This is a genomic window from Streptomyces sp. NBC_01591, from assembly GCF_035918155.1.
In the GTDB taxonomy this organism is placed as follows: domain Bacteria; phylum Actinomycetota; class Actinomycetes; order Streptomycetales; family Streptomycetaceae; genus Streptomyces.
Genome location: NZ_CP109327.1, coordinates 3,561,118 through 3,791,803, shown reverse-complemented (window position 1 = coordinate 3,791,803; position 230,686 = coordinate 3,561,118). Strand labels below are relative to the sequence as shown.

Annotated in this window: 196 protein-coding genes, 4 tRNA genes, 3 pseudogenes and 1 riboswitch (1 of these 204 cut by a window edge); of the genes and pseudogenes, 126 read left to right on the top strand and 77 right to left on the bottom strand. The window is 70.1% G+C overall.

Translation table 11 applies throughout. From position 1 onward, the window contains the following. Positions 1-605 carry the 3' portion of a bifunctional FO biosynthesis protein CofGH gene (locus OG978_RS17510; RefSeq protein WP_326766136.1) on the top strand. 1,978 nt of this gene lie to the left of the window's left edge, so the window shows 605 of its 2,583 coding nt (coding positions 1,979-2,583); the start codon falls outside the window, past its left edge; it ends in the stop codon at positions 603-605. A gap of 209 nt (positions 606-814) precedes the next feature. Next, positions 815-1,930, top strand: coding sequence for an ADP-ribosylglycohydrolase family protein (locus OG978_RS17505; RefSeq protein WP_326766135.1), 1,116 nt, complete (start codon positions 815-817; stop codon positions 1,928-1,930). Positions 1,931-2,441: 511 nt separating this feature from the next. Here the strand turns inward: OG978_RS17505 and OG978_RS17500 are convergent. After that, the gene (locus OG978_RS17500; protein WP_326766134.1) at positions 2,442-3,224 is read right to left on the bottom strand and encodes an SDR family oxidoreductase; all 783 of its coding nucleotides are present in this window, start codon (positions 3,222-3,224) and stop codon (positions 2,442-2,444) included. 80 nt (positions 3,225-3,304) lie between these two features. Here OG978_RS17500 and OG978_RS17495 point away from each other — a divergent pair, with 80 nt between their 5' ends. Continuing rightward, entirely contained in the window at positions 3,305-4,144 is an 840-nt protein-coding gene (locus OG978_RS17495; protein WP_326766133.1) for a hypothetical protein, read from the top strand. Positions 4,145-4,272: 128 nt separating this feature from the next. Here OG978_RS17495 and OG978_RS17490 read toward each other — a convergent pair whose 3' ends face one another. The 3 genes from OG978_RS17490 to OG978_RS17480 form a co-directional block, all read right to left on the bottom strand. Continuing rightward, positions 4,273-4,479: a DUF397 domain-containing protein gene (locus OG978_RS17490; RefSeq protein ID WP_326766132.1), complete on the bottom strand. Its 207-nt coding sequence runs from the start codon at positions 4,477-4,479 to the stop codon at positions 4,273-4,275. Between the two features lie 242 nt (positions 4,480-4,721). Beyond that, positions 4,722-5,591, bottom strand: coding sequence for a helix-turn-helix domain-containing protein (locus tag OG978_RS17485; protein WP_326766131.1), 870 nt, complete (start codon positions 5,589-5,591; stop codon positions 4,722-4,724). Between the two features lie 276 nt (positions 5,592-5,867). Next, positions 5,868-6,590: a GOLPH3/VPS74 family protein gene (locus OG978_RS17480; RefSeq protein ID WP_326766130.1), complete on the bottom strand. Its 723-nt coding sequence runs from the start codon at positions 6,588-6,590 to the stop codon at positions 5,868-5,870. Between the two features lie 180 nt (positions 6,591-6,770). On the opposite strand from OG978_RS17480, the gene OG978_RS17475 reads away from it, so the two are divergent. The 4 genes from OG978_RS17475 (at position 6,771) to OG978_RS17460 (ending at position 13,038) form a co-directional block, all read left to right on the top strand. Continuing rightward, positions 6,771-9,308 carry a D-alanyl-D-alanine carboxypeptidase gene (locus tag OG978_RS17475; RefSeq protein WP_326766129.1) on the top strand — a complete coding sequence of 846 codons (2,538 nt, stop codon included), beginning with the start codon at positions 6,771-6,773 and terminating at the stop codon, positions 9,306-9,308. A gap of 194 nt (positions 9,309-9,502) precedes the next feature. Then, a complete protein-coding gene (locus tag OG978_RS17470) occupies positions 9,503-11,458 on the top strand; it encodes an MFS transporter (protein ID WP_326766128.1) in 1,956 nt (651 codons plus the stop codon). Between the two features lie 184 nt (positions 11,459-11,642). Beyond that, the gene (locus OG978_RS17465) at positions 11,643-12,095 is read left to right on the top strand and encodes a hypothetical protein (RefSeq protein ID WP_326770061.1); all 453 of its coding nucleotides are present in this window, start codon (positions 11,643-11,645) and stop codon (positions 12,093-12,095) included. 76 nt (positions 12,096-12,171) lie between these two features. After that, the gene (locus OG978_RS17460) at positions 12,172-13,038 is read left to right on the top strand and encodes a hypothetical protein (RefSeq protein ID WP_326766127.1); all 867 of its coding nucleotides are present in this window, start codon (positions 12,172-12,174) and stop codon (positions 13,036-13,038) included. Here OG978_RS17460 and OG978_RS17455 read toward each other — a convergent pair. Beyond that, entirely contained in the window at positions 13,013-13,873 is an 861-nt protein-coding gene (locus tag OG978_RS17455) for a YhjD/YihY/BrkB family envelope integrity protein (RefSeq protein WP_326766126.1), read from the bottom strand. The genes OG978_RS17460 and OG978_RS17455 overlap by 26 nt on opposite strands. 195 nt (positions 13,874-14,068) lie before the next feature. Then, positions 14,069-15,568 (bottom strand): immunity 49 family protein, encoded by a 1,500-nt coding sequence (locus OG978_RS17450; RefSeq protein WP_326766125.1) that lies wholly within the window; start codon positions 15,566-15,568, stop codon positions 14,069-14,071. A 434-nt stretch (positions 15,569-16,002) separates the two neighbouring features. Between OG978_RS17450 and OG978_RS17445 the strand changes: the two genes are divergently transcribed. The 4 genes from OG978_RS17445 to OG978_RS17430 all read left to right on the top strand — a co-directional run bounded on the left by OG978_RS17445 (position 16,003) and on the right by OG978_RS17430 (position 19,686). Beyond that, the gene (locus tag OG978_RS17445) at positions 16,003-16,944 is read left to right on the top strand and encodes a sensor histidine kinase (RefSeq protein ID WP_326766124.1); all 942 of its coding nucleotides are present in this window, start codon (positions 16,003-16,005) and stop codon (positions 16,942-16,944) included. A gap of 5 nt (positions 16,945-16,949) precedes the next feature. Then, on the top strand, positions 16,950-17,636 hold the full coding sequence (locus tag OG978_RS17440; RefSeq protein ID WP_326766123.1) for a response regulator transcription factor: 687 nt from the start codon (positions 16,950-16,952) through the stop codon (positions 17,634-17,636). Between the two features lie 665 nt (positions 17,637-18,301). Then, on the top strand, positions 18,302-19,165 hold the full coding sequence (locus OG978_RS17435; protein ID WP_326766122.1) for a hypothetical protein: 864 nt from the start codon (positions 18,302-18,304) through the stop codon (positions 19,163-19,165). 281 nt (positions 19,166-19,446) lie between these two features. Beyond that, positions 19,447-19,686 carry a hypothetical protein gene (locus OG978_RS17430; RefSeq protein WP_326770060.1) on the top strand — a complete coding sequence of 80 codons (240 nt, stop codon included), beginning with the start codon at positions 19,447-19,449 and terminating at the stop codon, positions 19,684-19,686. 589 nt (positions 19,687-20,275) lie between these two features. Here OG978_RS17430 and OG978_RS17425 read toward each other — a convergent pair. From OG978_RS17425 to OG978_RS17415, 3 genes are all read right to left on the bottom strand, one after another. Further along, positions 20,276-20,959, bottom strand: coding sequence for a hypothetical protein (locus tag OG978_RS17425; protein WP_326766121.1), 684 nt, complete (start codon positions 20,957-20,959; stop codon positions 20,276-20,278). 209 nt (positions 20,960-21,168) lie between these two features. Then, positions 21,169-23,316, bottom strand: coding sequence for a hypothetical protein (locus OG978_RS17420; RefSeq protein WP_326766120.1), 2,148 nt, complete (start codon positions 23,314-23,316; stop codon positions 21,169-21,171). A 764-nt stretch (positions 23,317-24,080) separates the two neighbouring features. Next, positions 24,081-24,602 carry a hypothetical protein gene (locus tag OG978_RS17415; RefSeq protein ID WP_326766119.1) on the bottom strand — a complete coding sequence of 174 codons (522 nt, stop codon included), beginning with the start codon at positions 24,600-24,602 and terminating at the stop codon, positions 24,081-24,083. A gap of 1,246 nt (positions 24,603-25,848) precedes the next feature. Here OG978_RS17415 and OG978_RS17410 point away from each other — a divergent pair. Then, entirely contained in the window at positions 25,849-26,097 is a 249-nt protein-coding gene (locus OG978_RS17410) for a hypothetical protein (RefSeq protein WP_326766118.1), read from the top strand. Between the two features lie 84 nt (positions 26,098-26,181). Here the strand turns inward: OG978_RS17410 and OG978_RS17405 are convergent, their stop codons facing one another. Further along, complete coding sequence (locus tag OG978_RS17405) at positions 26,182-27,501, bottom strand: tetratricopeptide repeat protein (protein ID WP_326766117.1); 1,320 nt, start codon at positions 27,499-27,501, stop codon at positions 26,182-26,184. Between the two features lie 174 nt (positions 27,502-27,675). On the opposite strand from OG978_RS17405, the gene OG978_RS17400 reads away from it, so the two are divergent. From OG978_RS17400 to OG978_RS17375, 6 genes are read left to right on the top strand one after another with little or no spacing between them, the layout of a single operon-like run. After that, a complete protein-coding gene (locus OG978_RS17400) occupies positions 27,676-28,005 on the top strand; it encodes a hypothetical protein (protein ID WP_326766116.1) in 330 nt (109 codons plus the stop codon). Next, positions 28,002-28,187 carry a hypothetical protein gene (locus OG978_RS17395; protein ID WP_326766115.1) on the top strand — a complete coding sequence of 62 codons (186 nt, stop codon included), beginning with the start codon at positions 28,002-28,004 and terminating at the stop codon, positions 28,185-28,187. Before OG978_RS17400 ends, OG978_RS17395 begins: the two co-directional genes overlap by 4 nt. Before the next feature lie 58 nt (positions 28,188-28,245). After that, positions 28,246-30,153, top strand: a complete 1,908-nt coding sequence (locus OG978_RS17390; RefSeq protein WP_326766114.1) for a nucleotidyltransferase domain-containing protein — start codon at positions 28,246-28,248, stop codon at positions 30,151-30,153. Further along, on the top strand, positions 30,150-31,268 hold the full coding sequence (locus tag OG978_RS17385) for a hypothetical protein (protein ID WP_326766113.1): 1,119 nt from the start codon (positions 30,150-30,152) through the stop codon (positions 31,266-31,268). The genes OG978_RS17390 and OG978_RS17385 overlap by 4 nt, the downstream gene beginning before the upstream one ends. Then, the gene (locus tag OG978_RS17380; protein ID WP_326766112.1) at positions 31,249-32,040 is read left to right on the top strand and encodes an SDR family NAD(P)-dependent oxidoreductase; all 792 of its coding nucleotides are present in this window, start codon (positions 31,249-31,251) and stop codon (positions 32,038-32,040) included. Before OG978_RS17385 ends, OG978_RS17380 begins: the two co-directional genes overlap by 20 nt. Positions 32,041-32,070: 30 nt before the next feature. Further along, a complete protein-coding gene (locus OG978_RS17375) occupies positions 32,071-32,523 on the top strand; it encodes an NUDIX hydrolase (RefSeq protein ID WP_326766111.1) in 453 nt (150 codons plus the stop codon). Between the two features lie 134 nt (positions 32,524-32,657). Here OG978_RS17375 and OG978_RS17370 read toward each other — a convergent pair whose 3' ends face one another. Continuing rightward, complete coding sequence (locus OG978_RS17370; RefSeq protein WP_326766110.1) at positions 32,658-33,719, bottom strand: hypothetical protein; 1,062 nt, start codon at positions 33,717-33,719, stop codon at positions 32,658-32,660. On the opposite strand from OG978_RS17370, the gene OG978_RS17365 reads away from it, so the two are divergent. The 3 genes from OG978_RS17365 (at position 33,669) to OG978_RS17355 (ending at position 38,231) form a co-directional block, all read left to right on the top strand. After that, the gene (locus OG978_RS17365; RefSeq protein WP_326766109.1) at positions 33,669-34,247 is read left to right on the top strand and encodes a transcriptional regulator; all 579 of its coding nucleotides are present in this window, start codon (positions 33,669-33,671) and stop codon (positions 34,245-34,247) included. The two genes, OG978_RS17370 and OG978_RS17365, sit on opposite strands and share 51 nt — an antisense overlap. After that, positions 34,244-35,833 carry a site-specific integrase gene (locus OG978_RS17360; protein WP_326766108.1) on the top strand — a complete coding sequence of 530 codons (1,590 nt, stop codon included), beginning with the start codon at positions 34,244-34,246 and terminating at the stop codon, positions 35,831-35,833. The genes OG978_RS17365 and OG978_RS17360 overlap by 4 nt, the downstream gene beginning before the upstream one ends. Positions 35,834-36,323: 490 nt before the next feature. Then, positions 36,324-38,231, top strand: a complete 1,908-nt coding sequence (locus OG978_RS17355) for a hypothetical protein (protein ID WP_326766107.1) — start codon at positions 36,324-36,326, stop codon at positions 38,229-38,231. A gap of 97 nt (positions 38,232-38,328) precedes the next feature. On the opposite strand, the pseudogene OG978_RS17350 reads toward OG978_RS17355, so the two are convergent. After that, positions 38,329-38,742: pseudogene (locus tag OG978_RS17350) on the bottom strand (transposase); the annotation flags it as partial. 206 nt (positions 38,743-38,948) lie between these two features. Here OG978_RS17350 and OG978_RS17345 point away from each other — a divergent pair. Continuing rightward, a pseudogene (locus tag OG978_RS17345) lies at positions 38,949-39,236 on the top strand (site-specific integrase); the annotation flags it as partial. A gap of 47 nt (positions 39,237-39,283) precedes the next feature. On the opposite strand, the gene OG978_RS17340 reads toward OG978_RS17345, so the two are convergent. Beyond that, positions 39,284-39,356 (bottom strand) — tRNA-Arg (locus OG978_RS17340). 447 nt (positions 39,357-39,803) lie between these two features. Here OG978_RS17340 and OG978_RS17335 point away from each other — a divergent pair. Together OG978_RS17335 and OG978_RS17330 are read left to right on the top strand one after the other, a co-directional pair. Then, entirely contained in the window at positions 39,804-40,391 is a 588-nt protein-coding gene (locus tag OG978_RS17335; RefSeq protein WP_326766105.1) for a TlpA family protein disulfide reductase, read from the top strand. Positions 40,392-40,493: 102 nt separating this feature from the next. After that, complete coding sequence (locus OG978_RS17330; RefSeq protein WP_326766104.1) at positions 40,494-42,236, top strand: class I adenylate-forming enzyme family protein; 1,743 nt, start codon at positions 40,494-40,496, stop codon at positions 42,234-42,236. Positions 42,237-42,360: 124 nt separating this feature from the next. On the opposite strand, the gene OG978_RS17325 is transcribed toward OG978_RS17330, so the two are convergent. Further along, positions 42,361-43,638, bottom strand: a complete 1,278-nt coding sequence (locus tag OG978_RS17325; protein ID WP_326766103.1) for a M6 family metalloprotease domain-containing protein — start codon at positions 43,636-43,638, stop codon at positions 42,361-42,363. A 329-nt stretch (positions 43,639-43,967) separates the two neighbouring features. Here OG978_RS17325 and OG978_RS17320 point away from each other — a divergent pair, with 329 nt between their 5' ends. Both OG978_RS17320 and OG978_RS17315 read left to right on the top strand, forming a co-directional pair. Beyond that, positions 43,968-44,630 (top strand): TetR/AcrR family transcriptional regulator, encoded by a 663-nt coding sequence (locus tag OG978_RS17320; RefSeq protein ID WP_326766102.1) that lies wholly within the window; start codon positions 43,968-43,970, stop codon positions 44,628-44,630. 184 nt (positions 44,631-44,814) lie between these two features. After that, positions 44,815-46,347: an MFS transporter gene (locus tag OG978_RS17315; protein ID WP_326766101.1), complete on the top strand. Its 1,533-nt coding sequence runs from the start codon at positions 44,815-44,817 to the stop codon at positions 46,345-46,347. A gap of 86 nt (positions 46,348-46,433) precedes the next feature. Here OG978_RS17315 and OG978_RS17310 read toward each other — a convergent pair whose 3' ends face one another. Continuing rightward, positions 46,434-46,946, bottom strand: coding sequence for a MarR family winged helix-turn-helix transcriptional regulator (locus OG978_RS17310; RefSeq protein WP_326766100.1), 513 nt, complete (start codon positions 46,944-46,946; stop codon positions 46,434-46,436). 139 nt (positions 46,947-47,085) lie between these two features. On the opposite strand from OG978_RS17310, the gene OG978_RS17305 reads away from it, so the two are divergent. Continuing rightward, a complete protein-coding gene (locus OG978_RS17305; protein WP_326766099.1) occupies positions 47,086-47,868 on the top strand; it encodes a dioxygenase family protein in 783 nt (260 codons plus the stop codon). 24 nt (positions 47,869-47,892) lie between these two features. Here the strand turns inward: OG978_RS17305 and OG978_RS17300 are convergent, their stop codons facing one another. Both OG978_RS17300 and OG978_RS17295 read right to left on the bottom strand, forming a co-directional pair. Further along, positions 47,893-48,996 (bottom strand): questin oxidase family protein, encoded by a 1,104-nt coding sequence (locus OG978_RS17300; RefSeq protein WP_326766098.1) that lies wholly within the window; start codon positions 48,994-48,996, stop codon positions 47,893-47,895. Between the two features lie 72 nt (positions 48,997-49,068). Then, positions 49,069-49,608 carry a GNAT family N-acetyltransferase gene (locus tag OG978_RS17295; RefSeq protein WP_326766097.1) on the bottom strand — a complete coding sequence of 180 codons (540 nt, stop codon included), beginning with the start codon at positions 49,606-49,608 and terminating at the stop codon, positions 49,069-49,071. A 148-nt stretch (positions 49,609-49,756) separates the two neighbouring features. Between OG978_RS17295 and OG978_RS17290 the strand changes: the two genes are divergently transcribed. Further along, positions 49,757-50,755 carry a sigma-70 family RNA polymerase sigma factor gene (locus tag OG978_RS17290; RefSeq protein WP_326766096.1) on the top strand — a complete coding sequence of 333 codons (999 nt, stop codon included), beginning with the start codon at positions 49,757-49,759 and terminating at the stop codon, positions 50,753-50,755. 183 nt (positions 50,756-50,938) lie between these two features. Here OG978_RS17290 and OG978_RS17285 read toward each other — a convergent pair whose 3' ends face one another. Next, a complete protein-coding gene (locus OG978_RS17285) occupies positions 50,939-51,901 on the bottom strand; it encodes a helix-turn-helix transcriptional regulator (RefSeq protein ID WP_326766095.1) in 963 nt (320 codons plus the stop codon). A gap of 123 nt (positions 51,902-52,024) precedes the next feature. Between OG978_RS17285 and OG978_RS17280 the strand changes: the two genes are divergently transcribed. Continuing rightward, positions 52,025-53,608, top strand: a complete 1,584-nt coding sequence (locus tag OG978_RS17280; RefSeq protein ID WP_326766094.1) for an MFS transporter — start codon at positions 52,025-52,027, stop codon at positions 53,606-53,608. A 102-nt stretch (positions 53,609-53,710) separates the two neighbouring features. On the opposite strand, the gene OG978_RS17275 is transcribed toward OG978_RS17280, so the two are convergent. From OG978_RS17275 to OG978_RS17265, 3 genes are all read right to left on the bottom strand, one after another. Next, entirely contained in the window at positions 53,711-54,481 is a 771-nt protein-coding gene (locus tag OG978_RS17275) for a DUF6227 family protein (RefSeq protein ID WP_326766093.1), read from the bottom strand. 133 nt (positions 54,482-54,614) lie between these two features. Beyond that, positions 54,615-55,793, bottom strand: a complete 1,179-nt coding sequence (locus OG978_RS17270; RefSeq protein WP_442817702.1) for a P1 family peptidase — start codon at positions 55,791-55,793, stop codon at positions 54,615-54,617. Positions 55,794-55,838: 45 nt separating this feature from the next. After that, positions 55,839-56,987 (bottom strand): low temperature requirement protein A, encoded by a 1,149-nt coding sequence (locus OG978_RS17265; RefSeq protein ID WP_442817701.1) that lies wholly within the window; start codon positions 56,985-56,987, stop codon positions 55,839-55,841. A gap of 133 nt (positions 56,988-57,120) precedes the next feature. Here OG978_RS17265 and OG978_RS17260 point away from each other — a divergent pair, with 133 nt between their 5' ends. Genes OG978_RS17260 through OG978_RS17235 form a run of 6 tightly spaced genes read left to right on the top strand, consistent with a single transcriptional unit; the run spans position 57,121 to position 62,599 of the window. Next, positions 57,121-58,371 (top strand): MFS transporter, encoded by a 1,251-nt coding sequence (locus OG978_RS17260; protein ID WP_442817700.1) that lies wholly within the window; start codon positions 57,121-57,123, stop codon positions 58,369-58,371. Continuing rightward, the gene (locus OG978_RS17255; protein ID WP_326766091.1) at positions 58,368-60,692 is read left to right on the top strand and encodes a molybdopterin oxidoreductase family protein; all 2,325 of its coding nucleotides are present in this window, start codon (positions 58,368-58,370) and stop codon (positions 60,690-60,692) included. Before OG978_RS17260 ends, OG978_RS17255 begins: the two co-directional genes overlap by 4 nt. A gap of 7 nt (positions 60,693-60,699) precedes the next feature. Then, complete coding sequence (locus OG978_RS17250) at positions 60,700-61,302, top strand: 4Fe-4S dicluster domain-containing protein (RefSeq protein ID WP_326766090.1); 603 nt, start codon at positions 60,700-60,702, stop codon at positions 61,300-61,302. Then, the gene (locus tag OG978_RS17245; RefSeq protein ID WP_326766089.1) at positions 61,299-61,973 is read left to right on the top strand and encodes a QcrA and Rieske domain-containing protein; all 675 of its coding nucleotides are present in this window, start codon (positions 61,299-61,301) and stop codon (positions 61,971-61,973) included. The genes OG978_RS17250 and OG978_RS17245 overlap by 4 nt, the downstream gene beginning before the upstream one ends. After that, positions 61,970-62,368 (top strand): hypothetical protein, encoded by a 399-nt coding sequence (locus OG978_RS17240; RefSeq protein WP_326766088.1) that lies wholly within the window; start codon positions 61,970-61,972, stop codon positions 62,366-62,368. The genes OG978_RS17245 and OG978_RS17240 overlap by 4 nt, the downstream gene beginning before the upstream one ends. A gap of 21 nt (positions 62,369-62,389) precedes the next feature. After that, entirely contained in the window at positions 62,390-62,599 is a 210-nt protein-coding gene (locus OG978_RS17235; RefSeq protein WP_326766087.1) for a hypothetical protein, read from the top strand. Between the two features lie 58 nt (positions 62,600-62,657). Here OG978_RS17235 and mscL read toward each other — a convergent pair whose 3' ends face one another. The 6 genes from mscL to OG978_RS17205 form a co-directional block, all read right to left on the bottom strand. Then, entirely contained in the window at positions 62,658-63,170 is a 513-nt protein-coding gene (gene mscL, locus OG978_RS17230) for a large conductance mechanosensitive channel protein MscL (protein WP_326766086.1), read from the bottom strand. Positions 63,171-63,293: 123 nt separating this feature from the next. Further along, on the bottom strand, positions 63,294-63,791 hold the full coding sequence (locus OG978_RS17225) for an RcpC/CpaB family pilus assembly protein (RefSeq protein ID WP_326766085.1): 498 nt from the start codon (positions 63,789-63,791) through the stop codon (positions 63,294-63,296). A gap of 350 nt (positions 63,792-64,141) precedes the next feature. Continuing rightward, complete coding sequence (locus OG978_RS17220; protein ID WP_326766084.1) at positions 64,142-64,975, bottom strand: S-methyl-5'-thioadenosine phosphorylase; 834 nt, start codon at positions 64,973-64,975, stop codon at positions 64,142-64,144. Between the two features lie 95 nt (positions 64,976-65,070). Then, positions 65,071-65,433, bottom strand: a complete 363-nt coding sequence (locus tag OG978_RS17215) for an FmdB family zinc ribbon protein (protein WP_326766083.1) — start codon at positions 65,431-65,433, stop codon at positions 65,071-65,073. A gap of 66 nt (positions 65,434-65,499) precedes the next feature. Then, a complete protein-coding gene (locus OG978_RS17210; protein WP_326766082.1) occupies positions 65,500-66,783 on the bottom strand; it encodes an MFS transporter in 1,284 nt (427 codons plus the stop codon). A 430-nt stretch (positions 66,784-67,213) separates the two neighbouring features. Then, entirely contained in the window at positions 67,214-68,797 is a 1,584-nt protein-coding gene (locus OG978_RS17205) for a potassium/proton antiporter (RefSeq protein ID WP_326766081.1), read from the bottom strand. A 297-nt stretch (positions 68,798-69,094) separates the two neighbouring features. Between OG978_RS17205 and OG978_RS17200 the strand changes: the two genes are divergently transcribed. Next, entirely contained in the window at positions 69,095-71,845 is a 2,751-nt protein-coding gene (locus OG978_RS17200) for a penicillin acylase family protein (RefSeq protein ID WP_326766080.1), read from the top strand. 32 nt (positions 71,846-71,877) lie between these two features. Here the strand turns inward: OG978_RS17200 and OG978_RS17195 are convergent, their stop codons facing one another. After that, positions 71,878-72,468, bottom strand: a complete 591-nt coding sequence (locus tag OG978_RS17195; protein ID WP_326766079.1) for a 5-formyltetrahydrofolate cyclo-ligase — start codon at positions 72,466-72,468, stop codon at positions 71,878-71,880. Between the two features lie 106 nt (positions 72,469-72,574). Between OG978_RS17195 and galU the strand changes: the two genes are divergently transcribed. The 7 genes from galU (at position 72,575) to OG978_RS17160 (ending at position 78,020) form a co-directional block, all read left to right on the top strand. Beyond that, positions 72,575-73,477 (top strand): UTP--glucose-1-phosphate uridylyltransferase GalU, encoded by a 903-nt coding sequence (gene galU / locus OG978_RS17190; protein ID WP_326766078.1) that lies wholly within the window; start codon positions 72,575-72,577, stop codon positions 73,475-73,477. A gap of 4 nt (positions 73,478-73,481) precedes the next feature. Then, positions 73,482-74,792: a molybdotransferase-like divisome protein Glp gene (gene glp / locus OG978_RS17185; RefSeq protein ID WP_326766077.1), complete on the top strand. Its 1,311-nt coding sequence runs from the start codon at positions 73,482-73,484 to the stop codon at positions 74,790-74,792. 123 nt (positions 74,793-74,915) lie between these two features. Then, positions 74,916-75,416 (top strand): cyclic pyranopterin monophosphate synthase MoaC, encoded by a 501-nt coding sequence (gene moaC / locus OG978_RS17180; protein WP_326766076.1) that lies wholly within the window; start codon positions 74,916-74,918, stop codon positions 75,414-75,416. Continuing rightward, positions 75,413-75,937: a MogA/MoaB family molybdenum cofactor biosynthesis protein gene (locus OG978_RS17175; protein WP_326766075.1), complete on the top strand. Its 525-nt coding sequence runs from the start codon at positions 75,413-75,415 to the stop codon at positions 75,935-75,937. The genes moaC and OG978_RS17175 overlap by 4 nt, the downstream gene beginning before the upstream one ends. Positions 75,938-75,954: 17 nt before the next feature. Beyond that, complete coding sequence (locus OG978_RS17170; RefSeq protein WP_326766074.1) at positions 75,955-76,566, top strand: GNAT family N-acetyltransferase; 612 nt, start codon at positions 75,955-75,957, stop codon at positions 76,564-76,566. Between the two features lie 157 nt (positions 76,567-76,723). Beyond that, the gene (sepX, locus tag OG978_RS17165; protein WP_326766073.1) at positions 76,724-77,848 is read left to right on the top strand and encodes a divisome protein SepX/GlpR; all 1,125 of its coding nucleotides are present in this window, start codon (positions 76,724-76,726) and stop codon (positions 77,846-77,848) included. Positions 77,849-77,946: 98 nt separating this feature from the next. Further along, a tRNA-Ala gene (locus tag OG978_RS17160) sits at positions 77,947-78,020 on the top strand. A gap of 255 nt (positions 78,021-78,275) precedes the next feature. Here OG978_RS17160 and OG978_RS17155 read toward each other — a convergent pair. Both OG978_RS17155 and OG978_RS17150 read right to left on the bottom strand, forming a co-directional pair. Beyond that, positions 78,276-80,027: a hypothetical protein gene (locus OG978_RS17155; RefSeq protein WP_326766072.1), complete on the bottom strand. Its 1,752-nt coding sequence runs from the start codon at positions 80,025-80,027 to the stop codon at positions 78,276-78,278. Next, the gene (locus OG978_RS17150) at positions 80,024-80,935 is read right to left on the bottom strand and encodes a hypothetical protein (protein WP_326766071.1); all 912 of its coding nucleotides are present in this window, start codon (positions 80,933-80,935) and stop codon (positions 80,024-80,026) included. Before OG978_RS17150 ends, OG978_RS17155 begins: the two co-directional genes overlap by 4 nt. Before the next feature lie 51 nt (positions 80,936-80,986). Here OG978_RS17150 and OG978_RS17145 point away from each other — a divergent pair, with 51 nt between their 5' ends. Continuing rightward, complete coding sequence (locus OG978_RS17145; RefSeq protein WP_326766070.1) at positions 80,987-81,346, top strand: helix-turn-helix domain-containing protein; 360 nt, start codon at positions 80,987-80,989, stop codon at positions 81,344-81,346. Positions 81,347-81,558: 212 nt separating this feature from the next. On the opposite strand, the gene OG978_RS17140 is transcribed toward OG978_RS17145, so the two are convergent. Next, positions 81,559-82,218 carry a hypothetical protein gene (locus tag OG978_RS17140; protein ID WP_326766069.1) on the bottom strand — a complete coding sequence of 220 codons (660 nt, stop codon included), beginning with the start codon at positions 82,216-82,218 and terminating at the stop codon, positions 81,559-81,561. A 983-nt stretch (positions 82,219-83,201) separates the two neighbouring features. On the opposite strand from OG978_RS17140, the gene OG978_RS17135 reads away from it, so the two are divergent. The 8 genes from OG978_RS17135 to OG978_RS17100 all read left to right on the top strand — a co-directional run bounded on the left by OG978_RS17135 (position 83,202) and on the right by OG978_RS17100 (position 96,717). Next, positions 83,202-85,589: an IPT/TIG domain-containing protein gene (locus OG978_RS17135; protein ID WP_326766068.1), complete on the top strand. Its 2,388-nt coding sequence runs from the start codon at positions 83,202-83,204 to the stop codon at positions 85,587-85,589. Between the two features lie 84 nt (positions 85,590-85,673). Next, positions 85,674-87,479, top strand: coding sequence for a DUF6531 domain-containing protein (locus OG978_RS17130; RefSeq protein ID WP_326766067.1), 1,806 nt, complete (start codon positions 85,674-85,676; stop codon positions 87,477-87,479). Further along, positions 87,382-90,048 carry a polymorphic toxin-type HINT domain-containing protein gene (locus OG978_RS17125; RefSeq protein ID WP_326766066.1) on the top strand — a complete coding sequence of 889 codons (2,667 nt, stop codon included), beginning with the start codon at positions 87,382-87,384 and terminating at the stop codon, positions 90,046-90,048. Before OG978_RS17130 ends, OG978_RS17125 begins: the two co-directional genes overlap by 98 nt. Continuing rightward, complete coding sequence (locus tag OG978_RS17120; protein WP_326766065.1) at positions 90,020-91,000, top strand: DUF3710 domain-containing protein; 981 nt, start codon at positions 90,020-90,022, stop codon at positions 90,998-91,000. The genes OG978_RS17125 and OG978_RS17120 overlap by 29 nt, the downstream gene beginning before the upstream one ends. A gap of 113 nt (positions 91,001-91,113) precedes the next feature. After that, on the top strand, positions 91,114-92,214 hold the full coding sequence (locus OG978_RS17115; protein WP_326766064.1) for a Dyp-type peroxidase: 1,101 nt from the start codon (positions 91,114-91,116) through the stop codon (positions 92,212-92,214). Between the two features lie 1,101 nt (positions 92,215-93,315). Further along, positions 93,316-93,768: a hypothetical protein gene (locus tag OG978_RS17110; protein ID WP_326766063.1), complete on the top strand. Its 453-nt coding sequence runs from the start codon at positions 93,316-93,318 to the stop codon at positions 93,766-93,768. A gap of 7 nt (positions 93,769-93,775) precedes the next feature. Then, positions 93,776-95,947, top strand: coding sequence for a hypothetical protein (locus OG978_RS17105; protein ID WP_326766062.1), 2,172 nt, complete (start codon positions 93,776-93,778; stop codon positions 95,945-95,947). Continuing rightward, positions 95,944-96,717: a hypothetical protein gene (locus OG978_RS17100; protein WP_326766061.1), complete on the top strand. Its 774-nt coding sequence runs from the start codon at positions 95,944-95,946 to the stop codon at positions 96,715-96,717. The genes OG978_RS17105 and OG978_RS17100 overlap by 4 nt, the downstream gene beginning before the upstream one ends. 245 nt (positions 96,718-96,962) lie before the next feature. Here the strand turns inward: OG978_RS17100 and OG978_RS17095 are convergent, their stop codons facing one another. Both OG978_RS17095 and OG978_RS17090 read right to left on the bottom strand, forming a co-directional pair. Beyond that, positions 96,963-97,412, bottom strand: coding sequence for a hypothetical protein (locus tag OG978_RS17095; RefSeq protein WP_326766060.1), 450 nt, complete (start codon positions 97,410-97,412; stop codon positions 96,963-96,965). Between the two features lie 307 nt (positions 97,413-97,719). After that, positions 97,720-98,412: a TetR/AcrR family transcriptional regulator gene (locus OG978_RS17090; protein WP_326766059.1), complete on the bottom strand. Its 693-nt coding sequence runs from the start codon at positions 98,410-98,412 to the stop codon at positions 97,720-97,722. Positions 98,413-98,534: 122 nt separating this feature from the next. On the opposite strand from OG978_RS17090, the gene OG978_RS17085 reads away from it, so the two are divergent. After that, positions 98,535-100,013, top strand: a complete 1,479-nt coding sequence (locus OG978_RS17085; RefSeq protein WP_326766058.1) for a DHA2 family efflux MFS transporter permease subunit — start codon at positions 98,535-98,537, stop codon at positions 100,011-100,013. A 57-nt stretch (positions 100,014-100,070) separates the two neighbouring features. Here OG978_RS17085 and OG978_RS17080 read toward each other — a convergent pair whose 3' ends face one another. Then, complete coding sequence (locus tag OG978_RS17080) at positions 100,071-100,337, bottom strand: TetR-like C-terminal domain-containing protein (protein ID WP_326766057.1); 267 nt, start codon at positions 100,335-100,337, stop codon at positions 100,071-100,073. A gap of 134 nt (positions 100,338-100,471) precedes the next feature. On the opposite strand from OG978_RS17080, the gene OG978_RS17075 reads away from it, so the two are divergent. Together OG978_RS17075 and OG978_RS17070 are read left to right on the top strand one after the other, a co-directional pair. Then, positions 100,472-101,245: an SAM-dependent methyltransferase gene (locus OG978_RS17075; RefSeq protein ID WP_326770057.1), complete on the top strand. Its 774-nt coding sequence runs from the start codon at positions 100,472-100,474 to the stop codon at positions 101,243-101,245. An 87-nt stretch (positions 101,246-101,332) separates the two neighbouring features. Further along, positions 101,333-102,496, top strand: a complete 1,164-nt coding sequence (locus tag OG978_RS17070) for a serine hydrolase domain-containing protein (RefSeq protein ID WP_326766056.1) — start codon at positions 101,333-101,335, stop codon at positions 102,494-102,496. A gap of 32 nt (positions 102,497-102,528) precedes the next feature. On the opposite strand, the gene OG978_RS17065 is transcribed toward OG978_RS17070, so the two are convergent. Then, positions 102,529-103,008 (bottom strand): GNAT family N-acetyltransferase, encoded by a 480-nt coding sequence (locus tag OG978_RS17065; protein WP_326766055.1) that lies wholly within the window; start codon positions 103,006-103,008, stop codon positions 102,529-102,531. Between the two features lie 50 nt (positions 103,009-103,058). On the opposite strand from OG978_RS17065, the gene OG978_RS17060 reads away from it, so the two are divergent. Continuing rightward, entirely contained in the window at positions 103,059-103,874 is an 816-nt protein-coding gene (locus OG978_RS17060; RefSeq protein ID WP_326766054.1) for an exodeoxyribonuclease III, read from the top strand. Between the two features lie 101 nt (positions 103,875-103,975). Here the strand turns inward: OG978_RS17060 and OG978_RS17055 are convergent, their stop codons facing one another. Continuing rightward, on the bottom strand, positions 103,976-104,626 hold the full coding sequence (locus OG978_RS17055; RefSeq protein ID WP_326770056.1) for a MerR family transcriptional regulator: 651 nt from the start codon (positions 104,624-104,626) through the stop codon (positions 103,976-103,978). A 250-nt stretch (positions 104,627-104,876) separates the two neighbouring features. Between OG978_RS17055 and OG978_RS17050 the strand changes: the two genes are divergently transcribed. From OG978_RS17050 to OG978_RS17035, 4 genes are all read left to right on the top strand, one after another. After that, positions 104,877-106,400, top strand: a complete 1,524-nt coding sequence (locus tag OG978_RS17050; protein ID WP_326766053.1) for a flavin-containing monooxygenase — start codon at positions 104,877-104,879, stop codon at positions 106,398-106,400. Next, on the top strand, positions 106,397-107,368 hold the full coding sequence (locus OG978_RS17045; RefSeq protein ID WP_326766052.1) for an alpha/beta fold hydrolase: 972 nt from the start codon (positions 106,397-106,399) through the stop codon (positions 107,366-107,368). Before OG978_RS17050 ends, OG978_RS17045 begins: the two co-directional genes overlap by 4 nt. Beyond that, the gene (locus tag OG978_RS17040; protein WP_326766051.1) at positions 107,365-108,258 is read left to right on the top strand and encodes an SDR family oxidoreductase; all 894 of its coding nucleotides are present in this window, start codon (positions 107,365-107,367) and stop codon (positions 108,256-108,258) included. The genes OG978_RS17045 and OG978_RS17040 overlap by 4 nt, the downstream gene beginning before the upstream one ends. Positions 108,259-108,342: 84 nt before the next feature. Further along, the gene (locus tag OG978_RS17035; RefSeq protein WP_326766050.1) at positions 108,343-108,576 is read left to right on the top strand and encodes a hypothetical protein; all 234 of its coding nucleotides are present in this window, start codon (positions 108,343-108,345) and stop codon (positions 108,574-108,576) included. A 102-nt stretch (positions 108,577-108,678) separates the two neighbouring features. Here OG978_RS17035 and OG978_RS17030 read toward each other — a convergent pair whose 3' ends face one another. Beyond that, positions 108,679-109,737 carry a serine/threonine dehydratase gene (locus tag OG978_RS17030; RefSeq protein ID WP_326766049.1) on the bottom strand — a complete coding sequence of 353 codons (1,059 nt, stop codon included), beginning with the start codon at positions 109,735-109,737 and terminating at the stop codon, positions 108,679-108,681. A 611-nt stretch (positions 109,738-110,348) separates the two neighbouring features. Here OG978_RS17030 and OG978_RS48310 point away from each other — a divergent pair. Then, positions 110,349-110,444: pseudogene (locus OG978_RS48310) on the top strand (VWA domain-containing protein); the annotation flags it as partial. A 19-nt stretch (positions 110,445-110,463) separates the two neighbouring features. On the opposite strand, the gene OG978_RS17020 reads toward OG978_RS48310, so the two are convergent. Both OG978_RS17020 and OG978_RS17015 read right to left on the bottom strand, forming a co-directional pair. Further along, positions 110,464-110,736, bottom strand: coding sequence for a DUF397 domain-containing protein (locus OG978_RS17020; RefSeq protein WP_326766047.1), 273 nt, complete (start codon positions 110,734-110,736; stop codon positions 110,464-110,466). Beyond that, complete coding sequence (locus tag OG978_RS17015) at positions 110,693-111,571, bottom strand: helix-turn-helix domain-containing protein (protein ID WP_326766046.1); 879 nt, start codon at positions 111,569-111,571, stop codon at positions 110,693-110,695. Before OG978_RS17015 ends, OG978_RS17020 begins: the two co-directional genes overlap by 44 nt. A gap of 118 nt (positions 111,572-111,689) precedes the next feature. On the opposite strand from OG978_RS17015, the gene OG978_RS17010 reads away from it, so the two are divergent. Further along, positions 111,690-111,911, top strand: coding sequence for a hypothetical protein (locus OG978_RS17010; protein ID WP_326766045.1), 222 nt, complete (start codon positions 111,690-111,692; stop codon positions 111,909-111,911). Beyond that, complete coding sequence (locus OG978_RS17005) at positions 111,908-112,354, top strand: ATP-binding protein (protein ID WP_326766044.1); 447 nt, start codon at positions 111,908-111,910, stop codon at positions 112,352-112,354. Before OG978_RS17010 ends, OG978_RS17005 begins: the two co-directional genes overlap by 4 nt. On the opposite strand, the gene OG978_RS17000 is transcribed toward OG978_RS17005, so the two are convergent. The 3 genes from OG978_RS17000 to OG978_RS16990 all read right to left on the bottom strand — a co-directional run bounded on the left by OG978_RS17000 (position 112,291) and on the right by OG978_RS16990 (position 117,776). Then, complete coding sequence (locus OG978_RS17000) at positions 112,291-113,193, bottom strand: RNA polymerase sigma-70 factor (RefSeq protein ID WP_326766043.1); 903 nt, start codon at positions 113,191-113,193, stop codon at positions 112,291-112,293. The genes OG978_RS17005 and OG978_RS17000 overlap by 64 nt on opposite strands. Before the next feature lie 47 nt (positions 113,194-113,240). Next, on the bottom strand, positions 113,241-114,398 hold the full coding sequence (locus OG978_RS16995; protein WP_326766042.1) for an NAD(P)/FAD-dependent oxidoreductase: 1,158 nt from the start codon (positions 114,396-114,398) through the stop codon (positions 113,241-113,243). 75 nt (positions 114,399-114,473) lie between these two features. Next, on the bottom strand, positions 114,474-117,776 hold the full coding sequence (locus OG978_RS16990; RefSeq protein WP_326766041.1) for a S41 family peptidase: 3,303 nt from the start codon (positions 117,774-117,776) through the stop codon (positions 114,474-114,476). Between the two features lie 189 nt (positions 117,777-117,965). On the opposite strand from OG978_RS16990, the gene OG978_RS16985 reads away from it, so the two are divergent. Next, complete coding sequence (locus OG978_RS16985; protein WP_326766040.1) at positions 117,966-118,538, top strand: TetR/AcrR family transcriptional regulator; 573 nt, start codon at positions 117,966-117,968, stop codon at positions 118,536-118,538. 135 nt (positions 118,539-118,673) lie between these two features. After that, positions 118,674-120,908, top strand: a complete 2,235-nt coding sequence (locus OG978_RS16980) for an MMPL family transporter (RefSeq protein WP_326766039.1) — start codon at positions 118,674-118,676, stop codon at positions 120,906-120,908. Positions 120,909-121,069: 161 nt separating this feature from the next. On the opposite strand, the gene OG978_RS16975 is transcribed toward OG978_RS16980, so the two are convergent. Further along, positions 121,070-121,420, bottom strand: a complete 351-nt coding sequence (locus OG978_RS16975) for an SsgA family sporulation/cell division regulator (RefSeq protein ID WP_326766038.1) — start codon at positions 121,418-121,420, stop codon at positions 121,070-121,072. Between the two features lie 218 nt (positions 121,421-121,638). Here OG978_RS16975 and OG978_RS16970 point away from each other — a divergent pair, with 218 nt between their 5' ends. The 5 genes from OG978_RS16970 (at position 121,639) to OG978_RS16950 (ending at position 126,341) form a co-directional block, all read left to right on the top strand. After that, positions 121,639-122,733 (top strand): energy-coupling factor ABC transporter permease, encoded by a 1,095-nt coding sequence (locus OG978_RS16970; protein WP_326766037.1) that lies wholly within the window; start codon positions 121,639-121,641, stop codon positions 122,731-122,733. Position 122,734: 1 nt separating this feature from the next. After that, positions 122,735-123,496, top strand: a complete 762-nt coding sequence (gene cbiQ, locus OG978_RS16965; RefSeq protein WP_326766036.1) for a cobalt ECF transporter T component CbiQ — start codon at positions 122,735-122,737, stop codon at positions 123,494-123,496. Beyond that, entirely contained in the window at positions 123,493-124,263 is a 771-nt protein-coding gene (locus OG978_RS16960) for an energy-coupling factor ABC transporter ATP-binding protein (protein WP_326766035.1), read from the top strand. Before cbiQ ends, OG978_RS16960 begins: the two co-directional genes overlap by 4 nt. Positions 124,264-124,380: 117 nt before the next feature. Beyond that, complete coding sequence (locus OG978_RS16955; protein ID WP_326770055.1) at positions 124,381-125,544, top strand: serine hydrolase domain-containing protein; 1,164 nt, start codon at positions 124,381-124,383, stop codon at positions 125,542-125,544. Continuing rightward, positions 125,541-126,341 (top strand): SDR family NAD(P)-dependent oxidoreductase, encoded by an 801-nt coding sequence (locus OG978_RS16950; protein WP_326766034.1) that lies wholly within the window; start codon positions 125,541-125,543, stop codon positions 126,339-126,341. The genes OG978_RS16955 and OG978_RS16950 overlap by 4 nt, the downstream gene beginning before the upstream one ends. A gap of 226 nt (positions 126,342-126,567) precedes the next feature. On the opposite strand, the gene OG978_RS16945 is transcribed toward OG978_RS16950, so the two are convergent. The 4 genes from OG978_RS16945 to OG978_RS16930 all read right to left on the bottom strand — a co-directional run bounded on the left by OG978_RS16945 (position 126,568) and on the right by OG978_RS16930 (position 131,547). Continuing rightward, the gene (locus OG978_RS16945) at positions 126,568-127,419 is read right to left on the bottom strand and encodes a DMT family transporter (RefSeq protein WP_326766033.1); all 852 of its coding nucleotides are present in this window, start codon (positions 127,417-127,419) and stop codon (positions 126,568-126,570) included. Further along, positions 127,416-127,916: a YbaK/EbsC family protein gene (locus OG978_RS16940; RefSeq protein ID WP_326766032.1), complete on the bottom strand. Its 501-nt coding sequence runs from the start codon at positions 127,914-127,916 to the stop codon at positions 127,416-127,418. Before OG978_RS16940 ends, OG978_RS16945 begins: the two co-directional genes overlap by 4 nt. A 60-nt stretch (positions 127,917-127,976) precedes the next feature. Then, a complete protein-coding gene (locus OG978_RS16935; protein ID WP_326766031.1) occupies positions 127,977-129,614 on the bottom strand; it encodes a penicillin-binding transpeptidase domain-containing protein in 1,638 nt (545 codons plus the stop codon). A gap of 166 nt (positions 129,615-129,780) precedes the next feature. Further along, positions 129,781-131,547, bottom strand: coding sequence for a dolichyl-phosphate-mannose--protein mannosyltransferase (locus OG978_RS16930; protein WP_326766030.1), 1,767 nt, complete (start codon positions 131,545-131,547; stop codon positions 129,781-129,783). A 61-nt stretch (positions 131,548-131,608) separates the two neighbouring features. Here OG978_RS16930 and rsmI point away from each other — a divergent pair, with 61 nt between their 5' ends. From rsmI to galK, 14 genes are all read left to right on the top strand, one after another. Continuing rightward, complete coding sequence (gene rsmI, locus OG978_RS16925) at positions 131,609-132,496, top strand: 16S rRNA (cytidine(1402)-2'-O)-methyltransferase (protein WP_326766029.1); 888 nt, start codon at positions 131,609-131,611, stop codon at positions 132,494-132,496. A 170-nt stretch (positions 132,497-132,666) separates the two neighbouring features. After that, positions 132,667-133,035, top strand: a complete 369-nt coding sequence (locus OG978_RS16920) for a hypothetical protein (protein ID WP_326766028.1) — start codon at positions 132,667-132,669, stop codon at positions 133,033-133,035. A 58-nt stretch (positions 133,036-133,093) separates the two neighbouring features. Beyond that, the gene (locus OG978_RS16915; protein ID WP_326766027.1) at positions 133,094-133,960 is read left to right on the top strand and encodes a TatD family hydrolase; all 867 of its coding nucleotides are present in this window, start codon (positions 133,094-133,096) and stop codon (positions 133,958-133,960) included. A 47-nt stretch (positions 133,961-134,007) separates the two neighbouring features. Further along, complete coding sequence (gene rsmA / locus OG978_RS16910; RefSeq protein ID WP_326766026.1) at positions 134,008-134,931, top strand: 16S rRNA (adenine(1518)-N(6)/adenine(1519)-N(6))-dimethyltransferase RsmA; 924 nt, start codon at positions 134,008-134,010, stop codon at positions 134,929-134,931. Beyond that, positions 134,928-135,821: a 4-(cytidine 5'-diphospho)-2-C-methyl-D-erythritol kinase gene (locus OG978_RS16905; RefSeq protein WP_326766025.1), complete on the top strand. Its 894-nt coding sequence runs from the start codon at positions 134,928-134,930 to the stop codon at positions 135,819-135,821. The genes rsmA and OG978_RS16905 overlap by 4 nt, the downstream gene beginning before the upstream one ends. Before the next feature lie 102 nt (positions 135,822-135,923). Then, on the top strand, positions 135,924-137,741 hold the full coding sequence (locus OG978_RS16900; protein WP_326766024.1) for an ABC-F family ATP-binding cassette domain-containing protein: 1,818 nt from the start codon (positions 135,924-135,926) through the stop codon (positions 137,739-137,741). A 108-nt stretch (positions 137,742-137,849) separates the two neighbouring features. Further along, on the top strand, positions 137,850-139,547 hold the full coding sequence (locus tag OG978_RS16895; protein WP_326770054.1) for an outer membrane protein assembly factor BamB family protein: 1,698 nt from the start codon (positions 137,850-137,852) through the stop codon (positions 139,545-139,547). A 271-nt stretch (positions 139,548-139,818) separates the two neighbouring features. Beyond that, positions 139,819-141,516, top strand: a complete 1,698-nt coding sequence (locus OG978_RS16890; RefSeq protein ID WP_326766023.1) for an outer membrane protein assembly factor BamB family protein — start codon at positions 139,819-139,821, stop codon at positions 141,514-141,516. A gap of 247 nt (positions 141,517-141,763) precedes the next feature. Next, positions 141,764-143,584, top strand: a complete 1,821-nt coding sequence (locus tag OG978_RS16885; RefSeq protein ID WP_326766022.1) for an outer membrane protein assembly factor BamB family protein — start codon at positions 141,764-141,766, stop codon at positions 143,582-143,584. Positions 143,585-143,717: 133 nt separating this feature from the next. After that, positions 143,718-145,619: an outer membrane protein assembly factor BamB family protein gene (locus OG978_RS16880; RefSeq protein ID WP_326766021.1), complete on the top strand. Its 1,902-nt coding sequence runs from the start codon at positions 143,718-143,720 to the stop codon at positions 145,617-145,619. A 541-nt stretch (positions 145,620-146,160) separates the two neighbouring features. Continuing rightward, on the top strand, positions 146,161-146,853 hold the full coding sequence (locus tag OG978_RS16875; RefSeq protein ID WP_326766020.1) for a helix-turn-helix transcriptional regulator: 693 nt from the start codon (positions 146,161-146,163) through the stop codon (positions 146,851-146,853). Between the two features lie 172 nt (positions 146,854-147,025). Next, entirely contained in the window at positions 147,026-148,069 is a 1,044-nt protein-coding gene (gene galT, locus OG978_RS16870) for a galactose-1-phosphate uridylyltransferase (RefSeq protein WP_326766019.1), read from the top strand. After that, positions 148,066-149,046, top strand: coding sequence for a UDP-glucose 4-epimerase GalE (gene galE / locus OG978_RS16865; RefSeq protein ID WP_326766018.1), 981 nt, complete (start codon positions 148,066-148,068; stop codon positions 149,044-149,046). Before galT ends, galE begins: the two co-directional genes overlap by 4 nt. After that, positions 149,043-150,230, top strand: coding sequence for a galactokinase (gene galK, locus OG978_RS16860; RefSeq protein ID WP_326766017.1), 1,188 nt, complete (start codon positions 149,043-149,045; stop codon positions 150,228-150,230). The genes galE and galK overlap by 4 nt, the downstream gene beginning before the upstream one ends. On the opposite strand, the gene OG978_RS16855 is transcribed toward galK, so the two are convergent. Further along, entirely contained in the window at positions 150,223-150,666 is a 444-nt protein-coding gene (locus OG978_RS16855; RefSeq protein ID WP_326766016.1) for a GNAT family N-acetyltransferase, read from the bottom strand. The genes galK and OG978_RS16855 overlap by 8 nt on opposite strands. Positions 150,667-150,933: 267 nt before the next feature. Here OG978_RS16855 and OG978_RS16850 point away from each other — a divergent pair, with 267 nt between their 5' ends. Next, complete coding sequence (locus OG978_RS16850; RefSeq protein WP_326766015.1) at positions 150,934-151,740, top strand: response regulator transcription factor; 807 nt, start codon at positions 150,934-150,936, stop codon at positions 151,738-151,740. Here the strand turns inward: OG978_RS16850 and OG978_RS16845 are convergent. Next, positions 151,699-152,196, bottom strand: coding sequence for a MarR family winged helix-turn-helix transcriptional regulator (locus OG978_RS16845; protein ID WP_072487439.1), 498 nt, complete (start codon positions 152,194-152,196; stop codon positions 151,699-151,701). The genes OG978_RS16850 and OG978_RS16845 overlap by 42 nt on opposite strands. Before the next feature lie 88 nt (positions 152,197-152,284). Between OG978_RS16845 and OG978_RS16840 the strand changes: the two genes are divergently transcribed. Continuing rightward, the gene (locus OG978_RS16840) at positions 152,285-153,085 is read left to right on the top strand and encodes a trans-aconitate 2-methyltransferase (protein WP_326766014.1); all 801 of its coding nucleotides are present in this window, start codon (positions 152,285-152,287) and stop codon (positions 153,083-153,085) included. Beyond that, positions 153,082-153,444: a VOC family protein gene (locus OG978_RS16835; RefSeq protein WP_326766013.1), complete on the top strand. Its 363-nt coding sequence runs from the start codon at positions 153,082-153,084 to the stop codon at positions 153,442-153,444. Before OG978_RS16840 ends, OG978_RS16835 begins: the two co-directional genes overlap by 4 nt. 13 nt (positions 153,445-153,457) lie before the next feature. On the opposite strand, the gene OG978_RS16830 is transcribed toward OG978_RS16835, so the two are convergent. Both OG978_RS16830 and OG978_RS16825 read right to left on the bottom strand, forming a co-directional pair. After that, entirely contained in the window at positions 153,458-153,667 is a 210-nt protein-coding gene (locus tag OG978_RS16830) for a hypothetical protein (RefSeq protein ID WP_326766012.1), read from the bottom strand. A gap of 44 nt (positions 153,668-153,711) precedes the next feature. After that, on the bottom strand, positions 153,712-154,278 hold the full coding sequence (locus OG978_RS16825) for a DUF6247 family protein (protein WP_326766011.1): 567 nt from the start codon (positions 154,276-154,278) through the stop codon (positions 153,712-153,714). 15 nt (positions 154,279-154,293) lie between these two features. Here OG978_RS16825 and OG978_RS16820 point away from each other — a divergent pair, with 15 nt between their 5' ends. Continuing rightward, positions 154,294-154,524 carry a hypothetical protein gene (locus OG978_RS16820; RefSeq protein WP_326766010.1) on the top strand — a complete coding sequence of 77 codons (231 nt, stop codon included), beginning with the start codon at positions 154,294-154,296 and terminating at the stop codon, positions 154,522-154,524. A gap of 34 nt (positions 154,525-154,558) precedes the next feature. On the opposite strand, the gene OG978_RS16815 is transcribed toward OG978_RS16820, so the two are convergent. Then, positions 154,559-155,248, bottom strand: a complete 690-nt coding sequence (locus tag OG978_RS16815) for a TetR/AcrR family transcriptional regulator (protein ID WP_093539914.1) — start codon at positions 155,246-155,248, stop codon at positions 154,559-154,561. Continuing rightward, the gene (locus OG978_RS16810) at positions 155,245-156,246 is read right to left on the bottom strand and encodes an acyl-CoA desaturase (RefSeq protein ID WP_326766009.1); all 1,002 of its coding nucleotides are present in this window, start codon (positions 156,244-156,246) and stop codon (positions 155,245-155,247) included. The genes OG978_RS16815 and OG978_RS16810 overlap by 4 nt, the downstream gene beginning before the upstream one ends. 325 nt (positions 156,247-156,571) lie before the next feature. Here OG978_RS16810 and ppc point away from each other — a divergent pair, with 325 nt between their 5' ends. Then, positions 156,572-159,301, top strand: a complete 2,730-nt coding sequence (gene ppc, locus OG978_RS16805) for a phosphoenolpyruvate carboxylase (RefSeq protein ID WP_326766008.1) — start codon at positions 156,572-156,574, stop codon at positions 159,299-159,301. Positions 159,302-159,328: 27 nt separating this feature from the next. Here the strand turns inward: ppc and OG978_RS16800 are convergent, their stop codons facing one another. The 6 genes from OG978_RS16800 to OG978_RS16775 all read right to left on the bottom strand — a co-directional run bounded on the left by OG978_RS16800 (position 159,329) and on the right by OG978_RS16775 (position 164,113). Next, positions 159,329-159,799 (bottom strand): hypothetical protein, encoded by a 471-nt coding sequence (locus OG978_RS16800; protein WP_326766007.1) that lies wholly within the window; start codon positions 159,797-159,799, stop codon positions 159,329-159,331. 112 nt (positions 159,800-159,911) lie between these two features. Beyond that, a complete protein-coding gene (gene pth, locus OG978_RS16795; protein WP_326766006.1) occupies positions 159,912-160,505 on the bottom strand; it encodes an aminoacyl-tRNA hydrolase in 594 nt (197 codons plus the stop codon). Positions 160,506-160,619: 114 nt separating this feature from the next. Further along, positions 160,620-161,198 carry a 50S ribosomal protein L25/general stress protein Ctc gene (locus OG978_RS16790; protein WP_326766005.1) on the bottom strand — a complete coding sequence of 193 codons (579 nt, stop codon included), beginning with the start codon at positions 161,196-161,198 and terminating at the stop codon, positions 160,620-160,622. A gap of 191 nt (positions 161,199-161,389) precedes the next feature. Next, a complete protein-coding gene (locus tag OG978_RS16785; RefSeq protein WP_326766004.1) occupies positions 161,390-162,364 on the bottom strand; it encodes a ribose-phosphate diphosphokinase in 975 nt (324 codons plus the stop codon). 120 nt (positions 162,365-162,484) lie between these two features. Further along, the gene (glmU, locus tag OG978_RS16780) at positions 162,485-163,933 is read right to left on the bottom strand and encodes a bifunctional UDP-N-acetylglucosamine diphosphorylase/glucosamine-1-phosphate N-acetyltransferase GlmU (RefSeq protein ID WP_326766003.1); all 1,449 of its coding nucleotides are present in this window, start codon (positions 163,931-163,933) and stop codon (positions 162,485-162,487) included. Positions 163,934-164,042: 109 nt separating this feature from the next. Continuing rightward, positions 164,043-164,113 (bottom strand) — tRNA-Gln (locus OG978_RS16775). A gap of 161 nt (positions 164,114-164,274) precedes the next feature. On the opposite strand from OG978_RS16775, the gene OG978_RS16770 reads away from it, so the two are divergent. Beyond that, positions 164,275-165,588 carry a sensor histidine kinase gene (locus tag OG978_RS16770; RefSeq protein WP_326766002.1) on the top strand — a complete coding sequence of 438 codons (1,314 nt, stop codon included), beginning with the start codon at positions 164,275-164,277 and terminating at the stop codon, positions 165,586-165,588. 74 nt (positions 165,589-165,662) lie between these two features. On the opposite strand, the gene OG978_RS16765 is transcribed toward OG978_RS16770, so the two are convergent. Beyond that, on the bottom strand, positions 165,663-166,196 hold the full coding sequence (locus tag OG978_RS16765; protein ID WP_326766001.1) for an SUKH-3 domain-containing protein: 534 nt from the start codon (positions 166,194-166,196) through the stop codon (positions 165,663-165,665). Between the two features lie 10 nt (positions 166,197-166,206). Continuing rightward, the gene (locus tag OG978_RS16760; RefSeq protein ID WP_326766000.1) at positions 166,207-166,731 is read right to left on the bottom strand and encodes a YwqJ-related putative deaminase; all 525 of its coding nucleotides are present in this window, start codon (positions 166,729-166,731) and stop codon (positions 166,207-166,209) included. A gap of 314 nt (positions 166,732-167,045) precedes the next feature. Between OG978_RS16760 and OG978_RS16755 the strand changes: the two genes are divergently transcribed. From OG978_RS16755 to OG978_RS16740, 4 genes are all read left to right on the top strand, one after another. Then, positions 167,046-168,023 (top strand): SMI1/KNR4 family protein, encoded by a 978-nt coding sequence (locus OG978_RS16755; RefSeq protein ID WP_326765999.1) that lies wholly within the window; start codon positions 167,046-167,048, stop codon positions 168,021-168,023. 5 nt (positions 168,024-168,028) lie between these two features. Next, the gene (locus tag OG978_RS16750; protein ID WP_326765998.1) at positions 168,029-170,692 is read left to right on the top strand and encodes an SUKH-4 family immunity protein; all 2,664 of its coding nucleotides are present in this window, start codon (positions 168,029-168,031) and stop codon (positions 170,690-170,692) included. A 196-nt stretch (positions 170,693-170,888) separates the two neighbouring features. Continuing rightward, entirely contained in the window at positions 170,889-171,782 is an 894-nt protein-coding gene (locus OG978_RS16745) for a cellulose-binding protein (protein ID WP_326765997.1), read from the top strand. 206 nt (positions 171,783-171,988) lie between these two features. Beyond that, the gene (locus tag OG978_RS16740; protein WP_326765996.1) at positions 171,989-173,896 is read left to right on the top strand and encodes a protein kinase domain-containing protein; all 1,908 of its coding nucleotides are present in this window, start codon (positions 171,989-171,991) and stop codon (positions 173,894-173,896) included. A 64-nt stretch (positions 173,897-173,960) separates the two neighbouring features. On the opposite strand, the gene OG978_RS16735 is transcribed toward OG978_RS16740, so the two are convergent. Continuing rightward, the gene (locus OG978_RS16735) at positions 173,961-175,580 is read right to left on the bottom strand and encodes a sodium/solute symporter (RefSeq protein ID WP_442817699.1); all 1,620 of its coding nucleotides are present in this window, start codon (positions 175,578-175,580) and stop codon (positions 173,961-173,963) included. Then, on the bottom strand, positions 175,577-176,041 hold the full coding sequence (locus OG978_RS16730; protein ID WP_326765995.1) for a DUF485 domain-containing protein: 465 nt from the start codon (positions 176,039-176,041) through the stop codon (positions 175,577-175,579). Before OG978_RS16730 ends, OG978_RS16735 begins: the two co-directional genes overlap by 4 nt. Positions 176,042-176,564: 523 nt before the next feature. Between OG978_RS16730 and OG978_RS16725 the strand changes: the two genes are divergently transcribed. From OG978_RS16725 to OG978_RS16705, 5 genes are all read left to right on the top strand, one after another. Further along, positions 176,565-177,404 (top strand): ABC transporter ATP-binding protein, encoded by an 840-nt coding sequence (locus OG978_RS16725; protein WP_326765994.1) that lies wholly within the window; start codon positions 176,565-176,567, stop codon positions 177,402-177,404. Further along, positions 177,401-179,986, top strand: a complete 2,586-nt coding sequence (locus OG978_RS16720; protein WP_326765993.1) for an ABC transporter permease — start codon at positions 177,401-177,403, stop codon at positions 179,984-179,986. The genes OG978_RS16725 and OG978_RS16720 overlap by 4 nt, the downstream gene beginning before the upstream one ends. Before the next feature lie 278 nt (positions 179,987-180,264). Next, positions 180,265-183,798, top strand: a complete 3,534-nt coding sequence (gene mfd, locus OG978_RS16715; RefSeq protein WP_326765992.1) for a transcription-repair coupling factor — start codon at positions 180,265-180,267, stop codon at positions 183,796-183,798. A gap of 410 nt (positions 183,799-184,208) precedes the next feature. Beyond that, entirely contained in the window at positions 184,209-184,829 is a 621-nt protein-coding gene (locus tag OG978_RS16710; RefSeq protein WP_326765991.1) for an ArsR/SmtB family transcription factor, read from the top strand. After that, the gene (locus OG978_RS16705; RefSeq protein WP_326765990.1) at positions 184,826-186,142 is read left to right on the top strand and encodes an MFS transporter; all 1,317 of its coding nucleotides are present in this window, start codon (positions 184,826-184,828) and stop codon (positions 186,140-186,142) included. The genes OG978_RS16710 and OG978_RS16705 overlap by 4 nt, the downstream gene beginning before the upstream one ends. Positions 186,143-186,448: 306 nt before the next feature. On the opposite strand, the gene OG978_RS16700 is transcribed toward OG978_RS16705, so the two are convergent. Further along, entirely contained in the window at positions 186,449-187,021 is a 573-nt protein-coding gene (locus OG978_RS16700) for a TetR/AcrR family transcriptional regulator (protein ID WP_326765989.1), read from the bottom strand. Between the two features lie 116 nt (positions 187,022-187,137). Between OG978_RS16700 and OG978_RS16695 the strand changes: the two genes are divergently transcribed. Together OG978_RS16695 and OG978_RS16690 are read left to right on the top strand one after the other, a co-directional pair. Further along, positions 187,138-188,004 (top strand): SCO6745 family protein, encoded by an 867-nt coding sequence (locus tag OG978_RS16695; protein ID WP_326765988.1) that lies wholly within the window; start codon positions 187,138-187,140, stop codon positions 188,002-188,004. Between the two features lie 108 nt (positions 188,005-188,112). Continuing rightward, the gene (locus OG978_RS16690; RefSeq protein ID WP_442817698.1) at positions 188,113-188,895 is read left to right on the top strand and encodes an HNH endonuclease family protein; all 783 of its coding nucleotides are present in this window, start codon (positions 188,113-188,115) and stop codon (positions 188,893-188,895) included. 68 nt (positions 188,896-188,963) lie between these two features. Here the strand turns inward: OG978_RS16690 and OG978_RS16685 are convergent, their stop codons facing one another. Together OG978_RS16685 and OG978_RS16680 are read right to left on the bottom strand one after the other, a co-directional pair. Further along, positions 188,964-189,713 carry a hypothetical protein gene (locus tag OG978_RS16685; protein WP_326765986.1) on the bottom strand — a complete coding sequence of 250 codons (750 nt, stop codon included), beginning with the start codon at positions 189,711-189,713 and terminating at the stop codon, positions 188,964-188,966. A gap of 56 nt (positions 189,714-189,769) precedes the next feature. Further along, a complete protein-coding gene (locus tag OG978_RS16680; protein WP_326765985.1) occupies positions 189,770-190,618 on the bottom strand; it encodes a DUF4190 domain-containing protein in 849 nt (282 codons plus the stop codon). A 231-nt stretch (positions 190,619-190,849) separates the two neighbouring features. Between OG978_RS16680 and OG978_RS16675 the strand changes: the two genes are divergently transcribed. The 3 genes from OG978_RS16675 (at position 190,850) to OG978_RS16665 (ending at position 195,294) form a co-directional block, all read left to right on the top strand. Further along, the gene (locus tag OG978_RS16675; protein ID WP_326765984.1) at positions 190,850-192,934 is read left to right on the top strand and encodes an N-6 DNA methylase; all 2,085 of its coding nucleotides are present in this window, start codon (positions 190,850-190,852) and stop codon (positions 192,932-192,934) included. Positions 192,935-193,054: 120 nt separating this feature from the next. Beyond that, the gene (locus OG978_RS16670; protein ID WP_326765983.1) at positions 193,055-193,759 is read left to right on the top strand and encodes a hypothetical protein; all 705 of its coding nucleotides are present in this window, start codon (positions 193,055-193,057) and stop codon (positions 193,757-193,759) included. After that, positions 193,756-195,294, top strand: a complete 1,539-nt coding sequence (locus OG978_RS16665; RefSeq protein WP_326765982.1) for a serine/threonine-protein kinase — start codon at positions 193,756-193,758, stop codon at positions 195,292-195,294. The genes OG978_RS16670 and OG978_RS16665 overlap by 4 nt, the downstream gene beginning before the upstream one ends. Before the next feature lie 41 nt (positions 195,295-195,335). Here the strand turns inward: OG978_RS16665 and OG978_RS16660 are convergent, their stop codons facing one another. Next, on the bottom strand, positions 195,336-197,876 hold the full coding sequence (locus tag OG978_RS16660; protein ID WP_326765981.1) for a YfhO family protein: 2,541 nt from the start codon (positions 197,874-197,876) through the stop codon (positions 195,336-195,338). A gap of 123 nt (positions 197,877-197,999) precedes the next feature. Here OG978_RS16660 and OG978_RS16655 point away from each other — a divergent pair, with 123 nt between their 5' ends. The 13 genes from OG978_RS16655 (at position 198,000) to OG978_RS16595 (ending at position 212,189) form a co-directional block, all read left to right on the top strand. Further along, positions 198,000-198,962, top strand: a complete 963-nt coding sequence (locus tag OG978_RS16655; protein ID WP_326765980.1) for a glycosyltransferase family 2 protein — start codon at positions 198,000-198,002, stop codon at positions 198,960-198,962. Then, positions 198,959-199,360 carry a GtrA family protein gene (locus OG978_RS16650; protein WP_326765979.1) on the top strand — a complete coding sequence of 134 codons (402 nt, stop codon included), beginning with the start codon at positions 198,959-198,961 and terminating at the stop codon, positions 199,358-199,360. The genes OG978_RS16655 and OG978_RS16650 overlap by 4 nt, the downstream gene beginning before the upstream one ends. Before the next feature lie 158 nt (positions 199,361-199,518). Then, positions 199,519-200,169, top strand: coding sequence for a SurA N-terminal domain-containing protein (locus tag OG978_RS16645; RefSeq protein WP_326765978.1), 651 nt, complete (start codon positions 199,519-199,521; stop codon positions 200,167-200,169). A 46-nt stretch (positions 200,170-200,215) separates the two neighbouring features. Continuing rightward, complete coding sequence (locus OG978_RS16640; RefSeq protein WP_326765977.1) at positions 200,216-201,178, top strand: nucleoside triphosphate pyrophosphohydrolase; 963 nt, start codon at positions 200,216-200,218, stop codon at positions 201,176-201,178. 9 nt (positions 201,179-201,187) lie between these two features. Continuing rightward, the gene (locus tag OG978_RS16635; RefSeq protein ID WP_326765976.1) at positions 201,188-202,513 is read left to right on the top strand and encodes a cytochrome P450 family protein; all 1,326 of its coding nucleotides are present in this window, start codon (positions 201,188-201,190) and stop codon (positions 202,511-202,513) included. Between the two features lie 105 nt (positions 202,514-202,618). Beyond that, positions 202,619-203,593 (top strand): transglycosylase family protein, encoded by a 975-nt coding sequence (locus OG978_RS16630; RefSeq protein ID WP_326765975.1) that lies wholly within the window; start codon positions 202,619-202,621, stop codon positions 203,591-203,593. A 300-nt stretch (positions 203,594-203,893) separates the two neighbouring features. Continuing rightward, positions 203,894-204,065, top strand: a riboswitch (cyclic di-AMP (ydaO/yuaA leader). Between the two features lie 3 nt (positions 204,066-204,068). After that, positions 204,069-204,845, top strand: a complete 777-nt coding sequence (locus OG978_RS16625; protein WP_326765974.1) for a transglycosylase family protein — start codon at positions 204,069-204,071, stop codon at positions 204,843-204,845. Between the two features lie 286 nt (positions 204,846-205,131). Further along, positions 205,132-206,418, top strand: a complete 1,287-nt coding sequence (gene eno, locus OG978_RS16620) for a phosphopyruvate hydratase (RefSeq protein WP_326765973.1) — start codon at positions 205,132-205,134, stop codon at positions 206,416-206,418. Between the two features lie 125 nt (positions 206,419-206,543). After that, positions 206,544-207,014 carry an FtsB family cell division protein gene (locus tag OG978_RS16615; RefSeq protein WP_072488301.1) on the top strand — a complete coding sequence of 157 codons (471 nt, stop codon included), beginning with the start codon at positions 206,544-206,546 and terminating at the stop codon, positions 207,012-207,014. A gap of 59 nt (positions 207,015-207,073) precedes the next feature. Then, positions 207,074-207,607, top strand: a complete 534-nt coding sequence (locus tag OG978_RS16610; protein WP_124722936.1) for a DUF501 domain-containing protein — start codon at positions 207,074-207,076, stop codon at positions 207,605-207,607. 213 nt (positions 207,608-207,820) lie between these two features. Next, a complete protein-coding gene (locus OG978_RS16605) occupies positions 207,821-208,762 on the top strand; it encodes a Ppx/GppA phosphatase family protein (RefSeq protein WP_326765972.1) in 942 nt (313 codons plus the stop codon). A gap of 414 nt (positions 208,763-209,176) precedes the next feature. Next, positions 209,177-210,562, top strand: coding sequence for an NAD(P)/FAD-dependent oxidoreductase (locus OG978_RS16600; RefSeq protein WP_124722938.1), 1,386 nt, complete (start codon positions 209,177-209,179; stop codon positions 210,560-210,562). Between the two features lie 322 nt (positions 210,563-210,884). After that, positions 210,885-212,189, top strand: coding sequence for a cyclopropane-fatty-acyl-phospholipid synthase family protein (locus tag OG978_RS16595; RefSeq protein WP_326765971.1), 1,305 nt, complete (start codon positions 210,885-210,887; stop codon positions 212,187-212,189). A 95-nt stretch (positions 212,190-212,284) separates the two neighbouring features. Here OG978_RS16595 and OG978_RS16590 read toward each other — a convergent pair whose 3' ends face one another. After that, positions 212,285-214,813, bottom strand: a complete 2,529-nt coding sequence (locus tag OG978_RS16590; protein WP_326765970.1) for an ABC transporter permease — start codon at positions 214,811-214,813, stop codon at positions 212,285-212,287. A 58-nt stretch (positions 214,814-214,871) separates the two neighbouring features. Next, positions 214,872-215,639 carry an ABC transporter ATP-binding protein gene (locus tag OG978_RS16585; protein WP_326765969.1) on the bottom strand — a complete coding sequence of 256 codons (768 nt, stop codon included), beginning with the start codon at positions 215,637-215,639 and terminating at the stop codon, positions 214,872-214,874. Positions 215,640-216,132: 493 nt separating this feature from the next. Here OG978_RS16585 and OG978_RS16580 point away from each other — a divergent pair. Continuing rightward, positions 216,133-216,218, top strand: a tRNA-Leu gene (locus OG978_RS16580). Between the two features lie 326 nt (positions 216,219-216,544). Continuing rightward, on the top strand, positions 216,545-217,432 hold the full coding sequence (locus OG978_RS16575) for a Bax inhibitor-1/YccA family protein (RefSeq protein ID WP_326765968.1): 888 nt from the start codon (positions 216,545-216,547) through the stop codon (positions 217,430-217,432). An 80-nt stretch (positions 217,433-217,512) separates the two neighbouring features. Here the strand turns inward: OG978_RS16575 and OG978_RS16570 are convergent, their stop codons facing one another. Together OG978_RS16570 and OG978_RS16565 are read right to left on the bottom strand one after the other, a co-directional pair. Then, positions 217,513-218,727: an IS30 family transposase gene (locus tag OG978_RS16570; protein WP_326765967.1), complete on the bottom strand. Its 1,215-nt coding sequence runs from the start codon at positions 218,725-218,727 to the stop codon at positions 217,513-217,515. A 33-nt stretch (positions 218,728-218,760) separates the two neighbouring features. Continuing rightward, positions 218,761-219,036 carry a DUF4287 domain-containing protein gene (locus tag OG978_RS16565; RefSeq protein WP_326765966.1) on the bottom strand — a complete coding sequence of 92 codons (276 nt, stop codon included), beginning with the start codon at positions 219,034-219,036 and terminating at the stop codon, positions 218,761-218,763. Positions 219,037-219,136: 100 nt separating this feature from the next. Here OG978_RS16565 and OG978_RS16560 point away from each other — a divergent pair, with 100 nt between their 5' ends. Further along, positions 219,137-219,454 carry a hypothetical protein gene (locus OG978_RS16560; RefSeq protein WP_326765965.1) on the top strand — a complete coding sequence of 106 codons (318 nt, stop codon included), beginning with the start codon at positions 219,137-219,139 and terminating at the stop codon, positions 219,452-219,454. Positions 219,455-219,527: 73 nt separating this feature from the next. Here the strand turns inward: OG978_RS16560 and OG978_RS16555 are convergent, their stop codons facing one another. From OG978_RS16555 to OG978_RS16545, 3 genes are all read right to left on the bottom strand, one after another. After that, a complete protein-coding gene (locus tag OG978_RS16555) occupies positions 219,528-220,340 on the bottom strand; it encodes a hypothetical protein (RefSeq protein WP_326770052.1) in 813 nt (270 codons plus the stop codon). Positions 220,341-220,653: 313 nt separating this feature from the next. Then, positions 220,654-221,874, bottom strand: a complete 1,221-nt coding sequence (locus OG978_RS16550; RefSeq protein WP_326765964.1) for an acetyl-CoA C-acetyltransferase — start codon at positions 221,872-221,874, stop codon at positions 220,654-220,656. 154 nt (positions 221,875-222,028) lie between these two features. Then, complete coding sequence (locus OG978_RS16545; RefSeq protein ID WP_326770051.1) at positions 222,029-223,096, bottom strand: SGNH/GDSL hydrolase family protein; 1,068 nt, start codon at positions 223,094-223,096, stop codon at positions 222,029-222,031. A gap of 155 nt (positions 223,097-223,251) precedes the next feature. Between OG978_RS16545 and OG978_RS16540 the strand changes: the two genes are divergently transcribed. Then, positions 223,252-224,658: a cystathionine beta-synthase gene (locus OG978_RS16540; protein ID WP_326765963.1), complete on the top strand. Its 1,407-nt coding sequence runs from the start codon at positions 223,252-223,254 to the stop codon at positions 224,656-224,658. Between the two features lie 326 nt (positions 224,659-224,984). On the opposite strand, the gene OG978_RS16535 is transcribed toward OG978_RS16540, so the two are convergent. Next, positions 224,985-225,815 carry a helix-turn-helix transcriptional regulator gene (locus OG978_RS16535; RefSeq protein ID WP_326765962.1) on the bottom strand — a complete coding sequence of 277 codons (831 nt, stop codon included), beginning with the start codon at positions 225,813-225,815 and terminating at the stop codon, positions 224,985-224,987. A gap of 150 nt (positions 225,816-225,965) precedes the next feature. On the opposite strand from OG978_RS16535, the gene OG978_RS16530 reads away from it, so the two are divergent. After that, complete coding sequence (locus OG978_RS16530; RefSeq protein WP_326765961.1) at positions 225,966-226,727, top strand: SDR family oxidoreductase; 762 nt, start codon at positions 225,966-225,968, stop codon at positions 226,725-226,727. Positions 226,728-226,767: 40 nt separating this feature from the next. Here OG978_RS16530 and OG978_RS16525 read toward each other — a convergent pair whose 3' ends face one another. Next, on the bottom strand, positions 226,768-227,187 hold the full coding sequence (locus OG978_RS16525) for a hypothetical protein (RefSeq protein ID WP_326765960.1): 420 nt from the start codon (positions 227,185-227,187) through the stop codon (positions 226,768-226,770). 163 nt (positions 227,188-227,350) lie between these two features. On the opposite strand from OG978_RS16525, the gene OG978_RS16520 reads away from it, so the two are divergent. The 4 genes from OG978_RS16520 to OG978_RS16505 all read left to right on the top strand — a co-directional run bounded on the left by OG978_RS16520 (position 227,351) and on the right by OG978_RS16505 (position 229,882). Then, positions 227,351-227,542, top strand: coding sequence for a hypothetical protein (locus OG978_RS16520; protein ID WP_326765959.1), 192 nt, complete (start codon positions 227,351-227,353; stop codon positions 227,540-227,542). Between the two features lie 155 nt (positions 227,543-227,697). After that, positions 227,698-228,543: a MurR/RpiR family transcriptional regulator gene (locus tag OG978_RS16515; protein WP_326765958.1), complete on the top strand. Its 846-nt coding sequence runs from the start codon at positions 227,698-227,700 to the stop codon at positions 228,541-228,543. 32 nt (positions 228,544-228,575) lie between these two features. Beyond that, entirely contained in the window at positions 228,576-229,199 is a 624-nt protein-coding gene (locus OG978_RS16510) for a hypothetical protein (RefSeq protein ID WP_326765957.1), read from the top strand. Positions 229,200-229,315: 116 nt separating this feature from the next. After that, a complete protein-coding gene (locus OG978_RS16505) occupies positions 229,316-229,882 on the top strand; it encodes a hypothetical protein (protein WP_326765956.1) in 567 nt (188 codons plus the stop codon). Between the two features lie 24 nt (positions 229,883-229,906). Here the strand turns inward: OG978_RS16505 and OG978_RS16500 are convergent, their stop codons facing one another. Then, the gene (locus OG978_RS16500; RefSeq protein WP_326765955.1) at positions 229,907-230,371 is read right to left on the bottom strand and encodes a roadblock/LC7 domain-containing protein; all 465 of its coding nucleotides are present in this window, start codon (positions 230,369-230,371) and stop codon (positions 229,907-229,909) included. Between the last annotated feature and the right edge of the window lie 315 nt (positions 230,372-230,686).

Sequence of the window (230,686 nt, the reverse complement as noted above, 5' to 3'; positions counted from 1 at the left end):
GGGTCCTCACCAAGGGCAAGCTGCCGACCGCGACATGGCTGGAGGTGGTCAGGACCGCCCACGAGGTGGGCCTGCGCTCGTCCTCGACGATGATGTACGGGCACGTCGACCAGCCCCGCCACTGGCTCGGCCACCTGCGGACCCTGGCCCGGCTCCAGCAGGAGACCGGCGGCTTCACGGAGTTCGTCACGCTGCCGTTCATCCACACCAACGCGCCGGTCTACCTCGCGGGCATCGCCCGCCCCGGCCCGACCGACCGCGACAACCGGGCCGTCACCGCCATGGCCCGGCTGTTGCTGCACCCGCACATCACCAACATCCAGACCAGCTGGGTCAAGCTCGGCACGGAGGGCGCGGCCGAAATGCTCCGCTCGGGCGCCAACGACCTGGGCGGCACCCTGATGGAGGAGACCATCTCCCGGATGGCGGGCTCCGGTTACGGCTCCTACCGCTCCGTCCAGGACCTGGTCGCCATCGCGGACCTCGCTGGGCGCCCGGCGAAGCCGCGTACGACGCTGTACGGGGAGGTCCCCGAGGAGCGGGTGGCGGCGGCCGCGGCGTCCGACGGGCACCTTCCGGAGCTGCTTCCCGTGCTGCCGGACTGAGCCGTACGCGCGGCCTGTTCCGGGCGGCGCTCCGTCCGCGAGCGCCGCCCTCGCTCATCGCCGCAACCCGCCCGCCATTTTTCTGCCGGCCAACTGCGCACATACCCACGCGTACCCGGTTCCGTGGCCTCTACCGACCGTTCCCGTTCGATTACAGTGCTGCGCAGTCGCAGGCGGGCCTGCCTGCGGGCCGACGGGGGAGGGGCACGGTGAGCACTGGGACCACGGCTGTGTGGGGCCGTGCCGAGCAGCAGGACTTCCGCAGCCGGGTGCGCGGCGCGCTGCTGGGCGGGGCCATCGGAGACGCGCTCGGGGCAGGGATCGACGGGCTCACGCTCGAAGAGATCCGGGCGGCCCACGGCGCCGACGCCGTCACCGACCTCGTGCCCGCGCACGGCGCACGCGGCACCGTCACCGCCGTCACCCAGCTCACCCTCTTCACCGTCGACGGGCTGATCCGCGCCCAGGTCCGCCGCGACACCGGGGCCTGGCACCCGCCCACCGATGTGCACCGGGCCCATCTGCGGTGGGCGGCCACCCAGCACGACTGGGGGCCCGACGAACGCCGCGAGGACAACGGCTGGCTCGCACGGGAGGAGTGGCTGTACGCCCGCCGTGGCCCCACCCGGGAGTGCCTGACCGGGTTCGGCGACTCCACCATGGGCACCCTCGACAAGCCCAAGAACCCCCAGGCGCGGGACTCGGCGGCCCTGACCCGGTCCGTGCCGTTCGGGCTGCTCGTCGGCTGGGAGCCCCAGCTCGTCCTCCAGCTCGCCGTCGAGTGCGCCGCCCAGACCCACGGCCACCCCACCGCCCTGCTCTCCGCGGGCGCCCTCGCCGTCATGGTGCACGGCCTGGCCCGGGGCGAGACCCTGGACGGCTCCGTCCAGCACGCGCTGGGCCTGCTCGCCGAACGCCCGGGGCACGAACCGGTCACCGAGGCGCTGAAGCAGGCCCTCGGCACCGTGCGCCAGGGCATCCCGGGGCCCGCCCTGATCGAGTCGCTGGGGGCCACGGACGCCGCGGAGGAAGTCCTCGCCATCGCCGTGTACTGCGCGCTGGTCGGCGAGGACATACGGCACGGGCTGCGGCTGGCCGTCAACCACGGCGGGCCCTCCGCGGCCACCGGGGCCCTGTGCGGGGCGCTGCTCGGCGCGCTGCACGGCGAGACCGCGCTGCCGCCCGCCTGGCTCGCCGAACTGGAGGGCAGGCCAACGGTGCTGGAGCTCGCGGACGACTTCGCCATGGAGATGACGCAGGGGCCGGCCCTGCACAGCCCGTCGGCCGCAGCACCGGGCTGGCTGGCCCGCTACCCGCGCGCCTGAGCCCTCGTACGGGGGGTGGGTACGGGACGCGGCGGCGTCCCGTACCCCGCCGGGTGTCAGTCCTTCAGGCCCTCGGCGACGGCCGCGTCCCCGGAGCCGGACTGCGCCGGCTGTTCATGTGCCCCCTCCAGGGGTCCGCCTTGTGAACGGGGTGCGCACTTCGTCGGTACGGCCGTTCAGCGGGGCCCCGTGCGGGAGCGGGGACATCGGGGATTGAACCGTCTGCCCGGTGTCGCGGTCAAGGCTTTCACGGTCAGGGATGTGAACGCAGATCAGCAAGTCGAACGATTTTGCTCGCTCTTGACTTACGCGGTCGTTGTCGCCGACGTGACGGCGGACACACGATGAGCGGGCACTTCGTCAGGCCGCGCAGAGAACGAGGAGCGCCCGAAGAACGTCGAAGAGCACAGAAAACCGCACGGGATGCGGGTCCCGTGCGGCGGACAAGGAGAGGTCTGTGGCAACAGCTCCAGTGCGCCGGCTCCGGCGCATCAGGTCCAGTGTGTCGGCTCTAGCGCATCAGCTCGCCCGCGTTGACCAGCAGCGACTGCCCGGTGATCGCCCGCGCCCGGTCCGAGGCCAGGAACGCGGCGGCCTCGGCGACATCGCCGTCGGTGGCCGGCTCCGGGAGTGCCATGCGTTCGGTGAGCCTGCCCAGCACCTCGGCCTCGGGCACCCCTTCGCTCTGCGCCGTGAACCGCACGTACGCCTGCACCGGCGGCCCCCACATCCAGCCCGGCAGCACCGTGTTCACCCTGATCCGGTGCGGGCCCAGCTCCTGTGCCATGGAGTACATGGCCGAGGTCAGCGCCCCCTTCGAGGCCGCGTACGCCGCCTGCTGGACCTGGGACGGTGCGGCCACCGAGGACTGCGTGCCGATGATCACCACCGAGCCGCCGCGCTCCTTGAGGCCGGGCAGGCAGGCGCGGGTCATCCGCAGCGTACCCAGCAGATTGACGTCGATCACCGACTGCCAGGTGGCGAAGTCGGCATCCTCGATTCCGCCGAAGTAGCTGTCCCAGGCGGCGACATGGACCACCGCGTCGATCCGCCCGAACCGCTCCAGCGCCAGCGCGGCGAGCGCCTCGCACTGCGCCTCGTCGGTGATGTCGGTGGTCAGCCGGGCCGTGTGCCGGCCGTCCGGGTCGATCTCCGCGGCGGACTTGGCGAGATTCGCGGCGGTACGCGCCCCGAGCACCGCGTTGCCGCCGTCCCGCACGACCGCCGCCGCGACCTGATGCCCGAGCCCGGCGCCCACCCCGGACACGATGATGGTCTTCCCCGCGAGCAACATCGGCGGCCTCCCGGCTCTGGCAGAACTCCTGACGGGGCGTCAGAGTAGGACGCCGCTGCGGAGTACGGAAGGGGAACGGCATGAGCGACGAGACGCGGAGCGACACCTATGCCGAACTGGCCGCGCTGGGGCCGTACGGTGTCCATCCCGGCCATGCGCTGATCACCATGGTCGAACCGCACCCGGGTCATGAGTACGCATACAACCGCTGGTACGAGGACGACCACTACTACGCGGGCGCGATGGCGATGCCCTGGATGTTCGCCGGGCGGCGCTGGGTGGCCACCCGGGAACTCCAGGAGCTGCGCTACCCGGAGACTTCCGCGGTCGCGCAGCCCGTCACGGCCGGCTGCTATCTGTCGACGTACTGGGTGACGGACGGGCGCTACGACGACCACATGAGGTGGACCGTCGGTATCAACCGGAGACTCAACCGGGACGGCCGGGTCCACCAGGGCCGCACCCATGTGTTCACCGCGTTCCAGGACCACGAGGCGACGGTCTACCGGGACGGTGCGGCGGGGCCCCGGGACTTCCACGCCCTCGACCATCCCTACCGGGGACTGGTCCTCGAAGTGATCGACGCCGAAGGGGCGGGGGAGCGGGCCGAGTTGCTGGAGTGGCTGCGCTCACGGCATCTGCCGAAGCGGCTGGCCGGGTCGCCGGCGGCGATGGTGACCGTCTTCCGTCCCACGCCACTGCCCGGTGACCGGATGAGTTACGTGAAACAGGTCGAGGGCGTCGACACCCGGCTGACCCTGCTGTGGTTCCTCCAGGAGGACCCGAGGGAATGCTGGGCCGAGCACTTCACCGGGCTCGACGCGGCAGTCGCGGAATCCGGCCTGGGGCGGGTGGAGCTGGTGGCGCCGTTCATCCCGACGGTGCCGGGCACCGATCTGTATGTCGATCGGTTGCGCTGAGTTTCTGCGCTCGCCCGGCTTCCCGTCGGGTCGGGCATCGAGCCCCCTCGGCCAGGACGGCGGACCAGTCGAGAGGGCTGACAGCAGCACCGGATCCGGCGCAGCGATGCGAACGGGAAAAGCGTTGATCAGGCGTTGACGGCACCATTGCCGACATCGCGCACGAATGCGTTCCACGCGGCGGGGACGAACGTGATCGAGGGGCCCTCGGGGGCCTTTGAGTCGCGCACGGCAATTGCCTGCGTGAGAGGGGACTTGACTTCGACGCAGGCGCCGTTGCCCCCGGAATACGAGGACTTCGTCCACTTGTCCGTAGCACCCTGACGAATGGCCATGTTCACTCCGGTTCAAAGAGTCGCGTGAATGACACCAACAGCGTTTCGGTTGGTGTGATCGACGCTACTCGCCAAGTTCTCTGAGCGAAGGGGGCGTTCACTCGACCGAGTGGTACATACCAAGGAGATCTTCCACTCGGAGTGGGCGGCGGTGTACCTTGCCGCCGCCCCTCCCGTAACATCACTTCATTCTCCGCGATCGGGACTTTGCGGGCTGTGCTGCCTCGCTGTTCGGTCGGCGTTCAGCCGCTGCTGCGCCCGGTGTACTCCTTGATGATGCCGGTGATGAAGTGCCGGGTCTGATCCACATTCAGCGCCTGTGCCCGCAGGTGCTCGTACATGACGCTGTACCGCTGCACATCGTTGGCCTTCTCCAGATAGAGGTCGCTGGTGACGCCTTCGATATAGACGACGCTGGAGTCGGCCGCGTCCGGGAATTCCAGAATGGCGTACTGCCCGTTGATGCCGGGGTGCGCGCCCATTTCGAACGGCAGTACCTGCACGGTCACGTGCGGCAGCTGGGACAGCTCGACCAATTGCTCCAGCTGCTCGATCATCACCTGCTTGCCGCCGACCAGCCGGCGCAGCGCGGACTCGTCGATGACCGCCCACAGTCGCAGCGGGTGCTCGGGATCGGTGATCCGGTCCTGGCGGCGGGCCCGGACACTGACGCGCTTGTCGATGTCGGCCGGCGGGGCCTCCGGCAGTGCTCCGTTGATCAGCGCCTCGGCATAGCTCCGGGTCTGCAACAGGCCCGGGATCACCTGGGGTTCGTACACCCGCAGCGATTCGGCGTCCGTCTCCAGACCGATGTAGACGCTGTACGGGATGTCGCCGAAGGCGTGCCACCAGCCCTGCTGGCGCGAGTCCTTGGCCATCTGCATGAGCGAGTCGACGATCCGGTGGTCCTCGACCTCGTACACCCCGCAGAGATCGCGGACATCGCGCTGGCTGATGGAACGGCGGCCGTTCTCCAGGCGGCTGATCTTCGACTGCGAGACCAGCAGCCGCTCCGCCACCTCCTCGGCCGTCATGCCCTTGAGCTCGCGCAGGCGGCGCAATTCCTGGCCCAACCGGCGTCGTCTGACGGTGGGATTGACGTTGGACGGCACGGAAACGGCACCTCCGGCTATGTAGCTGTGCGTATCTACTGCTCAGCAGATTGCCACCACTTCCCCCGGCCGCGCTGGGAAATGGCCACACGCACGCGCGCGGGGCAGCCGATGTCTCTCGGCTGCCCCGCGCTTGGTGCGGCTCCCGGACCGGGTCTTGGGGACGACGGTGCGGCGGTATTCGGTTGGTGCTGCCGTGCTGCCGTGCTGCCGTGCTGCCGTGCGGTTGCGCTGCGGTGCGTGCGGCGCGGGGTGCGGTCCCGGGACGTGGTGCGCCTAGTGGGCCGCGGTGTGCGCCATGCTGTCGCGGCGTGACTGCGACTGCACTTGCGGTTGCAACGGAACTCCGGCCGCCTGATTGCGGCGCGGCTGTGCAACCGCCCCGTTCTGGACGTCCATGACGGCATGCGCCACGAGCCCGCCCATGGGGTCGTGTCTGATCAGGTCCCGGAGCCGGGAGCGCGATGAACGCCCCTCGTTCCCGGGATACAGGTGCTTGCCGAGTCCGACCGCGTGGGCCAGCGCGGCGAGCGCCGCGGTCCGCGGGTCCGGCGGTACGCCGGTGCGGATCGCACTGTCCAGCCTGGCTCTGATGTCCCGGCTGATTGCCGTGTCCGTCGCCTGGTAGCGAGTCGTCGGCAGCACTCCGCACATCTGGCCCGCAACGGCATGCACCATGCCGCATCGCTCCAGATGAGCGAGGTAGATCTGACGCAGCCCCAGCCGGGGCCCGCCAATCCAGTGGACCGCCCGAACCGGGCTGCCGCGTCGCCGCAGCAGTTCCAGTGCGGAGTCCAGAGTCGGATCTCCTGTCGGCCGTGGCATCACCACGGCGATACGATCCCCGTCAGGGGCTATCCGTCCTGCCAGAGCCAGCTCCACTAGCTGAGCTCCGGCGAGGCCGAGGTCGAGCGACTGCGGCTGCGCTGTGGTACCCGTGGTCGGGTCCAGAGCGAGCAGCAGAAGCTCCTCCGGAATTGTTCTGCGGCTCCTGCCCATCCATGCCTCCCCGCGTGGATGAATGACAGGGTGACCCCTCTCACATTGGTCTGTCGAGAGTGCCTGGGTGCTTTGTATGGGAACCAGTAGGTATGTCGTTCTCGTCTAGCAGCCGGGCCGGTGGTTCACACGGGACACTGGTAGATGGTTCGGACAGCGCGGGGGTGTCCCCCGTGCCGCATGGAGGAGGCATCGGTGGCGGGCGAGTCCCCCGACAAGTCGGAGCAGCAGAAGTCGTCGGGGACGGCTCGGAGCGAAAGCGATCCGCGGCTTGCCGTCTTCCGTGAACCGTCCGCCGATGACGCGGCCGCCGGAAAGACGGACACGGCCACGGCCGTCTTCCGTACGGCGCCGGTCGCCGGGGACGGCGAGGACGCCGAGGCGGACATGGCTACGGCCGTCTTTCGCACGATGCCGTCCGCGGACGGCGCGGACGACGCGGACAGCGAGGGCGGTGACGACTCGGGGCAGCCGGAGGGTTCCGGGGCTGAGGAGCCGTCGGCGGACGCGGATACGGACGCGGACACGGGTTCGGGTTCGGAGGCCGAGGGCCCTGACGGCGCTGTGGGCGCCGAGGAGGCCGAAGAGGCCGAGGGGTCCGGGAAGGGCGCCGAGAGCCCGGAGGAGGCGCCTGAGGCCTCGGAGGGCGCGGATGCGGCTGAGCCCGCGGATGCTCCGGAGAGCGCGGATGTCGTTGAACCCGCGGATGCCTCGGAAAGCGCGGATGCGGCCGAGCCCGCTGACGATGGCGATGACGACGCGGAGAGCGAGTCCGCGAATACCGCCGAGGGCTCCGAGGAAGGCGACGCGCGGCTGCGTGCGGCCGTCTCCGCCTGGGTGTCGAAGGACGACGACGCGGACGGCGAGGGCGCGAAGGGCGCGCAGGGCGCGCAGGGCGCGAAGGGCGCGGAGGACGACGCCGACGCGGACACTGACGTGGCTGCGGACGACGTACCTTCGGACACGGCGACCGCGTCGAGCGATGCCGATGCCGATGCCGATGACACCGATGACGCCGACGAGCCGACCGGTGACGCGTCCGACGGCAAGGCTTCGGCTTCCTCCGCCGAGGAGAAGAAGGCCGAGGAGAAGAAGGCCGACGACGCCGCCGAAGGCGACGAGGACGACGACGCCGCCGAGGACAAGCGCGGAATCGACCAGCCGACCGCCATTTTCAGGGCGCCCGCCGTGCCCCAGGTCGACCAGCCGACGACCGCGCTGAAGATTCCCCCGCCCGAGCCGAAGGCGGGATCGAAGCCCGAGTCCGCCACTGAGCGGACCAGCCAGTTCGTACCGCTGCGCGGGGACGACGTACGACCGGCGCAGGCGCCCGCGCCCCGTAAGCCCGAGGTGCCCGCCGCCTCCGCCGCGAGGCCCGGCACGCCGCCTCCCGCCGCGATGTCCGGCGCCGAGCGGACCACGCAGCAGCCGATGCCGCCGAAGCCGCCGCTCGACCTGCTGGCCGAACTGACGAACACGCCTCCGCCGCCGGAGACACCGGTCCGCACCGCCGTCCGCAGGGTCAAGATCTGGACCCCACTGGTTCTGCTTCTGCTGATCGTCTTTGCGATCGCGCAGATGATGCGCCCGCTCCCGGAGCCCGAGCTCCAGATGTCGGCGAAGGACACGTACACCTTCAAGGGCAGCAAGCCGTCCCTGCCGTGGCCCAGCGAGGGCCAGGGCTACATGGCTGCGACCGGCCTGGGCCAGGTGGATTCGTTCGGCGAGCAGAAGGCCGTGCCGATCGGCAGTGTGGCCAAGGCGATGACCGCGTACATCGTGCTCAAGGACCACCCGCTGAAGAAGGGCGAGAAGGGGCCTTCCATCGAGATCGACGCCAAGGCGGAGTCGGACGGCAGGCTGGACGCGGAGGGTGAGTCGACCCTCAACACCGTGAAGGCCGGTGACAAGCTCACCGAGCAGGAGGCCCTCTCGGCCATAATGATCCCGTCCGCGAACAACATCGCGAGGCTGCTGGCGCGCTGGGACGCGGGGTCCGAGGAAGCGTTCGTCAAGAAGATGAACGACACCGCCAAGTCGCTCGGCATGAAGAACACCACGTACACCGATCCGTCCGGACTCAACGCGACCACCGTGAGCTCGGCCGAGGACCAGGTGAAGCTGGGTCAGAAGCTGGTGGAGATCCCGGCGCTGATGGAGATCACCAAGCTGCCGTCGTGGACCGACCCGTCGGGCAAGAACTGGCGGAACTACAACACCCTCGTGCCGTACGACGGAGCGCTCGGCATCAAGACCGGCTCCACCAGCAAGGCCGGCGGGAACCTCCTCTTCGCCGCCCACAAGATGGTCGGTGGCACCGACCAGTTGATCGTGGGCGCCGTGCTGGGCCAGCACAAGCCGGCCATCATCGACACGGTCAACGCGGTCAGCAAGGAAGTGATGGTCGCGACGCAGGCGCTGCTGGAGGGCGCCAAGGTCGTGAAGAAGGGCGACGTCGTCGGCACCGTCTCGGACGGCTTCGGCGGCAGTGTCCCCGTGGTCGCGACCAAGGACGTGTCGGCGGTCGGCTGGGCCGGTCTCACGGTCAAGATCGAACTGACCGACGACGGGAAGGTGATCCCGAACTCGGCGGCGGCCGGTACCCACGTCGGCACGCTCACCGTGGGCGAGGGCTCCAGCCAGGTGAAGGTGGCCGTCGCGCTGCAGAGCGATCTGACCGAGCCGACCTTCGGGGACAAGCTGACCCGGATCGGCTGACCGGCCGACGGGAACGGCCCGATGGCCGGAACGACCCGATGACGGAAGGGGGTGCCGATCCCGGCACCCCCTTCCGTACTGCGTACGTGTTAGCGTCCCGAGGCAACTCGATGACGCGGGGACGGCGTCCTCACAGGTGCACGGGGCAGCAGGGGCACGAGGCAGGCGGATTCGGGGAGACGGGGAGAGCCGTAGTGACCACTGCGGAGCCGAGGCCCGGCCGTGAGACGGCCGACAGCGCAGGCACGAGGGACAGCAATACCGGCGGCAGCGGCGTCGGCAGTGGCGGCAGCGGTGGCGGACGTACGCGGACGGCCACGCCGACCCGGACGGAAGCGGAAGCCCGGGACGCCTCCGCGTCGCGCACCGACCCGTCTCGCACCGACCCGTCGCGCAAGGCCCGCGCCGAACGGCTGCTGCGGCATCCGGTGACGATCGCGACGGCGGCCGCCGCCGTCACGCACCTGCTCTGGTTCTTCTTCGGCGCGAACAGCGGCGGCGACCTCGCGGCCCAGGACGCCTGGGCGGAATTCGTCGGCCGGCACCCCGGTACGGCGTACAACCTCGCCTGGTACGGGGGGATGCACCCCGTCTCGTACAGCGTCGTCTCGCCGTATGTGATGTCGGTGCTCGGCGTGCGTACGACGATGATGGTCGCCGGGACGGTGTCGACGGCGCTGACCGCGCTGATCCTGGTCCGGGTCCGGGCCGTCCGCAACCCCCTGGCCTGCTCGCTGGCCGGGGCGTTCGCGTACTTGTGCAACGCGCTCTCGGGGAGGGTGACGTTCGGGCTCGGCATGATGTTCGCGGTGGGTGCGACGGCCGCGGTGTTCTGCTGGCCGCACCTCCGGTGCGAGCACCGGCTCCACCGGAGCAGCTGTCGCTGTGCCCCCCGTAGGCGGTGGGCGAAGGCGGCCGTCGCCGCACCGCTCGCCGGGCTCGCGACGGCGAGCAGCCCCGTGGCCGGACTGTTCCTGGGAGTGGTCGCCGCCGCGCTGTTCCTGAACAAGCGGCGCCCCGGCGCGTACGCGCTGGGCCTGGCCCCGGTCGCGGTGGTGGCGCTGTCCGCGTGGCTGTTCCCGTTCTCCGGTACGCAGCCGATGTCGATCGGGACCCTGTCGCTGCCGTTCATCTTCTCGGTCCTCGTCTTCGTCCTCGTACCTCGCGACTGGAAGACGGTCCGCACCGCGGCCGCCGTGTACGGCGTCGGGACGCTGCTGACCTATGTGATCGACTCGCAGATCGGCTCGAACATCACGCGGATGGCGATGCTGTTCGCCGGAGTGGTGCTCCTCGCCGCGCTGCCGTACACCACGCCGCGCTCCCGGCGCTGGTACGCGCTGGTCATCGCGTTCGCCGGGCTGAACTTCTGGATCGGCTTCAAGGGCGTCGACGACATCGTCCGCACCGCCCCCACCGCTGCCGGGGCGCGTGAGCTGGCCCCGCTGGTCAATGAGCTCCAGCAGGTCGGTGCCGAGCGGGGCAGGGTCGAGGTCGTGCCCGCGAGCAGCCACCGGGAGGCGTCCGGACTCGCGCCGTTCGTCAATCTGGCCCGGGGCTGGAACCGGCAGGCGGACATGGAGCGCAACCCGCTCTTCTACGACGACACCCTGGACAGCGCCAACTACCGCCAGTGGCTCGACCGCTGGGCGGTGCGCTACGTGGTGCTGCCCAAGGGGACGCCGGACTCCAGCGGCGCGGTGCAGGAGGCGAAGCTGGTCGACGAGGGGCTGCCGTACCTGAAGCCGGTGTGGTCCGACGCCAACTGGCGGCTCTTCGAGGTGGACAGCCCGGTGCCGCTGGCCGATCCGCCGGCCTCGGTGGACCAGGCCGGCGCGGGCGAGCTGACCATCCATGTGAAGACGCCGGGCCGGATCCTGATCCGCGTCCCGTACTCGCGCTGGCTCGCCGTGGTCGATGCCGAGGGCAAGGGCGTCGAGCGGCCGCAGGAGACCGAGGAGTCCAAGCGGCGCACGGACGAGAACACTCCGCGGACCTACGTCAACACCAACGGCTGTCTGTTCAAGGCCGAGGAGGACGCGGACGGCGACGAGTGGACGGAACTGCTCGCGCCGCGGCCTGGCGTGTACCGGCTGGCCGCCCCCTACCAGCTGCCTCCCGGCACACCGTGCCCGGAGGAACTGCGCTGACGACGGTTCGGCGGGGGCCGAAGAGTCGCGGATCTAGCGTCGAGCCATGACGGAAACGAAGCATGCGCTCGGCGCCCCTGGCAGCCTCGGCACCCCCGACAACCCCAACACCCCCGACAACCCCAACACTCCCGACGAGGCCCCGGCGACCGACGACCGCGACCCCGCGCAGATCGTGACGGCCATGGTCGACCACGTCCTGGCCCTCGCCGCGACCTGGACCGCCTGGGACGGCCGCCCCGTCCCCGCCGGTGACCGGCTCTACACCCCGCACAAGGCGATCCGCCGCGTCGCCGACCACATGGTCGACCATCTCGCCGAGATGGAGGCCCGACTCGTCGGCGAGGAGACCCGGCCCGACCACTGGCACGCCTCGGCGACCACCACCGCGGCCGACCTCGCCCCGTTCACCGGAGCCGACCTCGACGAGGCACGCAGCCGGCTCACCCGCCTGGCCAGGATCTGGACGAACCGCCTGGACGCCCTGACGCCCGACGAGCTCGACCGGTCGGCCGGAACGGGATGGACCTTCCGCCAACTCGCCTTCCACCTGGCCGAGTCGGCCTACTACGCGGACTCCGTGGGCGACCTGACGGCGCGCGGGACAGTCGCTCCGGGGAGCGGTGCCGGCCGGTGATACCGCGTCGTACGGGCGCACGGGGCGGGGCATCGTCCGGGCGGATGTGTCGGTGCCCGCGTCTAGGCTCGCGTGCATGATCGAACACAGAGATGGGCTCGCCTGGCTCCGCCGCGGTCTCGAGGGCTACCACCTCACCCTCGCGGAAGGCATACCGGCCGAGGAACTGGCGGTGCGGCTCGGATCCCCCGAAGGGGCGCCGGTGCTGGACGCGGACACCATCGCGGCGATCGAGCGGAGCGCGCCCCCGTGGGACCAGTCCGTCCCCGACATCGGCCGCATCGGGGACGCGGGGAACGGCTGGTCGTTCGTGCTGCTGCCCTGCACCGCGTACTGGGAGTTCGGCCGCACCGGTCCGGAGAGCCCCTTCGGGCGCCATCCCTCGCACGGCATCCGCACCCTGAGCGCCGTCTACACCGGTATGGATCCGGCCCAGATCGACTTCATGGACGACGAGCAGCACCTCTGGGGCTTCTTCGACGGTGGGTTCAACGGCTCAAGCCCCGACCTCCTGAACAAGGCCCTGGCCGAGCTCGGCTGGGACGCCGACGAGGTACCCGAGGAGGACGAGGACGGCGACATCCCCCCGCACGCCCCCTCCTACGAGCTCGTGTACGAAGCCCTCGGCAACTTCCTGGGCCTGGGCGGCCTGCCCCGCGCCGCCATCGAGAACAACACCCTGCCCGGCATGTTCTGCGAACCCCGCGAGCTCCCGCGCCACGAGTACGCCGACGCCCCCGCCGGGCCGTACGAGCCGTGCGGGCAGTGCGGCGGACAGATGACCCTGAGCCACGTGACGAAGGCAGTGGGCAGCTACGTCCTCTACTGCGACCGGTGCAAGGCGTTCGGCGGATACCGCGTCGAACGACTGGTGCGCACCGCGGAGCGCACCGTACCCAACCCCAAGTGGGCGAAGCTCAAAGCCCTCGGCCACGACTGCTGAACCGTCTGCGGTCCCTCGTCAGGAACCGGTTCAGCGGCGGTTCTTCCGCCAGCACGGCGCCGATGGTCACCGCGAAGGTGACCGCGGCACACACGGCGATCAGCCAGGACAGCAGCGTGAGGACCAGGCCGAGGGAACCGTACTCGTGCAGGGCACGATTGAGCGCGGTGGGCATGTAGAGCGGGGCGGTCAGGGCGAGGGCGCTGGTGGCGGCCGCGGCCAGGACCGCCCCGGGCAGCAGCGGCAGCCAGGAGACCCGGCCGGCCAGCAGCAGGTGCTGCGTCCACAGCCACACACCCGTGCTCACGAGGAAGAGCAACGGGACGCCCAGCCACGCGCCGGCGCCGAAGCCACTGCGGACAGGGCCCTGCAACAGGACGACCAGCACCAGCACGAGAAGCCACACCACCCAGCGCCAGGCCGTGATTCTCGTGCCCGCTCTCGGGAGCCGCCAGGCCCGCTCACAGACCCGGGCCATGGCGCGGCTGAAGCTGGTGGCGGAGGCCAGTGCCACCACCAGGCCGATGACGCCGCTGGTCTCGCGCAGGCTCTTGTCGGCGGAGCTCCCCAGCACCTGACCCAGTTCCGTGTTCGCCTGGCCGTTCAGGCCGAACATGGCGCGCAGGGACTCCCGCAGCTGGTCGCGGACGCTGAGCGGCGTGAAGGCGGCGATCGCGAACAGCAGGGGCACGGAGGCCAGGAACGCCTGGGCAGCGAGCCGGGTCCCCGCGTCCAGGAGGTTCGTGGACAGCAACCGGTTCGTCAGTTCGCTCACGACGGGGAAGTGCTGCTCGACACGGGCGCGCAGTTGCTCCAGCCGTGCCCTGAACGCCATACCGGCGCCCCCCTTGCTGCCGCTGCTCGTGTGCCACGCGGTCGAGGCCAGCCAAGTCCCTCCGGCCTTCGGGGTGCGTCGGCCCGCGCACGGCCGGGCCGCCGTTCCCCCGTACGGCGTACACCCGGTCGTGGCACCGGGAGGCCCGGGTGAGCCGACGGCTCAGCGCCGGACCTGGCCGGGCGAGGGCCGGCGTCAGGCGCCGGGGATCTCCTCGATCCGTTCGCGGTTGAGCAGGTACAGGGGCAGGTGCGGCCGGTCCGGGGCGATGGGGAACCCGTAGTCGAAGGCGAGACTCGCCATCGCCAGTGGCCCCAGGGCCACTTGGGCGCGCGGCGCCGCCGACTCGCCCCAGTGGGCGCCGTGTTCGGCGAGTGCTTCGGCGAGTGTCTCGGCGAAGGCGTCGTGGTCCTGTGAGACGAGACGGTGGAAGAGCGCGACCGGCTGGTAGTCGATCCCGTTCACGAACTCCATCGGCGCGTGGGTCACCTCGTCGGGCCCGGACGTCTTCATGGTGGCGACCAGCTTCTCCACGACCCCGTCCATGGAGTCGCGTTCGGAGAAGTAGGTCTGCAGGGTGTCGATCCAGCACAACACGTACGCGTCGACGGAGTCGTCCTGCCGCAGCGTCTCCAGCGGCACCTGGCACAGTCGCCGGATCCGGTCCCCCTCCCGGCACACGATCGCCAGGTAGAGGGCGTCGAGCCAGGCACGGGCGTCCGCGGGCGGTGCGGCGGGCGTGGCCGGCAGCTGCCGGACGCGGTCCTCGCCCAGTCGGCATTCCTGCGGCCGCGCACCGGTGAACAGGGCGGAGCCGAGCTGTACGGCGGTGGCCCAGGCGTCCCACGTGTCGATCTGCGCCGCCCTGGGATCGCCGGCGCAGTGGGCGAGGGCGTGGGCGACGGCGGAGGCGAAGGCGTCCGCCAGGCCGGCGGCCGGGTCCTGGGAGAGCCCCGCTATCGACTCGGCCGTGGTGCGGGTGAGTTCGGCAAGGTCGGGAGCGGGCGCACCGGCGGCGGTACGGGTGGCGAGCCGGCCGGCGCGGTCGAGCCGGACCAGGCCCCTCATCAGGCCGAGCAGGGGTGCCGGCGGCTGGATGGAGAAGGACCGGGTGTCCTCGTCGATGGCCGTGAGCGACGTCAGGCCGCCGCGGTGCCACCAGTAGAGCCGCGGGGACAGCGCGCCCGGTCCGTCCTCGAAGGCGCCCAGCGCGTAGGAGGCGAGGCCGTTGACGGCGTCGACCACCGTGCCGTCGGCGATCGGGTGGTACACCAGGTTGTGGCGGCTCGGCATGACGACAAGGGCACCGGCGTGCGGAAGCGACTCGCCGGTGACCTGCCGGACCGCGGCGGACAGGAACAGGGCCTGGCTGCCGACGAAGTGCGAGTCACCGTAGAAGGAGTGCAGGACCGTCCCCTCGAAGGGGACCTCCTCGTGTGTGACGGGTACGCGCATCAGGTTCTCGTACGCCGCCTGCCCCAGCTTCTCCAGGCCGACGCGCTCCACGTCCGGGTCGGTGAGGATCCGTACGTCGGTGGGCCGGTCGAGGGCGTAGGCGAAGACGAGGCCGTCGGCCACGAGGCGCGCGTAGCGCAGGGAGCCGGCGATCTCAGGGGTGATCGAGTCGGCGGGCAGCAGCCGGGCGTACGTGCCGCGCAGCAGTTCGTCGGTGTCGGGAGTGTGGTCCGGGTTCATTGCGCTGACTCTACGAAGGCGGCGTGCGGGCGGGCGACGCGGCCCGGGTTCCCGGGTCGAGGACGGCCCGCCTGAGCGACGCGAGGCGGTCGGCCAACTCTCGTACAACTCTCCTGACGGCGCCGGAAGGAACCACCCCACCCGACGGGTCGTACCCAGGTCTGACCCCGCAATTCAGCTCTCGGTCCGACGCCCGGCGGTTACGGCGAAGGCATCGTCGTAGGCATGACGAACCCGACGAGATCCATGGCCACCCCGGCCACGACGATCGGTGCCCGACTGCGTGGCGCGCTGCCCGTGGAGCGGCCGGCGGACACCGGCTTCCCAGGACGTTGGGTGGGTGGCACCGCCATGGTGCTCGGCCCTCTGCTGATGCTGGCCGGCGCGTTGCTGCGGGCCCGCTTCCACGCCGGCCGCTCGCGGTCCTGGGCACCGTGCTTGCGGCGCTGGCCACGGCGTCGCTCCTGGACATCCCCCGCGAGCCGTACATCGCCGCCGGTCTGGCGGTCTACCTCGTCGCACTGGCCGAGCCCGCCCGCCGGTCCGTACCCGCACTCGCGGCGACGCTGCCGGTGGCGTGCGGCGCCGTCTACCTCGGCGAGGCGGTGGTCACTCCCGCCGAGGACTGGCGGGGTGCCGTGGGAGTGGCCGGGATGGTACTGGCGGTGATCGTCGGGTCCTGGGGTGTGGGGTTCACCGTGCGCGGTCGCCGGGCCGAGGCCGGGCGGGAGGAGCGGCGTCGGGCGGAGCGCGCACTGGACGAGGAACGCCTGCGGATCGCCCGCGAACTGCACGACATCGTCTCGCACAACCTCAGCCTGATCGCCGTAAAGGCGGGCGTCGCCGGCCATGTGGCGGACGACGACCCGCAGGAGGCGCGGGCCGCACTCAAGGTCATCGAGGAGACGAGCCGTTCCGCGCTGGCCGAGATGCGGCGCACGCTCGGCGTGCTGCGCACCGAAGGCGCACCCCTGGGACCCGTACCGGACCTCGACCGCCTCGACTCGCTCGCCGCCGAGGCGAACCGGGCAGGGGTCGAAGTCGACTTGACGGTGCACGGCACGCAGGGCCTGGCCGAGGGGACCCGGCTGACCATCTACCGGATCGTCCAGGAGGCCCTCACCAACGCTGTCCGGCACGCCGCCCCGACCCACTGCCGTGTCACGGTCGAGGCGGACGCGCACGAGATCCGCATCGACATACAGGACGAGGGACCATCACCCGGACGCCCACGGGCCGGCCGCCAACTACCGGGCGGACACGGCCTCCTGGGGATGCGGGAGCGGGCGATGATGTACGGCGGCAGCTTCGAGGCCGGGCCCCGACAGGAGGGCGGCTTCGCGGTGTCCGTCCGGCTGCCCGCCGAAGGGAAGTAACCAGCATGACTGACGAGCCCCAGGTCCGGGTGCTGATCGCCGACGACCAGGCCATGGTGCGCGGCAGCTTCCGCGCCCTCGTCGACCACACGCCCGGCATGACCGCCGTGGGCGAGGCCGCGGACGGAGCGGAGGCCGTCGAACTCACCCGCGGCGAGCGGCCCGACGTCGTGCTGATGGACGTACGCATGCCCGAACTGGACGGCATCGAGGCGACCCGACAGATCGGTGCGGACCCGACCCTGTCCGGCGTCCGCGTCCTCATCCTCACCACCTTCGACCTGGACGAGTACGTCTACGCCGCCCTGCGCGCCGGCGCCGCGGGCTTCCTGCTGAAGGACACCCCGCCGGCCGATGTCCTCGCCGCCATCGGCGTCGTCGCCGCGGGCGAGGCACTGCTCGCCCCTTCGGTGACCCGACGCCTGATCGCGGAGTTCGTCCGCCGCCCGGAGCCGACACGACTACCGAGCCGCTCGCTGGACACGGTCACCAACCGCGAGCTGGAGGTACTCGGCCTGATCGCCCGCGGCCTGTCCAACACGGAGATCGCGGAACACCTCCACCTGAGCGTGGCCACGGTCAAGACCCACATCGGCCGCCTGCTCACCAAACTCCACGCCCGCGACCGCGCCCAGCTCGTGATCGTCGCCTACGAGACCGGGCTCATGGGCGACATCCGGCGCGGGGTGTAGCGCCCACAAAACGGACGACCCTCACCGGAGCCATGAGCCACGCACCTCATGGGTGCTGCGCGACCAGAAGGCGCTGCCGCCCGCTGGGGCGGCAGCACCTTCTGGCCTGCTGCTTCGCTTGTGGCCCCGGCAGGATTCGAACCTGCGACACCCGCTTTAGGAGCGAGGTGGGGCGAGTCGAGGTCCGACCTGCGGGATACCGCCCTCGGCGCTGCTGACTGTGGCCTCCGCCGGCAGCCGAAGTTCCCCGTGAGTCCCCGCCCGATCTGGCGAGGTTGTGGCACGGGAACTTCTGTTCCGTAGCTCTGGAGAGATCGGTCAGCCGGGCGGGGGCATGGAGGCCACAACGCGGTCCCTCGGAGTGGCTGGCGGTCGTGGCCGGTCGCTGTGGCTGCTGTACTTCGCTGCTGTAGCGCAATCGTCGGGCGGACGCAGTGCGGCGGTGACGGAACCCAGGCTGCGGCTGCTCCGGCTGAGTCCCGGATGCTCCCTCTCGGCCATCGGACGGAAACGGCTACACCGTCCGGGCGGATCACCCTTCGAGTCGGCAACTTCCGCGTGTTGACGAGGGCACATTCAACCCGCTCCCCCCGAAATGCGGCGTCGCCGACTTGGGTGCCGGGAGCACCTTGCGGATCCGGGACTTCTGAAGGAGCCACCTGCTCATGTTCACCCGTAAGTCGTCGGCGCTCATCGCGCAGGCAATGTGTGTCGGAGCCATCGCGGCGGTCGTAGCCACCGCCACTCCCGCATTGGCACAGACGAACGTCCAGTGCAGTGAGAGTGCCCTGTCCAACGCCATCACCACCGCCAACTTCTCAGGAGGCGGAAACCTGGTGCTGGCGCCGGGCTGCACCTACGCGCTCTCTGTGCCCCTGCCGGACATCACCAGCGAGATCGTCATCATGGCCAGGCACAGCACCCTCACTCGCTCGTCCACGGCCAGCTTCGGCATTCTCTCCGTCAGCCCCACCGGCAACCTCACGATCACCGACGCCACCATCACCAACGGCGACGCGCCCGACTTCGGCGGCGGCATCGCGAACCGCGGCATGCTGACCGTGACCGACAGCGCCATCCGCGACAACCACGCCAACTTCTCCGGCGGAATCGGCGGTGGATCGGGGACCACCACCCTGATCGAAGGAACCTCCATCATGCGCAACACCGCCAACGTGAACGGCGGCGGCGTCGCCAACGACGGAAACATGACCATTCGCAACAGCCGCATCATCGGCAACACGGCCGTCAGTGGCGTCGGAGGCGGTGTGGCCAACGACGGCACCCTGCAGATCTTGCGCACCAACATCAACGAGAACAATGCCCAGCGGGCCGGAGGCGTCGCCAACGTCGGAGGCGGCACGACGACCATCACGTCCAGCAACGTCAACTCGAACGCGGCCGTCACAGCCCCCGGCGGTGTCCTCAACACCAGCGGCATCGTCACCCTGGACTCATCCCGGGTCAGGGGCAACCAGCCCACCAACTGCGTCGGCAGCGACATCCCCGTCCCGAACTGCACAGGCTGACAAGGGTCGGTGGGAAGACCCGAACAAGAGATCCGTTCTTTACCGAGTACGCCGATGCGTGGCTTCGGGACCGCAAGCCGGCCGGCTGAAGCAGGGAACGAAACGAGGCGGTGATCCGGCCACACATCAGGCCGACGTTCGGTTCGGGATCTCTGGCCGACGTCATCACGTCCCGCGTCCGGGCCTGGCGTGGCCAGGTGCTACGCGGGGGCAGGCTGTGACGGCCACGTCTTCCTCGGCCCCCAGGGCGGACAGCCGCGGCGCAGCAACTTCCGGGGCGACTGGATCAAGGTGCGCAGGATGCGGGCATCGCTGCCGATGTCCACTTCCATGATCTGCGGCACACAGGAAACACCTTGGCCGCTGCCGGGGCGAGCACGCGTGAGCTGATGACGCGCATGGGGCACAACGTCGCCCGTTCCGCACTGATCTGTCGACACATGACCGCCGACCGGGGTCGCGCGATCGCTGACCGGCTGGGGGCGGTGGTCCGCAAGCTGCAGGAAGGTGTCGGGACGTAGTGGCACGTGCGTGGCAGGGACGTGATCACGCGAAAGGGCCAGTTCGAGAGGATCAAGCCTCCGAACTGGCCCTTAGCGCTGTGCCCCCGGCAGGATTCGAACCTGCGACACCCGCTTTAGGAGTGGGATCGAGTCCTTGCCGGGTAGTGCTCGACGCTGCCGTGCTCTGCTGTTTTCCCTGGTCAGCACGGTGGCCCTTGCGTACTGCATCCCCCTGATGGCGACCTGTGCCGGCCGGTCCGCTCACACATCGCGCACGCGTCGAGCTCTCAACCGGGGCGTACTGCAACCAGTCGACCGTGTCTGTCCCTCACAGGCACGGGGCGCCCACGACCAAGTACCCCGTGGGCCCATGCGGGGCAAAACATTGACGGTCATCTCGACTCCCGAGATGGCAGGTCGGGTCCGCTCTGGCGCGTGGTTTCCCGGCCGTGGCCGTGGAGGCGGTAGACCAGTTCGTCGGGGTAGCGGGTGACGCGAGCCAATCGCCAGGCGGCGTCATACGACATACGACCGCGGGCTTGGGCCCGGAGGTGTAGAGCTAGAAGGCTTGTGGTTGGGTCCAAGGCCCAACGCCACAGGGCTGGTTTCACTTGCGCTCCCCTGCGGCTTGGGTGAGCGCTTTGGCGGTTTTTTCATCGCCATGTACCTTGACAGCCTTTGCTAAAATAGTCAGGAATTCCTTGCGACCCTCCTCCGTGAGGCCGACCACGAAGTCGTTGAGTAATTGGGCCACGACGACCCATTGCGCTTGCGGCTGCCATTGCTGAACTTCGCGTACCAAGTCCGGCAGGCTCGTGCCGACAGGAGGCCCACCCAGGCGAGGCCAGTGCTCTGTGTGCTGCTCCATGAGCGTGTATAGGCGGGCGGAGGCTGGGTCGCTGAGGATCTCGCTGCGGAGAAAGTCCGCGCGTGCTCGGGCCTGCCTGCGGGCCAAGGCGTCTAGCTCGCACTCGCGGCGAAGCTGGTCCTCGGCACGAGCATGTTCCTCGCACCGTTGGGCTTCTTCCCTCTCGCGCTGCAGGCGTAGACGGGCTTCTTCCCGCTCTTGGTCCTGGCGTCGGCGAGCTTCTTCGAGGGCGTAGCCCTGGCACATGCGCTCCGCTAAGAGAGCTGCCTTTTGTGTTGATTCATCGGTAGTGAGGCGAACATGGCTGTTCAGCACCTCGACCCCATGCCCCGTCAGCGGCAGCAGATCCCGCAAGGCGGCATTGATGTCCTGTTCGGCGGCGTCACGTCGCAATACGTCGCATGATGATGCTTCCTTTTCCACGATGTCCCGGATGAGGCGTGCTGCATCGTGCTGGCTGCCAGTAGTACCTATTGACTCCGCCCGCCATGTCAGCTGTAGCTGCGCGATGAAGCGCAGCGTTGGATTGCTGCTGGTCAGCCGGTCAGTGAAGGTGTAGGCCCGCGCAGGGGGCGGGGGCGGGGGCGGTGGTTCTGTCGCCGTGTTTCGTCGCGGCCAGGGAATGAATCGCCTCACTTGGTGTCGGCCCTCTTGATGGTGGCGCCCTCATCAATGGGGCCGCCCCCCTCCTGCTCTTGCACGGCGGCATACAGATCCTCGTCGAGGAGGGCGCCCAGATCCTGCCGCAGTGACTCCCTTTCCTCCGAGAAGGGGCGGTCTTCGCCTTGCACCCAGCCGTGCGCACAAGCGCGTAGTGTCTCGCGCAGAACCCGCCCCTCCTCGGTGCCTCGTACGTCAACGGCCTTTCGAAGAGAGTGAAGGATGAGATGTCTCAGAGGGCGGTGCCGCAAGGCGGCATCCAGCCAAAGGAAGACCGCCCTATCCACTTCCCTTGTGCCGGTGGGCCCGGGGCCTTCTCTCAGTAGGGCCCGCCACCCTTGAATCAACCCTTCTGGCGACGGGCGAAATTCCTCCTCATCTCCATCGCTAGAATTGTCGAGGATCAGCGGAATGTCGAGGTTCTCGCTTCCGGCGGTTGTCGCTAGTGCGGCGAACGTCTGGCGGCCGACGGTTTCTCTTACCTTGGCGTTCCCGCACCAGTCGACGATGTCTTTGAAGAGGAGCGGCCGCACGGAAACGTCTGCCCAGAGAGTGCGCACGGCCTCTCGGAGTGCATCTGCAACCTCAGGATGCTCCGACTCCGCGGCGTGCCGCAGGCGCCGCAGCGCCTTTCCGGTGTGGATTCGCCCGAACTTGCCGGCACAGACAGACACGACTGCCAACGGCAGAGCAACGTCTGTTTTGCGGCTAGCCCAAGACAGCAGCATTGTGTTGATGTATGGAGCGCTAGCGGGGTGAACGGCTGCGTCGTCTAGGAGGGCTGTGGCAAGGGGCCACAGCCCTTTTTTGGAATGCTTATGCCATGCCTTGACCAACTCCTCCAGGGGTTCTTGGCGGCGGTGGCGGACCGCCCAGCGGACAGCAAAATCACCGACTCTCTCGGCTAGAGCCCGTCGATCGTCCAGACCGACGCTTTCCATGGCCACCTTCGGCTCGTCCAGGGGTGCCTGTGCTAGCCACTGCAGGAAGGGAACCCGGGCGAGCGGACGGTCGGTCCAGAAGTACTCCAGAGCGGCGTCGTCCCAGTTCGGACGCTGGAAGGTAAGTACGCCTTCTCGTGTGCGGTCTGCGCGGATGGCCCTGGTCATGGCGATGACGCCGGGTGCCTGCTGGCCCGTGACCTCGACATCGTGGCCTTCAAGTAGCTTGCTGAGGTCAGCGGCCTTGGCATAGATGTGGCCGACAGGAGCTCCGCGTAGCACGGCAGCGGTAACCAGAAAGTTACGCTGGAAACTGGTTCGCTCTGGCCTTTCGTGCCATGTATGGAGGTCGTCCTCCCAGTTGTTCCGAGCGGCTGCGACCTCGGCCACTTGCTTGTCGATCGCCTCGTCTGCGTCGGCCGCGGCTTCGGCCCGGCGACGCTGCAATTCATCGAGGCCGGCTGAGGCGTTGGCAATGGTCCGCAAGGCGGACCGCCGAGCCTCTCGCATGAGACCCACGATGCGCAGAACCTCGGTCGGGCTTTGCCCCTCCAGGAGAGCTTTCATCTTTAGGCGCCTGAGCCAAAGAGCAATCGGGAAAGAGGGCTCCTCTGCGCGCAGCCATCGCTCCGCAATGTCGGCAGGCCGTGCCTGGCCTAGGTCAGGAGTTACTCCATGTGGAGCGCCGCGTCCGATGCGGCGCCACTGGTCGGGCGTAGTGATGACAACGAGTCGAGAGTGGCGCGGGCCGAGGTGTTCCTGGACGTCCTTAAGGTTCGCTCCGAACGAGTCGTGGACCTCAAAACCGTCCTCGTCGGCCGGCAGTTCGAGTACGTAACCACGGTGTTGTTCGCGAGGGAGGCGCTTGGCAGGGAAGATTGAAGCGCTTCCGAACGAGAGCGGCCAGACTTCCTTGATGAGCCCGTTCTCAATAAGACGGGCCATGAGGGCGTAGGCAGTGATGTTGCGGCTGGTGTTAGGTGGCCGATTGAGGACCAGCACGGACCCTGGTAGTTCGAGCAGCGAGTAGCCGTCGTTGAAGGTGCTTCGTTCGGTTCCTGTGACGTGATCGTTTGCGTGCAGCTCGGCATATACCTCACGGATGACGTCAAGGTATCCGGCCGAAATCGACGCGTGAGTATCGAGCGTCTGCTCGAAGACATTCTTCACGGCGATCATCTCGCCATTGTTGATCAAGGCCCGCTGCAAGAGCGCTGCCTGGTGGAAAGCTTCTACTGCAGCTGGGGCTGGCGTCTGCCGCTGGGAGGCGGCATCCGTGGTGGTGGCCAGCGGCCTGGCGGATGCGGGAGGCGTGTCACGCCGGGCAGGGGCATGCAGGTCGGACGAATCGCTCGGTGAAGCATGGATCGCAGACTCGATGGTCGATGGGACGCTCTGTGATCGAGCGGTGCCTGCTGAGCGCGTGTATCCAGGGCCCCAGTCTGTCGTTGCTGCTAGGTGCTCATCGCGTGGATGAACGCGATCCTCGTAGGCAGGTTGTGGTTGCAACTCTTCGGTGTCGGCGCCCTCCCGCTCCGCATTTGGTAAGGCCGGGGCCAGTGGTGCCCCCGCCTCTTTTGTGGAGTCGCCAGGCGCCGAAGCGGCATCCCCATGTTGGTTGTCGTGCGGTAGAGTGCCCAGGAGTAAGGCTGCCCTGTCGTTGGCCGATGGGATCGAGTCAGGCGGGCGTGGGGGCGCGTCAGGTGCCCGTTCAGTGGGTTCGTCGCCTGAGAGCATGTCACCGTTTGCATCAGCCAATGATTCTGCCTCGGAATCCTCCCGAAACTCCACGGAACTTTTCGTCGGGTCGCTTGGTCGCGGAGTGGGCCACTCACCGGTTGCAACGGGTGGAGGCGGCTGGCCATCGAAGCGTCCGTGCGCATCGGACCTTCGTGTGTCCGGCTGAGTGTTGTCATTTTCGAAGCTCATGTGTGTTGTGGACCTCAGCCGATCGGTCCGTCGAATTGCAGCCCGACCTGTTCGCCCGACTCCGTAATGGTCTTGGCGGTTTGCACCACCCGGGCACGGCCCTTATCTGTCAGGCCCTGCGCACGGATGCCCACCTGCTGACCTGAGATTTCGTCGGCGTGCTGGGAGACTTCCGCACCTAGGCGGGGGCGCTGCTCATCTCCGAACGGGAGGCCGCGGCCGTAGGCTTCTTCAAGGTCCCGCCGCAACTGGCCGAGGAGCTCGCGAAGCCCCTCGTCATCACCCTGGAGAAGATCCGGGCGCGAGAGGTAGACCCGGACTGCACCTTGAGCCTGACTGATGCGCTCCATACGTGCGTCCGTTAGTTCAGCGGCTCGCACCTGGAGCGTGTCTGGCAGTCCCGCCACGCGCTCCGGCTCTTCGACTGGGACACGGCCGGCGCGCCTGTCGAGTACGGCACTCGCCCGATCGAACAGGAACTTGACGGCCTCGGTAAGCACTGCTCCGGCAAGTACCGGAAACGCCAACGGATCCATGGTGTGTCCCCTCCCCCTTCTTCAACACATGCTGACGCAGCACGGGATCGTGCAGCGCCGGGCCAAGCCAAAAACGTGACTCACAGTATGCGAATGATTACTGTGTAGATAGGCTCAAATCGCGCCAGGATTAAGGCTTCGAAAGGTGGAAGTGTCTGGATTGCAGCGCCTGTTGCCTCATTTGGATGCAGTTGTCAGGTTGGTGTCAGGAAGGGGAGGGCTCGGGCTTGCCGACGACACGGGGCTCGCTGCGAGCTCTTGGGCGGCGGTTGGAAAGCCTTGATTGGACTGGAAGTCCATAGGTAGTCAGCAACTGGCGTTCGAACAGCACGGTGGCTGGCCCTGTCCCGTGTCCTCGCACCACCGCACCTGGAGAAGGCGTGGATCTTTTGTTCCCGGCGGCCAGGTCAACCGTAGGTGTGGCGTGCGGCTCGTCGCGTCATGCGATAGCGCGCTCATGTGTGCAAGTCTTCCGCCGGGTTGGGGGGCGGGCGTGGAGCGCCGTATCGGGGAGTGGGATCAGCGGTCACCGTCTGCTGTGAGCCTGGTTTGCATGTCTCGGAGCAGCGAGTGGTCCAGGATGGGTCGTATGGACCAAGCAGTAGCGGCCTTGTGCGGGGCGGGCATCGCAGTTGTCGGGACGCTGGGAGCTTCCTGGCTGACCTATGTGGGCACTCGGCGGCAGGCTCGGGACCACGGGCGGATTGAGCATGCGCGCCAGCTCAGGGCCGAGCGACGAGATGCATATCTGTCGTTTATGGAGCTGCTGGAACCCCTGGAACACCTGCCCTCTGAGCCCGCATCGTCACTTTCGCCTGAGGAATTCGAGCTGCTGAGATCTCAGGTAGAGCCGATTCCGTTGCGAGGCGAGTCTCGGCTGACCAGAATTCGACTTTGTGGCCCTGAGGAGGTTGCTAGGGCAACAACGTCTCTATTAAGCGATATCTATCGGATGGTCCACCTCTTCCTGCATAGGTCGGAAGAGCAGCGGCAGATTGATCTTGCCTTCGAATCTTTCCTGGACGCGCAATCGGACTTCATTACGCAGGCCCAAAAGATTATGACGGAGCCTCCAATCTAATGCTCCTGCTGAGCAGGTGGCGCCACTCGGGCAAGGCCGAGTGAATGGCATAGCGCAGTGCGACGGGTGGCAGTCGCTTCTTCAACGGGCTTCCCTTTCCTCGCTCGGTGGCATTCGGGCGGCCCAACGAGTAGCCGGGGCAGGTTGGTCCACGGCATAGACAGGGTGTTCGACCTCGCTCGGGTGTCGGAGTTCATGCGCGGCTACCGTTCCGTGGTCTCGCTGGACGCGTCGACGCTGGCGGATGGCGTACGCCGGCTGTGGCGGAAGCGGATGACGGACTTCTGGCAGCTGAAGTTCCACTGCGACCGCGGTGACTTCTCCTGCGATGAGCTGTTCACCGCTGACGAAGCGCTACTGCACTGGTGGACTGACCGGATCGGTCAGGTCGAGGATGCCTTCACGAAGGCGTAGACCCCCAGCGCTTGAAGGCCGGGCACACGAGGTCTGACGCCCCGTCGTTGAGCCGCTGACGAGTGCTTCGTTGGCCCTCGCTAATCAGGCAGTGACGCGAGCTGCTCGTTCACGGAGTTCCTGCGCCTCAGGAACTCCGCTGTACCGGCGCAGGCGTACGCGCATGTCCCGCAGTGCGGCCTGGACCTTGATCGAGCGGATGCCGTCGGCGCAGTCGAGGAATTCGCGCCAGGTGGCCATGGCGCCGTCGACGTCTCCTTGGCGCAGGCGTACGCCGCCGAGGTCGGCGAGGACGATGGCGCGGGTGCGGCGGCGGTCGAGGCCGTGGATGTCGAGGGCGAGGTGGAGGTGTTCTTCGGCGGCGTCGAGGTCGCCGAGGCGGGAGAGGATCATGCCGGATTCGTGGGCCCAGCGGCCGGGGGAGTAATGGGCCGCCCAGGAATCGCTGCCTGCGGTGGCAGGTCTGCCGATGGCGGTCTCGGACATGGCGAGGTGCTTGGTCGCCATGTGGCGGTCGTCGTCCTGGGCGGCGGCGTTGGCGAGGGTGGCTTCGTAGTAGGCGACGGCTCGCGGGTTGTCCAGGTGGCGGCCGTACTCCACGCAGGCTTCGCCGAGCTGGACGGCCTCGGCTCGGTAGCCCAGGTCGACGCACTGGACAGCGAGCCCCCGCAGGGCGGTGGCGGACAGCTCCGCGTCGCCGGCCTCGGCGGCCAGGCGGAAGGAGTGGGCGTAGTAGCCCTGAGCGAGCCCGCGCAGTTCGAGGGTGTCGCCTTCGTCCTGGGCCATCCAGCCGGCGAGGTGGACCAGCTGGGAGGTCGCGGCGAACAGCTCGCGCCCGGTGGCTTCGGTGAAGCGGCCCTCCAGCCAGGGAGCAACGTCCTGGGTCAGGTAGCGGACGGCCAGATGGCGCGCGTGGCCGCCGCCGAGTTCGGACGCCGAGTCGCCGAGGGCCTTCACCATGTGGCGCACGGCTGCCACCTCGCCCCTGCCGACGCGAACGGCCCCTGGGGAGACGGTTGTGGTCCGGCGGGTGATGCTGTCCATGTCGGGCAGGCCGAGGGCAGACAGGGCGTATCCGCTGGAGGCGAGGATGAAGTTCCGGCGGTCCACGTCGTTCCTTCCCAGCTGGAGGACTGATGCCACGGTATCGGCGTGGAGTGCCGCCGGCGCGATCTCTGGAAGGTTGATCGCTTCCGGGTCTAGTCCCAACACCTGGGCGATGTAGGGCCACCAATGGTCGGGGGTTCGCTCCCCCTCGATCCAGCGCCGGGCGTGCTGGCGCTGCAGACGCCGCGGGTCGCCGCTCTCCGCCAGACCGAGCGCGCGTGCCAACTCCGACGGCCCCCAGCCCCGTTCTTGGCACGCCTGCTTGATCAGCTCCGCGACAGCCGGGTTCTTCGGCACCCCGTCACCCTCCCCACCTGGATTACGCGGGATTACGCAGGACTACATCCTGGGCCCTGCCCCGGGACCGCGGATCGTCGTTGACTGAACATCACCCCTTGGATCTCCGATTGGCTCGAACAGGCCCTGATCAGGGCCTGTTGGTGCCTGCCCGGACGCGTGAGAGGAACACCGGTGACGACGACCGACCACGACCCCCGCAGCCGCACGACCCCGCCCTCGACGGCGGACGAGACAACGCAGCATCCGGCACCCCACAAGGTGGCCGGACGTGACTCCCGGCAGACGACCCCGATCGTCTGCGGCCTCGCACTCCTGGACAAGGACCCCCGCTACGACCGACGGACCGGGCACGCGGCCCTGCCGATCGAGGTCTGCTTCCTCGACGGTACGAAGACCACCACGACCCTCGAAATGGACCCGGGCAGAGTCCTCCTGCTGAGCGCCCAGCTGGAGCGGGCCGTCGCCCTGCGCGCGAAGGCCCAGGAAGCAGCGGCCACGTGATCCGGCCCGCGTTATCCGATCCGCTCGGAACTGCCCTGACCTGGGTGTGGGCGCTCGGCACAGCTGCAGGACTCGCCGTGATCGGCGCGCTCGTTCAGGGCGAGTACTTGGCTGATCAGGACTTCCTGGCGCATCCCTCGCTCAACGTCGACGACCCAGGCCCGGACGACGCCGCCGGATAGGACAACCGCGGTCCCGCCATGCCCGACCTGCTCTGCACCACCCTGCGAAGGGAAGCCGATGATCAGCCAGCTCAGCAGCGATACGCAGCCCCTCCCCGTGTCGGTCGCGTTCAGCGGTCCCGACAACACCGGCAAGACCAAACAGATCGGAATTCTCGCCCGTCGTATGGGCTCTGCCGCCACCTCGGCAGGCCCCCTTGACCACTACGACCGGCGCTGGGCGGCCATCAAGACCGACGGCATGGGCCGCTGGTGGTTCGAGACGGGGCCGGCCGAGGAGGTCGCCGATGTTCTCGCCCATTCCTACCTGGAGCGCTCCCGGCATCCGTACTCCGCGCCCGTGCGGTTTCTGGACCGCGGGATCCCGATGCTGGAGGCGTCCGTCGCGGCCACCGTCGCCGTACGGGAGAACCTGGATGCCTGGCGGGCCGCCGACCGTGCTCGCTCCCTCCTGGCGCCGTACGAGTCTGCTCTCCGGGCAGCCGAACGAGACGAACGCGCCCTCCTGCTCCTGCACTGTGAGGACGCCGAGGAAGGTACCCGCCGGAGCCTGTCCCACGAGGCCACTGTCACGGACATCTACGCGGCCTACCAGCGCCACCTCCACGCTCAGATCAACCGGCTCGTCGCGGACGGCCGCTTCGCCATGGTGATCGGCATCGGCGACCGATCGACCGTAACCATCCAGGACGAGGTCCGCCGTCTCCTGGCGCCACTGCACCCCGCCATTCCCGTCAGGGCAATGGCAGGTGTGCACGTCATCGCACTCGGCGGGATGTCGGAGAGCGGCAAGAGCACCGCCAGCGAGTACTTGAGAACCCACCATGGGCACGCCCGCCTCAAGATTGGCTATCTGATCGAGGACGCCGCCGACCGTGCGGGCATCGCGGACCCGTACCGGGTGGCCCCGGTCGTCCAGGCCGAACTGATCGTGGACGGCCTCGATCGGTACTGCCAGGCTCACCACTTCGTCGACTGCGTCAGCATCGAGTCGCTGCACGATTTCGACTCGGCGGCCGAGCTCGCCAGGATGCTTGGCCCTCAGCTCACCATCACCTACCTGGACACCTCCGCACCAGTTCGCGCACAGCGCGGGACTGCAGGCGCCCAGGACGTCGCCGACCGTGACCGCGTCAAGAGCGCCAGGGGTGCCGACAAGATCGCCTCCATCGCCCAGGAGGTCATCAGTAACGACGGGCCCCGCTTGGCGCTGGAACGCCGACTGGACCACCTGGTCCTGACCCGCCAGTGGCCCGAGCACCAGCCGAGCACCATGCCGGTCAACGCCCTGGGCCTGCCGGTACACCTGGAGTCCTACCTCTCCACACTCCTCGATCGCCTGACCGGACCGCAGCCCCTGATCGACCTCCTGGCCGTCACTGGCAGCGGCGCCCGGGGCAAGTACCAGCACGGCTGGAGCGACCTCGACGTGTTCGTCGTTGCCGACGCCGAGTCCCTGGAAGGGATGCGCCGCGTCCTGGCCGACCTGGAAGCCGAACTCGGCGGAGTCAAGCTCGGACTGACCGTGCTGACCCGTGCCGAGTGCCGAGCCGGAGCCGTCACCTCCAGACTCCTGCACATCCTCGCGCTCATCGGCAGCGGCGGCCTCGTCCCCCTGTGGTGTGCTCCGGGGCTGGCTCTGCCTGCCCCGGACGCGGCCACCGACGTTGACGTGAGCCTGCGTGACGGGATCCAGGCTGCCGTCGAGATCCGGCGCCAGCTCCTGAAGGGTGCGCCTGACCTCCGCGGCCTCTACAAGGTCACCGCGCTCCTGGCGAAGATCCAGCTGCGGTACAGCGGGATCGAGTGCCCCTCCGACAGCGACGCCCTGCAGGCACTTGTAGAGGCGGGCCGCCAGGACACGAGCATGGTCGCGGCGGCCCGCACCGAGCGGTCTGCCGCAGAGGATCTGGCGTTGGTCGTCCTGCGCAGCTGGCTGGCCACCCTTCCCGGAGAAGCGAGGTGAGCGCGAGTGGCCGGCTGAGGGCCTCGACCGCGGTCGCCTTCCACAAGGAAGTCGCGACCCGGGAGGCTGCCGAAGCCGAAGTTCAGGGCTGGTCGCAGCTTGTCTCCCGGATCCGGGTTCCGGCCCTGCGGGGGCGTCCGGCGTTGCCGGGCCGCCATCTGCTGGCGTACGAGGATGTCTTCGCCAGTGGACGATGCGAGCTGCTGCTCGGCGACGTGATCGCCTTGGCTGACCGCGATCCGTCCGCGCTCCCCCGCCTGGCCCGCCTTGTGGACGGCGTCTGCCACAACCTGCGGGCACCGGCCGACGAGACCGGAAAGGTGGTTCCGCTCGCCAGGTGTGTGCCGGACCTTTACCTCGACCGGATCCGGCCCGGCGGCCGGCTCGACCGCTGGTACCTGCGACGGGACCTGCCGATCACCCTGCCCCACTCCGACGTTACCCTCACCGCCCAGGAGCTGGCCGGCTACACGGTCACTGCCAACGGCCGACCGCTCACGCTGAACGTCGCCGCAACCATCGACAGCGTCCGCCACACCTTGAGCCCCGACCGGCGCTGGCCAACCGGGCTGACGCAGGGCGACCCCACCGAGCCCAACATCGCCGACCCACTGTGCTGGCTCGACTTCGAGTTCGCCGGTCGCAACACCATCGCGGGCGAAGCCGCGAACCTGCTCTGGTACCTGATGGCCCTGGGCGGCTGGCTCGTCCCTCGTTACCAGCCCGACGTGTACGCACGCACCCTTCGCTTGGCCCTGCCCTCCCACACCCGCCCTCGCATCGACCACCTGGAACTGGACGCCACCACAGGGCACATCGACATCCACTACACCTGGAACACAGGCCCCGGCCGCCACGCCGCCATCGCGGGAGCCTTGCACGGCCTCTGCGGCCATGGCGGCATCGGTATGGATGAACTCCGTGCCTTCTTCGCCCTGCGCATCCTCGGCGTCATTCCCGCCGCCCGGCTGACCGGCCACGACCTGCTGCTCGTCCTGGTCAAGCTCGCCGAGAGCCAGCACCCCGGCACTGAGCTCGACGTCTTCCTCTCCACCGCACCGGTCCTTCATTCCGACCCCGGCGAACGGAGCCGCAATGTCCCTGCCCCTGCTTAAGACCCATCTCCAAGCCCGGCCGCTGCAAGGCCGGACTGCCCTCGTCACCGGCGGCGCCACCGGCATTGGTGCCGAGATCGGCCGCGCACTCTCCACGTCAGGAGCCACCGTGGCCATCAACCACCTCGGTCAGGAGAGGGAGGCACGGGCACTCCTCGCCACCTTCGACCGCGGCGGAAGTCCTGGCGTGGCCATCGACGCCGACCTGACCGACCCTGACGCCGTCCAGACGATGACCGACCGGGTCCGTGCGGAGGCCGGCCCGATCGACATCCTCGTGAACAACGCCGGGGCCTACCCACGCGTCCCGTGGCAGGACACCGACGAGGCCGCCTGGAACTACTCCCTCGACGTGAACCTCACCGCGCACTACCGCGCCTGCCACGCGGTGACCCCCGGCATGGTCGAACGGTGCTGGGGTCGCATCGTGAACATCGGCAGCGTCAACGCCCGCGCTGGCCGGACCAACCTCGTCGCGTACAGCACCGCGAAGGCCGGACTCCTGGGCCTCACCCGATCCCTCGCCCGCGAACTGGGCCCGTACGGAGTCTGCGTCAACACGGTCCTGCCCGGCGCCATCCAGGTCGAGGCCGAGACCGCGATCCCCGCCCGCCATCGCGCCAGCCCGGAGGACCAGATCAAGCGCCAGTGTGTTCCCCGCCGGGGGCGGCCCGAAGATGTCGCGGCGCTCGTGGCGTTCCTCGTCGGGCCCTCCGCATCGTTCATCACTGGGCAATCAGTCCACGTCGATGGCGGCTGGCTGCTGCACTGAGACCGTCAACAAGCAAGGAGACAGAACCGAATGATCGAACGAGTCCGCGCCGTCCTCGTCACCGAGCACGACACGATGCTGGTCATCCGCCGCACCAAGCCCGGAGTTCCCGTGTACTGGGTGCTTCCCGGTGGAGGTGTCGAAGCCGAAGACGAATCCCGGGAGGCTGCCCTTCACCGGGAGATCCACGAGGAGATCGCAGGGAAGGCGGACATCGTCCGCCTCCTGCACACGATGGAGTCCGACGACGAGCGTCAGCTGTTCTACCTCACCCGCATTGCGACCTGGTCCTTCGATGACCGCACCGGGCCGGAGTTCAGTGCCCAGGGCCGGGGCGAATACGCACTGGAGGAGGTCCCGCTGACCGTGGAGGGGATCGACGGCATCGATCTCAAGCCCGAGGAGATCGCCCACGTTCTCCGAGGTGCCCTCGGTGACGGAAACTCTCTCAGGTGTTGCTACGGCCTGAGAGACGAAACGTGAGCATGCCACCGGGGCCAGCGCTGCGCATGCGGGCCTCGGTGGCATCACGGTGTCGTGCCCGCGCGGTCAGGTAGGTGATGAGCGCGCGGGCGTGGGGGCTGAGTCCGTCGGGATTCTCTTGGGCGTGCGGAGGCTCAGCGTGTACGGCGCTGTTGAGTGGGGCGGACGGCTCGGGCCGGGGGCGGTGTCTCGGTCGCAATGGGGTGGGTGTGCTGCGGGAGGTCGGCGAGGCGGATCAGGCGCCAGGCGAGGGCCTCGCTGTAGCTGGTGGCTGTGTCCAGTTCGTGGTGCCGGGCAGCCTGAGTGAGGAGAGCGGCTGGATCGTGTCCGGCCTTCTTCGTGGCGACGAGTGTGGCCGCGAGGGCGGGCCAGCCGGGTTCGGCAAGGATCCGCTCGGCCAGGTCTGGCAGGGCCTGGCGGGCGACTGCGGCCTGTTGTTCCTGCAGAAAGAGGGCGAGGTGGCGGCCCCGCTGGTGAATCACAGCAATCGGCTGGACTGTGGCCGCCTGGTGTGCGGCACGGAGGTGCTCGGCTGCCTGTCGTGCGGCTTCGGCCTGTTGATCGTGGTGGTGGGTCTGGTGCCAGTGGCGTGCAGCGATGACGGCCAGGACAAGGGCGTCGAGAAGGATTGCGAGGGCCGCCCCGTCCTTGGGAGCGGGTTCACGCAGGATCGCCTTGACGGCGTTCCGGGTGGCGCGGGCTTGTTGATGGTGGGCGCGAATGCGTGATCGGCTGGCGTGCTCGAACGCGGTGGCTGCCCGCATGAGCTGGGGGCGCAGATCAGCCGGAGCGCGCAGGGGCAGTGCGTCGAGGGTTTCGGCGAGGGCCGCGATGTGCGCCTGCCCGGTCCTGTCATCGCTGCATGCGAGCAGATCGGGCACGCGGTCCGTGGTCTGGGCGAGTCGTCGCCAGGCGTCGGGTTGGGGCGATATCGCCGAGGGCGCTTCCTCAGGTGTCAGGCGCTCGCTGATCTTGGGATAGGAGAGGTCAGGGGCGAGAGTGGATCCGGCGAACCAAACGGGTTGGCCGTCCTTGTTGGTGTCGCCGTCGAGGGCGATCTTGTACCCGCGGATGTCGCCTGAGGGGAAGCGCTGGATCTCCACGAGTACCCCGGAACCGCCGAGGACGGTGAAAAACTCCAGGAGATGGGGTGGAGCGCGCAGGATCTGGCCGATCGTTGCGAGGAGCTCGGGCACCCCATCCCCCGCAACGTGATCGCCAACATGGAGTCGGGTCGTCGGGCCGGCCTCCCGCTGGTGGACGTCATCGTCTTGGCCGCCGCGTTGGAGACATACCCGGCCTGCCTGATCTTCCCGGTCGGTTACGTCGACCGGACGCAGGAACTCCCCTTTCAGGGCCTCGTGCCGACATGGGACGCCCTGCGGCGCTTCACCGGCGAAGAGGAAGTGCTCGGTTATGACCCGGGCCTCGTGCCCGATTTCGAAGCCCACACCAGTCTCGTGCGCACCGCACTGGCCGCGCTCGACGAGGAAGAGCAGGCACGGTTCGCGGCCAAGACGGCAACGAGCCGCGCCCAGCAGGAAGAGGCCGAACGCAAGCAGAGCGCGTACGCCGACCAGGCCATCTCCGCCAAGTACAAGCTCCGCTACCTCCGTCGCGAGCTCCGCGAAGACGGAGCCACCCCACCCGACCTCCCACCCGCACTTCACGACGTAGACCCGCCCGAATGGGCCCCTGAGACCACCCAGGAGGAACGCCCTTGAAGGGCTCCACCCACCGCCGCTGCTACTGCCGCGACCCTAGGACCGGCAAACCGCTCGGCAAGAAGTGCCCCAGGCTCGCCGGCCGCAAGCACGGCTCCTACTCCGTACGCCAGGAACTCCCGCTCCGTGCCGACGGAACCCGCCGCTCGTTCAGCCGTGCCGGCTACGAGAGTCTCAAAGCCGCACAAGCCGACCTCGACCACATACGCGCGCTCCTCGGCCTTGCCGACGCCGACGACTCCGAAGGTCTGGATCAGATCGCCGAGTTGCTGGAGAAGGTGGGGGACGAGAAGGCCCCGCTACCGGACATCGAGTCGACCCGTCGGCGGCTGAGCCACGGCTTGGACCTCACCAGCCGCCTCACGGTCGGCGACTGGCTGGATATCTGGCTGGCGGGCAAGAAGGGGCGGCAGAGCGCGATCAGCCGCGACGAGAGCAACATTCGTGTCCATCTCCAGCCGCGCATCGGACACCTACGACTCGACCGCCTTCGGGTCACCCATCTGTCGGAGATGTTCGAGGCCATAGCCGAGGCCAACGTCGAGATCGCCGAGGGAAACGCCGCACGGCGCAAAGCGGTCGAGGATCTCGCACAGATCCCCTGGAAGGGGCGCGAGCCGCGCGCCCGCCGTAAGGCGATGAAAGCGGCCATCGCTGAGATGGATCCCTATCGCCGGATCGTCGGTCCGGCGACGCGCCAACGCGTTCGCTCCACACTGCGGGCTGCGTTGAACGCCGCGATCGCTCAACAGCTGATCACCTTCAACCCCGCCTCCCACGTCGAGTTGGAGGCCGGCAGGCGTCCCAAGGCGCTCGTGTGGACCGAGGAGCGCATCCTCCACTGGAGGCGCACCGGAGAGAAGCCCTCGCCGGTGATGGTCTGGACGCCGGAACACACCGGCCTCTTCCTCGACCATGTAGCCGAGGACCGGTTGTACGCGCTGTTTCACCTGGTCGCCTTTCGTGGGCTACGGCGAGGTGAGGCATGCGGTCAGAGGTGGACCGACACCAACCTGAGCGCCGGCCTCCTCACCGTCGCCAAGCAACTGGTGGTGAACGGCTGGGAGGTGTACGAGGACGACCCCAAGACAGACGCAGGTGCGCGCACATTCGCTCTCGACTCCGACACGGTCCAGGCCCTCAAGCAGCACCGCGCCCACCAGGACAAGGACCGCGAGAAGTGGGGGAGCGCTTGGGCGGAGACCGGAAGGGTCTTCACCCGGGAGAACGGAGAACTTCTCCACCCCGCCAACGTCACACGACGATTCATCGAGCTGTACGAGGAGATCGGCCTCCCGCCGGTCCGGCTCCACGACCTCCGCCACGGCGCGGCGACCCTGGCTCACGCGGCCGGTGCCGGCCTGAAGGACATCCAGGAGATGCTCGGCCACTCCTCGATCACCATCACGTCGGACACGTACACGAGCCTGCTCCCCGAGGCGGATCTGGCGATCGCGGAGGCTGCCAGCGCGGAACCCGTGCTGGATGGTGCTGATCCATTGAGGAAAATGCGGGAGATCAACTCCTTGTCTGCTCATGCACCGCTCACGCAAACGGCCCCGGACGAGGAGTTCGAGGCCGATTAAAACCCCTCCCTGGGGGAGAAATCGCAGTACAGAGCGGTAACGCCTTGTGCCCCCGGCAGGATTCGAACCTGCGAAACCCGCTCTATGAGGTGGGATCGAATCCTTGCCGGGGAGTGCCCGAACCTGCCGCGTGGTGCTGTCCTCGGCCAGGTCAGCGCCATGCGGCTACGTACTCGGTCCTGCTCGTGACACCTGGTGCTGGGCTGTCCGTTCACACATCGCTCACGCATGTCAGGAGTGGGGGCGCCCTGTACGGGCGCGGTCGAGGGGGAGTTGTCTGTCCGACGCCCGGGCCCGCAGGAGCGACGCCGCCGCTCTAACAGTAGGCCGCCGGTCTCCCCATACTCTGCGGCCGGGACGATGCGTGCCATCCGGGAGGAGATGCCTTGGCCCTTCGTTTACGGCCGAGCGTGCCCCCGTATCCTCACGAGGACATGACGAAGCAGCCCATCCGGCTGGCTGCGAGGCTTGCACGAGAGGCGGGCGGCCCATGGTGATGATCGATTACAACGTCAGCGACCACTGGTCCGCCGACGATCCGGACTGGCTGAAGTCCCTCGTCTCATCGCTTGATCGCCGCCACGGCGTCAGTACCGTCGTACCGCTCACCGTGCTCGTGGAGGAAGTCCTGCAGTGGGTGGAGCTTGCCAGCGGCGTCGATGCCTGGAAGAACTCCGCTAACCGAAGGTCGCTCCAGCTCGACCTCGACGAGTCCATCCGCGCGCTCGGAACCTCGCTCCGAGCGCGCATCGCCACACCGCTCGAGCGATTCCAAACCGCCTTCTCACAGCTCACTGGAAGCCCTGCGGAGACCTTGAAGCAGGCGCCGGGTACCCGCACCGGCGCCTCCTGGACCAACGTCATCGGGACTGCGAAGGACCTCCTCGAAGCGCTCGAGGCAGACGAAGCTGTCCGCACCAGCTGGGATGACCTTGTGGCCACCGCTCAGGACCGCACCCTGGAGGGCCGGGAATACCGTCAGATCGCCGAACTGCTCTTCGATCAGCTGCGCAGGCGCGGCCTCAGTGCAGAGGGGATCTTCCGCGATCTGGTCTCGATAGTCGGATTCGGTCGTGACCCCAACGACGTCCCCATCGGCCAGAAGAACGTGCCGCTGCCGGAACGGATCACGAACGCCCGAACCCACATCGGCACTCCGGCCCAGGTCGAGCCGATCGTGGTGTGGCTCGGCTACCAGGGCGAGGCTTTCATGCACCTCTCCGCCGGGCGGGTGTCCTTCATCAATGCCCACTGGGCGGTTCCCAACGCCATGCCCGAGCGCCAAGACTTCGAGCACAAGGCGGAGCTCTGGGAGCTGGTGCAGCACGGTGGCATCTTTGAGGTCGCGAAGATGGTCGACGAGGAGTCCGACGTCGACTTCCTGGTGCGCGTCGACCTCGGCAAAACCACGGTATCTGGTGCGTTGGAGCGTGCCGTTCATGTGGTGAACACGATCCTCAACGTCTCGATCCACAACTCCGGTGGGGTCCGCCCGCACCTCGCTCAGTACGGGGTCCTGCGTTCCGGCAAGGCTGGCCCTCTCAGCTGGCTTGTCTCCCAACGCCAGGCAGGCTTCCCCGATGATCGTTACGGTGAAAGCATTACCGCGGACGCGATCAAGAAGCATGGGCCGCGCATCGCCTCGGCGCTGGCCCGCGAGGAACTTCCCCGGTTCCTCGCGGCCGCACTCGAGGTGCAGACCGCCGCCGACCACCCGTTCAGCCGCGCCATGGCGATGCACAAGCCGTCCGAAGCAGATATCAGCAGCGTGATTCCCCTCGCGGACCGTGTGGTGCAACACGTCGCAGCACACGCTGCGCTCGCCCCCAACGACCTGTTCAACCTCCTCGGCGAGCGCTGGCCACACATTCGGTGGCTTACCGACGTGCAGCAAGCCGTTGGTATGTGCCTGCTCGGCGGTGGGAACCAGAGTGCACTCCGCAGCGAACTGACCCGAGAATGGCTCGCGGACAAACCGTCGCGCCCGTGGATTCTTTTCGTCGCCGACCGCTGCGGTGATCTCCTCTCGCTGTGCCGCATCGAGTCCGAGCGCGCCTGGATCAGGCGAATGTTCGGCAGCGTGAGCGGCCATGCCGAGTACAGCGCCCTAATCGCGAACTACACCGCCGAGGGTGCCGTGTTGAAGGCCAGACGGAACCGTGTTCGCAACGCCTTGGTGCACGGGAATCCCGCCAGCTTTCCGATTGTCGCGTCCGTGCACGAGTACGCCGAGTTCCTGGGCCGCAGCGCGCTCAACCGCGGTCTCGAGTCCTACGTTCAGGGCACGGCGCCCGATGCCGCACTCAGGCAACAGTCGGACGAGTTCACTGCGATGCAGGGAGGCCAGGACGCCGCCAGCTACTGGCGGACTCGTCACACAGCTACGGCCTCGTCGTAGGTATGGGCATGGGCACCGGGACTTCCTCGTGCTTCTCCGACCAATTCGCACACGCGGGCTGTCAACTGAGGTTGAACTCGTGACGTCGTGTCGTTGCTCAGGTGGGTCGGATGGTCAGGCAGGTCTCGGTGGGGCAGCCGTCTATGAGGCGGCTGCGGTACTGGATGTGCCGTGGGCCGCGCCGGACGTCGGGGGTGCTGAAGGCGACGTTGGAGAGCCAGCCGCGTCGCAGGAGTGACTAGATCCCTTCGACGGGGTTGAGGTCGGGTGCATAGGGCGGCGCATAGTAGACGGTCAACCAGTCCCGGGGCTGGGCGAACCGCCGCAGGCTGGGGGCCTTGTGCACGTTGAGGTTGTCCCAGATGAGCACGATCGGGCCGTTGAGTTGCTGGTGGGCTGCGGTCAGCAGGTCCCGATAGTCGCGCCAGGAGAAGCTCTTGCGCCCGTCACGCCGGCCGTCATCCCGGCGAGGCCGGTAGATCAGCCTGGACTGGTGGCCGGGTTTGTAGCAGGGCGGGTCGCGGCGAGCAGGGCCAGAGCAGCGGGACCTTTCTGATCGCGCAGGCGGGAGGCCGCCGGTTCCGTGCTGTAGGCGTCTTCCAGCGACGGGCGGAGAGTGCGAAGACCGTGGCCACGGTGAGCTGGCGGGGGTGGGCGAGGAAGGTTCCGGAGGCCGACAGCGCGAAGTCGGCATGTTGCGGCTCGATTGCGAAGGACATCCAGGAGATGCTCGGCCACTCCTCGATCACCATCACGTCGGACACGTACACGAGCCTGCTCCCCGAGGCGGATCTGGCGATCGCGGAGGCCGCAGCGCGGCTCGTGCCGCGAGCGCGCACCACCGCCGAGGATGCCCGGCCCGGGGTGGGCGCCGAGCCTGCAGAGGCCGACGTCTCCGTGCCGGACGGTGCTGATCCGTGGGGGCGGATTGGGGAAGGCGCTTCCCCGTCCGCTCACGCACCGCTCACGCAAACGGCCCCGGACGAGGAGTCCGAGGCCGAGTAGAGCCCCTCCCTGGGGGAGAAACCCCAGGTCAGAGCGGTAACGCGTTGTGCCCCCGGCAGGATTCGAACCTGCGACACCCGCTTTAGGAGAGCGGTGCTCTATCCCCTGAGCTACGAAGGCGGCGCTGACAGCCTAGCGGATAGGGCTTGCGAAGGGCGCCCCCCATTGATCGCGACCGGTCGTGCGCTTGCTCGGCGTGGATCCTGGTGCCCTTCGCGAGGGCGTATCGCATTGTGTCGGGCTGGGTGGTCGGCCTTTGGGCAGGTGGCGTGCATTGGGGAGGTGGGCGTGGGGGAGTGTCCGTAAGGGGGCTGTTCGTGGGGGCAGTTGGGGGTGGGCGTACCGTTCTGACTGACCAGCAAGAACCGTTGTTCAACATGCACGGGGGTGTTTCCGTATGCCCGCATGTCGCGTCCGCACCGCACCGCACCGCGGATCCTGATCTTCCTCGGGATGCCGGGCGTCGCTACACGGGCGACCGGGGTGTGAGGGCGTGCCGCGGGTTCGGAATTCCCCGGCCCGGACATCGGGTGGCGCCTGACCGCCGCCGCCCCCGAAGGACCCCCCATGAAACGCCCCTATGTTCCCTTCCTGGCCGCCGTTGCCTGCGCCGTCGCCCTCATTGGCGCGATCATGATCGGAGGCAGTCCGGGTACTCCCGCGGGCTACCACCGCGGCAAGGGCGGCACGCTGACGATAGAGAGCGCGCACCGTCCCGCTGCGCCGGACTTCACCGGAATCGATGCCGACGGGAGGCCGGTCCGTCTCTCCGACTACGCGGGGAAGACCGTCGTGGTCAACGCGTGGGCCTCCTGGTGTGAGCCCTGTCGTAAGGAAACCCCGGTCCTGGTGGACTACCACCGGAAGATGAAGGACCAGGGCGTCGTTGTCCTGGGGGTGAACCGGGACGGCTCCGCCAATGCGGCACGTGCCTTCGCCCGTGAGTTCCACATGCCCTACCCCAGCATCCTCGACCCCGGCGGGAAGCAGCTCTTCGCGCTGCCCAAGGGGCTGCTGACCACTCAGGGGTTGCCCGTCACCCTCGTCGTGGACGCGCGTGGCCGGATCGCCGCGACGGTGTCCGGGGCGCTTGGTGAAGGCCGCTTGGAGGACCTTGTCGCCGCCGCGCGGGCCGGTTCTCCGGCCGCGCGCTGAGGTGACCGACGGGGGGCCTGCGGGTGTCTTGACGGGGGGCGGGTGCGGGCATAGCGTCGCGAATGTACTGAGCAAGCGCTTAGACGCTGAGAGAGGTCGTTCGTGCCGCACACCGACCCGATCCCCGCCGCCCCCGACCCGGAGGCCGTCGCGGCTGCTGCGGAGGCCGCCAGGCGTATCGAAGCCGCACTGACCGGGCCGGGAGCCCCGTTCGCCGTGGTGCGGGTGGAGGACGGGGTGCACGCCGGATCGCTCGTGTACGCGGACGGGCCCAGGACGCTCCGGGAGTTCGTGGAGACCACCTGGGCCTTCGGGGACCGGCCCTTCCTGATCTCGGGGGAGCGCAGCTACTCGTACGCCGAGTTCTTCGCCGCCGCGTCCGCGCTGGCATGCCGGATGACCGGGGCGTACGGGCTCCGCCGGGGTGACCGGGCCGTCATCGCGATGCGCAACCACCCCGAGTGGCAGATCGCCTTCTGGGCGGCGCAGCTGGCCGGTCTGGTCGCCGTACCGCTCAACGCATGGTGGACCGAGGACGAGTTCGCCTACGCGCTGGACGACTCCGGGCCGCGGGTGCTCCTGGTGGACGGCGAGCGGCTGCCCAGGGTCGCCGGGTGGGCGGCGGAGAACGGGGCGCGCGTGGTCGTTTTCCACGGGGAGAAGACGGTCCCGGACGGTGTCGAGCGGTACGAGGACCTGCCCGCACCCGATCCGCTCGCCGCGCCCCCCGAGGTCGAGATCCGGCCCGAGGACGACGCGACGATCATCTATACCTCCGGCACCACCGGCCGGCCCAAGGGCGCGGTCGCCACCCATCTCGCCCAGGTGGGGGCGGTGCTCAACCCGCGGTTCCACGCGGCCGCCTCCGCGCTCGGCCGCGGGATCATCCCGGGGCAGGGGCCCGCCCCGGTGTCGCTGCTGACGTTCCCGTTCTTCCATGTCGCCGCGTTCACCGGCTTCTACGCGGCGATGGCGGCGGGCGGCACCATCGTCCTGATGCGGAAGTGGGACGCCGAGGAGGCGTTGCGGCTGATCCGTGAGCACGGCGTCACCCACTACGCCGGTGTCCCGGCGACCGCGCTCCAGCTGCTCGCCGCGGCCGAGCAGGCGGGCGACGGCCTGGAGAGCCTGCAGATGCTGAACACCGGCGGGGCCGCCGCACCGCCCGATCTGGTCGCCCGGCTGACCGCCCGGCACGGCGACCGCGTCGAACCCCGCAACGGCTACGGCCTCACCGAGACCAGCGGTGGTGTCCTGGCGAACTTCGGTGCCGAGTACCGGCTCCACCCGGGCAGCGTCGGCCGTCCGACCCCCACCACCGAGGTGCGGATCGCCGGGCCCGCGGGCGAGACGCTGCCCGAGGGCGAGGTCGGGGAGCTGTGGCTGCGCGGCCAGTCCCTGGTCCGCGGCTACTGGCGCGACGAGGCGGCGACCGCTCGGGCGTTCACCGACGGGTGGCTCCGGACCGGTGATCTCGCCGTGGTGCGGGAGGGGCGGGTCAGCGTCGTCGACCGGATCAAGGACATGGTGATCCGCGGCGGGGAGAACGTGTACTGCGTCGAGGTCGAGGCCGTGTTGCACGACCACCCGGACGTCGAGGACGCGGCGGTGCTGGGGGTGGCGCACCCGGTCCTGGGCGAGGAGGTCGCCGCGGTCGTGCGGCTGCGGGCCGGTGCCACCGCCACCGTCGAGGAGCTGAGGGCGCATGTCGGGCGCCGCCTGGCCGCGTTCAAGGTTCCGGCCCATGTGCTCGTACGGGACGAGCCGTTGCCCCGGAATCCGACCGGGAAGATCCTCAAGCGCGAGCTGCGCGGGCCCGTCGAGGCGGAGCTCCGGGGCGAGTGAGGCGAATGAGGTGAATGAAGGTGAATGAGCGGTGCGGTCGGGGGCGGTGCCAGGGGGCGGGGCGTGTCGGCGAGGGCGGGGCACGTCGTCAAGGGCAGCCATGTCGTCATGGGAGGCCGTGTCGTCACGGGCGGGTTATGCGGACTCGGTAGTTTCCCTTCTTGTCCTTGTCGACCACGGTTATGCGTATCCCGTTGGTCCGGTCGGTGAAGGTCTTGCCGGGCTGGAAGGGGGCGTCGGACAGTTCGGTGTGCACATTGGGCAGCCGGGTGCAGCCGGTGCTGCCCTTGGTGCTGTCCGCGACGGACACCGGGCCCTGTCCGGTGTCGATGTCTGAGCTCACCTTGTAGATCAGTACGCCCGGCTTGCAGACCGCATGGTCGTTGCCGGCCTTGGTCCGCACCTCCACCGCGTAGCCGGACTCGCTGCTCAGCGGTATGAATGCCAGCTTGGTGCCGCCCCGGGTGGCCAGCGGTCCGAGTACGTGCTCGCTGCTGCCGGACCGCGCGGCGCAGCTGATCTGGCTGTTGTCCAGCCAGCCGAGCTTCCACTTGTGCCAGCCCAGCAGGTCGTTGTCGGCCCCCCAGTCCTCGGACATGATGTCCCAGTGCCCGACCGAGCCGCCGCCCTCCATCGTGTAGAGGTCGGGGAGGCCGAAGACATGGCCGTTCTCGTGCGGCAGGACGCGGTATCCGGTCTGTTTGAACGATCCCGAGCCGTCGTCCTGGCGGCTGTAGATGAAGGACGTGTTGGCGAGCGGGACGCCGTCCGCCCGCGGGGCGTCGTCGTTGCCGGAGAAGGTCACGGACAGGACGGTGTCCAGGGCCGAGGGGCCGGCGTTCGGGGTGACCAGGACGTTGACCAGGTCGTACGCAGCGAAGTCCACCTTCGGATCGGCGGCGGTGACGATGTCCTCGACGAGGTGGCGGTAGCCCGGTTCGTACGGTGAGCCGCGGTCCATCCCGTACTCCGAGAACGGCAGTGGCATCCGCAGCCAGGACTTCAGGGGGGCGTCGGGGACGTATGTGAGCCGTCCGTACGATCCGGTCCGGAACCAGTCGGTGGTCTGCGGGAAGAATTCTGCGTACCGGTCCATTGCCTGGCCGGCGCCCGGTGCGTCCGGGAAATCGATCATCAGGTTGAGGGCGCGGACCCTGCCCGTGGAGCGGGCGTAGCCCTCCGGTGTCGGCATGCCTTCGGACATCTGTACGCCCATGGTCGCCGGTATCCGGCACGGGGCTATGCCTGCGGAACGGGCGGTGGCCACCGGGCCGGCCGAAGCCCGGCCGGCTATCGGAAGAGTGCTGCTGGCCGTGGCCATTGCGGCGATGACCAGGGCTGTTGCGGAGGCGAGAGCGATCGGGTGGCGGTGGTTGCGTATCCGGTGGCGGGGCTTTTGCATACAGGCGCCTCGGGGTCCGCGGCAGTCGGCCGACCCCGACTGCGCTCTGCGGATCAGCCTCTTGCGGGTGGTGCGGTGCCGCTCGTTGGGTGCGCCGTTCGGCTGGTTCTCCGGTCCAGATATGTGACTCGGGTCACATGGTGTGGGGAAATAACCGGGGAGCCTTTCCCCGTTTGCATCCGTGTCCCCGCGAAACGGGGAGGCGGTCCCCGGTTACGGGAAGGGGGCGCCAAGGGGTCACCATGGAGAACGAAGACCCTTGCGGTCGGCGGCCCTCGCGGTCGAAGGCCCTTGCGGTCGTAGTGGAAGTGGAAAGGGAGACAGCCGTCGTGGACACCGTCAGCCGCACCGCTACCGGAGCGACGCAGCCCCGGGCGCCCCGTCCGCGGGCCGATGCGCTGCGCAACCGGGAGCGGATCGTGACGGCCGCGCGCGAGATGTTCGTCGAGTTCGGGCCCGATGTGCCGCTCGACGAGGTCGCCAGGCGCGCCGGTGTCGGCAATGCCACGCTCTACCGGAACTTCCCCGACCGGGCCGCGCTGACGCACGAGGTCGTGCTCGCGGTCACCTCCCGGACCACCGAACGTGCACAGGAGGCAGCGGCCGAAGAAGCCGATCCCTTCGCCGCCCTCAGCCGCTTCGTGCACGCGGCGGCCGACGAGCGGATCGGGGCGTTGTGCCCGATGCTGTCCGGCGGCTTCGACAAGGACCATCCCGAATTGCTCGCCGAGCGCCGACGCCTCGAAGAGGCAGTCGAGGGGCTCGTGTCGCGCGCCATGTCCGCGGGGCGGCTGCGTACCGACATCGCCGTCGGTGACGTACTCGTCGCCCTCTCCCAGCTCACCCGGCCGCTGCCCGGCATCGGCTGCCTGGACATCGACCGGTTCACCCACCGTCATCTACAGCTGTTCCTGGACGGACTGGAGGCTCCGGCCCGGTCCGAATTGCCGGGAACGGCGGCGACCTTGGAGGATCTGCGGCGTCGGCCATGACATTCGCGCCGGGCTCCTGAACCAGGGGCCCGGTGGCGCGCCCGCCACGCCTTGACCATCCCTTTCACCGTCCGCCCTTTCACTGTCCGCCCGTTCACCGCCCGCCCTTTCACCGACATCTCGGTTCACGACTCCTCGGTTCACGACTCCTCGCGTGCATGCGCGTCCTTAGGTGGATACCCCCATGTCAAAAACAGCCGATCTCCCACTCCCGGACCCCAGTCGCTGGAAAGCGCTGGCGTTCATCGCCCTCGCGCAGCTGATGGTCGTTCTCGATGCCACGATCGTGAACATCGCGCTGCCGCACGCCCAGACGGCCCTGGGTATTTCCGATGCCAACAAGCAGTGGGTCATCACGGCGTACGCCCTCGCCTTCGGCGGGCTGCTCCTCTTCGGCGGCCGGATCGCGGACCTCTGGGGCCGTAAGCGGACCTTTGTCGTCGGCCTGATCGGCTTCGCGCTGGCCTCCGCGCTCGGTGGCGCGGCGCAGAACCAGGGCATGCTCTTCGGCTCCCGCGCGCTCCAGGGCGTCTTCGGCGCGTTGCTCGCCCCGGCGGCTCTGTCGCTGCTCGCCGTGATGTTCACCGATGCCAAGGAGCGCGCCAAGGCGTTCGGCATCTACGGTGCGATCGCCGGTGGCGGCGGCGCCGTCGGTCTGATCCTCGGCGGCTTCCTGACCCAGGTGCTGAACTGGCGCTGGACGTTCTTCGTCAACATCCCGTTCGCCATCATCGCGGCCGCGGGCGCGTACTTCGTGATCCGTGAGCCGGCCGGCAGCCGCAACCGCTCGTCGCTCGACGTCCCGGGTGTCGTCCTGTCCGCGCTGGGTCTGGTCTCGCTGGTGTACGGGTTCACCCGCGCCGAGTCCGCGGGCTGGTCGGACGAGCTGACCATCGGCATGTTCGTCGCGTCCGGTGTGCTGCTGCTCTCCTTCGTCCTGACCGAGGCCCGGGTCAAGTCGCCGCTGCTGCCGCTGCGCGTCCTGCTGGACCGCAACCGCGGTGGTGTCTACCTCTCGCTGGGTCTGGCCATCATCGCGATGTTCGGGCTGTTCCTCTTCCTGACGTACTACCTGCAGGTCGTGAAGGGCTACTCGCCGATCAGGACCGGCTTCGCCTTCCTCCCGATGATCGCGGGCATGATCACGGGGTCGACGCAGATCGGTGCCCGGCTGATGACCCGGGTCCCGGCGCGCAAGCTCATGGGTCCCGGCTTCCTGACCGCCGCCGTCGGCATGCTGCTGCTGACGCAGCTGGAGATCGGCTCCTCCTACGTCGGGCTCATCCTGCCCGCGCAGCTGCTGCTGGGTCTGGGCATGGGTACGGCGTTCATGCCGGCCATGTCGCTGGCCACGCACGGTGTCGAGCCCAGGGACTCGGGTGTCGCGTCCGCGATGGTCAACACCTCGCAGCAGGTGGGCGGTGCGATCGGTACGGCGCTGCTGAACACCATCGCCGCGTCGGCCGCGACGGCGTACACCGCCTCGCATGCCGCACTCGGCGCCAGGAACCCGGAGCTGCTGAAGCTCCAGTCGATGGTGCACGGCTTCACCGGCGCGATCTGGTGGGCCGTCGGCATCCTGGTGGTGGCCTCCGCGATCGCGGTGACCTTCATCAACGCCGGGCGTCCTTCGGCGGGCCCGGCGACCGGAGGCTCCGGTTCGGGTGACGCCGACGGTGTCGAGGACGAGTTCAAGGTCCCGGTCGTCGCCCACTGAGCGCCGACGCGTGACGTGTGACGCAGCTGTGCCCCGGTTTCCGTTCGGCGGAAACCGGGGCACAGTCGTGTCGGCAGGTGTGCGGCTCAGCGCAGCCAGGGCAGGTCCGCGTCCGTGCCCTCCGGCTGTAGTCCGGTGGCGACGACCTGCATGATCTCGCCCAGCGAGCGCACCTGCTCGGGCGTGAGCCGGTCGAACATCGCCTGGCGTACGGCGTCGACATGGCCCGGCGCGGACCGGCGCAGCATCTCGAAGCCGTCGTCGGTGAGGACCGCGTTCTGGCCGCGCTTGTCGGACGGGCAGTCCTCGCGGCGCACCCACCCGCTCTTCTCCAGCCGCGCGACGGCGTGCGAGAGCCGCGAGCGGGTGATCTTGGCGTCCTTGGCCAGTTCCGTCATCCGCTTCTGGCGGCGGGGGGCCTGGGAGAGCTGGACGAGCAGACCGTAATAGATGTGCGGCATGCCGGCGTCGCGCTGCAACTGGCGGTCCAGGTGGTCCTCCATGAGCGTGGTGGCGTGGAGGTACGCGCGCCAGACGCTCTGCTCTTCGTCGGAGAGCCAGCGCGGCTCACCGGTGGATGCCGTGGTCATGTACTCCACTGTACGACCTTTTCTTGAAAGTTGAACTAGATAGAGCTAAGGTCTCCGGAGAAGGGAAGCTTGAAGATTAAAGAATCCTTCCTTCTCAAAAAGACGCCTGTAGAAGACTTACCCGGATCAGCAGCGGATGGGGAGTGCCATGACAGTCACCGCGGAGCGCATGCCCGCCCTCTACCTCTCCCACGGCGCCCCGCCGCTGGCCGACGACCCGGTCTGGCCCGGCGAACTGGCCGCCTGGTCCGCAGGGCTGCCCCGCCCCCGCGCCATCCTGATGGTCTCCGCGCACTGGGAGGAGGCCCCGCTGGCCCTCGGGGCCACGGAGACGGTCCCGCTCGTCTACGACTTCTGGGGCTTCCCCGAGCACTACTACCAGGTGCAGTACGCCGCCCCGGGCGCCCCGGCGCTGGCGGAGAACGTACGCAAGCTGCTGCGCGGCGCCGGTACGCCGGTCCAGGACATCCCGGACCGCGGGCTCGACCACGGGGCCTACGTCCCGCTCGTGGAGATGTTCCCGGGCGCCGACATCCCCGTACTCCAGATCTCCATGCCGACGCTGGACCCGCAGAAGCTCATGGACATCGGGCGCAAGCTCGCGCCGCTGCGCGACGAGGGCGTCCTGATCGTCGGCAGCGGCTTCTTCACCCACAACCTGGCCGCCCTGCGGCATGTGGGCGGCGGCACCCCCGGCTGGTCGGCGGAGTTCGACGACTGGGGGAACCGGGCGCTCCAGGCGCAGGACATCGACGCGCTGCTGGACTTCGAGCACAAGTCCCCGGCCGGCCGGCTGGCCCACCCGCGCACCGAGCACTTCGCGCCGCTCTTCGTGACGCTCGGCGCCTCGGAGGGCGAGCTGGACCGGGGCCGCAGCGTCATCGACGGGTTCTGGATGGGGCTCGCGAAGCGGTCGGTGCAGTTCGGCTGAGCCCGGTCCCCGTTCCGGCGTCGGTCACAGGGCCGGCGGGTTCAGTTCGATCGAGCGGAGCGCGGCGGCGAGGGCCGTCGCGTCGCCGACGTCCAGCGCGGTGTCCGTGAACTTGATCGTGTGATCGTCGCCGTGCGCCGCCGCCCGCGCGAACAGCTCGTCGGCGGACGCGGTCACCGGTGTGTACGGGGCGGCCTCGGCCGGGCTGTACGCGGCGGTGACCGCGGCGCTCGCCGCCCACGCGGCCCCCAGGCTCGGCACCCACAGCGCGCGGGGGAGCGCGGGCAGGGTGCGCAGCACGGCATTGGGCGCGGTCGCGGCGTGCACCAGCATGATCGGTTCGCCGTGCCCATGGGTGGCGAACCGATGAGTCGCGGCCCGCACCAGCTCCGCCAGCCGGGCCCGCGCCTCGTCCGGGTCGTCGGTGAACCGCTGCGGCCACACCGGGAACGCGGTGAGCTGCGCCAGCCGGTCCCGGATGCCGCCGCTCTGCTCGGGTACCGGCGGTACGGCGGCCAGCGCGGCCGCGGCGGTGGGCGCGGGCGCGAGAGGGGCCAGCGGGGGCAGCGACTGGTGGCGGGCGGCCCAGTAGCCGAGGCCGTGGGCGAGTTCGGTGATCCGGGGCGCGGTCGCCTCGCCGGTGAGCAGGGTGCGCACGGAGTGGCCGACCCGGATCACGGGGTGGGTGGCGCCCGCCGCGATGCCGGGGAGCAGGCGCGGCCACCACTCGGTGAGGACATCCCGCCAGGGGCGCTCGGCGGTCTCCCGCTCGAAGTACAGCGTCCAGTCCGCGATCCGGCGCGGGTCGCCGAGGGCCTCGCGCCAGTTCTCCGCCGTCACCCGGGTCGCGGTGTCCGGCATGTCCTCCAGCTTGCGGCCGTAGTGGTCGAGCCAGCGGTGGACGGCCGGTGCCTGACCGTGCCGGACCAGCGCCTCGACGGCCATCGGGCCGTGATTGCTCAGCCAGCCGTTGCGTTCGGGGCCCGAGGCGTGGAGGCGCTCCAGTGCCTCGTCGAGCGTGCCGGTGGTGTCGTCCGCGCCGGTGGTCTCATCCGCGCTCGCCGCGCCGTCCCTGCCCGTCGCGCTGCCTGTGTTCCTCGCGCTGCCCGTGTTCCTCGTGTCGTCCATACCGAAGCACGCTAGGTGCGGGGCCGGCGGGGCGTATCGGGCCGCGGACCCGGACCGGGACCGGCCGGGGGCCTAGGGCTGTGGCCCGAGTCGCTTCTCGTACCAGGCCACGTCCCAGTACGTGCCGAACTTCCGGCCCACCTCGGTGTACGTACCGACATGGCGGAAACCGAAGCGCTCGTGCAGCCGGACGGAGGCGTCGTTGGGCTGGGTGATGCCCGCGTACGCGCGGTGCAGGTCCTCGTCGGCGAGCGCCTCGAACAGGGCCGTGTAGAGAAGCGTGCCGACGCCGCGACCAGTGGCCCAAGGGGCGCAGTACACGCTCACCTCGACCGAGGTTGCGTACGCCGCCTTGGGACGGAAAGCGCTGCTGGTGGCGTATCCCAGGATCGAAGCGGGGCCGACAACCCGGACATCCTGAGCAACCAGGAGACGGTGCGGGCCGTCTTCAGGGTGGGAACGCAACCACGGCAGCCGCTGTTCGGGGGTGAAGGGGGTCGTGTCGAATGTGAGCGCAGTCTCACGCACGTAATGGTTGTAGATGTCCGTGAGCGCCACCAAATCACCCTCGACGCCCCGCCTGACCTGCACTTCTGTCCGACTCTCCGGCATGCGCCCTCCCCTCGCGGCGGCACAGGGTACTGCATGATCGCGAAAATGAATGCCAGGCGTGGGAATTCTGTCCGGATTCCAGTCGTTGTTTCCATCGGATGCAGGGCACCCGGAAGGGTGTCGCGACCTACTCAGCAAGGGAGCACGCATGGCAACCCGTGCCGTCGCCCGTCGTTCGTCCACCACCGGTGGGACCAGCCGGGCAAGCAGTGTTCGCGCCGCGGGCGGAGAGATCGCCGATCGCGACCTGGTCGGCATGTACCTGGACGAGATCGCGCGTACGCCACTGCTCGACGCCGCCAAGGAGGTCGAGCTGTCGCAGATCGTCGAGACGGGCGTCTACGCCCGGCAGATACTCGACGGCGCGGTGGACAGCGAGGCCGGCGGGGCCACGCGCGAGGAGCTGGAGGCGCTGGTCGCCGAGGGCGAGCGCGCCAAGGACATATTCATCCGCTCCAACCTCCGGCTCGTCGTTGCCGTCGCCCGCCGCTATCCGCGGGCCGGGCTGCCCCTGCTCGACCTGATCCAGGAGGGCAACGCGGGCCTGGTGCGCGCGGTCGAGAAGTTCGACTACGCCAAGGGCTTCAAGTTCTCCACGTACGCGACGTGGTGGATCCGTCAGGCCATCACCCGTTCCATAGCCGACCAGTCCCGTACGATCCGTCTCCCCGTCCACCTGGTGGAGGAGCTCGGCCGGATCCGCCGGGTGCAGCGCGAGTTCAACCGTGAACACGGTCGCGAGCCGGAGCACACGGAGATAGCGGCGGAGCTGGACTCCACACCGGAGCGCGTGGGCGACGTGCTGGACTGGGCCCGCGACCCGGTCAGCCTCAACATGTCCGTGGACGACGAGGGCGAGACCCAGTTCGGCGATCTGCTGGAGGACACCTCCGCGGTGTCGCCCGAGCAGTCGGTGATGACGCTGCTGCGCAGCGAGGAGCTCGAGGACCTGATCGGCAAGCTCGACAACCGCACTGCCTCCATCATCCGTATGAGGTACGGCATCGAGGACGGCCGTGAGCGGACCCTCACCGAGGTCGGCAAGCAGCACGGGCTCACCCGTGAGCGGATCCGGCAGATCGAGAAGCACGCACTGCTGGAACTGAAGCGAATGGCCCACGACACGGGTTTTGACGCTGCGGCGTGAGCCTTCGTCCAGTAACCTCCGAAATAGGTCGCTTCGCGTGACCCCCTGAACTGAGTCCCGGCGCCCACCCCCCCCTGGCGCCGGGGCTCATTCTTTTGTGGCCCGGCGGTCCTGCGCCCGGTGGCTCCGTGCCTGGAGGCCCTGTGCTCGGTGGCCTGTTCCATGGCGGGTCCGACCCGGGGGTCAGTGGGCCGCCGCGCGGGTCAGGCGGGTGCCCAGATCGCCCAGGTAGTCCACCAGCTGCGGCGGCTCGTGCGCGGTGAAGTCGCAGTCCACCAGCGCCAGCCGGAGCGCCACCCACTCCAGCGAGTCCGCGAGCACCGCCCGCAGTCGGCAACTGTTCTCGCCGGTCCGCTCCAACGGGCCGATCGAGGCCGGCAGCCGCGCGGACACGAAATCCGCCGGGGCCGCGAAGCTCACGTCGACCGCCAGTTCCGGCTGCCGCCGGGTGATGGAACCGGCGAGGAACGCCGCCGCGTCACCCGTGGGCAGCTCGCGCGGGGCGAACCGGGCCCCGGTCGCGAACGGCTCGCTCACCCGGTCGACCCGGAACGTACGCCAGTCCTCGCGCCCCAGGTCGTACGCGACGAGATACCAGCGCCACCCCGTGCTCACCAGCCGGTACGGCTCGGCCTCCCGCTTCGTCTCGGCGCCGTCGCCCGCGCGGTACGCGAACCGCAGCCGCTCCTGCCCGGTGATCGCCGACGCCATCACGGTCAGCGTCCTCGGGTCGATGGTCGAGCCGTCGCCCCGGGTCAGCGGCATCGTCGCGTTCTGCAGCGTCGAGACCCGGTGCCGCAGCCGCGACGGCAGCACCTGCTCCAGCTTCGCCAGCGCCCGCACGGACGCCTCGTCGACCCCCTCGATGGCGTGCCCGGCCCCCGCCCGCAGGCCCACCGCGATGGCCACCGCCTCCTCGTCGTCGAGGAGCAGCGGCGGCATCGCGGTGCCCGCGACGAGCCGGTAGCCGCCGACGGACCCGCGCGAGGCCTCGACCGGATAGCCGAGCTCGCGGAGCCGGTCGATGTCGCGGCGGATGGTGCGCGGACTGACATCGAGCCGCTCGGCGAGTTCGCTGCCCGGCCACTCGCGGGGCGTCTGGAGGAGCGACAACAGATTCAGCAGTCGTGCCGGGGTGTCGGTCATGAGCTCAGCCTTCTGCCGGGTTGTCGGATATGGTCCCGGCCTTCCGCCGGGGTGGCCGCCGTCTCACCAGGATGCTCACCTATTAGGTCATGGACCGACCTAATGAATGTTTAGTTTCTTCATATGACTTCTTCCGCACCTCTGTCGTCCACGGCAGCCGGGCCCACGGTGTCCTCGGACCCGTCGGACCGGCGACGCTGGTTCGCGCTCGCCATCGTCATGACCGCGGCCTTCATGGACCTGGTCGACGTCACGATCGTCAACATCGCCATCCCGAGCATCCAGGAGGACACCGGCGCCTCGTTCAGCTCGATCCAGTGGATCACCGCCGGCTATGCCCTGGCCTTCGCGGCCGGTCTGATCACCGGCGGCCGGCTGGGCGACATCTACGGCCGCAAGCGGCTGTTCCTCATCGGTATCGGCGGCTTCACCGTGGCCTCCGCGCTCTGCGGCTTCGCCGTGAACCCGGAGATGCTGGTCGCCTCCCGCATCCTGCAGGGCGGCACCGCCGCGCTGATGGTTCCGCAGGTGCTGTCGATCGTGCACGCCACCTTCCCGGCGCACGAGCGCGGCAAGGTCTTCGGCCTCTTCGGCGCGATCGTCGGCCTCGGCGCCGTCTCGGGACCGCTGCTGGGCGCGCTGCTCACCGAGTGGAACATCGCCGGTCTCGAATGGCGGCCGATCTTCCTGATCAACCTGCCGGTCGGCATCGCGGGCCTGCTCCTCGGCCGGAAGTTCATCACCGAGTCCAAGGCCCCGAAGGCGCTCCGGCTCGACATGGTCGGCGTCGCCCTGGTGACGCTGGGGATGCTGATGCTGATCTACCCGCTGACCCGTGGGCGCGAGCTGGGCTGGCCGCTGTGGGGCCACGTATCGATGGCCGGCAGCCTGCTGGTGTTCCTGGTCCTGGTGCTGTTCGAGCGGGCGAAGGCACGGAAGGACGGCTCGCCGCTGGTCGAGCTGTCGCTGTTCCGGGTCAAGAGCTTCGCGGCGGGCATCGCGGTGCAGCTGACCTTCGGTATCGGGCTCGGCATCTTCTTCCTGGTCTGGACGCTCTACATGCAGATGGGCCTCGGCTGGAGCGCGCTGCGGGCCGGCACGACCGGTGTGCCGTTCTCGGTCGCCGTGTCGCTCGCCGCCGGGATCTCCGTACAGAAGCTGGTGCCCCGGTTCGGCCGCAAGGTTCTCCAGGCCGGTGCGCTGCTGATGATCGCCGGACTGCTGATCTACATCTGGGAGTCCGACCGCTACGGCATGGGCATCACGTCCTGGCAGATGATCCTGCCGCTGGTGGTCATGGGCCTCGGCATGGGCCTGATCGTGGCGCCGCTGACGGACATGGTGCTCTCCGAGGTGCCGAAGGAGCACTCCGGGTCGGCCTCCGGGCTGATCAACACCGTGCAGCAGATGGGCAATGCGCTCGGACTCGGGCTGGTCGCGGTCGTCTTCTTCGGCTCGATCAGCGACCGGCTGGCGCCGCCGCAGGTGGGCCCGGCGTTCGCGGAGGCATTCCGTGACTCGCTGTGGTGGGTGGCCGGGGTGCTCGCGGTGATCTTCCTGGTGATGTTCGCGCTGCCCGCGCGGCCGCGGCAGCACGCGGAGGGCGGCGACGAGGCCGTGGACGCGGCGGGCGTCGGGAGCACGGCGGGTGCCGAGGGCACGGCCGGCGGCTCCGAGGTCGCCAAGGAGCCTGCTCTGACGTCCTGATCGACCTCCGTCGGGAGGAACACAGGTGCCCGCACCCCTGGGGGTGCGGGCACCTGTGCGTCCGCGTCCGCGTGCGTTCCTGTGCCGGCTCCGGCCCCGGGGTCAGCAGATGCGCGTACGACTCTCCATGGCCCCGCGTGCGGTGTCCTCGTCGCCGTACACCTCGCACATGTGGCGGCCGTCCGGCGTGGCCGTGTGCTCGACCTCCCACAGGCTCGTCTCGCTGCCGTCGAGGAGCAGGAAGGCGTGCTCGTACAGGGTGAATCCGGCGTTCCGCCCGTCCACCCGGCACTGTCGGCCGAAGACCTGGGTGATGTGGTGGGCGAAGGCGGCACGCAGCAGCCGGGCGGTCTCCTCGCCGGGACCGTCGCCGTTCTCCGCGCGGCGCAGGACGCGCCGGGCGTGGTCGGCGGAGTTGTCCGGGGCGTACATCCGGGGCAGCGGGGCCGGGGGAGCCGCCATCAGGACCGTGAGTATCTCCAGGTCGGCCTGCGGCCCGTCGTCACCGAACACCGGGACCTCACCGAAACTTCCGGTCAGCCTGGCGGCGGCGACATGGGCGTCGGCCTCGTCGTCGTAGAGCTCGTGGTGCCTGAGGTCGGGCTCCGTACGGGTCCGCGGGTCCGTCGCGCTCCGCGGACCTCCGTGCACCAGCTCCCACAGGGAGAGCGCGGTGCCGTCGGACAGCAGATACGTGTGCCGGTAGGTCTCGCGGTGGAGTACGGAACTGTGGTGCGAGGAGTGCAGGGAACTGCTGTGGGCGAGCGCGGTACCGAGTCTCTCGACCGTGTTGTCGGGCAGGTCGAAAGAGTTGAGTGCCCGTCGCAGGAGTCGCTCGAGGTGCTGCTCGGTTGTCTCGTACGGATCGCTCAAGGTGCTGTCTCCAGGCCGTTGCCGCGTGTTACTTGCTGCGTGCATAACGTAGTCCCTGGGTCCGACATCGTGACCGGGGTTCAGGAAAACGTATGGCGCACGCAGATGGTTCCTGATGGTTCGTCCAACTTCCTTACCCGGGGGGCGAGTCGGGCTCCGGGCCGCTGCCCGCCGACGGCCGTGAGGGGCGCGGCCGTATGCCGTAGAGCTCGCTGTACGCGGGGTAGCAGCCACCGCCGGGGCGGCCGTCCACGCTCCGAGCTGCCCGAACGGCCTTCACGATGGCACGCGCGAGCACGTCCGCACCGGCCGCCAGCAGCTCGTTGAGCGCGATCGGATTCTGCGGATCCAGCGGCCGGGCGCCGGTGGCCAGCGCGAAAACGGTGTCCCCGTCGGTGAGCAGATGTACGGGGCGGACGGCGCGCGCCAGTCCGTCGTGCGCCGTACCCGCGAGCTTCTGCGCCTGGGCCCGGGTGAGGTCGGCGTCCGTGGCGACGACGGCGAGCGTGGTGTTGAGCGGGGGCCGTGCGTTCGCGTCCCACGCCTCGGCGAGCCGCCGCTCCGCCGCGCGGAGGGTCTCGGGCACCGGGTGCACCGGCGGTTCGGCGGCGCCGTACTCCCCGTACAGCACCCCGGTACGCGGATCGACCACCGAGCCCGCCGCGTTCACCACGACGAGCGCGCCGACCGTGATCCCGGAAGGCAGCCGCATGCTCGCCGTGCCCACGCCGCCCTTGAGCTGCCCGGCGACCGCGCCCGTACCGGCGCCCACGCTCCCCTCGGCCACCGGTGCCCCTGGCTCCGCGGCCGCCGCGTCCTCCACCGCCGCACGACCCGTCGCGGCGTCGGGGCGGGCCCGCCAGTCACCGCCCCGCCCCAGGTCGAAGACGCAGGCGGCGGGGACCACCGGCACCACCTGCGCCGGATCGGGGCCGACCCGCACCCCGCGCCCCTGCTCCTCCAGCCAGGCCATCACGCCGGACGCCGCGTCCAGTCCGTAGGCGCTGCCGCCCGTCAGGACGACGGCATCGACGCGCTGCACCAGATTGCACGGATCGAGCGCGTCCGTCTCCCGGGTGCCGGGACCGCCACCGCGTACGTCGACGGCCGCGATCGCACCGCCCTCGGGGGCGAGGACGACAGTGGTGCCGCTCAGCGCGCCCTCGCCCGGCACCTGCGCGTGGCCGACGCGCAGCCCCGCGACATCGGTCAGCGCGTCGAGCGGCCCGGAGTCGTTCGGCTCGGCGTCATTCGGCCCGGCGGTGTTCGGCGGGGCGGAGGGGCCCGTCGGCTTCCGGGGTTCTTCCGTCACTGTGTGCTCCTCACTGCGTGAGCCGTCACCGGCCGTCCGTCGCGCTCACCCGGCCACGGCGGGCCGCCGGGACAGCAGCACTCCCACGGCCACGGCCGCCGCGGCCACCAGACCGGCCGCGAACACCGCCCACCCGCCGGCGAACGTACAGGCCAGGATGGCCAGCGCGGCCACGGGGAGGGGCAGTTGCTCCGCGAGGTCGCGCTTGAAGTGGCGGGTGTGCAGCGCCCACACCGTCAGTAGGAAGAGCGCGGAGGGAATGGTCACCGCAGCGGCGGCCACCGTGTCCGAGACATGGGCCTTGCCCACGGCCTGCTCCACCGCCACCTCGATGCCCGCACCGATGGCGGCCGCGGAACCGAAGATCAGGAAGTGTCCGTATCCCCAGATGAACGCTTCCCTGCTGCCGCGCAGGTAGTCATGGATCGGCACAGCGAAATAGATCCACCAGGCGGAGAAGACGATCAGCAGCCCGCCCGCGGCGATCGGTAGCAGTTCACCGAACGCGTGGTGCTCGTCCACCGCCTCCTGGACCGCGACCGTGGCCGCCGCGATCGTCTCGCCCAGCACGATGATCGTGAACAACCCGTAGCGCTCACTGATGTGGTGCGGATGCCAGCTCGTCGAGCGGTCGCGCTCGGCGATCGCAGGAACGGACATCTCCGCGAGCGCGAGCACGACGAAGACGGCGGTACGGACTCCGCCCGAGTCGGCGGGCAGCAGCAGCATGGCGATCCAGCCCAGCTGCACCACCGTGATCCCGACGGCGTACCGCCGCGCGACGCGCCGCTCCCCGCCCTGGGTGCAGTGCGCGGCGCGCAGCCACTGGCTGGTCAGCGCGAGCCGCATCACCACGTAACCGATGACGACGATCGTCCAGTCGCCCGCGTCGAAGGCGCGCGGCACTCCGGCGGCGAGGATGAGCACACCGGTGATCTGGACGAGCGTGACGGCGCGGTACAGCGGGTCGTCGGTGTCGTAGGCCGAGGCGAACCAGCTGAAGTTGACCCAGGCCCACCAGATCGCGAAGAAGACGGCTGCGTAGCTGCCGATTCCGGTGAGGGCGTGGCCTTCGGCGACGGCATGTACCAGCCGCGCGCCCGCCTGGGCCACGGCAACGACGAAGCAGAGGTCGAAGAAGAGTTCCAGCGGGGTCGACGCGCGATGTTTCTCGGTGCGGCTGCGAGCCGTCATTACGGGCATGGGAGCCAGCACACCAGACGGTGTCGATCACGCCGAACGGGGCATGCCCCGGATGGGCGATCGGGCTCACCCAGCCGAGCCGTATAACAGGACCAACCATCACGTACGACCCTACGGTGACGGGGTGACCGAGCCGCCAGAAGCCTCCGCCGCAGCCGCGCAGCCCGCCCCCGGTGCACGCCCCGGCTCCACCGGAGCACCCGGCACCCCACCGCCCGCCGACCCGGGGACGACGGGCCCCGGGACGACCGACTCCGGGACGACCGACTCCGGGACGACGGGCTCCGGGACGACCGGCTCCGGGACGACGGGCCCCGGTCCCCGGACCTCTGGCCCCGGGACCGCCGGGCCCCGCTCTGTCACCGCCACCGCGACCGCGGCCGGTGTCATCGTCTCCGCCCTCCTGATCCTCGCGATCGTGTTCGGCAGCCGGCTGCTGGAGAACTTCGACTCCGCCCTTCTTCCGTACGCCGTCGCCACCGTCTTTCTCGCCTTCGGCGTCGCCTACCGCTACACGGTCTGGGTCTCCGCGCCCGGCGCCCGGCGGCTCTTCAAGCAGGGGTGGCGGAGCTTCTTCTCGGTGGCCAACTTCCGCAAGTCCCCCACCGCGCTGCCCCGGATGATCGCCACGTATCTGGGCTTCCAGAAATTCCTCGGCGCCCGCTCGCACGCCCGCTGGGCCGCCCATCAGCTGATCTTCTGGGGCTGCGTCCTCGCCGCCCTGATCACCTTCCCGCTGACCTGGGGCTGGTTCACCTTCACCTCCGGCAGCGGCTCGGGTCCCGGCTACGAGATGCGTATCTGGGGCTTCAAGATCATCGGATTCGACTCCCTGGACTTCCTGGGCTGGCTGATGTTCCACGGCCTGGACATCGCCGCCGTGCTCGTCATCCCCGGCGCCTCGTACTTCCTGTGGCGCCGGATGAAGGACCGTGGCGCCATCACCGGCCAGCGCTTCGCCTACGACCTGGTCCCGCTGATCGCTCTCATCGTCATTTCCGTGACCGGCCTGCTGCTCACCTTCTCGTCGATCTTCCTGCACGGCGGCGGATACGAATTCCTGGCGGTCCTCCACATGGTGTCGGTGGTGTTCACCCTCATCTACATCCCGTTCGGGAAGTTCTTCCACATCGTCCAGCGCCCGGCCGCGGTCGGCATGCAGCTGTTCAAATACACCGCCCGCCAGGACCGGGAGGTCTTCGGCTGCCGTCGCTGCGAGGAGCCCATCGACACCGGGCCCTATGTCGAGAACCTCCGCGGCACCATGCGCGACCTCAGCCTGGACTTCGACGAGTGGGCCGAATACTGCCCGCGCTGCAAGCGGGTGCTGCGTGGCAGTGCCTATCTCTCCCACGTGAAGAAGGGCTTCAAGTGACCGCGGATCCGCGTGCGGCCGACCCCCGTACGGCCGTCCCTCTCGACCCCTCGCTCGCCCCGCCCGGGACCCGCGCCTTCCGGGACGCGGGCGGTATCCCCGCCGACCGGTGGCACGCCGACCAGAACGGCGAGACGCTCGTCCCCACCCACTGCTGCTTCTGCGGGGTGCAGTGCGGGATGTATCTGCGCGTCGACCGTGGCGGCAAGGTCTTCGGCGTCGAACCCCGCAACCACGACATCAACCGGATGCGGCTGTGCCCCAAGGGAATCAACGCGTACCAGCAGGTCAACCACCCCGACCGGCTCACCGCCCCGCTGATGCGCCGCTCCCGTGACGAGGACTTCCGCGAGGTCTCCTGGGACGAGGCGCTCGACTTCACCGTCGCCGAGATCAAACGCATCCAGCAGAGCTACGGGAACGACGCCTTCGGGCTCCTCGGCGGCGCCAGCCTCTTCTCCGAAAAGACCTATCTGGTCGGCAAATTCGCCCGGGTCGCCCTCAAATCCCGGCACGTCGACTACAACGGCCGGCTCTGCATGGTCAGTGCTGCGGGCGCCAATAAACTCGCCTTCGGCATCGACCGGGCCGGCAACCCCTTCTCCGACATCCTGCTCACTGACTGCCTGCTGATCGCGGGCTCCAACGTCGGCGAGTGCTTCCCCGTGATGACCCAGTACGTGTGGGGAGCCCGGGACCGCGGCGCGAGCCTGATCGTCGTCGACCCGCGCGAGACGGCCATCGCGCGGACCGCTGACATCCACGTCGCCCTCAAGCCCGGCACCGATTCGGCCTTCTTCAACTCCGTGCTGAACGTGGTCATCGAGGAGGGGCTGACCGACGAGGCCTATCTCGCCGCCCACGCCACCGGCTGGGAGGAGGTGAAGGCCAAGGCCGCCGAGTACCCGCCGTCCAGGGCCGCCGAGATCTGCGGCATCCCCGCCGAACAGATCGTCCAGGTCGCCCGCGCCTTCGCCCGCGCGCCCAAGGCCATGGCCTGGCACGCCCGGGGCATCGAGCACCACTCGCAGGGCGTCGAGAACTGCCTCACTGTGATCAACCTCTGCACCGCCACCGGCCACATCGGCAAACCCGGCGCCGGCTACGGCACCATCACCGGCCAGGGCAACGGGCAGGGCGGCCGTGAGCACGGGCAGAAGTCCGACCTCCTGCCCGGCGGCCGCTCGATCATGAACGAGGAGCACCGCAGGCAGATCTGCGAGATCTGGGGCATCGAGGAATCCGAACTCCCGCCCGCGGGCACCTCGATGATGGAAATGGTCTGGCAGATGCAGCGCCGCGAGATCCGCGGCCTGATCGGCATCTGCAACAACCCCTTCGTCTCCCTGCCCAACTACAGAGTGGTCAAGGAGGGTTACGACGCCACAGAGTTCCACGCTCAATTCGACTTCTTCCTTTCCGAGACCGTTGCCAACGCTCATGTCGTCTTCCCTGTCACCACCTGGGCCGAGGACGAAGGGGTGATGGCCAACGCCGAGGCCCGGGTGGTCAAGCACAACAAGGCACAGGACCCGCCGCCCGGCGTACGGACCGACACCTGGGTGATGTGCGAACTTGCCCGGCGCCTCGGCACGGGCGACAAGTTCGCCTTCGCCGACTCCCGCGCAGTCTTCGACGAACTGCGGACCGCCTCCGCCGGCACCGTCAACGACTACTACGGCATCACCTACGAGCGGCTGGAGGAGACCGGCGGAATCGCCTGGCCCTGCCCCTCCACCGACCACCCCGGCACCCCTCGGCTCTTCGAGGACGGCCGGACCTACCACCCGGATGGCAAGATCCATCTACAGGTCGTCGAATGGCACCCGCCGATGGATCCGTACGACGACGAGCACCCCATGTCGCTCACCACCGGGCGCACCGTCGCCCACTTCCTCTCCGGCAACCAGACCCGCCGTCTGGGCGCCCTCGTGGAACAGACCCCGCGTCCCTGGGCCGAGCTCCATCCCTCCCACGGCTTCCGCAACGGCGAACCGGTCCGCGTCGTCACCCGGCGCGGCAGCGAGGTCTTCCCCGCACTGGTCACCGAGGCGATCCGCCCCGACACCGTCTTCATCCCGTACCACTGGCCCGTCCCCACCGCGGCCAACGCCCTCACCATCGATGCCCTCGACCCCCGCTCCAAGATCCCCGAGTACAAGGTGTGCGCCTGCCGTATCGAGCACGCCGAGAAGATCGACGAGGTCCCCGCACCTCCCGTCGCACCCGGCCATGTCGCCTACCCGGAGACCCAGGTCTCCCGTACCGACCCGCTGCCGCCCACGGCTCCCCAGGGGCGCGGCACCTCGGAGAGGAGCTGATCGCCGCATGATGGGCAGAACGATCTTCATCGACCCGGGGCGCTGCATCGGATGCCAGGCCTGCGTCTCGGCCTGTCGGGAATGCGACTCGCACCGGGGCAAGTCGATGATCCACCTCGACTACACCGACGAGGGCCAGTCGGTGGCCTCCCTTCCCACGGTCTGCATGCACTGCGAGGACCCGGTCGCCCCGTGCGCCGAGGTGTGTCCCGCCGACGCCATCCTGGTGACCGCCGACGGTGTGGTGCAGCAGGCCGACACCACCCGCTGCATCGGTTGTGCCAACTGCGTCAACGCCTGCCCCTTCGGCGTCCCGAAGATCGACCTTCAGGCGAAGCTGCAGATGAAATGCAACCTCTGCTACGACCGCACCGCCTACGGCCTCGCCCCCATGTGCGCGACCGTCTGCCCGACCGGAGCGCTGTTCTACGGGACCGTCGAGGAGCTCCAGGCCGAGCGCCCCGGCGTCCAGGTCGCCGACACCTTCACCTTCGGCCGGAGCGAGGTACGCACCGGCGTGGCCATGGTCGTTCCCGCCGACAGGGTGCAGTGGCCGGTGCCGGGCGGCCTTCCCGTCGTCGAGATCAACGGGAAGGACGTCCGCCGATGAGCGTCACCGACCAGTCACCCTCCGACCAGCCGCTCTCCGGCGATCCGCGCGAAGCCCTGCACGACCGGATCGCCGCCGACTCCCTGACCACCCGACGCGACTACCTCCGGATCGTGGCGACCGTCTCCGGCGGACTCGCCATCGGCAGCCTGGGCGTGGCGGGCGGAATCCTGCCGCGCCACGGCGACCCCGACGATGCCAGGACACCCCCGCCGAAGAGGATCGCCGCCCAGCTCCTTCCCGGCGAGTCCCTCGCCTTCCACTACCCGGACGAAGAGGACAAGGCGGTCGCTGTCCGGCTGGACGACGGCAACCTCGTCGGTTACTCCGCGATCTGCACCCATCTCGCCTGTGCCGTGCTCTGGCGCAAGGACCGCGGTTCCGAGGGCGAGCTGTACTGCCCCTGTCATGAGGGGGTCTTCGACGCCCGCACCGGTGAGGTCACCGCCGGGCCACCGCCCCGTGCGCTGCCCAAGGTGGTCCTCACCGAACAGGCCGACGGCAGTATCTGGGCGATCGGCACGACCCGCTCGGGCGAGAGCATCGAGCGCGGCCTGTGCCGTCAGCTCAGCGAGGACCGCCCGGACCTCGCCTCCCGTATCGGCTGTCCCGCCGTCAAGGGCGGCGGCGCGGAGGCACCCGAGGCCGAGACCCCTGGCGGGCGGACATGAGCGACGCCCGGCAGCCCCGCAACCAGGAGCCCTCGGAGTACCCGGGGTACCCGGAGTACCACCCGGGAAGTGCTCGCCCCGAACTCAACCGGCCCGTCCACGAGCGTTACCCGCAGATCCGCGCCACCAGCGGTTACGGCGACCCCCGAGTCCGCCACACCGGCCCCGGTCCGGGGGCCGGCACCGACCAGGAGCCCGAGCGGACCTCGAAACTGACGGCCCGGCTGGTTCTCGCCATGACGGTGGTCATCGGACAGCTCTGGGGCCTGACCGTCATCATCGACGCCTGGATGGAGGGCAACACCGGCGGCACGGCCTGGTGGGGCGCCGGCTTCCTCTGTCTGTCGTTCCTCGTCGTCCTCGGACTGTGGCTGATCGACCCGAAGGATCGCTGACCACCGCCGTACCCTTGATGTATGAGCACCGCCCCTGCCCCCGGCCCGCGCGATTCGAAGCCCTCCCAGCCGGACCGGCCGAAACCGAAACCGGCTCTGATCTTCGACGATCCGCTGGACCAGCAGTCCGCGGACGATACGGACCGAGGGTGGGGCGAGCGGGCCCCGGCCGGTGGCAGCGCCGCCGATTTGGCGCGCTTCCTCGACGAGAAGCCGCCCCACCACATCTGATTCCCCGCTCCGTGGTGGTCCGGCGGCGTTGCTGCCGGTTCTTGCGCTGTGTGTCGCGCTACTCGTCGTGACCCCGGCCGGGGGTCTGGCCGGGAGTCTCGCCCGTCGAGCCGCCGCCGCGCTGCGAGACGAGGGCGTCGCGGATCTCCTTCAGCACCTCCAGCTCGCTCACCTCCAGCGTCTCCTGCACGCCTTCCTTCGCGGCCTGCATGGCCGCCCGCTTGGCGAGGTACTTGGCCATGGGCAGGACCATCAGGAAGTAGACGACGGCGGCCGTGATCAGAAAGCTGAGGGTGGCGCTGAGCACCGAACCCCACAGGATCCGGATGCCCTCGGTCGTCTCGCCCCTCTTCGGGTCCGTGATGCACGGGCCCTTGAGGCAGGAGCTGTAGCCCTCCAGGTCCTTGGTGCCGAACGCACCGACCAGCGGGTTGATGACTCCCTTGACGATCGAGTTCACGATCTGGGTGAACGCGGCGCCGATGACGACGGCGACCGCCAGATCGATCACATTGCCGCGCATCAGGAAGGCTTTGAACCCTTCCAGCAGACTGACCTTCTTCTCGCTCACAGGTGAGCGTTCCTTCGCGTGTGCCGTAGGCGGAGCAAACCCCTCCGCAACTTACGGCAGTACGCGTCGAATCCACCCAATCTGCGGGTTTGGCAAGGTGACTTGACCGGTCATCAGTACGCATCAGCACAGGGACACCGCCAGTTGGGACGAGATACTCGCGCCGGCCAGTGCGGTGGCCGTGTCCCGGGGGACCGACAGCACGATCAGTGCACCGTCCTCCGCGGAGCCCTCGGAACCCTCTGTCGTGGCCTGCGGCACCTCCGCCACCCGTGCGCCTTTCGCCAGCACCCGGACCCCGGAACCGGATCCGGTCCCGGTCTCCCCGGCAGCGATCACGTCTACGTGGTCACCCGGCCGCAATAAGCGCACCGTCCCCGCATCCGCGATCCGGACCGGCGCCGCGGACATCAACCGAGCCGGTCGCCGCGCCCGCTCCGGCGCCGCCCCGGCTGTCCCCCCGGCCCCCACCCCGTACGCGGCGTCGCCGCCCGCGCCCGCGCCGTCACCGCCCAGCCCCGTGGCGGCGAGCGCGGCAGCCGTCACGGCCAGCCCGGCCGCGAGGGCACGGCGCTGCAGCCACAACGCCCGCCGCAGCCGGTGCCCACCACCTCCACGCACCCGCAACGGTCCGAACGCGGGTACCCCACAGACCGGGGGCGCTGCTGACGGAGACGGCAACGGCAACGGCGAGAACGACGGGGATGACACGGACGACGGGGAAGTCGCAGGCGACCCGGACAACGCGGATGACACGGGCGACCCGGACAACGCGGACGACGCGGACGACGGAAACATGGTCGACACCACCTGCCATGAGGAGTTTCGGACGAACACCCCTCACGATCCACCGTCCGCGAGATTTCCGCCGAAGCCTGTGGAGAGCCCCGGAGTTGTGGACAACTCCGTCACCCACTCACGCCGCAACCGACCCACGCCCACCTCGCCTGCGGCCGTCCCTCACCTACCCGCTAAGGCAGCTCGATCCCCGGCTTGAGCCCGTCCAGCGCATGCGGGCACGGGCAGTCCCGGTCCGCCTCCGTGGGCAGGGCGGCCACCACGTCGAACAGCACCGCCCGCAGCCGGTCCACGTTGGCCGAGAACACCTTCAGTACATCCCCGTGCGAGACGCCCTCGCCGGCCTCCGCGCCCGCGTCCAGGTCCGTCACCAGGGTCATCGTCGTGTAGCAGAGGCCCAGTTCGCGGGCGAGGACGGCCTCCGGGTGACCGGTCATCCCGACCACCGACCAGCCCATCGCCGCATGCCAGCGCGACTCCGCCCGGGTCGAGAAGCGCGGCCCCTCGACGACCACCAGCGTCCCGCCGTCCACCGGTTCCCAGCTCTTCGCCCGAGCCGCAGCCAGCGCCGCCCTGCGCCCCTCGGGGCAGTACGGATCGGCGAAGCCCAGATGCAGGACGTTCGGCTCCGCCCCGTCGGCCCGGGTCTCCCCGTCGTAGTACGTCTGCGTCCGGGCCTTCGTGCGGTCCACCAGCTGGTCGGGCACGAGCAGGGTGCCTGGCCCGTACTCCGGACGCAGGCCGCCCACCGCGCACGGGCCGAGCACCTGACGTACACCGACGGAGCGCAGCGCCCACATGTTGGCCCGGTAGTTGATGCGGTGCGGCGGCAGATGGTGGCCGCGTCCGTGGCGGGGGAGGAAGGCGACCCGGCGGCCGCCGACCTCGCCGAGGAAGAGGGAGTCGCTCGGCCGTCCGTACGGGGTGTCCACGCGCACCTCCGTGACGTCCTCCAGGAAGGAGTACAAGCCCGAGCCGCCGATGACACCGATCTCTGCGTTCACCATGCGATCACATTAGCGGCGCGGAAAAACGCCGGGAGCCCCGCCGTACGGATCGGCGGGGCTCCCGGTGGAAGTGCGCTGTGGAAGTGCGGTTCGGCTCAGGCGGCCGACGTGCCGCTCGTCGAGGACGAGGAGGACGACGAGGACGCCGAAGAAGAAGAGGAAGCGGACGACACGGACGACTTCGAGTCGGATCCCGTCGACGCCGAAGACGGCGAGGAATCGGACGAAGCGGAACCGGACGCCTTCGCCGAGGACGAAGCCGGCGTGCTGCTCGACGACGAGCCACGGCTGTCGTTCCGGTAGAAACCGGAACCCTTGAAGACGATGCCGACCGCCGAGAACACCTTCTTCAGGCGTCCTTCGCAGCTCGGGCACACGGTGAGGGCGTCATCGGTGAACTTCTGCACCGCCTCGAGGCCCTCGCCACATTCGGTGCACTGGTACTGATAGGTCGGCACTTGCTCCTCCTGGCACTCTGACTCAATGAGTGCTAACGACGCTCCATACTGACGTATTCCGCAGCATCAGTCCACCGTGACCGGCTTCCGGTGACCGACACCACGTGCCACGGTCCGTCCCGGGGCGGCGGGCGCGAGCCTCGAACGCAGTCCCACCAGGGTGATCAGCGCAAGTACGGTCCCCACGAGCGGCACCACGAATCCGGTGCTGGCCCCGTGGGCGTCCGCGAGCCGCCCGGCGACCGTCACCGCCGCCGCCTGGCCGAGCGCGACCGAGCCCGTCAGCCAGGTGAACGCCTCGGTCCGGGCGGACCCCGGCACCAGAGCCTCGACCAGTGTGTAGCCGCTGATCAGGGCCGGGGCGATGGAGAGCCCGACCAGAAGTCCGAGCCCGGCCAGCAGTGGCACCGAGTGCACCGCCCACAGCCCGGACGCGGTCAGGGTGAGTGCCGCGTACCCGACGATCAGCCGACGCCGCGGCCCGCTCTTCCAGGCGATGGCGCCGCAGGCGATCCCGGCGAGCATGTTGCCGGCCGCGAAGACGCCGTACAGCAGGCCGTTGGCTCCCGGGCGGCCGATCTCCTCGGCGAACGCGGTCAGCGAGACCTGCATGCCGCCGAAGACCGCGCCGATCCCGAGGAAGGCCACCGCGAGCACCCGCACACCGGGCACGGAGAGGGCGGAGGCGTGCCGCTGGGAGGTGCCGGACGCGGCGTTGCGCACCGCGGGCTGGGTACGGCGCTGCGCGGCGAAGAGCAGCCCGCCGACCAGGGTCAGCGCGGCCTCCGTGATCAGACCGGCCGCCGGGTGCACCCCCGTGCACAGCGCGGTGGCGAGCACCGGGCCGATGACGAAGGTGAACTCGTCCGTCACTGATTCGAAGGCGGCCGCGGTGGACAGCAGCGGCGAGGCCTCGCGGTCCGGTGTCGCACCGAGCACGGCCGCCCAGCGGGCCCGCACCATCGGCCCGACCTGCGGAACGGACGCACCCGTAGGCACCGCCGCCACGAACAGCGCCCACAGGGGCGCGTCCGCCAGCGCCAGCACCGTCAGCGCCGAGACGGACGCCGCGTGCACGAGGACGCCGGGCAGCAGCACGGCGCGCTGGCCGAAGTGGTCGGCGAGCTTGCCGGTCTGCGGGGCGAACAGGGCCATGGCTACACCGGTCACGGCGGCGACGGCGCCCGCGCTGCCGTACGAGCCGGTGGTGTGCTGGACCAGGAGCACGATGCCGATGGTCAGCATCGCGAAGGGCTGCCGTGCGGCGAAGCCCGGAAGGAGAAAAGTCCACGCACCCGGGGTGCGCAGCAACTGCCCGTAACCGGGGCGGTCGGTGACCGTGGACGCCACGGTCCATGCCTTTCTGCCGCCTGGTGGCCGAGCTCCCGCGGGACGGCCCGCACGGATGGTGCGGGCTCGTTCGTGCGGGTGCTGCCGAGAGCTGTCCTCTTCGCGCGGAACTGCGGTAGATGCCGGGCGCTCAGCAGAGGCGGAGGACGCCACGACCGCCATACGGTCGCGCCAGCTCTGCGTCAGGCAGAGTTGGTCGTTCAGGTTGGTCGATCGGGTCGATCGGGTCGATCGGGTCGATCGGGTCGGTCGACCCCGTCACAGGGGTCGACCGGTTCCCTTCACGATACAGGCAGAGGCCCTTGTGCACCTGTGAATGTGCGCAAGGACTCCACCGACGCCTCGGATCGGAAGTTCCGGCAAGGTGCGCCCTTGAGGCCCGCCGAGGCCCCTGGAAACCGCCCGCCAGGACCCGCCGAGGCCCGCGCTCTCAGTGGCGCGTCTTTTTCGGTCCGCCGGTCTTGCCCAGCTTCTTCACGGCCTTCAGCGCATGTGCCACGTCGTGCACCACATCGTGTGCCGCATGGGGCCCCGCGAGGCTCTCGCCACCGCTGCTGCCCCCACTGCCACCGTTGCCGCTTCTGCCGCCGGCCCCCAGCCAGCCCGCGAGCTTGCCGCCCTCGCCGACCGCGTGCAGCCGTTCCTCCGCCGCGTCGCGCACCGGATCGGTGGCGACCACCAGCAGCTCGTCGCCGCGCCGCAGCACGGTCGAGGGCGCCGGTACGAAGCTCTTGCCGTCCCGCACGACGAGGGTGACGGCGGCCCCGGCGGGCAGTCGCAGCTCCCCGACCTCCACACCGTGCATCTTCGACCGGCCGGGGATCGCCACCGACAGCAGATGGCCGCGCAGCCGCTCCAGCGGCGCCGACTCGATGCCCAGGTCGGCGGCCTCGGCCGGATCGTCGGAGATCTTCAGGGCCCTCGCCAGCCAGGGCAGGGTCGGCCCCTGGATGAGGGTGTAGACGACGACGAGGACGAAGACGATGTTGAAGATGCGAGTGGAGCCCTCGACCCCGGCGACCATCGGAATGGTCGCCAGGATGATGGGCACGGCGCCGCGCAGGCCCGCCCAGGACATGAGCGCCTTCTCCTGCCAGGGCAGCCGGAACGGCGCCAGCGAGATGAAGACCTCCAGCGGACGCGCCACCACGGTCAGTACCAGTCCCACGATGATCGCGGGCCAGAAGTCGTCGAGCAGATCGTGCGGCGTGACCAGGAGACCGAGCAGCACGAACATGCCGATCTGGGCCAGCCAGCCGAGCCCGTCGGCGAAGCCGCGGGTGGCGGGCCAGTGCGGCAGCTTGGCGTTGCCGAGGATCATCGCGGCCAGATAGACGGCGAGGAAGCCACTGCCGTGGACCAGGGCGCCCGCCGCGTACGCGGACACCGCGATCGCCATCACGGCGATCGGATAGAGGCCGGACGCGGGCAGCGCCACATGGCGCAGCCCGTACGAGCCGAGCCAGCCTACGGCGATACCCATGGCCGCGCCGATCGCGAGCTCCAGCGCTATCTCGCCGACCAGTACGTACCAGCTGTCCACCGGCCCCTTGGTCGAGAAGGCGACCACCAGGATCACCACAGGGGCGTCGTTGAAGCCGGACTCGGCCTCCAGCACACCGGTGACCCGGGCGGGCAGCGGCACCTTGCGCAGCACGGAGAAGACCGCGGCGGCGTCCGTCGACGAGACGACCGCGCCGATGATCAGCGACTGCCGCCAGTCCAGGCCGACCAGGTAGTGCGCCCCGGCCGCCGTGACGCCCACGCTCACCGCGACGCCGACCAGCGAGAGCATGACCGCGGCGGGCAGCGCCGGTTTGATCTCTTTCCACTTCGTGCCGAGGCCACCCTCGGCGAGGATCACGACCAGTGCGGCATAGCCGATGACCTGGGTCAGTTCCGCATTGTCGAACTTGACGTCGAAGATGCCGTCCTGCCCTATGGCGATCCCGATGCCGAGGTACAGGAGCAGGCTGGGGAGCCCGCTGCGGGACGAGATGCGCACCGCCGCCACCGCGACGAGCAGTACGAGTGAGCAGACGAGCAGGAGTTCGTTGAGCGTGTGGACAGACAGTGGCCGTTCCTTCCCTGCGTACGCCTGCCGAGTCGACCGGATCGACCCTCGGCATCGGCCATTGGCGGCCGGTACTTCGTTACCTTACCTAATCTTTAACGTTTTCTTGATGCCCTCGAGTGTTCGTGCGATCGCTACGCAATTCGAACCATCCCGATACCGCGTCAGAGCCGTCCCGGCGCTGCGCCTATGGTTGCTCCTGCACTCCCAGGACCACCTGCCCCTCGAAGGACAGCGATGCCCGCCAACGAAACCGCCTCTTCCGCCTCCACCGGTTCCGCCGGTGCGAAGACCGGCAGGAAGAAGGGGCGACGTGCCCGCCTGATCGTGATCGTTCTGGTGCTGGCGCTTGTCGCGGGTATCGGTTACGGGACGTTCTGGTCCGTATCCACCGTGCGCGCCTCGTACCCGCAGACGACCGGGTCGACGAAGCTCGACGGCCTCGACGGCAGCGTCGACGTCAAACGCGACAGTTACGGAATCCCGCAGCTGTACGCGGACTCCGATGCCGACCTCTTCCGCGCCCAGGGCTTCGTCCAGGCGCAGGACCGCTTCTGGGAGATGGACGTCCGCCGTCACATGACGGCCGGCCGGCTCTCCGAGATGTTCGGCTCCGGACAGGTCGAGACGGACTCCTTTTTGCGCACGCTGGGCTGGCGCAAGGTCGCGCAGGAGGAGTACGACAATGTCCTGTCCGAGGACACCAAGAAGAACCTCCAGGCGTACGCGGACGGCGTGAACGCCTACCTCAAGGGGCGCGACGGCAAGGACATCTCCGTCGAGTACGCGGCCCTCGGCTTCACCAACGACTACAAGCCGACCGAGTGGACCCCGGTCGACTCGGTCGCCTGGCTCAAGGCCATGGCCTGGGACCTGCGCGGCAACATGCAGGACGAGATCGACCGCTCGCTGATGACCAGCAGGCTCGACGCGAAGCAGATCGAGGACCTCTACCCGGCGTACCCGTACGACAAGCACCGGCCGATCGTCGACCAGGGTGCGATCTCCTCGGTCACCGGGAAGTTCGACCCGGACGCGACCCCGTCCGACAACATCGGCTCGAACACCGCGCAGGGCGCCACCGAGGGCCTGAACACCCAGCTCTCCTCGCTCTCCGACACCCTCGACCAGATCCCGGCGCTGCTCGGCCCGAACGGCAACGGCATCGGGTCCAACTCCTGGGTGGTCTCCGGCGACTACACGACGACCGGCAAGCCGCTGCTCGCCAACGACCCGCATCTGGCGCCGCAGCTGCCCTCGCTCTGGTACCAGATGGGCCTGCACTGCCGCGAGATCACGGCGAAGTGCCAGTACGACACCGCGGGCTACACCTTCTCGGGCATGCCCGGCGTGATAATCGGTCACAACCAGGACATCGCCTGGGGCTTCACCAACCTCGGCGCGGACGTCACCGACCTCTTCCTGGAGAAGGTCTCCGGCGACGGCTACCTGTACGACGGCAAGGTCAAGCCCTTCACCACCCGTGAGGAGACCATCAAGGTCGCGGGCGGCAAGGACCGGACGATCACCGTCCGCGAGACGAACAACGGCCCGCTGGTCTCCGACCGCAGCAGCGAACTGGAGACGGTCGGCCAGAAGGCTCCCGTCACCAACTCGGCCCCGGACCGGGCCGACGGCTACGCGGTCGCCCTGAAGTGGACCGCGCTGGAGCCCGGCAAGTCCATGGACGCCGTCTTCGAGCTGAACCGGGCCAAGGACTTCAAGACCTTCCAGGCGGCGGCCGAGCACTTCGAGGTCCCGTCGCAGAACCTCATCTACGCCGACACCGACGGCAACATCGGCTACCAGGCGCCCGGGAAGATCCCGGTCCGCCTCGACGGCGACGGGACGATGCCCAGCCCCGGCTGGTCCTCGAAGTACGGCTGGGAGAAGGAGCCGATCCCGTTCGACGAACTGCCCTACGAGTACAACCCGAAGCGCGGCTACATCGTCACTGCCAACCAGGCGGTCATCGACGAGGAGAAGTACCCGCACCTGCTGACCAAGGACTGGGGCTACGGCAGCCGCAGCCAGCGGATCGACGACCTCATCCAGTCGAAGATCAAGGGCGGCGGGAAGATCTCGACCGAAGACATGCAGAAGATGCAGATGGACAACACCAGCGAGATCGCCGCGCTGCTGGTGCCCGAGCTGATGAAGATCAATGTCTCGGACAAGAGCGTCCGCGAGGCGCAGAAGCTCCTGGAGGGCTGGGACTACACCCAGGAGTCCGACTCGGCCGCGGCCGCGTACTTCAACGCGGTCTGGCGCAACATTCTCAAGCTGGCCTTCGGTAACAAGCTGCCCAAGGAGCTGCGGGTCAAGGGCGAGTGCCTCAACGTGCCCCGGGCCGACGGTTCGGGTCCGGTCGACGAGCAGGACAGGCTGGTGCGCGAGTGCGGCCGGCGGGACGCGGACTCCGCCCAGCCCGACGGCGGTGACCGCTGGTACAAGGTGGTCGCCGACCTGATGGACGACCAGAACAGCGACTGGTGGAAGGCGCCGAAGAGCGGCCGGGACGAGCCGATCGAGAACCGTGACCAGCTCTTCGCCCGCGCCATGGAGGACGCCCGCTGGGAGCTGACCGCCAAGCTCGGCAAGGACATCACCACCTGGAGCTGGGGCCGGCTGCACCAGCTGACCCTGAAGAACCAGACCCTCGGCACCGAGGGCCCCGGTCTGCTCCAGCGGGCCCTCAACCGCGGCCCGTGGAACCTCGGCGGCGGGGAGGCCGCGGTGAACGCCACCGGCTGGAACGCGGCGGGCGGCTACGAGGTCGTCTGGGTCCCGTCGATGCGGATGGTGGTCAACGTGGGGGACTGGGACAAGTCCCGCTGGATCAACCTCACCGGCGCCTCCGGGCATGCGTTCAGCGCGCACTACACCGATCAGACGGACAAGTGGGTCAACGGTGAACTGCTCGACTGGTCCTTCGGCACGAACGCCGTCTCCAAGTCGACGACCGACACCCTGACCCTCAAGCCCTAGGGCCTGTCCGGCCATGATCCGCCGGACAGGCCCTAGCGGCCCTGACGGCCCGTCCGGCGGGTCATGGCCGGTGTCACCACCACGTCGACGGGGTGGTCGTGCGGTTCCTCCGGGACCCGCGCGACCACCTCGTCGTCGTACAGCAGGACGACCAGCGCCGGACTCGCCCCGGCCGCGGCGAGCCTGGCCAGCACCCGGTCGTAGCTCCCGCCGCCGCGGCCGAGCCGCATCCCGCGCCCGTCCACCGCGAGGCCCGGCAGCAGGACCGCGTCCGCCTCCAGGACCGCTTCGGGGCCGAGCCGCCCGCCGTCCGGCTCCAGCAGTCCGCGGCCGGCCCGGACGAGACGATCGGCTCCTTCGTACGGCGCCCAGTCCAGATCGTTGTCCGCGAGGAGCACCGGCAGCAGCACCCGCACACCCCGGCCGCGCAAGGCGTCCAGCAGGGCGCGGGTGCCGGGCTCACTGCCCACCGAGACGTACGCGGCGACGGTACGGGCCCCGGACAGCTCCGGGAGATCCAATGCGCGCCGGGACAGAACCACCGCGGCGTTTTCCACGTCTTCCCTGGTCAGAAGGCGCCGTGCGGCCAGCAGTTCACGTCTCAGAAGCGCCTTTCGGGACATCTCTGTACTCAACGGGCACCCCTGGATCTCTCACATGTGCGTATAGGCGTACAAAGTTAACCGGAGCCTCATCTTCCTCACATACGCACCGGTTATGGTTCTGCGCATGACTCAGTCGCACCCCAGGATCAGCAAGGCTGTCATTCCGGCCGCGGGGCTCGGTACCCGCTTCCTGCCGGCCACCAAAGCCACTCCCAAGGAGATGCTGCCTGTGGTCGACAAGCCCGCGATCCAGTACGTCGTCGAGGAAGCCGTGACCGCCGGCCTCTCCGACGTACTGATGATCACCGGCCGCAACAAGCGCCCGCTCGAGGACCACTTCGACCGCAACTACGAGCTGGAGTCCGCGCTCACCCGCAAGGGAGACGCCGAACGGCTCAAGAAGGTCCAGGAGTCCAGCGACCTGGCCACCATGCACTACGTCCGGCAGGGCGACCCGCGCGGCCTCGGCCACGCCGTGCTGTGCGCCGCACCGCACGTGGGGGACCAGCCGTTCGCGGTTCTCCTCGGCGACGACCTGATCGACCCGCGCGACCCGCTGCTGGCCCGCATGGTCGAGATCCAGGAGCGCGAGGGCGGCAGCGTCATCGCGCTGATGGAGGTCGCGCCCGAGCAGATCCACCAGTACGGCTGCGCGGCCGTCGAGCCCACCGCCGAGGGCGATGTGGTGCGCATCACCGGCCTCGTCGAGAAGCCCGAAGCGGCCGAGGCGCCCAGCAACCTCGCCATCATCGGCCGCTACGTCCTGGACCCCGCCGTCTTCGAGATACTGCGCAGGACCGAGCCGGGCCGCGGCGACGAGATCCAGCTCACCGACGCCCTCCAGCTCCTCGCCGAGGACGAGAAGATCGGCGGCCCCGTGCACGGTGTCGTCTTCAAGGGCCGCCGCTATGACACCGGTGACCGGAGCGACTACCTCCGTGCCATTGTCAGACTCGCGTGCGAACGTGAAGACCTGGGCCCGGACTTCAAGACCTGGCTCCGCAGTTACGTCACCGAGGAGATGTAGCACTTTGAGCAGCACGATGTGGTCGGTGGACGAGCACCTGGCAGACATTCTCGAAGCGGTGCGCCCGCTCGAACCCATCGAGCTGCAACTGCACGATGCCCAGGGCTGCGTCCTCGTCGAGGACGTCATGGTGGAGATCGCCCTGCCGCCCTTCGACAACAGCTCGATGGACGGGTACGCGGTCCGCGTCGCCGATGTCGAGGGCGCCGACGAGGAGTTCCCCGCGGTGCTCACCGTCATCGGCGACGTCGCGGCGGGCAGCGACGGGCTCCCCGGCAACCGGAGCGTCGGCCCCGGCGAGGCCGCCCGCATCATGACCGGCGCCCCGCTGCCGGCCGGTGCCGAGGCCGTGGTCCCGGTCGAGTGGACCGACGCCGGTACGGGCGGCGGCCCCGCCGACACCATGCGCTCGCACCGGGACGCCCCGGAGGCCGCGGGCGGCGAGGTCCGGGTGCACCGCCCCGTCGAGGCCCGCGCCCACGTCCGGGCCCGTGGCAGCGACGTCAAGCCGGGCGATCTGGCGCTGAGCGCGGGATCGGTCATCGGCCCGCCGCAGATCGGCCTGCTCGCCGCGATCGGCCGCTCGACGGTGAAGGTGCGGCCCCGGCCGCGCGTCGTCGTCATCTCCACCGGCAGCGAACTGGTGCAGCCGGGCGAGGAACTGACCGGCGGCCGGATCTACGACTCGAACAGCTTCGCCCTCACGGCCGCGGCCAAGGACGCCGGAGCGATCGCCTACCGGGTCGGTGCCGTCACCGACGATGCCGACACGCTCCGCGCCACGATCGAGGACCAGCTGATCCGCGCCGACATCGTCGTCACCACCGGAGGCGTCAGCGTCGGCGCGTACGACGTCGTCAAGGAAGCCCTCTCCTCGGTGGGCGACGAGGACGAACCGGGCAGCGGCATCGACTTCCGCAAGCTCGCCATGCAGCCGGGCAAGCCGCAGGGCTTCGGCTCGATCGGACCCGAGCACACACCGCTGCTGGCGCTGCCGGGCAACCCCGTCTCGTCGTACATCTCCTTCGAGCTGTTCGTACGGCCCGCGATCCGCACCCTGATGGGCCTGCAGGACGTGAACCGCCCCACCGTCCGGGCCACGCTGAACGCCGACAAGGCACTCACCTCACCGTCCGGCAGGCGCCAGTTCCTGCGCGGTACGTACGACGCGGAGGCCGGCACGGTCACCCCCGTCGGCGGCGCCGGATCGCATCTGATCGCCGCACTCGCCCAGTCGGACGCGCTCATCGTGCTGCCCGAGGACGTCACCTCCGCCGAGCCCGGCACGGACACCGAGGTGATCCTGCTCCGCTGATCCGGGGGCGGTGGCGGTACGGTGTCTGGCGCTGTGCCTTCCCGGGGACACCCCCGGGCCCCGGGCCCGCACCCCGGTGCGGGCCGAGCGGGCAACCGGCGCCCTACCGCGAGGCGGAGTTAGTTGAGTACGCAGAACAGGCTGACGCACATCGACGAGGCGGGCGCGGCCCGCATGGTCGACGTCTCGGAGAAGGACGTCACCGCGCGGGTGGCCCGCGCCAGCGGCCGGGTTCTCGTCTCGCCGCGCGTCGTCGAGCTGCTCCGCGGCGAAGGAGTCCCCAAGGGCGACGCCCTCGCGACCGCCCGGATCGCCGGGATCATGGGCGCCAAACGCACCCCCGACCTGATCCCGCTCTGCCACCCGCTGGCCGTCTCCGGCGTCAAGGTCGACCTGAGCGTCGCCGACGACGCGGTGGAGATCGCGGCCACCGTGAAGACCACGGACCGCACCGGCGTCGAGATGGAGGCCCTGACCGCCGTCTCCGTCGCCGCGCTCACCGTGATCGACATGATCAAGGCGGTCGACAAGGCGGCGGTCATCACGGACGTACGGGTCGAGTCGAAGTCGGGCGGCAAGTCCGGCGACTACCGGCGCACCGGGGCGGACGGAGCGGACACGTGACACCCCCCGGGACGTCACCGGCCCCGTCCCCCTACCGCGCCCTCGTCGTCACCGCCTCCAACCGCGCCTCGGCCGGCGTCTACGCCGACAAGGGCGGCCCCTTGATCTCCGGGGCGCTCGCGGACCTCGGCTTCGCCGTCGACGGCCCGCAGGTCGTGCCCGATGGCGACCCGGTCGAGCAGGCCCTGCGCGCCGGAGTGGCCGCGGGGTACGACGTGATCGTCACGACCGGCGGTACGGGCATCTCGCCCACCGACCGCACCCCCGAGGCCACCCGCCGCGTCCTGGACCACGAGGTCCCCGGCATCCCCGAGGCGATCCGCGCCGAGGGCCGCGACAAGGTCCCCACCGCCGCGCTCTCCAGGGGCCTCGCGGGCGTCGCGGGCCGCACGCTCATCGTGAACCTGCCGGGCTCCACCGGCGGGGTGCGCGACGGACTCGCCGTCCTCGCCCGTCTCCTGGTGCACGCCGTCGACCAGTTGCGCGGCGGCGATCACCCCCGACCGGGGAGCCCGAGCTGAACGTCTCGACCTGGCCGGTGGTCCTCAGCGACGGCGAGATCGTGCTCCGGCCGATCAAGCTGCGCGACCAGCGCATGTGGCGCGAGGCCAACCGGCGCAACCGCGACTGGCTGCGCCCCTGGGAGGCGACCGTGCCGCCGCCCGCCCCGGGCGGGCCGGTGGCCCAGCGTCCCACGTACCGTCAGATGATCCGCCATCTGCGCGCCGAGGCCAACGTCGGCCGGATGCTGCCCTTCGCCATCGAGTACGAGGGCCGGCTGGTCGGCCAGCTGACGGTCGCCGGGATCACCTGGGGCTCGATGTGCTCGGGCCATGTCGGCTACTGGGTCGACCAGGAGGTGGCCGGTCGTGGTGTGATGCCGACCGCGGTCGCCCTCGCCGTCGACCACTGCTTCCGCACGGTCGGACTGCACCGCATCGAGGTGTGCATTCGCCCGGAGAACGGGCCCAGCAGAAGAGTCGTGGAGAAACTGGGATTCCGCGAGGAAGGCCTGCGTCCGCGCTATCTCCACATCGACGGTGCCTGGCGGGACCATCTGATCTACGCACTCACCGCGGAGGAAGTACCGGACGGGCTGCTCCGGCGCTGGCACCGGACGCGACCCGGAACGCCGCGGGAAATAAAATGAGTGTTCGATATTGATCGGCAGTTGACAGTTGACGGACGCACAAACACCCACGGTTGATCTGAACAATCACAAAAAAGTCCGTGATATCAGCCGGATCGCGCGACACACCGGGCCAATTGGCGGATGCCCCCGCGCAAACCCCTCTACGGTGTGAGATGTGAGCAGCAGCGGCCTCATCTACGCAGTCATCGTCGGGGCCTGGGCCGCCTACTTGGTGCCGATGTGGCTCCGCAGGCAGGACGAGCTCAACGAAGCCCGTCCGACGGAACGCTTCAGCACCGCCATCCGGCTGCTGTCCGGACGGGCGGCGATGGAGCGCCGGTACGCCAAGGAGTTGCGGGAGCGCACTGCCGAGGAGGCGGAGCCCGACGCCGACCCGGACGTCGCCACGGACCGAATGGACTCCGTGGACGTCCGGGCCTTCGCCGCGCCCGACGCGCACACCGAAGCCCGGGTGTACGACCCGGCGCGCGCGCCCGAGGAGCGCCCCGAACCGGCACAGGCCCAGGCACAGCCTTCCGCGCGGCGCGCACGCCAGCGCCCCGGCGGAACGGACGCCGAGCGCGTCCGGCGCGCCCAGCGCCTGCAGGTCCTCGCGCGCCGACGGCGCACCACCGTCGTCCTCTTCCTGGCCTTCACTCTCGGCGCGGTCGTCGCGGCGGTCGGCGGCCTCCACTTCCTCTGGGCGCCCGCGGTTCCGGCCGTGCTGCTGAGCACGTACATCGTGCATCTGCGGGCCCAGGAGCGGCGCCGGTTCGCCTTCACCATGGACCGGCGCCGGGCCGAGGTGGCGGCGCAGCACCTGCGCGAGAGCCGCACCCGCAGGCACCAGCCGGCCGCGGCGGCCCCCGCCGAGCCCGACGAGGAGCCCGAAGCGCGCCGCCCCGAGCCGGAGCCCGCGCCCGCGGTCTCCCCGCAGGAGGCCGGCCGCCGCGCCCTGGTCGAGCAGACGGACCACGCGGAATGGGTCGACCAGCAGCGCGAACGCGGCAGGGTCCAGGGCGACAGCTGGGAGCCGGTCCCGGTCCCGCTGCCGACCTACGTCACCGCCCCGGTCGCCCCGCGCGCCACGGGCGGCGTCGAGGTCGGCAACCCGGAGACCTGGAGCGCGGCCCGTTCCAGTGCCGCCGAGCCCACGGGCACCTCGCACCCCGTGGCGCCCCCGGTCGACCCGGCGCCGCGCCAGCGCACCAACCAGTCCCGCCGTACCCGCGACCGTGGCCGGACCCCGCTCTTCGACCAGTACGAAGACGGGGAACGCCCGCGAGCCGCCAACGAGTGAGCCCCCTCCGGGCCACGCTGCGTCGCAGCCTCGGCTGACCAGCACGGACCGGATTTCCGAGCACCCTGTGCGGGGTGCTAGAGTTTCACTCGTTGCAAGGGCCTGTGGCGCAGTCTGGTAGCGCACCTCGTTCGCATCGAGGGGGTCTGGGGTTCAAATCCCCACAGGTCCACCGCACGGGCCGTTCACGAGTTAGCTCGTAAACGGTTCACGAAATCCCGTCCAGTCGATTCAACTGGGCGGGATTTCGTGGTTTTCAGGCTTGGTACGACGCGGATGCCGCTCGGGGAAGCCCGGTTCGGTGCCGTGGGCACGGTGAGCGGAGCTGGCTGTGGCTGTGGGGGCATGGCGAAGCGGCCGCAGGACCCGGGTGGTCCTGCGACGCGCTGATGGCTGTGTGGTTGTGCCTGCTTCGCCGACGCTGCTTCTACGGTTCGGGCGGCGGGGCGGAGCTGTTCGACTCTGGGTCTTCGTACGGGTCCGGAGTCTCGGGGATGTCGCCGAGGGTGTAGTTCTCTTCCTTCCACAGGCGTTGGTCGCGCAGGAAGGACTCGATGGTCCTCAGGTTCTCGACCATGAGTTGGATGGCGCTCAGCAGAGTCTGAGTGACACGGCCTCGGCTCTGGCGCTTTTCGCGGGAGTGCAGGAACGTGTCGACGTTCTTGGCGCGGCCGTTGAGTCCTTCGACGTGGCTGCGCAGGCTGCGGTAGGCGCGTTGCCAGGCTTCTCGGCCCCAGGGCAGGTCCTGGCGGAGCTTGGGCATGATGTCGACCGGCACGGTGATCGTAGACTGCTGGCAGATGGCCGGACGCTGGTGGGCGGGTCGTTCCGGTGGGCGCACGGTCGGCCTGGCGTCCGGATGGGTCTGCCTGGCACGGCGGTTGGTCAGGTCGATGGTGTGGGGCTGGGCGCGGGCAGGGCGGCGTGGTGTGTGATTGCGGCGCCGGTGAACGCCGGAGGTGTCGCGTTCCTGGGCCCAGGGGCAGGTGACGCGGGGACTCGTGCCGGCGGCAGGGCACTGTCGGCGTTCCAGACCGCGGTGGTTGGCGGACTGTTTCAGCGGGAGGACGTAGGGGTCTGCCTCCAGCATCTCGGGCAGGAGCTCTTCGCGGGTTTTGCTCTGCTTGGCGGCGGCCATGCGGTGGTAGGTGTCGATGATCCGCTGTGGGGTGTGGGGGCAGAGCAGATCGCCCGCGATGGCGATGGTGCCTTCGACGGCGTTCTTGTCCTTGCGGACCATGGTGATCTTGTAGTCCAGGACCGGTTTGTACCCAACGGCCCGTACGGGGTCGTGGAAGTTCTCGACCTTGGCGTCGGAATAGGCGAGGTCACCGGCCAGGTACCCCTGTACGGGCCACAGGCGCTTGACGATCTGGAGCAGGCGGACGGCCTGGGGGCCGATCTGCTTACCGGGTGTGTGCAGGGACATGCCCATGCACAGCTGGGGGTATCGGCCGGTGAGGGACGGTTCGGTGTGACCGGCGACCAGCAGGGTGGCGCTGTAGCCGAAGGTCTTGTGGCCGCCGCCGGAGACGTGAACGCCCGCGCTCACCTCGAGCGAGGCACGACGCCGAGTGCTGTGGCGTGCCCAGGTGGGAATGGCGGTGGCGTCCACCGACAGGTCACCGGCCCAGTTGTCCATCAGACCGCGGGCAACAGCGGTGCGTACCGGCGTGAGTACCAGCTTGTTGGCGATGCGCGACAGGACTGGCGTCGAGTCGTGATGCTTGCGGTGCAGCCAGGCACGCCGGTAGGTGACGGCCTGATCGCGCGGCATGCGGGTACGGCGGTCGTGGCGGGCCGGGTCAAGGACCGTTGTGATGCGCGACCAGGCATCGTAGAAACGCTTCGCCGACGCACGCGTCGCCTCGATGTCCGTGCGGTCGACTTCCGCCAGTCCGAAGTACCTGAGCCAGGGCTTGCGCAGACGGAACTGCACGCACTCCCAAGCGTCGTCCACGTTGGTGCTGCGAAGCTCCCGTGCCGCCAACACCATGCCGACCAGCACGGTCTCCGACCGAAGGCCACGAGGGCCGGGGCGGCGGGCCTCCAGAACCGCGAGTTCGTCCAGGACTCCGCTGGCCCGGACAAGGTCGACGACCTGTCGCACCAGGCGGTCGTTCAGTTGGGAGGGGTGTGGTGAGGGGGCGGGCCGGTGCTGCCCGCTGCGGCGCTTCACGCCCAGCCCCGCAGCATGCGCACGGCGGCGTCCCGCGAGATCGCCGGTACCCAGGCCATGTAGGGGGCGAGCGCGGCGGTCGTCTTCATGCCTGCCGCGCGGGCCACCAGGTCGGCCGGTACGTGGTCGCGCAACAGGGAAACGAGCCAGGTGGCGCGCAGGCGCCGGGTGTCCAGGGTGGGAACCTTCGGGTCGCCGGGGCTGGTGCGCTTGACCCAGTTACTGATGGCGTTCTTCGGGTACGGGACCTGCCGGTCGGGTGCGTACAGGTAGTTGTCCCCGGCGGTCTGGACGAGTTCGGCGAGCGTCTCTTCCCACAGCGAGCGGCACACGATGAGCCGGTCGGTGCCTGGGACGTGGACGACGACGGCGTCGCTGGGCAGCACGTGGATGTCGGTGCCGCGCACGGCGAGGATCTCCTTGGGAGACAGTCCGCACCCGGCGCCGAGCGCCAGCAGCGCCTTGGCGTTGCCCCAGCCGGTAGGGGCCGGCGGCAAATTGTCGGACCAGACGTCCAGGCGGGTCAGGTCGCTGGTGCTGTAGGGCTCGGCGCGGGAGCGGTCCCCGCTCAGGTGAGGGCGGGGCGCTTCACCGCGCTCGACCCAGACGAGGGTCTCCCGTACGCGGGCCAGGATCGACGCGTAGGTCTGCGTACTGTTCGGAGCGATCTCGGTATTCATCAGCAGCGAGCGGGTGATGGTGCCCTGCTCCAGCCAGACGGCTGGATCGCGCGCCAGTCCCGCGCGCTCGGCACTGATGGCGAGGGTTGCCATCACGCCCAGCACAGTGGTGAGCCGGTAGGGAACGTGGTCGGCGACGGTGGCGACGACCATCCGCACACCGTCGGCCACCACCTCCCACTCGGGAGGTGCGTCCTTGGGGCGGTACCGCAGGATTGCCTGACTCATCTCGGTCTCCAGCGCGATGCACCACGAATAGCGGCTGAACAAATAGCCGCATTGCTCGACATAGTGCACATCAACCTGGAGGAGCGCATCTCGATGCCCGGTGGCACCCAGCGCAGTACGACGCCGAGGGACCTGGCCACGGACCCGGACGCATGGCCCCACGCGACCGTGGTCGGTCACCCGCAGGCGCGGGTCGTCCAAGCGCTCGCCCGCACCCTCGGGGAGAGGCTGGAGGAGCAAGGGCTGAGCCTGCGGCAGGCCGCCGTCCTTACGGGGGTCAACCGGCAGGCGATCGTCAATCTGCTCAGCGGAATCAGCTGGCCCGACGTCGTCACGGTGAGCTTGCTGGAGGACGGGCTCGGCGTCGCGCTGTGGCCGGGGGCTGTGAGGCCCGCCTCGGCGGAATGCTGATGATTTCGGCAGATTAGCCGACACGAAAGCCTACTTTCTATGCCATTAGTAAGCAAATGGCATGCAGAACTAGGCCACGCGATCCCAGTGGACGTGGTGTCGACTAAACTGGGATTCACGTGAACCATGATCAGGGGCACGTAACGGTGCCGCCGGAGGGCAATCCGGCGGCACCACCCCTCTCACACAATTGATCAGAGGCGCGTTCTAGGTCAGGCAGCCTCGGCCTTCAGAGGTGTCGGCAGCTCCCGGGCCACGGCATAGGTAGCGGTGGCGACCTTCTCCACGCGCCCCTTGCCGACCAGTCGGTTGAGCGCGGTGCGCACATCCTCGTTGGGCCGCTTGGAATTTCCGAGCTTCTCGGTGCGCCCCTTGGCCCGCAGAAGGCCGATGGTCTCGACTACCTCATCGACGTGCATGGCGCGGTCGGAAGTGGCGAGGATCGTCATGATGAAGTCCTGCAGGCTGTTGGACTCGTCGTCCAGGAGCTCGTCCAGCGAGGCCGACGCATCGCTGGACTGACGCGGGCACTTCTGCGGTTCCTGGCTCTGCTGCGGCACGGAGAGTTCCGCCACTGGGATCTCCGAGGTGAGGAACGCGGGGGCGGGACCGTGCGGCACTGCGCGGTCTTCCTGCTCTGCGGCCCCGAGCGCAGGAAGGCGGGCCTCGACGAACTGGTACATCGTCTCGGCCTGCTCCAAGCCGTGCTCCTTGCCTGCGAGCCGATCCTGAAGTTCGGCGACTCGGCCTAGAGCTTGGGTGAGCTCGACACGCAGCGCGGCGCAGTCCGCCCGCCGCTCGTCCCGGTCCTGGCGTATGAGAGCCAGTGCATCGACGAGCAGATCGGAGCGCCTCTCTGCTCCGTGCGTCATGTGATCTCCTGTGTCTGGCGTTGCCTACAGGCACACCCTACGGGGTTCGCCAGGCAGAACGGAATGTGGTCTTCCATTCTGTAGGTATTACGGAACGTGTCCATGTGGTTGCGGTCTCGCGCGGCTTAAAGTCAAGGCTGGCCTCGACTGTCCCGGCTCGCCACGCAGGCGATCAGGGTTGCGGCGGGGGTTTCGAGCTGGTGCACGAGGCCTGCCAAGGGTGGCCAATGGTGTTGAGCACGACATCGTCGGCGCGGTGGAACCAGAGGCTTGGAGGAGTAAGTCGGCGGTCACGAGGGTTCATGACCGACGATTCGGCGACCCTTCGTGGCCTAAAGATGGCTCTTCCCGCCGTAGTGCTGGCCAGTTGAGAGCTGGAGCTGGGCGCGGTGTAGGCGTCCCGCGCCCCGAAGCCCTTTGGTGACGGTGCGACATCCCCAGCACCTCGCATCAGAAACGGCGGACGCGCTGGGGTTCCGCGCACTTCACCCGTAGCGCGCTCGCTGTTGGCCACCGTCCAGGCCGGAAGCCGAAGAGGATTACACCAGTAGCCAACGCTGCGCCTCGAGGTGCTGATCGACGCCGGTTGGGTGCCCCGATTTCACGCTCTTTGGTGGTTAAAAGCCCTGTCGAGACATGGCCATATCAAAGCCGTGACGCTGAACGCCTTTGGCGCGTTCTTTACCTATTCGAAGACAACAGCTTGTGTGTAGCTTGTGAAGGTCCGCATGGGGAGTGTGGGCGTCATGTGTCGTCTGTGACTCATGAGGGGGATAGGGAGGGGCGGCGTGCGTATGCGCGGCGAACGGCTTGGGACAGGTGTGTCTGCACGCTGGCGAGCACTCACGATCGGGGTACTCGGGTTGGCCCTGTCGGTCGGTCTGCTGCCTGCTGAGGCGGTTTCATCCACGCCCCCGCCGGTAGTGTCCACGCAGGCTCCGAGCGGCATCCCCGATGATTCGAGGACGGTCAGCAGTTCGTCGGTGCCGACTGAGCCCGCGGCCGCCGAGCCGACCACGAACAACGCGGTGTACGCCTACGATGCGGCATCCCGCCTCGTCGGTGTCACGGACCCGGACGGCGAGACCGCCCGCTACCGCTACGACGCGGCGGGCAACCGCCTCGGCGTGGACCGTTTCGCGTCGAGTGACCTGTCGGTTCTCTCCCTGGTTCCTGTTCGTGCCGCGTCGGGCGAGAGCATCACCCTTTCCGGCACGGGGTTCTCGACAACGGCGGCCTCCAACACGGTCTCGTTCGGAACGAAGACCGCTGTGGTCACGTCGGCGTCGGCCACCCGGCTGGTGGTGACCGTTCCCGAAGGCGCGGCCAAGGGGCCGGTCTCGGTAGCAGTCGGCAGTGGCAGCGCAACGTCGACGGAGACCTTCACCCCGGCGCAAGGCAAGCCCGTCGTCACCTCGTATGCGCCGACCTCCGGGCCGCCGGGGACAGAAGTGGTGCTCTCCGGGTCCGATTTCGCGTCCGCAGCGACGGACAACGTCGTTCGCTTCAACGGCGGCAGGATCGCAGAGGTCGTCGAACGCACTGACACGGCTCTGACGGTGAAGGTCCCCGCAGGCGCCAAGGCGGGGCGGATCACGGTCGAGACCCCTGACGGTCAGGAGATGGCTCCCGACTACTTCGATGTTCCCCTGGAGGGAAACGAGTTCGAGACAACTGTCGGTACGTCGCCGACCGATAAGAATCCGCCCTCGGTCTCGATCTCGGCCTCAGACAAGAGAGCCCGAGTGCTGATCGATGCCGACGCAGGCGACTTCCTGAGCTTCCACCTCTCCGGCTCGACGTTCAAGGGCGACCTGCGGTTGCGGATGGTCTCTCCCCAGGATGTCGAGCTCGATGACGTCCGGGTGAGTCCCGGCAAACTCTTCGACTGGGATCTCACCGACCTGCCGGTCTCCGGAACGTATTCCCTGGTCATCGAGCCGGCCGGCTCAAGCACGGGGCCGGGGACCATCACGGTCACCGCGTCTCTGCCCCTGGAGGCCGACCGGCTCTCGCCGACCGACGCGACGCCTGCCGAGGTCAGCCTCAACAGGCCGGGGCAGCTGGCGCGAGCCGCCTTCGAGGCCCAGAAAGGCGACGACCTCTCGATCGGTGCGCTCGACAGCGCCTTCACCGGCGCGGCCATTGTCACGGTGCAGGCGCCTTCCGGTGAGACTGTCGGCTTGGGAGGGGCCCGCGTCACCTCCGGAGCTTCCGCGACGGTCGAGTTGGGGAACCTGCCGGAGACGGGAACCTACGTCGTCACCGTCAACCCCGACCCGGGAGTCACAGGAACACTGGGACTTCTGCTGTCGGCAGACATCAAGGTCTCCCTTTCACCGGACGCGGCATCCGTACCGGTGGTGGTGGCGCGACGTGGGCAACGGGTGCAAGCGGAGTTCACCGCACCGCCCGGCAGAATCGTGGGACTCGGCGTCACCGACGTGACCATCCCGATGAGTTCGTCCCTCCAGGCACGGGACGCCGACGGAAATCTCGTCGGAGGGTACGGAACCGTCACCGCGAACAGCGGCGGCAGTCTGCACTTGAACGGCCTGATTGCTGGAGACGACTACGTAGTGGTGCTCCAGCCGCAGTCGGCCTCCGCCGGGTCGATGAAGTTCTGGCTCTCGACTCCGGTGACAGCCGCGCCCCTCACCACCAGCAGCCCCAGCACACAAACGGAACTGACACGGCCGGGTCAGCAGCTCATCGTTCCCGTCCTCGCCGCGGACGACAGCGGGATCTCGGTCGTCCTGTCCGGACCGAACGCGATGCAGGGCGGCAGCATCGCAAGAGTCACCCCCGACGGCCAGGTCGTGAACGGCGCCGGATACATCGGTGGAACATCGGGAGAGGCCGGAGTGGCTCTTCCCACGCCGCTGCCCGAGGGAACACATCTGCTTCTGGTCCAGCCCTTGCGTACGACCGCGGGCACTGTGACCGCATCGAGGGTGCCCGGGGTGAACGCCGGAACGCTGGCGCTGGGCGGTGCCAAGCAGACGGCGGTGATCTCCCAGCCGTACGTGCACGCCTACTTCACCTTCACGGTCGAGTCGGAGAACGGGGCCGAACCCGACCTCGAGATCGAGGCACCGTCACCGTTCGACTGGATGGCGACGCTGATTGGTTCGGCAGGGGAGAAACGAGGCTTCGCCTACCTGCCCAAATCGACCCTCTCTGCGTCCTTCGGTTCCCTCGCCCCGGGCACGTACACCTTGGTGGTCGCGCCGGTGGGCCCGGCGACCGGTCAGATCACTCTCGGCCTCAAGGACGGATCCGCCGCCGCGGCGAGCGGAGGTGGCGACACGAGCAAGGCAGCGGGGATCGTTCCCGAGGGGGCGGACGCCTGGCAGCCCGGCAAGCAGTAGAAAGCCGGCCGGAACTGGGTGACAGGCCGCGGTCACGGGCCGAAAGCTCCGAAGAAACTTCGATCTCCGCCCAGCACAACGGCGTTGACCGGACACATGCTCCTCGTGGTCGACGGTTCGACAGCCAACACAAAGAAGCGACAGTACGGGCGCTTCGACATACACATCAGTCCCAGGAATGGCCAGAGCGTCGACCTCGGGTTCCCGGTCTGGATGACGCCCCTCGACACCAAGAACACGGTGAGCTTCGCCGCCCCGGCGAAGTCCGACGTAGTGCTGAAGACCCCGAAGATCCCAGGACTCGAAGTCCGTATCCCCAAGGGGTCGGTGGTCCGGGACGAGAAGGGCAAGCCGGTCACGGAGCTGGGGATCACCGCCATACCCATCGACCGGCCGCCATTCCCACTGCCCGAGAACAGCGTCGTGCCCGTGTACTTCACCGTGCAGCCTGGCGGCACATACATCTTCCCCAAGGGCGCGCAGGTCATCTATCCGTACTACACGCGCGAAGCCCCCGGCACCCGCGTGGAGTTCATGGACTACGACCCGAAGAAGAAGGGCTGGTACGTCTACGGGCACGGGAAGGTGTCCGAGGACGGCCGCCAGGTTGTGCCCGATGCGAAGACACGAGTCTGGGCCTTTCACGGCGCGATGTTCAACATCCCCGACTGGCTGCCCTGGGACCTGTCGTGGGTGAAGGACGCTTTCGACTGGCTGTCCGGTGACCCTGTCGACCTGTCCACCGGAATGCTCACCGACTCGCGTACCGACCTGGCCGTGTCCGACTCCCGCGGCTCGGCGGAAATCACCCGGACCTACTGGCAGGGCGACACGCGATCCCGTGCCTTCGGTATCGGACGCGACCTCTCCTACAACGTCTTCCTGCACTCGAAGAAACAGTACGAACAGGTCGACCTGTACCTGCCCGGCGGCCAGTCCGTCCCCTTCGTACGCACCTCGGCCGGCACGGGCTACGCCGACGCGGTCTTCGAACCCTCCGGAACTCCGTCCGGATTCCACGGCTCGAAGATTGTGTGGGACGACGGGGCGTGGCACATGAAGTTCCGTGACGGCACCACCTGGATCTTCCCTCAGTACGCACCTCTGAAGGAGATCCGGGACCGGCACGGTAACGCTGTGCAGCTGACCCGAGCCGGCAACAAGGGCGAGATCACGCAGATCTCCACCCCCGGTGGCCGCTGGATCTCCCTCGCCTACGACACCGAGAAGCGCGTTTCATCAATCCGGGACAACGCGGGCCGCACGACCGAGTACACCTACGACACCACCGGGCGCCTGGCCACCGTCAAGGACCCGGCCAACAGGATCAGCCGCTACACATACGACGGCACGTCCAACCGCATCAAGACAGCAGTGGATGCCCGCGGCATCACCTACATGTCCAATGTCTATGAGGGCGGGCGGGTCCGTGAGCAGACGCTCACCGAAGGTGCCAAGTACACGTTCGAGTACACGCTGACCGGTGCGGGCAAGGTGACCTCCACAACGGTCACGCAGCCCGGCGGATCCCTGAGGCGGGTCGAATTCGACGCCGACGGCTTCGGAGTCAAGGACACCCAGGCCCTCGGCACCGCCCTGGCCCGCACCACTCAGTACCACCGGGGGCCTCACCACCGCGTGGACGCGGTCACCGACCCGTACGGCCGCCGCACCGAACTCACTTACGACGCCAACGGATACGTCACCCGCACCACCGAGCTCGCAGGCACGCCAGTCCGGCACTGCGGTCTACGACGGACCGTACGACCAGCCCACCGTCCTCACCGATCCGTTGAACAACACCACCACCCTCGGCTACGACGCCGTGGGGGACCTGGGCAAGATAACCGACCCCGAGAAAAGGGAAACCACTCTCACCTACACCCCTGACGGGCAGCTGAAGACGGTGACCGACGCCTCCAACGCGGTGACCGAATACAGCTACCTGAACGGTGAGATGGTGTCGGTCAAGGACGCGGAGGGCCGCACCAGTGGCCAGTTCCTCGACGCGGCAGGACGGCCGTCCGCCCTGACCGACGCGGCGGGATCCCTCACGACCCTCACGTACGACTCTCTCAACCAGACCCGCAAGATCACCGATCCGCTTGGCCAGACCACTGCCCTGGATTACGACGAGAACGGCAACCTGACCACTCTCACCGATGCCCGCCAGAACTCCACCGTCTGGGAGTACGACAATGCCGACCGGGCCAAGTCGGCGAAGGATCCGCTGGGAGCACAGGCGCTGTTCGCCTACGACGCCGCAGGCAACCTGGCGAGGGTGACCAGCCGCTCGGGCCAGGTCGCCACAGCCGAGTACGACCTGCTGGGACGGGCGAAGAACACCAAATACGGCGTGAACCTGGCCGGCACGGCCGAGTCCACCGTCACCTACGCCTACGACGCGGTCGACCTGCCGAAGACGATCACAGACACCCAAGCGGGTACACAGGCCTTCGAATACGACGCCTACGACCGGCCGAAGACGGTCACCGGACCCACCGGAACGGTCGCCTACGTCTACGACGCGGCGGATCGTCGCAAGGAGATGACCGCAGCCGGGAGAACCACTCTCTACGGCTACGACACCTCAAGCATCCTCAAATCCGTCACCTCCGGCGACCAAGCGGTCACCTTCGGCCTGGACGCGGTGGGCCGCGAAAAGACCGCCGCACTGCCGGGCGGAATCACCCGTACCACCACCCTGGACAAGACAGGCACCATCAAGAACATCAGCTACGCCAAGGGCGCAGCCGATATCGGTGACCTCTCCTACACAAGGGACCTACGCGGCCTCCAGACCGGCCTGTCCGGCACTCTCGCCTCGGTGGCGCTGCCGACGGCAGAGACAGGCGCGGTGTTCGGGAAGGACAACCGGCTCACCACCTTCAACGGCCGCTCTTTCACCTACGACGCGGACGGCCAGCTCAAGACCGACGGCATCCGTGACTACACCTGGAACGCACGCGGCCAGCTCTCCGGCCTGACCAAGGCCGGACAGAGCAGCAGCTTCGGATACGACGCCCTGGGCACCCGCAGCACCAGGACCGTCGGCGGGACGACGAACAAGTTCCTCACCGACGGCAGCAACCCGCTGGTCGAACTAAACGGCACGGGCGACACCACCGCGACCGTGACCACCTCCGGCCTGGACGAATTCCTCACCCGCACCGAGAACGGCGCCACCCAGATCTACCTGACCGACGCACTCGGCTCAGTGATCGGCCTCGCCAACAGCGACGGCACCATCGCCACCAGATACACCTACGACCCCAACGGCCAGGCCACCACCACCGGCACGGCCTCCTCCAACCCGTACACCTTCACCGGCCGCGAGAACGACGGCACCGGCCTGCTCTACTACCGCGACCGCTACTACGACCCCGAAACCGGCCGCTTCATCTCCCAGGACCCCATCGGCCATGCTGGCGGCGCCAACCTCTACCAGTACGCCCTGTCCTCACCCACCACCTACACCGACCCCACCGGCGACAACCCCATGATCGCCGCCTGCGCCGTCGGCGGCCTGGTGGACGGCGGCCTCGACTGGGCGTTCCAGCGGCTCTCCGGCCGGAAGGTCAACTGGGGCCAGGTCGGCAACGCAGCCCTGACCGGCTGCATGATGGGCATGGCCGGCGAAGCCCTGGGCGCCTTCATGGCTGCCAGGGGCGCCCTGCGCTACACCGGCTGCTTGCCACGCAACAGCTTCACCCCCGACACCCCGGTCGTCATGGCGGACGGCACCACCAAGCCGATCAAGGACATCGGGATCGGCGACAAGGTCCTCGCCACCGACCCGGAGACCGGCGAAACCGGACCCCGCACCGTCACCGCCCTCATCGAGGGCAGCGGACAGAAACAACTCGTCGACCTCACCATCGACACCGGCAACGCGCGCAACGCGAAGACCAGCAACATCACCGCCACCGAGGGCCACCCCTTCTGGGTCCCCGAACTCCACCAGTGGGTGGAGGCAGGAAGTCTCAAGGCCGGCCAATGGCTCCGGACAAGCTCCGGCACCTGGATCCAGATCACCGCCACCCAGCACCGGACCCAGTCAACGAAGGTCTACAACCTCACAGTTGATGATCTGCATACGTACTATGTTGCGGTCGGCAATGCTACGGCGCTTGTTCACAATAGCGGGGGAGGGCGCCCATGCGACCCATCTGCTTTGCCCGACTTCTTCGACCCAGGCAGCGGCGGCTATGTAAGGCCCCCCAGAAGCGGTGGTGCAGCGGCAGACGAGGCTGGAAAGACTCAGAGGGCCGCTGAAGAAGCGATAGAGCAGGCCGAAGAGCGCAGGAAGACCGTATCGTCAAGTCCTGGGACTGTTCAGAAAGTCGTGGATGGGCCTCAGACGCCCGGAGCCCACGGCCCGGCAGAGGCTCTGGTTGCCCTATCTATTGTGCTAGCGAGAGGAGTGCAGCGTGGCAAATCATGGTGGCGAAACCGCTGAGGCGCGTGCGGCTAAAATAATAAGAGAGATCATCGAAGGTGAAGTGATTAATTCGAGAATCCTGGCGGAATCGGAGGACGGTCGATGGGATCACCTGACCCCTAAAATGATCTTGGTCGCGGCGATTCAGATAGTTCTTCGAAATCGTTGGGATAATGGGCTGTCGACGGTTGGTCAGGCGGCGCCAAGGTTCGTCGAATCCGTCCCTGCGGGTGATGTTCTATCGATGACTGAAATGTTCCTCGGGGGCGTTTCTGGGCCCTCTGACGAGCGGCATTTCAGATACTTCACGTTTCCCAACGTGGTGAAATTCCTTTCCGCTCTTCTCGGCGAGGAATCTGTATCTCAAGAAAGTGCGGACGACCTACTTTCGGCGGCCGTCGAGGCGTGTCGAGAATCGTTGCAAGGCGATGTTATTAGGAGAGGCGCGGAATCTGGTCCATGGGATATAGAAGAGATTGATGTATCCGATCTCGATCTGATCGACATGGGCGGGATTCGGGTCCCCGTGTCGGCGGGCATGGCGGTTCGCCCCATTGAAGTCGATGGGGAAATTCTGGCCGTTACGCTGGTGCAAGGTGACACCGCCCTTCAACTCCAAGCGTTTCGCGCCAATTCAAGTGCTTCCTGGGACGCTGTTCGGGCGGACATGATTCTCGGTATACGGGCTCAGGGGGGCGAGGTAAAAGAGTGGACGGATAGAGCGGGTGTTGAAATTAGAGCTTCCGTCCCTAGGGTGACAGAGTCCGGCCAGTCGGTGACCAGGGATATCAGGGTTCTCGGAAGCGACGGCCCCGGCTGGATGCTGAGGGCTATTGTGAGCGGCGATGGGGCCGTTTCGGGGAGTGGAAATGTTTGGGCCTATGAAACATTTTTGGCAACCGTGGTCGTCAGTGGTTACGCTTCGTCCAGGATGGGCAATGTAATTAGATTGTGCTCGCCTGTTGGGTGACGCGAGGATTCAATCATGGGAATAATTCATGGAATCCGTAGGGTGTGCAATTTCTCGTTTTGTTTTTTGTGTGGTGATTTAGAGGAGGCTCCGGAGTGGGGCGGGGCGGGAGTATGAGCGTGAAAAGCAGAAGAGGTGTGTTGCTGGGGGCGGCAGCGGTGGCTGTCGGCGGGGCCGGTATGGTCGCGGCGAATGCCTCGGTCCTTCAGGCGCCGTTCAGTAGCTCCACCGGCCCCGCGCGGTCGTTGGCTTGTCTGCGAGGGGTATTGCCGGCTGGCCGCTCGCGCGTGATGGCTCTTGATCTGGCCGGCGGAACGTCCGGACGGAAGGCCGCGGAGTGGAAGGGCGGCCTGGCCCAGTTGCGGCAGTCAGTCGCGGAGATTGACCGAGACGGTGTCGATGCCTGGCTTGCTTTGGGGAGCAGGGTGTTCGCCGGAGGGGGGCGGGGGCCTCGTCTGCTGAAGGAGATGCCGTCCTTCGCCGGGGATCTGCTCGACCCCGCCCAGTCGCACGGGGACGTGCTCGTGCAGGTGGCCGGTGACGAGGAGAAGGCGGTACGGGAGGCTGCCGAGCAGGTGGTGGGGCGGGCCACCGGGTGGCGTGTGCGGTGGCAGGTCGACGGGTTCCGGGCCGGGAACCGGGTCGAGGGCGGTAAGGGGCTCGCCCGTAATCCGTTCCACTTCACCGAGGGATTCGGGAACCCGGGAACCGATCGGGAGACGGCCGATCGGGCCGTCGTGCGCAGCGGGCAGGGCGAGCCCGACTGGGCCGTGGGCGGCAGCTACCAAGTCGTGCGGATCGTCCGGCTCGCGACCGATTTGTGGGACAAGGACTCCGTCCGCGAACAGGAGCGCATCATCGGGCGCCGCCGCGACGGCCGCTGGCTCGACGGAGCCCCGGCCGACGAGCGGCCCGGCTTCGCGGCGGACCCCGACGGCAGGGCCACCCCCGTGGATTCACACGTCCGGCTCGCCGCCCCGGACCGGCGCAACCCACCACCTCTGGTGCGCCGCAGCTACAGCTACGACCGCGGCGACGGCGACCGGGGCCTCATCTTCTCCTGCTTCCAGCGGGACCTTGCCGAGGGGTTCGAGGCCGTCCAAAAGCGCCTGGAAGGCGAGGCCATGGCCAAGTACCTCCTCACCACCGGCGGCGGGTACTTCTTCGTCCCGCCACCCGGGGATGCCTGGACAGACGCACTTTTCCGAGATTGACGCCCTTGCCGGTGGGAGGTGTTGATCGAGGAATGCACAGCCAGGCACACTCCAGGGGCTTCTGACCAACCACATCTGCGTCCTTCTTTCACAGCCTCCGCAGGGCTTCGGCAACAGCACCTTCTCGGCCAATGCGGATGGAGAACCGGGTACGGCACAGGCTTTCTAAACGGTGACTTGCGGGCCTTGATCCGGATGATGGACGCGGGGTTATGCAGCTCGAAGAAGCGTAGTTGGGGGTTCGAAGAAGGTGTTCTCGTTGGCGACCGGGGAGCATTGTCCGAGGCGGCAGTGCCGGCATCGGGTGTTGTAGCGGCTGGCCCAGCAGAACGCCGCGAGCCGGTCGTGACGAGCGGTGGCCACGCCTTTGCGCCCTTGAGTAGCCTCTGGCAGGGAGCTTCGCCCCCTTCGGTGAACTGGGGTGTCTCTCCCGCGCAGCTCCATCTTCAACGGCCGCGCCTTTAACTTCGCCGAGAGGGACTTCAGCGCCTCTGAGCTGCAAAGATAAGCGCTGCGTTCCGCAGGAATTGGGAAAGTATTTTCGGTGGCTTCAACCACAAGGCTATGACCTGCAGTGATGGGGTTTTCGTCAAGCCCCACGGAGGCTGGATCGGGAAGCCACCGCCGAGCAGGTCGCCAGACTCCGCGTTCGCTTTTCCCCGGCCGAGGGCTTCGAAGCCACCCTCCGCGTACGCCTGGGGCAGGCAATGCCGCCGTCGGGCGCGTAGGCGGGCCGCGAGTGCCTCACTGCCTGCGGGCAGGCAGCTCGGGAGCCTTTCCGTGGGGCCGTTGCCGCGCTGCCGCAGAGCCCGGATTCGGCCATCTTGCCGGGTGTCGCCTGCTGCCCGGACTCCAAACTCTGCGTACCGGAATGACTTGATTCACATCGAACTGTTGACCGTGAGCGCACTACGCCGCCGGGATGGGTGATCCGGTTCAACATGGAATGACTTGTTCCGGGCGGTACATGTGGCTTGTGGCCTGTGTGACCGGCCATACCTGTTTCCGTCACGTCTCCGCGACTCGCTGCTCTGTGTCCCCGAATGATCGCAGACTGTTGTCCGGCCGTGGATCGACGACGTACACGAACGAGGGGGAGCGGTGGCTGCAGAACTGGATGCGATGGCAGTGGCTGTGCCGGTGGCGAGTGCTTTGGTGGCGGAGATGGCGAAGGGTGGCTGGGCATCGTTGCGTGGAGCCCTGGGGCGCTTCCTGAGGCGAGACGGGGAGCCCACCGTGGAGCGGCAGTTGGAGCTGCTCGATTCGGCGGAGCAGACCCTCGCCGAGGCGGCGGAGGCAGACCGTGACGGAGTGCGTCGCAGGCTGGAGCAGCGGCTCGTCCTGCAGCTCGCTGCCTACGTGGACCGCTACCCGGACATGAGTGACGAACTGGCGGCGCTCCTGCCCGCCCCGCAGGACCTGCCCTCGGCGGACGCTCCTGTACTGAACGCTCAGAACAACAGCAACAGTCAGATCCTGCAGGCGTCCGGCAATCTGGACGCTGGCAGCGGAGGCATCAACTACGGGGTCCCGCCGCGTAATCCGAGGGCTTGAGCGGGTCGTGACCTCATTCACCGCTCAGCCCGACAACCGTGCACCCGGCGGCAACGGAATCCACGCCGCCAACAACACCTACTCGACTCTGCTGCAGGCGGGGCGGGACATCAACCTGCACCAGCAGGAGCCTCTGCCCACCGAGCCTGTGTCCTCACTGGAAAACGAAGCCGTCCGCCGTGCCTGGGTCGCCGAGGACGAGGATGGCAAGGAGATCACGACCGCTCCCGGGGTGCTGGCGATGCTCGGCCGGGACGAGCGGGTGGTCGTGATCGCCGGCCCACCCGGGACCGGTAAATCCGCAGCGGGACTGCGAGCTCTGTCCGACCTGCGGCCCGCACTGCCCGGAGTCGGCGGGTCCAGGCTGCGGCTGCGCCTCGAGCGCGTGCTGCCGGACTGGGATTCGGTCGAGAAGGACAAGTTCCTGCTCCCTGCGGAGCACGGGCGGGGCTACCTGCTCGACGTCTCGGGCGAGAGCGCGAGCTGGGAGAAGCCGGACGTCACGGCCAGGAAGTTCCTCGGACACGCTGACACCCTGCGCAAGAAGGGCTCCTACCTCGTCGTGATCGCGGGCGAGCACGGCTGGCCCGAGACCGACCCGGTCCTGGGTCACAACGTCGTCCGGGTCGTCAGTGCGCCCCCAGGAGACCAGATCACGCGCCGCCACATCGAGCGGCTCTATCCGCAGGTCGCACGCCGCGGCTGGCTGCAGGAAACCGTCCGGGAAGCCGACGGGCGGAGCGAAGGTGAAGGCAGCGACGGACAGGACCACCGAGCACCCCTCGCCGACCTCCTGCGCGCCGATATGCAGCCGGGCGACGCCGCAGCGCTCGCCCTCGAACTCAGCCGAATCAGCGACGCGGGCGGCACCCTCAAGGACGCCCGCGACCTCGTACTGCGCTGGCGCGAACGGGTCAGTACCGTCTTCCGTGAAACACAGGACAGCGCGGACGACAGAGCACTGCTGCTGGCCGCCGTGATGCTGGAAGGGCTCACTCCCGCCGAGGTCCTGGATGGGGCACGCCTGCTGCTCAAAGACCAGAAGACGCGAGGCATCCGGGACATTCTCACCGGCCGTGACCTCGTCACACGCCTGGAAGTAGTCCAGGCGAAGAGCGACGGCCAACGAGTCACCTTCAGCCACTTGCCCGGATACCCCGCTGCAGTACTGCGGCATTTCTGGCGCCAGCTCAGTGATGTCCAGCCCAACCTGATCAAGTGGGTGAAGCAGCTCACCGGACCCAAGGGTCTGGGCGCCGCACGGATCCGGGAGATCGCGGACCTGCTCGCCCAACTCGCAGTGGACGAAGGCGACCTGCGCCCGCTGGACGTCGCCCAGACATGGGCCGCCGCCGGTGACGCCGGGCAGGACGGCGCGTCACGTCTGCTCGCACGCGTCGCCAGGGACCCCGCACTGGGCCAGGAAGCCCGTACGAAACTGCGGGCCTGGGCCGGCCAGGAGTCCCGAGCCAACGCTGCCGTGGCCGCAGTGGTGTGCCAAGGGCCCTTCTCGCAGGAATACCCGCGCCAGGCGCTCACCTGCCTGCGCTGGGTACTCGGCCGGCCCGAACGCGACAGCGCCGTGTCCGTGGCCGAAGGGGCCCTGCGCGCCATGGGCTCGGACGTCCGGCTGCTGCCGCGCGTATGGGCCACGGTCAACAGATGGCTCACTGAATGCAAGGAACCGGACGACCGGAACCATCTCGCCGCACGTCGCGCCGTCCTGGCCCTGCTCCATCCTGATGCCGCCCACCCTGCCGCGACCCTGCTGCTGGCCAATGCCCTGGAGCACGCGGACACAGTGGATGAACTGGTGCAGGGCTGGTCCGCCGCCCTGTCCGTGCCAGCCCTGGAAGCACGGTGCGAGGAGGTGCTCACGGCGTGGGCCAAGGCCGTGGCCGACGGCGCGCTCGACGCTGACGCAGTGGTCGAGGTACTCAACCACGTCATCCGCGAACACTGGATGACCGGCCCGCTGTCCACCTTCATTGCCGGACGCGCCGGGACGGAATACACCGCGCAGTCGGTCGTCGACCTGCGCGGGCGCCTCATCCTGCGCTGGAACGTTCCCCGGCACGCACACCCGAAGCCGCGCGGCAACCAGCCCCTTCAGCCGCGCCCCGCAACGCCCCTCGAAGGTGATCCCGTGCCTCACACCGAGGCAGGGGGCGAGGTATGAGTCGCACCTCCAAACGGGCCCGCCGCAAGCAACTCCGCAGGAAGATCGGCGCTTTCTCCGCGGTGCTGCGCAGCAGCCGACCTGGCATTCATTACACAGCCACCATCTACGCCACCCTGACCCCGGAACACTCAGGTCCCTACGACCCGGACGAGATTGCCAACCGCGTCCGCACCGCCCTGCGTACCACGGCGGCGGCTGCGGTACGCGACCAGGACCCGATCGACCTCCCCGCCGCGCAGGACGCTTGCGCAGAGCAGTTACGTAAACCTCAGGACCTCGATCTCCCGGATCGCGCCACTCGGGTCACCGCTTCCGTCCGCCTCGAACTCGCGGACAAGGACCGTGCCGCAGTGGAGGAACTGCTCACCGCCATACGCGCCCAGGCGACCGCGGACACCCTCACCAGCCAGCGCACAGAGGCCCTCGCCAAGGAACTCGCCCACCCGGCAGCCCTCCTGGCCAGGTGGCTGCAACAACCCGATGCACACGTCACCCAGCCGCCTGACGAAGCAGAGCTGGAAGCGCTCGCGCGACGGCTGCGCGGCTACCCGAAGGGCCGCGACGAACCCGTGGAACTGCAACTCCTCGACATTCTCCGGGACTTCCTCGCCGAGTTCCCCAAGGAGGAACAGAAGCGACTACTGATGATGCTCCTTGCCGACGGCATGCGCGCCGCCCGGAAGCCCGGCCATGCCGACCAGGTCGAAGCCCTGACGAAAACGGATCCCGCGACCGGCGAGGCCACCGCCGCGGAGGAGGCGCCGTGAGCGCCGCGCACACGACGCTGTGGCGTCTCCTGCTCTCACCGCGCACCAGCGTGCGTGCACTACGCCTGATGCGCCGGGCCCGTACACGCGCTTCACCACCGCGACGACTTTCCTTCGACGCCGCTTGGCGGCAGTCGCGGGTGCAACGCCACCCAGGCGACTCCCACTACCTCTTGCACGGCCACAGCGACCGAACTTGAGCCGGCCGGTCGTCCCGGCTCAGAAGACGAACACCTCTGTTCGGCTCAGTCCAGAGTGATTGGTCCGTCCGGCAGCCAGCCGTCGAGATACCCGTCGGCGAGAACGTTTACGGTCTCGATGTCCGGGCGCCCCAGCCAGAGTCCCAGTACGGCGCGAGGCGCCCACAGGGCGCGCCCTCCCGGGCCCTCGTCGGCCGGTTCCGCATCGACCCGGACGATGTAGAACCGCGTCTCCGCTCGCGGCGCGAGACCTTCGGGTGCCGGGGCCCAGCGGCGACCGGTGACGGTGCCGAGCCGGATCGGGTATGAGGCCAGCAGATCTTGGCAGAGGAGGGCGACAGCGTTCCCGTAAGTCTCATCGAGTCGGGTACAGCGCTGGGGCAGTACCCAGGTCCGGTGTCCGGCCCGGCGAGGGAGCAGGGCGATTCGATGGGCGGAGTCGATCGCGACGAGTTTAGCGATGCGTCTGAAGCGTGGGGAGGGGAGGCGGTGCATGGTGCAAGTCTCGCCAGTGGCTAATCAAACAGCCACGCCAGTGAGGCGGAAGGGTGATGTGATTGTCGTGAGCATGAAGAGATGGGAAGGGGGCTGCCGCGTCGCGGGAAGGGGGCTTCGAGGGTGCCGCATCGTTGCAGGTCAGACGCACTCGTGAACACCCCACCGCACACATGAGATCCCGTCCGATCGAAAGATCGGGCGGGATCTTTGTGTTTCCGGAGGTCGTTTTCGAGAAGGTCGTGCGGCGACACCAGGGCGGGGCCTGCATGGAACGGCCCCGTCCTGCCACGGTCCCGCTATCCGGTCACGTCCTTCCGTAGGCCCGGATGAACATACCGATGCCGCGTTCGACGATCGCGTCGATCGCGGCATCGTCCAGCTCCACCTGGCCCAGCATCGAGGCCAGTTGGGCCTCACCGATCAACAGGGCGCGCAGCTGCCGGGCCGCCACGTCGGCATCGTCCACCGACAGGTGCCCGCCCTGGTGAAGGACCGTGAGCCGGGCGGCGACATCCCGGATGCTCGCCTCCTGGTCGATGCCGCGCAGGGCTGTGTGCAGCGACTCCTCGAGCGGTGCGTCGGCCAGCACTCGCCAGCGCAGGGCGGCCGTCTCGTCACAGAGCATCAGGCGCACCCAGCGACGCCCGAAGTCGACGAACTGCGCCCGGAGGTCCGTGCCTCCGTGTGCCGCGATGGTCTCCTCCAACACGGTCTGGAACTGCGCGGCCAGGGGATCCATGGCGAGCTCCACGACGCAGCCGATCAGGGCGTCCCGGTCGCCGAAGTGGTTGTAGAGCGTCTGCTTCGCCACGTTCGCCTCGGCCGCGATCGTGTCGACGCTGCCCCGGGCGAACCCGTCGCGCAGGAAGACGCGGGCAGCCGCTTCCAGGATCTGCGCCCTACGGTCCCTGCCGCCGTGCTGTCTGCGCCGACGCGGGCCCTGTGCCTCCGTCGGGACCGGTGCCTCCGTCTGCTTGCTGCCTGCCACTGACTGCATCCCCTCCATCTGTCACTTGACTTCTGGACGACCCAGTCTAACATTCAAAACTAGACGGACCCGTCTAAGTTTTGTGGCTGGGTGCGCTCTGACTCCGCCTCCGTACGGAAGGAAAGCCGGCCATGCCCCCACGCACCCCGAAGTCGTCCGGAGCGACACGGCCCGATCAGATCGACGCCGGGCTCTGGTGGCTGTGCGGTGTTCTCGTCCTGGGCGCCGTGACCACGCTGCTCGACGGAACCATCGTCAACGTGTCGATCGACGCACTGTCCCAGGAGTTCGACGCGTCGCTCGGCACGATCCAATGGACGATCACCGGATACCTGCTGGCTCTCTCCCTTGTGGTGCCGCTTTCGGGCTGGGCCATGGAGCGATTCGGCGCGCGGCGGATGTGGCTCACGGCACAGGTGCTGTTCCTGATCGGCTCGGTGCTCTCCGGCATCGCCTGGTCCATCGAGAGTCTGGTCGTCTTCCGGGTGATCCAAGGGCTCGGTGGCGGCATGGTGATGCCCATGGCCCAGGCCATGCTGGCCCGTGCCGCCGGCCCTTCGCGCATGGGCCGTGTCATGGCCGTGGTCTCCGTTCCGGCGATGCTCGCACCGGTCATCGGGCCGGTCATCGGCGGAGTCTTCGTCGACCAACTGAGCTGGCGATGGATCTTCTTCGTCAACATCCCCGTCGGTCTGGCCGCCATCGCTCTCGCCTGGATGAAACTCCCGGCCGACCGGCCGGCCGGGCGTCCGCGACTCGACATGGCCGGCCTGCTGATGCTCTCTCCCGGTCTGGCCTTACTGCTCTACGGCATGGCCCGGAGCGGCGCCGAGGGCTTTGCCGCCGGCGGGAGTCTGCCGTGGACCGCGACCGGCGCTGTCCTCATCGCGGGCTTCGCCGCACACGCTCTGCGCACCCGTCACGTACCGCTGATCGATCTGCGGCTGTTCGCCGACCGCGGCTACTCCGCCGCCGTCATCACGCAGTTCACCCTGAACGCGGCCGTCTTCGGCGCGATGTTCCTGCTGCCGCTCTACTTCCAGTTGGACCGCGGTGACAGCGTCCTGGAGGCCGGCCTGATGCTGGCCCCGCAGGGTGTCGGTTACGTCATCGCGATGCTTGTCGCGGGCCGGGCGACCGACCGGCTGAGCCCCGGAGCGATCGCCCTGGCGGGTGTGGCCCTCACGCTGCTCGGCACCATCCCGTTCGTGATGCTGGACAGCGGTTCCGGCTGGCCGCTGCTGGCCGCCGCGATGGCGGTGCGCGGCATCGGGGTGGGAGTGGTCACCCTGCCCAGCCTGGCCGCTGCCTACCGTTCGCTGCCTCCGGCGGCGATGCCGCGTGCTTCGAGCGCGATGAACATCTTCCAGCGTCTCGGCGGCTCGATCGGCACCGCTGTCGTCGCGACCGTACTGCAGCAGGCCCTCGCCGACGGGCGATCGCAAGGCGCTTCGCTCAACGGTGCCTTCAGCGAGTCGTTCTGGTGGGTGGTCGCCTTCACCGCGGCAACTCTCATTCCGGTCCTCCTGCTGCCCCGCAAGCCCCCCGCCTTCGCCCCTGCGGACCAATCCCCCGTCGCCGGGCGCGAAGCGGCCTCCGCCGGTCACTGAGATCCACTGCAAGGGCGGGGAGGTGGTGCCCTCATCATGCGTGGAAGTACGGCGACGTCACGTCCGCCCCTGGTTCATGGACCACGTCAGGTGCGAGAGATGTTGTACGGCGGTGTCGGCGGATTCCTTGTCGGCGTCGAACTCGCCCTGCGCCCACTGGGTGATGACGGCGACCAGACCGCCGCTCACGTAATGGGCTCGGGCCGGCAGATCGGCTTCGGCCGGCCTCTCCGCGTCGATGGCGGTGAGCTGCTCGTACCAGGCCTGGACGAGTCGACGCTGCAGACGTGCGATGAAGCGCGGGCTGCCGTCCTCTCCCGGCATGCGTCCGTAGAGGGCTCGCGCAGAAATGCGCGAACGGGGCTGGCAGTTGGGGCGGTATGCGCGTCGCCTACGCTGGAAGCGCTTACCCGCTCATGAATTCTCCGCACCGCGAGGAGCGCCCCGTGCCGGTCGACATGCCCGAGCCCCGGATCGACACCAGCAAGCCCCATCCCGCGCGCGTCTACGACTGGCTGCTGGGCGGCAAGGACAACTACCCGGTCGACCAGCGGGTGGCGGAGAAGCTGCCCGAGGAGGCGCGGGGCAACGCGGCGCGGAACCGGGCCTTCATGCACCGGGCCTCCGCCTGGCTGGCCCGCAGCGGGGTCGACCAGTTCCTCGACATCGGCACCGGCATCCCCACCGAGCCCAATCTGCACCAGGTCGTCCAGGGCATCACCCCGTCCGCCCGGATCGTCTACGCGGACCACGACCCGATCGTCCTGCGGCACGCCGAGGCGCTGCTGGTCAGCAGGCCCGAGGGCGTCACCGACTACCTCCACGCGGATGTGCGGCAGCCCGAGGTGATCCTCGACCACGCCCGTGAACTGCTCGACTTCGACCGGCCCATCGCGCTCTCCCTCATCGCGCTCATGCACTTCCTGCCGGACGACCAGGATCCGTACGGCCTCACCCGCACCCTCGTCGACGCGCTGCCCGCGGGCAGTTTCCTGGTGCTCTCGCACGGCACGGCCGACCAGCACCCGGAGCTCAAGCAGGAGACCGAGACCGTGTACAAGAAGGGGGCCATCCCGCTGCGGATGCGCACCCGGAGTGAGGTCGAGCCCTTCTTCGACGGGCTGGACCTCGTCGAGCCGGGGCTGGTCTTCGCCACGGAGTGGTACCGCGAGGAGCCCGCTCCGGTGCGGGAGCGCAGCGGTTTCTACGTGGGCGTCGGCCGGGTGCGCTGAGTCCGCCGGGGGAGCGCGTCCGGGGCCGATGAATCCGGGGCGGTGCGGCAGTCCTACTTCTGAGCGCACGAGCGAGAAGGTGGACCGATGAGCAATCTGCACGAACTCCTGGAGAAACGCGTCGGCGGCGGAGCGGCGCCGGGAGCCGTGGGCCTGGTGGCCCGCGGCTCCCGGGTCGAGGTGGCGGCGGTCGGCTCCGCCGACGCGGGCGGCACGGTCCCGATGGCGCGGGACTCGATCTTCCGTATCGCCTCGCTCACCAAGCCCGTCACCGCCGCCGCGACCATGATGCTGATCGAGGACGGCCGGATCGCACTGGACGAACCGGTGCGGCAGTGGCTGCCGGAGCTGGTGTCGCCGATGGTGGTCCGTACACCGGCTTCCCCGGTCGACGACGTGGTCCCCGCCGACCGGGTCATCACCGTGTTCGACCTGCTCACCTTCCGGGCCGGGTACGGCTTCCCGTCGGACTTCTCGCTGCCCGCGGTCGGGCTGCTGTTCAGCGAGCTGAAGCAGGGATCGCTGCAGCCCCAGGCCGTCGAGGCGCCGGACGCCTGGATGGCCACGCTGTCCCGTATCCCGCTGCTCGACCAGCCGGGCGAGGCATGGCTGTACAACACCTGCTCCGACATCCTCGGCGTGCTGATCGCCCGGGTCTCGGACCGGCCGTTGCCCGAGTTCCTGGCCGAGCGGCTGTTCGAGCCGCTGGGCATGGCCGACACCGGATTCGCCGTGCCCGCCGACAAGGCCGACCGGTTCACCAGCTACTACCGCACCGACCCGGAGGGCGGCGGCCTCCAGCTGGTCGATGCCCCGGACGGACAGTGGAGCAGCGTGCCCGCGTTCCCGTCCGGCACCGGCGGGCTGGTCTCGACCGCCGACGACTGGTACGCCTTCGCCCGGATGCTGCTCGCGGAGGGGAGCGCCGAAGGAAGCGCCGGAGGGCGGCGGTTGCTGTCGGCCGATTCGGTGCGCCGGATGACCACCGACCATCTGACGCGGGCGCAGCGCGAGCGCGGCACGCTGTTCCTGGAGGGCCAGGGCTGGGGCTTCGGCGGTTCGGTCGATGTCGAGGCCATCGACCCCTGGAACGTACCGGGACGCTACGGCTGGGTGGGCGGCACGGGAACGGCGGCGCACCTCACGCCCGCCACCGGCGCGGTCTCCATCCTGCTGACCCAGCTGGAAATGGCCGGACCGACCCCGCCCGCGCTGATGCGGGAGTTCTGGGCGTACGCGTCCGGCACCTGAGCGCCAGGGGCCCCGCTACCGCAGGGGCTCCGCTAACGCAGCGGCTTCGCGAAGCAGCGGCTGCTCTCGTACATGCGGTAGTGGCCGAACTTCTCGCACGGGGCGTAACCGCTGGACGTGTACAGCGCGATCGCCTCGGGCTGCCTGTCCCCGGTCTCCAGCACCATGCGGACCCGGCCCGCCGCCCGCGCGTCCGCCTCCAGGGCGGCCAGGATGCGGCGGGCCAGTCCGTTGCCGCGGCCCTCGGGTATCACGAACATCCGCTTGAGCTCGGCGTCGCCGTCCGAGTAGCCCTCGTCGTTCAGCTCCTGGGAGCGCCAGCCGCCGGTGGCGACGGGGCGGTCGTGCGCGTCGTAGGCGAGCAGATACAGACCGTTCGGCGGCTCGAACATCGAGGGGTCGAGCGGTGTGACATCGCCCTCGTCCCCGTACCGCTCGGCGTATTCGAGCTGCACCAGGTCGTTGAGTTTGACGGCGTCGGGGTGGTCGAAGGGCCGAGGGTGGATATTCATACGGATGATGGTACGGGTATGCGTTTGGTGAATGTCGGTATCGTGCCGGAATGCTGACTGTGACCTCCGTCAATGTGAACGGGCTCCGTGCCGCCGCCAAGAAGGGCTTCGTCGAGTGGCTGGCCCGGACCGAAGCCGATGTGATCTGCCTCCAGGAGGTACGGGCCGAGCCGCAGCAGCTGCCCGACGAGGTGCGCGAGCCGGCGGGCTGGCACACCGTGCACGCACCGGCCGCCGCCAAGGGGCGGGCCGGGGTCTCCCTCTACTCGCGGCGCGCGCCCGAGCGCGTGCAGATCGGGTTCGGTGGCTTCGGGGACGCCGGGAGCGAGGAGTTCGACGCGAGCGGGCGCTACGTCGAGATCGACCTGCCGGGTGTCACGGTCGCGAGCCTGTATCTGCCCTCCGGCGAGGTCGGGACCGAGAAGCAGGACGAGAAGGAGCGGTTCATGGCCGCGTTCCTCCCGTATCTGAAGGGCCTGAAGAAGCGGGCCGCGGCCGACGGCCGTGAGGTGGTGGTCTGCGGTGACTGGAACATCGCCCACCAGGAGGCCGACCTGAAGAACTGGAAGGCCAACAAGAAGAACTCCGGCTTCCTCCCCGAGGAGCGGGAGTGGCTGACCCGGGTCTTCGACGAGGCCGAGTACGTCGATGTCGTACGGGCGCTGCACCCCGACGAGGAGGGGCCGTACTCGTGGTGGTCCTACCGCGGGCGGGCTTTCGACAACGACACCGGCTGGCGCATCGACTACCAGGTGGCGACGCCGGGGCTGGCCGGGCGTGCGGTGAAGGGCTGGGTCGAGCGGGCTGCCACGCACGGTGAGCGGTGGAGCGACCACGCTCCGGTGACGGTGGTCTTCGAACAGTAGAGCGTGTGAAGCGGGGGGCGTAAGGGGCCGCTTGGGGCGGGCAGCATTTCGGTGTGCGATCGAAAAAGCCGGCCCGGCCGCCGCCGTCGAGTGACCGCCCGTCAGGGGGCGGGGTTCCGCGGCGGCTCGTCGGTTTTCCCGCGGCGCAGGCGTCGGTCCAGGGCCATGGAGAGTTCGGCGTCCACCACCGCGCGGGCCAGTGGCCGGAGTTGGGGCGGCTCGGCCTCGTCGGTGTGGTTCTCCAGGACGCTCACGAAGAGTTCGGCGAGCGCGTCGGCGTGCTCGCGGACGCGGCGGCCGGCCGCGAGCACCGTGGCGAGCGGCACCCCTTCCTGTACCAGCTCGGACGACACCTCCAGCAGGCGGCGGCTGATGTGGACGATCTCGTCGCCGTCGGTGGCGAGATAGCCCAGATCGAGGGCGGCGGCCAGGTTCTCCGTGGTGGTCTCGCCCTCGAAGTAGTCCGCGAGCTGCTCGGGCGTGAGGCGTACCGGAGTCTCCTCGGTCGCCTCGCCCAGGCCCAGCACCTCGGCGACATCGCGGCCGCTCTCGAAGGTGCGGGCGAGATCGGCGATGCCGGTGAGGGTGTGCCCGCGCTCCAGCAGGCCCGTGATGGTGCGCAGCCGGGCCAGATGGTGGTCGTCGTACCAGGCGATGCGCCCCTGGCGGCGAGGCGGCGAGATCAGTCCGCGCTCCCGGTAGAAACGCACGGTCCGCACGGGGATGCCGGCCTCCTTGGCCAGCTCCTCCATGCGGTATTCGCGGTGCTCGCGTCCGTCAGCCACACCCGCACCCTACCGGCCTCCCCCTGGCAGGGAGCGGCCTCCCGACGCCCTGCGACTCCGCTCGCCATCCGCTTCCTGCCACGGGGAGGCCGCATGTTGTACCGCCGGTAACTTTCCCTTGCCGTACCCCTACCCATCGGTACGGAGCTGCTCTACTCTCCCAACAATGCCAGTGATTGCTGGCAGAGTCGTGTGACGTACCGCGGGAGGCGGCAGCATGGCCGAGCACGAGCACGTACGAGTGGCGGTGATCGGATCCGGATTCGGGGGCCTCGGGGCCGCGGTCCGGCTGCGCCGCGAAGGCATCACGGACTTCGTCGTCCTGGAGCGGGCCGACTCCGTCGGTGGCACCTGGCGCGACAACAGCTACCCCGGCTGCGCCTGCGACGTACCGTCCCACCTCTACTCGTTCTCGTTCGCGCCCAACCCCGAGTGGCCGCGCACCTTCTCCGGGCAGGAGCACATCCGCGCCTACCTGGAGCATGTCGCGGACACCTTCGGGCTGCGCCCGCACCTCAGGCTGGGCCATGAAGTGACGATCATGCGCTGGGACCGCGAAGAGCTCCACTGGGACATCGAGACCGGCAACGGGGCCACCTTCACCGCCGATGTCGTCGTCTCCGCGAGTGGTCCGCTCTCCGACCCGAAGACGCCGGACATCCCCGGTCTCGCCGACTTCCCCGGCAAGGTCTTCCACTCGGCCCGCTGGGACCACGACGCCGACCTGACCGGCAAGCGCGTCGCCGTCATCGGTACCGGCGCCTCCGCCATCCAGATCGTGCCCGCGATCCAGCCGAAGGTCGGCAGCCTGACGCTCTTCCAGCGCACCCCGCCCTGGGTCATGCCGCGCATGGACCGGAAGATCAGCGGCGCCGAGCGGTGGCTGCACCGCGCACTGCCCGTCACCGGCACCGCGCGCCGCGGACTGCTGTGGGGCATACGGGAGTTGCAGGTCAGCGCCTTCACCAAGCACCCGGGCGAACTGGGCCTGGTCGAGAAGATAGCCAAGGCCAACATGGCGCGGGCCATCAAGGATCCCGCGCTGCGGGCCAAGCTGACCCCCTCGTACCGCATCGGCTGCAAGCGCATCCTGCTCTCCAGCGCCTACTACCCGGCGCTCGCCCGGCCCAACGTGGACGTGGTCGCCTCCGGTCTGGCCGAGGTGCGCGGCTCCACGCTCGTCGCCTCCGACGGTACGGAGACCGAGGTCGACGCGATCATCTTCGGCACCGGCTTCCACGTCACCGACATGCCGATCGCCGAACGCGTGGTGGGTGCGGACGGCATCACGCTCGCCGAGTCCTGGAAGGACGGCATGCAGGCGCTGCGCGGCGCCAGCGCCGCCGGCTTCCCCAACTGGATGACGATCATCGGCCCCAACACCGGGCTCGGGAACTCCTCGATGATCCTGATGATCGAGTCCCAGCTGAACTACATGGCCGACTACCTGCGCCAGCTGAACGTGCTGGGCGGTCGCGTCGCACTCGACGCGCGCAGCTCGGCGGTCGGGGCCTGGAACCGCCGCGTCCAGGAGCGGATGAAGCGCACCGTGTGGAACACCGGCGGCTGCAACAGCTGGTACCTGGACGCCAACGGGCGCAACACCACCGTCTGGCCGGGCACCACCGCCGAGTTCCGCAAGGTCACGCGCTCGGTCGACCTCGCGGAGTACGAGGTCGTACGGACCCCGAAGCAGACCACCGCCGCGGCGAAGGCCGTCGTCGAGGAGGTCGTGGGATGAGCCGGCTGCTGCGGCGCGACGGCACCCCGCCGGTCCCCACGCGCGAACTGACCGCGCTCTCCGCCGACGGCGCCCGGATCCATGTCGAGGTGCACGGGCGGGACGGCGCCCCCGCGGTGGTCCTCGCGCACGGCTGGACGTGCAGTACCCGATTCTGGGACGCGCAGATCCGGGATCTCGCGGTGGACCACCGGGTCGTCGTCTACGACCAGCGGGGCCACGGCCGTTCGCCCGCCGTGGGCCGCGAGGGATACAGCACCGACGCCCTCGCCGACGACCTCGAAGCGGTGCTGGCCGCCACCCTTTCACCGGGTGAGAAGGCTGTGATCGCCGGGCACTCCATGGGCGGCATGACGATCATGGCCGCCTCGCGGCGGGCCGGACTGCGTGAGCACGCGGCCGCCGTACTGCTGTGCAGCACCGGGAGTTCGCGGCTGGCCGCCGAGTCGCTGGTGGTGCCGTTCCGGGCCGGGGCGGTCCGTAGCGGGGTGACCCGCGCGATCCTCCGTGCGAAGGCCCCGCTCGGGCCGGTCACACCGATTTCCAGGCGGATACTCAAGTACGCCACGATGGGAGCGGGCTCCGCCCCGGACCGGGTGGACACCTGCGCCCGGATCGTGCACGCCTGCCCGCGGGGTGCCAGGGCGCCCTGGGGGCACGTCCTCGCGGAGCTCGAACTCGACGCGGACGTACGGGAGTTGAGGGTGCCCACGGCGGTGATCGCGGGTACGGAGGACCGGATGACGCCACCCGTGCACGCCCGTGCCCTCGCGGCGGCGCTGCCCGAATGCCTGGGGCTCACCGAGCTGGCGGGCATGGGGCACATGACGCCGGTGGAGGCGCCGGAGGCGGTCACGGCGAAGATCCGGGAGCTCGTCACCGCGTATCTCCCGGCGGGCGGCGCGGGTGCGGGCGCAGGCACGGGCGCAGGCACGGACGGTACGGCCGAGAAGGAGGAGGTCGCATGAGCGACAGGCGGAGTCTCGAAGGGCAGGTCGTCGTCGTCACGGGCGCGGCACGCGGTGTGGGCGAACTGCTGGCCCGCAAGCTCTCGGCGCGCGGCGCGAAGCTCGCGCTGGTCGGCCTGGAGCCGGACGAGTTGAAGAAGGTCTCCGATCGGCTGCACTCGGAGAGCGACCACTGGTTCGCGGACGTCACCGACCACGAGGCGATGGCGCGCGTCGCCCAGGAGGTCAAGGAGCGGTTCGGGAAGGTCGACGTCGTCGTCGCCAACGCCGGGGTCGCCTCGGGCGGGCCGTTCGTCGACTCGGACCCCGAGGCGTGGCGTCGGGTCATCGAGGTCAATCTGATCGGCGGCGCGGTGACCGGGCGGGCCTTCCTGCCGGTGCTCATGGAGAGCCGCGGCTACTTCCTCCAGATCGCCTCGCTCGCGGCGATGACTCCGGCACCGATGATGACCGCGTACTGCGCGTCCAAGTCGGGCGTGGAGGCGTTCGCACACAGCCTGCGGGCCGAGGTCGGCCACCGGGGCGTGAAGGTCGGGGTCGGCTACCTGTCCTGGACCGACACGGACATGGTCCGGGGCGCCGACCAGGACGACGTGATGCGGGAAATGCGGCAGCGGCTGCCCTGGCCGGCGAACCGTACGTATCCGCTGGGTCCCGCGGTCGACCGGATCGTGGCCGGTGTCGAGCGCCGGTCCCCGCACGTGTACGCGCAGTGGTGGCTGCGCGGGATGCAGTCCGTGCGGGGCTACCTGCCCTCGCTGATAGGGGTCGTCGGACAGCGGGAGGTCCGTAGGTTCGGATCGCGGCTGGACGGCGTGAGCAAGGGCCTCGTCGGCGCCGGGGGCGCCGCTGACCAGGACGCGAGGGCGGCGGCTACGCAGCGTAAGTGATCGACATGCGGTGGGTGCCGGGGCCTGCGACGCTGATCGAGGTCCTCACGGACCGCCCCCAAGCACCCACTAGGAGTGAACAGAATGGGTATCGCAGACCAGTTCAAGGACAAGGCGCAGGAGCTCGCCGACCAGGCGAAGAAGAAGGCCGGCGAGGGCCGCAACCAGGGCCAGGAGCGGACGCGCACCGAGGGCCAGGAGCGGACGCGCACCGAGGGCCGCGAGCGGATGCAGAACGTGTCCGAGCGGGCCTCGAAGACGTCGCAGCAGGGCCGTGACAAGGCCCGGGGCGCCGCGGACGAGCGTCGCGAGCGCTGACGGCGGATCGCGACACTGCGCGTTGCCTGTGAGGGGCGCGCCCGGATCTCCGGGTGCGCCCCTTTCGCACGGCGCGGGCCGGGGCCTTCAGCGGTCCCGGTCTCAGTTCTCGGCCGGGTGCACCAGGTCGCTCGGGTCGGTGTTCGCCCCGCACAGCACCACGGCCACCCGCTCGCCGTCGCGCGGCCGGTAGCCGCCGCCCTGCGCCGTCGGCCCGTTCGCAAGGTCCGGTGCGGTGAGCGCGGCCAGTGCGGTGGCGGCGGCGTGCTCGACGGCGACGCGGCGGTGGTCCCACAACGACTGGCGGGCGCGGACGATTTCGCCGTCCGGCACCAGGACGGAGCGGATGTCGTTCTCGCGTGCGGCGCGCAGGGCCAGGGCGGTGGCCCGTCGGGCGCCGAGGGAGTCGATGGCGACCGAGTCGACGGGGACGTCGACCGGGCCACCGGCCTCCAGGGCGGCGTTCAGCGCCCGGCAGTTCTCCGGCTCGACGGCGACCGTACGGATCTTGTGGTGCCGGGCGGCGGTGGCGACGCCGGCGAACAGTCCGCCGCCGCCGACCGAGACCACCACGGTGTCCAGGCCGGGGATCTGCGCGTGGATCTCTTCCATCAGGGTGCCGGCCCCGGCGGCGATCAGCGGGTGGTCGTAGGCGTGTGCGGCGAGCGCGCCGGACGAGGCGGCGAACTCCTCGCACGCTTCGAGGGCTTCGGCGTACTCCGCGCCGACCATCCGCACGTCCGCCCCGTAGCCGCGCAGCTTGGCGATCTTCACCGCCGGGGCGACGCTCGGCAGGAACACCGTGGCCCGTACGCCTTGCTGCTGGGCGGCCCACGCGCAGGCCAGCCCGGCGTTGCCACCGGAGGCGATGGTCACCCCCGCGTCCGGCAGGGTGCCTGCCTCGCGGTGGGCCTGGATGAAGTTCTGCGCGCCGCGTGCTTTGAAGGAGCCGGTGTACTGCATGAACTCCAACGCGAACCAGAGCTCGTAGGGCTTCTCGCGCCGGTCGCCGAGGGGGCCGGCGTGCTCCGCGCGGATCGTGCCCGGCGCGACGGGTGCGATGGTGACCGGGCGGATGTGCCCGGTGGTCCGGTCGGTGGCGGCCTTGATGTCGTCGTACGTGAGGTCGTTGCCGAACAGATCCGTGTCCCGGTCGCTCATGTCTTCTCACTTCCGTGGTCGCTGCATCGACCAGCTTATGCAGTGGCTGGTCCGGCAGTGAGTCCGGCTCTGCCCGATGCCGCCCGCGTCCCACCGTCCCGCCTTCCCTCCGCGCCGTCACCGTGGACGGCGTCCCCGCAGGTCGGCGGGTGGGACGTCCCGTGAACGCGTCATTTCCCCGGCGGTCCTGGCAGCCCTTTCTCCCTGCCCCGCAGTCTTGTCGCAGAGCCGGCCGACCCGGTCGGATCCACCCAAGGGGAGGGAAACACCATGCGAACCATGACGAGGGCATTCATCGGCGCCACCACCGCCATCGCGATCGCCGGCGGAGGCGTGGCGGCTGCGGGCACCGCCTTCGCGGCGTCCGGGCAGACCACGAAGGCGGTGGCGAGTGCCACGGCTGTCACCCCGCTCGCGGTCGTCAACCTCGGCCTCAACGCCACGCAGGCCAAGAAGCTCCAGCGTGACCTGAAGGCCAACTGGGGATACAAGGGCGCCATCGACGGGCAGCTCGGCACCGACAGCTGGAAGGCGATGCAGCGCTTCCTCAAGGCGAACTGGGGCTACAAGGGCGCGATCGACGGAATCGCCGGAGCGGGGACCAAGGCAGCGCTGGCGCGGTACTGCAACTCCTGCGCGACAACCTGCGCTCCATCGAGGACCTTGGCGACGTCCATGCCGCCGCCGACATCTTCCGCGTGATCTGACCTCGGGGCGGCGCCGGAGTCAGGATGTCTTGACGGACTCGACGAACGGGTTCCAGGCGGACGCGGGGACGACGAGCACGGGTCCTTCGGGGCGCTTGGAGTCGCGGACGGGGACGAGGTCTTGGTGACCGTCCGCGACTTCGAGACAGTTGCCGCCATCGCCGTTGCTGTGGCTGCTCTTGCGCCAAGTGGCGAACCCCTCGGCGACCTCGACGCAGTTGCCGCCGGAGGAGTTGCTGTGACTGCTCCTACGCCAGATCGCGGCGCTCAAGTCGATTTGGGTGCGCACCATTTCGGTATTCCTCTGCCGCTTCTTCGATCATGGTGAGGGACGCCTCCGGCGGCAAGGCGGCGGCCCTCAGGAGATCGTACGACCTCCGATACTGCTTCACGAGGCCCGGATCGTCGACCGTAATTCCATGGTGCTGGCCCTCCGTGTAGGCCAGCGGGGGAGCGTCTACGAAGTCAAGAATCAGGGCGTTGCCCAGCATGAGGGGGTGCGCTCCTGTGTTCCACGGGAGGATCTGCGTAAAGATGCGGCCGCGTCGTGTGAGGGCGGCGACGTGCTCCAACTGCTCGGCCATCTGCTGAGGTGGCAGGATCGGCAGACGCAGCAGGGACTCGCTCAGGATGGTCCAGTACTGCGGGGTCCGGTGGTTCCGCTCGAAGAGCTGTGCCCGCGCCAGCCGCGCGTTGACCTTCACCTCGGTCTCTTCCTGGAGCTCCGGGAGCCGCTCGGCGCGGATTACGGCCTCCGCGTACGGCCTCGTCTGGAGCAGACCGGGGAAGACTGTCGGAGACCACTCTTCGATGGTCTCGGCACGCTTCTCCGCGTCCAACACGCGCTCGAAGTACTCCGCGTGCCCCTTGCGCCGGGCCTTCCGCACGTCCTCGCACCGCCGTTGGAAGAACCCGTCCGTCCTCAGCACCCGGTCCACGTGCTGCGCCAGGTCGAAGGGCATCCGGCGGTGGCCGTGCTCGATCTCGCTCAGGTACGTGATGCCGTAGAAGCTGCCGTCCACCAGCTTCTCCAGGGTCAGGCCCGCCTCCTCCCGCTTGAAGCGGAGTTCCTTGCCGTAGAACTGCGGGACGCCCGCCGAGCCGTCGATCTCCTTGCGTGTGGCCACTGTTGACCGCCTTTCGCGCTGTGCGTTGTGGAGCGGGAAGTCCTTTCAAGGTAGAGGCCCATGCGGCAGCGTGTGAGGTGTTCGTCACAGTCAGCAACGAAAGGTGGACGCCCCCCTCATGGACGACACTCACGACATCCCGACCCACGACATCGCCGCGGACATCCGCGCGCTCCGCGCCGCGCTCGCCGTGCACGGCATCACCCTGCCGTCGCTCGGTGTCGATCCGCTGACCCTCGCCGGATGGACGTCCCGGCCGCCGCTGGTCGCGCTCGGCAACTGCAATGCGGCGACCGCGCGCCGGATGGCCGAGGTGCTGCGTTCGGCGGCCGGTGGATGACTCCGCTGCCGTTCACGGTGGATCTGCTCGCCGTGCCGAAGGCCGTACCGGAGATGCGGCGCACCCTGCGGGAGCGGTGCGATGGTGCGGATTCGCCCGATCTACTGCTCTGCGTCAGTGAGTTGCTGACCAATGTGATCGTGCATCTCGGTGAGGGGACGCCGGTCACGCTCCGGGTGGCCGGTACGTGTTCCGGGCGGGTCCGGGTCGAGCTGAGCGATCCCGAGCCGTGCGCCTGGCCGGTGATACGGACCGCTGCCCACGGCGACGAGTCGGGGCGGGGGCTGTCGCTCGTGGACGCGTTGGCGCTGCGGTGGGGCGTCGAGCAGGGGCGGTACGGGAAGACGGTGTGGTGTGAGCTGCGGGCCGGCGAGGGAGGTCACCGCAGGGTGAGCGGGGTCTCGGAGTCGACGCGGGTCAGCTTCTCCGGGTTGCGTACGTAGTAGAGGCCGGTGATGTGGGCGTCCTCGATCCGGAACGCCACGACGCCGTCGATCTTGCCGTCCAGGCGCAGCAGGAACGCCGGGTTGCCGTTGGCCAGGGTGGGGCTGATGGTGATCGTGGCGGTGGTCCTGCCGGAGCCGCCCACGAGGTAACGGGCCACCTTGTCGGCGCCGATGATCGGCCGTCGGGCGGCCTGCTTGATGCCGCCGCCGTCGCCGAGGAGGACCACGTCGGGGGCGAGCACGTCGAGGAGGCCCTGGAGGTCCCCGGTCTCCAGGGCGCGCCGGAACGAATCCACCGCCGCCCGGGACACGCTCGCCGAGACCGCCGCACGGGGGCGGCGGGCGTCGACGTGCCGGCGGGCGCGGTGCGCGATCTGGCGGACGGCCGCCGGGCTCTTGTCGACGGCGGCGGCGATCTCGTCGTAGCCGACGTCGAAGACCTCGCGCAGCACGAAGACGGCGCGCTCCGTCGGCGACAGGGTTTCCAGGACGAGCATCAGGGCCATCGACACGCTCTCGGCGAGCTCGACGTCCTCGGCCACGTCCGGCGCGGTGAGTACCGGTTCGGGAAGCCAGGGGCCGACGTACGCCTCCCTGCGGCGCGACAGCGTGCGCAGCCGGTTGAGCGACTGCCGGGTGGTGATCCGGACCAGGTAGGCGCGCCGGTCGTGCACCTGTTCCTGGTCGACCTCGACCCACCGCAGCCAGGTCTCCTGCAGGACGTCCTCCGCGTCGGCCGCCGATCCCAGCATTTCGTAGGCGACGGTGAAGAGCAGGTTGCGATGGGCGACGAAAGCCTCGGTCGCCGGGTCGGTGATGGCGTGGTCGTCGTTCACTTCTTGCCTCTCTTCAGCTCTCGGCTCTCGGCTCTCCGCTCCCGGCCTCAGGCCGTTCGTTCGGCGGTGGCCGGTGCCTCGCCGCGTTCGGGGCGGGGGCCGCTCTTGCGCGCCTCGTTCACCAGCTGCTTGACGGTGGCCCTGCAGACGATCTCCTTGAGCTTCGCACCGGGGCGGCCACCCAGGTACAGCGGGTTCGCGTGGTCGTCCATGGAGGCGAACTGGAAGATACCGGTGCGACGGCCCAGGCTGATGCACTGGCCGGCGAATCGCACCTTGAGGGGCGCGGGCCGCTCGCCCGCGATCCGGCTGAGCACCGTGCGGGCGGCGCGCGAGCCCAGCTGGCCCGCGGCCTGGCAGCTCATCCGGAACGGCGCGTCCGCCGGTGCCGCCGCGTCCCCGGCCGCGACGATGCGCGCGTCGTCCACGCTCGTCAGCGTCTCGTCCGTGAGCAGGCGGCCCACGGCGTCGGTGGTCAGACCGCTGCGGGCGGCCAGGTCCGGCACACCGAATCCGGTGGCCCAGACGGTGACCCGGCTGGGGAGTTCGCGGCCGTCGTCGAGCCGTACGGCATCGCGGGTCACGGCCGCCACCCTCGCGCCGGGGCCTTCGAGCACGGTCACACCGAGCTCGGCGAGGGTCCGGGCGACCGAGCGTCGGCCCCGGGGGTGCAGGTACGGGCCGAGCACCTCGCCGCAGACCAGGGTCACGGCCCGGCCCTCCTCCGCCAGTTCGGCGGCGGTCTCGATGCCGGTCGGGCCGGAGCCGACCACGGTCACCGGGGCCGTCGTGGGCGCGGCGTCGACGACCGGCCGCAGCCGCCGCGCCTCCTCCAGGGTGGCGATCGGGTGGGCGAACTCCGCCGCGCCGGGCACGTCCGGTTCGGCGCTGCCGCTGCCCACCGCGTAGATCAGGTAGTCGTAGCCGACCGTGCCGCCGCCCGTCAGTTCCACGCCGCGCCCGGCCGCGTCGATCGTCGCCACGCTGTCGACCACCAGCCGGATGCCCCCGGCCAGGACCTCCCCGTAGTCGACGACGGCGTCATGGCTGCCGCCGACCAGTTGGTGGAGGCGGATGCGCTCGACGAAGTCGGGGCGCGGGTTGATCAGCGTCACGGTCACGTCGGCGTGCTGGGCCAGCCGGTTGGCCGCGGTGACGCCCGCGTAACCTCCGCCGATCACGACCACGTCGGTGTTCTTGTTCATGGTGTCTCCGTCCGTTGCCCGTTTTCGGCATCAAGACACCGGACGGAGAGGAGCTGTGACAGGGCGTGAGCCAGATCACTCGTGCCGCGGCGGAAGTGGCGGGCGCCGCCGGTCCGGGACGTCGTCGTACGTCGGTGGGGTCGCCGCCGGTTGTGCGGCCAGCAGGTCCAGGGCGACCCGTACCGCGTCGTCCAGTACCGCGTACCGGCCCTCCGCCCAGTCGAGGGGGGTGCGCAGCGCCTCCAGGTCCGGTTCGACGCCGTGGTTCTCGACCGACCAGCCGTAGGTGTCGAACCAGGCCGCGTTCATCGGCACCGTGATCACCGTGCCGTCGCCGAGCCTGGTCCGGCCGGTCATGCCGACGACGCCGCCCCAGGTCCGCTGGCCCACCACCGGGCCGAGCTTCAGCAGGCGGAACACGGCGGTGATCATGTCGCCGTCGGAGGAGGTCGCCTCGTCGGCCAGGGCGACCACGGGGCCGCGCGGGGCGTTGGAGGCGTACGAGACGGGCTGGGCGTTGCGGGTCAGGTCCCAGCCGAGGATCGTGCGGGTCAGCTTCTCGACCACCAGCTCGCTGATGTGACCGCCCGCGTTGCCGCGTACGTCGACGATCAGGGCCGGCCGGGACACCTCCATGCGCAGGTCCCGGTTGAACTGGGCCCAGCCCGATCCGCCCATGTCGGGGATGTGCAGATAGCCGCACTTGCCGCCGCTCAACTCCCGTACGACTTCACGGCGTTTGGCCACCCAGTCCTGGTAGCGCAGCGGCCGTTCGTCGACCAGCGGTACGACGGCGACGCGGCGGGAGAGGGTCTCGCTGTCGCCCCCGGCCGGGCGGAAGGTGAGCTCGACCGTGGTGCCGCCCGCCGCCGTGAGGAGGGGGTACGGGCCGGCGACCGGATCGACGGGGCGTCCGTCGACATGGGTGAGGACCGCGCCCTCCCGGATGCCCGTACCGGCCAGCGGGGAACGGGCCTTGGAGTCGGAGGAGTCGCCCGGCAGGATGCGCTTGACCATCCAGTCGCCGTCCCGGCACACCAGGTTCGCGCCGAGCAGGCCGATCGCCCGCTGGTAGTGCGGGGGGCCCTCGTTGCGGCGGGCCGGGGTCACGTACGCGTGGGAGGTGCCCAGTTCGCCCAGGACCTCGCGCATCAGATCGGCGAACTCGTCGGGGGAGGCGACCCGTTCGACCAGTGGGCGGTACTGGTCGAGCACCGCCGTCCAGTCGATGCCGCACATGTCCGGCTCCCAGAAGTAGTCGCGGATGATGCGGCCGCCCTCCTCGTACGCCTGCCGCCACTCCGCCGCCGGGTCGACCTCGTGCAGGATGCGGCGCAGGTCGAGGTAGACGGTGGTGTCGCTGTCGCCGGTCTCGGTGGCGGGGACGGCGCGCAGCTCGCCCTCGTCCATGACGACCAGCCGGGTCGCGTCGCCGCTGACCGCGAACCAGTCGAGGTGGCCGACGAGTTCGGTCCTCCTGGCCTTGGTGATGTTGAAGTGTTCGAGGGTGGGGCGGCCCGACATGTCCGCCGGGTTGGCGAAGGTCTCGCCGAGCGCGCCGGAGATCGGCCAGCGCAGCCAGACCAGCCCGCCGCCGCTCACCGGGTGCAGGGCGGAGTACTTGGAGGCGGAGACCGGGAAGGGCGTCACCCGGTTCTCCAGGCCCTCGAACTCGACGGTGACCGTCGACGGCCCCTCGCCCGTACCGACGTCGGGAATGTCGTCGGCCGGGTCGAGACCGCCCGCAGCCGGGCGCCCCTCCGGGGACAGGGCGAACGGGGAGGGCGTGGCGGAGGACAGCGGCACCAGGTACGGGCGGCAGCCGAGCGGGAAGGAGAGGTCGCCGGTGTGGACGTCGTACACCGGGTCGAAACCGCGCCAGGAGAGGAAGGCGAGATAGCGTCCGTCGCCCGTGAAGACGGGATTCTCGTCCTCGAAGCGGCCGTTGGTGACATCGACGATCACGGGCGCGCCGGTACCCAGGATGCGGGCCAGCTTGATCTGGCGCAGCGAGCGGCCGATCCCGGGGTGCGACCAGGTCAGCCAGGCGCCGTCCGGTGAGAACGCCATGTCGCGGACCGGGCCGTTGATGGAGCGGATCAGCTCGGTGGGTTCGCCGGTGGACGTCTCCTCGTCGGTGTCCAGGAGCAGCAGTCGCCCGTCGTTCGTCGCGATGGCGAGGCGTTCGCCGTCCGGGTCGGCGATCAGCTCCTGCACCCTGCCGACCTGCCCGGAGGCCAGCCGGCGCGGTTCGCGGTCGCCGCTGGCGCGCGGCAGGTACGCGATCTCGATCGCGTCTTCGCCGTCGGCGTCCGTGACGTAGGCGACCTGGCCGCCGCTGCCGAGCATCTCGGGCAGCCGGACCCGGACCCCGGGCGTGTCGGCGATGGTCCGGGCGGGGCCGTCGCGGTGTGTGAGCCAGTACAGGCTGCCGCGTACGGTGACGGCGCTGGCCCGGCCCGTCTCGTCCACGGACAGCGAGTCGACGTTGCTGGCGGCCGGGACCTGGTGGATACGCCGTCCGGTGCGCGGCCCGCCGAGCCGGACCTCCAGCTTCCGGGGCACCGCGTCGGGTGACGCCAGGTCGTCCACCAGCCACAGATCGCCCGCGCACTGGTAGACGACCCGGTGCCCGTCGCTGGAGGCGTGCCGGGCGTAGAAGGCGTCGTGGTCGGTGTGGCGGCGCAGGTCGCCGCCGTCGGGCCGGCAGGAGTACAGATTGCCGACGCCCTCGTGGTCGGAGAGGAAGGCGATCCGGCCACCGACGAACATCGGTGAGGCGAGATGGCCGCCGATGTCCGGCAGCAGCCGCTTGCCGTGCAGCCAGAGCCGGCCGGTCGCGCCGCCCCGGTACCGCTTCCAGGCGGCCGGTTCGTGCGGCGGCGTGCCGGTGAGCAGCAGGGTGCGCCGCTCGCCGTCGATGTCGGCGACCGCGATGTCGGAGACCGGGCCCCAGGGCAGCTTGCCGCCGGGGCTGCCGTCGGTGGGGACGCTGTAGGCCCAGGAGATGTGCGAGAACGGCTGGTTGTGCGAGGACACGGCGAGGATGTGGGCGGCGCCCGGGGGGTCGGGGGTCCAGCCGCAGACCCGGGTGTCCGTCGAGCCCCAGTAGGTGAGCCGGCGGGCCGGGCCGCCGTCGACCGGTGCGAGATGGATCTCGGGATCGAGGGTGCGCCAGGTCGTGTAGGCGATACGACTGCCGTCGGGGGAGAAGCGCGGGTGGCTGACCCTGGTCCGGTCGATGGTCAGCCGCCACGCACGGCCGGGCCGCTGCCCCTCGGGCGCGAGGGGGGCGACCCAGAGGTCGTCCTCGGCCGCGAAGCAGAGCAGATCGTCGTGGAGGTGCGGGAAACGGAGATACGCGACGTCGTCACTCACCCTCCAATGCTTTCCGCGCGGAAGGGCCCCGGCAACTCGTGGTGGCGAATCGGTTGTGGTGCGGAACACAAGCGAAACGATTTCGTTTCGCTGGGCGGGCGGGGTACCGTCGATGTGTACGAAACAGTTTCGTTCGATTGACTGCTGTGCGAGAGTCGCGAACGGATGCGCGAATGGGAGGTCGGCGCAATGGCACGCACCCGGCTCACGCCCGAGCGTGAGGGCGAGCTGTACGCCGCGGTGCTCGACCTGCTCGGCGAGGTCGGTTACGACGCCCTGACCATGGACGCCGTCGCCGCCCGTACCCGTTCCAGCAAGGCCACCCTCTACCGCCAGTGGGGGAGCAAACCCGAGCTGGTCGTCACGGCCCTGCGGCACAACAAGCCGGTGTCCCTCGCGGAGATCGACACCGGGTCGCTGCGTGGCGACTTCCACGCCGCGCTGAGCCGTACCAACGACTGCCAGATGGAGAAGAACTCCGCGCTGATGCGGGGCCTGAGCCATGCCGTCCACAACAATCCCGATCTGCTCCAGGCCCTGCGCGAACTGCTGATCGAGCCGGAAGTGACCGGCCTCGACACGCTGCTGCGCCGAGCCGTGGATCGGGGTGAACTGCGTCCGGACCAACCGGCGCTGAAATATGTACCGCACATGCTGATCGGCGCCTTCGCCGCTCGGCAGCTGGTCGAGGACCGCGCCGTCGATCAGGCGTTCCTCACCGACTACGTCGACTCCGTGATGCTCCCCGCGCTCGGAGTCTGACCCCCAGTCCCCTTCGCGTGATCCGTCCCCTTCGCACGGCCCCCTCCCCAAGCCCCACCTGACACGCCGCTCTCGTCGTCGGGCTGGTTCCTCACGCCCTTTTTCCACTCACGACCTGACCGGGAGTTCCCCTCCGTGGCCACATTCCTCTACAAACTCGGACGGCTCGCCTTCCGGCGCCGCCGCTATGTCGCCCTGGTCTGGGTGGCACTGCTGGCGCTCGCCGGATTCGGCGCGGCCTCCGCGTCCACCGCCACCTCCAGCTCCTTCTCGATCCCGGGCACGGAAGCGCAGCGGGCCTTCGACCTGCTGGAACAGCGCTTCCCCGGGGGCAGCGCAGACGGCGCGACCGCCCGGGTCGTCTTCAAGGCCCCCGACGGCGAGAAGATGACCGACCCGGCGAACAAGGCCGAGGTCAACAAGGTCGTCGGCGAGCTGAAGTCGGGCTCGGACCAGATCGCCTCGGTCACCGACCCGTACACCGCGGGCGCCGTCAGCAAGAACGGTTCCACGGCGTACGTCTCGGTGTCCTACAAGGCCAACTCGATGGAGCTGACCGACGCGAGCCGGGACGCCCTGGAGGACGCGGGCCACGCGGCGCAGAAGAGCGGGATGACCGTGGAGATCGGCGGCGACGCGCTCATGGTGATCCCGGAGACCGGGGTCACCGAGATCATCGGTGTCGCCATCGCCGCGGTGGTGCTGGTCATCACCTTCGGCTCGCTGATCGCCGCCGGGCTCCCGCTGCTCACCGCCCTGATCGGCGTCGGCATCGGCGTCTCGACGATCACCGCGCTGGCGAACGTGCTGGACCTGGGCTCCACCACCTCCACCCTCGCGATGATGATCGGCCTCGCGGTCGGCATCGACTACGCGCTGTTCATCGTCTCCCGCTACCGCGCCGAGCTGGCCGAGGGCCGGGAGCGCGAGGAAGCGGCCGGACGGGCCGTCGGCACGGCGGGTTCCGCGGTCGTCTTCGCCGGTCTCACCGTCGTCATCGCGCTGGTCGGCCTCGCCGTCGTGAACATCCCGATGCTGTCGAAGATGGGCTTCGCCGCGGCCGGCACGGTCGCGATCGCCGTCCTCATCGCGCTCACCCTGGTCCCGGCGTTGCTGGGCTTCGCCGGCAAGCGGGTCATGGGACGCAAGTCGCGCAAGGCCGCCGAGGCGCCGGGCGGGGCCGAGGACAAGCCGAACATGGGCACCCGCTGGGCGCGGTTCGTGCTGCGCAAGCCGGTGTGGGTGCTGCTGGTCGGCGTCATCGGCCTCGGCACGATCGCCGTACCGGCCGCGTCCCTGGAGATGGGCCTGCCCGACGAGGGCTCCCAGCCCACCAGCACCACCCAGCGGCGCGCCTACGACCTGCTCTCCGACGGCTTCGGCCCCGGGTTCAACGGGCCGCTGATGGTCGTCGTCGACACCGCGGACAGCTCCGACGGCAAGACCGCCGCCAAGCGGGTCACCGACGAGATCTCCGGCATCAAGGGCGTCGTCGCCGTCACCCCGGCCCAGTTCAACAAGGCCGGCGACACCGCGATGATCACCGTCGTCCCGAAGGGCCGGCCGAGCTCCGTCGAGACGGAGAACGTGGTCCACGGGATCCGTGACGCGGGCGAGGACATCAAGTCCGACACCGGCGCCGAGGTCCTGGTCACCGGTTCCACCGCGATGAACATCGACTTCTCGCAGAAGATGAACGACGCGCTGCTGCCGTACCTGGCACTCGTCGTCGGACTGGCCTTCCTGCTGCTGATGGTGGTCTTCCGGTCGGTGCTGGTGCCGCTGAAGGCGGCCCTCGGCTTCCTGCTCTCGGTCGTCGCGGCCCTGGGCGCGGTCGTCGCGGTCTTCCAGTGGGGCTGGCTCGGCTCGCTCTTCGGGGTGGAGCAGACCGGTCCGATCATGTCGATGATGCCGATCTTCATGGTGGGCGTGGTCTTCGGTCTCGCGATGGACTACGAGGTCTTCCTCGTGACCCGGATGCGCGAGGCGTACGTCCACGGCGAGAAGCCCGGCCAGGCGATCGTCACCGGCTTCCGGCACGGCGCCCGGGTCGTCACGGCCGCGGCCGTGATCATGATGGCGGTCTTCGCCGGCTTCATCGGCTCCAGCGAGCAGATGGTCAAGATGATCGGCTTCTCGCTCGCCATCGCCGTCTTCTTCGACGCGTTCGTGGTCCGGATGGCGATCGTGCCCGCGGTCCTCGCCCTGCTCGGCGGCCGCGCCTGGTCGCTGCCGCGCTGGCTGGACCGGATCCTGCCGAACGTGGACGTGGAGGGTGAGGGGCTGCGCGAGCAGCTCGACGAGACGCCCGAGGGCGGCACCGGACGCGGCGGCGACGCCGGGGACGATCGCGAGCTGACCCGGGTCTGAGCCGAGCCGTACGGCCCGAGCCGCGAAGAGCCTCCGGAGCTGCGTCTGAGCGGAGCGCGGCCCCGGAAGCGCCGGTTACCTGTGGGGACGGGGGACCGGGGCAATGACACAAGCCCCCGTGCGAGCCAGTGGCACGGGGGCTTCTGTCGTGCGGCTTTCCGTCATGCGTGCGCGGGGGGCTTGGCGTTCCCGGTGTGCGTACGGTGCAGAAAGCGGATCAGCGGCGCGCTGTCGAACTGCACCACCTCGACGCCGTCCGCCGAGTGGTTCTCCACGACCAGCTGCGTCCGTCCGCAGGGCCACACGCGGATGCCGCCGCGCTCGGTGGGGGAGCGCAACCCGCCCTCCAGCAGGTCGCGGCCGAACGCCCAGTCGGCGCCGCCGGGGAAGGCGACATGGACGGTGCGGGGGTCCTTGTCGGCGTCGTACAGCAGGTCGACCGGGACGGCGGGGAGGTCGGGGGTGTCGTTGACGAGCCAGGCATCTGCCTGTTCATGGATCACGGGGGGCATGGTCCGACTCCTCCTGTGCGTACTGCTTCGCCATCCAATGTCCCATATTTTCCCCAAGGGGCGCGATTTTCCCCAAGGGGCGCGGTGGGCGGCCGTGACAGGCAGTTGTGACGTAGTCGCTCTTGCGAAGAGTTTGCAACAAGACCCTATTATTGAGCGGTTCACGACATCGTCATCGTCCGCAGCAAAGCAGGATCGCCGGAAGCGGAGCCCCTCCCATGCATGTACCCGACGGATTCATCGACGCGCCCGTCTCCGCCGCCGCCGGAGTCGTCGCGGCGGGTGCGGTCGCGGTCAGCCTGCGGGGCGCCCGGCGCGAACTGGGGGGCACCTCCCGTTCGAGCGCAGCCGAGAATGGGGGAGAGCGCACCGCGCCGCTCGCCGGTCTCGTCGCCGCGTTCATCTTCGCCGTGCAGATGCTGAACTTCCCGGTCGCGGCGGGCACCAGCGGGCATCTGCTGGGCGGGGCGCTGGCGGCGATCCTGGTCGGGCCGTACACCGGCGTGCTCTGCGTGACCGTCGTCCTGCTCATGCAGGGCATCCTCTTCGCGGACGGCGGCCTCACCGCGCTCGGCGTGAACGTGCTCGACATGGGCGTCACGACCGCCGTCGTCGCGTACGCCCTCTTCCGCGGACTGCTCGGCGTGCTGCCGCGGACCCGCCGCTCGGTGACCGCCGCGTCCTTCGTCGCCGCCCTGGTCTCCGTACCGGCCGCGGCCGGTGTCTTCACGCTGATCTACTGGATCGGCGGCACCACCGACATCCCGATCGGCAAGGTCTTCACCGCGATGGTCGGGGTCCACGCTCTGATCGGCATCGGCGAGGCCGTGATCACCGCGCTGACCGTCGGCGCCGTCATCGCGGTACGCCCCGACCTGGTTCACGGCGCCCGCGGACTCACCACCTCGCTCAAGCTCCGGGTCGACGGCGAACTCGTCGACGCCCCCGCCCGGCAGCCGGCCGCCCCGGTCGCCGCCCGGTCCCACCGGGGGATCTGGGCCACCGGCCTGGTCACCGCCCTCGTCCTGGCGGGCTTCGTCTCCTACTACGCCTCCGCGAACCCGGACGGCCTGGAGAAGGTCGCCGCCGACCAGGGCATCGACAAGAAGACCGAGGAACACGCGGCCAAGGACTCCCCGCTCGCCGACTACGGCGTCAAGGACGTCTCCAACGCCCGGATCTCCGGCGGCCTCGCCGGAGTGATCGGCGTCGGCGCCACGATCGTGGTCGGCAGCGGAGTCTTCTACGTGGTCCGCCGCCGTCGTACGCCGGACGCTCCCACGGACACCACGCGCGACAAGGAATCCGTCTGACATGGGCGTGGGCCACGCACACAAGCTCTACCGGCACGGTCACTCGCCCGTCCACGACCTGCCGCCGCACTGCAAGATCGCCGCCGCCTTCTGCTTCGTCGTGGTCGTCGTCTCGACGCCGCGCGAGGCGGTATGGACGTTCGGGCTGTACGCGGTGCTGCTCGGCGCGGTCACCGCCCTCGCCCGCATCCCGGCGGGCTTCCTGCTCAAGCGGCTGCTCATCGAGGTGCCGTTCGTCGCGTTCGCGCTGCTCATGCCGTTCGTGGTGCCCGGCGAGCAGACCCACGTCCTCGGCCTCTCCGTCAGCGTCCCCGGCCTCTGGGGCGCCTGGAACGTCCTCGCCAAGGGCACCCTCGGCGTCGCCGCGTCCGTGCTCCTCGCCTCCACCACCGAACTGCGCTCGCTGCTGCTCGGCCTCCAGCGGCTCAAGCTGCCGCCGCTGCTCGTCCAGATCGCCTCCTTCATGATCCGGTACGGCGATGTGATCACCGACGAGATGCGCCGAATGTCGATCGCCCGCCGCTCCCGCGGCTTCGAGGCGCGCGGGGTACGGCAGTGGGGTGTCCTGGCCAAATCGGCCGGTGCCCTCTTCATCAGGTCGTACGAGCGCGGCGAACGCGTCCACCTCGCCATGGTCAGCCGCGGCTACGCCGGTTCCATGCCGGTCATCGACGAGGTGACCGCCTCCCGGACCCAGTGGGCCCACGCCGCCGCACTCCCCGTGCTCGCCCTCGCGGCCTGTCTGCTGGGATGGACCCTATGAGTCAGCCCACCGCCCCCGCGCCGTCCCTGGAAGTCAGCGGCCTCGCGTACGCCTACCCCGACGGCCACCAAGCGCTCTTCGGGGTGGACCTCACGGTCGCCCGGGGCGAACGGGTCGCCCTGCTCGGTCCCAACGGCGCCGGCAAGACCACCCTCGTACTCCACCTCAACGGCATCCTCGACGCCGGAGCGGGCACCGTCCGGGTTGCCGGTCTCCCCGTCGAGAAGCGCAACCTCGCCGAGATCCGCCGCCGCGTCGGCATCGTCTTCCAGGACCCCGACGACCAGCTCTTCATGCCCACCGTCCGCGAGGACGTCGCCTTCGGCCCCGCCGCCTCCGGGCTGCGCGGCGCCGAACTGGAGGAGCGCGTCACCGAGGCCCTGAAGCAGGTCGGCATGGAGGAGTACGCGAACCGGCCGCCGCACCATCTCTCCTTCGGCCAGCGCCGCCGCGTCGCCGTCGCCACCGTCCTCGCCATGCGGCCGGAGATCCTTGTCCTGGACGAGCCGTCCTCCAACCTGGACCCGGCCTCGCGGCGCGAGCTCGCCGACATCCTGCGGTCCCTGGACGTCACCGTGCTCATGGTCACGCACGACCTGCCGTACGCACTGGAGCTCTGCCCGCGCGCGGTGATCCTCAGCGAGGGCGTCATCGCCGCCGACGACCGCACCCAGGACCTGCTCTGCGACGAGAAGCTGATGCGCAACCATCGCCTGGAGCTGCCCTTCGGCTTCGACCCGCGCTCGGTGACGGTGCGCGTTCCGTGACGGTGAACGTTCCGCGACGGTGAACGTTCCGCGACTGTGAACATGAGGTGACCCGCCACACGTCCGACCTGCGACGGGATGCACCATGGGGGGATGAGCGGGAGCGCAGGAGCAGTCGTGGACGTGCGGGGCACGGTGGCGGCCGGATTCGAACCGGTCCGGGATGCTTTCATCCGTAACTTCGAGCAGCGCGGCGAACGCGGCGCGGCCGTCACGGTCTACCGGGACGGGCACAAGGTCGTCGACCTCTGGGCCGGTACGAGAGACGTCGACGGCGTCGAACCCTGGGCCGTCGACACCGTGCAGATCGTCCGCTCGGCGGGCAAGGGCATAGCCGCCGCCGTACCGCTGCTGCTGCACCAGCGCGGCCAGCTCGACATCGACGCCCCGGTCGGCACGTACTGGCCGGAGTTCAAGGCGGCCGGCAAGGAACGCGTGCCCGTCCGTCACCTCCTGTCCCACCGGGCCGGCATCCCCGCGCTCGACTGCCCGCTGACCCCCTCCGAAGCGGCCGACGGGATCTCCGGCCCGCAGGCCGTCGCCGCCCAGCGCCCCCAGTGGGAGCCCGGCACCGACCACGGCTACCACGCCCAGACCTACAGCTGGCTCATCGGCGAACTGGTCCGCCGGGTCACCGGCCGCACCGTCGGCCGCTGGATCGCCGAGGAGATCGCCCGCCCGCTCGGCCTGGACTTCTGGTTCGGCCTTCCGGCGGACGAGGCGCACCGGGTGGGCCGGATCGGGCCCGTCGAACCGCCTGCCGTCGCGGGCAACGGCGGCACCCTGCGGGTGCGCCCCAAGCGGTCCGTCGCCGAGGCGTACCGCGACCCGCAGTCCCTCACCCGCCGCGCCTTCGGGGCCATCGACCCGCTCCCCGACGAGAACGATCCCGGTTACCGGGCGGCCGAACTCCCCGCCTCCAACGGCATCGCCACCGCCCGCGCGCTGGCCCGCTGCTACGCCGCGATGATCGGCCCGGTCGACGGCCACCGCCTGTTCGCCCCGGCCACCCTCACCCTGGCCCGCACCGAGGAGTCGGCGGGCCCGGACCGGGTCCTGGTCGTCAACACCCGCTTCGGCCTCGGCTACATGCTCCACGGCCCGGCGGCCCCGCTGCTCGCCCCCGGCTCGTTCGGCCACCCCGGCCGGGGCGGCTCGCTCGGCTTCGCCGATCCCGAATCCGGCATCGCGCTGGGCTATGTGACGAACGGTCTGCAGAAGGGAGTCACCGCCGATCCCCGTGCCCAGGCCCTGGTCAGGGCAGTACGGTCGGCGCCATGACACCTCCTCACTCTGCTGGTTCACGGTTCGACGGATACGGCGCACTCATCACCGGAGCGGGCCAGGGCATCGGCGCGGCCACGGCCCGCCGACTGGTCTCGGAGGGCGCCCGCGTCCTGGTGACCGACCTGGACGGCGACCGCGCGGAGCGCACCGCCGCGGCGATACGCGAGACGGGCGGGGCCGCCGAGGCGCTGCCCTGCGACGTGGCCGACCGGGCGGCCGTCGAGGCCGCGGTGGCCCACGCCGTCGCCGCCTTCGGTTCCCTGGACGTGCTGGTCAACAACGCGTACGCCTGCACCACCGACGTCCCGCTCTTCGAGGACGAGCCGGACGAGGCCTGGCAACGCGACCTGGACATCACACTCACCGGCCCCTACCGCTGCGCCCGCGCCGCCCTCCCGCACCTGGTGGCCTCCGGCCGGGGCGCGATCGTCAACATCGGCTCGGTCAACGGCGAACAGGACTTCGGCAACCACGGCTACAGCGCCGCCAAGGCCGGCCTCGCCAGTCTCACCCGCACCCTCGCGGGCCACGCGGGACCGCGCGGCGTACGCGTCAACCTGGTCGCCCCCGGCACCATCCGCACGGACGCCTGGGCGGGCCGGGACGCGGCACTGTCCCGGGTGAGCGGCCTCTACCCGCTCGGCCGGGTCGGCGAGCCGGAGGACATCGCGTCCGCCGTCGCCTTCCTCGCCTCGCGCGACGCGGCCTGGATCACGGGGACGACGCTGCGCGTGGACGGCGGGCTGACGTCGGCCAACTACGGCTTCCGGGACGCGGTTTCGGGGGAGTGACGGAGCCCGCGCCCCTGCCGCAGCCCCCACAGGGCGACGGCGACCAGATGGGACGTCGTCGGGAAGCTCGTCCCAGGTTTGCCTCGGCGTGATCCAAACGAAAGGCCATAGGGCCTGTCCGGCGGATCAGGGCCGGACAGGCCCTGGGCGGGGTGCGGAAGGGACGTGACACATCAGAGGCGGGGTGTCACGTTCCCGCGCGAGGGGTGACCCGCCCGCGCCCCGCTCAACTCGTATGCAGCATCAGCCCGATGCCGACCACCATCAGCCCCGCCGCCGCGATGCGCGGTGCGCCGAACCGTTCCTTGAAGAACAGCGTCCCTATGGCCGCGCCGACGATGATCGAGGACTCCCGCAGCGCCGCGATCGGGGCCAGTGCCGCCCGCGTCTGGGCCCACAGGACGAGGCCGTACGCCGTCACCGACAGGGCCGCGCCCAGCAGCCCGCGTACGGCGAACGGCCGCAACTGTCCGACGAGTTCGCCTCGGCGCCGGTACAGCGCGTAGGCGGGGATGGCCAGTCCCTCCAGGATCATCAGCCAGGCGATGTAGCCGAGCGAGCTGCCCGAGGCGCGCACCCCGACACCGTCCACCGTGGTGTACCCGGCGATGGCCAGACCGGTCGCGAGGGCGGCCAGCAGCGCTGGCCAGTCCGGGCGCCTGCCGGAGCCCCGGATGCCCCAGAGGGCGAGCCCGACGAGCCCCGCCGAGGCCACCGCGACCCCGGCGGTGGCCCAGCCGTCCGGGCGCTCGCCGACGAAGACCGCGGCGAGGGCCGTCACCACCAGCGGCGCCGTACCGCGGGCGATCGGGTACATCTGCCCGAAGTCGCCCAGGGTGAACGAACGCATCAGCAGCAGCATGTACGCCACGTGGAGCGCGGCCGAGACCAGCAGATACGGCCAGGCCCCGGCCGCCGGGAACGGCACGAAGAAGGCGGCCGCCGCGCCGATCAGCAGCCCGCCCCCGGAGATCAGGGTGAAGGAGAGGAGCTGGTCCTTGATCGCATGCGCGATCGCGTTCCAACTGGCGTGCGTGACCGCCGCGATCAGGACCGCGAAAGCGACCAGCGGTGTCACGTCGACTGCTCGCGCACGTCCACCACGGTTCCGCCGGCGTACCGGATCAGCGACTTGGGGTCGAGCGGGAACACGGTGTGCGGGGTGCCCGCCGCCGCCCACACCACGTCGTGGTCCAGCAGCCCCCGGTCGGCCAGCACCCGGGTCTTCGTGCGGTGCCCGAAGGGCGGTACGCCCCCGATCGCGTAACCGGTCGTCTCCCGGACCAGCTCGGCCCCGGCCCGCTTGACCTTCCCGGCCGCCAGCTCCGCGCGTACCCGCTCCACGTCGACGCGCGAGGAGCCGTCCATCAGCACCAGCACCGGAACCCCGTCGGCCTCGAAGATGAGCGACTTGACGATCTCGCTCAGCTCGCAGCCGATCGCGGCAGCGGCCTCGGCGGCGGTACGGGTGGCCTCGGGGAACCGGCGGACCTCGACATCGAGTCCCAGCTCCCGCAGGGCCTCGGCGAATCGGGGGTGGGCTTCGGCGGCAGCGGTGGCATCGGAAGTACTCATGCCCCGCACGCTAGCGAACGCTGTACGGGGCACGCGACGGGGTTCCACGCGTGCGGAGGCTCACGACCCCGCGCGAAGGACCGCCGCGACCACCGGGCCCGCCGCGTCGCCGCCATGGCCGCCGGACTGGACCACCGCGGCGGCGGCCAGGTCGTTGCTGAAGCCGGTGAACCAGCTGTTGGACGTGGCCTGGTTGTCCACCTCCGCCGAGCCCGTTTTGGCGCCCTTGTCGCCGCCGACCGAGGCCATCGCGGCCTTGCCGGTGCCCCAACTCGCGGTCTGGCGCATCATGTTGGTGAGCTGCTGGGAGACGTGTCCGGGCAGTGAACGGGAGGCGGTGGCGATCGGCCGGCCGTCGAGCGCCCGGTCCACGAGGATCGGCTGGCGGAAGGTGCCGGTCCTCGCGGTGGCGGTGATGGACGCCATGTTGAGGGCGTTCATCTGGATCGTGCCCTGCCCGATGTACTGCGCGGCGGCCTCGCCCTGGGTCTCCTCGGGCACGCTGCCGTCGAAGGAGACGACGCCGGTCTGCCAGTCCAGGCCGATCCCGAAGACGTCGCGGGCCTCCTTGGCGAGCGCCGCGTCGTCCTTCGTGTCGTCGATCAGCTTGATGAAGGCCGTGTTGCAGGACCGGGCGAAGCTGGTCGTCAGGGTGCCGTCGGGAATGGAGAAGTCGTCCAGGTTCTTGAAGGTGCGGCTGTAGTACGTCGCGGTCGGCGGGCACTCGATCTTCCGGTCGGCCGCGGTCAGGCCCTTCTCGATCAGCATCGCCGCCGTCACGATCTTCATCGTCGAACCGGGCGCCTGCTTGCCCTGCATCGCCGCGTTGAAGCCGGTGGCCGGGTTGTTGGCGACCGCGCGGATCGCGCCGGTGGACGGCTGGACCGCGACCGCCGAGGCCTGGCTGAACTTCTTCACGGCCACCTCGGCCGCCTCCTGGGCGTTGGCGTCCAGTGTGGTCTGCAGCTTGCCCGGCCTGCCCTTGGTGAGGGTCAGCAGGGTCTTGTCAGGGCTGCCCGCGTCCGCGTTCTCGATCCAGGTCTCGATGCCCGCGGTGCCGCCGGCCTTCTGGCCGTACTTCTCGCGCAGGGCATCCAGGATCGAGCCCAGCGAGGGGTACTTCTCCTTGGTGAGCGCCTTGCCGTTGCGGTCGACGGCCTCGACCGACGGGGCCGCCGCCTCGCCCGTCCTGAGCGAGGCGCCGTCCGTCAGGTCCGGATGGATCACGGCGGGGGACCAGTCCACCAGGGGCCTGCCGGTGGTCAGTCCGCGCACCACGGTCAGCTCGGAGGCGTACGACCAGGGCTTGGACTTCCCCTCGAAGGAGACGGTCGCCTTCACCGTGTACGGCACCTTCGCGCCGACCGCCGGTCCCGGGGTGATCACCGCCTTGGTGACATGGGCGCTCTCGCGGTATCCGGTGAGGGCCGGTCCGGCCTCGGCCGCGTTGTTGGTGAGCTGGGACGCGGCGTCCGCGTCGCCGCTCGCCCAGGCCTTGAGGAACTTCTCCGACGCGTCGTCGATCTCGGCCTTGGTGACCGGGCCCGTCTTCACCTCGGCGGATGTGGCCTTGCTGTCCGTACCGTCGCCGCCCCCTCCGGTCAGCCCGTCCAGGACGTTGTACGCGCCATACCCCACTCCGCCGACCACGACGGTGAACACTCCGCCGACTATCGCAACCTTCGCTCCACTGCGCATGACTGCAGTCCCCCTCCCCAGGAGCTCCCCTTGAACGTGTTCAGGGGAATGCTGCTGGGCACCATACGGGACGGTGGTGGCGGCCGGGACAGTTGTTATCGGACCGCGATATGTGTGACGTGAACACGTAGATCGGGGCACACGGGACCCGATCCACGCGCTCCCGTCAGATCCACGTGTCCAGCCACATCCGGTCCCGCCAGGACCCGTCGGGGATCGGCGTGCCCGTGTAGATCGGCCAGAAATAAATGAAGTTCCAGATGATCAGCAGGACCAGGACGCCCGCCGCGATCGCGCCCAGTGTCCGCCGTCGCTCACCCGATGGATCACCGGTCATCAGGCCGATCTCCTGTTTGGATCCGGTCCCGGCCGCCGGACCCAGCATCGCGCCGATCATCATCGTCACCGCCAGACACAGGAACGGCACGAACACGACCGCGTAGAAGAGGAAGATCGTCCGCTCCTGGTAGAAGAACCAGGGCAGCCAGCCCGCCGCCACACCGCAGGCGATCGCCCCCGCCCGCCAGTCGCGCCGGAAGAACCACCGCCACAGCACATACGCCAGGGCGAAGCACGCCGCCCACCACAGCAGCGGCGTCCCGATGGCCAGCACCTCGCGCGAGCACTTGCCGGTCTCCGACGCCGCGCAGCCCGGCTGCTCCTCCCAGAAGTACGAGACGGGCCGGCCGAGCACGATCCAGCTCCAGGGATTGGACTGGTAGGTGTGGCCGGACGTCAGGTTCACATGGAATTCGTAGACCTGGTACTCGTAGTGCCACAGGCTGCGCAGCCAGTCCGGCAGCCACGTCCAGCTGCCGCCCCGGCCGTCGGTCTGTGCCCAGTTCCGGTAGTAGCCCTTGTCGGTGACGATCCAGCCGGTCCAGGAGGCGAGGTACGTGAGGATCGCGACCGGGACCGTCGAGACGAACGCCGGCAGCAGATCCCGCTTCAGCACCGCCAGATACGGACGGACCGCACCCGCGGTCCGGCGCGCACCCACATCCCACACCACCGTCATCAGGCCGAAGGCGGCCAGGATGTACAGGCCGTTCCACTTGGTGGCGAAGGCCAGACCCAGCATCAGGCCCGCGGTGATCCGCCAGGGCCGCCAGCCGAGCCGCAGGTTCTCCGCGACCTCCGCGTCGGGGCGCAGCACCCCCTCCTCGTCGACCGGCAGCGCCGCGGCGAGCCTGCGCCGCGCCCAGTCCCGGTCGATCAGCAGCGCGCCGAACGCCGCCAGCACGAAGAACATCAGCACCAGGTCGAGCAGCGCGGTGCGGCTCATCACGAAATGCAGACCGTCGACGGCGAGCAGGGTGCCCGCCAGACAGCCCAGGAACGTCGAACGGAACAGCCGCCGGCCGATCCGGCACAGCATCAGCACCGACAGCGTGCCGAGCACCGCCACCATGAACCGCCAGCCGAACGGCGTGAACCCGAAGAGCTGCTCACCGAGCCCGATGATCCACTTGCCGACCGGCGGGTGCACCACATAGCCCGGGTCCACCGGGATGTCCACCTGCGACGGGTCCTTGAGGATCAGCTTGTCGATGTCCTTGGGCCAGTCGCCCTCGTACCCCTGGTTGATCAGGGCCCAGGAGTCCTTGGCGTAGTACGTCTCGTCGAATATCAGCGCGTGCGGGCTGCCCAGGTTCCAGAACCGCAGCACCCCGGCGACCAGCGCCACCAGCAGCGGACCGCCCCACGCCGACCACCGCACCAGGCGCTGGGCCATCGGCGGGGAGATCCCGAGCACCGCCCACAGCTGGATGCCGGGCCTGGTGAACGGCGGGACAAGCCGTTCGCGCAGCCCGATCCCGGGCCGGGGCGAATGGCCGAAGCGGCGCAGCCGCTGCTGCCAGGAGGCCGGTTCTTCGCCGTGCGGTTCCCCGGCGTCTTGGCCCTGTCGGGCTTCGGGCGCAGTACTCGTCACCGCGCCATCGTAGGGAACGCATCTGTGCGAACGCTGTCGCCCGTGCTGGGAGGATGGCTTTGTGACTGGAACGACTGGAACGCTGGTACTCGCAGGAACCCCCATCGGCGATGTGGCGGACGCCCCGCCGCGCCTCGCCGCCGAACTGGAGACGGCGGACATCGTCGCCGCCGAGGACACCCGCCGGCTGCGCCGCCTCACCCAGGCGCTCGGCATCCACACCACGGGGCGGGTCGTCTCCTACTTCGAGGGCAACGAGTCGGCCCGTACGCCCGAACTCGTCGAGGCACTGACCGGCGGCGCCCGCGTCCTGCTGGTCACGGACGCCGGAATGCCGTCCGTGTCCGACCCCGGCTACCGGCTCGTGGCCGCCGCCGTGGAGAAGGACATCAAGGTCACCGCGGTCCCCGGCCCGTCCGCCGTGCTGACGGCGCTCGCCCTGTCCGCGCTCCCCGTCGACCGCTTCTGCTTCGAGGGCTTCCTGCCGCGCAAGGCGGGCGAACGGCTCGGCCGGCTCCGCGAGGTCGCCGACGAGCGCCGCACCATGGTCTTCTTCGAGGCCCCGCACCGGCTCGACGACACCCTCGCCGCGATGGCCGAGGTCTTCGGCGCCGACCGCAGGGCCGCCGTGTGCCGGGAACTGACCAAGACGTACGAGGAAGTGAAGCGCGGCCCGCTGGGCGATCTGGCGGTCTGGGCGGCCGAAGGGGTACGCGGCGAGATCACCGTCGTCGTCGAGGGCGCGGCCGACTCCGGGCCCGAGGAACTGGACGCCGAGGAGCTGGTACGCAGGGTGCGGGTGCGCGAGGAGGCGGGGGAGCGGCGCAAGGAGGCGATCGCCGCCGTCGCCGCCGACGCGGGGCTGCCCAAGCGCGAAGTGTTCGACGCGGTCGTCGCGGCAAAGAACGCGGAGCGAACCGGTCCTGCGGAGGGCAAAGGACGATCGTGAAAAGTAAAGCGCGAGCCGCGTAGCGGGCCTTTCTGCCACGAGAAGGCCAAAAGCGCTCCAACACTCGACAGAGCCCGATGCGCTCCTGCCGGTAAAGGCGTCCACTGGTCAGGGACGCAATCTCCGGAGCGCTGGTCCGGAGTGCCTGTCCGGCGGACAAAGGAGCGGGCATGAGCGAGATCGCAGCAACCACCGTGCACGAGGCATATGCCTTCGCCTGTATGAGGTGTGGACACGGCTGGGAACAGGCCTACGAAATAGAGCACCACGTCGACGGTTCCAACAACGCATTCGTCATCTACAAGGCGGACGGGGAACGGGTGCCCTCGCCCCTTTCCCGCCCCCATTGCGCGAACTGCGGCGGGCACGTGGTCCGGATCATGCGGGCCGGCCGGGTCTCGACCGTCCAGCAGCTGCTCCACAACCCCCAGCCGGCGCGTCCGGCGGTCCGGGGCGACGAGGCCGTGGCCGCCGCACCCGCAGGCACCGGGCACCACTGGCACCTGTCCGACCTGCTGCACCCCTTCCACCGGAGGTAGGGCCCGTCGGCTCCACCGCGGGCGGGGCGCAGCGGCGCGTCCTCGTACGATCGTCTTCATGAGCCGTACCGAAGCCCCGCCGCTGCCCGAACCCCTCCGGGTACCGGTCGCCGATTCGCACACCCACCTGGACATGCAGGACGCGACCGTAGAGGAGGGCCTGGCCAGGGCCGCGGCGGTCAATGTGACCACCGTGGTCCAGGTGGGGTGCGACGTGGCCGGTTCGCGCTGGGCCGCCGAGACCGCCGCCGCACATGCGAACGTGCACGCGGCGGTGGCCCTGCACCCCAACGAGGCACCGCGCATCGTGCACGGCGACCCCGACGGCACCGCGCGCCAGGGGGCGCGGGAGGGCGGCGGGCAGGCGGCGCTGCACGAGGCGCTCGCGGAGATCGACGCACTGGCCGCGCTCGACCACGTGCGGGGCGTCGGCGAGACCGGACTGGACTACTTCCGTACCGGCCCCGAGGGCATCGCAGCCCAGGAGGAGTCCTTCCGGGCCCACATCGAGATCGCCAAACGGCACGGCAAGGCGCTGGTCATCCACGACCGCGAGGCGCACGCGGACGTGCTGCGCGTCCTCGCCGACGCGGGCGCCCCCGAACGGACCGTGTTCCACTGCTACTCCGGCGACGCCGACATGGCCCGGATCTGCGCGGACGCCGGGTACTTCATGTCCTTCGCGGGCAACGTCACCTTCAAGAACGCCCAGCCGCTGCGGGACGCCCTGGCCATCGCGCCGCTGGAACTGGTCCTGGTCGAGACGGACGCACCGTTCCTGACACCCGCCCCGTACCGGGGGCGGCCCAACGCGCCGTATCTCATCCCCGTCACGCTGCGTGCGATGGCCGAGGTGAAGGGGACCGACGAGGACACCCTCGCGGCGGCGATCGCGGACAACACGGCACGGGCCTTCGACTACTGAGCGGCCGGGCGGCGGGCGCGAATCGCGAGGGCCCTTACGCTTTACAGGTGAGCACCACTGAGCCCGATGCCCTCCTGGGCCCCGCAGACATCCGCGAGCTGGCCGCTGCGCTGGGCGTACGCCCGACGAAGCAGCGCGGCCAGAACTTCGTCATCGACGCCAATACGGTCCGCCGGATCGTGCGGACGGCGGAAGTCCGCCCGGACGACGTCGTCGTCGAAGTCGGTCCGGGGCTCGGCTCGTTGACCCTGGCGCTGCTGGAGGCGGCGGACCGGGTCGTCGCCGTCGAGATCGACGACGTGCTGGCGGGCGCGCTGCCGGCCACCGTCGCCGCCCGGATGCCGGGGCGCGCCGACCGGTTCGCCCTGGTGCACTCCGACGCGATGCTGGTCCGGGAGCTGCCCGGCCCGGCGCCGACCGCGCTGGTCGCGAACCTTCCGTACAACGTCGCCGTGCCGGTCCTGCTGACGATGCTGGAGCGCTTCCCGTCCATCGAGCGCACCCTCGTCATGGTCCAGGCCGAGGTCGCCGACCGGCTCGCCGCGCGGCCGGGCAACAAGGTCTACGGCGTGCCGTCCGTGAAGGCCAACTGGTACGCGGACGTCAAGCGGGCCGGCTCCATCGGCCGCAACGTCTTCTGGCCCGCCCCGAACGTCGACTCCGGTCTGGTGTCCCTGGTCCGGCGCACCGAGCCGATCGCGACGAGCGCGAGCAGGGCCGAGGTCTTCGCGGTCGTCGACGCGGCCTTCGCCCAGCGCCGCAAGACGCTGCGGGCGGCCCTGGCCGGCTGGGCGGGCTCCGCGCCCGCCGCCGAGGCGGCCCTGGTCGCGGCCGGGATCTCGCCGCAGGCCCGCGGCGAGGCACTGACGGTCGAGGAGTTCGCCGCCATCGCCGAGAACAAGCCCTCCGGGGCTGCCGAGAGCAAGCCTTCCGGGGCTGCCGAGAGCAAGCCCTCCGGGAGTGGCGAGTGAGCATCACCGTCCGCGTACCCGCCAAGGTCAACGCCCAGCTCGCGGTCGGCGCCCCGCGCCCCGACGGCTTCCACGACCTGGCCAATGTCTTCCTCGCCGTCGGCCTGTACGACGAGGTCACCGTCACCCCCGCCGACGGGCTGCGCATCACCTGCTCGGGACCGGACGCCGCCCAGGTCCCGCTGGACGCGACGAACCTCGCCGCCCGCGCCGCGATCGCGCTGGCCGAGCGGCACGGCATCGCACCCGATGTGCACATCCACATCGCCAAGGACATCCCCGTCGCGGGCGGCATGGCGGGCGGCAGCGCCGACGGCGCGGCCGCGCTGCTGGCCTGCGACGCCCTCTGGTCCACCGGTGCCACGCGGGACGAGCTGCTCGCCATCTGCGCGGAGCTGGGCAGCGATGTCCCGTTCAGCCTGGTCGGCGGTGCCGCCCTCGGTACCGGACGCGGCGAGCGGCTGACCCCGGTCGACGTCGGCGGCACCTTCCACTGGGTCTTCGCGGTCGCCGACGGCGGGCTCTCCACCCCGGCCGTCTACGGCGAGTTCGACCGGCTGACGGCGGGCACCGACGTCCCCGTACCGGAGGCCTCCCCGGCGCTCCTCGACGCCCTGCGCACCGGCGACCCGGCCGCGCTCGCCGAGGCGCTCTCCAACGACCTCCAGCCCGCCGCTCTCTCCCTGCGCCCCTCGCTCGCCGACACCCTCGCCGCGGGCACCGCGGCCGGTGCCCTGGCGGCCCTGGTCTCGGGCTCCGGGCCGACCACCGCGTTCCTGGTGGCGGACGCGGAGTCGGCGCGGAAGGTGGCCGAGGCGCTGCTCACCTCGGGCACGTGCAGGAACGCGCGGACCGCGGTCTCCCCGGCGCCGGGCGCGTCCGTCGTCTGACAGAGCCTGCCACCACCGCGGGGGCGGCAAGGGCGAGCGGGCACCGCACCGCCGCCGCCCCGTACCCTGGGAAGTCGATCGATCCCCCCGGGCAGGAGTGAAATGGCCGTCAATCTGGTCAATGTCGAGCAGGTCAGCAAGGTGTACGGCACCCGTGCCCTGCTCGACGGCGTGTCCCTCGGGGTGTCCGAGGGGGACCGGATCGGTGTCGTGGGCCGCAACGGCGACGGCAAGACGACGCTCATCCGGATGCTCGCCAGGCTGGAGGAGGCGGACAGCGGACGCGTCACCCACAACGGCGGGCTCCGGCTCGGCGTCCTCACCCAGCACGATTCGCTCGACCCGCAGGCGACCATCCGCCACGAGGTGATCGGCGACCTCGCCGACCACGAGTGGGCGGGCAGCGCCAAGATCCGCGACGTGCTCACCGGGCTCTTCGGCGGGCTGGCCCTGCCGGGCTTCGAGCACGGCCTGGACACCGTCATCGCCCCGCTCTCCGGCGGCGAGCGGCGCCGGATCGCACTGGCCAAGCTGCTCATCGCCGAGCAGGACCTGATCGTTCTCGACGAGCCGACCAACCACCTCGACGTCGAGGGCATCTCCTGGCTGGCCGCCCACCTGCGCGCCCGCCGTTCCGCGCTCGTCTGCGTCACCCACGACCGCTGGTTCCTCGACCAGGTCTGCACGCGCATGTGGGACGTCCAGCGCGGCACGGTCCACGAGTACGAGGGCGGCTACAGCGACTACGTCTTCGCACGGGCCGAGCGGGAGCGGATCGCCGCGACCGAGGAGTCCAAGCGGCAGAACCTGATGCGCAAGGAGCTGGCCTGGCTGCGCCGCGGCGCCCCCGCCCGCACCTCCAAGCCGCGCTACCGCATCGAGGCGGCCAACGAGCTGATCGCCGACGTGCCGCCGCCGCGCGACACCAGCGAGCTGATGAAGTTCGCCAACGCCCGGCTCGGCAAGACCGTCTTCGACCTGGAGGACGTGACCGTCCAGGCCGGCCCCAAGACGCTGCTCACCCACCTCACCTGGCAGCTCGGCCCCGGCGACCGGATCGGCCTGGTCGGGGTCAACGGCGCGGGCAAGACCTCGCTGCTGCGGGCGCTCGCCGATGCGGCCCGCACCCAGGGCGAGGCACAGCCCGCCGCCGGGAAGGTCGTCGTCGGCAAGACCGTCAAGCTGGCCTACCTCTCCCAGGAGGTCCACGAGCTCAACCCGAACCTGCGGGTCCTGGAGGCCGTTCAGCAGGTACGGGACCGGGTCGACCTCGGCAAGGGCCGCGAGATGACCGCGGGCCAGCTCTGCGAGCAGTTCGGCTTCTCGAAGGAGAAGCAGTGGACCCCGGTCGGCGACCTCTCGGGCGGTGAGCGGCGCCGGCTCCAGATCCTGCGCCTGCTGATGGACGAGCCGAACGTCCTCTTCCTCGACGAGCCCACCAACGACCTCGACATCGAGACCCTGACCCAGCTGGAGGACCTCCTCGACGGCTGGCCCGGATCGATGATCGTGATCTCCCACGACCGGTTCTTCATCGAGCGGACCACCGACCGGGTGATGGCGCTGCTCGGCGACCGCACGCTGCGGATGCTGCCGCGCGGGATCGACGAGTACCTGGAGCGCAGGCAGCGGATGGAGGAGGCGGCCACGCCCTCCGCCGCACCCGCGGCGGCCAAGGAGAAGGCCGCACCGGCTGCGGCGGTCTCCCCGCAGGCCGCCCGCGCGGCGAAGAAGGAGCTCCAGAAGGTCGAGCGGCAGCTCGACAAGATGTCGACGCGGGAGACCACGCTGCACGCACAGATCGCGGAGCACGCCACGGACTTCGAGAAGGTGGCCAAGCTCGACGCGGAGCTGCGCGAACTGGTCTCCGAGCGCGACGAGTTGGAGATGCGCTGGCTGGAACTGGCCGAGGACGCCTGACCGCTTCGGTGCGTCAGGTGTGACAGCTGGGGCTCGTGGGGCGGGTGATAGAAAGAAACCTTGCCCGGCGCAGAAGCCGGAACGGTCTGCACGAAGGGGGACGTGCTGATGACCCAGCCGCCCGGCCAGCAACCGCCGCAGGGAGGCTTCGGGGCTCCGTACGACCCGCAACCCGGTTCGTACGGGCCGCCTCCGCAGCCGCCCACCCAAGCCGCCGGTCCGTACGGCACGCAGCCGCCGGGCCCCTACGGGCAGCCCCCGCAGCCGTACGGGCCTCCTGCGCAGCCGTACGGGCAACAGACACCCGGAGGTTACGGCTATCCGCAGCCTCAGCCGCAGCCTCCTGGCGGGCCCGGTCGTGGTGGGCGCTTCAAGGGGAAGCCCGCGGTCGTGGTCGCCGCCGTGCTTGCCGTCTGCCTGATCGTGGGCGGCGTCTGGTTCGCCACGAGCGGGGGCGACGGCGAGAAGAAGCCCGTCGCCGAGAACAGCACCGACGCCAAGCAGTCGAGCTCCTCGCCCCTTGCCGATGAGGGCAAGGGGAAGGCGGCCGTGGACCCCGACACCGCCGAGAAGCTCAACGCCGGGCGCAAGTCCGGCGAGGCGAAGGTCCTCTGGATTCAGAAGAACGGTGTCGACCTGCCGCGCAACGGCTCCGACGCATACGGTCCCTGGATCGTCGGCGACATCGTGGTCAAGGCCATGTACCGGACGGTGTCCGGCTATTCGACCGTGGACGGTACGCGGAAGTGGAGCCTGCGTCTGCCGTCCGACGTCTGCGCCGCCCCCACGCGGCCGACCGCCGACGGCAGGATCGTGATCGGGATCGAGCGCGGCACCGCGAGCGACGCGCCCTGCGAAAGCCTTCAGATGATCGACCTCGCCTCGGGGAAGGCGGGCTGGCGCAAGTCGTACGAGCGGCCCGGTCTCTGGGACGGGCTCTCCGACGTGGCGATGGCGATCAACGGAGACGTTCTGACCGTGGGACGGACCAGCCGGACGGACGCCTTCCGGGTCAGCGACGGCAAGGCGCTGTGGGGCAGACTGCCGGGCAACTGCCAGCCGTTCGGCTTCGCGAGCGGCCCGCTGGGGATCGCCGCCGCCAGTTGCCAGACCGAGGCCGACGACCACAAGGAACAACTGGTGGAGCGGATCGACCCGGTCAGCGGGAAGGTCCTGTGGAAGTACAAGGTCAAGAAGGGCTGGCAGGTCGACCAGTTCTACTCGGTCAGCCCACTGGTCGTCTCCCTGAGGAAGGGGGAGAAGAACTGGGCCATCGCGGTGCTCAACTCCGACGGCACGTACCGGTCCCAGCTGGCCGGTGGCACCGACGACTACGAAACGCGGTGCGGCGGCGACCTGCTCACCCGGGGCAAGAACGTCGACAACTGCCTGGGGGTCGCGGCCGACGCGGACACCTTCTACATGGCGACGAAGCCCGAGTACGTCGGCTCCGACATGACCAACGCGGTCGTCGCCTTCGATCTGGGCACCGGCAAGTCCAAGTGGAAGGTTGCGGCACCCGCCGGGCAGACCGTGATGCCCATGCGGGTGGAGGGCGGCAAGGTGCTCATCCATATGGGCGCGACCAAGGGCAAGGGGGGCGGGATCATGTCGCTCGCACCGACGGGCGGCGCCCTGCAGCCGCTTCTGCGGCATCCGGCGTCGGCGGCCGAAGTGGAGCGCGGCTTCTCCACTCCCCGGGTCGCCTACGTGAACGGGCGTTCCCTGCTCATGCATGCCTTTGTCAGCGCAGACACCGACGAGGCAGAGATCGCGATGAAGACCATGATCTCTTTCGGCGGCTGACCGACCGGCTGACCGGTGGTCAGTTCCGACCGGGGCGTAACCGAGGCATCACGGGGCGGTTCGCCGTTGGGGACAGGGTGTGGACCGACCGGTGTCCGCGGTGACGCGGGTGGTACAAAGAAGCCCCGCTCGACTGTCGTGACACCGCGGGATCCATGCCCGATTCGCTCCTTCCCGTGGAGCCCAGGGGGGCTTGTCGGCCCCTTCCGGCTCCGCGGGATCGCGGGGGAGACCGGACCGGGCACCGGACCGCACGAAGGGGGACGTGCTGATGACCCAGCCGCCCGGCCAGCAACCGCCGCAGGGAGGCTTCGGGGCTCCGTACGACCCCCCGCCGGGCTCGTACGGCACCCAGCCGCCGGGCCCGTACGGCACCCAGCCGCCCGCTCAGGCCGCCGGTCCGTACGGGCCGGCCGCCCGGCCGGGACCGTACGACGCGCCCACACAGCCCGGCCCGCACGGCGTGCCGTCGCAGCCGCAGCCCGGTGGCCCGGCGAGCGGCGGTGGCGGAGGGTTCTTCCGGGGCAGGCGCGGGGCGGTCATCGGCGCCGCGCTCGCCGTGGTGCTGCTGGCGGGCGGTGGCGTCTGGCTGGCCACGAGCGGGGGCGACGACGGGACGAAGCCCACGGCGAAGAAGAGCGCCGCCCCCAAGCCGGACGGCTCGTCCACGAGCGACGGCAAGTCCGGGGACAAGGGCAAGGACAAGGGACCGCACGACCTCCGCGCGGAGGCCGACGGGATCAACGCCAAGCGCAAGCCGGGCGAGGCGAAGCTCCTCTGGCTCCAGGAGGGCGGCGTCGACCTGCCGCGCAACGGCTCGGACGTGTACGGCCCCTGGGTCGTCGGCGACACCGTCGTCAAGGCCATGTACCACACCGTCTCCGGCTACTCGGTCGCCGACGGCAGCCAGAAGTGGAGCCTGCGCCTGCCGGCCGCCATGTGCGCGGCCCCCTCGCAGGCCACCGCCGACGGCAAGATCGTCCTCGGGGTCGAGAGCGGCCACGGCGACCAGGCGCTGTGCAACGCGCTCCAGATGGTCGACCTCGACACGGGCAAGGCCGGCTGGCACAAGACGTACAAGCGGCAGGGCGCCTGGGACCTGCTCTCCGACCCCGCGATGGCGATCAACGGCGACACCGTGACCGTCGGGCGCAAGACCAGGACGGATGCCTTCCGGGTCAGCGACGGCAAGGTGCTCTTCGGGGAACTGCCGGGCAACTGCCAGCCGTTCGGCTTCGCGAGCGGCCCCGTGGCGGTCGCCGCGGCCAGTTGCCAGACGGCGGCCGACGACCACAAGGAACAACTGGTGGAGCGGATCGACCCCGCCACCGGCAAGGTCCAGTGGACGTACAAGGTCAAGAAGGGCTGGGAGGTCGCGCAGTTCTACTCGGTCAGCCCGCTGGTCGTCTCCCTGAAGAAGGACCGCGACTGGGCCGTCATCATGCTCAACGCGGACGGAACCTACCGCTCCCAACTGGTCGGCGGAACCGAGAACTACATGACGCGGTGCGACACCGACGTCGTCTCCTACGGCAAGAACCTCGACAACTGCCTCGGGGTGGCGGCCGACGAAAAGACGGTCTACCTGGCGACCAAGCCCGACGAGTCCGACCCCGACCCCACCAACAAGGTCATCGCCTTCGACATGGCCAGCGGTCAGACCAGGTGGAAGGCCTCGGCCCCCGCCGGGCAGACCCTGATGCCGATGCGGGTCGAGGGCGGCAGGCTGCTGATGTACCTGTCGGCGGCGAAGAACAAGGGCGGCGGCATCGCGTCCCTCCCGTCGACCGGTGGCACACCGCAGATGGTGCTGCGGCACCCGGCGTCGGCGGCAGAGGCCGAACGCGGGCTCTTCGACACCCGGGTCGCCTATGTGAACGGGCGCTCTCTCCTCGTGAGCACGACCATCACCGGGATCGAGGACGGGGACGAGAAGTGGGCGAAGTCGATGGCGGCTTTCGGCAGCTGACGGGCATTGAGGCGTAACGGAGGCATCACGGGGCGGTTCTCCCTTGGGAACAGGGGGCGGACCGCCCCGGTGTCCGAGGTGTTGCGGGTGGTACAAAGAAGCCCCGCTCGACTGTCGTAACGCCGCGGGATCCATGCCTGATTCGCTCCTTTCCGGGAAGTTCAGGGGGTTTCGGCCCCGCGGTGCTCCTCGGAATCGCGGGGGAGAACGGAACGGGCACCCGGACCGCACGAAGGGGGACGTGCTGATGACCCAGCCGCCCAGCCAGCAACCGCCGCAGGGGGGCTTCGGCGCGCCGCAGCAGCCGCCGCAGGGAAGTCCTCAGCCGCCCCAGGGCCCGCCGCAGACCCCGCCGCCCGCTCAGCCGGGCTACGGCTACCCGCAGGCCCCCGGCCAGCCCCCGGGCCAGGCCCCCGGCTACGGCTACCCGCAGCAGCCGAGCCAGCAGTCCGGTCCGTACGGGCAGCAGCAGCCGGGCCCGTACGCCCAGCAGCCCGGCCCCTACGGCCAGCAGCCCGGTCCGTATGCCCAGCAGCCGGGTCCGTACGGTCAGCAGCCCGGTTACGGCTACCCGCAGCAGCAGTACCCCGGCGCCCCGGCCCCCGGTGGTCCGGGCGGTGGCGGCTCCTCCAAGCGCAAGCCCGCGATCATCATCGGTGCCGCGGCCGCCGCGCTCCTGGTGATCGGCGGCGGCATCTTCGTCGCCACGAGCGGGGGCGACGACGACAAGAAGCCCGTCGCGAAGGAGAGCGGGGACGCCAAGCCGAGCGGTTCGCCCTCCGTCAACGAGGGCGACGGCAACGGCGACGGCGACGGCAGTGACGTCGACGACGACCTCAACGCCGGGCGCAAGGCCGGCGAGGCGAAGGTCCTCTGGCTGCAGAAGAACGACATCGACCTGCCGCGCAACGGCGCCGATGTGTACGGCCCCTGGGTGGTCGGCGACACCGTCGTCAAGGGCATGTACCGCTCGATCTCCGGCTACTCCGTGGCCGACGGCAAGCAGAAGTGGACCCTCAAGCTGCCCGCCGACCTGTGTGCGGCGCCCGCGCAGACCGCGGCCGACGGCAAGATCGTCATCGGGGTCAAGAACGGCACCACCGACAAGGCGGACTGCGCGGATCTCCAGATGATCGACCTCAACACCGGCAAGGCCGGCTGGAAGAAGTCGATCAAGCAGAACGGCACCTGGGACTTCCTGTCGGACATCTCGCTGGCCATCAGCGGCGACACCGTGACGGTCGGGCGCACCGGGAACTCCAACGCCTACCGGGTCAGCGACGGCAAGGAACTGTTCGGCAAGCCCTCGGGCATCTGCCAGCCGTTCGCCTTCGCCGGCGGGGCCAAGCTGATCGCCGCCTCCAGCTGCCGCACCGACGACGTCGACAACCCGCAGCACCAGATCCAGGAGCTCGACCCGGCCACGGGGAAGCCCAGGTGGACGTACCGGCCCAAGCGCGGCTGGGAGATCGACCGGGTCTACTCGGTGAGCCCGCTGGTGGTCTCCCTGAAGAAGGACAAGGAGTGGAGCATCCTCGCGCTGAAGGAGAACGGCTCGCTCCGCTCCGGCATCACCAGCGACAAGGGCGACAAGTTCGCGCCGAACTGCGGCAGCGCCTTCGCCATCTTCGGCAAGTCCCTCGACGGCTGCACCGGAGTCGCCGCCGACGCCAACACCTTCTACATGGCGACCGCGCCGGACTCCAGCGGCACCGCCCGTACGAACAAGGTCGTGGCCTTCAACCTGAACACCGGCAAGACCAAGTGGAAGGCCGCGGCCCCGGCCGACCGCACGGTGAAGCCGCTGCGCATGGAGGGCGGCAATGTGCTGCTCTACGTGGAGTCCGGCTACGAGAAGGGCGGCGGCATCGCCACCCTCGCACCGACCGGCGGCGCCCCGCGGATGCTGCTGCAGCACCCCGGGTCGACGGCCGAGATCGAGAACGACTTCTACAACTCGAAGATCGTCTACGCGGGCGGCCGCTCCTTCATCGCGAGCGGCCGGGTCAGCGCCAGGAACGACAAGGAAGAGCTGGAGACGAAGACCATGATGGCCTTCGGCAACTGACGGCTCACGACGCCTTTCGACGGCGGCCCCCGACCGTCGGAGCCCCACGGCTCACGACCGGCGGCGGCCGGAGCACAACCGACCGCCGCCGGTCCCGTCCCACCGACTCCCTTTCCCCAGAGGTACGTACGCCATGACGCAGCCGCCCCAGCCGCCCAACGATCCGCCCCAGGGTGGATTCGGCGCCCCGCAGGACCCCCCGCCGGGTGGGTTCGGTGCCCCGACACCACCTCCCGCCGACCCGTTCGGCAAGCAGCCGGCCACCCCGCCCGCCGGTGGGTTCGGTGCCCCGACCCCGCCGCCCGCGGACACCCAGCCGCCCGCCGGCGCCCCGCAGCAGCCGGGCCCCGGCTACGGCTATCCGCAGGGCCAGCAGCCGGGCTACGGCTACCCGCAGAGCCAGCCCCCGCAGCCCGGTTACGGCTACCCGCAGGCGCCCGTGCCCGGACAGCCGCAGCAGGGCTACGGATTCCCGCAGGGCATGCCGCCCGGTCAGCCGCCGCAGCAGGGGTACGGCTACCAGACCACGCCGATGCAGCAGCCGCAGCCGCCGCAGCAGAACGGGAACGGCGGCAAGAAGTTCTCCACCCAGATGCAGATCATCGTCGCCGCCTCGGTCGCCGTGGTGCTGATCGTCGCCGGCGGCATCTGGTACTCCTCCAGCGGCGGTGACGACGGCAAGAAGGACGAGGCGTCCCAGTCCAGCGGCTCCGCCGAGGGCAAGGGCGGCGAGAACAAGGGCGGCGTCGCCGCCGATGGCGCCGGCAAGGAGAAGGCACCCACGGACCCCAAGTCCAAGGTCGCCTTCCAGCTGCCGCTGCCGAAGGTCACCGACGTCACCAAGGTCGACGGCTCCTGGCTGACCGACAAGGCGTACGTGAAGTCCGGCCTGAACGAGATCGTCGCCTACGACCCGGTCAAGGGCACCAAGCTGTGGTCCATCCCGCTGGCGGGCCAGGTCTGCGCCGCCTCGCGGCACATGTCCAAGGACTACAAGACCGCGATCGCCTTCGAGCAGGGCAAGCCGACCAAGGCGACCAAGTACCAGCCGTGCAACCAGGTCGGCGCGATCGACCTGAACACCGGCAAGCTGATGTGGAGCAAGTCGGTGACCGCAGCCACCAGCGGTGACGCATCGGTCAGGTTCGACGAGGTCACGCTCAGCGGCACCACGGTCGCCGCGGGCGGAACCGAGGGCGGCGTCGCCTTCGACCTGAACACCGGCGCCGAGCGCTGGAAGCCCAAGGCCACCACCGACGGCTGCTACGACAAGGGATACGGCGGCGGCGAAGCACTCGCGGTGGTCCGCAAGTGCGGTACGTACGACGACCCGCAGCTCGTCATCCAGGCGCTGAACCCCACCACCGGGGCCCCGATCTCCTCGTACAAGATGCCGCCCGGTGTCGACTACGCGAGCATCGTCTCCACCAAGCCGCTGGTCGTCGCGGCCGACGTCGGCGACACCGCCGGTGACGGCAGCGGCATCTCGGACTTCTTCTCGATCGACGCCTCGACGGGCAAGCTGCTCACCAGGATCGCGGCGGACGGTGAGAAGTACGCCGCGCGCTGCGCCTCCACCGAGGTCGAGAGCTGCAGCCAGGTGGTCGTCGGCAACAACCGCATCTACGTGCCGACCGAGGACCACGAGGGCACCGGCGAGTACGGCGACACCAACGAGATCGTCTCCTTCGACCTCACCACCGGCAAGCCGACCAGTGACCGGGCCGACGCGGGCGACCGCTACACGATGTTCCCGATCCGCATGGACGGCGGCAACATCATTGCGTACCGGGTCCCCCCGTACGACAAGGGCGGCCAGGTCGTCTCCATCGACGGCGCCACGTTCAAGCAGACGGTGCTGATGGAGAACCCGAGCGACGAGTCCATCCGTGACGCGGAGACCAGCTTCACGCCGGACTACTCCGAGTTCCGCTACAGCGACGGGCACCTGTACCTGTCCAGCACGATGGTCAGCAAGCCGAGCGGATCGCTGGACGCGAGCCGCCGACTGGTGGTCAGCTTCAGCAGGCCGTAGCGGCCGGCCGAATGCGTGCGGGGGTGGTGTCCGATCGTCGGACACCACCCCCGCGCACGTTCGCGATCATTCGGGATCAGACGTGCGTGTCGTCGAACGGCGGCCGCATGACGGAGGACGAGACACAGGTCAGGACCGTGCTCCCCTCCATCCTGCAGAGATCGATCCGCGCCGTCGAGATCCACCCGCCCGGGCTGGCGTAACCGGTGGACTCCCAGGCCGTTCCCGCGCCGGTGGACACCCGGTGCAGCGGGAAGCAGTGGGTGCCGGCGTCCCCGGTGGTGATCAGGCGGCCACCGCGACGAGCAAGGTCCTCTTCAGGCGCATGGGTCCCTCGGGAAGTGATCCGTAATGGTCGGCAGGCAGATTACAACGGCGACCAGTCGGACATGGCGCACCATCAACCGGTCCCGAAGCGCGCCGAGTCGGCGTTCTGGAGCCTTTTGGCCGGTAAGACGCCCGTGGCGTCGAACGAGCGTGTAGCTTGCCGGGTCAGGAAGGCCGGGGGGCCCGGTGTGCCGGTGCTACGGGGGTGTGCTCGATGGGCGTGCGGCTCATGGTGGTCGATGATCACAGACTGCTCGCCGAGGCACTCGCCTCGGCGCTGAAACTGCGGGGCCATCGCGTCCTCGCGGCAGCCGCACCGACTTCGGGGGCGGCGGAGCTGGTGGTCAGCAGGGCCCCGGAGGTCTGTCTGTTCGGCACTGCGGCACCCGCCGAACCCGGCGCCTTCGACCCGATCGTACGGATCCGGCGCGAGCGCCCGCAGGTGGCCGTCGTGGTGCTCGGACCGGTGCCCAGCCCGCACGGGATCGCGGCGGCCTTCGCGGCGGGGGCCGCCGGATACGTCCGCCATGACGAGCGCATGGAGGGCGTCGAACGGGCGATGGTCAAGGCGCGCGCCGGAGAGGCGGCGGTGGCGCCACAGCTGCTCCAGGGCGCCTTCGCCGAACTGCTCAATCCCGCCGCGGCACCGGACGACGAGGGGCAGCGGCTGCTGCGGATGCTCACCCCGCGCGAGGTCGAGGTCCTGGTGCGGGTCGCCGAGGGGGAGGACACCCGGCTGATCGCGGCCGGGATGCGGATCGCGCCGAGCACCGCGCGCACGCATGTGCAGCGGGTGCTGATGAAGCTGGGCGTCGGCTCCCGGCTCGAGGCCGCGGCACTCGCGGCCCGCACGGGCCTGCTGGACCGCGCGGCACCGGTCGGACAGCCAGGACAGCCGACCCGCTGAGCCGCGCCGCCCACCACCCCTCCACGCATACAACCGGACCCCTGGCGCCGGACCCCTGGCGCCGGACCCCTGACGCCGGACCACGACGGCCCATGCCGCGCGGCGTGGGCCACTCATTGACGCCATTGTTGACTTGTGGTTCATTGTGTTTGGTTATGTTTGGAGGAACCTGGTGAAGAAGACGGTTACGACGCTCGCCGACGGCCGGGAGCTGCTCTACTACGACAGCCGTGACGACGCAGTGCGCGAAGCCGTCGACCGGCGCCCCCTCGACGCCGTCTCGACCTCGTCCGAGATCCGCCGGGACCCGTTCCTCGGCGACAGCGTCGCCATCGCCTCGCACCGCCAGGGCCGCATCTACCACCCGCCGGCCGACGAGTGCCCGCTCTGCCCCTCGCGGGACGGCCGGCAGAGCGAGATCCCCGAGGCCGACTACGACGTCGCCGTCTTCGAGAACCGCTTCCCCTCGCTCGCCGGTGACTCCGGCCGCTGCGAGGTCGTCTGCTTCACCTCCGACCACGACGCGTCCTTCGCCGACCTCACCGAGGACCAGGCCGCCCTGGTCCTGGAGGCATGGACCGACCGCACCGCCGAACTCGCCGAACTCCCGCAGGTCAAGCAGGTGTTCTGCTTCGAGAACCGGGGCGCCGAGATCGGCGTCACGCTCGGCCACCCGCACGGGCAGATCTACGCGTACCCCTTCGTCACCCCGCGCACCGAGCTGATGTTCCGCTCGATGGCGGCCCACCGCGCCGAGACCGGCGGCAATCTCTTCGACGATGTCGTGGCCCGCGAGGAGCGGGACGGCTCCCGGATCGTCATCGACGGCGAGCACTGGGTCGCCTTCGTGCCGTACGCCGCGCACTGGCCGTACGAGGTCCATCTGCACCCCCGCCGACGCGTCCCCGACCTGCGGGAACTCGACGAGGCGGCGCGCACGGAGTTCCCACAGATCTATCTGGAACTCTTGAGGCGATTCGACCGGATCTTCGGCCCCGGCGAGCCGCCGACCCCGTACATCTCGGCCTGGCACCAGGCCCCGTTCGGTGTCCCCGGACGGGAGGACTTCGGACTCCATCTGGAGCTTTTCACCATCCGACGTACCTCCGGCAAGCTGAAGTTCCTCGCGGGTTCCGAATCCGGCATGAACGTGTTCATCAACGATGTGCCGCCGGAAGCCGCGGCCCAGCGACTGCGAGAGGTAGCGAGCGAGTGAGCAAGCCCCAGAAGAAGTACCTGGTCACGGGCGGCGCGGGATACGTCGGCAGCGTGGTCGCCCAGCACCTGCTGGAGGCCGGGCACGCGGTCACCGTTCTCGACGACCTCTCGACCGGGTTCCGGGAGGGCGTCCCGGCCGGGGCCGAGTTCATCGAGGGCCGCATCCAGGACGCGGCGAAGTGGCTGGACGCCTCCTACGACGGGGTGCTGCACTTCGCCGCGTACTCCCAGGTCGGCGAGTCCGTCGCGGACCCGGAGAAGTACTGGGTGAACAACGTGGGCGGGTCCGTCGCGCTGCTCGCCGCGATGCGCGACGCCGGCGTGCGCACCCTGGTCTTCTCCTCCACCGCCGCCACCTACGGCGAACCGGCCACCACCCCCATCACCGAGTCCGACGCGACCGCGCCCACCAACCCCTACGGCGCCACCAAGCTCGCCGTCGACCACATGATCACCGGCGAGGCGGCCGCGCACGGCCTGGCCGCGGTCTCGCTGCGGTACTTCAACGTGGCGGGGGCGTACGGCAGTTGTGGGGAGCGGCACAGCCCCGAATCGCACCTCATCCCGCTGGTCCTCCAGGTCGCCCTCGGCCGGCGCGAGTCGATCTCCGTGTACGGCGACGACTACCCGACCCCCGACGGCACCTGCGTCCGCGACTACATCCATGTCGCCGACCTCGCCGAGGCCCACCTGCTGGCCCTGGACGCGGCCACCGCGGGCGAGCACCTGATCTGCAACCTCGGCAACGGCAGCGGCTTCTCGGTGCGCGAGGTCATCGAGACCGTCCGCGAGGTCACCGGCCACCCCGTCCCGGAGAACGCGGCCCCCCGCCGCGCCGGTGACCCCGCCGTGCTGGTCGCCTCCGCCGCCACCGCCAGGGAGCGGCTCGGCTGGTCGCCGTCCCGCGCCGACCTGACCGGAATCGTCACCGACGCCTGGACGTTCGCCCGCCGAGAGGAGCCCACCGCCCCATGACCGAGAACACCGAGCCGACCACCTCCTTCGCCGAGCTGACCGCTTCCTTCGCCGAGCTCTACGGGCACGCGCCCGAAGGGATCTGGGCGGCCCCCGGCCGGGTCAACCTGATCGGCGAGTACACCGACTTCAACGACGGCTTCGTGATGCCGCTCGCCCTGCCGCACACCGCACGCGCGGCCGTCGCCCGCCGCACCGACGGCGAACTGCGGCTCCACTCGACCGACGTACCCGGCGGCGTCGTCCGGCTCCGGGTCGACGAACTGGCCCCGCACCAGGGGCACGGCTGGGCGGCGTACCCGGCCGGGGTCGTCTGGGCGCTGCGCGAGGCCGGTCATCCGGTCACCGGGGCGGACATCCAGCTGACCTCCACCGTTCCCACCGGCGCGGGCCTGTCCTCCTCCGCCGCGCTGGAGGTCGTCACCGCGCTCGCCCTGAACGACCTGTTCGGACTCGGGCTCTCCGCACCCGAGTTGGCGGTTCTCGGCCAGCGCGCCGAGAACGACTTCGTGGGTGTGCCGTGCGGGGTCATGGACCAGATGGCGTCCGCCTGCTGCACCGAGGGCCACGCCCTCCACCTCGACACCCGCGACCTCTCCCGGCGCCAGGTCCCCTTCGACCTGGCCGCGAGCGGGCTGCGGCTGCTCGTGGTCGACACCCGGGTCAAGCACGAGCTCGGCGACGGCGCGTACGCCGAGCGTCGGGCCGGCTGCGAGGCGGGCGCGGCGGCGCTCGGCGTACGGACGCTGCGCGAGGTGCCGTACGAGAGCCTCGGCGCGGCCCTGGACACCCTGGCCATGGCCGACGTCGACGAGTCCGTGGTGCGTTACGTACGCCATGTGGTCAGCGACAACCAGCGCGTCGAGCAGGTCATCGCACTGCTCGACGCGGGCGATGTGCGGGCCGCGGGCCCGGTCCTCAACGCCGGGCACGTCTCGCTCCGCGACGATCTGCGGGTCTCCTGCCCGGAGCTGGACCTGGTGGTGTCGGCGGCGAACGAGGCCGGGGCGCTCGGTGCGCGGATGACCGGCGGCGGCTTCGGCGGCTCGGCGATCGTGCTGGTGGAGCAGGATCGGGCGGACACGGTCTCCAAGTCCGTGCTGGAGGCGTTCGCCGCGGCGGGCCACGCGACGCCGCGGATCTTCCCGGCCGTGCCCTCGGCGGGGGCCCGCCGCCTCATCTGAGGTCCTTCGTCAGGATGAACTCGGTGACGCCGGGCGGGTAGTCCTCGACCCGCCCGCTCACCTCGTAGCCCCGCTCCCGGTAGAAGCCGGGCGCCTGGAAACCCCAGGTCTCCAGCCGGGAGCGGGTGCAGGCCCGGTCCGTCCCGGCCACCCGTTCCGCCTCCGCGAGCAGCAGCGAGCCCAGGCCCCGGCCGCGGTGGCGGGCGTCGACCCAGAGCTGGTCCACATGGAGCCAGTACGCCCAGGTGCGGCCGGTCAGCCCACCGGCCACGGCACCCTCGACGTCCAGCGCCCAGACCTCCAGCGGGAGTTCCTGCCCGGCGGGGTCGGTGCGCAGCGCGCGCAGCTCCGGGGAGCCGGCCGTGTTGTCGTCGCGCAGCCGCCGGCTCAGCAAGGTGCGCCGCCCTTTGTCCACTTCTGTCTCAAGACGAAACATGGACCACACCCTAGAACCGGCCGGAGCCGGTCAGTTCTGTGAATTGCCTTCCGCTGCGGCCCGTCGGCCTTACCCTGATGCACAGCACCGGTGGGGGCCGGTGCTGATTCAGGGGTACGAGACAGTCGGGTACGGCGCCCGGGGCGGGCAGCAGTCGAGACACGGCGGCGGCCGTGGGACTGCGGTTCATCTCCCCGATCCGGGGTGCCGTACCCGTGCTGGTCGGCCCCTTCGGCGGGCCGGGGGTGGCCCAGGAACAGACGCGGCATGGGGGTGCCTGTGGTTCGTATCCGGGTTCTCGTGGTGGACGACCACCGTATTTTCGCCGAGTCGCTCGCAGCGGCGCTGGCGGCCGAGCCGGACGTCGATGTGGCGGCGGCGGGCAGCGGCCCCGCCGCGTTGCGGTGCCTGGAGCGGGCCGCCGCCGAGGGCCGCGGCTACGACGTGATGCTGATCGATGCCGAGCTGGGCACCCTGGGCCCGGCGGGCGGCCGCCGGGCGCCCGTCCCGGTCCCCGCCGACGGGGAGAACGCCCCGGTGGACGGCATCTCCCTGGTGGCCGGGGTCCGTTCGGGCCGGCCGTCCGTGCGCACGGTGGTGCTCGCCGAGAAGGACGACCCGCTCCGGGCCGCGCTGGCGCTGCAGGCCGGGGCCTCCGGCTGGGTCGCCAAGGACTGCTCGCTGCAACGGCTGCTCACGGTCGTACGCGGGGTGCTGCGGGGCGAGACCCATCTGCCCCCGGCGCTGCTCACCGGCGTGCTGCGGGAGCTGACGGCGGCGCGCAAGCACCGCACCGAGAGCGAGCAACTGGTCGAGTCGCTGACCCCGCGCGAACGCGAGGTGCTGCGCTGCATGGTGGCCGGCCTGGGCCGCAAGGCGGTGGCCGAGCGGCTCTTCCTCTCCCCGCACACGGTCCGTACCCATATGCAGAACGTGCTGGGGAAACTGGGCGTGCACTCCACGCTGGCCGCGGTCGCCCTGGCCCGACGAGCGGGCGTCGGCCCGGCCGATCCGGCCCCGACCGGACAGGCCCTAGCCGGGGATGTTGTCGAACGGGGCGGTCAACTGGCGTAGCAGTCCGGCCAGTTCGCCACGCTGCTGGGTGGAGAGTTCGCTCAGGATGGCGCGCTCCTGGGCGAGCAGGCCGGCCAGCGACTGGTCGGCCTTGTCGCGGCCCTCGGCGGTGAGCCGGACGAGCACGCCGCGGCGGTCGCTGGGGTCGGGGAGGCGCTCGACGAGGTTCTTCTTGGTCAGCCGGTCGATGCGGTTGGTCATCGTGCCGGAGGTGACCAGGGTCTGGGTGAGGAGCTGGCCGGGAGAGAGCTGGTAGGGGGCGCCGGCGCGACGCAGTGACGTCAGTACGTCGAACTCCCAGGGCTCCAGATTGTGCTCGGAGAAGGCGATCCGGCGGGCCCGGTCCAGATGGCGGGCCAGGCGGGAGACGCGGCTGAGCACCTCGAGTGGTTCCACGTCGAGGTCGGGGCGCTCGCGGCGCCATGCAGCGACCAGTCGGTCGACCTCGTCCTCCATGTGGATCAGTGTAGATGGTCTGTCGACATGAAGTCTCTTGAATTCAAGTGTCTTGACATCAAGATATTCCTGGCGTGATCCTGATCCCATGACCGCACCCACCTGGGACCCGCAGCAGTACCTGCGCCACGCCGACCACCGCACCCGCCCCTTCCTCGACCTCCTCGCCCGCATCCCCGAACTCCCGGCCGCCCCCGCACCCCGCATCGCCGACCTCGGCTGCGGAGCGGGCAACGTCACCGTCCTGCTCGCCGACCGCTGGCCCGAGGCCCGGATCACTGGCTACGACAACTCCCCCCAGATGCTCGAACGGGCCCGCGCCCACGCCGGCCCCCACCTGGACTTCGCCGAGGCCGACGCCACCACCTGGACCCCCGCCGAGCCGTACGACCTGATCGTCTCCAACGCCCTGCTCCAGTGGGTCCCCGACCACGCCGCCCGCTTCCCGGCCTGGCTGGACGCGATCACCCCCGGCGGCACGTTCGCCTTCCAGGTCCCCGGCAACTTCGACCAGCCCAGCCACGTCCTGATGCGCGAACTCGCCGGCTCCCCGCGCTGGCACGCCCGCCTCGCCGGCCGGCTGCGCCACGCCGACGCGGTGCTCGCCCCCACCGCCTACCTCGACGCGCTGACCGCCCCCGGCATCACGGCGGACGTCTGGGAGACCACGTACCTGCATCTCCTCCACGGCGATGACCCGGTCCTCGACTGGGTGAAGGGCACCGGCCTGCGCCCCGTTCTGACCGCCCTCGCCGACGACCCCGAGACCCGCGACGCCTTCCTCGCCGAATACCGCGACCTGCTCCGCACCGCCTACCCCGCAGGCCCGCACGGCACCGTCTTCCCGTTCCGCCGCATCTTCGCCGTGGCCCGCAAGGAGAAGCGATGATCGCCGCCGTCGACCACGTACAGCTCGCCGCCCCGGAGGGTTCCGAGGACGCCCTTCGTGCCTACTACGCGGACATCCTCGGCATGACGGAGATCGCCAAACCCCCGGTACTCGCGGCCCGCGGGGGCTGCTGGTTCCAGGCGGGCCCGGTCCAACTCCACCTGGGTGTCGAGCAGGACTTCCGCCCGGCGAAGAAGGCCCACCCCGGCCTGCGCGTCACGGACATCGAGGCGTACGCGGCCCGGCTGGCGGAGCGGGGCGCCGAGGTGCACTGGGACGGCGACCTGCCCGGACACCGGCGCTTCTACAGCCACGACCCGGTGGGGAACCGGCTGGAGTTCCTGGAGCGGGTCGCCTGACGAGCGGCAGGGCTCAGCCGTACCAGGTGACGTTGCAGACATAGACGCACTCATGGCGCGGGACGGCAAGAAAGCTGATGAACCCGCGTCCGCCCATGATGTCGAACTCTCGGAGACCTCCCTCTCTGTCGAGCGGCCTGCCGACCTTCACCGCATCGTGCCCGAGCGCGGCGAGCTCAGTGGCGTCGCTCGACTTGCGCCACGACGCCGGGCGGTAGCCCACTGGTGATGTACTCCGCGCTGGGGGTGTAGTCCCACGTCAGCCGTTCACCGCAGTCCGGCCTCTGCTTCCGCTGTCTCATGGATACGCCGTATCTCGGTGATCGCTTCGGTCGGGTCTTCTTCGCCCGCGTCCACGATTCGCTCCAGCGCATGCAGCCGGGCAGCTTGCTCGGGATGCCGCTCGATCGCCACGAACACGGCCCAGGAGTGGATGAACGCCCTCAGTGGAGCGAGGCTCTGCGTCTGCTGCGCGTTTGTCGTGGCCTCGAAAAGATGCTGAGTGAGCGCGGGAATGCGGCTGGGGGCGATCCGGGCAACCGCAGCCCGCAAGGCGTCGGGCGTGAGCTCAGGCATGGGGATCAGCGGTCCGTACGGGCTGTCGGGCTGTGCGCTCACGGTGACCTCCGGTGCGGGTGATTCGGTCTTCGTACGGTACCGGCAGCGGCGCCAGTGGGATGTCCGCCCGGTGTCGACCTCGGCCCAGACGAGGAGCCCACCGCATACGCGCCGCTGACCCCAGTCGGTGGCCGGCGCGTCGACGATCAGCAGCCCGCGTCCGTCCCCCTGGTCCGGCGGTGGGGCGAGTGCCTCCGGGTGTGGCTCCACCAACACCCGGAGGCACACACCGTGAACCCCGTCATCATCGGCGCGATCGTCACCGGCAGCCTCGCCCTGATCGGCACCATCGGCGCCGCCGTCATCGCCACCAGGACCCGGCCGAGCCAGGCCCCGACGGGCCGCCGACCATCCGAGGCGGTGATGCTCTTCGAGATCGCGACCGCCACCACCAAGGCCCTCGCCTTCGCCAACAGCGTCCAGCTGGGGCGGCCCACTCCATTGGCGGCCCGATCCGGCTGACCAGGTCGGGCCGGCTCTCAGCCACCGCCCCCGCTCAGCTCTTGCGGTGCCCTATCAGCCGGGGCTTCGCCTCCAGGTTCTCCAGGCCGTGCCAGGCCAGGTTCACCAGGTGGGCGGCGACCTCCGACTTCTTCGGCTTGCGGGCGTTGACCCACCACTGGCCGGTCAGGGCGACCATGCCGACCAGCGCCTGCGCGTACAGCGGGGCCAGCTTCGGGTCGAAACCGCGGGCCTTGAACTCCAGGCCCAGGATGTCCTCCACCTGGGTGGCGATATCGCTGATCAAGGAGGCGAAGGTGCCGGTCGACTGGGCCACGGGGGAGTCACGGACCAGGATGCGGAAGCCGTCCGTGTACGTCTCGATGTAGTCGAGCAGGGCGAACGCGGCCTGCTCCAGGAGCTCGCGGGGGTGGCCCGCGGTCAGCGCGCTGGTGACCATGTCCAGGAGCTGGCGCATCTCGCGGTCGACCACTACGGCGTACAGGCCCTCCTTGCCGCCGAAGTGCTCGTAGACGACCGGCTTGGAGACCCCCGCGCGGGACGCGATCTCCTCGACCGAGGTGCCCTCGAAGCCCTTGTCGGCGAAGAGCGTGCGACCGATGTCCAGCAACTGCTCGCGGCGCTCCTTGCCGGTCATCCGCACCCGGCGGGTACGCCGGGTGGAAGAGGAAGGACGGTTTTTCTCGCTGCTGGTGCTGGAGTCGGTCGCCACGTCGTCAATCATGCCGCGTCGGCGCGCTCGGGGTCGCGCCGGGAGCCGATCCGGCGGGACTCGATCCGGGCGGAGTCCGGCCAGCGCACGTCGTGCGCCCAGCCCAGCTTCTCGAACCAGCGGATCAACCGGGCACTCGAATCGATCTGACCGCGCATCACACCGTGCCGGGCGCTCGTCGGATCGGCGTGGTGCAGGTTGTGCCACGACTCCCCGCAGGACAGGACCGCCAGCCACCACACGTTCCCGGACCGGTCACGCGACTTGAAGGGCCGCTTGCCGACCGCGTGGCAGATCGAGTTGATCGACCAGGTGACGTGGTGCAGCAGGGCCACCCGGACCAGCGAGCCCCAGAAGAAGGCCGTCGCCGCGCCCCACCACGACATCGTCACCAGGCCACCGACCAGCGGCGGGAGTGCCAGCGAGACGATCGTGAAGGTCATGAAGTGGCGGGAGACGCCGCGGAGAGCCGGGTCCTTGATCAGATCGGGAGCGTACTTCTGCTGCGGAGTCTGCTCCTCGTCGAACATCCAGCCGATGTGGGCCCACCACAGGCCCTTCATCAGGGCGGGCAGGCTCTCACCGAAACGCCACGGCGAATGGGGGTCGCCCTCCGCGTCGGAGAAGCGGTGATGCTTGCGGTGATCGGCCACCCAGCGCACCAGCGGACCCTCCACGGCCAGCGAACCAGCGACGGCCAGGGCGATGCGGAGCGGGCGCTTCGCCTTGAAGGAGCCATGCGTGAAATAGCGGTGGAAACCGATCGTGATGCCGTGGCAGCCGATGAAGTACATCGCCACGAGCAGGCCCAGATCGAGCCAGCTCACACCACGGCCCCAGGCCAGCGGCACCGCCGCGACCAGCGCCACGAACGGCACCACGATGAACAGCAGAAGGGCGAGCTGCTCGATCGACCTCTTGTTGTCCCCGCCGAGCGTGGCGGAGGGAAGGGCCTGCCCGTCGGTCGCCGGTGGCTGGGCGTCGTCGATCACAGCGGGGCTGGTGTTCATGGGGGGTCCCCTGGGGATGAGAAATACGACGGATAGCTCTGGCTACGGTTCCGTAACCTACGGCAACGTAAGTATGGCAGCGCGATGGCCCGCAGCACGAGAGCGCGGCGGGCCGCCCATCAAGGGGAAACCCGATCGGGCCGCGAGCGGCGCCCACGGCGTGGACACCTATCCTGGTGGGGTCGGACAGCGCGGTCCGCACTCTGCTTTCCCGGGGTGGCGTCAGCACCGCTGCCTGCCGCGGCCCCGGAGAACCCCCGTGGCTGCTGCCTGCCGCGGCCCCGGGAGAACCCCCGTGCTCAACCACTGCAAGGAGCCGCACACCGTGAGCAGTGCCGACCAGACCCCTGCCGCCAGCCCCGAGCTGCGCGCCGACATCCGCCGCCTCGGTGACCTGCTGGGCGAAACCCTCGTACGCCAGGAGGGCCAGGAACTCCTCGACCTCGTCGAGCGCGTCCGCGCCCTGACCCGCACCGACGGCGAGGCCGCGGCCCAGCTCCTCGGCGACACGGACCTGGAGACCGCCGCACAGCTCGTGCGCGCCTTCTCCACCTACTTCCACCTCGCCAACGTCACCGAGCAGGTCCACCGCGCCCACGAAATGCGCGACCGCCGAGCCGCCGAGGGCGGGCTCCTCGCCCGCACCGCCGACCGCCTCAAGGACGCCGACCCCGTCCACCTGCGCGAGACCGTCAAGAACCTCAACGTCCGACCGGTCTTCACCGCACACCCGACCGAGGCCGCCCGGCGCTCCGTGCTGAACAAGCTCCGCCGTATCGCCGCGCTCCTGGAGACACCCGTCGTCGACGCCGACCGGCGCCGCCAGGACCTGCGACTCGCCGAGAACATCGACCTCATCTGGCAGACCGACGAACTGCGCGTCGTCCGCCCCGAGCCGGCCGACGAGGCCCGCAACGCCATCTACTACCTCGACGAACTGCACGCCAACGCCGTCGGCGACGTACTCGAGGACCTGGCCGCCGAACTCGAACGCGTCGGCGTCGAGCTGCCCGCGGGCACCCGCCCCCTCACCTTCGGCACCTGGATCGGCGGCGACCGCGACGGCAACCCCAACGTGACGCCCGCCGTCACCTGGGAAGTGCTGATCCTCCAGCACGAACACGGCATCACCGACGCCCTCGAACTCATCGACCACCTGCGCGGACTGCTCTCCAACTCCATCCGCTACACCGGTGCCACCGACGAACTGCTGACCTCGCTCGAAGCCGACCTGGAACGCCTCCCCGAGATCAGCCCGCGCTACAAGCGGCTGAACGCCGAAGAGCCCTACCGCCTCAAGGCCACCTGCATCCGGCAGAAGCTCGTCAACACCCGCGAGCGCCTCGCCTCCGGCACCCCGCACCGCCCCGGCTGCGACTACCTCGGCACCGCCGAGCTCATCGCCGACCTGGAACTCATCCAGACCTCACTGCGCGAGCACCGCGGCGGACTCTTCGCCGACGGCCGGATGGACCGCACCATCCGCACCCTCTCCGCGTTCGGCCTCCAGCTCGCCACCATGGACGTACGCGAACACGCCGACGCCCACCACCACGCGCTCGGCCAGCTCTTCGACCGGCTCGGCGAGGAATCCTGGCGCTACGCCGACATGCCCCGCGACTACCGGCAGAAGCTCCTCGCCAAGGAACTCCGCTCCCGTCGCCCGCTCGCCCCGACCCCGGCCCCGCTCGACGCCGCCGGCGAGAAGACCCTCGGCGTCTTCCACACCGTCAAGGAAGCCTTCGAGCGCTTCGGCCCCGAAGTCATCGAGTCCTACATCATCTCGATGTGCCAGGGCGCCGACGACGTCTTCGCCGCCGCCGTCCTCGCCCGCGAGGCCGGCCTGATCGACCTGCACGGCGGCTGGGCCAAGATCGGCATCGTGCCGCTCCTGGAGACCACCGACGAACTGCGCGCCGCCGACGTCATCCTCGACGAGATGCTCGCCGACCCGTCGTACCGCCGGCTCGTCTCCCTGCGCGGAGACGTGCAGGAGGTCATGCTCGGCTACTCCGACTCCTCCAAGTTCGGCGGCATCACCACCTCCCAGTGGGAGATCCACCGGGCGCAGCGCCGACTGCGTGACGTCGCGCACCGCTACGGCGTACGGCTGCGCCTCTTCCACGGCCGCGGCGGCACCGTCGGCCGCGGCGGCGGCCCCTCGCACGACGCGATCCTCGCGCAGCCGTGGGGCACGCTGGAGGGCGAGATCAAGGTGACCGAGCAGGGCGAGGTCATCTCCGACAAGTACCTCATCCCGGCACTCGCCCGGGAGAACCTGGAACTGACCGTCGCGGCCACCCTCCAGGCCTCCGCGCTGCACACCGCACCCCGCCAGTCCGACGAGGCCCTCGCCCGCTGGGACGCCGCGATGGACACCGTCTCCGACGCCGCGCACGCCGCGTACCGCAAGCTGGTCGAGGACCCGGACCTGCCGACGTACTTCCTCGCCTCGACGCCGGTGGACCAGCTCGCCGACCTGCACTTGGGCTCGCGGCCCTCCCGCCGCCCCGGCTCGGGCGTCTCGCTCGACGGACTGCGGGCCATCCCGTGGGTCTTCGGCTGGACCCAGTCCCGCCAGATCGTCCCCGGCTGGTACGGCGTCGGCTCCGGGCTCAAGGCACTGCGCGAAGCCGGCCTGGACACCGTCCTGGACGAAATGCACGAACACTGGCACTTCTTCCAGAACTTCATCTCCAACGTCGAGATGACCCTCGCCAAGACCGACCTGCGCATCGCCCGCCACTACGTCGACACACTCGTCCCCGACGAGCTCAAGCACGTCTTCGCCGACATCGAGGCCGAGCACGCACTCACCGTGCAGGAGGTCCTCAAGGTCACCGGCTCCACCGAACTGCTCGGCACCAGCCCCGCGCTCCAGCAGACCTTCGCCATCCGCGACGCCTACCTGGACCCCATCTCCTACCTCCAGGTCTCGCTGCTGGCCCGCCAGCGCGAAGCCGCCGCACGCGGCGAAGAGCCCGACCCGCTGCTCGCCAGGGCCCTGCTGCTCACCGTGAACGGTGTCGCCGCGGGCCTGCGCAACACCGGCTGAGTCACCCGGACACGGCCGCGGCCCTGCTCACAGCGCGATGAACGTCGCCACGAGCAGGGCCGCACCCGCGATCCCGGTACCCCAACCGATCCGGGACAGCCGCAGACCACCGCCGATCACCAGACCCGCCAGCAACAGCGCACCGCCCAGCGGCACCCAGGCATGCAGAAAACCCGGCGTCCCGGTACGCACCACAGCGTCCGAACCCGGCTTGATCACGACGGGGAACCGGTCACCCCGCCTCGCCGCCACGGACTTGTCGATCGTCACCCGGCTACGCGCGGAAGCCTGCCCCGACGGCGCGAACGGACCCGTACAGACATCGGCGCCACAACCCGTCACGGTCATCGTGCCGTGCTCACGGCCCTTGGCCAGAACTATGTGGTGTGCCTCGTCCCAGGAGGACAGCACACCCGCCACCAGCAGCAACAGGACAACACAGCCCATGGCGGTGTTGCGGGCATAGACCAGGGCGCGGTTGGAGGAGCTCCGCTTCATGGGGAGCGATCCTTGGGCAGACCGGCACCACCGGTCAACTCGTGGCCGGAAATCGCCGGGGTACCGGCGGGAATGTCAGAGATGTACGCGCCACCCGCCGTTGCCGCGGGCGTCAGGAGTTGTACGCGCTCTGCGCGCGCTCCAGACCCTCCGCGAGCAGACACTCCACCGAGTCCGCCGCCCGGTCCACCATGTACCCGAGCTCCTTGCGCTCGGTGGACGAGAAGTCCTTCAGCACGAAATCGGCGACCTGCATCCGCCCCGGAGGCCGCCCGATCCCGAACCGGATCCGGTGATAGTCCGCACCCATCGACTTGGTCATCGACTTGAGCCCGTTGTGCCCGTTGTCGCCGCCGCCCAGCTTCAGCCGGAGCGTCCCGTAGTCGATGTCCAGCTCGTCGTGGATCGCCACGATGTGGTCCGTCGGCACCTTGTAGAAGTCGCGCAGCGCGGTGACGGGGCCGCCCGAGAGGTTCATGTACGACATCGGCTTGGCCAAAATCACCCGCCGGTTCGCCGGCCCGGGAGGACCCATGCGGCCCTCCACGACCTGCGCCTGCGCCTTCTGCGCCCGCTTGAACTTCCCGCCGATCCGCTCGGCCAGGAGATCGGCCACCATGAAGCCGACATTGTGCCGGTTCGCCGCGTACTCGGGACCGGGGTTGCCGAGGCCCACGATGAGCCAGGGGTCGGTGGCATCGGACATCTCTGCTCGGTCTCCTCGCGTGCGACGGCTGGTTGCGCTGATTACAGGGAAACGGGGCGGCGGGTCCCCGAACAAGGAACCGCCGCCCCGTCAGTCAAGCAGTGCGGACGAGGCTCAGGCCTCGGCGCCCTCGCCCTCGGCGGCCGGCTCCTCGGCCTGCGCGGCGACGACCTGCAGCACGACGGCGTCCTCGTCACCGGCGAGCACGGAGCCCTTCGGCAGCGGGATGTCCTTGGCGAGAACGGACGCACCGGCGTCCAGGCCCGCGACGGAGACCGTGACGGACTCGGGGATGTGGGTGGCCTCGGCCTCGACGAGCAGGGTGTTCTGCACGTACTCCAGGAGGTTGCCGCCCGGGGCCAGGTCGCCCTCGACGTGCACGGCGATCTCGACGTTGACCTTCTCGCCGCGCTTGACGGTCAGCAGGTCGACGTGCTCGATGTCGCCCTTGAGCGGGTTGCGCTGCACGGCCTTCGGGATGACCAGCGCGTCCTTGCCGTCGATCTCCAGGCCGATCAGGACGTTGGCGGTCTTGAGCGCCATCATCAGCTCGTGGCCCGGCAGGGTGACGTGGACCGGCTCGGCACCGTGGCCGTAGACGACCGCGGGAACCAGGTTGGCGCGGCGGGTGCGACGGGCGGCGCCCTTGCCGAACTCGGTACGGACCTGGGCGGCGAGCTTGACCTCAGCCATGACTGCACTCCTCGTAAGGTGACGAAAATCGGACGGTCACCCGGCCCACGACAGGCCTGCTACGAAGAGCGCGTCGATAACGGACCGCCGTACATATGAGTACGGCCTCCCTCGCCGAGCAACTCGCTGAGTCTACCCGGCGGGGAGGCCGCCCCCAAAGTGGATCTTCGGAACCGCTGTTCCCGCTGTTCCTACTGCTCCTCGAAGAGGCTGGTGACCGAACCGTCCTCGAAGACCTCACGCACCGCGCGCGCGATCGTCGGCGCGATCGAGAGCACCGTGATCTTGTCGAGCTCCAGCTCGCCCGGGGTCGGCAGGGTGTCCGTGAAGACGAACTCGCTGACCTTGGAGTTCTTCAGCCGGTCCGCGGCCGGACCCGAGAGCACACCGTGCGTTGCCGTCACTATGACGTCCTCGGCACCGTGCGCGAACAGGGCGTCGGCGGCGGCGCAGATGGTGCCACCGGTGTCGATCATGTCGTCGACCAGGACACAGACCCGGCCCTTCACATTGCCGACGACCTCGTGGACCGTCACCTGGTTGGCGACGTCCTTGTCACGGCGCTTGTGCACGATCGCGAGCGGGGCGTCGAGACGGTCGCACCAGCGGTCGGCGACCCGCACCCGGCCGGCGTCCGGGGAGACGATCGTCAGCTTCGTACGGTCGACCTTGGCGCCGACGTAGTCGGCCAGGATCGGCAGCGCGAACAGGTGGTCCACCGGGCCGTCGAAGAAGCCCTGGATCTGGTCCGTGTGCAGATCGACGGTGAGGATGCGGTCCGCACCCGCCGTCTTCATCAGATCGGCGACCAGACGGGCCGAGATCGGCTCGCGGCCGCGGTGCTTCTTGTCCTGGCGGGCGTAACCGTAGAACGGCACGATCACCGTGATGGAGCGGGCCGACGCGCGCTTCAGCGCGTCCAGCATGATGAGCTGCTCCATGATCCACTTGTTGATCGGAGCGGTGTGGCTCTGGATCAGGAAGCAGTCGGCGCCGCGAGCCGATTCCTGGAAGCGGACGTAGATCTCACCATTGGCGAAATCGAAGGCCTTCGTCGGCACGAGGCCGACACCCAGCTGGTGCGCAACCTCCTCGGCCAGCTCGGGGTGGGCGCGGCCGGAGAAGAACATCAGTTTCTTCTCGCCGGTCGTCTTGATCCCGGTCACAGCACAGTCTCCTCAGACGTGTTCCTGGCGCTGCGCGCATGTGTCCCGATGCGCAACGAGCCAGCCGAAATGGGGTGAGCATCTATCACGGTACGCCGTGCGCGGCGTACCTGTTTCCGGTCAGCTTTCGCCGTCGCGCTCCGATGCGGCGGCCTGAGCTGCCTGCGCGGCGCCGCTTCCCGGACGCTTGCGGGCCACCCAGCCCTCGATATTCCTTTGCTGGCCGCGGGCGACGGCCAGCGAGCCGGGCGGTACGTCCTTGGTGATGACCGAGCCGGCCGCGGTGTAGGCGCCGTCCCCGACCGTGACGGGCGCCACAAACATATTGTCCGAGCCGGTACGGCAGTGGGAGCCGATCGTGGTGTGGTGCTTGGCCACCCCGTCGTAGTTCACGAAGACGCTGGCGGCACCGATGTTGGTGTGGTCGCCGATCGTCGCGTCGCCGACGTAGCTCAGGTGCGGGACCTTGGTGCCCTCGCCGATCGTGGCGTTCTTCATCTCCACGTACGTGCCGGCCTTGGCCTTCGTGCCGAGCCTGGTGCCGGGCCGCAGATAGGCGTACGGACCCACCGTCGCGCCCTCGCCGACCTCGGCCCGGTCCGCGACCGTGTTGTCCACGCGCGCGCCCGCGCGGACGACGGTGTCGGTGAGCCGGGTGTTGGGGCCGACCTCGGCGTCCTCGCCGAGGTGCGTGGTGCCGAGCAGCTGGGTGCCCGGGTGCACGATCGCGTCCCGCTCGTAGGTGACGGTGGCGTCGATCGTCGTGGACGCCGGGTCCACGACGGTCACGCCGGCCAGCATGGCGCGCTCCAGCAGCCGCTGGTTCAGCAGCCGCCGGGCCTCGGCCAGCTGGACCCGGTTGTTGATGCCCAGGATCTCGCGGTGGTCCCCGGCGACCGATGCGCCGACCCGGTGCCCGGCCTCGCGCAGGATGGAGAGGACGTCGGTGAGGTACTCCTCGCCCTGGCTGTTGTCGGTGCGGACCTTGCCGAGGGCGTCGGTGAGCAGCCGGCCGTCGAAGGCGAAGACCCCGGAGTTGATCTCCCGGATCTCGCGCTGGGCGTCGGTGGCGTCCTTGTGCTCGACGATCTCGGTGACCGCGCCGTCGGCCGGGTCGCGGACGATGCGGCCGTAGCCGGTGGAGTCCGGGACCTCGGCGGTCAGCACGGTGACGGCGTTGGAGTCGGCCGTGTGGGTGGCGGCGAGCGCGAGGAGCGTCTCGCCGGAGAGCAGCGGGGTGTCGCCGCAGACGACGATCACGGTGCCGTCGACGGTGCCGCCCAGCTCGTCGAGACCGACGCGCACGGCGTTGCCGGTGCCCTTCTGCTGGGCCTGGTGGGCGGTCCGCAGCCGGTCGTCGACGGCGGTGAGATGCGCGGTGACCTGCTCGCTCCCGTGGCCGACGACCACGACGAGGTGCTCGGGGTCCAGCTCTCGGGAGGCGGCGACGACATGTCCGACGAGCGAGCGCCCGGAGATCTCGTGCAGGACCTTGGGGGTCTTCGACTTCATGCGGGTGCCCTCACCCGCTGCGAGGACGACGACGGCTGCCGGGCGTTCGGAGCTCACAGAAATGCCCTTCGGCTTCGGGTGGTGGACACCCGAAGGATACCGGGGCACTGGTGAGCGGACATGGGTGAGGGCCCCGACCGCGCTGGTCGGGGCCCTCTCACCGAAGCTCCCCTGCCAGGATTCGAACCCGGACAAATGGCACCAAAAGCCACTGTGCTGCCGTTACACCACAGGGGACAGCAAAGTCGATCGACTGGACATACCGTCAGGCCGTCGACCGGGCAGACAACACTATGCCGTAACACCGGCCCCGGACGCGACGGGTCACGGCGCCCCGATCCGCACCCGGTGTCCAGGTCGCCCGAAAATGAGGTGCGCCCGCCCGTAGGCTGGACGGCATGACCGCAACGGGGGCAGACCGGGAAGCGGCGGGATCGACCACCCGCGGCTACTGGTGGTGGGAGCGGCGGCGCAGTGTCGCCCTGGATGTGGGGCTCGGGCTCCTGTCGGCGCTGGAATGCGCATTGGAAGGGGTGGAGTTCGCCGGGGACACCGGGCTGCCGGTGCCGTTGGGCGTGGTGTTCGGGCTGCTCGCGGGGGCGGTTCTGGTGGTGCGGCGGCGCTGGCCGATCGCCGTGGTGCTGGTGTCGATCGCGACGACGCCCGCCGAGATGGGCTTCCTGATGGGCCTGGTCGGCCTCTACACGCTGGCCGCCTCCGACGTGCCGCGAAGGATCACCGCGGTGCTGACGGGGATGTCCTTCATGGGGTCGTTCATCGTCATGTACGTACGGCTGCGGCAGAGCGTCGCGGAGCAGGACGACTTCGGGCCCGGTGACTGGTACGTACCGCTGATCTCCCTCTTCATGTCGCTCGGGCTCACCGCGCCGCCCGTGCTGTTCGGCCTCTACATAGGGGCCCGGCGGCGGCTGATGGAGAGCCTGCGGGAGCGGGCGGACTCGCTGGAGCGGGAGCTGTCGCTGCTCGCCGACCGGGCCGAGGAGCGGGCGGAGTGGGCGCGTACGGAGGAGCGGCACCGGATCGCCCGCGAGATGCATGACGTGGTTGCCCACCGGGTCAGTCTGATGGTGGTGCATGCCGCCGCGCTCCAGGCCGTCGCGCCGAAGGATCCGGCGAAGGCGGTGCGGAACGCGGCGCTGGTCGGTGACATGGGCAGGCAGGCGCTGACGGAGTTGCGGGAGATGCTCGGGGTGCTGCGGGCGGGGGAGTCGGTGACGGCCCGGCCGGCCTCGGTGCCGCTCGCCTCGGTCGGTCAGGCGGCGGCGGCCGCCGCGGCTGCAGCGACGGAGGACGGGCCGCGGCTGCGTGAGGTGGAGACCCTGGTGGGGGAGTCCAGGGCGGCGGGGATGACGGTGGAGCTGTCGGTGGACGGTGAGGCGCGCACGTATCCGCCCGAGGTCGAGCAGACGGCGTACCGGGTGGTGCAGGAGGCCCTGACGAACGTCCACAAGCATGCGGCGGGCGCGAAGACCTGGGTGCGGCTGGCGCACCGGGACGCGGAGGTCGCGATGCAGGTGGAGAACGGTCCGTCGGACGCGGCCACGGCGGACGCGGGGCTGCCGAGCGGGGGCAATGGCCTGGTCGGTATGCGGGAGCGGGTGCTGGGGCTCGGCGGCGTCTTCGTCTCGGGTCCGACGGACGCGGGTGGCTTCCGGGTGTCGGCGGTGCTGCCGGCTCAGGGGCCCGCCTGATCCGGAGAGGCTGGTGGTGGTGTCGGCCCGGGCCCGCCTGATCCGTGGAGGGACCAGCGGGGCGGCGCGCGGGTTCAGTCCGAGACGAGGCGGTCCGGCTGGATGCCCGTGACGAGGGTCGCCAGTGCCTGGTCGATGTCCGGGCCGAGGTACCAGTCGCCGGTGTGGTCGATGCTGTAGACGCGGCCCTCGGTGTCGATCGCCAGGACCGCCTGCCCGTCCCCTTCCTCGCCCAGCGGGCTGACCTCGGTCTCCAGTGCCCGGCCGAGGTCGCCGAGGGTGCGGGCGAGGTGGAGTCCGCTCAGCGGGTCGATGCGCACGGGGGCGGGTGCGATCTGGCGGCCCGGTGCGGATGCGGTGATGTGGAGTCCGCCGAATTCGGCCCAGGCCTCCACGGCTGCGGGGAAGACCGCGTGCTGATGGCCGGCGGGCGAGGTGTGCGAGCGCAGTGCGTCGGCCCATTCCTCTGCCTGCCGGATGTCCCAGCGGCCCGGCTGCCAGCCCGCGGCGCGCAGGGCGGCGTCGACGGCGACGGGGAAGCGGGTGGAGGAGTGCCGGTCGCGGCCCGCGGGGCCCGCCTGTTCGGGTAGGTCGGTTCGGTCGTGCATCGGCGTGCGGTCAGCCCTTCTCGGCGGTGGTTGCCGCCCCGGTGGTCGTGAGGTCGACGGGACGTACGCCGAAGTGGGCGAGCATCGCCGTGCAGGAGCGGCAGGGCGGCGCGTAGCTGCCGTGCATGGGGTCGCCGTCCTCGCGGATGCGTCGCGTGGTGAGCCGTGAGTGCTTGAGGGCGCGCCGGGCTTCGCCGTTGGTCAGCGGCTTGCGCTGGGCGCGCTTGGAGCGGGTGGATTCCGCGGCGGTGAGTTGCCGGGAGAGCAGTATCGCTTCGGGGCAGCGGCCGGTGAAGCGTTCGCGCCGGCTGCTGGGGAGGGTGTCGAGGAAGTCCTGGACGAGCGGGTGCAGCACGGGGGGCTGGTCGCCCTTGCCCGCGGTGCAGGTGAGCGTCTCGCCGCGTACGGACAGTGCCGCCGCGACTGCGGGCAGGATGCCGTCGCGGCGGTGGTGCAGGCGGGGTGTGCGGCCGGCGTCGGTGCTGCTCCAGCTGAGGCGCGGATCCCCGGATGTGACTGATTGTGCGGTGTGCATGGCGCTTTCCCTCCCGTGCCCGCAGCGGTAGCTGCGCGGTGTGCACGCCCCCGAGTTGCGGTGACAGCCTGCCAAATGTCCCGGCTGGTGGGGAAGCTGGGGCGGTGAAACGTGTATCCGTGTCGCCGGACCGTGGCGGGAGCTTCGCTCGTCCGTCACGCCGTTGTGACGGTTCGTGACGGATGCGGAGGGGGAGGCGTAGGACAGGTCACATGGGCGAGACCCGCCCTTGCGCCACCGCATAGGCTGTGCCCGGACCGTCCCCCTCGGGCAGGCCGGTCCTCACCAGCCAGACGCAGCAGGGGGCAACCGCCATGACGACAGGTCGGCTCGGGCAGCAAGCCGCGCCACCGAACGCGGCCTACGCCGGGCAGCTCGTGCATTTCCCGGATCCGGTCCGGGCGTCCCGCCATCCCGGTGGTGTGCGTATGGACGAGAACGGCAGCCCGGACTTCGCGCCGTACGCGCGCGCCGCCGCCGAGATCGCCGAGCCGCCGCAGGGCTTCGGGGTCGACGAGCTGCGGCTCACCGATTACGTCTCGGCCAACGCGGCGCTGGCGGCGAGCGGTCATGAGCTGTGGGACACGATCCCGGCGGTCGCCACTCCGCACGGCTGGACCTGGCACCACGTGCCCGGTGGCCGGCGCATGGAGTTGGTCCCGGTCGAGGTGAAGGCGCTGCTGAGGCATCACGGCGGCCTGGCCGGCACGGCGGTCGACCACAACAAGCGGGGGACCCGCCCGTTGCAGGAGACCCGGCCCGCGCACTTCCGGCTGCCGAAGGGCGCCGTGGCGGTGAGCGAGGCGCAGGTGCTGGGTGTCGAGGAGGACCTCGGCTATCGGCTGCCGGGTGCCTACCGCTCGTTCCTGAAGGCGGCGGGCGGTTCGGCGCCGGTCGGTGCGGCGCTCGACGCGGAGCTGGGGCTGCTGGTCGACCAGCCGTTCTTCACGGTGCGCGAGCAGGCTGCCGCGAACGACCTGGTGTACATGAACAAGTGCCTGCGTGATCACCTCACCAAGGACTTCCTGGGTGTCGGTTTCGTCCAGGGCGGCATCGTCGCGGTGAAGGTGAAGGGCAACGGCCTCGGCTCGGTCTGGTTCTGTGCGTACGACGACGCCCGGGACCAGGACGGCTGGAACGTGCAGGAGCGGGTGGACCGGCTGCTGCTGCCGTGCGGCGGTGACTTCGACGCCTTCCTGCAGCGTTTGGCGGGCAACCCGCCGGAGCTGGAGACCGTGGCGAACCTGATGGTGGACGGCGGCTTCGCGCGGGCCGTCCCGGTGGAGGGGTGAGCGCGATGGTGACCTTTGCGCAGGCGCAGGAGCGCGCGGACGAGTGGATCAACGGCGACGTGCCCGCGTACCAGCACCGTGAGGTGCGGGTACGGGAGTTCGAGCTGGGCTTCGTGGTGTGGGGCGAGGACCGAGCCGAGGGCCCGGTCTCGGACGGTGGCAAGCAGCGGCTGGTGATCGCCAGGGACAGCGGTGAGGCCACGCTGTGGCCGGGTCTGCCGGTGGGCGAGGTGATCCGGCGGTACGAGGAGGAGTACGGCGCGCAGGCGACGCCCGCGGCCGCTCCGGAGCCGCCACAGCGCATCGACCTCAATCAGACGTCGTTCCTGTTGAGCCCCCCGGAGTGGCTCCAGGAAGCGGCCGACAAGCTGGGCATCCCGGACCGCCGGGAGGGCCAGGACCGGGACCAGGACGCGGCGCCTCCGGCCGCTCCGGCGTCCCCGGCCCCGCCGGTCGCTCCGGCTCCGTCCGTCACCCCGCCGCCCGCCGTCCCGGCCGCGCCGGTCGGTCAGGCGTCGCCGGGTTCGCACGGCGGGCAGGTCGCGTACGAGCCCACGGCCAACGACGGTGTCCCGGTATCCCCGCCGAACGTGCCCGCCGGGTCCACTCCCTGGGCCGGTACGGACACGAACGCGGGCTCCGACGACGGGGCGGTGCCGCTGCCGGCCACGGTGTTCGCGCCGCCGCTCTCGGGTGCCGACGACGACGGCACTCCGCCGCCGGTGGTGCCGGCCGATGCGCCGACCGCCCTGATGTCGGGCGGCAGCCAGCTGCCCCGGACCGCGGTCGTGCCGGGTCTGTCCCCGCAGGGGGGTGTCCCGGGCGCTCCGGGTGCGGGTGCTCCGGGCCAGGGTGCTCCGGGCCCGGGTGCCGGTGACATCGCCGATGCGGCCACGAGCAAGGCCGTCGTGCCGCCGCGTGGTGCGCGTGGTGGCGGTCCGTCGACCCCGCCGCCGCCCGGTGCCCCCGGAACCCCGGGCGCCAGGCCGGGTGCGCCGGTGCCGCCGCCCTCGGGACCGGGTGCGCCCGGTGCTCCGGCGGGCGGGTACCTGCCGACCCAGCTCGCCCCTCAGGTGGGTCCGCCCGGTGCTCCTGGTGCGTCCCAGCCGCCTGCGCCTCCGGGTCCGCCCGGTGCTCCGGTGCCGCCTCCGCCGCCTGGTTCGACGCCTCCGCCGGGTGGTGGTGTGCATCATGCGGCGACGATGCTGGCCGATCCGAGCATGGGTGGCCCCGGTGGGATTCGGCCGCCTGGTCCTCCCGGCCCGCCTGGTGCCCCTGGTGCTCCTGGTGCGTCCCAGCCGCCTGCGCCTCCGGGTCCGCCCGGTGCTCCGGTGCCGCCTCCGCCGGGTGGTGGTGTGCATCATGCGGCGACGATGCTGGCCGATCCGAGCATGGGTGGCCCCGGTGGGATTCGGCCGCCTGGTCCTCCCGGCCCGCCTGGTGCTCCCGGTGCTCCCGGTGCTCCGGTGCCGCCTCCGCCGCCTGGTTCGACGCCTCCGCCGGGTGGTGGCGTGCACCATGCCGCGACGATGCTCGCCGACCCGAGCATGGCCGGCCCCGGTGCGCCGCAGCCGCCCGGTCCTCCCGGTCCTCCCGGTCCTCCCGGAGTGCCGCAGGGCGCCCCCGGCCCCGTACCGCCGAATCCGCACACCCCACCGCCTCCGGCGTATGGGTATCCGCAGGCGCCGACCGGTCAGCCGACCGTCGGACCCGGCTACCAGGCCGTGCTGCGCTACCGCGCGCCCGACGGCAGCGAGCAGCAGCTGATCCGGCGCTCGGCGCCCGGCACCCCGCACCCCGAGTGGCAGATGCTGCACGAGCTGCGGGCGATGAACGTGCCGCCGCAGCAGGTCATCGAGCTGCACACCGAGCTGGAGTCCTGCGAGCTGCCCGGTGGCTACTGCGCGCGGATGATCCGTGAGACCTGGCCGCAGGTACGGATCACCAGCGTCGCTCCGTACGGCACCGATCACGCCAGCCGTCAGCAGGGCATGCAGCATCTGCTCACCCACCAGGGCGAGTTGCACCAGGTGGCGGACGGGCCGGCCCGTCCGGCGCCGGTACGGGCCCCGCTGCCGCAGATGCCGCCCGCGATGGCGGCGCCGCCGGAGGCCATCGCGGACGAGCTGCTGCAGACCTTCGGGCCGCAGGGCATCTGCCGCTTCGATCAGCGCGCGGTCTCCCGCCAGGGTGTGCCCGAGGCCGTGGCGCGCACGCTGGTGTGGGCGGGGCTGCCCGCCGACTTCGGGCCGTTCTTCTGGGCGCAGCCGGGTCAGCCGGTGGTGCCGACGCTGGCCGAGCTCGCCGCGCAGCGCCAGGTGCAGGCCGCCCCCGACGCGGGGTCGTATCTCGTCATGGGGTCCGACTTCGGGCGGGCGATCTGCGTCCAGTACGGGACCGCGAACATCGTGGCCGTGCCGGTCGAGGCGGGGCCGGGCGGTCAGTCGGTGGCGCCGCAGTTCGTGAACACCGGGCTGCCGGAGTTCCAGCGCTCGATGGCGCTGCTCGGCCGGATGTGGCGGCTGCGCTTCGGGCTCAACCCGGAGCAGGCGGGTCGCTGGACGGTCGACTTCCAGGCCCAGCTGGTGGCGCTGGACGCGGCGGCGCTGGCGTCGCCGGAGAGCTGGTGGTCCGTGCTGCTCGAGCAGATGTGGGACGGGTTGATCTGACCCGGCGGTTTCCGCGGACGGCGCCCGGCTCCCGAGAGGGGGCCGGGCGCCGTGCTGTGCGCTGCGTGTTGTCTGTGTTGCTTGTGATGCCTGTCGCTTCCGTCCGGAATGCAGCTGATCGATTCCGACTTCTGTGTCAATTGCCGCATCCTTGACGTATTGCTGGTGGTCGGAGAGTCGGAAAGAGGCTTCAAGGATGAGTTCTGCACCGGTGTCCGCGCATGGCTTCGTCGGCGTACGCGGACGTGGCTACCGTCCGGAGCAGGTGGACCGCGCGGTGGCCGGTCTTTCGGCGGAGCGGGACGAGGCGCTGGACGAGGTGTCCCGGCTGACCGCGCTGGTGGAGGAGCTGTCGGCGGAGTCGGTCCGGCTGGGCGAGGTCGTCGCCACGCTCGCCCCGCAGAACTACGAATCGCTGGGTGAGCGCGCCCAGCAGATCCTGGCGCTCGCCGAGGGCGAGGCGGAGTCCGTACGGGGCGCCGCCCAGGAGGAGGCGCAGGCGCTGCGGGACGCGTCGGAGGAGGCGGGCCGCGGGCTCCGTGCCTCGGCGCGGGCGGACGCCGAGGCGATGCGGGCAGGGGCTGTGAAGTACGCCGACGAGACGCTGTCGACGGCGCGGGGCACCGCCGACGGGACCGTTGCCGAGGCCCGCGAGGAGGCCGCGGAGGTCCGGGAGCGGGCGGAGTCCATGATGGCCGAGACGGGCCGCCGTACCGAGAGCGTTCTCGCGCACCAGGAGCAGGAGCACTCCGAGCGGTGGCAGGCGGCCGAGCGTGAACTGGCCGAGGCCGAGGCCGCGCAGTCGGCGCACCACGACGAGCTCACCGAGCAGGCGGAGGCCCGCCTGGCCGAGGCGCGGCGGGCGCTGGCGGAGACGGAGGAGGCCGCCCGGCACGGTCAGGAGGACGCCGAGGCGCAGGCCGCGGAGCTGATCGCGGCGGCCAGGGTCCGTGAGGAGCGGGTGGTCCGGGAGACGGAGCGGATCGTGCGGGAGCACGACGAGGGGCGCGACGAGGTGCAGGCGCACATGGCGCACGTACGGAATTCGCTCGCGGCGCTCACCGGGCGGGTGACACCGGCGGAGGACTGAGCCCGCTGTTCCTCCCCGACCCCGGAGCCCGCCCCCGGAGCCCGGCTCAGAAGCCCGGCTCAGAAGCCCGACTCAGGAGCCCGGCTCAGTAACGGCCGGGGCGGCTCGGACGGCTGGGGCGGCCGGGACGGTTGCGTGATCGGCGACTCCCATGCGTGCCCGGCGAACCGTCGTGCATTCGTTCGGGCCTGGGCTAATCTGACGCCATGCACGGGGGAGCTGAAAAAGAGTCACGTTTACTGGGCAGCGGAGCCAAGCCGACGGAGCCGGACGATCCCCGGCGGATCGGTGCGTTCAGGCTGCTCGGCATCCTCGGTACCGGCGGCATGGGACGGGTCTATCTCGGCACGTCGGCGGGGCGGTACGCGGCGGTCAAGCAGGTGCTGCCGGTGCTGGCCGCGGACAAGGACTTCCTGTCCCATTTCGGGCACGAGCTCGACAATCTCGCCAAGCTGCCGGCCGGGGTCAGTGCGCGGCTGCTGGCCAGTGACCGTACGGCGCAGCCTCCGTGGTTCGCCACGGAGTACATCCCCGGCATCACCCTGAGCGATGCGCTGCGGCTGAACGAGGGCCCGCTGCCCGTGGAGAGCCTGTGGCGGCTGCTCCGCGACGGGGCGAGCGGTCTGCGCGCCGTGCACGCGGCCGGCATGGTGCACCGCGACCTCAAGCCGTCCAACGTCATGCTGACGCTCGACGGTGTGACCCTGATCGACTTCGGGGTGGCCCGGGCGGCCGACCAGTCCAGGGTGACCAGGACCGGGATGGTCATCGGGACGCCTGCCTACATGGCCCCCGAACAGGCCATGGCCGAGCGGGATCTGACGGGTGCGGCGGATGTGTTCGCGCTGGCCGGCCTGCTGCTGTTCGCGGCGAACTGCCGCCCGCCGTTCGGCGACGGATCGGGTCCGGGCCTGTTCTACCGCATCGTCCACACCGAACCCGACCTCGGGCGCCTGCCGGGCCTCGATCCGGCCCTGGCCGCCGTGGTCGAGTCCTGTCTCGCCAAGGACGCCGCGGACCGGCCGACAGCCGCCGAGCTCTTCGAGATCGCCGACGGTCATGTGCCCGCCGCGGTCTCCGCGCTGTGGCCGCCGGCCGTCACGGACCGGATCACCGAGCGGGCGGCGTTCGCGGCGAGCCCGCCACCGGCCGAGGAGCCCGAACCGGAGGAGGTCAGTGCTCCTGTCCCCGCTGCGGGGCCCTCCCTGCCGGATGTCGGGACGACCGGCGCCGTCCCGGAGAAGCCGCGCAGGCGCCGCCCCCGTGTGCTGCTCGTCGTGCTCCCCGTCGTGGTGGTCGCGGGCACGACCCTGACCCTCGCGCTCGGGCCGTACGAGATCGGCGGTTCCCGCGGTAAGGACTCCGACGTCGCGGCGCCGTCGATCACCGTCGGGCCGTCCGGATCCGCGGGGGACGGCCGCTCCGCGAATCCCACGAAGTCGCCCTCCCGCTCGTCGAGTTCCAAGTCGGGGTCCGCCGACAAGCCGAAGGGCGGGAAGGACGGGAAGGACGGAAAGGGCGCGGCTGACGGTGCCGACGGCTCAGGTTCGGCCGGTTCCGGTCCCTCGGGCGGCTCCGATTCCGGCGGTTCCAAGCCCTCGGGTGGTTCCGACTCCGGTTCCGACTCCGGTTCCGGCTCAGGTGGTTCCGGCAGCTCGGGCGGATCCAGTGGGTCCGGCGGCTCGGGCGGCGGGCAGGTCCCGGCGCCCTCGGGGCAGTACTACCTCAAGAACGCGTCCAACAAGCGGTGCCTGGGTGAGTCCGCGTCCCCGTACGGGGGCTCCATGCTCATGAACTCGGTGTGCGGCGAGCCGGCGCACAACGGGGCCACGCTCTACTACAAGTGGACGTACAAACCCACCTCCGGCGGCAGGTTCAAGCTCGTCGGCCAGGGCACCGGCAACTGCCTCAGGCTGAACGGCTTTGCAGGGCTGTCGGCCGAGACCTGCAACTCCTCCGAGTCCCAGGTCTGGCGGATCGGGACCAAGACATCGAGCGGTCACACCCTGGTGAACGTCGCCGAGGGCGTCTGCCTCCAGATGTTCAGCAGCATCGGCTTCCAGTCCGTGGCGTGCAACCCCTCGGAGCCGGCCCAGCTGTGGCGTAACTCCTGACCGGCGCACAGGGATTGGGCCCCTGCGCGCCGGGCGGCCGAACGGCCTTCTCCGGCAGCCGTGTTCAGCCCCGGGGCGTCGGTGGCACGCCCGCCAGGATCTGGGGCTCCTCGCTCTGGTAGAGCCGGCGTGCCGCGGGGGCCGTGTGGCGGGGGAGCACCGTTCCCAGCCAGCCCGCCAGGAATCCGGCCGGGATGGAGACGAGCCCGGTGGTGGTGTACGGGAACCAGTTGAAGTCGTGGCCGGGGAAGACCGAGGCGGGTGAGCCGGAGACCAGGTTGGTGCCGGTGATCAGCACCAGCGTGGTGAGGGTGCCGACGACGAGGGTGCAGAGCAGTCCGGTGCGGGTGAAGCGCCGCCAGAACATGCTGTAGAGGAGCGCCGGGGCGAGTGCGGAGGCGCCGACGCAGAACGAGAGCGTCGCCAGCGCCTGCACGTTCCAGTGCCTGGCCACGACGGCGAGAGTGGTGGCGAGCAGTCCGACGACGATCGCCGAGACCTGTGCCGTACGCATCTCGGACAGGCCGGCCAGTGGCTTGCGGTCCGGGTCGCGCACCCCGTGCAGGCCGTGCGCGAAGAGGTCGTGGGCGAGAGAGTTGGCGCAGGACAGGATCATTCCGGCGACCGAGGCGAGCAGGGTCAGGAAGATCGCCGTCGTCATCGTCGTGATGACCAGGGCCCCCAGCTGCGTACCGTTCGCGACCTCTCCGCTGATCTGGAGGATCGCGCTGTTCCCGGATGCTCCGGCGGCGGTGATGACGTCGTGGCCGACGAGTGCCCCCGCGCCGAAACCGATCACGACGAGCAGCAGGCAGATCGCGGCGACCACGGACACCGCCCAGGACATCGAGCGCCGGACGGCCTGGGTGGAGCGGGCGCTCGACATGCGCATGGTGACGTGGGGCAGACAGGCGGCACCGAGCACCACGGTCAGTTCGGAGCTGACCATGTCGAGTGCGCTGCCGTCGAACTGGAGCCCCGAGCTCAGGTACGCGGCGCCCGCGCCGCTGCTCTGCCGGGCGGCCGAGAGCAGGGAGTTGGTGTTCCAGTCGAACCGGTTCATGATCAGTACGGCGATGGTGAACGCGGCCACGAAGAGGACCACGGTCTTCACGATCTGGATCAGGGAGGTGCCCTTCATCCCGCCGATCGCCGCGTAGCCGATCATCAGGGTGCCGAGCCCGATGATGGCGCCGGTGCGGAATCCCGAGGTGTCGAAACCCAGGATGAAGGCGAGCAGATCGCCGCTGCTGGCGAGCTGGACGACCATCATCGGAATGAGCGCGGCGAGGGTGGCCGCGCAGGCGGTGATGCGGACCGCGCGGCCGGGGGCGCGGCGCACCAGCACGTCGCCCATGGTGAACCCGCCCGCGTTGCGCAGCGGTTCGGCGAGCAGGACCATCAGCAGGACGAGCGAGAGGGTGATGCTCAGGGCGAGGATCATCCCGTCGTAGCCGGTGAGGGCGATGATGCCGGTGGTGCCGAGGACCGTGGCCGCGGAGAGGTAGTCGCCCGCGAGGGCGAGGCCGCTCTGCATGGGCGAGAGCGAGCGGGAGCCGGTGTAGAACTCGTCGAGGTCGTCGCGGTCCGGGCCGGTCATCACGCAGAGCAGCAGAGCCACGGTGCCCACGGCGAGGAAGGCCACCAGGGACATCGACTGCGCGGAGTTGTCGAATCCGTTCACCGGGCTGCCCCCGCTCTTCGGATCCGGGCGGCGAGCGGGTCGACCGTGCGCCGTGCGGTCCGCTCGTACAGGACGATGGCGAGCAGGGTCACGGGGAGCTGACAGAGTCCCAGCGCCAGGCCGATGTTGAGGCCGCCGAACAGGGGGCGGTCCAGCAGGTCCTTGGCGTATCCGGAGAGCAGCAGGAAGACCACGAAGTAGCCGAGTGCGGTCAGGGCCGCGGTGCGCCGCAGCAGCCGGTACGCGGTGCGCAGCCGGCGCAGGTCGCTGTGGCTGCCGGGGGCGGGCTCGGGGGTGCCGGGCGGGCTCGGCGACCCGGGGTGCGGGGCGGTCTCCGAGCGCTGCCAGGGCAGCAGATAGTCGGGCTGGTGCGGGGGCGGCGGCTGATGCTGCGGGGAGGGTTTCGGCAGCTGTTCGGGCCAGGAGGGGTGGGGGGAAGGGGGCGGGTTTCCGTGCGACATCGGGGTGCTGCTCCTTGCGTGGCTCGATTCCTGGGCTGGACGGCAAGGCAGGAGTGCGGGTGCGGTCGGAAGCGCGAACATTACTCGTGAGTACGGCAGTTGGGGAGTGGGCGGCCTGAATTACCGGCGGTAATGGCTCAGTTGCGTGAGGCCGGGTGAACCGGAGGTGGCGGCCGGGCGTGAAGGGGGCCTTCCGGGAGCGGGCGGGTGCACCCGTGGGTCCAGCCCCTGACACACATCTCCACCCAGGGGTCGAGACCCTTAGGGGGAGCTCCTTACATCTGCCCAGGGGTGGTTCCTCCCGGCGGAGGACGTGGTGTCGGGGGCCCGTTCCTTAGCGTGTTCCTACACCGCGAAAAGCGGCTGAATTCCACCGCGGAAGCGGGCGGAAACCCGGGGGCGGGGGTGAGGAAAACCCCACCCGAGGACTGTGCTGGGCACCAGTGCGCCACCCCTCTTCCGACACCAGACTCTGGACGTGCGCCGGCACATCCCGAACCCTGACCGACATAGGAGATAAACCATGACAACGGCTGTAACCATTCCCCGGCACGGGGACGAAGGGGAAGGTGCGGCGCGTAGCGCCTCGATGAGGGGCGGTGGTCGGGTGGCGGGTGGGAGAACGGCCGTCGCTGCGCGAGCGCGGCAGGTCGTCAAGGCGTACGGGACGGGCGAGACCCGGGTCGTCGCACTCGACCATGTCGACGTGGACATCGTCCGCGGGCAGTTCACGGCGATCATGGGTCCGTCCGGCTCCGGCAAGTCGACCCTGATGCACTGCCTGGCCGGTCTGGACACCGTGAGCTCGGGGCAGATCTTCCTCGACGAGACCGAGATCACCGGGCTCAAGGACAAGAAGCTCACCCAGCTCCGCCGGGACCGGATCGGCTTCATATTCCAGGCGTTCAACCTGCTCCCCACGCTCAACGCGCTGGAGAACATCACGCTGCCGATGGACATCGCGGGCCACAGACCCGACGCCGCCTGGCTGCGGCAGGTCGTGGACACCGTCGGTCTCGCCGAGCGGCTGAAGCACCGGCCCACCGAGCTCTCCGGCGGCCAGCAGCAGCGCGTCGCGGTGGCCAGGGCGCTCGCCGCCCGGCCGGAGATCATCTTCGGTGACGAGCCCACCGGGAACCTGGACTCGCGGGCCGGCGCCGAGGTGCTGAGCTTCCTGCGCAGGTCGGTCGACGAGCTGGGCCAGACCATCGTCATGGTCACCCACGACCCGGTGGCCGCCTCCTACGCGGACCGGGTGCTGTACCTCGCCGACGGGCGCATCGTCGACGAGATGCACAATCCGACGGCCGACCAGGTCCTCGACCGGATGAAGGACTTCGACTCGCGCGGGCGGACGTCATGACCGTCTGGAAGACATCGAGGCGGAACTTCTTCGCCCACAAGGGACGCATGGCGCTCTCCGCCGTCGCGGTCCTGCTGTCGGTGGCGTTCGTGTGCGGCACGCTCGTCTTCACCGACACCATGAACACCACGTTCGACAAGCTCTTCGCCGCGACCTCGGCCGATGTCACGGTCGGCCCGAAGGCGCCCGGGGAGGACGACCGGCTCCCGGACAACGGCAAGCCCGTCACGATCCCCGCGTCCGCCGTCGGGCAGATCGCGAAGGCCACCGGCGCGAAGGCGGCCGAGGGCGCGGTCTCCAGCATGTCCGTCACCGTCGTCGACAGCCACGACAAGAACATGGGCTCGACCACGGGCGCCCCGACGATCGCGGGCAACTGGACGAGGAACGACCTGCGTTCGATGGAGATCTCCTCCGGTCACGCACCGCGCGGTCCGACCGAGGTGATGGTCGACGCCGACACCGCCGACAAGCACCACCTGAAGCTCGGCGACGAACTGCGCACCATCACCGCCAACGGCGACATCAAGGCCGCGATCAGCGGCATCGCCACCTTCAAGGTCACCAACCCCGGTGCGGCCGTCGTCTACTTCGACACCACCACCGCCCAGACGAAGCTGCTCGGCAGGCCCGATGTCTTCAGCCTGGTCTCCGTCACCGCCGAAGCGGGCGTGGCCGACGAGCAGCTGAAGAAGAACGTCGCCACGGTGCTCGGCGACACCGCCGCGTACAAGCTCCAGACACAGAAGGAGGCGGCGGAGTCCAACAAGGACTCGATGGGCTCCTTCCTCGACGTCATGAAGTACGCGATGCTCGGCTTCGCCGGGATCGCCCTCCTCGTCGGAATCTTCCTGATCGTCAACACCTTCTCGATGCTGGTCGCCCAGCGCACCCGCGAGATCGGCCTGATGCGGGCCATCGGCTCCAGCCGCAAGCAGGTCAACCGGTCCGTGCTGATCGAGGCGCTGTTCCTCGGCATCGTCGGCTCGCTCCTCGGCGTCGGCGCGGGGGTCGGCCTCGCCGTCGGCCTGATGAAGCTCATGGGTGCCATGGGCATGGAGCTCTCCACCGAGGACCTCACCGTCGCCTGGACGACCCCCGTGGTCGGCCTCGTGCTCGGCATCGTCGTCACCGTCGTCGCCGCGTACTTCCCGGCCCGGCGGGCCGGGAAGATCTCCCCGATGGCCGCCCTGCGCGAAGCCGGAACCCCGGCGGACGGCGGCGCGGGCCGGGTCCGGGCCGCGATCGGCCTGGTCCTCACGCTCGCCGGCGGCGCCGCGCTCCTCGCCGCGACGAAGGCCGACGAGTCGGGCCAGGGCTCTCTCCTCCTGGGCGCGGGCGTGCTCCTCACCCTGATCGGCTTCATCGTGATCGGCCCGCTGCTGGCCGGCTTCGTGGTCCGGGTGCTGAGCGCGGTCATGCTGCGGATGTTCGGCCCCGTGGGACGGCTCGCCGAGCGCAACGCCCTGCGCAACCCGCGCCGCACCGGAGCGACCGGCGCCGCCCTGATGGTCGGTCTCGCCCTGGTCGCCTGCCTCTCGGTCGTCGGCTCCTCCATGGTCGCCTCGGCCACCGAGGAACTCGACAAGTCCGTCGGCGCGGACTTCATCGTCCAGCCGGCCGGTGGCGGCGGCGGGCTGATCGTCGACCAGGCGGCGAAGGCCGTCGCGGCGGCGGGGGACATCGAGCACGTCACCTCGTACAAGTCCGTCGGCGCCTCGCTCACCGCCCCCGACGGCACCACCGGGAACGAGGGCCTGACCGCCGTCGACCCCACGTACAAGGACGACGTCCGCCGCGAGACGGTCTCCGGCGAGCTGGCCGACGCGTACGGCAAGGACGCGATGTCGGTCGGCGAGACGTATGCCACCGAGCACCGCGTCAAGGTCGGTGACCGGATGACCGTCGCGTTCAAGGGCGGCGAGACCGCGAAGCTGAAGGTCGCCGCGATCACCTCGGACGACGTGAACATCGACAAGGGCGCGATGTACATCAACATCACGACCGCCGCGCGGTACGTCCCCGCCGACACCCTGCCGGCGAACCTGATCATGTTCGCGAAGGCGGCGGACGGCAAGGAGAAGGAGGCGTACGCCGCACTCAAGAGCGCCCTGGTCAAGTACCCGCAGTACGAGGTGAGGAACCAGGCCGACTTCAAGCAGCAGCTGAAGGACCAGATCGGCCAGCTGCTGAACATCGTCTACGGCCTGCTGGCGCTCGCGATCATCGTCGCCGTGCTCGGCGTGGTGAACACCCTGGCCCTGTCGGTGGTCGAGCGGACCAGGGAGATCGGCCTGATGCGCGCCATCGGCCTCTCCCGCCGCCAGCTGCGCCGGATGATCCGCCTGGAGTCGGTGGTCATCGCGGTCTTCGGAGCCCTGCTCGGCCTCGGCCTCGGCATGGGCTGGGGCACCGCGGCCCAGAAGCTGCTGGCCCTGGAGGGCCTCGGCGTCCTGGAGATCCCGTGGCCGACGATCCTCACGGTCTTCGTCGCCTCGGCCTTCGTCGGCCTGTTCGCCGCCCTGGTCCCGGCGTTCCGGGCGGGCCGGATGAACGTCCTGAACGCGATCGCCACGGATTAGCGCGGGCGGCGGCCGACGTAGGATGACCTGATCCGGCTCCGGGGTGTTCCTCCAAACACCCCGGGGCCGGATTCGTGCGTCCGGGACGTCGCCCCAGGGCGCCCCGCCGGGCCGGATTGCGGGCGCGGCTGTCACAGCGGAGTCGTACGCTGGGAACCCCCGGTACGTGCGAGCGACGTGTCGGGCGCTTCGCGTTGCCCTTCGCGTTGCTCTTCGTGTTGCCCCTGGCAGCAGCCGGCTGTCGGACCTCGCCCTCGTTACCCGGACGGAAGCCCTTCATGAGCCTGCACGGTCTGCTGGATGTCGTCGTACGTGACCCGGCACTCTCCGAAGCGGTGAAGGCCGCCGGCGACGGCCACCGGATGCACGTCGACCTCGTCGGTCCGCCCGCCGCCCGCCCCTTCGCCGTCGCCGCGCTGGCCCGCGAGACCGGGCGGACCGTGCTCGCCGTCACCGCGACCGGCCGGGAGGCCGAGGACCTGGCGGCCGCGCTGCGCACCCTGCTGCCGCCGGACACGATCGCCGAGTTCCCGTCCTGGGAGACCCTGCCGCACGAGCGGCTCTCGCCCCGCTCGGACACCGTGGGCCGCCGCCTCGCCGTGCTGCGGCGGCTGGCGCACCCGAGGAAGGACGACCCGGAGACCGGGCCGGTCTCCGTCGTCGTCGCGCCGATCCGCTCCGTGCTCCAGCCGCAGGTCAAGGGGCTCGGCGACCTGGAACCCGTGGTGCTGCGCATCGGACAGAGCGCCGACCTCGGCAAGACGGTCGACGCGCTCGCGGCAGCCGCGTACTCCCGGGTCGAACTGGTCGAGAAGCGTGGCGAGTTCGCCGTACGGGGCGGCATCCTGGACGTCTTCCCGCCGACCGAGGAGCACCCCCTTCGGGTGGAATTCTGGGGCGACGACGTCGAGGAGATCCGCTACTTCAAGATCGCCGACCAGCGGTCGCTGGAGATCGCCGAGCACGGGCTGTGGGCGCCGCCCTGCCGCGAGCTGCTGCTCACCGACGAGGTGCGGGAGCGGGCCGCCGCCCTCGCCGAACAGCACCCGGAGCTGGGCGAGCTGCTCGGCAAGATCGCCGAGGGGATCGCGGTGGAGGGCATGGAGTCCCTCGCCCCGGTCCTCGTCGACGACATGGAGCTGCTGCTCGACGTGCTGCCGAAGGGTTCGATGGCGCTGGTCTGCGACCCGGAGCGGGTCCGCACCAGGGCCGCCGACCTGGTCGCCACCAGCCAGGAGTTCCTCCAGGCGTCCTGGGCGGCCACCGCGGGCGGCGGCGAGGCCCCGATCGACGTCGGCGCGGCCTCCCTGTGGGGCATCGCGGACGTCCGGGACCGGGCCCGCGAGCTGGAGATGATGTGGTGGTCGGTCTCCCCGTTCGCCGCGGACGAAGCCGACCAGGACGACGACACGCTCAAGCTCGGCATGCACGCCCCGGAGGCGTACCGCGGCGACACCGCCCGCGCGTTCGCCGACACCAAGGGCCGGCTCGCCGACGGCTGGCGCACCGTGTACGTCACCGAGGGCCAGGGCCTCGCCTCCCGCACCGTCGAGCTGCTGGGCGGCGAGGGCATCGCCGCCCGCCTCGATCCGGACCTGGCGGAGATCGCCCCGTCCGTCGTCCATGTCTCCTGCGGCGCGATCGACCACGGCTTCGTCGACCCTGAGCTGAAGCTCGCCGTACTCACCGAGACGGACCTCACCGGGCAGCGCACCGCCACCAAGGACCTGGGCCGGATGCCGGCCCGCCGCCGCAAGACGATCGACCCGCTGACGCTGGAGACCGGCGACTACATCGTCCACGAACAGCACGGCGTCGGCCGTTACATCGAGATGGTGCAGCGCACCGTGCAGGGCGCCACCCGCGAGTACCTCCTCGTCGAGTACGCCCCCGCCAAGCGCGGCCAGCCCGGCGACCGCCTGTACATCCCGACCGACCAGCTGGAGCAGGTCACCAAGTACGTCGGCGGCGAGGCCCCCACCCTGCACCGGCTCGGCGGCGCCGACTGGACGAAGACCAAGGCGCGCGCCAAGAAGGCCGTCAAGGAGATCGCCGCCGACCTGATCAAGCTGTACTCGGCCCGGATGGCGGCGCCCGGCCATGTCTTCGGCCCCGACACCCCCTGGCAGCGCGAGCTGGAGGACGCCTTCCCGTACGCGGAGACGCCCGACCAGCTCTCCACCATCGCCGAGGTCAAGGAGGACATGGAGAAGTCCGTCCCGATGGACCGGCTGATCTGCGGCGACGTCGGCTACGGCAAGACGGAGATCGCGGTACGGGCGGCGTTCAAGGCGGTCCAGGACGGCAAGCAGGTCGCCGTTCTCGTCCCCACCACCCTCCTGGTCCAGCAGCACCACGGCACCTTCACCGAGCGCTACTCCCAATTCCCGGTCAACGTAAGGGCGCTGAGCCGCTTCCAGTCCGAGGCCGAGTCCAAATCGACTCTCGAAGGACTCCGCGAGGGCTCCGTCGACCTGGTCATCGGCACCCACCGCCTCTTCTCCTCCGAGACGAGGTTCAAGGACCTGGGCCTGGTCATCGTCGACGAGGAGCAGCGCTTCGGCGTCGAGCACAAGGAGCAGCTGAAGAAGCTCCGCGCCAACGTGGACGTCCTCACCATGTCCGCGACGCCCATCCCCCGTACGCTCGAAATGGCCGTGACCGGTATCCGCGAGATGTCGACGATCACCACGCCGCCCGAGGAGCGCCACCCGGTCCTCACCTTCGTGGGTCCGTACGAGGAGAAGCAGATCGGCGCGGCCATCCGCCGCGAACTGCTCCGCGAGGGCCAGGCGTTCTACATCCACAACCGCGTCGAGTCGATCGACCGGGCCGCCGCGCGGCTGCGGGAGATCATCCCCGAGGCGAGGATCGCCACCGCCCACGGCCAGATGTCCGAACAGGCCCTGGAGCAGGTGGTGGTGGACTTCTGGGAGAAGAAGTTCGACGTCCTGGTCTCCACGACGATCGTCGAGTCCGGCATCGACATCTCCAATGCCAACACCCTGATCGTGGAGCGCGGCGACAACTTCGGCCTCTCCCAGCTCCACCAGCTGCGCGGCCGCGTCGGCCGTGGCCGCGAACGCGGCTACGCGTACTTCCTCTACCCCCCGGAGAAGCCGCTCACCGAGACGGCCCACGAGCGCCTCGCCACGATCGCCCAGCACACCGAGATGGGTGCGGGCATGTACGTGGCGATGAAGGACCTGGAGATCCGCGGCGCCGGAAACCTCCTGGGCGGCGAGCAGTCCGGTCACATCGCGGGCGTCGGCTTCGACCTGTACGTACGCATGGTGGGCGAGGCGGTCGCCGACTACCGGGCCTCCCTCGAAGGCGGCGTGGAGGAGGAGCCGCCCCTGGAGGTCAAGATCGAGCTCCCGGTCGACGCCCACGTCCCCCACGACTACGCCCCCGGCGAGCGGCTGCGCCTCCAGGCGTACCGCGCCATCGCCTCCGCCAATACGGAGGACGACATCAGGGCGGTCCGCGAGGAACTCACCGACCGCTACGGCAAGCTCCCCGAACCGGTCGAGAACCTCCTCCTGGTCGCCGGCCTGCGCATGCTGGCCCGCGCCTGCGGCGTCGGCGAGATCGTGCTCCAGGGCCCGAACATCCGGTTCGCCCCGGTGGAACTGCGCGAATCGCAGGAGCTCCGCCTCAAGCGCCTCTACCCGAGGACGGTCATCAAGCCGGCCGTCCACCAGATCCTGGTCCCCCGCCCCACCACCGGCAAGGTGGGCGGCAAGCCGGTCGTCGGCCGCGAACTGCTGGCGTGGACGGGGGAGTTCCTCACGACGATCCTGGGGTCGTGAGGGGCGACCCGGTGTGACGGGCGTGCGGTCGGGTGCCATGGTGTGCGCCGAGGAGCAATGTCGCGGAGGAGAGCTCCCCTTGTGCGCCAGGCGGCTCATGTGCGCCCAGGCGGCCGGTAAATCCCCAGGGGTGAGTGTCAGGTCCGGGCGTACGCCATCCTCGACGCCTGCCGGACACACCGCCGGCAGAGGGGCCGCCGCAAGCAGCTGCCCGGTTCCGTCCTCGCGGATGCGCAGCATGCGGCGTTCCAGGTTCGCGAGCGTGCGTTGACGGCCGTAGAAACTCATGGTCCGGGGGGCGAGCGGGGCGCGGTCCTCGACGTCGAACCCGTAGCTGCCCATGGCGGCTGGATGAACGCCATCGATGTGAGAGTTGACTCTCACGAATTGTGAGAGGATGCTCTCACGTTATGGGCTTCAGTAATCGCATGGGCGATATCGAGATCACCGATCCGCAAGCGATGCGGGCGTTGGCGCATCCGGTGCGGCTGGCGATCCTTGACCACCTGCACCGGAACGGGCCGGCGACCGCGACCGAGCTCGCACCGGACGTAGGGGCCACGCCGTCGGTGACCAGCTGGCATCTGCGCCACCTGGCGACCTTCGGGCTGGTCCGTGACAGTGAGCCCGGACCGGACCGCCGACGCCGGCGGTGGGAGGCGGTGGCGCGAGGCTTCCGGTTCGAGGAGTCGCAGGACCCGGCGGACGAGGAGGGCCGGTCGGCCGCGCGCGAACTCTCGCGGCAGATGTTCCTGCGCTACGCAGACCTCCCGGGCCGCTGGGCTGCCGAGGTCGAGCCCGGACTCGATCCGGCATGGCGCAGGCCCGCCGGACTGGCCAACACCCGCGTCATGGTCTCCGCCGAGGAACTCGCCGCCATCCAGGACGGGATCGAGCGCGTTCTCGCGCCGTACGTCACCCGGGACCCGGCCGACCGTCCCGCCGACAGCTGTGGCGTCCTGCTGATGCGCTACGTCCTGCCGGAAGGCGACGGGGAGCAGGGCGAGGAGCAGACCGGGCAGACGTCATGAACGGCGCGGATCGACCGCCTGCGATATCGCTGTGGCGGGATCGGCGGTTCTCCCGCTTCTGGGCCGGCAATTCGATCTCACAGTTCGGCGACCGGATCACCGAACTGGCCCTGCCCCTGATCGCGGTCAACGCGCTGAACGCTTCGGCCAATCAGGTGGCGTGGCTGACCGCACTCATATGGACCCCCAACCTGCTCGCGATCTTCCTGGGGGCCTGGGTTGATCAGCAGGCCCGCAAACGACGTCTGATGATCCTCGCCGACCTCCTGCGCGCCGCAGTACTGCTGAGCCTGCCGACGGCCTACGTGCTGGGGGCGGTGACGCTCACGCACCTGTATGCCGTGGCGATGCTGGCGGGCGCTGCCGGGGTGCTGTTCAACACCGCCTATCCACCGTTCTTCGTACGACTCGTACCGCGCGCTTCCTACGTCGACGCGAACAGCAAGCTCAGTGCAAGCCGTTCGGTCTCCCATGTGGCCGGCCCCGCGATCGGCGGCGCTCTGATCCAGACGCTCACCGCACCCGTCGCCATCGTGGTGGATGCCCTGACCTTCCTGGCGTCAGCGGTTCTGATCGGCCGGGTCTCGGTCGAGGAACCACCGGAAGTCGCCACCGGCACGGCCGCACCTTCGCTGTTGCGACGTGCCAGGGAGGGCCTTGCGTTCGTCGTGCGTCACCCGGTGCTGCGGGCCGCTCTCGGCTGTGCGGCGACCGTCAACTTCTTCACCTTTGTCGCGGGCAGTGGGCTGATCGTGCTGTTCGCCAGCCGGAGCCTCGGCCTGTCCGCAGGGGTGATCGGCATCGCGCTGGGGGTCGGTGCGACCGGTGCCCTGCTCGGCGCTGTGTCCGCTCCCATGATCTCGCGGCGGCTCGGTGTGGGGCGCAGCATCGTCGTGGGCGCCGTGCTGTTCCCCGCACCGATCGCCATCGCTGCCGCTGCGGACGGCCCTCTCTGGCTCCGCGCCGGGGCGCTGGCCGCAGCGGAGTTCTTCTCCGGCTTCGGCGTCATGCTGTTCGACGTCAACCTCAACTCGCTCCAGGCAGCCGTGATCCCCGATCGCCTGCGCAGCCGTGTCGCGGGTGCGTACAGCACGATCAATTACGGCATACGCCCCGTCGGTGCCGTCGTCGGCGGCTTGCTCGCCACTCTCGTCGGTCTGAGGGCGACTCTCCTCATCGCCGCGGTCGGAGGAGCCCTGTCACTGCTCTGGCTGCTGCCCTCACCGATACCAGGCATTCGCTCCCTGGCCCTGATCAGTACTGCGGACACGGCCGGTGACGCGGATGACGACAATCGACCGGTACCTCGTTGACCCGCCGGCAATGGTCCTTCCCGAATTTCGAGCCGAGGAAGGTGATCGCAGGAACGGCGTCCGAAGTGCCTGCACCCGAAGCCGATCTGCGATCCGGCCCCGCACCGGATCCTGGCCCGCGCCCCGCCTCCGGCAAGACCGGCGGACAGTCGGTGGCGGGATGTGAACCGGTCGGCGTGGAAGGGGAGTTGGGTACGGCGATTCCGAGGTCGTGAGGGGCGTCGGCTCGGCCGCGGTCGTCGACTTGCAGTACGAGTTCAGGCCGGGTGAGCGGCCTCCAGGTGCTGGTGCTGCGCCCCGGTCGAATCACGACCCGTCCGGCGCGAACAGCAGGTACGCGAGCCCCCTGAACACCTCCTCCGGATCCCGGTCGCCCACCGCCCCGGCCAGATTGCCGCTGAGCAGCAGGGTGGCGAAGCCGTGGGCCAGGGACCAGGCGGCCACGCCCGCGAGCCGGGCGTCGTCGCCGCGTCCGGCGACGGGGAGTTCGGTGACGCCTGCACGCAGCTCCACCGACGCCCGCTCCTTCGCCGCGAGCAGGTCCGGGTCGTCGGTGCGGTAGAGGTCCGGCTGGAACATCACCTGGAAGTGGGCCGGGTGTTCGGCGGCGAACCGTACGTACCGCACGCCCCGCTCCCGCAGGTCCGGCGCGTCGGCGAGGGCGTCGGCGAAGAGCCCGTAGCCCTCGGTGGCGATGGCGGTGAGCAGGCCGGTGCGGTCCTTGAAGTGGTGGGCGGGGGCGGCGTGGGAGACGCCCGCCCGGCGGGCCAGATCGCGCAGGCTGAGTGCGGCGGGGCCCTCGGTGCGGATGACGTCGAGGGCGGCGGCGAGGACGGCCCGCCGCAGGTCGCCGTGGTGGTAGGTGCGGTCGCTGCTCATGGACAGCACAGTACGCAGAATCTAGTCATTGACAAGTTCACGGGGCGAGGTGCACCCTGGGTGCCGCTGGATATCTAGTCAGTGACAAGATTGAAGCTGTTGCGGAAGGCGAAGACATGTCCGACGAACTGGGTCGCGTACGGCAGATGTGGCACCTGCTGGAGCCCCTGCACGCTGTTCTCTACTACGCGCCGGAGGCCTTCGGGGAGGCCGCCGCGCTCGGATACCGCACGGACGAGCGTTGGCCGAGCTACTTCGCCTGGCGGGCGGCGCCGCTCGGGGAGGCCGGGGCCGGCCGGGTCACGGAGACCTTCTACAGCTTCAGTCCGCGGATGGTGGGTGAGTACGTCCCGGCCGTCTGGTCCGTCGCCTCGCCCGACGCGGTGCTCGCCGCCCGGCGCCGGGCCGTCGACCGTACGTACCGGACGCTGCTGGGGGAGGCGGCCACCGCTCCGGAGACGGCCGAGGTCGCCGCGCTCGTGCGGCGCGCCGCGCAGGCCGCCGACACGACGGGCCGCCCGCTCGCCGCCGCCAACGCCGCACTGCCCTGGCCGGACGAACCGCACCTCGCGCTCTGGCAGGCGGCGACCGTCCTGCGTGAACACCGCGGCGACGGCCATCTCGCGGCGCTCGTCGGCGCGGAGCTCGACCCGGTCGAGGCACTGGTCTCGTTCGCCGCCATCGGCGCGGCGCGCCCGGAGGTGTTCGTGAGCCGGGGATGGAGCGACGAGGAGTGGTCGCAGGCCCGCGAACGCCTGCTGAAGCGCGGCCTGTTGGCGGACGACGGTACGGCGACGGAGGCGGGCAGGGTACTGCGCGCCGAGGTCGAGCGGCGCACGGACGAGGCGGCGGCCGCCCCGTGGCGGGCGCTGGGGGATGAGGAGCGGGAGCGGCTCGTGGAGCTGCTGGGGCCGTTGTGGGTGGCGGCGATCGGCTCCGGGCTGCTGCCGTCGGAGACGACGCTGGGCATCGGCAAGGTGTGATTCGGGCCGCATCCGAGGTGAACGGATGCCATGAACACGTCCTGGTGGGGAAGACGTCCGTAGGATTCCCGGGTTGGTTCGGCTTTCTCCCCGTCAGGACGGCTTCGAGTGATATCTCCCCGCGATTGTCGAGTGATCGTGCCCGCCCTGGGCGTGGTGGCGGTGCTGGCCCTGACCGGCTGCGACCCCGACCAGGTGTCCTCCGGTGATGGAGGGTCGAGCGGCAGCTCGAACGGCGCCGGCCGGTCCGCCACCGGCTTCGGTGCCGGCCCGCTGGACAACCCCGACGGTACGAAGCCGGGCCTCGCCCCCCTCACCTCCGACGCGGACCGGGCGGCGGCCCGGAAGGTCATCGAGAGGGTGGCGACCAAGGGGCGCGGCCCCAGGACCGGTTACGCGCGGGACAAGTTCGGCTACGCGTGGAAGGACTCGGTCGACGGGATACCGCTCGCGAGGAACGGCTGCGACACCCGTAACGACCTTCTCGCCAGGGACGGCAAGGACGTGAAGTTCCGGTCCGGTTCGGACTGTGTGGTCGTGTCGATGACCCTCAAGGACCCGTACACCGGCTCGACCATCGACTGGCGCAAGCAACAGGCCACCAAGGTCCAGATCGACCACGTCATGCCGCTCTCGTACGACTGGCAGATGGGCGCCGCGCGCTGGAACGAGGCCAAGCGGCAGCAGATCGCCAACGATCCGCTCAACCTCATTCCGGTGGACGGGCCGGCCAACAACGCCAAGCGCGACTCTGGGCCGGCTTCCTGGCTGCCGCCGTACAAGCCGGTCCGCTGTTCGTACGCGGTGCGGTTCGCGCAGGTGTCCCTGAAGTACGAACTGCCGGTCACCGGCGCCGACAAGAAGGTGATGCTGGAGCAGTGCGGCGGGTGAGTCGTCGCACGGACGGAACCCGCCCCGGGGTGGGGCGGGTTCCGTCCGTGCGACGTGGTCCGAGGGCTTCAGGTCTTCGGTTCCTTCGCCGTGAACGGCTTGTCGAATTCGGAGAATTCGACCGTCACGGGGGCGGTGTGGTCGGTGTCGTGTCCCGCTCCGTCGTGCGGGAGACGCGGCTTCGCATTCGGCTTCGGATTCAGCTTCAGTCTCAGCAAAAAGGGTTTGCCGTCGGTGGCTATGTCCGCCGTCCACTTCCCGTCGTCCGTCTCGCCGGTGACGGTCAGGGCGGGCGCGCCGGCGCCGGGTGCGGTTGCCCGCCCCTTGTGGGCCGTCCCGCTCTTCGGCGCGAGGAGGCCGAGGAACGTCTCCCGGTCGCAGTAGCGCTCGGCCAGTTCCGCGTGCCCGTCGCCGGTGGCGGGCTTCACCCAACGGCCCGTGAGCCCGTTGGTGTCGGTGGCGGCGGCCGCCCGCAGCATCGCGGCGTCGGACCGGGTGCGGACCGTGCCGCCCGTCCGTACCAGCTCCATGGTGCCCGCCGCGCCCATGGAGAGCGTGACCGTGCACGTACCCCTGATGTCCGTGGCCACGTACGCCTCGACCGGGCCCTCGGGGGAGGTCGTCTCCACCGTCATGCGTACCGATTTGGCGGCGCGGGTCGCCGCGAGGGCCTTGTTGACGACCTCGGGGGCGGTCAGCCGGGCGTAGGGGGCGCCGGCGTCGGGTGCGTCGTCCGGAAGCATGCCGCAGGCCGTCGCGAGGGCGAGGGCGGTCGCGGCACTCAGGGTGGCTGCCGAGGCGCGGGCGAGAAGGCGCATGGTGGTCGGCTCCGGTCTGTCCGGTCCAAGGGGTCCGTCCGGTCCAAGGGGGAGAGTCAGAGCTTCAGGTCCCACTGGGAGGCGTCGTACGTAAAGCCGGGGTTGACCTCGACGGTCAGGTTCTTGGCGTCCGCCGGGGCGTCGAAGGCGAACTGGACCGTGACCTTCTTGCCCGGCAGGACCGTGCCGCTGAAGCCTGCGCCGACCTTGTTGTCGAAGATCTGCTCGGCGTCCACACCGTCCTGGCCGGCCCGGGCCGAGACGCTGACGAGCGCGGAGTCGAACTTCTCCTTGCCCGCGTTCTCGATGACGACGGCGACCCGGTAGGCCTTCTGGCCCTTGGTGTGTCCGGCGGCGTAGGCGTCCGGGGTGTACGAGGTGGCGTCGCCGACCGTGACCGTCAGATCGTCGTCGTACACGGCCGAGTCGCCGGCCTCCAGCGCCTCGCCGGTGTCCTTCTTGTCCGCGCCACCCTTGTCCGCGCCCCCGCCCTTGGCGGAGTCGTCGCCGGGCTTCGGCTTCGCGGAGGCCGTGGTGTCCGACACCGCCTTGTTGAGGTCGTTCACCGCGTCGTCCACGGCCTTGAACGTGATCACCGCGCCGACCACCGCGAGGATCATCGAGATCAGGCCGAGCACGGCGCCGAAGGTGGTCATCCCCTTGTTGGTGGCCTCGCCGCGCTTCGCGCGGCCCCGGCCGGCCAGACCCAGGACCAGGGCGATCAGGCCGAGGACGCCCGCCAGCCAGAACAGGAACGGGATCAGGCCGGACACGGCGCCGATGACACCCAGGACGAGAGCGGCGATGCCCAGTCCGTTACGGGCCGGGCGCATGCCCGGCATCTGGTCGGGGGCGTACGGCTGCTGGGGCTGCGGGGACTGCGGCGGCTGCGTGAACTGGGACATGGCTGTGCCCTCCGGCAAAAGCAGAAACGGGTGGTGAGCGGATTCGTGCGTCACTCTCGTGCATCGCTCTCTTGCAGCGATGGGTCAATAACAGCAGAGCTTGTGAACCGAGTCAACATGGTTCACGGTGGATGGGTTGATGCACACTGTGAATCGATGTCGTGTGAACCTGGTCGGTATGCTCGCTGTCAACCAGTACCGGGACGAGTGCCAGGACCAGGGAGACAGTCAGTGCCGGAGAACTCGACAGAGGTGACCGCGGCCGGGATCGCACGGCTGGCGGGGGTGGGGCGCGCCGCGGTCAGCAACTGGCGCCGCCGCCACGCCGACTTCCCCAAGCCCGTCGGCGGCACCGAGACGAGCCCGTCCTTCGCGCTGCCAGAAGTCGAGCAATGGCTCCGCGACCAGGGGAAACTCGCCGAGGTCCCGCTGCGCGAACGGGTCTGGCAGCAGCTCGCCGGGCATCCCGCCGGTGCGGTCCCCGCCCTGGTCCACACGGGCTGCGCCCTGCTGCTCCTGCGGACCGCCCCCAACGCCTGGCCGGAGATCACCGCTGTGTCGGACGAACGGATGGCCGGCGTGCTTTCCCCCGCCCTGGACAAGGTGCTCACCGCCCGCTTCGGGCCGGCGGCGGAAGCCGGAAGGTCCGTTCACACCCCGAGCCGCGCCGCACTGCTCCCGTCCATTCCGCTGCTCCGCGCCGCCGCCGAACTCGCCGCCGGGACCGGGGTCCGGGAGACCTTCGAGTTCCTGCTCGGCCGTCAGCTGGACGCCAACCCGCGCCAGTACACACTCACCCCGCCCGGACTCGCCGAACTGATGGCCGCCCTGGTGGAGACGGGGGAGCGGCCCGCCCGCACCGTCCTCGACCCGGCCGCGGGCACCGGCGCCCTGCTGCGCGCCGTCGGCCGGCCGGCCGCCCTGTACGCCCAGGAGACCGACCCCGACCTCGCCGCGCTCACCGCGCTGAGGCTCGCCCTGCACACCGACACCGGCTGCGCCCTGGCGGCACGGACCGCCGACACCCTGCGCGCCGACGCCTTTCCGCAGCTCGCCGCCGACGCCGTGCTCTGCCACCCGCCGTTCAACGAACGCAACTGGGGCCACGACGAGCTCGCCTACGACCCGCGCTGGGAGTACGGCTTCCCGGCCCGTACCGAGTCCGAACTCGCCTGGGTCCAGCACGCCCTGGCCCATCTGCGCGAGGGCGGCACCGCCGTACTGCTGATGCCCCCGGCCGCCGCGTCGCGCCGCTCCGGCCGCCGGATCCGCGCCGATCTGCTGCGTCGCGGCGCCCTGCGCGCCGTCATCGCGCTCCCGGCCGGCGCGGCACCCCCGTACGGCATCCCGCTCCACCTCTGGGTGCTCCGCAAGCCCGGCAGCGGTCTGCACCCCTCGCCCGAACTGCTGCTCGTCGACACCGCCGAACCCGCCGAATCAGCTTCGGGAGGCCAGGCTTCCGCGGCCGGTGGGCGCGACCGGATCGACTGGCAGGCGGTGCACGGCGCCGTGCTCGACGCCTGGCAGTCCTTCGAGGACGCCGGCCCGGCCGGGGCCCGACCCGGCGCCGGCCGCGCCGTACCCGTCATCGAACTCCTCGACGACGACGTGGACCTGGCCCCCGCCCGCCATCTGCCGTCACCGGCCGCCGCGGGCGGACCCGCCGAGCTGATCCGGGTACGGGAGCGGCTGACCGAGACGCTCGGCCGCACCGGCACCCTCACCCCGCCCGCCGTGACCCTCTCCGACCCGGCCCACTGGCCGCTGACCACCGTCGGCGAACTCGCCCGCGCCGGCGCCCTCCAGCTCCGCACCGGCGGCTCCGGCACCGGCCCGGGGCCCGTCCTCACCGAACACGACGTCCTCGGCTCCACCGCCCCTTCGGGAAGCCTGCCCGTCGACGGCCCCGCCGAGGAACCGGTCCTCGTCGAACCGGGCGACGTCGTCGTCCCCGTGCTCGGCGGCGGCTCCGTCGCCCGCGTCATCGACGACGCCACCGCGGGCGCCGCGCTGGGCCGCAACCTCCAGCTGCTGCGCCCCGATCCGGCCGCCCTCGACGCCTGGTTCCTGGCCGGCTTCCTGCGCGGCACCGCCAACAACCGCCAGGCCAGCAGCTACGCCTCCACCGCCACCCGGCTGGACGCCCGCCGCCTCCAACTGCCGCGACTGCCGCTCGCGGAGCAGCAGCGGTACGGGGAACGGTTCCGTGCCCTGGCCGAGTTCGAGGACGTCCTGAGGCTGGCCGGCCGGCTCGGCGGACAACTCGTCCAGGGGATGTACGACGGGCTGACGGACGGCACGGTAGCGCCGAAGTGAGCTGAACCACAGCGGTTCCGTACAACCCGGAGCCGGTTGTCGGTGTCGCCCTCTACGCTCGGATCTGCGTGCACGGAGCGTGTGCGCGGATGTTCAACGACCAGGTCTCCAGGAGCAGCCATGTACGCCCCGGGTCATCCGCCGACGCCGCCGCGCCGGGTTCCCAGCCGGGCCTGGATCGTCTCGATGCGTGTGCTGTTCGTCGTGCTCTCGGTGGGCTCGCTCGGAATACTGCTGTGGAGTCCGCTGCTCCGCCTCGCGATCGTGCGCCGCCGGGTGTCCGACTGGTGGCTGACGGGGGCCGGGTTCGTGTTCGTCTGCGTGCTCCTGCCGATCCTCGGCAGGGACGGCAGCGACGAGCCGACCGGCATCGACAACGTCCTCATCCCGCTGCTGCTGGTGACGATGCTGGGCTCGCTCGCGTACTACCTGGTCGGGGACATCCGCCACTACGAACGTCTGACGAAGCAGCACGCGATGGGCGGCTACGCGGCTGTGGTGCCGGGGCACGGATACGGATACGGGTACGCGCCCACGGTGCCGATGCGGATGCCCGCTCCAGCTCCCGCACCCATGCCCCCGCCCGCGCAGCAGCAGCCGTTGCCGCCGCCGATGCAGCAGGTGCAGCCGTCGCCGCCGAGCCGGCCGGCACAGCCGCCCGCCACACCCCAGCAGCAGTCCCAGCCTTCACCCCAGCCTCAGCCTCAGCCGCAGTCCCAGCCGCACCCCTCGCCCCATCCCCATCCCCACCCCCAGCGCATCGACCAGGTCCGCGCCGAGCTCGACGAGTTGAGCGACTACCTCCGCAAGGAGGAGGGCCGGTGAGCGGACGTCTCATCGGCGGGCGGTACCAACTGGCGACCATCCTCGGCCAGGGCGGCATGGGCCAGGTCTGGACGGCCTACGACCAGCGCCTGGACCGCCGCGTCGCCGTGAAGCTGCTCCGCCCCGACCGGGTCACCGGCCCCGTCGGCAGCGAGGCCGCGGGCGAGCTGCGCCGCCGCTTCGTCCGCGAGTGCCGGGTCACCGCCCAGGTCGATCACCCGGGCCTGGTCACCGTCCACGACGCGGGCAGCGACGGCGACGACCTGTTCCTCGTCATGCAGTACGTCGAGGGCGCCGACCTCGCCGACCATCTCGCCGAGCACGACCCGTACCCCTGGCAGTGGTCCGTCGCGGTCGCCGCCCAGCTCTGCGCCGTCCTGTGCGCCGTGCACGCGGTGCCGATCGTCCACCGCGACCTCAAGCCCCGCAACGTGATGGTGCGTCCGGACGGCACCGTCACCGTCCTCGACCTGGGCGTCGCCTCCGTCCTGGACACCGACACCACCCGGCTCACCCACACCGGTTCACCGATCGGATCCCCGGCCTACATGGCTCCCGAGCAGGCGATGGGCGGCGCCGTCGGCCCGTACACCGATCTGTACGCCCTCGGCGTGCTCCTCCACGAACTGCTCAGCGGCGACGTGCCGTTCGCCGGATCCACCGCCCTCGGTGTGTTGCATCGCCACCTCTACGAGCCGCCGCTCCCGGTCCGCCGGATCAGGCCCGACATCCCCGAGCCGCTCGAAGCGCTGGTGCTGCGGCTGCTGGCCAAGGACCCGCAGCACCGCCCGTCCGGCGCCCAGGAGGTGTACGAACACCTCGCCCCGCTGCTCCCCTCGCCGGGCACCGGGCTCTCCGTCGGACCGCTCGACCCGACCCGCCCCTTCCTGCGCCCGCACGCCCCGTGGCCCGACCACGCCGCCGTCCCGCCCCCGCCACCGGCCCCGCCCGCCCCCGCGGCCGCCCGGCCCGATGTGGCCGCCGCCGTCGACGACGTGAAGAAGCTGCTCGGCGAGGGCCGGATCACCCAGGCCGTGGACATCCTCGGCTCGATCCTCCCGGTCGCCGCCGAACAGCACGGCGAGGACTCCGCGGTGGTCCGCATCCTGCGCAAGCAGTACGCGGCGACGCTGATGGACGACGGCCAGTACCGCCGCGCCCTGCCCGAGCTGCGCCGCCTCGCCGACGACCGCGCGGCGGAGGCCGGCCCGGCCGACGCGCAGACGCTCCAGTTCCGCTACGACGCGGCCCAGTGCCTGGAGCAGCTCGGTGAACCGGCCGCCGCGCTCGCGGAGTACCGCGCGGTCCTCCCGTACTTCGAGAACCACCGCGCCACGGGCGGCGACCCGGCCCGCTCCTTCGAGATCCGCAACCGCATCGCGCACCTGCTGCTCGCGCTCGGCGACCATGTGACGGCGCGCGTACAGCTCCAGGCGCTGCTGTACGACGCCGAGCGGGCCTACGGCCCCCACCACCCGCTGCCGGTGGAGCTGCGCCGCAGGCTCGACCGCCAGGTGGAGGTGCGGGGCGGCTGACGATCGCCGGGGGAGGTACGGGCGGCTGACCACCGGCCCGGTCAGGCCTGCACGGGCTCCGGGGTGTCGGCGTGCTGCGGCGAGCGGTCGGGTCCGTGCTGCCCGGACCCCGCACCCCGTCGCCGGTACACGAGCACGAGCCCGCCGAGCACCAGGACGGCCAGCGCGCCCGCCCCGGCCACCGCACCCGCCCGCAGGCCCGGGGGCCGGAACGAGCAGTCGACCGCCGTGCCGTCGGCCGGGGCCGGGGTGGCGACCAGGCCCAGATAGCTGTCCGCGGGGCGGCCCTGGCAGCTCCAGCCCGCGATCCGGGGCGCGGCGATCACGACCGTTCCGGTGGTGCCGGGCGGCAGTTCGGCCCGGACACCGTGGTCGGTGACGTGGACGGCGGTCGCGCCGGTGCGCTTCAGCCCGGCGACCGCCGAGGCCAGCCGGGCCCGGTCCAGACAGCCGACCGCCTGATGGGGCACGGTCCCGGCGCGCACCGGGGTCAGCGTGACCCGCACGCTCCCGCCCCCGCCGACCGTGCCCAGGTGCTGCATCGCGGCGCGCCTGGCCGGCAGCTGCCCCTTGAACTCGACCTCCGGGCCGTCACCGAGCCGTGCCCAGCCGAACATGTCGGGCGACCACAGATACGCCTCGGTGCCCGCCGGGCAGGCGGCGGTCAGCGTGTACGTGCCGCGCCCCACCCGGTAGTCGTACGCCCCCTTGTCGGCCACCGCGCCGCCGTCCGCCGTCCGCAGCGCCGTCGTCGGGACCGTGTAGACCCGCGAACCGAGCAGCTGCTCCTGGTTCCGGAACGGCGAACGGCCGTACGGCACCGGCCCGCCCGCCCCGCGCACCGTCACCAGCGGCGGCGTCCCGGCACGGCTCACCGTCACCGGCCGGTCGTCCGGGGCATTCGCCCCCTGGTGCGGATCGCGCGGCCCGCGCACCCGCGCGCCGACCGAGAAGACCGCGTCCGTGACCGGGTTGTCGAGGCTCTGCACGGCCCGGCCGTTCGACGTCCACCCGCCGCCGAGCGCACGCATCGTGCGGGTCAGTACGGCGGGCGTGTGGCTGCTGTAGTACGCGCCGCCCTGCCCGCCCACCAGCAGCGGATCGTTCGTGGTGGTCTGCTCCCGGCCGGGGTCCGTGCGATAGCCCGGCCAGCCGTCGGCGCCCGCGACCACGGCCGCCTGGGTCCGCTGACGTTCGCCCCAGGGCGCGTAGTCGTCGAGCCGGTTCAGCCGCTGCCGGTCGAAGTACGCGGTGGCGGCGGCGGCCTGCCCGGCCTGTGCGCCGATCAGCAGCACGGCGGCCAGCGCCGCGAGCCTCCGGCCCCGCCCGACCAGCACCAGAGCGCAGGCCGCGGCCACCAGACCCCCCGCGAACAGCGGATACGTCCATCCGGTGACCAGGTCGCTGAAGCCGGCCCCGGCCGCGAGCAGCACCAGGACCGCGACCCCGCCGAGCAGCGCCCGCCGCCCCGGCCAGCCGTACGAGACCGAGACCCAGGCGGCGATCACCACCAGCCCGGCCAGCACGAACGTCTGCCGGTACGGACTGCCGTTGGGCGTGGCGAAGGCATGCCAGAGCAGATGTGTGGGGCCCCACTGCAAGGACAGCGCGACCCCGGCCACCAGCCCCGCCCACGCCCACCGCTCGCGCCCAGGCACGGACCGCTGGAAGGCCGGCGCACAGGCCAGCAGCAGGGTGCCGGTGCCGAGGAAGAGGGCCGGGGTGAAGAAGCTGTACGTGGCGGGCAGCAGCCGGGCGAGCACATCGGGCCAGGCGGCGGGCGCGAACGTACGCTCCCAGCCCGGGTAGGCGTGCTTGGTGCCCAGGTAGACGGGGAGCAGGACGGGCGCCGAGAGCCCGATACCCACCCCGACCGTGCAGACGGCCCGCACCAGCCCCCGGACCACCGCCCGCCGGTCGTCCCGCTCGGTGAAGAGCCGGACGGCCAGCACCAGGGCGGCACCGAGCGTCGCCATGTACGCCGTGTAGAAGTTGGCCGCCCACACCACCGCGACGAGCAGCGGCCCGGCGATCCGGTGCCGTCCCGTACGGGCCCACTCGGCGACCAGGCAGAGCAGCGGCAGGGCGATCAGGCCGTCCAGCCACATCGGGTTGTACGAGGCCTCGGCGACCGACCAGCCGCACAGCGCGTACGAACCGCCGAGCGCCCCCGCCGCCCACCAGCGCCCGCCGCGCAGCGTCAGCAGGAACAGGGCCATCAGCGCCGCCGCCGACGCCATCTTCAGGACCGTGACCACATAGACCGCGAGGTCGATCCGGTCGCGCGGGAAGACCCCGACGAGCAGGGCGAACGGGCTGGTCAGATAGGTGCCGAGATCCGGCAGGAAGCTCGTCCCGTACCCGGAGGACCAGTTGAGCAGCAGCCCGCCGTCGGTGTTCCCGTGCAACAGGTCCCACAGCCGGGCGTGGAACGGCACGAACTGATTGCCCAGGTCGTTGACGCTGCGCGTGTGCGGCCCGAACGGGAAGACCCGTGCCACGGCGTCACCCGCGCAGACTGCGGCGACGGTGAGCAGCGCGGCGAGCGAGCCCGCGCACAGGCGGGGACGGGAAGTCGGCATACGCAGGAATATGCCAGCTTCGAACGCTCAAACCCCTCCCGAAATGGGTCAGTTCACGCAATGGATGCTCACCGGCCACGTGTTGCATCGGGTTCCGACATCTGGCCGCGCTGATGTACATCCGTGCTGATCTCGCTGGTGGTGCCTTGTTTCAACGAGGAAGAGATCCTCGAACGCTTCCATGAACGCGTCACGGACGAAATGACCGGGCTGGGACATGAATTCCAGCTGGTGTTCGTCGACGACGGCAGTAGGGACCGGACCCTGGTGATCCTCCAGGAGCTGGCCGCCGCCGACCCGCGGGTCCGCTATGTCTCCTTCAGCCGCAACTTCGGCAAGGAGGCCGCCATGCTGGCCGGTCTCCAGCACGCCGAGGGCGACGCCGTGGTCATCATGGACGCCGACCTCCAGCACCCGCCCGAGCTCGTGGGCCGGATGCTCGAAGAGCACGCGCAGGGCTACGACCAGGTGATCGCCCGCCGCACCCGCAAGGGCGACCGCGTCACCCGCACCCTCAGCGCCCGCGCCTACTACTGGCTGATCAACCGCATGGTGGACGTGGAGCTGGTCGACGGCGTCGGGGACTTCCGACTGCTGTCCCGCCGCACCGTCGACGCCGTACTGGAACTCACCGAATACAACCGGTTCTCCAAGGGCCTTTTCGCCTGGGTGGGATTCCGTACGACGACCTTCAGCTACGAGAATGCCGTCCGCGAACAGGGCAGTTCCGCCTGGACCTTCGGAAAGCTGCTCAATTACGGTCTCGACGGGCTGCTGTCCTTCAACAACAAACCGCTGCGGGCGGCGCTCTATCTGGGCATGCTGCTGCTGTCCGTGGCCTTCGCCTATGCGGCGTGGATTGTCGGCGTCGCCCTGGTGCAGGGGGTGGAGACCCCCGGTTATGTCACGCTCATCGTCGTGGTCACCGCGCTCGCCGGGGTCCAGATGGTGATGGTCGGGGTGGTCGGCGAGTACGTCGGCCGTATCTACTACGAGGTGAAGAGGCGCCCGCACTTCCTGGTGAAGGCCACGAACACCGAGGCGTCGCAGAGGATACGAGAGCCCCAGGAGTTCGTACGCCGATGACGGTCACGGCACAGATGGCCCGATTCGCCCTCGTGGGAGTGGTGAACACCGGCACGTACTACGGCTGCTACCTCGTCCTGCTGACGTGGCTGCCCTATATCGCCGCCCATGTGATCGCCTTCGCGCTGAGCATGACCGGCTCCTTCTTCCTGAACTCCTGGTTCACCTACCGGACCCGTCCCACCTGGCGGAAGTTCCTGCTCTTCCCGCTCACCAACGCCGCCAACTTCGTCATCACGACCGGCGGTGTCTATCTGCTGGTCGACCTCGCCGGGTTCAGCAGCCGGTACGCGCCGCTGGTCGCGGCCGCGGCGGCCATCCCGATCACCTTCGTCGTCTCGCGCACGATCATGCTGCGACCGGACCCCCGGACCCCGTCGGCCGAACGCGTGCCCTGAGCCCCGCCGGGCGGCCCCGAGCCGTGCCGATCGGGCCCACATCCCCAACTCCTCCCGAATCGTTGGTCGAATCAGTGGCCCCAGCCACGTCCACTGCCTAACATCGATCACCGCAAGGTCTTGTGCACTGATGCACAAAGTCTCCCCGGGAGGTTCCTTTGCACCGCCGCACCGCGCTCACCGTCTCCGCCGCCCTGCTCGCCGGCGCCCCACTCCTGACCGCCTGCGGCAGCGAGACCCACCCGGGTGCCGCGGCCGTCGTCGGCGGGGACCGGATCGAGGTCTCCACGCTGCAGGACCAGGTGGCGGCCGTACGCGAGGCCCAGCGCGATTCGAAGGACGCGTCCCAGCTCATCGACAAGTCCGGGCAGCTCAGCCGGGCCAAGCTGCACGGCATGATCTTCGACCGGGTCCTGGACCGGGCCGCACAGGACGCGGGAGTGTCCGTCAGCCGCAACGAGATCCAGCAGGTGCGCAAGGCCGCGGTGGCCCAGTCCGGTGGGGAGGCGCGGCTGCGGACGGCGATGCTCCAGCAGAGCTGGGTCGCCCCCGGCCAGATCGACGCCGTCCTGCGCGAGCAGGTCCAGCTGACGAAGCTGGCCCAGGCGCTCGGCGCCGACCTGCAGCAGCCCGCCGGTCAGCAGGCCGTCGGCGAGGCGCTCAGCAAGGCGTCGAAGGCGCTGCGCGTCGACGTCAATCCGCGCTACGGCACCTGGGACAGCAAGCAGACCCAGCTCGCCGACTACAAGGCCCCCTGGATCAACCGGGTCACCAAGCCGGCCGGCGCGGCTGCCGAGGCAGGCGCCTGACCGGCCGCGGAACGGGCGACGGGAACGACCGGGGTAGATTCGAACGGTGAACGCTGAAGACCCCGGCCGTATCGTTCTGCTCACCGCCAGCCACCGCGTCGCGCCCGGACTCCTGTCCTGGCCCGCCTGGCAGACGCTGCACGCCGCCGACCGGGTGCTCTGCGCCGAGCCGGACCACCCGCAGCTGCCGTATCTGCGTGAGGCGGGCGTCACCGTCGAGCACTCCGCGCCCACCGCGCAGGAGCTCGTCGACGCCTGTGCGGGCGGCCGGAGCGTCGTCGTCCTCGCGGGCGGCGAGGGCGATCAGCCGCTGACCGACGGTCTGGCCCGGCTCGCCGGTTCGGGCCGGGTGCGGATGCCGGATCTGGAGCTGCTGCCCGGTTCGTACGACCTGCCGGGCGCCCGGCTCCTCGATCTGGTCCAGGTCATGGACCGGATCAGGATCGAGTGCCCGTGGACCTCGCAGAAGACCCACGAGGGCCTCGCCAAGTACGCCATCGAGGAGGCGTACGAACTCGTCGAGGCGATCGAGGACGGCGACCGCGACGAACTGCGCGAGGAACTCGGCGACGTACTTCTCCAGGTCGTCTTCCACGCCAGGATCGCCGAGGAGGACGGGGAGGAACCGTTCTCCGTCGACGACGTGGCCGCGACCCTCGTCGAGAAGCTGATCCACCGCCACCCGCACGTCTTCGGCGACGAGAGCGCCGAGACCCCGGAGGACGTGCACGCGCACTGGCTGCGGACCAAGGCCATCGAGAAGCAGCGCGAGTCGGTCACCGACGGAGTCCCGCTCGGCCAGCCCGGCCTGGCGCTGGCGGCGAAGCTGGCCGGCCGGGTCCGTACCGCGGGGCTCGAAGTGCCGCTCCCCACCGGCGACGGCATCGGCTACGAGCTCCTCGCCCTCGCCGTACGCGCCGAGCAGGACGGCATCGACCCCGAGGCCGCACTGAGGGCCGCGGGCCGTGCCTACCGGGACGCCATCAGGGCGGCGGAGGGCACCGGATAACGTCGGGGGGTGAACCACAGCCCCGCCGACCAGCCCGCCGACCGCCCCGCCGATCAGCCCGCCGCCTGCCCCGTCGGCGCACCCGAACTCTTCACGTGGGAGTTCGCCACCGACCCGTACCCGGCGTACGCCTGGCTGCGCGAGCACAGCCCCGTGCACCGGACCGCGCTGCCCAGCGGCGTCGAGGCCTGGCTGGTGACCCGGTACGCGGACGCGCGGCAGGCGCTCGCCGACACCCGGCTCTCCAAGAACCCGGCGCACCACGCCGAGCCGGCGCACGCCAAGGGGAAGACGGGCATCCCGGGCGAGCGCAAGGCGGAGCTGATGACGCATCTGCTGAACATCGACCCGCCGGACCACACCCGGCTGCGCCGCCTCGTCTCCAAGGCGTTCACCCCGCGCCGGGTCGCCGAGTTCGCACCGCGCGTACAGGAACTGACGGACCGCCTCATCGACGGCTTCATCGCGGAGGGGAAGGCGGACCTCATCCACGACTTCGCCTTCCCGCTCCCCATCTACGCGATCTGTGATCTGCTCGGCGTCCCGCGCGAGGACCAGGACGACTTCCGGGACTGGGCGGGCATGATGATCCGCCACGGTGGCGGCCCGCGCGGCGGGGTGGCCAGGTCGGTCAAGAAGATGCGCGGGTACCTCGCCGAACTGATCCACCGCAAGCGGGAGAACCCGGGGGACGATCTGATCTCCGGGCTGATCCGGGCCAGCGACCACGGCGAGCACCTCACCGAGAACGAGGCCGCGGCCATGGCCTTCATCCTGCTCTTCGCCGGATTCGAGACGACGGTCAATCTCATCGGCAACGGGGTCTACGCCCTGCTGCGCAACCCCGGTCAGCGCGAACGGCTGCAGCTCTCCCTCGACTCGGGGGAGAGCGGGCTGCTGGAGACCGGCATCGAGGAACTGCTGCGGTACGACGGCCCGGTGGAGCTGGCCACCTGGCGGTTCGCCACCGAGCCGCTGACGCTCGGCGGACAGGACATCGCGGCCGGGGACCCCGTACTCGTGGTGCTCGCCGCCGCCGACCGCGACCCGGAACGCTTCGAAAACCCCGACACGCTCGACCTCGCACGGCGTGACAATCAGCACCTCGGATACGGGCACGGCATCCACTACTGCCTGGGAGCGCCGCTCGCCAGACTGGAGGGACAGACCGCGCTCGCCACGCTTCTGAACCGCCTTCCGGACCTGCGGCTTGCGGTGAAACCTACCGATTTGCGGTGGCGTGGCGGGCTCATCATGCGTGGACTTCGCACGCTCCCCGTGGAGTTCACACCGGGGCCCGCCCGCGCAGAAAATGACACTCCGTCAACTCTGTGACTTTCACGTGATCCGCGCTGCATCGACTTGTGACACGCGTTCGAGTCCCGCTAGGTTCACCGTTCGACTCACCAGTCGCACGTCAGTCACACGGAAGGCAACCCCATGGGCTCCGCGAACGGCAGACACCGTCGCCCCCGTCAGGCACCCGCCATCGTCGTCGCCGCGGGCGTGACCGGATCGGCCATCGCCATCCCGCTGCTCGGCGCCTCCGGTGCGCACGCGGCCGACGCCACGACCTGGGACCGGGTGGCCGAGTGCGAGAGCGGCGGCATGTGGAGCGCCGACCTCGGCAACGGCTACTACGGCGGTCTGCAGTTCTCGCAGGAGACCTGGAAGGCGTACGGCGGTGAGGCGTACGCGGAGCGCGCCGACCTCGCCAGCCGGGCGCAGCAGATAGCGGTGGCCGAGAAGGTCCTGGACGACCGGGGCCCGCAGGCCTGGCCCAGCTGCGCGGTCATCTCCGGCCTCGCGGTGGACGGGACGCTGCCGGGGGTCGACCCGGGTTCCGTCCCCGCCGACGACCCGACCGGGAGCGCGAAGCCGGCTGACGACGCGTCGACGGACCCGTCGAGCGACGCCGTACCGTCCGAGAGCGCCTCGGACGGTACGGGCGCCGTGGACGGTGCGGACGGCCCGGACGGGGCCGACAAGCCGTCAGGGAAGGCCTCGCCGTCCCCGAAGTCCTCGGCCTCGACCACCCCGTCCTCCGGTGCGCCCTCGGAGGCGCCCTCCGACGCACCCCGTGACGCGTCCGATTCGCCCGACTCGTCCGGTGATGTGGGCGGCAAGCATCGTGGCACGCCGGCCGCCGAGGGGAATCGCGACACGGGCGGCGGCAACCGTGAGTCGGGCCGTCACGCCTCCCGCGGGGGCAACGGCGCCCGCGACACGGCCGAGCCGGTGGCTGACGGCGCGTACACCGTCCGGCCCGGCGACAACCTCTGGTCGATTGCTGATGCACAGAAGGTTCCCGGTGGCTGGCCCGCGCTCTACGAGGCCAACAAGGGTGCCGTCGGCTCCGACCCGGACCTCGTCCTCCCTGGCCAGAGCCTCGATCTCGATGTGAAGGTCAAGTGAGGGTGGTCTGATAATCGACTAAAAACGCCCCAAAAACTGGGCCAGTTCAGGGACCTATGTCCGCTTATGCGTAAGTGAGACATGGGTCTCTTTGCGTCAACTGGCGTGTCGCGCCTGGGGAGCCCTTCCGCATCACGTCCCACCTGCGGAAACGACAGTTCTTCAGATGCAAGTACGGGTTGATTGTCCGATGTGTCCATCTTTGAATGTGGGGGTTGCGTATGTTTACGGTCGGAACCGCTCGCACCGCGGGCCCCGTCGACCGTCACGCCGAATCCTGCCGTCGGTCGAAGGGAACAGACGCGTAAAGCGCCGTAGGCAGGAGCGGGGGACCCAGGTAAGCGCCGGGCCCGATCGTCGAAAGACGCATCAGGACCGGCTTGGGGTGAAGTCGCGTGCTAGGACGTGCGACCGGGCAACTCACTTGGCCCGAACCCGACAGCTCACCTCGCAGGCGTCGGTGAGGAGAAGTTCCATGCTGCTTTCCAGCAAGGGCAAGCACCGCCGCCCGTCCAAGGCCGTCCGTATCGCCACGCTCGCCGGTGTCGCCGGTGCCGCTGTCGCCGTGCCCCTGATGGGTGCGACCAGCGCCTCCGCCGCCTCCGTCGCCACCTGGGACGCCGTCGCCCAGTGCGAGTCCGGTGGCAACTGGTCCATCAACACCGGCAACGGCTACTACGGCGGTCTGCAGTTCTCGCAGTCCAGCTGGGCCGCCGCCGGCGGTACGCAGTACGCCGCCCGTGCCGACCTGGCCACCAAGGCCCAGCAGATCGCCACCGCCGAGAAGCTCCTCGACATGCAGGGCCCGGGTGCCTGGGCCTGCGCCGGTGCCGGTGGCCTGACCAACGACGGTGTCGACCCGGGCGTCGACGCCGGCTCCTCCTCGAACTCCACCGCGAGCTCCGGCGCCACCGAGCAGCAGAGTGCCCCGGCTGCCCCGAAGCAGCAGTCGCAGCCGACCCAGCAGGCCCAGCCGAAGCAGAGCGAGCGCACCGAGGCCCCCGCCGCCTCCCGCTCGGAGCGCTCCGCCACCCCGCAGGCCGAGTCGAAGAAGACCGTCACCACCCCGACCGGCGAGAAGGTCAAGAAGGGCGATGGTGAGTACAAGGTCGTCTCCGGCGACTCGCTGAGCGAGATCGCGGCCGACCACAAGGTCGAGGGCGGCTGGCAGCAGCTGTTCGAGCTGAACAAGGACATCGTCAAGGACGCCGACCTGATCTACCCGGGTCAGCAGCTGCACCTGACGAAGTAGTCGCGGCTCTCTCCTCCCCGAGTGCCCCGGCCCGGCGCGCATTCCCCCGTACGCGCCGGGCCGGGGTTCTGCCGTTTCCGCTCGGGGGAGCGCCGGATCGTTCAACTGTTGTAGTTACCGGCCAGTAAATTTCTGGCTGTTTGCCCGGCAATGTGCGCCCTTGGGTCCTTTTTCGTCCCAGGGGACGGGCGGTCGTCGGGCTGAGCGGGCCGGGCCGGTTAGGCTCTTGTCGCAAGGCCAAAGTGACCCTGCACAACCAGCGTCATATCCCAGAAGGAGATGCCTCGTGCCGTCCATCGACGTCGTCGTAGCCCGGGAAATCCTCGACTCCCGAGGTAACCCCACGGTCGAGGTAGAGGTCGGCCTCGACGACGGCAGCACGGGCCGTGCTGCCGTTCCGTCCGGCGCCTCCACCGGCGCGTTCGAGGCCATCGAGCTTCGCGACGGTGACCCCAACCGCTACCAGGGCAAGGGCGTCGAGAAGGCCGTCCTCGCCGTGATCGAGCAGATCGGCCCGGAGCTCGTCGGCTACGACGCCACCGAGCAGCGGCTGATCGACCAGGCGATGTTCGACCTGGACGCCACCGAGAACAAGGGCTCGCTCGGCGCCAACGCCATCCTCGGCGTCTCGCTGGCCGTCGCCCACGCCGCCTCCGAGGCCTCGGACCTGCCGCTGTTCCGCTACCTCGGCGGCCCGAACGCGCACCTGCTGCCCGTTCCGATGATGAACATCCTCAACGGCGGTTCGCACGCGGACTCCAACGTGGACATCCAGGAGTTCATGATCGCGCCGATCGGTGCGGAGTCCTTCTCCGAGGCCCTGCGCTGGGGCGCCGAGGTCTACCACACGCTGAAGAAGGTCCTGAAGACCAAGGGTCTTTCGACCGGTCTCGGCGACGAGGGCGGCTTCGCGCCGAACCTGGAGTCGAACCGCGCCGCCCTCGACCTCATTGTCGAGGCCATCAAGGAAGCCGGCTACGCCCCGGGCAAGGACATCGCGCTCGCGCTCGACGTCGCCGCGTCCGAGTTCTACAAGGACGGCAAGTACGAGTTCGAGGGCAAGTCCCGCTCGGCCGCCGAGATGACCGAGTACTACGAGGAGCTCGTCTCCGCGTACCCGCTGGTCTCCATCGAGGACCCGCTGTACGAGGACGACTGGGCCGGCTGGAAGGTCATCACCGACAAGCTCGGCGCCAAGGTGCAGATCGTCGGCGACGACCTCTTCGTCACCAACCCGGAGCGCCTGGCCCGCGGCATCGAGGAGGGCTCCGCCAACGCCCTGCTCGTCAAGGTCAACCAGATCGGCTCGCTGACCGAGACCCTGGACGCCGTCGAGCTCGCCCAGCGCAACGGCTTCAAGTGCATGATGTCGCACCGGTCCGGCGAGACCGAGGACGTCACCATCGCCGACCTCGCGGTCGCCGTGAACTGCGGCCAGATCAAGACCGGCGCCCCGGCCCGCTCGGACCGCGTCGCCAAGTACAACCAGCTGCTGCGCATCGAGGAGATCCTCGACGACGCCGCGGTGTACGCGGGCCGCTCGGCGTTCCCGCGGTTTCGCTCTGCGAACTGAGTAGGCACAGCAAGGGCTGACCCCTTTCGGCCCGTCAGGGGCCGTAGGTCATGGCGTCCGTCCGTCCCCGCACTCGGTCCCGTACCGTGTGCGGGGACGGACGTGTGTAGTGGGGAGGCGGAGACATGGCCGCGAAGGACCGGGACCGGTTCTCCACCGCGACCCGGCTGCGGCTGCTCGGCGAGCAGACCGCCGCCCGTGTCTACCGGTCCCAGAACCGCCGTCAGGCCCGCCGCTCACGGCTCACCGGCCGGGCGGCCTTCCTGGCGCTCGTCGTCTGCTCCCTGGTGGTCGCGCTCGCGTACCCGATGCGGCAGTACGTCTCGCAGCAGGACGAGATCGCCGACCAGGAGCGGCTGGCGCAGGAGGCCAAGGCCCGTACCGAGGAGCTGCGCGACGAGAAGGCGCGCCTCCAGGACGACGCGTACATCAGGCAGCTGGCCCGTACACACCTGCACTACCTTCTTCCCGGGGAGACCGGTTACACGGTGATCGACCCCGACGCGGTCAAGGAGCGCGAGGGCAGGACGGACGAGTCCGGCCGGCCGTGGCACTCCAACCTCTGGGACGGCGTCGACAGCGCCGACCGCGACTGACTCTCTTCATCCATCTGCAGAACCGCAGTTCGAGCAGCCCGATCAGAACCTAGGCAGGCATGGAAACGCCCCCTCCCCAGACCGAGTCCACCGCGCCCACCGAGGCGGACATCGCCGCGTTCCAGCAGCAGCTGGGCCGCCCGCCGCGCGGTCTGCGCGCGATCGCGCACCGCTGCCCGTGCGGCAACCCGGACGTGGTCGAGACGCAGCCCCGGCTGGAGGACGGTACGCCGTTCCCGACGACGTACTACCTGACGTGCCCGCGTGCCGCGTCCGCGATCGGCACGCTGGAGGCGAACGGGGTCATGAAGGAGATGACCGAGCGCCTCGGTACGGACCCCGAGCTGGCCGCCGCGTACCGGGCCGCTCACGAGGACTACATCGCGCGGCGCGATGCCATCGAGGTGCTGGAGGGCTTCCCGAGCGCGGGGGGCATGCCGGACCGGGTGAAGTGCCTGCACGTCCTGGTGGGGCACTCGCTGGCCGCGGGGCCAGGGGTGAATCCGCTGGGCGACGAGGCGATTGCGATGCTGCCGGAGTGGTGGCGCAAGGGGCCGTGCGTTTCGCCGTGCGGCGCGCCGGACGAGGGCTGACCGGTCGCCCTCCCGGGGGCTCTGCCCCCGGACCCCCGCTCCTCAATCGCCGGAGGGGCTTGGTTTGGGGCTCTGCCCCCGACCCCGCTCCTCAATCGCCGGAGGGGCTGGAATTGCTCCTCGTCCGCCGGAGGAGCTTGGTTTGCTCCTCGTCCGCCGGAGGGGCCTGGATTGCTCCTCGTTCGTCGGAGGGGCTTTAGCTGGGAGTGCTTCATGAGTCGCGTGGCCGCCATCGACTGCGGTACCAACTCCATCCGCCTGCTCGTCGCCGATGCGGACCCGTCCACCGGTGAGCTCGTCGAGCTCGACCGGCGGATGGAGATCGTCCGCCTCGGCCAGGGCGTCGACCGTACCGGCCGGCTCGCCCCCGAGGCCCTGGAGCGGACGTTCGCCGCCTGCCGGCAGTACGCGGCGGTGATCAAGGAGCACGGGGCGCAGCGGATCCGCTTCGTCGCCACCTCCGCCTCCCGCGACGCGGAGAACCGGGACGAGTTCGTCCGCGGGGTGCTGGAGATCCTGGGCGTCGAGCCCGAGGTGATCAGCGGCGACCAGGAGGCGGAGTTCTCCTTCACCGGCGCCACCAAGGAGCTCGCGGGCCGCGATCACCTGGCGAAGCCGTATCTCGTCGTGGACATCGGCGGCGGCTCCACCGAGTTCGTCGTCGGCGACGACCATGTGCGGGCCGCGCGCTCCGTCGACATCGGCTGCGTACGGATGACCGAGCGGCACCTGGTACGCGACGGTGTCGTGAGCGACCCGCCGACCGACGCTCAGATCGGCGCGATCCGGGCCGATATCGACGCCGCACTCGACCTCGCCGAGAAGAGCGTCCCGCTCACCGGGGCCGCCACCCTCGTCGGCCTCGCCGGGACGGTCACCACGATCGCGGCGATCGCTCTGGGGCTCGACGCGTACGACTCCGAGGCCATCCACCACTCCCGGATCTCCCTGGAGCAGGTCCGGGAGATCACCGGACGGCTCCTCGGCTCCACCCACGCCGAGCGGGCCGCGATCGGCGCGATGCATCCGGGACGGGTCGATGTGATCACGTCCGGGGCGCTGATCCTGCTCGCCGTGATGGAGCGGACCGGGGCCCGGGAGGTCGTGGTCAGCGAGCACGACATCCTCGACGGAATCGGCTGGTCGATCGCCTAGAACCCGGCGCTCACGCGTACCTTGGCCTGCACCTTTGAGCCCTCGTGAGCCACCCGGACGGTGGTTCGCGGGACACGTCGCGACGAAGTTCGTGAACTTCTTCACAAGGAATTCGGCCCTGTGGAGGGCAGTTCTGCTCCGTATGGGCATCCGGAGCCGCTCGCGGGGCCGTTGTGCGATCGTGCGGGAGTGTTCCGGACGTGTTGCCGGTATGTGAATCGGAGCGGTGGTTCACTTCGTCCGGAGGGCCAAGGGCCAGCTCACAAGCGGTGAACAACGTTCGCGGTCGCACCGTGGTTCCCCTGCGGCGCCATGACCTCGGTCACGTGGGCGGCGAAGTGTAGCAGAAGGTTGCCCATAGCTTGTGAAGGGGCTCACGAGCATGCCCCCCGAGGGGGGTGGATACTCGATGCCATGAGCACCACGGAGCGTCCCAGGATCCTCGTAGTAGGCGGTGGGTACGTAGGCCTGTACGCAGCTCGACGCATTCTCAAGAAGATGCGCTACGGCGAGGCGACCGTCACGGTCGTCGACCCGCGCTCGTACATGACGTACCAGCCCTTCCTCCCCGAAGCTGCTGCCGGCAGCATCTCGCCTCGGCATGTCGTCGTCCCGCTGCGACGTGTACTGCCGAAGGCCGAGGTACTCACCGGCCGCGTCACGACTATCGATCAGGACCGCAAGGTCGCCACGGTCGCGCCGCTCGTCGGCGAGGCCTACGAGCTGCCCTTCGACTACCTGGTCATCGCGATGGGCGCGGTCTCCCGCACCTTCCCGATTCCCGGCCTTGCCGAGCAGGGCATTGGCATGAAGGGGATCGAGGAGGCCATCGGGCTGCGCAACCACGTTCTCGAGCAGCTGGACAAGGCCGACTCGACGACCGACGAGGACGTCCGCCGCAGGGCGTTGACGTTCGTCTTCGTGGGCGGCGGCTTCGCCGGTGCGGAGACCATCGGCGAGGTCGAGGACATGGCCCGCGACGCGGCGAAGTACTACACGAACGTGAAGCGCGAGGACATGCGCTTCATCCTCGTCGACGCCGCCGACAAGATCCTTCCCGAGGTCGGCCCGAAGCTGGGCACCTGGGGTCGGGAGCACCTGGAGTCCCGTGGTGTCGAGGTCTTCCTCTCGACCTCCATGGACTCCTGCGTCGACGGTCATGTCGTCCTGAAGAACGGCCTCGAGGTCGACTCCAACACCATCGTGTGGACGGCCGGCGTGAAGCCGAACCCGGCGCTGGCCCGCTTCGGCCTGCCGCTCGGTCCGCGCGGTCACGTGGACACCTCCGAGAAGCTCCAGGTGCAGGGCACCGACTACATCTGGGCCGCGGGCGACAACGCCCAGGTTCCGGACATGGTCGGCCGCAAGGCCGGCAACCCGAACGCATGGTGCCCGCCCAACGCCCAGCACGCGCTGCGGCAGGCCAAGGTCCTCGGCGACAACGTCATCTCCGGGATGCGCGGCTTCCCGCAGAAGGACTACAGCCACGCCAACAAGGGTGCCGTCGCCGGTCTGGGGCTGCACAAGGGCGTCGCGATGATCGTCATGGGCAAGATGAAGATCAAGCTCAAGGGACGCCTCGCCTGGTACATGCACCGTGGCTACCACGGCATGGCGATGCCGACCTGGAACCGCAAGATCCGGATCTTCGCCGACTGGACCCTCGCGATGTTCCTCAAGCGCGAGGTCGTCTCGCTCGGCGCCATGGAGACGCCGCGCGAGGAGTTCTACGAGGCCGCCAAGCCGGCCCCGGCCCCGGCCGCCGCCAAGGCCGAGGGCGAGAAGGCCAAGGCCTCCTAGTCCGACCGCGGGCCCACTCGCCCGCGCAGTACGTGCACAACGCCCGAAGGGGCCGTCCGCCATCCGTGGTGCGGGCGGCCCCTTCGGCGTATCCGGCCCCGCGTGACGAGGTCCGGTACAGGGCGCCACGGGGCGCTGCAGCGGCGGATGCATGTGGCGTACAGCTATTTTGCCCTTCCATTGCGCTGTAGCGGGATGGCGCGCGCTCCGCAGACTGTTGACGGGTACGTACCTCGTCGCGGCGCACGGGTGCCCGGCGTGGTTACAGGCATGTTCGACCATGTTTGGGCACATTGGGAACATCATCACGGAGGTGTGCGCCATGGCAGACGCCGCGTTGCGGCTGACCGCTCTCGCCGAGGAGTTGCTGGGAGAAAAGCTGCCGGTCCGTATCCGGGCCTGGGACGGCAGCGAATCCGGACCGCCCGGTGCCCCCGTACTTGTGATCCGGAACCGCCGCGCGCTGCGCCGGCTGCTCTGGAAGCCGGGCGAACTGGGCCTGGCCCGCGCCTGGGTGGCGGGCGAACTCGACATCGAAGGCGATCTCTACGAGGCCCTGGACCTGATGGCCTCGCTGATCTGGGAACGCGGAGCCGACGCCAAGGACGGCGTCCACCCGGTCCGCGACCCCAAGGTACGGGCCTTCGCCAAGGGGCTGCTGCAACTGGCCGGCCCCTGGCCCCCGCCGCCCCCGCCGCCCGAGGAGGTGCGCCGCCGCACCGGCCCCCTCCACACCAAGCGTCGCGACAAGGAGGCCATCAGCCACCACTACGACGTGGGCAATGACTTCTACGAACTGGTCCTCGGCCCGTCCATGGTCTACTCCTGCGCCTACTGGGAGGACGGCGGAAGCCTGGAGGACGCCCAGCGCGACAAGCTCGACCTGGTCTGCCGCAAGCTCGCGCTGAAGGAGGGCGACCGCCTCCTCGACGTCGGCTGCGGCTGGGGCTCCATGGCCATCCACGCCGCCCGCGAGTACGGCGCCAGGGTCACCGGCGTGACCCTCTCCGTCGAACAGGCCGCCTTCGCCAGGAAGCGCGTCGCGGAGGCGGGACTGACCGACCGGATCGAGATCCGGGTCCAGGACTACCGGGACGTCAGGGACGGCCCGTACGACGCCATCTCGTCCATCGGAATGGCGGAACACGTCGGCTCGGTCCGCTTCCGCGAGTACGCCGACGACCTCCACGCACTCCTCAAGCCCGGCGGCCGGCTGCTCAACCACCAGATCGCCCGCCGCCCCGAGAAGGACGAGTCCGCGTACCACGTGGACGACTTCATCGACGCCTATGTCTTCCCGGACGGTGAACTGGCCCCGGTGGGCCGGACCGTGGCCACCCTCGAAGAGGCCGGCTTCGAGGCCCGCGACGTCGAGTCGCTCCGGGAGCACTACGCGCTGACCCTGCGCCGCTGGGTCGCCAACCTGGAGGAGCACTGGGACCGTGCGGTCCGGATGACCTCGCCCGGACGGGCCAGGGTCTGGCGCCTCTACATGGCCGCCTCCGCCCTCTCCTTCGAGCACAACAAGATCGGCGTCAACCAGATCCTTGTGGTGCGTCCCGAGGAGGGCGGGGCCTCCCGCACGCCGCTGCGGGCCCGCGACTGGAAGGCGTCCGCGACCGGCTGACACCGGAAACGGGCCGAGGGCCGGTACACGCAGCTCCTTCGCTGCGCGTACCGGCCCTCGGGCGTATCGGGCGGGACCCCGGGCCCCGCCCGCTCCTACTCGGTCTTGATCGCCGTCAGCATGTTCAGCTTCGCGGCGCTGCGGGCCGGCCAGAGCGCGGCCAGCACACCCACGACCCCTGCCAGCACCAGGAAGACCGCGATCCGGTCCCACGGGATGACCAGCGCGTAGTCCGGGATCTCCGACGACAGGGTCTGCCCGATCGCCCAGCCGAGGAACATGCCGAGCGCGACACCGACCACCGCGCCGAAGAGCGAGATGACCACGGCCTCCAGCCGGATCATGCGCTTCACCCTGCGCCGGTCCAGGCCGATCGCCCGCAGCATGCCGATCTCCTGCTGGCGCTCGAAGACCGACATCGCCAGGGTGTTGATGACCCCGAGCACCGCGATGATCAGGGCCATCGCCAGCAGCCCGTACATGATGTTCATCGCGAGGTTGACCGAGCCGCCGAACATGTCACGGATGTCCTGACGGTCCATGATGCTCATCGCCGGGTTGTCGCCCAGAGCCTTCACCAGGGCCTGCTCGTTGGCCTCGGACGCGCCGCCGTCCATCTTCAGCCAGATCTCGCGGATGTTCGACGTGCCGCCGTGCGCATCGGCGACGTTCTTCGGGACCAGGACCGGGGAAAGCATCTCGTTCCCCTTGAAGACCGCCCCGACCTTCAGTTCACCGTTCTTCTCGTCGTCGAACTTCACCCGCAGGGTGTCGCCGGTCTTCCAGCCGTTGGACTTCGCCGTCTTCTCGTCGACGGCGATCTCGCCCTTGCCCAGCGCGTCGATCGAGCCGGAGACGATCGGCAGCGCGAAGAGCTGCTGCACATCGCCGGGGGTTACGCCGGACGCGGAGTGGTACTCGCCCTTGACCTCCAGCGAGATGGCCTGCTGCGGCGAGACCGCCGAGACGCCGTCGGCCTTCTCCAGGGCGGTGAGCGCCGACTCGTCGAGCGAACCGCCGCTCGCCATCGTCACCATGTAGTCGGCCTTGATGTTGTCCGTGGTCATCCGGTCGACCGCCTGGCCGAGGGTGACGCCGAGGACCGAGATACCGGTGACCAGGGTGAGACCGATCGCCAGCGCGGAGGCGGTGGCGCCGGTACGGCGCGGGTTGCGGACCGCGTTCTGCGCGGCCAGCTTGCCGGAGACCCCGAACAGTCGCTTCAGCAGCGGGCGGACCAGTGCGATCACCGGCCGCGACAGCAGCGGGATCAGCACGATGACGCCGATCAGGGTGAGGAAGGCACCCACCGCGATGATCGTCCGGCCGGACGATCCGCTCTTGGAAGCGCCCGCCACGATCGCCGCCCCGCCCAGCAGGGTGAGCACCGCGCCGATCGAGTTCCGCAGCACCAGGGATTTGACGGTGGCCGTCGCGTGCACGCTGCTCATCGCCGCGACCGGCGGGATCTTGGCGGCCCGGCGGGCGGGCAGCCAGGCGGCCAGCACGGTGATCAGGACACCGACGGCGAACGCCGCGAGGACCGCGGTGGGCGAGACGATCAGAGGCCCGGCCGGGATCTTCCCGCCGAACAGGCCCATCGCGGAGCGCAGTCCGATGGCGAGGCCGAGACCGAGGGCGAAGCCGACGACCGAGGCGATCACGCCGACGACGGCCGCTTCGATGAGCACCGAGCGCTTGACCTGGCGGCGGGAGGCGCCGACGGCGCGCATCAGTGCCAGCTCCCTGGTGCGCTGGGCCACCAGCATGGTGAAGGTGTTGGCGATCAGGAAGACACCGACGAACAGGGCGATACCGGCGAAGGCGAGCAGCATCCCGTTGAGACCGCTCAGACCGGACTCGATCTGCTTGGCCTGCTCGTCCGCGAGCGCCTGGCCGGTCTTGGCCTCGGCGTCCTTGGGCAGCAGCGGCTTCACTCCGGCCAGCAGTTGCTCGGCGGAGGTGCCGGGCGTGGCGGACACGTTGGCGTCCCTGAACATGCCGGGCCTGAGGTAGAGCTTCTGGGCGACCTCGGTGTCGAAGAGGACCAGGCTGCCGCCCGCGTTGACCGCGCCGTCCTCGGTGGTGAAGACACCGGAGAGGGTGTACTCCTTCACCGGCCCGTTCGTGGCGACCCGGACCTTGTCACCGACCTGGTACTCGCCCCTCTTCGCGGTCTCCTTGTCGAGCGCGATCCGGTCGGCCGCGACCGGGCCCGTACCTTCGACGAAGGTGTACGCGGAGTCCTTGCCGTTCTTGCCGGGGGAGTAGTTCCCGCCGGTGTTCGACCAGCCGTTGCCGATCAGCTTGCCGTCGGGGTCGGCGACCCCGGCGAAGCCGGAGACCCGGCCGGTGGCGGTGTCGACGCCGTCCAGGCCCTGGATCTTCTTCAGGGTGGCGGCGGTGATGCCGGGCGTCTTCTCGTCGCGCTGGTCGGCGTAGGTGGTGACGGCGACGGCGACGTCGTTGTAGCTCTTCGCCGACTGGTTGCGGAGCGCGTTGCCGAGGGTGTCGGTGAAGACCAGCGTGCCGGAGACGAAGGCCACGCCGAGCATCACGGCGAGGACGGTCATCAGCAGCCTGGCCTTGTGCGCGAGCACATTGCGCAGGGCGGTACGGAACATGTCTGTCAGTCCTGGGATGGGGAGGGGTTCCGGGAAAGGGCGCGGGGAAGGGCGGGCTTCAGCTGGTGCGGCCCTTGGCGTCGAACGCCTTCATCCGGTCGAGGACCCCGTCCGCGGTGGGGTGCAGCATCTGGTCGACGATCCGGCCGTCCGCGAGGAAGATGACCCGGTCCGCGTAGGAGGCGGCCGCCGGGTCGTGGGTCACCATCACCACGGTCTGCCCGAGCTCGCGCACCGAGTTGCGCAGGAAGCCGAGGACCTCGGCGCCGGAGCGGGAGTCCAGGTTCCCGGTCGGCTCGTCACCGAAGATGATCTCCGGCTGCGAGGCCAGGGCGCGGGCCACCGCGACGCGCTGCTGCTGGCCGCCGGAGAGCTCGGTCGGCCGGTGGGTCAGCCGGTCGGAGAGGCCCACCATGTCGATGACCTGGCGCACCCACTCGGCGTCGGGCTTGCGGCCCGCGATGTCCATGGGGAGCGTGATGTTCTCGTACGCCGTCAGCGTCGGCAGCAGGTTGAACGCCTGGAAGATGAAGCCGATCTTGTCCCGGCGGAGCTGGGTGAGCTGCTTGTCCTTGAGGGAGCCCAGTTCCGTGTCGCCGATCCGTACCGAACCGCTGCTGAAGCTGTCGAGGCCGGCCACGCAGTGCATCAGCGTGGACTTGCCGGAGCCGGAGGGGCCCATGATCGCGGTGAACTCGCCCCGGGGAAAGTCCACGGTGACCCGGTCCAGAGCCGTCACCCTGGTCTCGCCCTCTCCGTAGACCTTCGACAGATCCGTGGCGCGGGCGGCCACCGTGGTGACGCGGGGTGCGGTGGAAGTGGTCACGGGAATCTCCTGTTTCGGGGCTCCGGCCGAGGGCTCGTCCGGGGTTTTGTTCGGAACCCCTCAATCGTCACCGCCGTTCCGCCGCCGGTCGTCAGTCCGCGAGCCCGTTCCGGGGGCAGCCTTGAGTCGCACCGCGAAGGCCCCACGTCCTCCTGCGGTATGACACCGACCCTGAGGTGCCGTTCCGGGGGACCACTGCCCGGCCGGTACATCGCGACCCCTGCGCCGGGGCCCGGCGGCGCACCTGCGGCGCAGCCGCGGCGGACGTCGGCGCGCGCCTGGTGAATGCGCCGTCCGGGTGCGGCGACTTTACGTCAATCCGGATTGCTGGTCGCCGTGCCCGCTACCCCGCCCAGGCATGTGGCGATGCCCTTTCGCGAGTGCTGACGACCCCTCAAACGATCAATAAAATAAGACAACATCGCGCCACTGATCCGCTGTTCGGGGGAAGTCCCCGGATAGGGTCATGTGCCAACGCGGAGCCGCGCGCCAGGCCTGGATGGTGGAATGCAGACACGGCGAGCTTAAACCTCGCTGCCCCTCGGGGGCGTACCGGTTCGAGTCCGGTTCCAGGCACCACTTCTCACTGGGCGGCCAATCCGGCGGAGCGCCCCGGAACGCGACCATTTCCGGGGTGCGGGCCACTCGCGGCCTATGCCCCATCACTCCGGCGGTCGCTCTCACCGTCCGGATGCGACGATGTCATACCGGTCGGTCGGCACGCTACTGGACCGCGGGCCCGGACGGTATGGGCCGAGCCGGATTTCCGCACGGCCAGGTGGCTGACGGGCGGGTCCCGCCGCGGACAGACTTCCGCAAAGATCCTCCCCAAGCACTAGTCTGATTCTTTTGCCTACCCATTACTCTTGTGGGAAGGCCACGCAGGGTGGCCATGGAGGAGTGAGATGAGGAGCAGCAACCCGGTCTTCTCGCGACGGGGCTTCAGCCGCGACAACGGATACGCGGGCTTCAACGCGGCGCCGCAGGCCGGGGCCCCCGCAGCGGGCGCCAACCCGTACGCGCAGGGCACCGCCGCGAACCCGTACGCCACCAACCCCTACGCCCAGCCGGACGCCCAGTACGGCGCCCCGCAGGCACCGACGCGCACCGGCGCGATGACGATCGACGACGTCGTCACGCGGACGGCGATCACACTGGGCACCGTGGTGCTCGGCGCCGTGCTCGCCTGGGCGCTGCTGCCGGTCGACGAGGCGAACCTCGGCAAGTCGTACGGCATCGCGATCGGCGCCGCCCTGGTGGCGTTCGTCCTGTCGCTCGTCCAGTCCTTCAAGCGCAAGCCGGTGCCGGCGCTGATCGTCTCGTACGCGGCCTTCGAGGGTGTCTTCCTCGGAGTGATCTCCAGCGCGGTCAGCACGTACATCGGACCCGGCGTCGTGATGCAGGCGGTGATGGGCACCATGTGTGTCTTCGCCGGTGTGCTGCTCGCGTACAAGATGCGCTGGATCCGTGTCACGCGACGCTTCTACGGCTTCGTGATGGCCGCCGCCATGGGCTTCATGCTCCTGATGGTGGTCAACCTGCTGTTCGCCGTCTTCGGCGGCGGTGACGGCCTGGGCTTCCGCAGCGGTGGCCTCGGCATCCTCTTCGGTGTCATCGGCATCGTCCTCGGTGCGTGCTTCCTGGCCCTGGACTTCAAGCAGGTCGAGGACGGCATCGCCTACGGCGCCCCCCGCGAGGAGTCCTGGCTGGCGGCCTTCGGCCTCACCATGACCCTGGTGTGGATCTACCTGGAGATGCTGCGTCTGCTCTCCATCCTCAGCGGCGACGACTGATCGCACGCACCCGCACGACGGGAACGGCCCGCAGGCACTGGGCGGTTTCTAGGGATCGTCGCAACACGTGGTTGGTTTGGTCAGGCCGCGAGTAGTTTATGCAGGCGCTCGGCTGGGGTTTCCCAGCCGAGCGTTTTGCGTGGGCGGCCGTTCAGCTCGGCAGCGACGGCATCGAGGTGTTCGCGGGTGTGGACCGAGAGGTCAGTGCCTTTGGGGAAGTATTGCCGGAGCAGACCGTTGGTGTTTTCGTTGGAGCCGCGCTGCCAGGGACTGGCCGGGTCGCAGAAGTAGACCGGGACGTTGGTGGCGACGGTGAAGGAGCCGTGGGCACCCATCTCCGAGCCCTGGTCCCAGGTCAGGGACCGTCGGAGGTGTGACGGCAGCGTCTGGACCGTGGTGACCAGCGCGTCCCGGACGGGCTCGGCGCCGTGGTCGCCGGGCAGGTGCAGGAGCATGACGTAGCGGGTGGCGCGCTCGACCAGGGTGCCGATGGCCGACTTCCCGTCCTTGCCAATGATCAGGTCGCCCTCCCAGTGGCCGGGGACGGCACGGTCTTCGGCTTCGGCGGGGCGTTCGCTGATCATGATCATCGGGGTGGCGAACCTGGGCTGGCGCTGCTGGGCCTGACGGCGCGGCCTGCGCCGGGCGCGGCCCGTCCGCAGGGCGCGGGCCAGTTCGCGGCGCAGTTCACCGCGGCCTTGGACGTAGAGGGCCTGGTAGACCGTCTCGTGGACCACGTGCATCTCCGGCCGCTGGGGGAACTGTGCCCGCAGAGCCTGGCAGATCTGCTCCGGGCTCCACCGTATGTCCAGGTGGTCCTGGATGAAGTCCCGCAGCTGCGGGTTCTGGCCGATCTTCCCGGGCTTCGGGCGGGGCCGGCGGGCATCGGCGCGGACCTGGGCCGCATGCGGCCGGTACTGGCCGTTGACCGGGTGACGGTTGCGGCGGATCTCCCGGCTGACCGTGGACGGGCTGCGGCCCAGCTCGGCAGCTATCGCACGGACCGTGGCCCTCTCCCGCAGCCGGTCGGCGATGTGAATGCGGTCGGTCTCACGCAGATACCGCGAGGGACCGGGCGGGGGCGCCACCGCGGTGATCGGTGACGCCCCGACGTGCCCGCCGGACGGTGCACGGCCGTTACGCCAGCGCCGCCCGGTTTTCTCGTTGATGCCGACGATCCGGCACGCCTCTTTGTTGCTCACACCCTGCTGCATGAGCTGAAGGTAGAGGCGCCGTTCCTCGGACAAGGCACGGCGCCCCTGAACAACGGATCGGTCCCGGATCTTGAAGCCCATCGCATCCCCTGAACTGGGGTGTTGCGACAACCACTAGAACTCAAGCTGTGCCTGCGGGCCGTTCCCGTTTGTCACGCCGGTCCAGAGCAGCTTGCGGGCGGCTCTTCTGAGGTCGTACTCGTGGATGAGCGCCTTCGCGTGTCCGTAGGCGAGGTCGTGCTCGCTCCGCAGCCAGCTGACCTTCTCCTCGAAGCGGAGAGCGGGGCCTTCCTCCACGGTGCGGAGCCGGTCGGCGATTTCACGACCGGTGCAGCGGGGGATCCGGGCGAGCAGATTGCGATGGGTCTCTTCGGAGAAGACTTGGGACATCGGCGCCTCCGACGCATTGCGCGTTGCCGGTCCTTGCCGACACGGTGCCCGAGCATCGACCCGTTGGCAACCGTCCTGCCGGGGCGCGTAGGGTCGTTGAGTGCTCGATACGACCCCGCTGATCACCGCCGTGGACCGATTCGCCGACCGGCTGCGCGCCGCCCCGCAGAGCCTGCTGCAGCGCGGAGCCGCTGCCGAAGGACTTGCCGCGGCCCGGGAACTGGCGTTGCGCGCCCAGCGGATCGAGGCGCCGGACCGGGAGCCGCACACCATGCCGGACGCCGGGATCTTCTCGATCGGCGACCAACTCGCCGTGGCGGGGCGCGATCTGGCGGTAGCACTGGAAACGGCCCCGTCGGCTGAACTGGACGAGGCCGTGCGATTCGTGAACGAGGCCGCTGCGCGCGCGTTCGCGTAGCGGCGGGGCAGTCCGGGGGATCGCCCCGGCGGGCGGCGGCCGGCGAGGGCCGCTGTGCCCGGATACCGCGGTGTCAGAACGAGGCGATGACGCGGTCGGCGAGGATGTAGACGTTCTCCTCGCCGCAGGAGAAGGTCAGGGCGTACGCGCCGGAGACGCCGGAGCCGCCCAGCAGCACCGGGTGCTCACCGGCGAGCAGCGAACCGGCCAGACGCTCGGCCGTCTCGCGGTGGCCGGGGGTCATACAGAGCGTGGTGCCGTCGGCGAATACGTAGACGTCGAGCGTGCCGAGCGGGCCGGGGCGTACATCGGCGAGTTCCGTACGGCTTTCGGCGAGCTCTTCGAGGCGGTTCACGGTGCGCTCGTGGTCGGTGACGACCGGGGTCTGCACCGGTACGAAGTCGGGGTGCGAGGGGTGCCGGCGGCGGGCGGCGGCCAGCTCGGGGGAGTCCTCGGCGAACTCCGCCGGGCCGGGCAGCTCGGTCAGTTCCGTCAGCTCGTCGAGGGCTTCGGCGGCGTCGAGGTCCATCGCGTCGAGGCCCGCGAAGTCGGCCTGGCGGGGCATGAAGAAGGGCGCGTCCTCGCCCATACCTGTCAGGCCGCCCAGCAGGGACGGGGCGTCGGCGGCATCGCGCGCTTCCTGGGTGGCCCAGAAGGCACGGGCCTCGGCGAGCTCGCGCTCGCGCTCCTCGGCGAGTGCCTCGGCGACGGCCGCGCGTATCTCGGCGACGGGGGTGACGGTGCTGCGGCTCTGCGCGGGCACGGCGACGCCGTGCACACGGGCCTCGGCCAGCTCGGTACGAAGGGCTGTGACCTGCTTGCGCAGCCCGTGAGCAGCGTGCAGAGCAGCAGCGCCCACGGCCGTGGCGGCGGCGGTGGTCAGCAACAGGGCAAGAGACATGGCGCTCACTGACATACTCCCGGTTTCAATCGATCCCCCGACTTCCTACATCAGCTTGTCCCCTACCTGCGCCCTGTGTCAGTGCATTACGTCACGAATTGGACAGGTCTTTGGGCCCAGGGTTTAACCCTGGGGTGGGTGTGACCTGCGGGAATGGCTCTCCCCCAGGAGATAGGTCACATCCTGGGGGAGATTCGGTCACGGTCGGGGCTCGGAACCGGCCACCGTAGGGGGCGCGGGCCCGCTGACGGCTATGTCAGGTCCGTCCCGTTCGCGGCCCGGCTCGGCTCGGCCCGGCTCAGCTCAGTCGCTCGATGACCATCGCCATGCCCTGGCCGCCGCCCACGCACATGGTCTCCAGACCGAACTGCTTGTCGTGGAACTGCAGGCTGTTGATCAGCGTGCCGGTGATCCGGGCGCCCGTCATGCCGAAGGGGTGGCCGACGGCGATCGCGCCGCCGTTGACGTTGACCTTCTCCAGCGGCAGGCCGAGGTCGCGGTAGGAGGGGATCACCTGGGCGGCGAACGCCTCGTTGATCTCGGCCAGGTCGATGTCGTCGATGGTCAGCCCGGCCCGCTTCAGCGCCTGCTTGCTGGCCTCCACCGGCCCGTATCCCATGATCTCGGGGGAGAGGCCGGAAACGCCGGTCGAGACGATCCGGGCCAGCGGGGTCAGGCCCAGCTCGCGGGCCTTGGTGTCGGACATGATCACGAGTGCGGCGGCGCCGTCGTTGAGCGGGCAGCAGTTGCCCGCGGTGACCAGGCCGTCGGGGCGGAAGACCGGCTTCAGGCCCTGCACGCCCTCCAGGGTGACGCCCGCGCGCGGACCGTCGTCCTTCGAGACGACCGTGCCGTCCGGGGTGGTGACCGGGGTGATCTCGCGCTCCCAGAAGCCGTTCTTGATGGCTTCCTCGGCGAGGTTCTGCGAGCGGACGCCGAACTCGTCCATGTCCTGGCGGGTGACGCCCTTGAGCCGGGCCAGGTTCTCCGCGGTCTGCCCCATCGCGATGTACGCGTCCGGGACCACGCCGTCCTCGCGCGGGTCGTGCCAGTCGTCGCCGCCCCGCTCGGCGCGGGCCGCGGTGCGGGCCTCGGCGTCGGCGAACAGCGGGTTGTGCGTGTCCGGCAGGCTGTCGGAGTTGCCCTTCGAGAAGCGGGACACCATCTCGACACCGGCCGAGATGAAGACGTCGCCCTCGCCGGCCTTGATGGCGTGCAGCGCCATGCGGCTGGTCTGGAGGGAGGACGAGCAGTAGCGGGTGACGGTGCAGCCGGGAAGGTGGTCCATCCCCATCTGTACGGCGATGATGCGGCCCAGGTTGTTGCCCTGCTCGCCGCCGGGGAGGCCGCAGCCGAGCATCAGGTCGTCGATGTCCTTCGGGTCCAGCTCGGGAACCTTGGCCAGCGCGGTCTGGATGATCGTGGCGGTCAGGTCGTCCGCGCGCAGATCCTTCAGCGAGCCCTTGAAGGCCCGGCCGATGGGGGAACGGGCTGCAGAGACGATCACGGCTTCGGGCATCACGCGGCTCCATGAGGGCTGGAAGGCGGGTTCTGGCAGGTGCTGAGTTGGAAGTTACCTGTACGTAGACGCCGGGTCACCGGGGAGCGCGTGTGACGCGGACCTCTTTTCTAAGCGACCGCTCAGTCGATCGACCGGGCGGGAGGCCGGTCGATCAATTGGCCGGGAGATTGCGCGGCTCCCCGTGCGACTCCCCTGTCTCTCCCGTCTCCCTCGTCTCCCCAGTCTCTCCTGTTTCCTCGTGCGGCTCCAGGTGCGGATGGGGCTCCGTGGCCGCGGGCAGACGCCGCCGCCTGCGGTGCTTGAGGAGTGCCCAGGGCGCCCGCGCCCCCGTGACCTCCGTACCGGCCTCCCTGGCCGCCTGGGAGGCCGCCTTGGCCACCGGCAGCATGTCCTCGCGCCGCGCACCGTCCAGACGGTCGGACTCCGGCCACAGGCCCAGCACCGCACAGAGCGTGGGCAGCACCGCCATCGCCGCCGTGGCGTACCCCTCCGCCGACGGGTGGTAGTTGTCCGGCCCGAACAGCTCCCGCGGATTCGCCTCGAACTCCGGCCCGAGCAGATCGCCCAGCGACACCGTGCGCCCGCCCTGCTCCACCGAACCGATCGTCTGGGCCGCGGCCAGCTGCCGGCTCACCCGCCGGGCCAGCCAGCGCAGCGGCTGATAGACCGGCTCGATCGTGCCCAGATCCGGGCAGGTGCCGACCACGACCTCCGCACCCGCCGTGCGCAGCCTGCGCACGGCGGTGGTGAGGGAGCGCACCGACTGGGTGGCCGGCATCCGGTGCGTCACATCGTTCGCACCGATCATGATCACGCAGACGTCGGGCGTACGGGAGGTGTCGGCGAGCAGCAGTGAGACCTGCCGCTCCAGATCGTCCGACCGGGCGCCCGGCTGTGCCACATTCCGCAGATCCACCGGCCGCTCGGAGACCGCCGCCAGCCCCGAGGCGAGCAGCGCCCCCGGGGTCTGCCCGGCCCGGTGTACCCCCTGCCCGGCCGCCGTCGAGTCGCCCAGCAACCCCAGCTGCAACGGTTCCGCGGGGCCGGTGAACGCCACCCCGTACCGCCCGTCCGCGCTCGGCGGAACCGGTGCGATCCCGCCGCCCACCTGCCGTTTCGCCAGCTGGACCTCCGCCAGCAGTACGCCTACCGCCGCCGCACCGAGCAACCCGATGCTGCCGCCGCCGTAGGCCGCGCCCGCCGCGATCCGCCGTGCCACCCTTGCCCTTGACACAGTCCGGTCCACCTCCTCGTTGCCGTACCGCCGTACATACAGCTAACTGCCCCGCAGTGACCGTCGCTCAATCGCTTCGCCCAATCTCGTGCCCGTACGCATACCCTTGCCGCACCATCTCGGAGACCCCGGAGTACACGGTGCAAATCCACGATTCGATGATCAGTCTCGTAGGCAATACCCCGCTGGTGAGGCTGCGCAGTGTGACGGCCGGCATCCAGGCGACGGTCCTGGCCAAGGTCGAGTACTTCAACCCCGGCGGTTCGGTCAAGGACCGCATCGCCCTGCGCATGATCGAGGCCGCCGAACAGAGCGGCGAGCTGCAGCCCGGCGGCACCATCGTCGAGCCGACCAGTGGCAACACCGGCGTCGGCCTGGCGATCGTCGCCCAGCAGAAGGGGTACAAGTGCATCTTCGTCTGCCCGGACAAGGTGTCCACGGACAAGATCAATGTGCTGCGCGCCTACGGTGCCGAGGTCGTCGTCTGCCCGACGGCCGTCGACCCCGAGCACCCCGACTCGTACTACAACGTCTCCGACCGTCTGGTCCGTGAGACACCGGGGGCCTGGAAGCCGGACCAGTACTCCAACCCCAACAACCCGCGTTCCCACTACGAGACCACCGGTCCCGAGCTGTGGGAGCAGACGGACGGGAAGATCACCCACTTCGTCGCGGGCGTCGGCACCGGCGGCACGATCAGCGGCACCGGCCGCTATCTGAAGGAGGCCAGCGGCGGTTCGGTCAGGATCGTCGGCGCGGACCCGGAGGGCTCGGTCTACTCCGGCGGCTCCGGGCGGCCCTACCTCGTCGAGGGTGTCGGCGAGGACTTCTGGCCGAGCGCCTACGACCGCACGGTCACGGACGAGATCGTCGCCGTGTCCGACAAGGACTCCTTCCAGATGACCCGCCGCCTCGCCAAGGAGGAGGGCCTGCTGGTCGGCGGCTCCTGCGGCATGGCGGTGGTCGCCGCCCTGGAGGTCGCGGCGCGCCTGGGCCCGGACGACGTGGTCGTCGTCCTGCTGCCCGACAGCGGCCGCGGCTACCTGAGCAAGATTTTCAACGACGAGTGGATGGCCGACTACGGCTTCCTGGAGGACACCGGCCCGTCCGCGCGCGTCGCCGACGTACTCGACTACAAGGACGGCCCGATCCCGACGCTCGTCCACATGCACCCGGAGGAGACCGTCGGCGAGGCGATCGATGTCCTGCGCGAGTACGGCGTCTCGCAGATGCCGATCGTGAAGCCGGGCGCCGGCCACCCGGACGTGATGGCCGCCGAGGTCATCGGTTCCGTGGTGGAGCGGGAGCTGCTGAACGCGCTGTTCGCCCAGCGCGCCTTGCTCTCCGACCCGCTGGAGAAGCACATGTCGCCGCCGCTGCCGCAGGTCGGCTCCGGCGAACCGGTCGAGGACCTGATGGCGGTGCTCGGCGGCACGAACACGGCGGACGCGGCGATCGTGCTGGTGGAGGGCAAGCCGAAGGGCGTGGTCAGCCGGCAGGACCTGCTGGCGTTCCTCGCCAAGGACGCGACGGCCGGCAAGGCGTAGCGGTGCGGGAGGCCGGGCCCGCGGGTGCGGCGTACGCACCCGCGGGCCCGGGCTTCGCGAAAACGGTACGAGCGCGACACGTTCACGCAGCACCGGCTTAACACGAGTCCGGCAGATTGATGGGTGTCGGCAGGGAGACCCGCCGGCACCCGATACGGCGACACGGACTACGGAGCGGCTCCCGGACCTCCATCGTCGCCAGGACGCGGTGACCGGCCCTGACCCGGACCGTGTCCCTCGCGGGGACCGCCGTCGTCCCGCCCCCTGGGCAACCGGGGGTGCGGCGGTCCCCGCGACACACTCATGTGCGCGGCCCGCGCGGCGGCTCAGCCGGCCGGCGCGGCCGACCGGCTCGCCAGCAGCGCGACGCGTCCGGCGGACTCGCTGCCGGGCTCCGGTGTGTAGACCACCAGGCACTGATCGGGATCGCCGGCCGCGCCGAGCGTCTCGTACGGGAGAACGAGCTCGCCCGCGACCGCGTGGTTGATGCGCTTGACGCCGTAGGTCTTCGACTTCACCTGGTGGTCCGCCCACAGCCGGCGGAAGTCGTCGCTCTTCAGGGACAACTCGCCGACCAGTGTGGCCAGTTGCTTGTCGTCCGGGTGCAGGCCCGCGTCCAGGCGCAGATACGCCACCGTCTCCGCCGCCACCGCGGCCCAGTCCGGGTACAGCTCCCGCGCCGCCGGTTCCAGGAACACCTGGCGCGGCATGTTGCGCTCGGCGACGGGCATCCGGGAGAAGCCGACGACGGCGTCCCCCAGCGCGTTCCAGGCCAGCACGTCCATCCGGCGGCCCAGGACGAACGCCGGGGCCGTGGTCAGCGTGTCCAGCAGCAGGCGCAGGCCGGGGCGGACCCGCTGGGCGCCGGCCGGAGCGGAGGCGCGCGACTTGGAGCGCGCCACCGTACGCAGGTACGTGTGCTCCGTCTCGTCCAGCCGGAGCACCCGGGCTATCGCGTCGAGCACGGCGTCCGAGACGCTCGGGCCGCGCCCCTGCTCCAGCCGGATGTAGTAGTCGACGCTCACTCCCGCGAGCTGTGCGACCTCCTCGCGCCGCAGTCCGGGTACGCGCCGACGGCCGTACGCCTGCAGCCCCACCTCCTCGGGCCGGATGCGGGCTCGTCGTGAGCGGAGGAAATCACCGAGGTCAGCGTCCATGGCGTCGATCGTAGAAGAAGCGCGAGCGCCCAACCTGGTACTGGCAGACCCAGGAACAGCGTCCCTCTGGGTAGCGCGGTGCCGGCCCCGCAGAGTGGAACCGGGCCAGGGGGAACGCCCCGGTCCCGGAAGCGCACAAGGAGCACGGACATGTCGTACAAGAACCTCGCAGGCCGCACCGCCGTCATCACCGGAGCCGCCAGTGGTATGGGCAGCGCGACCGCCCGGCTGCTCGCCGCCCAGGGAGTCAGGGTCGCCCTGCTGGCCCGGCGCGCGGAGCGGCTGGAGGAGCTGGCTGCCACGATCAAGGCGGAGGGCGGCGAGGCGCTCGCCGTCGTCACCGACGTCACCGACCAGGCGTCCGTCGACGCCGCGGCCGAGCTGGTGCACAGCACCTTCGGTCAGGTGGACCTGGTGGTCAACGCGGCCGGTGTGATGCTGCCGAACCCGGTGGACGAGGGCCGGACCGACGAGTGGCAGCGGATGATCGACACCAATGTGACGGGCGCCCTGCGGATCATCCGGGCCTTCACGGCCGACCTGGTGGCGGCGGCCGCCGAGGGCCGCACCGCGGACCTGGTGAACATCTCGTCCATCGGCGCGCACATCGCGTTCCCCAACTACGCGGTGTACGGGGCGACGAAGGCCGCGCTGACGTACCTGTCGACGTCGCTGCGCACGGAGTTCGGACCGCGTGACGTCCGCGTCACGAACATCGAGCCGGGGCTCACCGACACGGAGCTGGCCGGCCACGTCGACAACGCCGAGCTGAGCGGACAGCTCGACGGCATGTTCGACGCGCTCGGCGGTCTCTCCAGCGACGAGATCGCCGACCTGATCGCCTACACCACCAGCCGGGCGCGCCACATCAACCTGCGCCAGCTGATCGTGCAGCCCACCCGCCAGGCGTAGCGCCGTGTGTTCCCGGGGGCGGCTCCGTAGCCCCCGGCGGTCAGTCCTCCCAGTCGGAGCCCGTACGTCCGGAACGGTGCGAGAACCACGGCCAGTTGCGGGCGGCGTGCACGGCGTTGACCGCGACGATCCCGAGCCAGGCGACGATCAGGCCCTCGGTGTGGGCGGTCCCGGCACCGATCGCCGACAGCGGGACGGCCAGGATCAGCGAGATGATCCCGAAGCCGTAGCGCTCGCCGAAGTTCCCCAGGGGCTGCGACGGGCGCGCGCCCCTGGCGACGCTCACCCGCTGCTCGGCGAGATGGCGCCGGACCTGACGGTCGAGCGTGCTGTCGAGCCGCTGCTCGACCTTCTCCAGAAAAGACTCCACGAGCGCGGGCTCGTACTCCGAACCCAGCTCACTACGGGCGTGCAGGGCGGCATCGAGCTCGTTCCTGAGCTCGGAGTCACGGGTTTTCATGTCCTTTACGGTACGAATCGCGGGCGCCGCGGGCAGTGGGGCTAACCCCCCTCTTTGGGCCCGGCGGCCGATCGGCCGGGCGGCGCGGCGACCCAGGTCTTCAGACGGTCGCGACCGTGGTCGCCCCCCGGCGGTGGCGGCTCAGCCATCAGGCCGAGGCGAGATGGACGACCGGCGCCGCCAGGTTCTCGGCCTCACCGACCGGGGACGTGAACTCCTCGGCGGGTGCGTGGCGGCGGCGCGGGCGCTCGACGAGGAACTGTTGGCCGGGCTCGACGGCCCGTCCGGCGCGGCTCTTCACCAGGTGCTCGGAGCGCTGGGCCGTCGGGCGGGGCTGCCGGGCGACACGGACTGAGGCCGCCGGTCCGCCCGCGCTCCGGCCGCACATGGACGTTGCCCCGGCCGCACATGGACATCGCCCCGGCTGCATATGGACATGCAGACGCCTTGCTGGCTGAATGGATTTGTCGGCGCCGGATCGCGGTGCGCCGGATCTACCGAGGGGACAGTATGAGCGGGAGCAGCCCGGCCGCGCGGTTGCAGCAGCTCTTCGAGGGGCGCCGGCTCACACCCACCCAGCGGCGCATCGCGCACTCGATGGTGCGCAGGGCCGGGGACGTCCCGTTCCTGTCGAGCGTGGAGCTGGCCGAGCTCGCCGGGGTCAGCCAGCCGTCCGTCACCCGCTTCGCCGTGGCGCTCGGCTTCGACGGCTATCCGGCGCTCCGCAAGCACCTGCGGGAGGTCGCCCCCGCCGAGCCCGTGCCGGGGGGCGGGGACGACGCGTACAACGAGTACCAGCAGGCGGTGCTCGGCGAGATCGAGAATCTGCGGCACCTGGCCGAGCTGCTCGCCGACCCCGGGCCCGTCGAGCGGGCAGGCAGGCTGCTGGCGGCCTCGCGGCCGCTGCCGGTGCTCGGGCTGCGGGCCGCCTCCTCGCAGGCGCGGGGCTTCGGGTACTTCGCGGCCAAGGTCCACCCCGATGTCCGGGTGCTCGACGAGGGCGGCAGCATGCTGTGCGACCGGATCGACGCCGCGCGCCGGGCGGGCGCCTCCGCGTTGATCTGCTTCGCGCTGCCCCGGCACCCGAAGGAGGTCGTGGACGCCCTCGCGTACGCGCAGGAGCAGGGGCTGGCCGTGGTGTCGGTGGCGGACTCCGCGTTCGCGCCCGTCGCCAAGTACAGCGACCTGCTGATCCCGGCCGCCGTCGGCACCGGGCTCGCCTTCGACACGGCCTGTGCGCCCATGCTGCTGGGGCGGGTGCTGCTGGAGGCGATGTGCGACGACCTGCCGGACGCACAGACGCGGCTGGAGGAGTTCGACGCGAGGGCGGCGGCGCGGGGGCTGTTCGTGGAGTGAGGGACCCGGGCCTGCCGTTCCGATCGCGGCCCGTGGATGATGATGCGGTGCTGGAACTGCTGCCGGGAATCGGTGTCCTGCTGCCGGGCGGGGCCGGGGTGCTGCGATTCGGGACGGGCGCCGATGCGGCCCGTGACCTGCTGACGGCGGCGGCGCCCGGAGTCCACCTGGGGCTGCAGTGCGGGTCCCTGACGATCGAGGGCTACCCCGAACTCCGCCACGCCCACGACGCCTGGCTCGGTGGCTACCTCTTCCAGCCCGGGTGGAACACCGTGGCCGAGTTCGACAGGCTCCGGCTGACCCTGGCCGGTGGCGGCCCGGACGCGGCGGACGGGCTCGCACGTGTCGAGGTGCTGAGCGTGCGTCCACCGTCGGGGGCGGGCGCGGCTGCCGCGGTGTGGGACGGCGTCGATCTGTTCGGGCACCCGGCCGAGGAGGTCCTCCCGGTGCTCCCGGAGGCGGTTCGGCTGCCGGAACCGGCCGCCGGTGTGGACGTGCCCGCGCTCGGGCTGCGGCTGGGCGGGAACGCGCCGGTGGGCGACAGGTGGCGGCAACTGGCCCTGGTCGACACGGAGTCCGACGGCTGGGCGTGCTGCTGTGCCGGCCGGTTCCACTGCGCCGAGGGCGGCGACGGACTGGTGGGGATCATGCGCTGAGGGGGGCACGCGACGGGGCTGCTCCCGCGAGCTCGCCGATTCTCAGGCACCGCTCATCTACAACCACTAATCTCCGGCCGGAAGGCTCACGAGGAGCTGCGGAGAGGGGTACGGACGTGGGACGCGGAGCGCAGTCGTTGGCGAGGGTGGCCGTGATCGTACGGGCCGGGGCCGCGCCGCTGTGGTGGCCGGGGCTGCTGGCCGCGGCGATCGGCACGCTGGTTCCGGGGCTCACCGGACGCCGGATCGGCCTGCTGTCCGGGGCCGCGCTGTTCCTGATCACCGCGGCCGTGGTGGCGCTCGTCCGGAACCGGAGGTACGCGGAACTGGCCGGGGGCGCCACGCGTGCCGGGCGGTCCGACTTCCTCCAGGACCGGGCCGTGACCGTACGCAATTGGCGGCGCGGGCACCGGTGGTGGCTGCTCGGGGCGTTCCTGGTGGCGGTGGCGAGCGCGTTCCTGCTGCCCGGGGCCGGCGGGATGGTGCTCGCCGGGGCGGGCGCCGGGCTCTGGATCAAGGCCGTCAGGATCGGGCGGCGCGAGCAGCGGGACGACGCCCTGTACTGGGTGCGGACCGACTGGGTGCAGCGCGGGCGGCCCGCGGGCAAGCGGGTCAAGGGGTACCGGACGACCGGGCCGATGGCGGGGGACGCCGCGCCCGGCGGGGCGCGGCGCCGGCGCTGAATCCGCCCGCCGGACCTTTGGCGTTCAGGGGCGGTGCGGCAGCGGGCCGGGCTGCGGGGGCTGCTGCCGGGGGGAGGGGGCCGAGGGCGCCGGACAGGCGGTGCGGCGCGGCGCGGCGTCGATCAGCTCGCCGATACGGGCACCCGCCCGGCGGCCCTCGAAATGGAGAGCGTCGACATCGATCCGGTCCTCGGTGAGCAGGGTGAGAACGGCCGAGTGCCCTGCGGCGTACGAGGCGATGCAGCCGGAATCGCCCCGTACGAGAAGCTCACCGAAGCCACCCCGGCCGGTCGCCTCCGTCATCCGCGTCGCGACGCCGAGCGCGGCCGCGGTCAGCGCGGCGACACGCTCGGGCTCCACCCCCGGGGTGTCATGGGCCAGGACGAGACCGTCGGTGCCGGCGACCAGGGCGCCGGACAGGAGCGGGAGCCCGGCCCGTAATCGCTGGAGTTCGGCCAGGACATCCTGCGCTTCGGCTTCAGGAGCCATCGGCTCTTTCGTCCCGGCGCGCAGTCTGAGTGCTCGGATCACAGGGGCCTCCCAGGTGTCTCTGAGCCGGCGCGGCAGAGCGACTGCGGGCGCGCGGACGCCCCTCCCGGCTCGGTGTGCGGATGTGCCCACGAGGCTACGCAACGCGCTTGCCCCGAGTGGGAATTCGGCATTTCCACAGGCACATGCCGGAGGCGTACAGGGGTGCGTGGAGGGCGCGCGGTGGGGCCGCGAGGGTGGTCTGTGCGCGGGCGGGCGCGGGCCGCCTGTCTCCGTGCGACGGTGCGGGACTGTTGACTACGAGTATTCAGACCA

Coding starts and splice junctions, on each gene's coding strand:
- OG978_RS17465 (WP_326770061.1), top strand. CDS start 11,643: ATGGTCGACCACGTCCTGGCCCTCGCCGCGACCTGGACCGCCTGGGAC.
- OG978_RS17335 (WP_326766105.1), top strand. CDS start 39,804: ATGAAACGCCCCTATGTTCCCTTCCTGGCCGCCGTTGCCTGCGCCGTC.
- OG978_RS17080 (WP_326766057.1), bottom strand. CDS start 100,337: ATGCCGGGAGAGGACGGCAGCCCGCGCTTCATCGCACGTCTGCAGCGT.
- OG978_RS17305 (WP_326766099.1), top strand. CDS start 47,086: ATGACAGTCACCGCGGAGCGCATGCCCGCCCTCTACCTCTCCCACGGC.
- OG978_RS16695 (WP_326765988.1), top strand. CDS start 187,138: ATGTCCGACGAACTGGGTCGCGTACGGCAGATGTGGCACCTGCTGGAG.
- OG978_RS17065 (WP_326766055.1), bottom strand. CDS start 103,008: ATGAATATCCACCCTCGGCCCTTCGACCACCCCGACGCCGTCAAACTC.
- OG978_RS16630 (WP_326765975.1), top strand. CDS start 202,619: ATGGGCTCCGCGAACGGCAGACACCGTCGCCCCCGTCAGGCACCCGCC.
- OG978_RS16745 (WP_326765997.1), top strand. CDS start 170,889: ATGAGTTCTGCACCGGTGTCCGCGCATGGCTTCGTCGGCGTACGCGGA.
- OG978_RS16680 (WP_326765985.1), bottom strand. CDS start 190,618: ATGTCCCAGTTCACGCAGCCGCCGCAGTCCCCGCAGCCCCAGCAGCCG.
- OG978_RS17390 (WP_326766114.1), top strand. CDS start 28,246: ATGATCAGCCAGCTCAGCAGCGATACGCAGCCCCTCCCCGTGTCGGTC.
- OG978_RS16565 (WP_326765966.1), bottom strand. CDS start 219,036: ATGTCCCAAGTCTTCTCCGAAGAGACCCATCGCAATCTGCTCGCCCGG.
- OG978_RS17005 (WP_326766044.1), top strand. CDS start 111,908: ATGACTCCGCTGCCGTTCACGGTGGATCTGCTCGCCGTGCCGAAGGCC.
- galU (WP_326766078.1), top strand. CDS start 72,575: ATGACTCAGTCGCACCCCAGGATCAGCAAGGCTGTCATTCCGGCCGCG.
- OG978_RS17010 (WP_326766045.1), top strand. CDS start 111,690: ATGGACGACACTCACGACATCCCGACCCACGACATCGCCGCGGACATC.
- OG978_RS16800 (WP_326766007.1), bottom strand. CDS start 159,799: ATGAAGCGGAGCTCCTCCAACCGCGCCCTGGTCTATGCCCGCAACACC.
- OG978_RS16595 (WP_326765971.1), top strand. CDS start 210,885: ATGGCAGACGCCGCGTTGCGGCTGACCGCTCTCGCCGAGGAGTTGCTG.
- OG978_RS17265 (WP_442817701.1), bottom strand. CDS start 56,987: ATGACGGCTCGCAGCCGCACCGAGAAACATCGCGCGTCGACCCCGCTG.
- OG978_RS17200 (WP_326766080.1), top strand. CDS start 69,095: ATGCCCGCCAACGAAACCGCCTCTTCCGCCTCCACCGGTTCCGCCGGT.
- OG978_RS17285 (WP_326766095.1), bottom strand. CDS start 51,901: ATGACCGACACCCCGGCACGACTGCTGAATCTGTTGTCGCTCCTCCAG.
- OG978_RS17375 (WP_326766111.1), top strand. CDS start 32,071: ATGATCGAACGAGTCCGCGCCGTCCTCGTCACCGAGCACGACACGATG.
- OG978_RS16895 (WP_326770054.1), top strand. CDS start 137,850: ATGACCCAGCCGCCCGGCCAGCAACCGCCGCAGGGAGGCTTCGGGGCT.
- OG978_RS17500 (WP_326766134.1), bottom strand. CDS start 3,224: ATGTTGCTCGCGGGGAAGACCATCATCGTGTCCGGGGTGGGCGCCGGG.
- OG978_RS16720 (WP_326765993.1), top strand. CDS start 177,401: ATGACCGTCTGGAAGACATCGAGGCGGAACTTCTTCGCCCACAAGGGA.
- OG978_RS16845 (WP_072487439.1), bottom strand. CDS start 152,196: ATGGAGGACGAGGTCGACCGACTGGTCGCTGCATGGCGCCGCGAGCGC.
- OG978_RS16855 (WP_326766016.1), bottom strand. CDS start 150,666: ATGTTTCGTCTTGAGACAGAAGTGGACAAAGGGCGGCGCACCTTGCTG.
- OG978_RS16570 (WP_326765967.1), bottom strand. CDS start 218,727: ATGGGCTTCAAGATCCGGGACCGATCCGTTGTTCAGGGGCGCCGTGCC.
- OG978_RS17030 (WP_326766049.1), bottom strand. CDS start 109,737: ATGAGCGACCGGGACACGGATCTGTTCGGCAACGACCTCACGTACGAC.
- OG978_RS16885 (WP_326766022.1), top strand. CDS start 141,764: ATGACCCAGCCGCCCAGCCAGCAACCGCCGCAGGGGGGCTTCGGCGCG.
- OG978_RS16875 (WP_326766020.1), top strand. CDS start 146,161: ATGGGCGTGCGGCTCATGGTGGTCGATGATCACAGACTGCTCGCCGAG.
- OG978_RS17235 (WP_326766087.1), top strand. CDS start 62,390: ATGAGCACCGCCCCTGCCCCCGGCCCGCGCGATTCGAAGCCCTCCCAG.
- OG978_RS16670 (WP_326765983.1), top strand. CDS start 193,055: ATGTACGCCCCGGGTCATCCGCCGACGCCGCCGCGCCGGGTTCCCAGC.
- OG978_RS16575 (WP_326765968.1), top strand. CDS start 216,545: ATGAGGAGCAGCAACCCGGTCTTCTCGCGACGGGGCTTCAGCCGCGAC.
- OG978_RS16915 (WP_326766027.1), top strand. CDS start 133,094: ATGAGCCGTACCGAAGCCCCGCCGCTGCCCGAACCCCTCCGGGTACCG.
- OG978_RS17380 (WP_326766112.1), top strand. CDS start 31,249: ATGTCCCTGCCCCTGCTTAAGACCCATCTCCAAGCCCGGCCGCTGCAA.
- OG978_RS16500 (WP_326765955.1), bottom strand. CDS start 230,371: ATGGCTCCTGAAGCCGAAGCGCAGGATGTCCTGGCCGAACTCCAGCGA.
- OG978_RS16985 (WP_326766040.1), top strand. CDS start 117,966: ATGGCACGCACCCGGCTCACGCCCGAGCGTGAGGGCGAGCTGTACGCC.
- OG978_RS17480 (WP_326766130.1), bottom strand. CDS start 6,590: ATGGGCAGGAGCCGCAGAACAATTCCGGAGGAGCTTCTGCTGCTCGCT.
- OG978_RS17490 (WP_326766132.1), bottom strand. CDS start 4,479: ATGGCCATTCGTCAGGGTGCTACGGACAAGTGGACGAAGTCCTCGTAT.
- OG978_RS16600 (WP_124722938.1), top strand. CDS start 209,177: ATGAGCACCACGGAGCGTCCCAGGATCCTCGTAGTAGGCGGTGGGTAC.
- OG978_RS17245 (WP_326766089.1), top strand. CDS start 61,299: ATGAGCGTCACCGACCAGTCACCCTCCGACCAGCCGCTCTCCGGCGAT.
- OG978_RS16740 (WP_326765996.1), top strand. CDS start 171,989: ATGCACGGGGGAGCTGAAAAAGAGTCACGTTTACTGGGCAGCGGAGCC.
- OG978_RS16660 (WP_326765981.1), bottom strand. CDS start 197,876: ATGCCGACTTCCCGTCCCCGCCTGTGCGCGGGCTCGCTCGCCGCGCTG.
- OG978_RS16750 (WP_326765998.1), top strand. CDS start 168,029: ATGGTGACCTTTGCGCAGGCGCAGGAGCGCGCGGACGAGTGGATCAAC.
- OG978_RS16840 (WP_326766014.1), top strand. CDS start 152,285: ATGACCGCACCCACCTGGGACCCGCAGCAGTACCTGCGCCACGCCGAC.
- OG978_RS16515 (WP_326765958.1), top strand. CDS start 227,698: ATGAGCGGGAGCAGCCCGGCCGCGCGGTTGCAGCAGCTCTTCGAGGGG.
- OG978_RS16605 (WP_326765972.1), top strand. CDS start 207,821: ATGAGTCGCGTGGCCGCCATCGACTGCGGTACCAACTCCATCCGCCTG.
- OG978_RS16770 (WP_326766002.1), top strand. CDS start 164,275: ATGACCGCAACGGGGGCAGACCGGGAAGCGGCGGGATCGACCACCCGC.
- OG978_RS16935 (WP_326766031.1), bottom strand. CDS start 129,614: ATGCGCAGTGGAGCGAAGGTTGCGATAGTCGGCGGAGTGTTCACCGTC.
- OG978_RS17420 (WP_326766120.1), bottom strand. CDS start 23,316: ATGATCGCCGTGAAGAATGTCTTCGAGCAGACGCTCGATACTCACGCG.
- OG978_RS17495 (WP_326766133.1), top strand. CDS start 3,305: ATGAGCGACGAGACGCGGAGCGACACCTATGCCGAACTGGCCGCGCTG.
- OG978_RS16815 (WP_093539914.1), bottom strand. CDS start 155,248: ATGATTGACGACGTGGCGACCGACTCCAGCACCAGCAGCGAGAAAAAC.
- OG978_RS17035 (WP_326766050.1), top strand. CDS start 108,343: ATGGGTATCGCAGACCAGTTCAAGGACAAGGCGCAGGAGCTCGCCGAC.
- OG978_RS16975 (WP_326766038.1), bottom strand. CDS start 121,420: ATGCCCCCCGTGATCCATGAACAGGCAGATGCCTGGCTCGTCAACGAC.
- OG978_RS16535 (WP_326765962.1), bottom strand. CDS start 225,815: ATGGACGCTGACCTCGGTGATTTCCTCCGCTCACGACGAGCCCGCATC.
- OG978_RS16520 (WP_326765959.1), top strand. CDS start 227,351: ATGGACGACCGGCGCCGCCAGGTTCTCGGCCTCACCGACCGGGGACGT.
- OG978_RS16615 (WP_072488301.1), top strand. CDS start 206,544: ATGGCCGCGAAGGACCGGGACCGGTTCTCCACCGCGACCCGGCTGCGG.
- OG978_RS16525 (WP_326765960.1), bottom strand. CDS start 227,187: ATGAAAACCCGTGACTCCGAGCTCAGGAACGAGCTCGATGCCGCCCTG.
- OG978_RS17090 (WP_326766059.1), bottom strand. CDS start 98,412: ATGCAGTCAGTGGCAGGCAGCAAGCAGACGGAGGCACCGGTCCCGACG.
- OG978_RS16710 (WP_326765991.1), top strand. CDS start 184,209: ATGGGCTTCAGTAATCGCATGGGCGATATCGAGATCACCGATCCGCAA.
- OG978_RS16890 (WP_326766023.1), top strand. CDS start 139,819: ATGACCCAGCCGCCCGGCCAGCAACCGCCGCAGGGAGGCTTCGGGGCT.
- OG978_RS17040 (WP_326766051.1), top strand. CDS start 107,365: ATGAGCGACAGGCGGAGTCTCGAAGGGCAGGTCGTCGTCGTCACGGGC.
- OG978_RS17240 (WP_326766088.1), top strand. CDS start 61,970: ATGAGCGACGCCCGGCAGCCCCGCAACCAGGAGCCCTCGGAGTACCCG.
- OG978_RS16625 (WP_326765974.1), top strand. CDS start 204,069: ATGCTGCTTTCCAGCAAGGGCAAGCACCGCCGCCCGTCCAAGGCCGTC.
- OG978_RS17440 (WP_326766123.1), top strand. CDS start 16,950: ATGACTGACGAGCCCCAGGTCCGGGTGCTGATCGCCGACGACCAGGCC.
- OG978_RS17020 (WP_326766047.1), bottom strand. CDS start 110,736: ATGGTGCGCACCCAAATCGACTTGAGCGCCGCGATCTGGCGTAGGAGC.
- OG978_RS16590 (WP_326765970.1), bottom strand. CDS start 214,813: ATGTTCCGTACCGCCCTGCGCAATGTGCTCGCGCACAAGGCCAGGCTG.
- OG978_RS16880 (WP_326766021.1), top strand. CDS start 143,718: ATGACGCAGCCGCCCCAGCCGCCCAACGATCCGCCCCAGGGTGGATTC.
- OG978_RS17150 (WP_326766071.1), bottom strand. CDS start 80,935: ATGAGTCAGGCAATCCTGCGGTACCGCCCCAAGGACGCACCTCCCGAG.
- OG978_RS16995 (WP_326766042.1), bottom strand. CDS start 114,398: ATGAACAAGAACACCGACGTGGTCGTGATCGGCGGAGGTTACGCGGGC.
- OG978_RS17100 (WP_326766061.1), top strand. CDS start 95,944: ATGAGTCGCACCTCCAAACGGGCCCGCCGCAAGCAACTCCGCAGGAAG.
- OG978_RS16700 (WP_326765989.1), bottom strand. CDS start 187,021: ATGAGCAGCGACCGCACCTACCACCACGGCGACCTGCGGCGGGCCGTC.
- OG978_RS17280 (WP_326766094.1), top strand. CDS start 52,025: ATGACTTCTTCCGCACCTCTGTCGTCCACGGCAGCCGGGCCCACGGTG.
- OG978_RS17115 (WP_326766064.1), top strand. CDS start 91,114: ATGAGCGTGAAAAGCAGAAGAGGTGTGTTGCTGGGGGCGGCAGCGGTG.
- OG978_RS17060 (WP_326766054.1), top strand. CDS start 103,059: ATGCTGACTGTGACCTCCGTCAATGTGAACGGGCTCCGTGCCGCCGCC.
- OG978_RS16610 (WP_124722936.1), top strand. CDS start 207,074: ATGGAAACGCCCCCTCCCCAGACCGAGTCCACCGCGCCCACCGAGGCG.
- OG978_RS17195 (WP_326766079.1), bottom strand. CDS start 72,468: ATGTCCCGAAAGGCGCTTCTGAGACGTGAACTGCTGGCCGCACGGCGC.
- OG978_RS17415 (WP_326766119.1), bottom strand. CDS start 24,602: ATGGATCCGTTGGCGTTTCCGGTACTTGCCGGAGCAGTGCTTACCGAG.
- OG978_RS16950 (WP_326766034.1), top strand. CDS start 125,541: ATGACACCTCCTCACTCTGCTGGTTCACGGTTCGACGGATACGGCGCA.
- OG978_RS16550 (WP_326765964.1), bottom strand. CDS start 221,874: ATGCCCGAAGCCGTGATCGTCTCTGCAGCCCGTTCCCCCATCGGCCGG.
- OG978_RS17075 (WP_326770057.1), top strand. CDS start 100,472: ATGCCCGAGCCCCGGATCGACACCAGCAAGCCCCATCCCGCGCGCGTC.
- OG978_RS17460 (WP_326766127.1), top strand. CDS start 12,172: ATGATCGAACACAGAGATGGGCTCGCCTGGCTCCGCCGCGGTCTCGAG.
- OG978_RS17085 (WP_326766058.1), top strand. CDS start 98,535: ATGCCCCCACGCACCCCGAAGTCGTCCGGAGCGACACGGCCCGATCAG.
- OG978_RS16810 (WP_326766009.1), bottom strand. CDS start 156,246: ATGAACACCAGCCCCGCTGTGATCGACGACGCCCAGCCACCGGCGACC.
- OG978_RS16850 (WP_326766015.1), top strand. CDS start 150,934: ATGGGGGTGCCTGTGGTTCGTATCCGGGTTCTCGTGGTGGACGACCAC.
- OG978_RS16760 (WP_326766000.1), bottom strand. CDS start 166,731: ATGCACACCGCACAATCAGTCACATCCGGGGATCCGCGCCTCAGCTGG.
- OG978_RS17295 (WP_326766097.1), bottom strand. CDS start 49,608: ATGCCGGAGAGTCGGACAGAAGTGCAGGTCAGGCGGGGCGTCGAGGGT.
- OG978_RS16960 (WP_326766035.1), top strand. CDS start 123,493: ATGAGTCAGCCCACCGCCCCCGCGCCGTCCCTGGAAGTCAGCGGCCTC.
- OG978_RS16765 (WP_326766001.1), bottom strand. CDS start 166,196: ATGCACGACCGAACCGACCTACCCGAACAGGCGGGCCCCGCGGGCCGC.
- OG978_RS17300 (WP_326766098.1), bottom strand. CDS start 48,996: ATGGACGACACGAGGAACACGGGCAGCGCGAGGAACACAGGCAGCGCG.
- OG978_RS17315 (WP_326766101.1), top strand. CDS start 44,815: ATGTCAAAAACAGCCGATCTCCCACTCCCGGACCCCAGTCGCTGGAAA.
- OG978_RS16725 (WP_326765994.1), top strand. CDS start 176,565: ATGACAACGGCTGTAACCATTCCCCGGCACGGGGACGAAGGGGAAGGT.
- galK (WP_326766017.1), top strand. CDS start 149,043: ATGACCGAGAACACCGAGCCGACCACCTCCTTCGCCGAGCTGACCGCT.
- OG978_RS16835 (WP_326766013.1), top strand. CDS start 153,082: ATGATCGCCGCCGTCGACCACGTACAGCTCGCCGCCCCGGAGGGTTCC.
- OG978_RS17325 (WP_326766103.1), bottom strand. CDS start 43,638: ATGCAAAAGCCCCGCCACCGGATACGCAACCACCGCCACCCGATCGCT.
- OG978_RS17290 (WP_326766096.1), top strand. CDS start 49,757: ATGGCAACCCGTGCCGTCGCCCGTCGTTCGTCCACCACCGGTGGGACC.
- OG978_RS16970 (WP_326766037.1), top strand. CDS start 121,639: ATGCATGTACCCGACGGATTCATCGACGCGCCCGTCTCCGCCGCCGCC.
- OG978_RS17250 (WP_326766090.1), top strand. CDS start 60,700: ATGATGGGCAGAACGATCTTCATCGACCCGGGGCGCTGCATCGGATGC.
- OG978_RS17095 (WP_326766060.1), bottom strand. CDS start 97,412: ATGCACCGCCTCCCCTCCCCACGCTTCAGACGCATCGCTAAACTCGTC.
- OG978_RS16920 (WP_326766028.1), top strand. CDS start 132,667: ATGAGCGAGATCGCAGCAACCACCGTGCACGAGGCATATGCCTTCGCC.
- OG978_RS16705 (WP_326765990.1), top strand. CDS start 184,826: ATGAACGGCGCGGATCGACCGCCTGCGATATCGCTGTGGCGGGATCGG.
- OG978_RS16755 (WP_326765999.1), top strand. CDS start 167,046: ATGACGACAGGTCGGCTCGGGCAGCAAGCCGCGCCACCGAACGCGGCC.
- pth (WP_326766006.1), bottom strand. CDS start 160,505: ATGTCCGATGCCACCGACCCCTGGCTCATCGTGGGCCTCGGCAACCCC.
- OG978_RS17435 (WP_326766122.1), top strand. CDS start 18,302: ATGTTCACCCGTAAGTCGTCGGCGCTCATCGCGCAGGCAATGTGTGTC.
- OG978_RS17055 (WP_326770056.1), bottom strand. CDS start 104,626: ATGGAGGAGCTGGCCAAGGAGGCCGGCATCCCCGTGCGGACCGTGCGT.
- OG978_RS17475 (WP_326766129.1), top strand. CDS start 6,771: ATGGAGGAGGCATCGGTGGCGGGCGAGTCCCCCGACAAGTCGGAGCAG.
- OG978_RS16530 (WP_326765961.1), top strand. CDS start 225,966: ATGTCGTACAAGAACCTCGCAGGCCGCACCGCCGTCATCACCGGAGCC.
- OG978_RS16650 (WP_326765979.1), top strand. CDS start 198,959: ATGACGGTCACGGCACAGATGGCCCGATTCGCCCTCGTGGGAGTGGTG.
- OG978_RS17070 (WP_326766056.1), top strand. CDS start 101,333: ATGAGCAATCTGCACGAACTCCTGGAGAAACGCGTCGGCGGCGGAGCG.
- OG978_RS17450 (WP_326766125.1), bottom strand. CDS start 15,568: ATGAACCCGGACCACACTCCCGACACCGACGAACTGCTGCGCGGCACG.
- OG978_RS16900 (WP_326766024.1), top strand. CDS start 135,924: ATGGCCGTCAATCTGGTCAATGTCGAGCAGGTCAGCAAGGTGTACGGC.
- OG978_RS17045 (WP_326766052.1), top strand. CDS start 106,397: ATGAGCCGGCTGCTGCGGCGCGACGGCACCCCGCCGGTCCCCACGCGC.
- OG978_RS17455 (WP_326766126.1), bottom strand. CDS start 13,873: ATGGCGTTCAGGGCACGGCTGGAGCAACTGCGCGCCCGTGTCGAGCAG.
- OG978_RS16940 (WP_326766032.1), bottom strand. CDS start 127,916: ATGAGTACTTCCGATGCCACCGCTGCCGCCGAAGCCCACCCCCGATTC.
- OG978_RS16685 (WP_326765986.1), bottom strand. CDS start 189,713: ATGCGCCTTCTCGCCCGCGCCTCGGCAGCCACCCTGAGTGCCGCGACC.
- OG978_RS16730 (WP_326765995.1), bottom strand. CDS start 176,041: ATGTCGCACGGAAACCCGCCCCCTTCCCCCCACCCCTCCTGGCCCGAA.
- cbiQ (WP_326766036.1), top strand. CDS start 122,735: ATGGGCGTGGGCCACGCACACAAGCTCTACCGGCACGGTCACTCGCCC.
- OG978_RS17220 (WP_326766084.1), bottom strand. CDS start 64,975: ATGGTGAACGCAGAGATCGGTGTCATCGGCGGCTCGGGCTTGTACTCC.
- OG978_RS17355 (WP_326766107.1), top strand. CDS start 36,324: ATGGTGATGATCGATTACAACGTCAGCGACCACTGGTCCGCCGACGAT.
- OG978_RS17365 (WP_326766109.1), top strand. CDS start 33,669: ATGGGGTGGAGCGCGCAGGATCTGGCCGATCGTTGCGAGGAGCTCGGG.
- OG978_RS17050 (WP_326766053.1), top strand. CDS start 104,877: ATGGCCGAGCACGAGCACGTACGAGTGGCGGTGATCGGATCCGGATTC.
- OG978_RS16790 (WP_326766005.1), bottom strand. CDS start 161,198: ATGGCTGAGGTCAAGCTCGCCGCCCAGGTCCGTACCGAGTTCGGCAAG.
- mfd (WP_326765992.1), top strand. CDS start 180,265: ATGAGCCTGCACGGTCTGCTGGATGTCGTCGTACGTGACCCGGCACTC.
- OG978_RS17140 (WP_326766069.1), bottom strand. CDS start 82,218: ATGACGCACGGAGCAGAGAGGCGCTCCGATCTGCTCGTCGATGCACTG.